This window comes from Pseudolactococcus insecticola (assembly GCF_011170065.1).
Taxonomy (GTDB): domain Bacteria; phylum Bacillota; class Bacilli; order Lactobacillales; family Streptococcaceae; genus Pseudolactococcus; species Pseudolactococcus insecticola.
The window spans coordinates 229757-437291 of sequence record NZ_BLLH01000001.1 but is presented as its reverse complement, the minus strand read 5'-3'; the positions used below and the strand labels follow the sequence as shown (position 1 = coordinate 437291).

Below are 207535 nucleotides of genomic sequence, written 5' to 3'. Positions count from 1 at the left end.
AGCACCAAGTGCTCCAACATCGAGCTCAGCCCCAGAAGAAACACCGGACACGACGACAGTACAACCGCCAGTTAAATCTGAAGAACCGTCAACAAGCTCAGAGTCAACGGAAGCACCAAGTGTTCCATCATCGAGCTCAGCCCCAGAAGAAACACCGGACACGACGACAGTACAACCGCCAGTTAAATCTGAAGAACCGTCAACAAGCTCAGAGTCAACGGAAGCAGCAGACACTCCAGAAACAGAATCCGAACCAGTGGAAACACCGGACACGACGACAGCGCAACCACCTGTTGATTCTGAAGAACCATCAACAAGTTCAGAATCAGCGGAAGCAGCAAGTGCTCCAGAATTGAGCTCAGCCCCAGAAGAAACACCAGACACGCCGACAGTGCAACCGCCAGTTGATTCTGACGCTCCATCAACAAGTTCAGAGTTATCTGAAGCACCAAGTGTTCCATCATCGACCACTGACCCAGAAGAAACACCAGACACGCCGACAGCGCAACCACCTGTTGATTCTGAAGAACCATCAACAAGTTCAGAGTTATCTGAAGCAGCAAGTACTCCAACGTTAAGTCCAGAATCAACAGATTCAAAAACAGAAGAATCGTCTGAACCGACGACAGCATCTGTTGATTCCAGCGAAGTAGAAAAAAGTACAAAATCAGCGGAAAATCCAAGTACCCCGGCATCAACTGAGACAAAAGTCTCAGCAAATGCTGCAAAAAAATCGACACCGCAAAAAGAGCAATCAGATGTCAAGCTAACACCGACTTATGAAGTGCTTCCTACGACGGCAAGGCCAGTGAGTAACGCAAATAAAGTAGTACAAACTCAACAAAATATCCTCCCAGCAACAGGAGAGAATATTGAGAACAAGACACTATTTTCTGGCGTGTTTACCCTGATGTCACTTAGTCTAGGCTACATTATCAATCGCAAACGTCAGTCATGATTGAGAGAGTCTTGTCAAATTATTAAATTCATTTTATCAAAAGTAAAACACCTACTCATAATCTCGTGAGTAGGTGTTTTGAAGTAATTTATTATATCACGATTATACGAGATTAAGCTGTTTTAATCTGAATATTCTTAATTGACTTGACGACTTTGCAAAGTTCATCACGGTCTTGGTAGGTTGAGAGTGTATTTCTATACTTTTCAACTGTTTCCAGATCACATTCGGCGAACTGCAAGCCATTTTGTCTCGCATCGTCTATCTTGTAAATCATCTCATTACCCAAGCGCTGAATCTCTTCAATCGGCGAGTTTTTCATGATAATCTTACACGTATTGTCATTTAAGTCGTCGAGTTTATTGACGATCAAGATAAAGTCAAATGGCCGCGCTGCAGCGTGAATCATGAGCTTAGATTCGCTTAGAAAGCGTTGAACATCAAGGTTTGTATCCATGCCGTAGGATGCCATAGCGCTCTGCACGCCGTCCATCAGATCAAACATGTAGCCGCGCGATACCGTGCGAAATGCAGGCAGCGCCGCATAAAAGTTATGGACGAGCTTGTTTAAATCTTCCACAGTCGTCTTAGGACAGTTGTAGGCCGATTTTAATGCATTGTAGGCAGTTTGTATCGTCATGTCATCGCGAGCAGGCTCAAATCCTGCTAGAACGTCTGCCGCGATGGTTTTGAGTTGGACTAATGTCGTTGCATTTTCAACAGAGTGATTTTCCACCCAGAGTCGCATGGCTTTAAGTTCTGATGACACGCGCTCAATGCTGTCATTGTCTGACGCGTCCATAGCCGAGATTAGATTGATCAAATGATCGTATTTTTTCAAATAGTTTAGATCTGCTGTGACAAATCTCGAATCCGCAAATTCGTCTATCTTACTTGCTGCGAGTCCGAGTGCAAAAGATTGCAATTCTTTGGTGTTGACAGCAGTACAGGTTTTAGTTGCAAACAAACCTTGTTTTGCAGCAAGTGTCTCACTTTTTAGCTTGTCTAAGTCGACGGCATCAGCATGTTTAGCCTTGTCAAGCAATGCGTCACGATAATCAGTTACCATAGTTGATTTACCTCACTTTTCATATATCTCTATTATATAAAAATGTAGGCGCTTTCCTAAATGATATGTGAGATTTAAAAAACAGACTGCTTATAAGAACGACAGCAGTCTGTTTTTATATCATTAAAATCTAGTCAAAGTTATAATCATCATCGGACATAGCCTCAACCTGACCAAGTAGATAGCCATTACCGACTTGACTAAAGAAGTCGTGGTTAGCTGTACCGGTTGACAAACCGTTCATAACAATCGGATTGACATCCCCAGCAGTATCTGGAAAAAGTGCATCAAAACCTAAATTCATCAAAGCTTTATTAGCATTGTAGCGCAAGAAGGTTTTGACATCTTCTGCCCAGCCAAGTGGTCCGTAAAGCGCGTCTGTATAAATTTCTTCATTGGCATAAAGGTCGTAAAGTAGCTCGTAAGCCCAGTTTTTGAGCGTTTCTTGCTCAGCATCTGACAGATCGTTAAAGCCCAACTGAAACTTATAACCGATATAAGTCCCATGAACCGACTCATCACGAATGATCAGCTTGATAATCTCTGCGACATTGGCCAGTTTATTATTGCCAAGGTAGTACAAAGGCGTATAAAATCCGCTATAAAATAGGAAAGTTTCAAGAAAAACGGATGCGATTTTCTTTTCAAGTGGACTGCCATTTTTATAAATTTCAGTTACTTTTTGTGCTTTATACTGCAGATTTTCATTGGCATCGATCCAGGCAAAGATGGCATCAATCTCAGTTTTGGTGTTCAATGTTGAAAAGATTGACGAATAGGACTTAGCGTGAACCGACTCCATGAACTGAATGTTATTGAGTACAGCCTCTTCGTGCTGGGTTCTTGCATCTGCACGCAGCGAGTCCATTCCTGAGTCAGACTGAACAGTATCAAGCAGGGTCAGCCCGCCAAAGACATGGCTGACCAGATCACGCTCATCAGCAGTCAGGCTACGCCAATCGTCCAAGTCATTTGACAAGGGAATCCGTGTGTCAAGCCAAAATTGTTCCGTGAGTTTTTCCCAAGTCGATTTGTCAATCAAATCTTCGATATTGTTCCAGTTGATTGCTTTCGTATAGTTTTGGTTTATCATTCTTATCATTTTTCCTTAAATCACACAAGATTCACATTGATTGGCACCGACTTCATCGCCGTTATCCGTGAAGGTACGCACGTAATAAATCGACTTCACACCCTTATGATGCGCATAATTACGCAAAATATTGAGATCGCGCGTGGTTTGTTTGGTGTCTGTTTTCCACTCATAGATGCCACGTGGAATGTCGCTACGCATGAACAAAGTCATAGACAACCCTTGATCGACGTGCTTGGTTGCGGCTGCATAAACATCGATCACACGGCGCATATCCATATCGTAAGCGCTCGTATAGTAAGGAATCGTGTCCGTCGCAAGACCACGTGCGGGATAGTAGATTTTGCCTGTTTTCTTTTCTTGACGTTCTTCGATGCGTTGGGTAATGGGGTGAATACTTGCAGAAACGTCGTTGATATAAGAAATCGAGCCATTTGGCGCCACAGCCAAACGATTTTGGTGATAAAGGCCATCAGCTTGAATATCAGCCTTGAGCCGTGCCCAGTCAGCGCTAGTCGGCACGGCAATGCCGTCAAATAAGCTAGCAACTTTTTCTGACAGCACTTTGTTAGACGCAATATAATCATCAAAATAAGAACCGTCAGCGTATTTTGAACGCTCAAAATTAGCAAATGACACACCACGTTCACGCGCGATTTTATTGGATGATTTTAGTGTATAAAAATTCAGCAATTCAAAATAAACATCGGTAAATTCGATTGATTCAGGACTGCCATACACGATATGGTTTTGGGCAAAGTAGGAGTGAAGTCCCATGGCACCAAGTCCCATTGTATGTGCTTGTTGATTGCCATTTTGAACAGTTGGCACGCTTGAGATGTCAGAGTTGTCTGTCACAAATGTCAGGGCATGCACCATAGCATCAATTGATTTTTCAAAGTCAGTTGTTTGCATGAGATTGACCACATTAGTTGAGCCGAGATTACATGAAATATCTGTGCCAAGTGTTTGATAAGTCTGATCTTCGTTGAGCAGGCTCGGCGTTTGGACTTGGAGAATCTCAGAACACAGATTACTCATGACGATTCTACCGTCGATAGGATTGGCTTTATTTGCCGTGTCGATATTGACGATATAGGGATAGCCAGATTCTTGTTGCAATTTTGCAATTTCTTGTTCCAAATCACGCGCACGAATCCGATATTTTTTGATGTTAGGATTTGCGGCCATACGATCATACTCAGCTGTTATATCAACATAACTAAACGGCTTACCATAGATTCGTTCAACGTCATAAGGGCTAAACAAGAACATATCGGCATTGTCACGCACGAGTTCATAGTATTTGTCAGGGACAGTCACACCAAGTGACAGCGTTTTGACGCGAATTTTTTCATCGGCATTTTCTTTTTTGGTCGACAAAAAAGCGATAATATCTGGATGGAAAACACTCAGATAGGTCACACCAGCCCCTTGACGTTGGCCAAGTTGGTTAGAATATGAAAAACTATCTTCATAAAGTTTCATGACAGGCACAACGCCGCTTGCGGCATTTTCAATCCCTTTAATTGGCGCCCCTGCCTCACGCAAGTTAGAGAGATTGAGCCCAACGCCACCACCAATACGTGAGAGTTGAAGTGCTGAGTTGACCGAACGACCAATCGAGTTCATATCATCAGTCGTTTGAATCAAAAAACAGCTGACAAGCTCACCACGGCGACTGCGACCAGCGTTTAAAAAGCTAGGCGTTGCAGGTTGATAACGCTGATTGATCATCTCATCAGCAATCTGACGCGCCATTTCTTCATTGCCATCAGCAAAATAAAGGGCATTCAAAAGCACACGGTCTTCGAGATGCTCCAAATAAGCAGTTCCGTCATTTGTATGGAGCGCATATTGTTGGTAAAATTTATAAGCCGCCATAAATGACTTAAACTTGAAATTTTGCGCGTAGAGCCAATCATTGAGCGATTTGACAAAAGAAAAGTCATATTTTTCAAGAAAAGCACGTTCGATATAATCATGTTTGAGCAGATAGTCAAAGCGTGCTTCAAGACTGTCAAAAGTCATGTAGTTTGGCGTGACATTTTCTGCAAAAAACGCATCTAGTGCATCATGATCGCGGTGCAAAGGGATTTGCCCATTGACAGGGATATTGATTTCATTATTGAGGCGAAAGTATGATACTTCGCCGAGATTTTTAAGAGACATTTTCGATAATCCTTTTAACTGTTTTGACATCAGCATCTGTGCCACTAAACTCAAATGCGTAGAGCAGTGGTACGTGAAAGTCACGCGAGATGTCGTTTGCTGAATAGATAAATTCGTCGGCAAAATTACGGTTGCCAGAGCCAATCACACCTAAACACTGTTTGCCATAATCAGACATAAACTCCCAGACTTCTTGGAGCATTTCTTGCTCATAAGTTGGGATAATCAAGATGAAGTTGTCGTCATTTAGCAACTCATCAGCCTGCAAGATATTGAAAAAAGGGTGATCGAGTTTTTTGACAAAACGTTCAACTTGGCGCGTGATGCTGTAGTAGGCGATTTTCATGCGAGTTTTGCGAGTTCCGCAGGACGAAATCCTGAAAAAGCAATGTCATCTTTGATGATGACAGGCGCCGCCATGAAGCCCATTGATTTGATTTGTTCAATGTAGGCAGGTTCCTCATCAATGTTAATTTCTTTGAAATCGACAGACTTGTCATCTAACCATTTTTTGACCATTTTGCACTGCATGCAGTTGTTTTTTGAAAATACTGTGACCATATTGATTACCACCTTTATTCTTTTAATATGTTCTTATTCTATCAATAAAAAAATACCTAGTCAATTATTTTAACTAGATATTGTGATTTTTATTTTGTCGAACACTATATGTTGTGTTTTTGGTGTGTGAGATTACGACCAAAGCTAACAATGTTTTCAGACTTGGCATGAATCCTTGCTAGATTTTCTCGGTGGCGAATGACGATAAATCCAACCAAAAATAAGATGATAATCGTAAACAACCAATCGTATGAACCGAAAATAACATGAAAGGCGGGCATGATGAGAACTGAAATTGCAGCTACAATCGCTGCAATCACACTTGATAAGGACACCATGCTAAATAAATAGAGTGTGATGGCAAAAATAACTAGGAGAAAGAGAACAAAAACTGGATTATAGCCCAAAATCAGCCCCGCAGTCGTTGCGACAGCTTTACCACCGTGAAAATGATCAAAGATAGAAAAAGTATGCCCTAAAACAGCAAATAGGCCAAATAGCGCTGGAGAAAAGGTGTGAAGACCTAACATCGCTGGCAAAAGCGTGGCAAGTGTTCCTTTGAGTAGATCCACGGCAAAAACGACGCTGCCTGCTTTTTTTCCTAATATTCGAAATGTATTGGTCGTGCCAGTATTGCCTGAGCCAAAGTCACGTAAATTTTTATGAAAGAATAACTTGCCTATCCAGAGACCAGAAGGGATTGAGCCAAGTAAGTAGGCAATCAATAATAGTAGTAAGGTTATCATCTTTCTATTATATCAAAATATTTAGGATTTGACAGATGGGACTTGAAATATTATAATGATGTTAGTTTTAAAAGCTAACGTTTTTTTAGCGTGATTATCAACTATATGAATCGAGGAAATAATGTCACTAGCAGAAAATATTAAGAAATTTCGTGTTGAGAAAAACTTGTCTCAGCGCCAAGTTGCAAAGGAGATTGGTGTGGCGAACACCTCGTATTTTGCCTGGGAGCAGGGGACTTCAAAGCCTAGATTGCAAAATTTACAGAAGCTCTCAGTGCTCTTTGATGTGGAGCTTTCTGACTTAACAAAAGATGCGGCACAAGAGTTGCTGCAGACATTTAACGACTTAAACAAGGAACGAAAGGACAAAGTCATGACCTACACACAAGCGCAGTTAGCTGCGCAAAATCAAGAAAAAACAGCCCAAATAGAGGATGAAACACAAGAAGTCGTCCAACTTTTTCCTTACAAAGTCTACGAAAAACTATCGGCCGGGACAGGATTTTCCTATATGGGCGACGGGAGCTACGACACAGTTTACTTTGATGCAGAGATGTCCTATGACTTTGCAAGCTGGGTCTACGGTGACTCGATGGAACCAGTTTACGAGGACGGATCAGTTGCGCTCATCAAGGACAGCAGCTTTGACTATGACGGTGCCATCTACGCAATCGATTGGGACGGACAGACCTATATCAAAAAAGTCTATAAAGAAGCAGGTGGGTTAAGGCTCGTTTCAATCAACGAAAAATACAAAGACAAGTTTGCACCATTTGACGAAGAACCCCGAATTGTTGGGAAGATTATCGGCAATTTCTTTCCAGTTGATGTCTAAATACCACTATACCAATATATTTTAAATTTTCGCTTGACAACGCAAAAACATTAGTTTATGATACATATATCAAGTTCCTTAATTGGAATATTGACCTATACCAATTATAAACAGGAGAAATTAATATGTGTGGAATCGTTGGCGTTGTTGGCAGTAAAAATACACGTGATATTTTGATGCAGGGTCTTGAAAAGCTGGAATATCGAGGCTATGATAGTGCAGGAATTTATGTGACAGACCCGACACAAGATGGAAAACTCATCAAATCAGTTGGGCGCATTGCTGATTTGCGTGAAAAGATTGGAATCGATGTCGCAGGAACAGCTGGCATTGGTCATACACGCTGGGCAACGCACGGTAAGCCATCAGAAAAAAATGCACATCCGCATACCTCTTCTGACGCACGTTTTGTCCTCGTGCATAATGGCGTGATTGAAAATTATTTAGAAATCAAAAATGACTATTTGGCAAATGACAGTTTCAATGGTGAAACTGACACAGAAATTGCGGTGCATTTGATTGCAGCCCTTGTCAAAAATGAAGGTCTCAGCGCGTTTGACGCCTTCCAAAAAGCCTTAACCATTATCAAAGGCTCATATGCCTTTGCTTTGATGGATAGAACAGAACCTGACGTGATTTACGTCGCTAAAAATAAGTCACCTTTACTGATTGGGCTTGGCGATGGCTACAATATGGTGTGTTCTGATGCCATGGCCATGATTCGTGAGACGAGCGAATTTATGGAGATCCATGATAAGGAATTAGTCGTTCTGACGAAAGATCTTGTTGAAATCCATGATGCAGCGGGTCAATCAGTGTCACGTGATAGCTATACAGCAGAGCTCGATCTTTCTGATATTGGCAAAGGCACGTATCCGTTTTATATGCTCAAAGAAATCGACGAACAGCCTACTGTGATGCGTAAACTCAGCCAAGTCTATGCTGATGCAACAGGAAATGTTACTGTTGATTCTGAGATTACAAAGTCACTTATCGCTGCAGACCGCCTATATATCATTGCCGCGGGCACGTCTTATAACGCTGGCTACGCAAGTAAGTTTTTACTTGAAGAATTGACTGAAAAACCAGTCGAGTTAGGTATCGCATCAGAGTGGGGCTATAACATGCCGCGTCTATCAGAAAAGCCATTTTTCATCTTTTTGTCACAATCAGGTGAAACTGCTGATAGCCGCCAAGTCCTCGTCAAAGCAAATGAACTTGGTATCCCAAGTCTGACCGTGACAAATGTACCAGGATCAACGCTTTCTCGTGAAGCAAATTTCACCATGTTATTGCATGCGGGTCCTGAGATCGCAGTAGCTTCAACAAAAGCCTACACGGCGCAAATTGCGGCACTCGCCTTTCTTGCAAAAGCTGTTGGCAGCGAGATAAAAAACGGCAAGGCAGCAAAATTTGACGTGGTTCATGAACTGTCTATCGTTGCTCAGTCTATCGAAGCCACATTGTCTGAAAAAGCCTTGATTGAAAGCAAAGTAGCAGGATTGCTTGAAACAACACGCAACGCCTTTTACATCGGACGTGGACAAGATTACTATGTCGCAATGGAGGCCAGCCTTAAACTCAAGGAAATCTCATACATCCAATGTGAAGGATTTGCAGCAGGAGAGCTCAAACATGGCACGATTGCGCTGATTGAAGAAAATACACCTGTTTTAGCCTTGATTTCAAACAATGCAAAAGTCTCTGCGCACACACGTGGTAACATTTCAGAAGTTGTGGCGCGTGGCGCCAATGTCATCACGATTGTCGAGCAGGATGCTGCAATCTTAGGTGACGACATTATTATTAATAATGTTCATCCGTATCTATCAAGCATTTCAATGGTCATTCCAACACAATTGATTGCCTATTATGCAAGTCTGCATCGTGGTCTTGATGTTGATAAACCACGTAATTTGGCTAAGTCTGTTACAGTTGAATAAAATAAAAAAGCTGAGAAATTCTATTTCTCGGCTTTTCGTTTGCTGTCGGTAATTTGTTGCCCTTTTTCTTCATCAGCTAAAATCGCCTCAAAAGCCGGAATGCTGACTTCGGGATATTTCTGATGAAAGGCGTTACTCACGATACGATAGGCAAGTCTAGCGTTGCGTGATAAGATTGGACCATGAAAATATGAGGCGTAGACATTTTTATAGTTCATGCCCTCAGTGCCGTCTTCGTTATTATTGCCTTGGCCTGAGATGACCTTGCCAAGCGGTTTTTGTGTATCTGACAGAAAAGTACGACCTTGATGATTTTCAAAACCATAGTAAGTCTCATCAAACTCATCATTATGAATCTCGATATCACCGATAAAACGGTTATTTTCTTGACTTAGCGTGTAATGATCCATGGCAGAAATGCCGTCGATTTTGCGACCATTTGCTTCAATATAGTATTTACCAAGGAGTTGGAAACCACCGCAAATGGCAAGCATGGCGCCATCATTTTCGATGAATTTTTTTAGTTCAACGGCTTTTGTTGGTAGGTCTTGGCTGACGATAAATTGCTCGTAGTCCTGACCGCCACCGAAGAAAACGATATCGTAGTCATCGGCCGAAAAGTCATCGCCAAGGGAAATCACATCAAAACGCATAGAAGCGCCTAGTTTTTCGCCGACATATTTGAGCATGAGAATATTGCCATTATCGCCATAAGTGTTCATGAGGTCGCCATAGAGATGCGCCACCCGCAATTGATAAGGCAGGTTTGGATTTTCTGACACGATAGAAGTATAGGTCATTTCATTTCTCCGTTCACATAATGTCTGCTCGACAGCAACTCACGCATCTCAAGCATGGCTGTATAAGTCGCAAGGATATAAACGTGGTCATTGTCTTGTTTTTCAATCAAATCAAGCACATCAGGAAGTTTTGCACTCTCCGTAATCTTGTTTTTATCATAGCCTGACACTCGGAAACGACGCGCCATTTCGCTATGCCTCACGCCACCGGTAATGATACTCGTAACAGGCATGCGGTTGACCTCTTCAAAGTTGGCATCCCAGATCCAGCTGGTGTCGATGCCATCAGCATAGTTGGCATTGAGCAGGGCAACTAGGGCGAAATCATAAGGTGCCAATTTCATCATGTCAAGCACCTGATTGGCACCAACTGGGTTTTTGATCAGAACAAGTGTACAGCTTTTTTTACCAACTTTGAATGTTTCCTGCCGACCAAATACAGCGTGAGACGTTTCAAATCCTTGTTTGATACGCTTGCTATCAAGCCCGAAAAATTCCGCGACAGAGACCGCCGCAAGTGCATTATAGATATTATAAAGCCCCCCGACATTGATCGTATAATCTGCACCATCAATCACAAACTCTGACGAGGTATTGGTGATTTTTGTCAGTTCTGACAGGCGATAATCTAGCTCAGGACGGTGAAAACCACAGTTTTGACAGATGTAATTTCCCAGATTGGCATAGGTATTCATCGTAAAGTCAAGAATGTGGTGACAATTGGGACACAAGATACCTTCGGTGTTATAGTGTGCCCGACGTGGGCTGTGTTTTTCATGGTCAAAACCGTAGTATTTAACAGGATTGATCAGCTTTTGAGAATTGAAAAGTGGGCTGTCACCATTGAGCAAAACGGTTGCATTTGGCGCCTTTGCAGCACCTTCGACGATGAAATTATAGGTTGTATAAATCTCGCCATAGCGGTCCATCTGGTCACGGAAAATATTGGTGAAAACAAACAGGCTAGGCGTCAGATAATCCGTCACAGCAGGCAAACTTGCTTCGTCAATCTCAAGCACTGCGATATTTCTGCCGTTTTTATTGCGTTTTGCCGCCAAAAATGTCGCAACAATCCCAGTAATCATGTTAGCGCCTGTTGTATTTGTCGCGATTTTGCCAAAGGCAGTTTCAAGAATGCCAACGCTAAGCGCAGTTGTCAGCGTTTTTCCGTTAGTACCTGTGACAACTACAATTTCGTAGTCTTTTGCCAGTTTGTCGAGGATTTTGGGATCAATTTTGAGCGCAATTTTACCTGGTAAAGTCGAGCCACGTTTGAAAAATTTTTGAAGTACAAATTGAGAAGATTTTCCAGCAAAAATTGCTAAACTTGATTTAATTGTCATATGTCTATTTTAGCATAAAATGTGTTAAACTTTAATAGGAGGACTTATCATGACAGAAAATAAAAAAATTGGTTTCATAGGTCTAGGAGTAATGGGGCATGCGATTGCTGCGAATTTGCAGGCAGATGGCTACGCACTAAACGTCTATAACCGCACGGCATCTAAGGCAGATGACTTGGTTGCAAATGGTGCAAGTTACCTTGCCACACCACGTGAAATTGCACAGGAAAGCGACATTATCATCACCATGGTCGGCTATCCAGCTGATGTGGAATCCGTTTATTTCGATGCTGAAGCTGGGATTTTCTCAGGCATTTCAGCTGGTAAAATCGTCATTGATATGACGACATCAACACCAACATTAGCCAAAAAAATCGCTGAAAAGGCAGAAACATTAGGTGTCTTAGCGCTTGATGCACCCGTTAGTGGCGGTGATATTGGGGCTAAAAATCGGGCACTCACGATCATGTCAGGTGGCGATAAGGCAGCATTTGAAAAAGTTGTAGATATTTTTGGACACATTTCAAAAAAAGCGCAATATTTTGGTCAAGCAGGCAGCGGGCAACATGTCAAAATGGCCAATCAAATCGGGATAGCTGGGACAATGACTGCTTTGTCAGAACTACTAGTCTATGCTAAAGCAGCTAATCTGGATTTGGATGCTGTCCTTGATACATTGTCAGCGGGTGGTGCGGATACTTGGTCACTAGAAAATTATGGGCCTCGTATTTTGAAAGCAGACTATACACCAGGATTTTTCATCAAACATTTTATCAAAGACTTGAAAATAGCCTTGGATGAATCTGAAAAAATGGACTTGACATTACCTGCAACACAGCTCGCGCTGGATTTATACGAAAAAGTAGCCGACAAAGGCTTTAACGATGCAGGTACGCAAGCATTGATTAAACTATGGTGGTCATAAAGGAAATAAAGGAGAATTTACATAATTATAATTATGTAAAATAACAAAAATGGTAGTAATTCAGTGGTTTCCAGGACATATGTCCAAGGCGCGTAGGCAAGTACAAGAAAACTTAAAACATGTGGATATTGTCATGGAATTGGTAGACGCACGATTGCCCTTATCAAGCCGAAATCCCATGCTTGATAAGATTATTGGCAATAAGCCACGTCTTGTGATTATCAATAAAAAAGATCTGGCTGATGATTTAGAGATTCAAAAATGGGTGCATTATTTTGAATCTCAGGGCATTTTAGCTGTCAAAATCAATGCAAAAGAGCAACAAACCGTCAAAAAATTGACCAAAGCTGCAAGAGAAGTACTTGCTGAAAAGCTCGAACGTGCGTCAGAACGTGGTATTCAAAATAAAGCAATCAGAACGATGATTATTGGCATTCCAAATGTTGGTAAATCAACACTAATGAATCGTCTAGCAGGCAAAAAAATTGCGATTACTGGTAACAGACCTGGAGTCACACGTGGTCAACAGTGGCTTAAAACAAATGAAGCGTTGGAGATTTTAGACACACCAGGCATTCTCTGGCCGAAATTTGAAGATCAGATGATTGGCCTAAAGCTTGCTTTGACGGGCGCTATCAAAGATGATTTGATACCAAAAGATGAAATCAGCATCTTTGCGCTAGATTTTTTCAAAGAAAATTATCCGTCAGAACTCAAAGCACGTTATAAACTGTCAGATCATGAGATGAGTTTGTCTGCTGTCGACTTGATCGTGCTTCTGACGAAAAAATATGGCTTTAGGGATGATTATGACAGATTTTATGAGTTATTGATAAAAGACATCCGTGATGGCAAGTTGGGGCTTTATACGCTTGACCGTGTTTCTGACTTGACGGCAGTAGATGAGGTATCTGATGGCAACGATTAAAGCAGTGACAGAGCAGTTAGCAGCTGTGACAGATTTGTCAGATTCTCTATTTGAAACATTATCACAGGATACTCGACAAGGGGTTCAAAAAGCAATTATCAAACGCCGAAAAGCAATTCAAGCAGAAATAGACGAATCCAACCGTTTAGATCAATTATTGCAGTACGAACGTGAACTTTACATAAATAAAATTATGTTAATTTCAGGGATTGATGAAGTTGGCCGCGGTCCGCTAGCAGGCCCTGTTGTTGCAGCAGCAGTAATTTTACCTGAGAACTGTAAAATTAAAGGGCTCAATGACAGTAAACAAATCCCCAAATCTCAGCATCTGGCGGTTTACAATCGGATTATGAAGCAAGCAGTTGCAGTTGGTATCGGGATTATGGATCATCAGATTATTGATCAAGTAAATATTTACGAGGCAACCAAGCTTGCTATGCTAGCTGCAGTTGATCAGTTAGCTGTTCGCCCGCAGCATTTGTTGATTGATGCCATGACACTTGATAGCGACATCCCGCAAACGTCTTTGATCAAAGGGGATGCCAAGTCAATGTCGATTGCTGCTGCGTCTATCGTCGCTAAGGTCACACGTGATCATCTCATGAGAGACTATGACCAAACATATCCAGGCTATGACTTTGCGCACAATGCTGGATATGGCACAAAAAAACAACTAGAAGCACTTGAAATACTAGGTATTACGCCGATTCACAGGCGGACATTTGAACCTGTTAAGTCAATGCTAAAATAATACAAAAAGCCGTCAACTCATTTTGGACAATGAGTTGACGGCTTTTTGACTTTAATCCATATTTTCGTAATAGCGTGATAGTATTTCAGATTTTTGTAAACTAATCTCAGCATAGTCACCGCTTAATTTACTTCTCAGATAAACTTTGTCATCACGTGTGACGACACCAACGAAATCAGCGTTTGCATAGCTTTCGTTAACCTGTAAAATACGCTTTTTCTGGCGTTCAATCATTGAGAAGTCAAGCACAGGAACATCAAGTAACAGCTGACTGTCTTGACGTGTGAGATTGGCAAGTGCTGTGATATGGCGATTAGGAACGAAGACAAGTGCCCCTGAATCGCTTGTCAACGTCATAGAGCGAATGCCAATCGTTTTGACAACTCCCGTTATATCCAAATTCTTGAAATTGACCGTATCACCAACATTGACCTGATGCTCAACGATGATGAAAAAGCCGTTGATGACGTCGCTCATGAGGTCACGCCCAGCAAATCCCAGTGCAACGCCGATAATTCCGGCACCCGCAAGGAGACTTGCAACAGGTAACCCGAAAATACCAAGCACGGTATAAATATAGAGGAAAATGCTCAGATACTGAAACAGCGACTGTGTCAGGCGTGACATCGTCAAAACGCGTGCACTATCAGCAAGGTCCGTCTGGGCGTATTTGCTAAAAAGTCGTTTGATAATCAGCTTAATAAGTCGATAAAAAATGTAAAATAATACTGTTGCAATCAGTAACTGCAGGACTTTATCAAGACTTGTTTCAATGAAATGTTGGAAATTAATTTTGGAAATCAACAATGGCTCACCCGTTCTAAATAAAATAATTTTCAGAAAATTGTATTAAATTATTGCAATTAGACCTAAAAAGGACTAAAATAAGTATAACAAATTTTTAGAAAGATGGGTAGAGCACCCATTCAAATGAGGAATCTAATGACTGTTACGATCGATTGGGAAAATCTTGGCTTTGATTACATGAAACTACCTTACCGCTACATTGCGCATTATACGGATGGGCAATGGCAAGCTGGCGAGTTGACAGAGGATGCGACACTGCATATTTCTGAGTCATCTCCAGCACTTCACTATGGGCAACAGGCCTTTGAAGGGTTGAAAGCTTACCGGACAAAATCAGGGGAGATTCAATTGTTTCGTCCTGACCAAAATGCTGAGCGTCTGCAAAAAACGGCTGACCGCTTGATGATGCCACAAGTGCCGACTGAGATGTTTATCGAGGCAGCAAAAAGTGTCGTCAAAGCAAATCACGAATATGTGCCACCTTATGAAAGTGGTGGTAGCCTTTATTTGCGCCCACTTTTGATTGGTGTTGGCGATATTATCGGCGTTCAGCCTGCACATGACTATATTTTCACGATTTTTGCCATGCCAGTTGGTAATTATTTCAAAGGTGGTCTTGCGCCTACTAAATTTATCGTGTCACGTGATTTTGACCGTGCAGCGCCCCACGGAACAGGTGCAGCGAAAGTTGGTGGCAACTATGCGGCCAGTCTCTTACCTGGTGCCAATGCGCATAATACAGGCTATTCTGACGTGATTTACCTCGATCCGTCAACTCACACAAAAATCGAAGAAGTCGGTTCGGCCAATTTCTTTGGCATCACAAAAGACAACGAATTTGTAACACCGTTAAGTCCATCTATTTTGCCATCTATCACTAAATATTCACTCCTTTATCTGGCTAAAAATCGCCTTGGTCTAAAAGCTAGTGAAGGCGATGTTTTCATCGATGATTTGGATCGTTTTGCTGAAGCGGGCGCTTGTGGTACTGCAGCTGTTATCTCGCCAATTGGAGGTATTCAAAATGGTGATGACTTTCACGTTTTTTACAGTGAAACTGAGGTTGGCCCAATCACGCGCAAACTTTACGACGAATTAGTCGGCATCCAAAAGGGTGATGTCACAGCACCAGAAGGCTGGATTTACAAGGTTGAAATCGACTAATAATAACTAAAATATAAAAGTCTGCTGATAAAAAGCAGGCTTTTTACATAGTATTTACAGGAAATTTTCAAAGATTTTACATGCAAGTGATGTTTTTTCAGTTAAAATAATGATGTAGGGCAATCGTGCTTTACGAGAACTTATTATTTAGAGGAGACACTCACATGTCAACACAAGCGAAATCCCCACTTCTTCGGAATTTTCTTATTGCAGCAGTGGTATTACTCATCGTTGCAAGTTTTGGTGATTATCAAATTTCTAAAACGATTATGAATCAAAATTCGATTTTTGGAACGATTTTCCAGAACTACGGTCTTTTTCCTGAAAATTTGATTGGTTTTATTGCTGGTCAGATTATCGTTGCAAATGGTCTTAAACGTGACATTCCAGTGATTTCAAAAGTATTGCTGGTTGCAGGTGGTCTCGCGTTTGCTTTCTGGGAAACCTTGCATGCTGTCGATAACTTTTTGTTCTATACTTACAGTTCTATCGGCAATGTAAAAGTTGGCGCAGCGCTCGGTGCTGCTAACAATGACGGTGGTGCTGTTGCATATCCACACAGTCTACAAATCGTGATTTCAGTGATTATCTGGGTTATTGGGTCTGCAATTGCTTACCAATGGTTGAAAAATAAAACTGAAAAATCATTGCAGTACTTGACAACAGTTGCGATTGCAGGTGTTGCGGTAGTCTACCTGAGCGAAGCGATTGTTGACACGATGAAAAATAACTGGGGTCGTTTCCGTCCTTACGAGATTTTTGGCAATGTTAAAGACGCACACTTTACAGCATTCTGGCACCAAAACGGTGTCAACGGTCATAAATCATTCCCAAGCGGCCACACGATGGCGGGTATGCTTGCAGCTTTTCTACCGTTCTTCGTGGAACGTAAAAATGTTGCTTTACAACGTAAAATGACGATTGTAACGATTGCTTATGGCGTTCTGATGGGACTCTCACGCATTCGTATCGGCGCACATTTCCTTTCTGACGTGACAGTCAGCGGCACGATTGTTTTCGCCCTCATCTTCTTGTCAATGCAACTACTTGGCTATCGCTTTGTAGAAGAATCTGACGCACTTGCTGTGGATGCGCTTGAAGATAACGCCTTCCAAGCTAATTATGATTTTGCAAAAATTTGACTTTTTCGCAAAATTTCAATAAAATAAACCTAATGTCGCTTGCTTTGGCAGGCGATATTTTGTATTTTTTCAGGATAAATAGAAATGAGATATATGACAACTTTTTTAATCGGTTTTATGGGGTCTGGAAAGTCAACGATTGCACGGCAAATGTCGGCTGATTTCATTGACATGGATGCGATGATTGTGGAGAGGATTGGCATGCCAATCGCTGCCTTTTTTGAAACGCAAGGTGAAGCTGCTTTTCGTCAGATTGAAAAATCTGTTTTGTCAGAACTAGTTGTGTCTGACAAAGTTGTCTCAACAGGTGGCGGCATTGTGATTTCACCTGTTAATCGTCAGATTCTAAAAGACGCCGTAGCGAAAGTCATTTATCTCAAATCTGATTTTGACAGTCTGTACAATCGCATCTCATCAGACACAGACAATGTCAGACCGATTTTTGTCAATAGTTCTCGTCAAGCACTTGAGGCGATTTTTAACACACGTCAGCCTCTTTATGAGGAAGTTGCAAGTCAAATTATTGATGTGACAGATAAAACGCCTAGTCAGATTGTCCAAGAGGTAAAGGAATTTCAAGCATGAAAATTGGTTTTTTAGGCCCTAAGGCCTCATTTACATACGCTGCTGCAAAGGCTGCCTTTCCTGAAAATACAGCTGAACTTATAGCATTTGACACGATTACTGAGGTCATCAGAAGCTATGAAAATGGTAGTGTTGATTTTGCCATTGTCCCAGTTGAAAATTCGATTGAAGGAAGCGTCCATCAGAGTGTCGACTACCTCTATTTGCAGGCAGACAACATTCGGACGCAAGCCGAAATCATACAGCCTATTAAGCAGCAGCTCATGGCAACATCACAAAACCGTAAAATTGAGAAAATTCTGTCTCATCCGCAAGCGATTGCGCAGTCTCTCAAATATTTGCAGCAGCATTTCCCTGAGGCAAAAATTGAGAGTACCGACAGCACAGCCTACGCTGCCCGGTATGTAGCGGCACATCCAGATAAAAATCTGGCTGCCATTGCGCCCCTTGCCAGTGCGACTGAGTATGGTCTGACAGTCATTGCGCATGATATCCAAGAAATTGATGAAAATTTCACACGCTTTTGGCTCTTAGGTCAAACTGTTCCTGCAATCAATCTCCCTATTGAGACACAAAAAATGACCTTGGCTTTGACTTTGCCGGATAATCTACCAGGTGCACTCTATAAGACTTTGCAAGTTTTTGCAGATTTCGGCATCAACTTGACCAAAATCGAATCCAGACCACTCAAGACTTTTCTTGGCGAATATTTTTTCATTTTAGACGCGCAGTATTCTGATAACTACCCGTATTTGATCCACGCACTCGAAAAAATGGGCGTTTCCGTCAAAAAATTAGGCCGGTACAAAGTTTACAAAATGTCAAGTGACAAGGAAAACAAGATGAAATGAGTTATATTTTTGAAGATAGATTAAAAATAATCGGTGTCAATCCCTATCTCAGTGTACCTAACGACATTTTACAGGCTATTTTTAGCGATAGTCAAAAATCAAGCGGTCCGATACAGGTCAAAGGTGAGCTAAACGGTTTACCTTACAAGCAGACATTGGTAAAATATGCTGGAGAATGGCGCTTTTACGTCAATACAACTATGCTCAAAAAATCACCTGAGCGTATTGGCGAGACTTGCCTGGTGAGTGTCGCTTTTGATCCTGAATCACGTCTGATTGAAATGCCTGAAGGGTTACGAGTTGCGTTAAATCAAGTACCAGAAGCAAGTCAAGTTTTTGAGACGCTCTCAACTTCTAGGCAACAAGAAATCATCCGTTATATCGCAAAACTCAAATCAAAAGCGGCAATCGAGCGAAATATTGAGCGAGCTGTCACATTTCTTCTTGGCAATGGTCGATTTGTAGGTCGTGAAAAGCCGTAAAGCTACCTAGAATCCGGCCAATTAGCTTAGAATAGTATCATCAACTGACAAAAAAATAAAAAGTCTTAGCAGGAAAGAAGAAGTGTTTATCTTTCCAAAATCATTAGTTTACATAATTATAAATATGTAAACTGCGGCATTGTGAAAGTCATTCCATTTTTAGAATAATTTATGATATAATTTGACTATTACGATTATCAAACAAAGGAAACAATCATGGCAAACCATATTAATGTTATTGGCGCTGGACTTGCAGGTTCTGAGGCTGCTTATCAAATTGCAAAACGCGGCATACCCGTCAAACTCTACGAGATGCGTGGTGTTAAATCGACACCTCAGCACAAGACTACCGATTTTGCAGAACTTGTCTGCTCTAACTCGCTTCGTGGCGATAGCTTGACCAACGCTGTTGGACTTCTTAAAGAAGAAATGCGACGTCTTGACAGTGTCATCATTCGCTCGGCAGACGAAACCCGTGTTCCTGCTGGTGGTGCGCTTGCCGTTGACCGAGATGGCTTTTCAGCACTTGTTACCTCAGAAGTGACCAATCATCCTCTGATCGAAGTCATCAGAGAAGAAATCATTGACTTACCTGACGATGAGATTACAGTCGTAGCCTCTGGCCCTCTGACGTCTGAAACATTAGCACAAAAAATTCACGACCTTAACGATGGAGACGGTTTTTACTTTTACGATGCTGCAGCACCGATTGTTGATGTCAACACGATTGACATGAGTAAAGTTTACCTTAAATCTCGCTATGATAAGGGCGAAGCAGCCTATCTCAATGCACCGATGACCAAAGAAGAGTTTGAAAAATTTCAGCAAGAACTGGTACATGCCGAGGTTGCACAGCTCAAAACATTTGAAAAAGAAAAATACTTTGAAGGTTGCATGCCAATCGAAGTTATGGCGTCACGTGGTTTCAAGACCATGTTGTTTGGCCCCATGAAGCCTGTCGGACTTGAAAATCCAAACGAAACATATACCGTCACGAAGCGTGATGGCACAACCTATGAAACAAATGTCCCATACGCAGTTATTCAACTGCGCCAGGATGATGCTGCAGCAAGTCTTTATAATATCGTGGGCTTTCAAACGCATCTCAAGTGGGGGGAGCAAAAACGCATTTTCCGGATGATTCCAGGCTTAGAAAATGCTGAGTTTGTCAGATACGGTGTCATGCATAGAAATTCCTACATGGATTCGCCAAATCTTTTGACACAAACTTTTCAGTCTAAAAAACAAGAAAATCTCTTTTTTGCAGGACAGATGACGGGTGTAGAAGGGTATGTTGAGTCAGCGGCATCCGGTATGGTTGCTGGAATCAATGCCGCCCGGTTATTTAAAGAAGAAGAAGCCGTGGTCTTTCCTGAGACAACAGCGATTGGTGCACTACCTTACTACGTGACTCATGCTAACAGTAAAAACTTTCAGCCGATGAATGTTAATTTTGGCATTATCAAAGAACTTGAGGGCGAACGGATTCGAGATAAGAAAGAACGCTACACTGCCATTTCAAATCGTGCCTTGCAAGACTTACAATCTTACTTGATGGTTTGATTTTACATAAATTAAGATATGTAAAAGCATCCAATATCCAACTTTACTAGAAGGAGACATTATGAAAACACCTTTTGTTACAAAAGCACAATTAGATAGATTGATAGCCGAATTTCCAACGCCTTTTCACCTATATGATGAAAAAGGAATCCGTGAAAAAGCACGTGCTGTCAATCAAGCATTCAGCTGGAATCCTGGTTTTAAAGAATACTTTGCTGTCAAAGCAACACCGACACCCGCCATTCTCAAAATCTTAAAAGAAGAAAATTGTGGCGTTGACTGTGCCTCTGAAATCGAGTTACTTATGTCACATAAACTCGGATTTGAAGCAGAAGACATCATGTTTTCATCCAACGATACCCCCGCACAAGAGTTCAAATACGCAAGAAAACTCAATGCGACCATTAACCTGGATGCTTATGAGCATGTCGCTTTTCTCGCAAAAGTAACAAGTATACCAGAAACGATTTCTTGTCGCTACAATCCTGGTGGGGTATTTTCTCTGGGCACTGATATCATGGATAATCCTGAAGAGTCGAAGTTCGGCATGACTAAGGCGCAGCTCATTCAAGCTTTTAAAGACTTGAAGAAACTGGGTGTTAAAAAATTCGGCATTCATTCATTTTTAGCTTCAAATACTGTGACAAATGACTACTATCCTGCTCTTGCCAAAGAGTTGTTTGAGTTGGCAGTAGAAGTGGTTGCAGAAACACAGGTTGATCTGGACTTCATCAATCTTTCAGGTGGGATTGGCGTAAATTACCAGCCAGACCAAGTGGCAAATGACATCGCAAAAATCGGTGAAGGTGTTCGCCTTGCTTACGAGGAAGTGTTGACACCCAACAACTTGGGAAATGTTAAAATTTTCACGGAGCTTGGGCGCTTTATGTTAGCACCACATGGGCATCTGATAACGCAAGTTTTGCACAAAAAACAGACTTATCGCGACTATATTGGTGTCGATGCAAGTGCCGTTAATCTGATGCGTCCTGCTATGTATGGTGCCTATCATCATATTAGCGTGGCAGGTAAAGAAACGGCTGATGAGACTGAAACTTATGATGTGGTTGGTTCTCTCTGCGAAAATAATGATAAGTTCGCAAAACAACGGACACTGCCTACAATTGAGGTCGGTGATACGTTGATTATTCACGATACGGGTGCTCACGGTTTTTCCATGGGCTATCAATACAACGCGAAGCTGCGTTCAGCTGAAATATTGTTACAAGAAGATGGGACGCCACGTCTGATTCGCCGTGCTGAAAAGCCTGAGGACTATTTTGCAACAATCACTGGGTTTGATTTCTAAATAGCGGCTTGAGATAGACAGATTATGTAAAATCTGTTATAATAAAGTAAATAAGAAAAAGAGAAAAGAGACAAAAATGTCAATCGCAATTGCAATTTTATTGATTATTATCGCAGCTATCGCTGGATTTGCTGGCGGCATGTTCCTTAGCCGTCGCCAAGTTAAGCAAATGTTGCTTGAAAACCCACCATTGAACGAAGATGCCGTTCGAACGATGATGAGCTCGATGGGTCGTAAGCCTAGCGAAACGCAGGTACAACAAGTTTTGCGCCAAATTCGCTCAGCAGCTAAACAAGCCGATAAGAAAAAATAAGGTTTATGACAAAAAGCTGAGTCTATCTCAGCTTTTGTTTTTATGAGGTAATCACTAATGGATAATCGGCCAATCGGATTTTTAGATTCCGGTGTGGGTGGACTGACTGTCGTTAAGGAGCTCATGCGACAACTACCAGATGAAGAAGTGGTCTATATTGGTGACTCTAGTCGGGCGCCGTATGGGCCAAGACCTGCAGAGCAGATCCGTCAATTTACTTGGGAAATGGTTAAATTTCTCCAATCGAAAAATGTAAAAATGATCGTTTTTGCCTGTAATACGGCAACGGCAGTCGCTTGGGAAGAAGTCAAAGCAGCGCTTGATATTCCTGTTTTAGGTGTGATATTACCAGGCGCGAGTGCGGCGATTAAAGCAACTGAAAATGGAAAAATCGGTATCATTGGCACGGCTATGACTATAAAATCGGATATTTATCGGCAAAAAGTACAACTTTTATCGCCCAATCTTGCCGTTACATCACTTGCCTGCCCGAAATTTGTACCAATTGTTGAGTCAAACGAAACGTCGTCAAGTGTTGCCAAAAAAATTGTTTATGAGACGTTAAAACCTTTGGTTGGGCGTGTTGACACCTTGATTTTGGGATGCACGCATTATCCATTACTGCGTCCCATCATCCAAAATGTTATGGGGCAAGACGTTAAACTCATTGACAGTGGTGCAGAGTGCGTTCGTGATATTTCTGTTTTGCTCAATTATTTTGAAATCAACCGTGAACGGACTCAGTTATACAAAGCGCACAGTTTCTTTACAACCGCAAGCAGTCAGGCGTTTGATGCTATTGCAGAAAATTGGCTGAAAATGCCTGTCAAATCAAGGACAATCAACTTATAACATGACAACTAAACTTTATAAACACGACATATTAGATATTTTTGCTTATACGCTTTCGACTCGTCAATTACGCATCGAAAATATTTTTGGTGAACAGCTTGAGCTACCCATATATTCGGTATTTTTTAAGTATTTCCCGTCAGAACTGGGATTGAAGATAGTTGCTGTTGACGAAGCATCGCCGTCAGAAATCATGACATTATTTTTCCAAGTTTTGCGTGATGTGACGGCGAAAAATTATGTAGAAATAATCACTGATACGCTTGTCGTCAAATTAGACGATGTTGAAGTACACTCAGAAACCCTGTCGCTTCCGGTTATTTCTGATAAAACGTTACTGATTGCCACCCGAAATGAAGGCAAAACGCGTGAGTTTAAGGCAATGTTCAGTCAGCTGGGCTATACTGTAAAAAATCTCAATGACTTTCCAGAGCTCCCTGAGGTCGCAGAAACAGGCATGACTTTTGAAGCTAATGCTCGTCTCAAGGCAAAGACGATTTCTGAGTTGACAGGGGAAATGGTGCTTGCTGATGATAGCGGTCTCATGGTCGATATATTGGGTGGTCTGCCTGGCGTCTGGTCAGCGAGATTCGCTGGCGATCACGCAACAGACGATGAAAATAACGCAAAACTTCTTCATGAGCTTGCAAGTACCGCTGTTTCGCCTGACAAACGTAAAGCAAAATTTCACACGACGCTAGTTGTGGCAGCACCTGAAAAAGAACCATTGGTCGTTGAAGGCGAGTGGTTCGGCGAGATTGGTACTATTCCAAAAGGTGACGATGGCTTTGGCTATGATCCTCTATTTATAGACGAAGAGACGGGGCGCACTGCGGCACAAATGAGCTTATCTCAAAAAAATAAGGTCTCGCACCGTGCCCGTGCCCTACAAAATTTATTAAAAAAATGGCCAGAATGGCTGAAACAATGAGGTTTTTATGATTATTGTGATGAGCGATTCGCATGGTGAAAGAGATGTCATCAAAGCGATAAAAGCAACTTATGAAACGAGCGCAAGTGTCATTATTCACTGTGGCGACTCTGAGTTACCTGCGTCTGATGACATTTGGCAAGGGATCTCGGTTGTCAAAGGAAATTGTGATTTTGACGATGATTTTTCTGAAACTGCAGTTTTGAACGCTGACAATCAGCGATTTTTTGTCACGCACGGTCATCTCTTTGGTGTTAACTGGGGACTTTCTGACTTGGTTGCTGCTGCGCACCAGAAAGCTGCAAAAATTGCCTTTTTTGGCCATTTGCATACGCCAATTGCGACGGTGGAAGATGGTGTTTTATGCCTGAATCCAGGCAGTGTTGCTCAACCACGAGGACAATACAACATCAAAATGTATGCCAAAATTGATATCACACAAACGCATTACAAGATTAGTTATCGGGATTTACAACACCAAGAAATACCAAATCTCCAATTTGAACTGTTGAGGGCATAGACCATGATTGATAAGAATATCGAATGTTTTCTAATGCAGCAAAGTAATACTTTTTTGAAACCAGCAAGTGAGGTTGCGGTTCTTATGAGTGAGCACAATGTTTCGCATGCGAAAATACTGTTGAGTCAGTACAAGTACTCCAAAGTTCCAGTTGTCAATCAAGATCACGAGTTTATTGGTATTTTGGGCTGGACTGATATTATTAACTTTGAGATACAGCATGATTTTTTCTACGAAAAATCAGATAAGACGCCAATTTCAGAAATTGTTGACCGAGATGCTCACACGGTTCAAAAAGATTACACACTTGAGGAAATTTTACATTTGTTAGTCAAAGAGCCATTTTTACCAGTCCTAAAAGGGCAACAGTTTTACGGTATCATTCCAAGGCAGGAGATTCTCAAGGCTTTCAATGCCTTTGCTCACAATTTTACGAAAGACTACGATATTGTTGAACGAAAAAAAGATTAGACAGTTTATTGATACGCGAACTAGGGCATCTGAGAACACGAAACTGGCCTATTATTATGATTTGCGATCATTTGTCAGTTTTGTGACTAGTCCCGTTCCTGAACACAATGAGGGGCTAACACAGACGCAGCTCAACCTTTATCAAGCAAGCCTTTTAAAACTGGCTAAGTCTTCCCAGCAGCGCAAAATCACAAATATCAACTTATTTCTCAAGTACCTCTATCAATCAGGTGACATGCCACATTTTTACGAGTTGCAGCATGTCGCAGCTGATGCTTTCGGACGAGAAAATCACAAATCTGCCGGTACAACTCAATCAATCGTAAATCTTGACATCTATTATCAAAAAGTGCTGCAACCAGGGGATTTGATTGCGCTTTTGATACTAGAATTCGGTCTTAAACCTTATGAGATTCAACAGCTTCATTGGCGAGATTTTGATTGGAATTTCAAGATTTTGACTTTTGAAAATTCGAGTGGCCTCAAACGTATTTTACCAATTCGTGAACGATTTGCGCGTCTTGTCCGTCCGATTAAGAATGCGGATGAACTATTTGCTAAGTCAAGGCAATTCTTACATTATGAGCTCAAAAAGACAAGTTCATTGACATCTAGTGATCTCCGTGAGTTTTACATCAGACAACGCGTTTCTGAAAAAATTGCTATCACTGAATTAACTGAACTGCTTGGGTTAAAATCTAGTCATTCCCTTGAAAAATATTACAGATAAGAGAGTTTACATAAAATGAATTATGTAAAAGAAGCAATCACGATTAAAATCCATGATTTTGAAGGACCGTTAGATTTATTATTGCATCTGGTCAATCAGTACAAAGTTGACATTTATGAAGTCCCCTTGGTTGAAGTTATCACTCAGTATCTTAGCTATCTGGACGCTATGAAAGAACTTGCGCTTGACCTTGCATCGGAATATCTTGTAACAGCTAGTCAGCTCGTTTTGATCAAGTCGCGTAGGCTATTGCCAACGGTTTCTGACGAATTTGAGGAAGAAACGATCGATCTAGAACAAGAAATTTTGAGTCAAATTGATGATTATCGTAAGTTTAAGGCACTGAGTATTGCCCTATCAGAAAAGCATGAGGCACGTGGCCTATTTTACTCTAAAGCAAAAACGAATATCGCATCTGACGACGTGACCTTACTTTTTGATAAAAATGCACTTGATTTATACTTTGCCTTTTCAAACTTGATTCAAAAAAAGCAGGCGGAGTTTCGTGATCATCATAACACAATCAGTTCTGATGAGTTTTCAGTTGAAGATAAGATTGACAGAATCAGAGTGATTTTAACGAGCAGAACATCCGTCCAGTTTACTGAACTATTTGAATCGTCAAAGTCGCTGGACGAGATTGTGACGGTATTTCTTGCCATGTTAGAGCTCATCAAAAATCATTTCCTTGATTTTAAGCAAGAAGCGACTTTTGGGAATATTATTTTACAAAAAACGAAAGGGGCTTGACCGTGCAAAAAACAGCCGAACTTGAAGCGCTATTGTTTGTGACTGGTGAAGATGGCTTAAGTCTACGTGATTTATCAAGTCTTTTGAACATTACGCCGAGTGCCGTTTCGCAACAGATTGAAAAATTATCCGAAAAGTATCAGTCTGATGAAAATTCAGCGCTGATTATCATCGAGACAGCAGGCAAATATCGCTTATCAAGTAAGCCAGAATTTAACGAGTTATTACAACATTATGCTAAAACACCGATGAATCAGTCACTGTCAAAGGCGGCACTTGAAGTGCTTGCAATCGTTGCCTATAAACAGCCACTAACCAGGCTAGAAGTAGACAAGATTCGTGGCGTCAATTCTTCTGGGACCATGGCAACACTGCAAGCGTTTGACTTAATTGAAGTTGTCGGTAAAAAAGAAGTCGTGGGTAATCCAAATATCTATGCAACTACTGACCATTTCTTAGATTATATCGGTATCAACTCCTTGGAGGAGTTGCCCGATGTAACTGAAGAATCCCTTATGAATATTGATGATGTCGATATTTTCAACGAAAAGGAAATGACCACAAATGAGAATCAATAAATACCTCGCACACGCAGGTGTCGCAAGTCGCAGAAAAGCAGAAGAACTGATTAAAGCAGGAGATGTTACGGTGAATGGTGAGGTCATGCAAGACCTTGCTTATCAAGTCAAATCAGGCGATGCAGTCGAAGTTAAACAAACGCAAATCTACAAAGAAGAACCAGTTTACTATGCGCTTAACAAGCCCCGGGGAGTGATTTCATCGGTTTCTGATGAAAAAAATAGAAAAACCGTACTTGATTTCTTCCACCATATTCCCGAGCGGATTTATCCCGTTGGGCGACTTGACTGGGATACAAGCGGCTTGATTCTCCTTACAAATGACGGTGAATTTGCGAATCTCATGACTCACCCACGTCATGAAATCGAAAAAGTTTATATTGCGAAAGTTGAAGGTCAGGCAAATAAAGAAAATCTGCGACCTCTGACGCAGGGTGTCAAGATTGACGGACGAAAAACAAAACCAGCAGTATACTCAATCATTAAACAAGATGCCGCAACAAAAAAATCAGTTGTCCAACTGACTATTCACGAAGGACGTAATCATCAAGTCAAGAAAATGTTTGAAGCTGTGGGTCTACCTGTTCAAAAGCTGTCACGTGTCCAATATGGCACACTTGATCTGACAGGATTACAACCTGGTGAGTTCAGACGATTATCAAAAAAAGAAGTCAGCCAATTAGTTAATGCTGCAAAAGGTTAATTTACATAATTTTATTTATGTGCATTCTCCAAAAAGACAAAAGGCTTGCAAATTTGCAAGTCTTTTGTTATAGTTAAATAGTCTTCAGGGCGGGGATCGTTTCCCCACTGGTGGTTAGAGTCCATGAAGCTTGATTGCAAAAATCAGGCCCGAATCGGTGTAATCCCGATACCAACTGTAAGGTCAAAAGTGACCGCAAGTCAGGATAAAGAGGAGACAAGAAAACGATAGGAATCTATCTTTTTCAAGTCTTCTAAATAACATTTAGGAGGTGCCCCAAATGACAAACACAATTCGCACACGCAAACTGGTGATTATCGCCATGCTTGCCGCTATCTCATTTATCTTGATGATATTTCCGCAATTCCCGCTAATTCCGGGTGCAGATTTCCTCAAAATTGAATTCTCTATCATTCCGATCTTGGTTGGTCTTTACTTGTATGACTTATCAGCAGCCTTTATCATCCTGATTTTACGTTCATTGCTCAAACTCTTACTTAACAATGAAGGCGTCAATACTTGGATTGGTTTACCGCTTAACATCGTGGCTGTCGGCTCATTTCTTGTTATCTTTGCATTATTTTTCAAAAAAGAAACAAAGACTAAGTCTTACATCGTAGGAAGCGTGCTTGCAACGCTTGTCATGACAGCTGCCATGGTCGCTGCCAACTACATTTTTGCCATCCCGATGTATGCAAAATTTGCTAATTTCGATATTAACAAATTCATCGGATTAGGTAAATATTTGATGACAATGGTGATTCCATTTAATCTGATAGAAGGTGCGATATTCTCAGTTTCCTTTGCAATTATCTTTGTGGCACTCAAGTCAATTCTTGAAAATTTTCGTAAAAAAACAATCTAAAATACTGAATAGTTGAAAGTCCGAAAGGGCTTTTTTGATATTCTTTGATAAAATGAGCAAAAGTACTTGCTAAATAAATAAAACTCTGGTATAATAAATTTTGTTGCGAAAGCAACATGACCGAAGACAGTTGGTGACAGTAGTCGTAAATCCAACCGAGGACAAGATTGATTAAGCATATTAATGAAATTTTGTACTCTCTATGTCTATGGTTGGCGTGGAGTTTTTTTACGCCATCAAATAATAGAGGAGGAAAATCAAACAATGAGTGAAGCTACAATCGCTAAAAAAGCTGAGTTAGTTGACGTTGTTGCCCAAAAATTTGCCGATGCATCAGGTATCGTCGTTGCAGATTCACGTGGGTTGACAGTTGGACAAGATACTGAATTGCGTAAACAATTACGCGAAGCAGGTGTTGAGTTCAAAGTCATCAAAAACTCAATCTTGCGTCGTGCTGCTGAGAAAGCTGGCTATGCTGATCTTGCGGATCAATTCGTAGGACCATCAGCAGTTGCATTCTCAAACGAAGACGCAATTGCACCAGCGAAAGTCTTATCAGATTTCGCTAAAACTGCGGACGCACTCGAAGTTAAGGCCGGTGTTATCGAAGGCAAAATTTCTTCAAAAGAAGAAATCGCTGCAATCGCATCACTTCCAAGCCGCGAAGGATTGCTTTCAATGCTCCTTTCAGTACTTCAAGCACCAGTTCGCAATGTCGCATACGCTGTCAAAGCCGTTGCCGACAAAAAAGAAGAAGATGCTGCTTAATTTTAAGCTCAGTTATTCTTAAAAAAGGCGTGCAAGTCGCTTAATACTTGTCAAAATTAAATTAAAAAATCTAAGGAGATTCCAACAATGGCATTGAACATTGAAAACATCGTTGCTGAACTTGAAACAGCAACTATTCTTGAACTTTCTGAGCTTGTAAAAGCAATCGAAGAAAAATTTGACGTATCTGCAGCAGCTCCTGTAGCTGTAGCAGCAGCTGGTGCAGCTGGTGGCGCTGAAGAAAAATCTGAATTCGACGTTGAGTTGACTTCAGCAGGCGACAAAAAAGTTGCTACAATCAAAGCAGTTCGTGAAGCTACTGGTCTTGGACTTAAAGAAGCTAAAGACCTCGTTGATGGCGCTCCAGTTATCATCAAAGAAGGCCTTCCTAAAGCTGAAGCTGAAGCTCTCGTTGAAGCTATCGCAGCAGCTGGTGGTTCAGCAGAACTTAAATAATCTTTACGATTATGATGAAAAACGTTCATTTGTTAAAATGAACGTTTTTTTACTAATTTCGGAGAATATTTGCCCTTAAAATTTATAATTTATCAATACGTCTCATTCCCTGATTAGGTTTCAAGAATGACTCGCCGATTAGATCTTGCACCTTATCAAAAATAGTTACAGTGAAAATTCATTTTTGAAATATTTAGGCATACCAGCAAATCCCGTAAATATGGGTTAAAAGCGGGTTTTACAGATTTACCACAAACATCTTTCCGAAAAACTATAATTTTCTTGACAAATGTTTCTGTATACCTTATACTATTAGTATCATGAAAAGAGAAAAAATACTTGAAAATATCGATGAACTCAAATCTGTCATGCCAGGTTTTGTTTTAGAATATTATCGTTCGAAATCTGCCGTACCATATTCAATCAATACGCTGTACGAATATCTCAAAGAATTTCAGAGATTTTTCAGCTGGATGATTGATTCTGATGTGACGTCAGCAAAAAATATTTCTGAAATTCAACTCGATACGCTTGAAAATCTGACCAAGGCTGATCTTGAGAGCTTTATCTTGTATCTCCATCAGAGACCTCGCTTAAATACATCTTCAAAGCGAAATGGCGTCTCTCAGAGTACGATTAATAGGACGCTTTCGGCATTATCCAGTCTCTATAAGTACCTGACCGAAGAGGTTGAAAACGAAAATGGTGAACCCTACTTCTATCGGAATGTCCTAAAAAAAGTCGCAACACGTGCAAACCCAGAAACGCTTGCTGCTAGGGCTGAAAATATAAAAAATAAACTCTTTTTAGGGGAAGAAACCCAGGATTTTCTTGATTTTATCGACGTTTTGTATGAAATTGAGCTTTCAAATCGTGCTAAAGCGTCATTTTTGAAAAATAAGGAACGTGATTTGGCCATTGTGGCACTGATTTTGGCATCTGGCATTAGGCTTTCTGAGACGGTTAATATCGACCTGAAGGATCTCAATCTAGCAACCATGACGGTTGAGGTTACTAGAAAAGGCGGAAAACGAGACGCTGTCAATATTGCACCATTTGCAAAACCCTATCTAGCGCAGTATCTCGCTATCCGCAATGAACGCTATCAAACTGAAAAATTAAACAAGGCACTTTTTGTGACACTTTATCGCGGTAAAGCCAACCGTATGGATAATTCTAGCATTGAAAAAATGGTTGCCAAATACTCAAAAGTCTTTAAAGTCCGCGTGACGCCACATAAACTGCGCCATACACTTGCGACAAGGCTCTATGCAGAAACCAACTCACAAGTCCTCGTCAGTCATCAGCTAGGCCATGCTTCCACACAAGTCACTGACCTTTATACGCATATCGTCGATGAAGAACAGCGTGATGCTTTGGATAAATTGTAATTTTACATAATTTATTATATGTAAATCACTAAAAAACAACTCTGATTTTGATGGATCAGAGTTGTTTTTTAGTGATTTGTTAACAAATAAGCACGAACTTGACTCATAAAATAAAGTGAGCCTGTCACCAGATAAATTTCATCCGATGCACGTTCTTGTGATAAAAATATCCGCCAATCAGGACACCAAGTGACATCAGAAATCCCTGCAACATCAGTCTGTCTAATTGTTTTTGGATAGTCAAATGTTGTCAGGGAAAGCGCCATATTTGGAATGGTTTTGAGCAGTTCAATCATCTCAGGAAAGTCCTTACGTTGCAAGGCTGAAAAGAGGATATTGACTTTTTTTGATCCATCAAATTCAGTGATTAGCCGCTTGATAGCTGGAATATTGTGGGCGCCATCAAGGATAAAACCGTTTAGCGCTTCCATTCGAGCCGGCCAAAAGGCTTGTTTGAGTCCTGCTGCTACTTTATCATGGTCAGGTACTAGGGCAAGTTTTGGTGCCAAAATATCAAATACTTTAAGGGCAAGTGCTGCATTTTCCTGCTGGTATTGACCATGCAGGCTCAAGTCAAACTTCTCATGACTATCTGGCAACGGTCGAAAAATAGGTGCATTGACAGACTTTGCTTTCGCTTCAATAACTTGAAATGCATCATCAGGCACACCTACTTGATTGCCAACGATGACAGGGACATTTGGTTTGATAATGCCTGCTTTTTCGCCTGAAATCTTTGTTAATGTATCACCTAGGATGTCCTGATGATCCATGCCGATGGTCACAATTGCAGACACTAATGGCGTGATTACGTTTGTTGAGTCGTAAAGGCCTCCTAGACCAACTTCAATCACTGCAATGTCAACTGCTTCTTGCTGAAAATAAAGAAAACCAATCGCTGTGAGAATCTCGAATTCTGTGATATTGACGAGTTCTGAGTCCATATCCATCTCCAAAACTAGCGGTTTGATAATAGCAACTACCCGATCAAGTTCGTCATCTGAAATAAAGCGCCCATTTATCGCAATGCGCTCATTAAAGACTTCGATGTAAGGCGAGGTAAATGTCCCGACCCGCAAGCCATATTGCTGCAGGATATTGGACAGAAAAGTAACGGTTGAGCCCTTGCCGTTTGTCCCTGCGACGTGGACAGTTTTGAGCTTATTTTGTGGATTACCGAGTTGTTTAAGGAGGTAGACAATACGTGTCACTCCTGGCTTGATGCCGAATTTTAGGCGTGAATGAATCCAGTCAATGCTTGTATTACTCACTTTTTTCGATGTCCTCTTTTAACTCATCCAAGTCAAGTTTGGCAAATAAATATTTGCGATCTTGCACTGGAAAACGTTGGTCAAGTTGATCGACCGCACCCACTTCGACGATGCCTTCATTGATGACATAGTCCATGACATGGCCGCCAAATGTGTGGTCGTCAGTGATAAAATGCAGATGATAGCCTGCCACACTCACACCGTGAAACATCTCAGGTGTCCAAATCCCAACAATCGTGCCGCTGACATTTTCCTCTGTATACTCGGGCTGATTATTTGCCACGTCAGCAAACTTCAGCCCTGCTTTGGCTTTGGGAATCATGCGGACGTGCATTTTTGAAAATGTCCCGTGGATTTTGATTGAACGAAAAAGATTAGCGCCATCGTAGTAAGTTTCGATGCGATTTTGTAATTCCTGATCTGTGACTTCAAAACGTTGCTTGAAAATCACCTCTGCTTGGTGAAAAACAACGGCAGCGTAAGGGACTTTGACATCAAGTCCAACTTCTGTAATGGTCTTATCACCCTTAGCCTGATAGGCTTTGCCGTCAAGAATAATCAGCTCGCCGTCAATGGCATCAAGCGTACCAATCCCTAAGTTGCCGTGTTCAAGCAAGTCACCAATTGTCAAACTGCCCTCAAAAAGACCACTCATGAGGGCTGACAATGTATTATATTGAAAAAGTTTCACTGGTTCAGACATAACATACCTATTTCTATATTCACGAAAAACTTGTGAATTGTCCACAAGTTTTTATGCTTATCTCTATTTATTTTACCACTTTTATCAGTAAAATTCATCCGGTAAAATAGTTTCACCGAGTTTGACATTGTCTTTGTAGTCGATAGGGACGTCAATGACGACCGGGCCTGTTGTGGCATCAATCTCTGAGAGAACTTTTGCAAGATCTTCTTTATTGGTCACACGGATACCTTTTGCACCAAACGCTTCGGCATATTTGACAAAATCAACTGGGCCAAAATCAACACCAGATGAACGACCGTATTTCATGACTTCTTGGAACTCGACCATGTTATAATGTCCGTCATTCCAGATGATATGGATCAATGGTAACTTCAAGCGGACAGCCGTTTCAAGCTCTTGCGCTGAAAATAGGAAACCACCGTCACCTGAGATAGAGTAAACTTTTTTGCCCGGGCGTAAAAGTGCTGCTGAAATGCCCCAAGGTAGCGCCACACCAAGTGTTTGCATCCCATTTGAAAAGAGCAAATGACGCGGTTCATAAGACTTGAAGTTACGTGCCATCCAGATATAGTGGCTACCCACGTCAACTGTGACTGTTTCATCATCTTTGACGACTTCTTGGAAAACATCGATAAAGTCAAGCGGATGCACGCGATTTTCCTCAGAATTTCGGTCAAACTCTGAATTTTCGAGAATCTTGCGCAAACCTGCCAGATAGTCTTCACTATCTGCAGGGATTTTGTAGCCACGAACTGCTGGAATCAGATTTTCAAGGGTCTGCGCGATGTCACCAATCAGCTCTCGTTCAGGCTGATAATAGGTGTCAATCTCAGCAAGTGCTGTATCAATCACGATAACTCGACTGTCAATCTCAGCATTCCAGTTACGTGCTTCGTACTCAATCGGATCATAACCTATCGCGATGACAAGATCAGATTTTTTGAGCAACATATCACCAGGTTGGTTACGAAAAAGTCCGACACGGCCAAAGAAATTATGCACAAGATCGCGCGAGATAATACCAGCGCCTTGGAATGTTTCAACGACAGGGATATTCACGTGTGTGAGTAATTCACGGACTGCTTTTGTGACACCTTCTGACGATGCACCACTACCTAGTAAAAGGACTGGCAGAACGGCATTTTTGATGGCTTGTGCCAGATAGTTGATGTCGTCAATTGACGCATTACCAAGTTTTGGTGCGTTCAATGGTTTGATGGCTTTGACAGTGACAGGACTATCCACAACGTCTTGTGGGATCGATATAAAGCTTGCGCCAGCCTTGCCTGATTTTGACAGGCGGTAGGCGTTAGCTACGATTTCAGACAGGGTATTTGCGTCTTGTACTTCTGCTGAATATTTTGTGATAGGCTCCATGAGCGACACGTTATTCATGGACTGGTGGCTGCGTTTGAGAAGATCGCCGCGTTTGACCTGACCGCCAATTGCAAGGATAGGGTCACCTTCAGCAGTTGCTGTGACAAGTCCTGTTGCAAGATTTGACACACCAGGTCCTGATGTCGCAATCACAACACCAGGCTCACCCGTGATACGGCCAATTGCTTGTGCCATAAAGGCAGCATTTTGCTCGTGGCGCGCTACAATCAGCTCCGGCCCTTTATCCTCTAAGGTATCAAAAACCTTGTCAATCTTTGCGCCAGGAATACCAAAGATGTATTTGACATCATGGTTAATCAAGGAATCAACAATCAGATCTGCTCCAAATTTTTCTTTTGTCATGTTTTTATTGCTCCATTTTCAGTTTGATTTCTAAATTCTATTTCACAAACTATATTGTAACAAAAAAGGCGTTAAAACGCCATTAAGAAAGCTCACGAAATAGAGCTTGTGAATTTTCGTCATCAGGGATCAGAGTCAGATATTTACCAAGAACAGTTTTGGCGTCGTCAGAACGGCCTGCTCTGATGAGAATTTGCGTGTAGTCCAACAGAAACTCAGGATTATCCGTCAGAACACTGTGGCTGATCTCATCATAAATCGGTAAGGACTTGGCATCATCATCAAGCTCCTGATAGGCTTTAGCGATATTCCACTGCGCAAGTGAATGCGGCTCGTCAAGCAAGGATTCGAGCTTGGTTACAGCTTCAAAATCATCTTGCTCAAGATAGAGATTACTGAGCAAAAAAACGGTCTCATCGTGCATGTCAGGGAGATCAAGCGCCTGTGTCAGATAAGTTTCACTGGCCGCCAAATCATGCAGCGCATAGGCAATCCGACTGGTCAGATGAATCAAAGGCACGTCTGTCGGATTTTTCGTCAAGCCATCTTTTGCGACTGTATAGGCCGCTTCGAAGTCATTTTCAGAGACCAAGGCTTGCGCATAGGGATAGGCATAACCGTCAAAATCAGGCGCCAAGGCATCCAACTGCTTGAAATAATCAATGGCGCGCGTGAACTCGCCGATTGCGATATTAAGCTGGGCAAGTTCAAACAAGACGTTGTCGTCGTGATCAATCTCAAGTGATTTTTCGAGGAACTTCTCAGCATTTTCAAACTCACCTAGTGATGCATAGGCCGTACCAATCCGCTGGTAAATCGAGATTTTCGTGAGTTCAAGAATCTGACGTTGACTGAGTTTTGCAAACTGCTCGATTGCCTCGTGCCATTTTCCTTGATTATAAAAAAGTTCTGCGATGGCAAAGGTAATCAAGGGCGAATCGCTCAGCTCTGCTGCTTCGTTTAACTTATCAAGCGCGGCTTCCCAAACGCCATCTGCCTGGTAAAGATCTGCGATCATAACAAGCGCTGCCACGTAGTTCGGATCATCTGCCTCGACCTGATAAAGCAGTTCTAACGCACCGTCAAGGTCATCGTCGTCAAACTTCATTTCAGCGAGGTTGAGGATAATGTCGGTGTTTTTGCTGTCAACGTTAGAGATTTTTTCATAGACCTTGCGACTTTCATCGATAAAGCCCATCATTGACAGATATTCTGCCAAATCGGTTAGCAAGTCAAGAGAATCTGTCGCAATCGCCTTGTCAAGCTCAATAGCCATCTCATCAAACTCACCAGCGTGTAGCAGCTCGACTGTTTTTTCAGAATGTGTCATTTTTTCCAATTTTTTTATCTTTCCAAGTAAAATTCAAAACGATCGCCGACGTACTGTGACAAAACGTATTCAAAAGGAGTTTTATCGCTATTTGCAAAGTAGGAAATTTGCGTCAACCCAAGAATCGCAGCATTTGGCTTAATGGCTAGAAATTTTGCGATTTCTTTATTAACAATCTTAGCAGAAATCACTTGCTCACTGCGCCCGATTTTCTTGCCAGCATTTTCCAGCGTATCATAAAAATGGTTGGCGATGTCATTTTTTTGAAAATCTTCAATCAAACGATAGGGAATGCTTGCTACTTCGTAGCAAATCGGCAGATCATCAGCATAGCGAATCCGCTCCATTCGGATGATCTGTGCGCCTTTTTTAAGCTGTAATTTGTCGCATTCGACTTCATTTGCCTTGGTTTTTTGATAGCTAAGGACTTTTGAAGTCGGCGTCTTGCCCAAACTTTTGATAATATCTGTAAAACTTGTGGTACCGCGCATTTTTTCACGGACACGATCGCTCGCAACATAGGTGCCAGAGCCGACATAGCGCGTCAAAATTCCTTCTTCAACGAGGCTTGTCACCGCTTGGCGCAGCGTCATACGTGATACGCCAAACTGCTCAGCCATCACGCGCTCGCTAGGCAGGCGTTGTCCGACTTCATAGACGCCTGTTTCGACCTGATGCTTGATATCATCATGGATTTTGATATAAATAGCTGTCATTTTCGGTCCTCCTGATTGTTTGGAGCTTTCGCGATTTTTTTAAGTGGCGCATCATGGATAAAGGCACTATTAACAAGGGTCGCAACGATAACGCCGACAAAGGTATCAAGCACCCGATTGAGCGCGTAGGCGACATAGTCCGTTTTTGTGATGGTAAGTGCGATGATTAAAAGCGTCGCATTTGCCCCGACTAGCCCAGGATGTAGCTCAAATCCGTCCATGATGACAATGTTTACAAGCACAAAAACTGGGATAAGAATCACTTGAACCGCAAAGTTTTGGTGACTCAGCAAATAGATAAAGTAATAGATAACTGCAAGTAAGCCACCCAAGGCTGAGCCGATAAAACGAGCTTTAGAGGCTTGTAGCGTCGCTGTATAGGAGTCGCGTACAGCAATCACGGCAGAAATACCGGCAATCATGGCTGCAGTTTGCCCCCGATGAAATAAATGCGTCAAAATCAAGATAATAAAAATTGCAAGCGCTGTCTTAATCGTCCGAAGGCCCAGACGAAAACGGCCAAATTGTAAAGACATGTAACCCCTTTCAGTATTGGTGAACTATACCAATTATACCATAATAAAATTCAGTTTGCATTTTATTCTATTTCGTGATATACTTGTTTAGTATTGTGTTTCAACGACTAGGTTTGACGCAAGACACATTTTACTAACATAAGGAGAACAAACATGGCTAACATTAAATCTGCCATCAAACGTGCTGAGCTTAACCTCGTTCAAAATGAACGTAACTCTGCTCAAAAAGCTGCATTGCGTACTTCAATCAAAAAATTTGAAGCTGCCGCGGCTGCCGGCTCTGATGATGCGCAAGCATTGTATGTCGCTGCATCTGCTGCAATCGACAAAGCTCATTCCAAAGGTTTAATCCATAAAAATAAAGCTAACCGTGATAAATCACGTTTGGCTAAAAAATTGGCTAAATAAGCTGATTTTGGATTAAAATTAATGATAAAAACACGATTTTATGGGTATCTTATCCAAGAAATCGTGTTTTTATTATGTTAAAATATAGGAATGGACATCCAACACTATCATGATTTAGCGTTACAAAAACAAAAAGTACACAAGCAATTTTTAGCTAATCTCAAGAAAAAACCACCCAAAAATCTAGATAAACTGACAAAAGAAATCCATGAGGCTGTTTTTGATGAGATTGACTGTACCCAGTGTGCCAATTGCTGCAAGGGCCTAGGACCACTTTTCACCGAAGCTGATATTGAACGTATTGCAAAACGGATGCGTATGAAATTGGCAAATTTTGAGGCTACTTATCTTGAAGTCGATGAGGATGGTGACAAGATTTTTCAGTGCATGCCTTGTCCATTTTTGGGTGCTGATAATCTGTGTGATATTTATGACGTCAGACCTAAAGCCTGCCGTGAATTTCCGCATACTGATCGCAAAAAAATCTATCAGATCAACCATCTGACCATCAAAAATACACTGACTTGTCCTGCTACTTATCTATTTGTTGAAAAATTACGTGAAAGGTTATCCTAGTCAAAAGAAAGGCAATATAAAAATGAAAAATACCTTATTAGTCGTCATTGACATGCAAAATACAATCGTCAAAATGGCTAAAAATGCACAACCACACTCAGGTTCAGACGTCCTAGCTAACAACGAAAAGTTGATTCAGGCAGCAAATGACGCAAATATCCCTGTTGCTATAGTGACGGTCACTAAAAAATACCTGCCCAAAGCCTTACAGGAAAAAATGCTGACGCTTGCGCTTTCACAATCACTTCTGACGACGCCCAATATCTCGTACTATACTAAGTATGAGCCTAGTGCTTGCAGCATTCCTGAGCTACGTGAAGTTATCAAGTCGCAAAAGATTGAGACAGTGATTCTGACGGGACTTGTCACAAATAATGGCGTTTACAAAACCTATCTTGACCTGACTGAACAAACTTCTGTCAAGGTTATTCCTGTTGAAGATGCCATGAGTGCGAGATCTGAAAAATTACACACAGAAGCTATCAATCAGATGGCAAATTTGACGACAACGACTGCGATGATTCAGGAAATAAAAAAGTAAATTGATAAACTAAAAAGCTATGTCTGATAATTCAATCAAACATAGCTTTTTTATACCCAGTTAATTGGTTTATCCCCATTTTTTATGAGTTGATCATTGACCTTGCTAAATGGTTTTGACCCCAAAAAACCTCTCCATGCCCCGAGAGGACTAGGGTGTGATGATGCAAAGATGACATGTTTGGGATTTGTAAGATAAGCCTCGTAGGCTTTCGCATCATTTCCCCATAAGATAAAGATTATCGGGTGGTCTTGTTCATTCAATAATTGAATAACTGGTGTCGTGAGCGCCTCTTGCCAGCCTAGTTTATGATGCGCCCTTCTTTCACCTTCTACGGTGGTTAAGATCGTGTTTAAAAGTAAGATACCTTGCTGCGCCCAGTGTGTCAAATCACCGTGGATTGGCGGCGTGACTTCTAAATCAGTTGATAGTTCTTTATAGATATTAACCAATGATTTTGGCAAGGGTTGAGTTGAAGGAATAGAAAATGACAATCCCATGGCATCATCCTTGTTTGGATAGGGATCCTGACCCAATATCACCACCCGAACGTCGGGTAAATCGGTCAGTTCAAACGCTTTAAACACGTCTTCTTGCGCTGGGACAATTGACTGTGTGGCGTAAGCCCTCTCTACTCGTGCCATCAGCGATGCATACTCTGGTGACGACAGCGTTGATAGAAGCGCATCATGCCAAGCATTCTTTGGAAACGATATGGTCACGATTTCTCCTTATTATTTTTTCTTTTTCTTGCCTTTTTTCATCTTCTTTTGTGCGCGCTTCATGGCGGCATTCATGGCCATTTTGCCAACTTTTCCTTTGACGCCACCACCAAACATGGCACTCATGTCAGGCATTTCGCCGCCTGCGCCACCCATGAGACCAGATAGATCACCCATTTCAGCCATACTTGACGGTAGTTTACTGCCACCTAACATGGCGTTCATATCCCCTTTCATGAGGCCTTGCATCATTTTTTTCGATTCGTTAAACTGTTTGATGAGCTTGTTGACTTCAATGAAGGTGTTTCCAGAACCAGCAGCAATCCGTCTGCGGCGACTAGGTGACAAAATATCAGGATTGGCACGTTCTTCTGGTGTCATAGATAAGACAACTGCACGTTTTCTGGCAATGTCTTTTTCATCGACTTTGACATTTGCCATAGCAGGTACATTTGCCATGCCAGGGATCATTTTCATGATTTCATCAAGCGGTCCCATCGACTGCACTTGGTCCAATTGTTCAATAAAGTCATTAAAGTCAAAGGTGTTTTCTCGCATTTTTTCAGCGATTTTTGCTGACTGCGCTTCGTCAAACTGACTTTGTGCTTTTTCTATCAAAGTCAGCATGTCACCCATGCCCAAAATCCGAGAGCTCATGCGATCAGGATAGAAAACTTCTAAGTCTGTTAGTTTTTCACCTGTCCCAACAAATTTAATCGGTTTGCCTGTGATTTCACGGATTGAAAGCGCCGCACCACCACGCGTATCGCCGTCAAGTTTGGTGATAATCACACCTGTCACATCAAGCGTTTCATCAAATGTCTTCGCAACATCTGCGGCGACCTGTCCTGTCATGGCATCAACAACGAGCAAAATCTCAGTAGGCTGCGCAAGCGACTTGATCTGAACTAGCTCATCCATGAGTTTTTCGTCAATCTCAAGACGCCCAGCCGTATCAATCAACACATAGTCATTGCGTTTTTCAGCAGCTAGCGCAAGCCCATGACGGACGATTTCGACGGGATTAACATCTGTTCCTTCGTCGTAAACAGGCACGTCAACTTGACTTCCCACTGTTTTGAGTTGTTCAATGGCGGCAGGTCGGTAGACGTCGGCTGCAATCAGCAAAGGGCGAGCATTCTCAGTATCTTTAAGACGTTTGGCAAGTTTCCCTGCAAATGTTGTTTTACCTGCCCCTTGAAGCCCAGCCATCATGATAATGGTCGGAATTTTTGGTGATTTGCCAAGTTCTGCCTCACCGCCACCAAGAATAGCAGTGAGTTCTTCATCAACGATTTTGATGACTTGTTGTGCAGGTTGCAGTGCTTCAGAAACTTCTACGCCAATCGCGCGTTCACGAATTTTTCGGATGAATTTTTTAACAACTGGTAAGGCTACATCGGCTTCAAGTAAGGCCAGACGAATTTCTTTTGTGATTTCTAAAACATCATTTTCAGTGATTTTTTTCTTGCCACGTAAGTTTTTGAAGACGCCTTGCAAGCGTTCCGTTAGATTTTCAAATGCCATTTCTAGGTTTCTCCTATTGTTTAGTTTCTAATTTTCTTTTGATGATATGATAATAAATGATTTGGCTCAGCCCAAAACTCAGCCACATCAGCCAGGTTTCAGGCTCGGTATTTTGCATGTTTATCATGCGATAGACAACGGATAAATCCTTTGCAATCTCGATAAAAAGTTCACGCTGCAAGACAATATCATGTGTCAGATAGAGTTGATAGATAAAAAGTAATAGCCAGCCAATCAAATAAGACCAACCGCCACGAATTTTATCAGTTCTGACGCTTGCAAATCTGCCTTGAAATATACCAATCAGAGCACTGAGTACTACTGTCTGAAAAAATAACAGACCGTTAAAATCACCGGATGCATTGCCAGTATTTAAAGCCAAGACTAAAAAAATAATCGGGACGACCAGATAGCGGAACCGCCTGACTTTTTGAAATTCAAAGACGTCACGGATGAATCTGACGATGAGCCAGATCAAAAAAATCGTCCAAAATAGTTCAGTCATTATCTTCTAGCCCTTTTAAAATCTGGATTTTTTCGATGAGAAAGCTGTCATCGACGTAGTTTTTAATCAGCTCATCAAAAATCTCCCCTCGAACGATGAAGTCTGAGTACATGTGAAGTTTCGTTTCATAGCTCTCAAGGACTTTTTCGGTTCGCTTGATATTGTCATAGACAGCTTGACGGGTCACGCCATACTCCTCGGCAATCTCGGCCAATGAATAGTCGTCAGCATAGTAAAGCTCGACATAATTCATCTGTTTTTCAGTCAGCAAGGTCGCATAAAACTCGAAGAGAGCATTCATTCGATTGGTTTTTTCGATTTCCATCTTTCTATTTTACCACAAAACATAGTAGAATGACGGATAAAGAAGATGAAGAAAACGATTAGAAATATTGGTTAATCGGCCGATTTTTGGTATAATTTAACTATGAAAAAAATTTTGGTTGCTGATGACGATCGTGCGATTTTATCACTTTTGTCCTATACTTTTGAGTCAAATGGCTTTGAACTGACTTTAGCTGATAATGGTAGCGATGCACTTGAAATTGCGAAAAAGCAGCGGTTTGACTTGATTTTACTTGATATGATGATGCCTGGTTTGTCAGGGCTTGCCGTGACTGAAAAGCTGCGCGAGGCTGGGGATTATACGCCCATTATCATTCTGACGGCGCGTGATGATGCGGATCTAAAAATCACAGGCATCAACTCTGGCGTTGATGATTATCTGGACAAGACGACGCCTCAGCGTGAGGTTGTGGCGCGGGCAAATGCGCTGATTCGTCGTAGTCAGGTTTACCAAAAATCTGACAGAACATCTGCTGCTTCAGCCGCAAATACGCTTGAGTTTGAGCATCTCAAGATTGACCTCAATCATAAGTCCGCAAGGCTTGACGGAGACGCGTTGTCACTTTCCAAACGAGAATTTAATCTGCTTGTATTTCTAGCAGAAAATCGCCATAAAATCGTCAGCCGTGAAGCGATTCTGACGGAATTTTGGGGCGAAACGCAGGATTATGAAACGCGTGTTGTTGACGTGACGATTAGTAACTTGCGCAAGAAACTGCACAATCAATTTATCAAAACAAAACGGGGATTCGGGTATCAATTCATTGAAGACGAAACTAAAACGACTACTGACTAAAAAATCAAAATTTCGCAACGTCGTGATTTTTACTGGTCTTTATTTTTTGGCAACACTCGTCGTTGTGATTTTGCTAAACAGCCATACGACCACAATCGATACCAACAATCTGACCAGCCGTGCCTATGCGATTTCGGACAGCTTTCAAAAAAATACGGCCACGCAGTTTGATGATTCCATCAAAATATTGCCAAAAAATGACACAAGTACTGCTGTCAAAAATATCAAAAAAGGTGCCAATCTGACGCGCACGATGACGTCAAAAACGCTGACCATTACCATCCCAAGCTATCATAAAGCCGTTCTAACAAACTTCATCCAGGTGACAGGCGAGCGTTCTTCTTCTCTTTTTGAAAATGTTGTCATGGTCATCTTTGCCCTCGCTGTCTATATCATCTGGGCTTTCCAACTCTACACGCGTGACCGTGACAGGCATCGTTTTGAACTTGATACCATTGCCAAAATCAAAAATATTCGCAGAAGTCCGCTGACGCAGAGCTATCTCATCTCTGAAAATGACAATCAAATCACAACTGAGCTGAATCATCTAGGTGAAACCATTCAGCATCAGGCTGAAAGTCAGACGCCTGCTAAGAAAAATCTCTATGAATTTATTGAATTTTTTGAATTTCCGATATTTATCTATGACATTAAAGGTGCGATTCGCAGGAGCAATGCCAGTTTTAAAAATGAATTTTCTGACACGAAAAATCTGGATATTTTCAGTCCTTATAGCGACGTGCTCCAGTTTTTGGTCAACAAAATGCTGAAACCGACGCGGCAAGAACAGACTTTTTATTTTGAGCTGATCAATGCCTACTATACGATTGATGTTCAGCCGTTGCATACGCTTGAGGATCGCATCATGGTCACGATGATTGATGTAACGGCTTATAAGGCGACCATGCGTGCGCACAATGACTTCATCGCAAATATCTCGCATGACCTCAAAACACCGCTTGCGGCAATTGCTGGTTTTGCTGATATTTTGGCAACTGACCAAGATCTACCTGCCGAAAAATCACAAGACTTTGCTGATCATATCGTGAGTGAGACAAAACGCCTGTCAAGCCTTGTCACAGACACCCTTGAGATGACCCGTCAGACTGGAAAAATCAAGAAAACTGAGTTAAATCTCACGCAGCTCACGCAAGATGTCCTGAGCAATTTTGACTTGACAATCGCTAAAAAATCACAAGTTCTGACGACTGATCTAGCAGAAAACCTTATCATCAAGTCAAACGATAAACATTTATATGCCGTTTTGAAAAATTTAGTTGAAAATGCGGTGAATTACACGCCTGAACAGGGCAAGATTTTCGTGTCTCTGATGATGCTAGATGATCATGCAACATTTTCAGTGACTGATAATGGCCCAGGGTTGTCAGAAGTCGAAAAAACTCGGATTTTTGAACGCTTTTATCGCTCTGACAAAACCCGTGATTCTGACGGTACTGGTCTTGGGCTTGCCATTGTCAAGAAAAATCTCAAAGAACTGGGCGGAAAGATTGATGTCGTAAGCATTCTCGGTAAGGGCACAACCTTTACCGTCACGCTTTAAAAGGCGCTAAATCAGCCATAAATTAAATTTACCCCCGTGATAACATTTTAATATCAAAAAACCTCTGATTTGCCTTTATAATAAAGTCAACGGAGGTTTTCTTATGACATCAAAAACAACAACAACTAACTCAATTCCAAAGCCACTTGTCACGACAAATCAGTCTGTGATTGTTGCTACAATCGTGATCAGCGTACTGACTAACTTTTACTGGCTACTGCTTCTGCCGATTCTCGCAGGTTTATCAGGCATTATTTTACAAAAGAATTTCGTGATTTTATTTGCCAAACGCTTTTTGAAGAAAAAGCCATCAGAATATCTGCAGGAAGATAAGGCTGACTTGCGATTTAACCAAGTTATCGCGACTAGCTTTCTAACACTTAGCTTGGTTGCTTGGCTGACAGGTCATGGCATTCTAGCGATTGTCTTTGCTGTCATCGTCTTTACTGCTGCAAGCGTTGCATTATCAGGCTTTTGCGTCGGCTGCTGGATTCGCTTTCAGTTTAACCAATGGAAATATCGTCAAACACTTAAAAAATCGTGAGATCATCACGATTTTTTTATTTCTGCAAATTTAGTTCATGATTGAAAATAGTGCGACTGCCAGTAATCCGCCAACAAGTGGTGCAACAACAGGTACCCAGCTATAAGCCCAGTCGGAATCCCCTTTATTTTTCATTGGCAAGATAAAATGCGCAATCCGTGGCCCTAAATCTCTGGCAGGATTGATAGCATAACCTGTTGAACCACCAAGTGACAGTCCAATGGCTAAAATCAATCCACCGACTGCAAACACGTTAGTTCCAGCCGCAAATTTATTCGCACCAAAGGCAAGTAGACCAAGTACGAGAACAAATGTACCAATCGTTTCACTGATAAAGTTGGCAGGATAGTTACGAATGGCTGGCGCTGTTGCAAATGTACCCAAAATCAAATCCTTGTCCTCAGTCACATCCCAATGTGGCAAGTAAGCCAACCAGACAAGAACGGCCCCTAAAATTGCGCCAAGCATCTGTGCAATGATAAATGGGACGAGTAAACTCGCTTTTAAGCTACCGTTTACCACCATGGCAAGTGTGACTGCAGGATTGAGATGTGCTGGTCCCATAAATCCTGCGATATAAACCGCAATAGTCACAGCAAGCGCCCAGCCAAATGCAATGACGATCCAGCCAGAATTTTGTGCCTTACTTTTTGTCAGATTGACAGCTGCACACACGCCGTCACCTAGTAAAACGAGAATTGTCATCCCGATAAACTCACTGAAAATTTGTGTCATGTCTGAAGTCATGCATACACCTCTGCTTTCAAAGTTTTGAGGTCAGATTCGTCGATAATTTGATTGAGCGTAACTAACTGCGCAGCCGTTTCATCTGTCGTCCAGCCATAGTAGTCCGCCATTGCCATCACAACAGGATGTTTGATGGCGTCTAAGCGATCACGTTGGAAAAGGATATGATTGGTCCGACGCATCAGATAGTCACTCGGCGTCAGTGCCATTTCAGCTGACATGGCATAGTAAAGCATGGCAGATTCTCCAGCTGTCAAATCTGGATAAGCAGGTTTATTTTTCACTAATTCAAATATAAGTCGTGAGTTCATGCCATAAAAATCAGCGATATAAGCCGCTTCTTCTTCTGACAGACCTGCTGCAATACCCAAGGCTGCATTTTCTGCGACTGTTTCAGAGACTTTTGACGGATCAAACTCACCACCTGAAACAGGATATTCTTTAGAATTTACAGCCTTAAAATCCAGTTGATAGTCCTCAGACAAGATTTGTCTGATCAAGTCAAGTGCACCTTCTGCCATTTTACGATAGTCTGTGATTTTACCGCCTGACAACGTGATCAGGTGATCGGCTTCGCGTTCGAGTGAGCTACCTCTTGAAACTTGGGACGGTGATAATTCCTTTTCACCACGCGCATTTTCCAAATGATTGAGTACTTCTTCTACTTCTAAGCGACTTGCTTTTTCATCATGATAGGCTGTGACAACATTTAGCACTTGCTCAAAACTGCTATCGGAAATGCTGCCATTGTCCCCACCGTTATAATCAGAACCTGAGTTCCCCATAAGAAGTGGCCGCAAGCCTGCCCATGAGCTTTCAATATCATCAATCGTCAGATTGGCATCAGGGTAGCGTTTATTGATGACATCTAACAGATAATCAACATCTGCTTGCGTCACATGTGGTTCAGTAAAATCACCCTGATAGTCAGTATCTGTTGTCCCAAAATAGGTTTTGTCTTCACGCGGAATAGCGAAAACCATCCGACCATCGTGTTTTTGCGTGTCAAAGTAAGTTGGCTGAGGCACTGGTAATTTTTTTGCATCAACGACCAAGTGTACACCTTTTGTCGGGCGCATTTGTGGTACCACAGCGCGTGTGAAATTCAGATTACGAATTTTGTCAACCCAGGGTCCGCTTGTATTGATGACAAGTTTTGAGTTAATTTCAAGCGTTTTTCCTGTCAATAAATCACGCGCCTTAACACCTTTGATGTGATTGTCATCGTCATAAAGAAAGCCTGTGACTTTGACCTTGCTAGCTAATAGTGCCCCATCTTCAGCAGATTTTTTGATATTTTCAATCACTAAGCGAGCATCGTTATTTCTAAAATCCAGATAGACGCCAGCGCCAAGTAAACCTGTTTTTTTGATGTAGGGCTCACGCGCAAGCACTTCTTTGGCATCAAGCAGATAGTTGGCGTACTTGGTGCCTGTTACGCCAGCTAGGCTATCATAGAGGTCCATGGCAACCTTGACCGAAAACATGTCAAATGTCGTAGGACCTTCATCGTCATAGATGGGTAGTAACATGGGATCTGGCTTTGGAATATGTGGTGCGATTTGTTGGACGATTGCACGTTCTTTGACGGTATCTGATACTACCTCAACATCAAATGTTTTGAGATAGCGAATGCCACCGTGGACTAACTTTGTTGAGCGCGATGATGTGCCTTCTGCGAAATCCTGCATCTCAAGCAAGCCCGTTTTAATTCCGGCAGCAGCTGCTTGTAGTGCGACACCAGCACCCGTGATACCTCCCCCGATGATCAATAAATCAAGCGATTCTGATGTCATTTTATCAAGCGATGCTTGACGTGTTTTTTTTGAAAAGTCATTCATAATCTTGCCTCCATTTTAATTATTTGAAAAGTCGGGTCGCATTGACCGCTTTTTGCCAGCCTTGATAAAGTTTTTCACGACGTTCTGACGCCATTTTAGCTTCAAACATCTTACCTGCTTCGTAAAATTCACGAATTTCATCTGTATCTTGCCAAAAACCAACAGCAAGTCCAGCTAAGAAAGCAGCACCAAGTGCCGTTGTTTCCGCGTTTTTAGAGCGTTGAATGGGGATATTGAGCAAATCAGACTGAAACTGCATGAGAAATTCATTTGCCGTTGCACCACCATCTACCTTAAGGACAGGAATAGCAATCCCTGTGTCAAGCTGCATGGTATCAATAATATCGCGTACTTGGTATGCAATTGACTGAAGCGTTGCTTTGATTACGTCATTTTTAGTCGTCCCACGTGTCAAGCCAAACATGGCACCACGCGCATCCTGATCCCAATATGGCGCACCCAAACCAACAAAAGCTGGCACAAGATACACTTCATCCTCGTTTTCTGACGCCCGTGCTGCAGCTTCCGACTCACTTGCCTGATCAATCAACTGCAAACCATCACGAATCCACTGAATCGCAGACCCAGCAACAAAAATGCTGCCTTCAAGCGCATAATTCACCTCGCCACTGATACTATATGCAACTGTTGTCAAAAGATTGTGTTCAGAAAATTTGGGCTCATGTCCCGTATTCATGACGATAAATGAACCAGTGCCATAGGTATTTTTGACCATACCAGGCTCAAAGGCCATCTGTCCGAAAAGCGCAGCCTGTTGATCTCCCGCCATACCAGCAATCGGCACTTCACTACCGTAAAAATGAAAGCCCTGCGTCGTACCGTAAATTTCTGAGTTAGAAACAAGTTTTGGCAGCATGCTACGTGGGATTTTGAGCAAGTCTAAAATCTCATCATCCCAATCCAGGGTTTTGAGATTAAACAGCATCGTCCTGCTAGCATTTGAGAGATCCGTGACATGCGCAAGCCCATCTGTCAGCTTCCAAACAAGCCAAGTGTCTATCGTCCCAAATAGTAGCTCACCACGTTCAGCACGTTCTTGTGCGCCATCAACATGGTCTAAAATCCAGCGAATCTTAGTCGCTGAAAAGTAAGCGTCGATGACAAGTCCTGTTTTTCGATGGAACCACTCACTTCGCCCCTCGTCGTTTAGCTTATCGGCGATGCTTGATGATTGGCGAGATTGCCAGACCACTGCGTGATAGATTGGATTTCCAGTTTCTTTTTCCCAAACAATGGTGGTTTCACGCTGATTTGTGATGCCGATGCCGGCAATTTGTGACGGTTTGATTCCTGACTCGATAAAAGATCCCGCAATCACGGATTGAACTGAGTTCCAAATTTCATTTGCATCGTGTTCCACCCAGCCTTCCTGTGGAAAATACTGGGTAAATTCCTTTTGAGAACTTCCGATTTTCAGACCTTGTTTATTGAAAATAATGGCACGTGAACTTGTCGTTCCTTGATCAATTGCCATGATAAATTTTTCTTCTGCCACAATTTCTCCTCCTTATTTTGTAAGCGTTTTCTTTCTACTCTCTAATCATATCACAGCCATGAAAAAATAGCCTATCAAAAATCGGCTATTTTTATCATATTTTTGACAGTTATTTATTTCCTTGCTTCTCACGTTTGATGGCAGAAAGTCTTATCTTGATTTTTTTGATATCATAATCACTGATAAACTCTGATAAGTAATACCTATTTTTTTCAACTGCGATTGGTTTTTCTACCGTTGTCAAAACGAGGTCGTAATATTGGTGCTGCCTATATTTTTCAATCGTCACCTGCGCAATGCCTGAAAGTTGTGCAACTAAAAAATGGTAGAGCGAATCTGAAAGGCTTGTCAGATTTGACAGCTCAATCCCTACAAATACGGTATGGTGCAGAGAAAATTCGGTAGCGATGATGAGATTAGCATAGTTTTGCCAGATAAAAGCCTTAGCACTAGTATTTGCCGCAAGTTCAGGCTCACGTGTAAAAGTCTGAGTCATCAGCCGTGCCAATAAATCAGACGGGGCCGTCGTGAGTTGTGCCTGATAATAGTACGTCAATCGTTCTTGATCAAAAATCGTCAGATTCCCCCGAAAATAAAGCGCCTGCGCATGAATTTGTGCCAAATGATAAGTCAGACCACGCTCATCTTCTATGCTTAAGCGCTGATAACCGTAATCGTTCAAAATCATCTCACGAGTGAAAGTGTCTAGCATAGCCGTGCCAATTTTCTTGCGGCGCGTCAAGTCATAGCTAGAAAAATTTTCCTCACCCAAGATATAAAAACTGACCATAAAACTATATAACATGGCGCCTTCGTATTTGCTAACAGAAGGCGTTAAACGCTGAAAATAGGGCTGTACCACTTGATTCAAAAACAGATACAGTTGGTCAGACTTAAAACGACGTTCTATGTGTTGAGTTAACCTATCATTTTGATGGTTGGCAATAGTGAGTCTGTGGCGTGTGACATAATTCCAGCAGGCTAAACGTTTTTGCGCTGCCTTTGATAATGTCCGTGCAAACTCAGGCTGCAATAACTTAATCAACCCGATAACTTCAGGATCATTAATAGAAAAACGAATATCCATAAAACTCAAAAGTTGATAGTAAAAATAGCGAATCTGTAGCTCATCGCCCACCATCTGACCATTTTTGATAGCAATATTAAAGTCTTCAAGTACTTGATTGAGCTCACGCAATTTTCTAAAAACCGAAGCTTCGCTCGTCGCAAGTTCTTACGTTAACTGAAAAATTGAAAATTTTTTGTGCTCAAAAATAAAGATCAGAATTTGATAGGCCAGACTCTTCTCCAAATAACTTTGTAAAATCTTGTCCAGATTGATGTCTGACGAAAAATCTAAGATGATCTGCCCTTGTTCGTCAGATAGCTGAAAATTTTCACCAAGTGGCTGACAGATGTAAACAATATCTGCAAGATAAACTTTAAGTGCCGTTGTTGTCAGATTGACTTGTTTTGCTAGTCCCTGTCTAGACATCTGACCATTTTGAAAAAGCAACTGCCGGATAATCTCAATCTGAACAGCTGCTTTTTTATCGAGTAAAGAGGTGATATTCATTTGATTTTTAATGGTGCTAGCTGCTGCTCTATCTCGTCTAAACTGCTGCCTGCTTGTATCAATGCAGCTGCTGTGTAGGCTGATTCGACAAAGGCAGTGTCATACAAATGCACCGTTTTGTCAGATAGAGACATGACCATTTCTAGATTCATCTTGGCAGATCCCAAGTCATAAAAAACTAGTAATTCGTCAGCACTATTTTCCTCAAATGCTACCTGAATCCGGTCAAAATTTGTCCCAATACCACCGTCAGGAAGACCTGCCCCCATTGTTATCTCAACGTCTTTTGCGACCTCACGCATTAACCTTTCAAGGCCTGTAGACACGGCTTCAACGTGCGTAACAAGTACAATGCCATAGCTCATGCAATCGCCTCCAATAAACTCTCAAAGAGATAGCCCGATGACTGACTACCTGGGTCAATATGATCTTTTGAGCGCTCACCAAGATAAGACGCCCGTCCTTTTTTGGCAACCAAGGGTGCTGTCGCCATGACAAACTCATCAATCTCGATCGCCGTCAGACTGCCTGCCGCAATTTCTGGCAAAACTGGCACCCATACGTCTAACATAGTCTTGTCGCCCAGCACGGCACCTCCACGTTTTTCAATGCCTGCTAAACCTGATGCCAGTAAGACTGATAAGTCAGATGTTGTTGCGGCTGATTTTGCCATTTCCAAAAAGGCTGTGCCATATAAAGGACCGCTTGCACCGCCAACTTTACTGATGAGTGCCATAGCCGTTTGTTTAAAGACATCCTGCAATGTATCAGGTGTTTTATCTGCCAAACTCGCCATAACAGCCGTCATGCCACGTGCCATATTATTCCCATGATCCCCGTCGCCAATCGGCGTATCAAGTTCACTCAAATAGGCTTTATTTGCCTGAATTTTATCATGAAACAAAGTCAGCCATGTGATAGCTTTTTCTACTGTTAATTCTGTCATTTTACTACCCCCAAGCAATCGTTGTCACATCAGCATTTAGCGCATCAAGCCAAGCAGGATCTGACAGGCGCACCATGGTCAAGGAAATCCCCGCCATGTCAATCGACGTCATCAAATTGCCAACTTTTTGAAAAGCAACTGTGATGCCAGCTGCTGAGAGCAAATCCAACACGTCATTGATAAAAATAAATTGTTCCATAAGTGGTGTAGCACCCATACCATTGACCAAAATCGCATAGCTGCTCGTATTATCACCATCATAAGAGGCCAATAACTTAGTCACAAGTTCTTTTGCGAGTGCTTGTGACGGTGCCATTTTTTCTCTACGATAGCCAGGCTCGCCGTGAATGCCCACGCCAAACTCTATCTCGTCATCAGCAAGGACAAAGCCAGGCTTTCCTACCTCAGGTACAGTCGCACCTGAAAGCGCCACAGCAAGCGTGTGGATTTGTGGAATAAGCTTATCAGCCTGCGCCTTGATATCTGATAGACTAGCACCATTTCTTGCTGCATCACCTAATATCTTGTGCACAAGCACAGTCCCTGCCACACCGCGTTTGCCTTGCGTATAAGTCGAGTTTTCAACGGCGATATCATCATCGACAATAACAAAGTCAACAGCAATACCATCTAGCTCAGCCATATCTTTTGCCATATCAAAATTCATTACGTCACCAGAGTAATTTTTGATGATGAAAAAGACCCCTGCTCCAGTATCAACTGCTTTTGCTGCTTCATAAATCTGATCAGGCGTCGGACTTGTAAAAACTTGCCCGCACACTGCGGCTGACAGCATGCCATCACCTACAAAACCTGCGTGACTCGGTTCATGACCACTGCCACCACCTGAAATCAGCTGAACTTGCGATGTGCTTACCGTTCTGACGAGGACGTCTGTATCTGCTAGTCTTCTGACGAAACTAGGATAGGCACGTGTCAAACCTGATAGCATTTGATCAACGACGTCTGCGGGTTGATTGATTATTTTTTTCATGTGATTACCTCTTTCAATTTTTGTTTTACAATGAAAACGCTTTCTATTTTTATTTTAATCTTTTTTTCATGATTTGTCCAAAATTTGCTTTATCATTTTTTAACGACATCAAAAAAACGCATTCTCATGCGTCAATCTTTATTTTCTAACTCCTGCTCTTCATCTTCATAAAGGCGTGAGATTTTGCGGTACCATTTGTAAAAATACGTGATGATGACCTTGGCAGAGGCGTAGACTGGAATGCCTAGGAGCACGCCCCAGATGCCGAAAATTCTACCCGAAGTCAAGAGGACAAACAAGATTGTTATCGGGTGAATGTTGAGCTTACTGCCAAGCACGAGCGGGCTGATAAAACGCCCTTCAATCGTTTGTTCGATGACAAAGACGATGGCAACCTTGACAAGCATGACAGGGCCCGCAATCAAGGCGATAATAACCGCTGGAATCATAGCAAGAAATGATCCCAAATAAGGAATCAAGTTCAAAAATCCTGCCGCAATCCCGATTACAATTGCGTATTTAAGCCCGATAATCGAAAACATGATGGAAAACATGACTGCCACACAAAAGGCAACAATCAGCTGTCCACGTACATAGCTTGACAACTGCGAATTGACCTGCGTGAGTACGGTCGATGTATCGCTACGCCAAGCATTTGGCAGTGCATTTGTCACATATTTATTAAGATTTTTCCCATCGCGAAGTAGATAAAAAAGGATAAATGGAAAAATCATGATTGAAATCAGAACATTTGTCGCAGTTGATAGAAAACTGCCTGTACCATTGACCAGATTTGATGAGAGATTTTTTGAGATGTCAATCAGGTTGTCAGAAAAGCTCTGTACCGTTTTTTCAACCTGCGGTCTGAACTGCTTGAAACGCTCGTCCTGCAAGATGTTCGTGATGTGCTTCTCACCTTGCTCAACATAGTCTGGGAAGTTCGCGACAAATTTTTCTGCCTGTGTGACAATGTTTGGAATGGCAACGGCAAGTCCCCAGATAATCAGTGCAAGGATAATCGCAAAAAGCACGGTAATAGTGATAATCCTGTTGACCTTGTGCGCCTCAAAATAATCAACAATTGGGTTTAGCAGGTAGTAAAAAATCGCAGCTAGAACAATCGGTAGCATAATGACGCCCAGAAAATCAGCAATCGGCTGAAACATGAAACTGAGCTTCGTCAAAAGCAAGAGATTGAGCAAAAAGAGCAAAATTACTGCAAAAGCAGTCGCTACTTTATTGTCCAGCAACCATTTGAAAAACCAAGTCGTTTTAAAACCATTTTTTTCATTCATTTTGAACCCTTATTTCTAATGCAACAAATTTTTATTAGCTTGCTTTATTATAACATATCGTGTGTGGTTCCACTATTTTTTAGTTATATTTTGGCATAAATAGTAGATTGATTTACTATATGACAACGTTTTCAACTGCAATTTCCTCATTTTTTTGGTAAAATGGTAGTATAACTTTGAAAGGGGTTACATACTTTGACAGATAAACTTTATTTTGGCACTTACACAAAGAAAACATCTGAGGGCATTTACAGCGCGGACTTGGACACGAAAACGGGGCTTTTGAGCAATCTAGCGCTTGTCGCTAAGGAATCTAGCCCGACCTATTTGACCATTGATGCCGATGGGCACATTTATAGCGTTGGTGCTGAAAATGGTCAAGGTGGTATTGCTGCATTTGACAATACAGGAAAACTCCTCAATCACGTGGTCGAAGACGGCGCGCCACTCTGCTATGTGGCCGTTGATGAGCCACGTAATCTGGTCTATGGCGCTAACTATCATAAGGGTGAGGTCATCGTCTATAAACGCGAACTTGATGGCAGCTTAACCTTTTCTGACAAGGACACGCACACGGGTCACGGCCCCCATGCCAATCAAACGTCGCCACACGTCCACTTTTCAGATCTGACGCCTGATAAATATCTGATCACCTGTGATCTAGGGACTGACGAGGTCACAAGCTATGATCTGACCGACGATGGTAAGCTTAAAAAAATTGCAACTTACAAATCCACTGCTGGTGCTGGGCCGCGTCACATCGTCTTTCATCCGACTGAAAAATTTGCCTATTTGATATGTGAGCTTAACAGCACGATTGAAGTGCTGATTTATGATGGTGTTGGGCGTTTCACTCTGTTTCAAACCATCTCGACTTTGCCTGAGGATTTCACCGACTTCAACGGGACAGCAGCCATTCGCCTGTCTTCTGACGGTCACTACCTCTACGGCTCAAACCGAGGCCATGACTCGATTGCCGTCTTTGAGATTGCGGCTGACGGTCGCCTTGCGCTCATCCAGATTGCCCCGACAAATGGCCTCAACCCGCGCGACTTCAACTTCTCTTCTGACGAAAGTCTGCTGATTGCAGCCCACCAAGATTCTGATAATGTGACGACCTTTACACGTGACAAAAACACTGGCCTCTTGAGCGAGATCCAGCATGACTTTATCGTCCCAGAAGCAGTCTGCGTCTTTGTCAAATAATAGATAATCAAAAAAATCCTGAAACGCTCAGGATTTTTTATGTGCTTCAAAATACTGGATTTGCAGGTGTTTCTGGCCATTGATCAAGACAAAACCAGCCTCCGACAGGAGCTTATAAAGCGTATCAAAGTCATAAACCTTCACATCACCCTCGCTCGAAAAGCGTTCAATATAGCGGTTGTAAAGCCCGCGCACGAGCGGAATCCGAATCTCAGCAATGACGAGCTTCCCGCCAGTTTTCAGCGTCCTCATGGCCTCTTTGAGAAATGTCTCAGGACTCGGAAAATGGTGAAAAGACGCCGAACAGACAATCACATCAAGGCTTTGATCATCAAATGGTAGCTGCATGGCAGACCCCGTCAGAAACTCAAACTGCGGATAACGACCACTCGCAAAACGCGTCATCTCAGGCGAAATATCAAGGCCAATCCCAAAAATCTCCTGTTTTTCTGACAACATTGCAAGCAATTGACCCGTCGCTGAACCAACATCTAACACCCGAGCACGCGGCTTGTTAATAGTCAAATGTTTCACGATATATCGCTTAAAAAAGCCAGCTAGAAAGCCGTCAAATGACCGATCGAACTTTTTAGCATGCTGATCATAATACGCTTGGGACAATTTTTCATAGTTTTTTGACATAGTTTATTATAACATTTCTACCCGTTATTCGTCGTCTTCTCCAGATTAACCAAGTTGGTTTTCATGACCGAAATATAGTCTTCTCCCGCATCTTCCTGCGCCTTGGTCAATGATTCCAGAGGATTGAGCGCAAGTGTTTTGACATGCGCTTCATCTGCTAATGTTTTTGCGACCTTGTCAGACGCATTTTCCTCAAAATAGATGTACTTGATCTTATTTTTCGCCACATAGGCCTTGAGCGTCTTGAGCCGTGTTGCTGATGGTTCGACCTCTGGATCTATGCCTGAAACTGACACTTGATGAAGGCCGTAGGACTGCGCCAAATAGGCAAATGCTGCATGCTGCGTCACAAAATTTTTTTCTTTTGCGTCGCTAAATGCCGCCCGATAATCCGCATCAAGTGATTTCAACTTGGCTAGATAAGCTGCAGCATTGGCCGTGAAAACTGCCTTTTTATCTGGAAATTTTGCAACAAGCGCGTCACGAATCGTCGCAACTTCTTTTGCCGCAAGTTCAGGCGAGAGCCAGACGTGCGGATCCTTGACCTTGTCGCCCTCGCCTTCGTCAGAAGTCCCTGTCAAGAGCTTGATGCCCTTTGCCGCCTCGATGACAGGGACATTTTTCAAATCTCCCGTCGTTTTTGCCACCCAAGTCTCAAGCGCTGGACTGTTGTAAACAAAGGCGTCCGCCCCTTGTATCGTGGCAACATCCTTAGCCGATGGCTCGAAATCGTGCGGCTCAACGCCAGGCTTGACTAACACCACCACATCTGCCGCATCCCCGACTACCGCCTTGGTAAATGCCTGCATGGGATAAAAAGTCGTCACGATTTGTAGTTTGTCAGACTTCCTGGCACTTTTACTCCCACCAGTGCAGGCCGCAAGCACTGACACGCCGACTAGCACGAGTAATGCTGCAAAAACTGCAGTTATCAATTTCTTTTTAAACATCAAAATCCTTCTCCTAGAATTATTACGGTTACAATTACTTTACCAGTTAAGTATATCACGAAAAAAAATAATGTCAACCAGTAAACTAATTGCGCATTAGATTTTTTAAAGCAGAAAAGAAATCTGAATCATGATCTAATATTCGAAATCAGCTCACCGATATTAGTGGATTGACTTTCAAAATTGATTTCAGAAATCGACCTTGCATTCTTAACTGCTAAGTCTAAATTTTTGATCATCTTGTCAAGTTGATCTGAGTCAGCTTTGATATAGTCGTTTTTCAAATGCACTTCCAATTTATTTGTTATCGCAGCCTTCGACAAAACTTTCGCTGTTACTGCTTCAAAGTGAGCTAGTAGCCATATTTCAAAAGTCGCATTTGAGAATCCTATTCCAAAATTTTCTTCCTCTGCTCTTTTAAACATCTGCTTTAATTCGTTGGATGTGAATTCATCTTTATCAAAAACAACAAACACTTCAGTTGCCTTATCTCTTCTAAAACTCGGATCGTTTTCAATTAGTAGTTTTGCCTTTTCAATCCATGTTCGACCACTGTTCTTCATCACCGTTGTCTTGATTTTAACGTTTGACAACCGAAGTTGTTGGCGCAAACAGTCGAAATACATCTGTTCAGTTTTGCCTTCAACTAAGATAAAAATTTTTCGCTTCCCTTTTTTCCCTTTTTTATTTCGTGTCATTCGTTCCCTTCTACAGCCTCTAATAAAACGCTTTTATTGATGATCTGCGAGGCACCAAATCTACCTTCAAGGTAACGTTTCTTATAGCCGAAATCACTACGTGTGAGCGCATCATCGTCAAAATCGTAGATTGAGAACAGTTCTGTCTCACCAAACTCATTTTTCTCAGCAAACCAAATCTGGTCTTGCCGTAAATGATAGTCCATCAGCGAAAGTTCATGTGTTGTCAGAATGAATTGGTTTGTTTGTTTTTCGTTCGTAAATACATCAAGCAAGGCTTCGGCCAATTCAATATGAAAAGAACGATCGAACTCATCAATCAAGAGAACCTTCCCCTTATTTTCATTTTGAAGCATGTACAACGCAAGAAACATAAATACTTTTGTCCCGGTGCTTTCATTATTAAAATGAACCTGAAACTGGCTGTCCTGTGACTGGTGAGTGCTATAAACATCATAGACTGTCGTGTAAAATGCCTCAGAATTTGCTTTTAGTTCTGTCACATCATCCTCAATGTCAACTATAAACCTAGACTTAGCCTCTTTTCGTTCTCTAATTTCTACATCAACGATATTGAAGTCGGCAGCGCGAATAAATTTTAAAAATTTATTCTTAAAATTGAGGTCGGACAATTCCTTGAACAAACGATTTGGAATTTGCTCTGTATTGACAACTATCAAGTCTTCTTCAAACCAAGAATAAGCCTCTTTTGCCTCCTCAACATTATTTGATTGCGCAAAAAAAAGTAAATTTTGATTTTTTCTGATATTTTTCTCCAAAGGTTGAAGCTGGTCTGGAAGCGCTAGAAATTGTTGCTCGATTCTTTCAAGAACAACATCACCATTCACTTTAAAAATTTCAGAAATAATCCCTTCTTCGTTATATTCAAGCCTATAATCAAACTGTTTTGAAGATTTGATAAACGAGATGCTGAACTTCGTGTTGTTTTTGTTGTAGCCAAACGTATCCGTTGGTAATTTTTGCGCCTCGCTCAGGGTAGGATTCAATACCAAAAGCCGTAACAAAGCAAGTGCGTTGATAAGATTTGTCTTCCCGTTCGCATTCCCACCAAAAAGCAAAGCTGTCTTTAACAACTCGATTTTATCTAACTTCAAAATATTATTTTTATATTTTCGCAGGTATTTTCCTTTCTCCATCGAAAAAGAATTTTCAGACTTGAACGATCTGAAGTTTGTAACTTGAAAATCAATTAACATGTCAAGCTCCTTCTTAAATAAAACGAAAATACGTTTTATTTAATTATAACAGTTTTTTGTTTTATTTCAAGTAGCATGCGCAAATTAAAGCCATAAAAAAAGCCTTACCACCTAAATCAAGTGGCAAATGCTCTTTACTTATTAAAAATTTTCGGACCCTTGCGCATATGCTTGCGGTCATTTTTAGTCGGTGTCACCTGATTAGAGCGGCCACCGCCTTGTTTATTTTTGATGATTTCAAGCATCTTTTCTTTTGTTGTTTGCGTTGTCATGTTGTTTTCCTTTGCTTTTTTCCTCGATTGTTTTATTATACCATTTTTCTAGCAATCAAGTTTGTCAAAGATTTTGGACAGCACCAGCAATAACTTTTACTCGCCAAATTTTTCATCAATCAGTTCTTGTAAAGTCCCATCTTTAGCGTAAGGCGTTGTATCAGCACAGACAAAGTGATCACGGCTGATGGCATCATCTAAACCGCCAAAGATAAAACTTGTCGCAATGTTGAAGATGATTTGACTAGGCGCAAAGCCATAGACTTGATTTTCAAGGATATGCTTGATCCGTGCACCATCATCTGGAAAGGATGCTTTTAACACGTCGCTATTAAACAAGCGTTTCACAATTTCTGTGATATATAAGCCAGACTTCATAGACAGATCAACAAATGTCTTGTTAGGATCATCATAAATCCCCTTATTTTCATCTTCAAGTTGTTGCACCATCATCTTGACCACATTTTTGGGTGTGAAGATTTGAAGCGTTATAAGTTTACTATTTTACCGACCGCAAGATAAAATAACCCTTATCTTTTTTAACCACCTCACAGTTGCCAAAAACGTCCGTCATTTTTGTCTTGGCGCTTGGGGCCCCTTGTTTTTTCTGGATGACGATGGTGAGGCTACCGTCTGTTTCAAGATGGTCATAGGCGCCTGAAATCACGCCATGCACGACTTGTTTTCCTGCACGTATCGGTGGATTTGAGATGATATTGTCAAAAGTTCCTGTGACTTTTTCGTAGAGATTTGACTGGAAGATGGTTGCCGTCACTTGATTTTTAGTCGCATTTTTTTGCGCCAACTCGACTGCGCGTGAGTTGATGTCGACAAGCGTTGGATTGATGCCTTGCGCTTTTGCGAGACTTAGCCCGAGCGGGCCGTAACCACAGCCGACGTCTAAAAGACTGGTGCCAGACTTGAAATCAAGCGCACTCAAAAGGACCTGACTGCCGAAATCTATGGCTTTTTTTGAAAAAACACCGGCGTCCGTCAGAAACGACATGTTCTTGTCGAGTAAAACAACGTCAAGCTCGTGAATATCGTGCGCTGCATCTGGATTTTCAGCGTAGTACATCTTTTGTTTTTTAGTATCAGACATCAGACTTTGGCGAGCTCCCGTGATTTGACGTCGACTGCGATGAGCGAGGTAACAAGCTCGTAGCCTTCGTGCGTGAAGTGCAACCCGTCAGGCCCCACGAACTCGTCAGAGCCCGGATAGACCGTCATGGCGTGGTTGAGGTCAACGATTTTTGCGCCAGTTGCTTTTGCGACGTCTTTTGCGACCGCCACATAGGCTGCGACATTAGCGTTGTTGCGGCTTGGCGTTTCATGCAGGCTTGCGACGGCTTTTTCATTGACGTAAGAGGTTGTCAGGATAGACGTCTTCGCAGCGCCAAGCGCAGTTACAAACGTCGTCAGATTGGCAGCAAACTGTTCTTGTGTCACGTTATGATGGTCACTTGCGTCATTTGCCCCGAAAAAGACATAGTTATAGTCAGCGTTAGCCTCAACCACCTGATCTAGGCGTTTGAGCCCGTCAGAAGAGTCCTCACCTGCCACAGCAAATGTCTCAACGACAGCCCCCGCAAATCCCATGCGCGTCAGAAAGTCTTTTGTTAGTGTGATCATCTCAGGTGACGTCGAAATAGAGTCGCCAAATATTGCAATTTTCATGATTTTACCTCGTATTTTTTCTTATTCCCATTTTAACATATGAAACCGTTTTTATGGTAAAATTATTTTTATGGAAACCGAATTGATTAACTATGACAAAATTACCCGCCGTATCTGGCAAAATCTCTATAAAAAAACACTGCCGACATTGACCGAAAAAGAACTTGATAACATCAAGTCAATCAACGATGAAATCAGCCTTCAGGACGTAAACGACGTCTATCTGCCGCTCGTGCAGCTCATCCGCATCTACATGAAAACCATGAGCGATCTCAGTTTTTCAAAGGGGCTATTTTTGCAGAAAATCGCAGACACGCAACCTTTTATCATCGGCATCTCAGGCTCAGTCGCCGTCGGAAAATCAACCACAGCACGCTTACTCCAGCTGCTTTTGTCACAATCTCTAAAGACTTCATCTGTGGCACTTGTCACAACAGATGGCTTTTTATATCCAAATCAAGTCTTGAAAGAGAAAAATCTGCTTGAGCGCAAAGGCTTTCCAGAGTCCTATGACATGGAAAGTCTGATTAACTTTTTATCTGCCATCAAATCAGGCAAAGACGTAGAAATCCCGGTTTACTCGCATGAAACCTATGATATATTGCCAGAAAAAGAACTGATCAAATCCCCAAATATCCTCATCGTCGAAGGCATCAATGTTTTCCAAAGTACGCTAAATAAACGCCTATATATCAACGATTTCTTTGATTTTTCCATCTATGTGGACGCCCGCGAGGCAAATATCGAGCGCTGGTATTTGGAACGTTTCAAGACGCTTTTGGAGCTCGCAAAACAAGACAAAAGCAACTACTATCACCAGTTTACCGTGCTCGACTATGACGACGTCTTAAAAATGGCGCGCGATACCTGGAAAAAGGTCAATCTGGTCAATCTCCGTGACTTTATCGAACCCACACGTAGTCGCGCTGAGGTCATCTTGCACAAGGATCGAACGCATAAGATAGATAAGATTTACCTGAAAAAATATTAAAAACTGCTTGAGGATTGCCGTGCTCAAACAGTTTTTTTAGTCATATTTTTTGTAATCTCATGTGGTGCCTTGTAAAACGACCAACCAACGTCAGACATAGCGGCATCAATCTCGTCAGAATTAAAATTCAGCAAGATCACAACGCCGTAGTCAACGGGCGCTTCATCGTATTCAAAAGTCGGGATTTGACTCTTGTAAACCGTACCTGCTACGCCGATTTGTGCTAGGATGTCATCTGTCTCAAAGGTTCTTGCAAATATTTTCGTCTCATCAGGCGCCGCGTCTGGCATATCAGGCAATTCTTCAAAGCTAAGCCCGATTTTCCGTGCTAATATCCGTGACAGTCCGATTTTTAGATGTGCATCAGACGGTGTACCTTCATGAAAAACAGGCCGATAAGCCGCCTCGTCAAAAGTAAAATAGATCATATTAGTTTAATTCTCCAAAATCTTTGTCAGCGTCAAAATGTCTGCCACACTCAGCTGCCCAGGTGCACTCGCGGCTTCTACTGTGGCAAAAGTCCAGCTGCTGCCAAATTCATCGCCCATCAGCCGTGTGACTTGCCCGATTTTTCCCATGGCCATGGTGACAAAAGTCTGATGTGGTGCTTTTTCTGATGCAGCAAGGGTATCTTGCATCAGGCGCAAGACGTCTGCAAAATCACGTGGCATGCCAGCAAACTTGACCACAGCAGGATTTTCAGCTATCATATCTGACAAAATATCAGGCAGACGCTCAGGAATCTGATCAAAATCATGATAGGAAAAAATCGCATTTTCAGGTAAAACAACATCTGGGAAAGTGAATTTTTCAACGTCTATGTAGTCAAAATCAGCCGCAAATCTCTCAATCAAAGCCGCATAATCTGTAGCTGAAATCTGTGTTTCAACCTTGTCTTCAGTCCGATAGGTAAAGATGATCTCATGCTTTGAAAACTTTATTTTCACGTCACGCGCAGCCTGTTCCAGCTCAGAAAACGTCATAAAATCAGCCCGCCATTCGATCATATCAACGGCTGTAAATTTTCGCTCGTCAATTGTTGCAAGTTCTGCTAAGGTTTTGGGCATGATTGGCACTACTATTTTCATGATAATACCTCCAAGACAAAGACTTTGAGATAGTCAGACTGCGGGTCAGCGGCATTTGTCGCAAAGTCTGCTGGCAGTCTGAACTCTGAGACAATCTCAAACTTCTGTGCGCCGAAGCCTTTTTTTATTTCAGCTAAAAACGCCGTCCGACTTAGGCCTGCATGGTTGGTCGAGGCAATAATCTGCCCGTTTGGGTTCAGAATCTCAAGCGCATCCGAAATCAACTTATGGTAATCACGTGCGACTGAAAACGTCATTTTTTTATTGCGCGCAAAGCTCGGCGGATCGATGATGATCAGATCAAACCTAAGATTTTTGCGTGCGGCGTACTTGAAGTACTCAAAGACATCCATGACATGAAACTTGTGTGGATTTAGCGACAACTGATTAAGCTTGAAATGTGCCTCCGAGAGCTCCCGTGAGCGTTTTGCCAGATCGACCGATACTGTACTTGTCGCACCGCCCATGGCTGCAGCAACCGAAAAAGCAGCTGTATACGAAAACATGTTGAGCATAGATTTTCCCGCCGCAAGTGTATTTATCAAGCTCCCGCGAACTTCGTGCTGGTCCAGAAAGATACCTGTCATCAACCCATCATTTAAGAAAACTTGATAGCTGACACCATTTTCCAAAATGGTAAATTTTTCAGGCGCCGCTTCACCAAACAAATGGCTGGACACTGCCATACCACTCTCAAATCGCACTTTTTCATAACCGCCCTGAATCTCAGGATAAATCATGCGAAAAGCCGCCACTATCTCGTCTTTGATGCTGTAAATAAAGGGATTGTACCAAGAAAATAAGGCGAAATCTCCATAAATATCGACCGTCACGCCACCAAAACCGTCACCGTCTTGGTTAAAAGCACGAAAAGCGTTTGTTAAAGCGTCGTCAAAATACGCCTTTCGCTGCGCGCGCGCTTGCGCAAAAAGTTGCTGAAAATCACGCGTCTCAAATGTCCAGCCCACGCCCTTGTTCTGACGGGAAAAATAGGCTGCTGTTAGAAAATTTTTCTCAAAATAAAGCGACGCAAAGCCGTCAGAAATGTCTTGTGCTGCAAAGTCTCGCCTGTCAAGCACCGCAATGCCTTTGCGAATCTTTTCTGCCGCGTGTTGATTGATTGTTATCTTATTCATTACTATCAATTATACACGAAAATTTGCGAAAAACGGCAAAAAAGCGTAAAATGGAGTAAGATATTTTATGAATTATTTTAGAGAAAATCAAACGATAACATCTGTTATCAGCTAGACAATAAGGAAATCACTCACTTGCTTAAAAAAATTTCAAATGCCCTGTCTACTCGGCTAGGATTCACCCTTTTTCTAGTCATTTTATACTGGGCAAAAACGCTTTTTGCTTACTTCGTCAAGTTTGATCTGGACTTTGACAATTCCTTCCAGATCTTTCTTGCCATCCTAAACCCGTTGTCCTGGACGTTGCTGTTACTTGGCATTGCGCTCTATGTCAAAAACACCAAAATTTACTATATTTTGTCGCTCGTAATTTATGTCGCCTTGACCGTTTGGCTTTTTTCAAACTCGACTTATTTTGGTGAGTTTACAGACTTCATCACTATTAACACCCTCCTTGCCTCAAGCAAGGTTTCGGCTGGGCTTGGCCAGTCTGCAGCAAATCTATTTAATCTGAGTGACATTTTCTTTGTGATTGACTTTGTTTTGATTGCGATTTTGATGCTCAAAAAAGTCATTCGTTTTGATAAACGACCATTTAATAAACGCGCCAGCTTTGCGATTACATCGTTATCTATCCTCGCATTTACGGTCAACCTTTTCCTAGCTGAAATCGACCGACCTGAGCTCTTGAGTCGCGGATTTTCAAATACTTATGTTGTTCGCTATCTGGGCTTGATTCCATTTACCGTGTATGATGGCATCAACACCTACAAGACCAACCAGGTGCGTAAAGAAGCCAAACCGACTGATGTCGCTGAGGTGCAAAAATATATCGCTGACAACTATGCCCAGCCAAATCCTGATACCTATGGCATTGCAAAAGGCAGAAACGTCATCTACATCCACCTTGAGAGCTTCCAGCAGTTTTTGATCAACTACAAACTCAAGGATAAAAACGGCGTTGAGCACGAGGTCACACCATTTCTAAACTCCCTTTTCAGCTCAAAGGAGACCTTTGCTTTTGACAATTTCTTCCACCAGGTCAAGGCTGGTAAGACGTCTGATGCGGAAACACTTATGGAAGACTCATTTTTCGGGCTATCACAAGGGTCATTTTTCGTTAGCAATGGCGGTAAAAACACCTTCCAAGCTGCACCAGATATTTTAGGGCAGGTTGGCGGCTATACGTCTGCTGTTTTTCATGGCAATGTCGGCTCATTTTGGAATCGAAATGAAACTTATAAACGCCTAGGCTACGACTACTTCTTCGACCAAACTTACTTTGACGTTGATAAGTCAAACTCCTTCCAGTATGGCTTGCATGACAAGTACATGTTTGGCGATTCTATCAACTATTTAGAACATCTGCAACAGCCATTTTACACCAAGTTTATCACGGTTTCTAACCACTATCCCTATGTTCAGTTTGAGGGTGGCGAAGCCGGTTTCCCGCTTGCTAATACCAAAGACGACACGATCAACGGCTATTTTGCAACGGCTAACTACCTTGACACTGCGGTCAAAGAATTCTTTGACTATCTCAAAGCCTCTGGCGTTTATAAAAACTCAGTTATTGTGCTTTATGGTGACCACTATGGTATCTCAAACTCACGTAATCCCGACCTTGCTGAGTTGCTTGGCAAAGATAAGGAAACTTGGTCTAACTATGACAATGCTATGCTGCAACGCGTGCCCTATATGATTGTCGTGCCTGGTACTGATAAGGGGCACGTTGATCATACTTACGGTGGCGAAGTGGACAATCTTCCAACACTCATGCACTTGCTTGGCATTAACAATAGTAAGTATCCCGAACTTGGTCAAGATATGCTCAGTCCACAGCATAAAAATCTTGTCGCCATGCGGACAACAGATAACTGGGTTTCTCCAGATCTGACAAGCTATGCCGGTCGCATCTACAAGACAGCAACGGGTGAGGAAATCACCAATCCTGATCCAGCAACCAAGGCTGTCATTGATGCCAATAACAAAAAAACTGAAAAGCAACTCAAGATTTCAGATGCTATCACAACTGGCGATTTACTGCGTTTCTGGCCTGATGACGGTCTAAAAGCTGAGGATCCAACCAAGTATAACTACACCAAAGGCTTGCAAAAAGCCGAGGCGATTGAGAAAAAACTTGGCGACAAATCAACTTCTATCTTCTCTGAAAATGGCAATCAAACCACAAAAGGACTCTGGAAAACAGAAACTTACCAGGAACTTCATCCTGATAGTGTCGCAAGTACAGCAAGTAGTTCTAGTAAAAAATAAGAAAAACAGATCTCAGCTTATATCATTGAGATCTATTTTTTTAGATTCTAAGCCAAACGATTCATACCACGCAGGCGATCACTTGATTTCCTGTACAAAAAACAGTACAATATAAATATAGAAAGAGGTGGCCTTATATGGAAGCTGTGGCTTATAGTAATTTCCGTGCTAATCTAAAATCATACATGAAGAAAGTTAATGATGATAGCGATGTGATTATCGTGACGAATAAAAAACCAGAGGAAAATGTTGTGGTCTTATCAAAGATTGATTATGATAATCTGATTGAAAACAACTACATTTTGAATAATCAATATCTTATGGAAAAAATCCAGCGTGCTGATAAACAATTCAACGCAGGGAAAGGTATTATACGTGATCTGATTGAGGTAGATGATGATTAAATCCTGGAGCGATGATGCTTGGGATGATTATCTATATTGGCAAACTCAAGATAAGAGAACACTCAAGAAAATCAATCATCTCATCAAAGACATTGAACGAGACCCATTTAGCGGGATAGGAAAACCAGAAATTTTAAAAGAAGATTTATCTGGCAAAATTTCTCGTCGAATAAATGAAAAAGATAGATTGGTTTATCGCGTTGAGGATGATATTTTATTTATCTACTCTGCTAAAGATCATTATTCTTGATAATCAAAAATCTCCCATAATAAAAAAACAGGTCTCATATCATCATTGAGATCTGTTTTTATGTTCTAAGCCAAACGAATCATGCCACGCAGGCGATTGATCAGCTCTGCTAGCCAAAATCCTGTCGCAAGTGCTGCAACGATGATGACTACCAGTTCAAAATTTTGCCTTGCGATTGCTTGATTTCCTACGACGAGGTTTCTGACGACCTGATAAGCTTGACCACCAGGTACAAGTGGAAATATCCCTGGGATGTTGTAAATCAGCATAGGAACCTTCTGCGCGCGACTCATGGTCAAGCTAACCACGCCTATCACCACAGCGCCCAAAAATGAGCCAAGGACTATCCGCCAATTTCTCGCCATGATATGCTGGGTGCCAAGGTCAACCAGCTCATAAACCAGCCAAGAGGCACCACCAACGATACCTGCACGGTGCAAGGTTCTGCGCGGGATATTGAGAATGATGCCAAATGCGAAACTCCCGACATAGGCTAGAAGTGTTTGAATGACTAAATGACGTAAGATGATCATCAAAATCCCTTTCTTTTATAGTATTTTAACCAAAGTCGGCTAAAATCAGTAGAAAAATGATAGCATGGCGATGCCAAGTCCGATAGAAATCACAGATAAGAGTGCTTCCACCATGCGCCCCTGACCAGAAATAAAGTTACCAGCCATGATTTCACGCACAGCATTTGTCAGCGCAACGCCAGGCACTAGCGGCATGACTGCTCCGATGATGACAGTATCCGCTGAAAATGGTGAGCGCAAAGCATGAGACGCAACTAACATGACGAGCGAAATGCTGAGACTGGCTAGAAAAAGACCGAAAAATCGCATGCCAAATCTCGTTCTGATGCTCAGATAAATCCGGTAAGAAAGCCCACTTGAAAAGGCCGTCAGAACAAGATTTATCGGTGCTGCTGTCTTTGTAATCGTAACCATGAGTGTCATCGACACAAAAATAGCACCAATAATCTGCAACCAGACAGGAAAAGTCGGACTATTGGTATCAACCGTACTCAACTTATCATGAAAGCTGTCAAGGTCGATTTTATGTGCTGTAAATTGCCGCGTCAGATCATTTACCGCAACGATTTTTTCCATGTCCATGGTCTGAATACGTGGCGGAATCGCGCGCATCTGCGTCAAAGATTGGCTTGGAAAACTCACGGTAATGCCGTTTAGCAAGGCATAGACTTGCATATTGTCAATCTCAGCGGCACGACCAATCCGCATGATGACATCCTCAACACGCGTAATTTCCGAACCATTTGCCATGAGAATCTCGCCCGCAAGCAGGCAAGTGTTAATGAGTTTTTTATCGTCCATAGTCATCCTAATCCTCTTTTTTCAAGACTTGCCACATCAATTTTATTTATTATAACAAAAAAACACGCTCATTGGTGTTTTCTTAGTCTAAAATGTCTTTCAAAACTTGTGGATAAAGCGCATATTCCTTCTCATGGATCCGCGCTTCAAAACGTTCAAGTGTGTCATCAGGCAAAATCGGCACACGTTCTTGCGCAATGATCTTGCCTGTATCCACACCTGCATCCACATAATGGATGGTCACACCACTTTGCGACACACCCGCTTTCCAGGCGTCCAAAATACCATGAGCACCGGGAAATTCAGGTAGATAGGCAGGGTGAATGTTAATGATCCGACCTTCATAACGTTGCAACAGCACGTCGCCCACAATCTTCATATAGCCTGCAAGTACAATCAAATCAATCTCATACGCCTCAAGTAAACTTAAAATCTCACGTTCGTAATCGGCTTTACTTGTGAACGTTTTCAGCTCAAATGTGTAAGATTTTATCCCCAACTTTTCGGCACGTTCTAAAGCTTTTGCATCGCTTTTATCTGTAAAGAGAAAATCAACCGGAATACCTGACTTGACTAGATTTTCAAAATTCGTGCCAGATCCACTGGCAAAAACAGCTAACTTCATTTGATGATGACCGCTTGCGTGTCGCGTTTAACGATTTTTCCGATTTCAAAATAATTACCGTTTAGCAAGTCTTTTGTTTGTGCGAGATTTTCAGGTGAAATGGCAAGCACCATGCCAAGACCCATGTTGAAAATTTCATACATTTCGCTGTGTTTGAGATTGCCTGTTTTTTCAAGCAGATCAAAAATTGGTAAAATATCCCAAGTGCCTTCTGTGATTTCAGCAGCTAAGTCATCAGAAAACATGCGCGGAATATTTTCGATAAAACCGCCACCTGTAATGTGAGAAATCCCGTTGATCACGCCTGCTTTGATAAGCGGTTGTAAGTCTTTGACGTAGATTTTGGTAGGTGTCAATAAGTTATCAATCAACTTTTGACCACCGAGTGCTGCAACTTCTGCGTTCAAGTCAGAGTCTGCAAAGACTTTACGGACCAGTGAAAAACCATTTGAGTGAATCCCTGATGAGGCAAGACCGATTAAAATATCGCCTTCTGAGATTTTTTCACCTGTGATGACTTGAGATTTTTCAGCAACGCCGACCGCAAATCCTGCAAGATCGTAATCGTCTTTACCATACATACCAGGCATTTCAGCCGTTTCTCCACCAACAAGGGCAGCATTAGATTGCACGCAACCTTCTGCAACGCCAGCTACGACTTGCTCAAGTTTTTCAGGATCATTTTTCCCCGTTGCGATGTAGTCAAGGAAATACAGTGGTTCAGCGCCTGCTGCCACGATGTCATTGACACACATAGCCACACAGTCGATCCCAATCGTATCATGCTTACCAGCCTCAATCGCAAGCAGCAACTTTGTGCCGACACCGTCAGTTCCTGAGATGAGGACGGGTTCTTTGACACCAGTCGTCGTCAAGTCAAACATCCCGCCAAATCCGCCAAGCGCGCCCATGACACCTAGGCGTTCTGTGCGTTTCACGTGTTTTTTGATGCGTTCAACTACTTCATATCCAGCTTCTACATCGACTCCAGCTTGTGCGTAGGCATTTTTTTCAGACAATCTCTCGTTCCAACTTTCTTTGATTTAATTTTATTATAAGATAATTTTCGCTAAAACTAACAAAAAAACTATCATTTCTGATAGTTTTTGCTTGTAACGTTCGGATTTTGATTATTTTTCAGTTTCAGTGACAGGTGTACCTGCCGTTGGTCCAGGTGCAAGTGTCCAGATTTTTTCAATCTTCATCACGCCTGCAGCCTTTGGTAGTGGGTGTTTTCCGTCTACCGACCATTTTGTTGCATCCTCGAAAAATGCGCCTTCACGAATAATTTGCGTAGGTCCTGAAAAACGGTAGCCAGACATTTCAGATTCATTTGCCACAGCAATAATGGCTTTACCGTTATTTTCGATATTCGCCATGGTTTGTTTGCCTGTCAGCTCGTCATAGACAATAGTTTCATCATCATAAACACGAATGGACATCTTAGGTCCAATATCTGGGTTCCCATCATTATCAACAGTCGCAATATAGGCCAAATTTTCTGTAATCAGACGTTTCATATCAGTTGTCAATTTCATTAGAATATATCCTCTCGATCTTCTTTTATTCTAAAACTCTTGCTGCAATTTTTCAAGAGAAACGCACCGACAAATGATATTGGGCAATTTTTTGATCCATCTGAAATAGCTGATACTGTGTATCAAATCCATTTTCTTGCTGTTGATACTGCTGCGTTTTTAGGTCAAAATGCTGAGCACCGACTGGTGTTGCAATGGCTGTTTTTGTCGTAATTTCAGGATGCATTTTCATGATGGAGCTTGGGTTTGAAAAACGGGTGATTGTAAGCATCTCAGTGCCGTATTTCATGACAACCTTCTCAGAAAGCTCATTTTGATAGATCAGATATTGCTGACCATTTTTCTCGCGATACTCACCTGTCACTACTTCATGAATAACCTCTTTTTGTTCATCAATCTCGATAATATTATCAATCATAATCTGCGTCATCCCTACATCACCTCCGAAATTGCGGCTAGAACTTCAGCTTCTGTTGGAATTTGGTCAAACTCGACTGTTTCTGCGGCTGAAACCGGCATGAATTTTGCGCCAAGACGCTTGATTTTCCCAGTAAAACCTGCTTCAATCAATTGCGCCAAAATCTCACCTGAAATACCTGAACGCGCCACTGCCTCAGTCAAAATCACGACTTTCCCTGTTTTTTTAGCAGAGGCAGCTAGCGTGTCAATGTCCAATGGTGAAATGGTGATGGGATCAACAATTTCAAGTGACACGTCGCATTTTTCAGCGATTGTTTTGGCAAGCTCGACCATGCGACCGAGTGCTATGACTGTTACATCATCACCACTTCTGACGACTTTTGCTTGTGCGAGTGGTACCGCGTATAGGCCATCTGGTACTTCTGACCTGACTTTATAGAGCGATTTGGGCTCAAATATCAAGACAGGATTGTCATTTTTAACCGCAGCAATCAAGACGCCTTTTGCATCATAAGCATTTGATGGCATGGCAACGATCAAGCCTGGGATATGGGCAAACCAATTTTCAAGGCTTTGCGAATGTTGTGCGCCTGCACCTGTCCCAGAACCACTTGCAGCACGGATGACCATGGGCACAGACTGCTTACCATTTGACAAAAAATGCAGTTTAGCAGCTTCATTGACTATCTGATCGACAGCGACCGTCAGAAAGTCAGAAAACTGAATCTCCAATATCGGGCGCTTACCAAGTAAGGCTGAGCCTGTCGCAACGCCGGTAATGGCAGCCTCAGAAATCGGTGTGTCAAGCACACGATCTGGAAAATCAGCAATCAGATCCTTAGTCGCACCAAAACCACCGCCGTAAGTTCCCACGTCTTCCCCCAAGATATACGCCTCGGGAATAGCCGAAAGAACTTGACGTAAACCGTCATTAACAGCTTCGAGATAAGTTTTTATCATCTGTAAACCGCCCTTCTGATGTCGTCTGGAAGGCTCGCTGCTTCGTCAGACAAGGCATTTTTTGCTTCTTTTATCAGGCGACTATAGATTTTTTCATCTAAAAGCGCAAGCTCTTCTGACGTGACATCATAGTCTGTCAGAAGGCTTTCACGCAATTTTTTGATTGGGTCTTCCCAGTTGAAAAACTCATCTGGCGTGCGGTATTGTTCACTGTCAGAACGCGAATGCCCCTTGAAGCGATAGGTCACAGCCTCGATCAGAACAGGACCATTGGCCAGATCTTGCCTTGCTTTTTCAAAAATATCATTGACTGCAAAAACGTCCTGACCATCAACTTTATAGGCCGTCATCTGATAGTTTTTGGCACGCTCAGAAATGCTGCCTGCAATCATGACAGAAGCATCGCTTGACATGGCGTACTGATTATTTTCCACCACAAAAACGATTGGCAATTGCCAGATGCTTGCGAGATTTAGACTTTCGTGAAAAGTGCCTTCATTTGTCGCACCATCTCCTGAAAAACAAACGACAATCTGCTCAGATTTATCCATTTTGAGCGCCTGTGCTAAGCCGAGTGCAATCGGGAAATTTCCCCCGACAATACCATTGCCACCAAAGTTGCCAACGGCTGGATCACTGATGTGCATAGATCCGCCGTGACCGCCGTTCGTACCTGTTTTCTTACCAAAAATCTCAGCAAACATTTGCGCAGTCTGCGTGCCTTTTGCAATAGCATGACCGTGATTTCGGTGGGTTGACAAGATCAAGTCTGACTGACTCAGTTGGGAGCAAATCGCAGTTGCAATGGCTTCTTGACCATTATATAAATGCGTCGTGCCGTGTAGATAGCCTTTTTTATTGCTATCATCGATGATATTTTCAAAATCACGAATCGTCATCATGGTTTGATACCAGTCGACTGCACGGCTTTTATCAATCTTTTGCATAATACCTTTCCTATTTTCTTTTTTTGTCATTGTAAAAAACATGTAACTCTATTATACGATAATTTGTCGCAAAATAGCGTTTCAGTCGTGTTAAATTTTATTTTCATAAAATGATGAAAAAAATAGAGACAAATCGTGCATTTTAGGGGCTTTTACGTTATAATAAAACTAAGTAAATCTAATAGAATGGCGACTATGGCAACTAATAAAAAACTAGAAAAAGTCTTTCGTGACCCTGTTCACAACTATATTCCTGTCAGTAATCAGACCATTTATGACTTGATTGCAACCAAAGAGTTCCAGCGTTTGCGCCGTATCAAGCAATTAGGCACGTCGAGTTATACTTTTCATGGCGCTGAACACAGCCGTTTTACACATTGTTTAGGTGTTTATCATATTGCCAAACAAATCACAGAAATGTTTACCAAAAATTATCCCGAGACTTGGCGGCCTGAGGAAAATCTAGTGACGCAGTGTGCGGCGCTCTTGCATGATGTTGGCCACGGTGCCTTTTCTCATACTTTTGAAGGCATTTTTGATACTGATCACGAGGCGATTACAGTCGCCATCATCACTGACGAGACTACCGAGGTCAATGCCGTTTTGCGTAAAGTTGCGCCTGATTTTCCAGAAAAGGTGGCGAGCGTCATCACACACGACTACGAAAACCAACAGGTGGTTCAGCTGATTTCTAGTCAGATTGACGCCGATCGGATGGATTATTTGCTGCGAGATTCTTACTATACTGGGGCAACATATGGCGAGTTTGATCTGACACGTATCATGCGGGTTATTACGCCTGTTGACAATGGCATTGCCTTCAAGATTCAGGGGATGCACGCAGTTGAGGACTATATCGTTAGCCGTTTCCAGATGTATATGCAGGTTTATTTTCATCCTGCCAGTCGTGCAATGGAAGTCTTGCTTCATCAGCTGCTAAAACGTGCCAAAGTCCTCTATCCGACGCAAAAAGACTATTTTGCCATGACAAGTCCGAGATTGATTCCTTTTTTTGAAAATCAATTTTCACTGAATGATTATCTTCAGCTTGACGATGGTGTCATGACCACTTATTTTCAAAATTGGCAGACGCATCCTGACGAGATTTTAGCTGATCTCAGTACGTCTTTTATCAATCGTAAACTGGCTAAATCCGTCAAATATGACCGTTCTGACGAGGCAGATTTGGCTATTTTGCGCGATATTATTGAAAAAATTGGATTTGATCCTGATTATTACACTGCTGTTCACTCAAACTTTGATCTGCCTTATGATCTCTATCGTCCTGAGCTTGAAAATTCACGGACTCAGATTGAAATCATGCAAAAAGATGGCTCATTGACCGAGTTATCCGAGTTGTCAAGCCTTGTCAAAGCACTGTCTGGCACGACGCATGGAGATAATCGTTTCTACTTCCCGCGCGAAATTTTAAAGGCTGACACCCTGTTCAAAAGTGAGCAGGAAGCCTTTACGAGCTATATCAACAATGACTATTTTCTAGGAAAAGCAGGTAAAAAATAAATGTCTATCAAACTTGTTGCCATCGATATTGACGGCACACTCGTCAATAACAACCGTGAAATCACACCTGAAGTGTTTGATGCTGTCCAAAAAGCAAAGGCCGCTGGCGTCAAGATCGTCATTGCCACTGGTCGACCGCTCCTAGGTGTGACGCCAATCTTAGCATCGCTCAACCTACTTGATGAAGGCGACTATCTTATCACTTATAACGGCGCTTTGGTGCAGGCGACTGCAAGTGGTGAAGCTTTTATCGACGAGCCGTTGACCTATGATGACTATCTGGATATTGAGATGGAGAGCCGCCGCATTGGTACGCCACTTCACTCGATCACCAGGTCTGCTGTCTACACGCATAACCGCGACATCAGTAAATACTCGGTCAACGAAGCCTATATCACGGGCCTTCCGCTCAAATATCGTAGCGCTGAGGAAATGAAAAAGCATGAAATCATCAAAATGATGTATATCGACGAGCCTGAAAAATTGGACGAGACGATTAAAAAACTGCCACAACGTTTTCTTGATAACTACACGATCGTCAAATCAACGCCGTTTTATCTCGAAATTTTAAACAAAAATGCCAGCAAAGGGCTTGCAGTTAAGCATCTGGCTGACAAGCTTGGCATCGCCTATGAAGAAACGATGGCGATTGGCGATGAAGAAAATGACCGCTCCATGCTTGAAGCAGTCGCAAATCCAGTCGTCATGGCAAATGGCAATCCTGAACTCAAAAAAATTGCCAAATATATTACCAAATCAAATGAAAAATCAGGCGTTGCGCATGCCATTAACGAATGGGTTTTGAACTAAGACTAAGAAAGGACATCTCAATGCCAAGAAAAAAAGTGATTAGTGAAGAAATGCTGCTAGACTATGGCTTTCAATATCTCAATACACACGGCTTTGATAAATTCACAGCACGTAATGTCGCAGCTGAATTTGACATCTCAACGCAGCCGATTTACGGTAGCTTTACCAACATGGAGAACTACAAACGTGCCGTCCTAAAACACGTGTTTCACTATATGTTTGATGTCAAGCTTGCTGAAAAACATGACGAGGATCCGCTGATTTCACTCGCCATTGCCTTCATCCGTTTTTCTGAGGAAAATCCAAACCTGTACCACGGTTTATTTGTTGATGGCTTTGCCCGCAACCATCTCATGTTTGATTATTCTTATAACAACTACAAAAAAGTTGTCGCAGATTCTAGCACCTATCGCAACTTAGACGAAGCGCGCATCGATGCCCTTCATATTCGGACTTGGATTATTGTAAACGGCATGGCTGCTTCAAGCATCGCAGGTATCCGTAGCTACACGGATGAGTATTTACATACCATATTCAAAGAAATTATCAGCTTTATCATTGACAATCCGAACCTGACACCGATTTCTAGATAGGAAAAAGACATCTCCCCGATGTCTTTTTTAGTCCTGTGAAAATCCCCATAATTTGCCAAGGGCGTCTGCCGAGCTGAAAAATTCTTCTGACAAAGGTGCCTGATTATCTGGTGTCTCCTTGCGAAGCTCACGTTCTTCTTTATTTCGCTCAATATCGCGCGCCGTTATAACGCCGTCATTACGCCAATTTCGCAGAATAGCACGGATATATGGCAAAGAAACTTTACGATTGAGCGCCGCCTCATGTAAAGCAAGCAAAATCAAATCAGCTTCAAATTTGTCGTCAGATAGCCATTTTTGTAGTTCTTCTATCGTCATTGGCGTCAAACCACCAGGCATTTCTGGCTCAAACGCTGCAATGAGGCGCGTGATGTCTGATTCTGACGTTTCGTCTTGGTCAACATTAGTTGTCTCAGCTTTATCTTCAGCTAAAATCCTATCTAACTTTGCAAATGCAGGACGCGTGTCAAAACGCATCTCACCTGTCACCTCATCAAACTCCGCAGATAACGTATCAGAGTTGGTCAGAAGGGCGATGGCTTGATTGACTTCTGACGTCGTACTTTTTAGAAAAGCAGCAATCTGGCTAGGTGCAAGGGACTCATTTTGATAAAAATAAAGCCAGATTGTGAAAGTCTCGCTACTTGGGAAAATAGCGAGTAAGTGCGTCAGAATGGCTTCTGGCAGCACAAGTTGTGTTTTATATTGGTCGTAAAAGTTCATAGCTTTATTATATCAAAAAAGCACCTAACGTGCTTAAAGATTGAAATATTCGTATTTTGCCAAATCACGTAAGTCATATGGTGTATCCTGATAAACCGCATAGTTCAGCCAATTCGAGAAAAAAAGGCTTGCCGCACTTGCCCAATTCATCTTGGGCTTTTGTGTAGAATCATCATTTGGATAATAATGATCAGGCACAATTTGCGCACCGAAAACTGATTTATCACGCTGATACTCAAAATCAAGCGTCATCCGATCGTATTCCAAATGGCCAAATGAATAGATTTCGCGCAAATTTTTCTTAACAGCAATAGACAAACCTGCCTTTTCACCGTAGGATAAAATTTCAAAATCATGTGGCAGTTCTGACGCATAGGTCTCAGTATTACGAGAATGCGGACTTACAAAGTCGTCATCAAAGCCACGAAATAAGACATGTTTTGGGTTTTCAACTGTCTGATGATAGACGCCCCAAAGTTTTTTGTCAAGCGCATGCTTTGGCGTGCCATAACGCGCGTAAAGACCCGCTTGTGCCCCCCAACAAATATGCAAAGTCGAGTAGACATGAGAGCGTGACCAGTCCAAAATATCGCTCAGCTCACCCCAGTAATCAACGGCTTCGAAAGCAAGATTTTCAACGGGTGCCCCTGTTACAATCATTCCGTCAAAATACTTGCCTTCTATTTCCGCAAATGACTTATAAAAGGTATCAAGGTGATTTTGTGTGATATTTTTAGACTTGTGACTCGCCATGTAGAGAAAATCCACATTCACCTGCAAAGGCGTATTCGATAAAAGCGCTAAAATCTGTGTTTCAGCCACCATTTTTCTCGGCATCAGATTCACGACAAGAATATTCATGGCACGAATATCTTGCTGATCCGCACGCGCCTCATCCATGACAAAGATATTATCTGCCTCAAGAATCTTGACTGCTGGCAGCTGATTATTAACTTTTACTGGCATTGCAATCCCCTTTTCAATCCGTTTTTACTATATCCTCTATTTTATCATGATTTATCATAGTTTTAAACTATGATAAACTTATAGTTAGATATAACAAAAAACTATATCACTCAGCATTTAACGCTAGGTATAAAGGAATCAGCGCATCAAAAGTTTCTAGGATATAACTTTCAGGATCTTTTTGCCAAATGTCAGAGGTTCTCGCAATCACGCGTCCAACTTCAAATTCCCCTTTTTTGACATCGTGCAAACGCCGAATCCCCGCGTCCAGCGCATCATTTTCCGCTAAAACGCTGAAATAATCAGACTTAGTGTGATCTAGTGAGTAGACAAAATCCGCAGGAAACTCGTGATGAGCAGCAAGTTTTTCTGCATAAAACTCACGACGTGGTGGATTATCAATGATTGACAGGTACATAAAGACGTAATCTGCCCAAATCCCTAGCTGTAGATGTGCCTGAGACTTGTAACCACGCTTACTGTCAGAGATGGCTGACCAAGTATTTTCAGGCGCATACTTGGTTCTACGGCGATGCTGGGCAATGTGGACAAAGGACTCGTGATGGCTTTCCTGCATCAAACGACGAGAGACTTCTGTCATGATATCCGCAAAAATCGGCTGAATATTGCTTCTAATAGCAGCCATTCGTGCGTCAAGTCCCGCAACCTCAAAAACGTCAAAACTCGCATCTGTAAATAGTTTCATCATTTTTTACCTTTATGCCTTGTAAACAATCTCGCCATCACAAATCGTGTATGCTATTTTGCCTAGCAAATTTTCGCCGATAAATGGTGTGTTGCTAGCTTTTGAAGCAAAGTCATCCTGAACTTCATAGCGGTTGTCTGCATCAAAAATCACCAGATCAGCTGGACCATTTTCAGCCAGATAACCAGTGTCAAAGCGGTAAAGCTGCGCAGGATTGATCGTCATCTTTTCAAGCAACGCCATGAGCGTCAGATGTCCCTGTGCAACCAAATGCGTGAGACCGAGTGATAACGATGTTTCAAGCCCCGTCATGCCTGATGGCGCTTTCGTAATTTCCTGATTTTTCTCATCGTGCGTGTGAGGCGCATGGTCCGTTGCGATGACGTCAATGGTACCGTCTTGCAAACCAGCGATGAGTTTTGTAATGTCAGACTCACGACGCAAGGGCGGATTTAGCTTGGCGTTTGTCCCGTGTGATAGGATAGCTGACTCGGTGATAGAAAAATGCTGCGGTGTCACTTCTGCTGTGATTTTTGCGCCTAATGCCTTAGCAAATCTGACAACATCTACCGACTGACCAGCCGACAAATGCTGAAAGTGGACGCGGGCTTGCGTATCAAGCGCTAGCATGGCATCACGTGCGACCATGCTATATTCTGACACCGTTGGTGCGCCAATGACACCACATTGATGCGAAATCTCGCCGTCATTGATGCCCAAAACACCTGTCAATTGTGGGTCTTCTTCATGAAGAGACAAAAGGACGTCATACTTAGCTGCCTCTTGCATGGCAAGGCGTACCTTGCCCGCATCGGTAAAGGGAATCCCATCGTCAGAAAAACCGACCGCACCAGCAGCTAAAAGGCCTGAAAAATCCGTCAGCGTCTGACCGTCAAATTTATCGGTAATGGTCGCAACCGTCTTGACATTGATGTTTTCATGTGAGGACGACGCTAGAACCTCCGACAAAGTCGAGATGTCAGAAACTGTTGGATTGGTATTTGCCATCATGACAACTGTGGTAAAGCCACCACGTGCCGCAGACAAGCTACCTGTATGAATATCCTCTTTGTGCGTCTGACCAGGTTCACGAAAATGCACATGGACATCAATCAAGCCTGGTGCTACAACCTTCCCCGTCGCATCAATCACTTCTACTTCAGGCGCAGTTGCAACATCAACCGCTAAATCCTGACCAATTTTGACAATTTTTGCGCCATCTATCAGAATATCTGCCACGTCATCAAACTTTGTTTTCGGGTCAATCACGCGACCATTTTTGATTAGTTTCATCTTTTGCTCCAATTTTCGATTTTCTATAAAAATAGTTTGACTAAAAAGCCAAACTTATTTTTATCAGTCCAACCATGTTGTCTGATTTGCTTTAAATTTTTTCAAAAGTTGCAATTCATCTGCGTCAACATAGCCGATGACTTTTGCAATCTCAATCAAATCTGAATAATTTGACAAGGTGATAAATGGTAAATTTGCTTTTTCAAAATTTTCAATGCCACGCGGTAATTCGTAAGTGAAAATCGCTGCAACACCAAGTACATCTGCTCCTTCACGGCGTGCTGCTTCAGCTGTCGCAATCACAGAACCACCCGTTGAAATCAAGTCTTCAATGATGACCATTTTTTGCCCTTTGGTAATGCGGCCTTCAATTTGATTGCCAGCACCGTGGTCCTTTGCTTTTGAACGGATGTAAACCATTGGCAGATCAAGAATATCAGCCACCCAAGCAGCATGAGGTACGCCACCGGTTGCGGCGCCAGCAATCACCTCAACGTCTGGAAATTCTGCACGGATGCGCTCAGCAAACCCTTTTGCGATACGTTTACGCACGTCAGGATACGAAATCGTGATTCGATTATCTGTATAGATTGGCGATTTGATACCACTTGCCCAGGTAAATGGCTCATTAGGCTGTAAAAAAACGGCTTTAATGTCTAATAAATCTTTCGCAATTTCACGTGATAAAGTTTCCATGTTAGTCTCACTTTCAAAGTTATAATTCCTATTTTATCATAATTTCAGCTGATTTCGCCTGATTCTTGAAAAAAATCTTTGGTTTTTTGAATCCCGTCAGATAGACTGACAAAACCTGTCAAACTTGTAATTTGCTTGAATTTACTAATATCAAGTACGGAAACGCGAACATCGGTCTGACGAGCTGACACGTAGTTAACAGCCGTTACCCCGACTTCTGACGTCACTCTTTCGAGGATTTCATTGACACTTGCGCCTTGACCAGTCCCTAGATTGTAGATCTGATTGTCAGCACCATTTGCCACAATATCAAGTATTCCTTGAATCGCATCATCAATGTAGATGAAATCACGGATATTTTCCCCGTCGCCATAGATCGTGATTGGCGCATGAGTAAGCGCCTGGTAGACGAGTTTCGTCACAAGCCCGAGCGCACCTTTTGGATTTTGACCGGGTCCATAAGGGTTTGACAGGCGGATGATGGCGTAATCTGTGTCTGTATTTTGCGTGGTAAAGGCAAGCGATCGCTCAATCATCAACTTTTGCTCACCATAAGTTGAAAGCGGCAACAATATGTCAGTTTCACTATGATGCTCAGCGGTATCTCCGCCATAAACAGCACCACCAGATGACAAGAAAATAATTTTTTTCACACCTTGACGGACTGCCGCCTCAAACATTAAGGTCGATGGCAAGACATTATTGGTGATTTCTGTCACGAGCGAGCGCGCTGTTGCTGGCGTTGAAGTCGTAACCAAGTGATAGAGCACATCAACCTGCTGCAAATGAAAATCAAACCCATAAGAAATATCAAAGTCCATCAAGCGCTGCTCAACATTGTCATACGTTGATAAAACCGCATCAAAATGCCGGTCAAAAACAATAATCTCATTTCCAACAACTTTTGCGAGTTGTGCGATGAGATTTTTTCCGATAAATCCTGATCCGCCTGTAATTGCTATTTTCATACATCCCTCACACTCAATGCATCAATCATAAGCTTAACCCCAGACTTCTGGATAGCTTTAGAAGTAATGGCAATGCCGTCACGGTTACGCATATCAATCTCGTACTCTGCGTCAAAAACAACAGGCTCCTCTGCCTTAACGTCAAAAATTTTCAAAGTCTTGAAATTATCCCCGCCAATTTTATTTTTGGCGTATGTCAAGAGTTTCAAGCCTTGTACATCCTCTGAAAGTCTAAAAACGAGATGCAGTTTGACGTGTCTGGCTTTTATTTTCAGTAATTCTGAAAATGGAAAACGTAGCCACTCATTTTCGGCTGAAATGGTCTCAAATGCCAATAATTCAGCATCACAAGGAATTGCCTGCCAAGCATAAGTGGGTAAAATCAGATCATAAGCGACTCCAGAATGACCAATCAACTTAGACATCTCATCATTATAAAAGTCTAGTAGTTCAAACTGATTCATATTTTGTACAATGAGTTCTGACTTGATCCAGAATTTTTGATAATAGAAATTCAACTCAGGAAAGCCGTCAGAAAGCATAGTCTGGAAAGTTTGCTTGTGTGCCTTCGCCCAAAAGCCATACCTATTGACCATGTGAAGAAAACGCGTCGGATGCACCATAAAATCAGAAATCTCTAGTCGATTGACACCATGCTTAACATCATCTCTTTTGACATAGAGATAGTGTCCTTCAAGTGCCACATAGAGTAGGCCCTGATCCGCAAAAAATTGAAAAGGTTCAGGGAGCAGATTTTTATTGACAATCGGCCTTGCTTCATTTAACTTTTCAACAATGCTGATAAAATATCCATAGTCAATCTGATTGTCTCGATATGCTGCCACATCAATCAAGATAACACCTGAATTGGTAAAACCACCTAACCGTTTTTGAGACCACGAAAAAGTTTCAGGCGGTGTCCAGTCGCCAAAATTTGCCGCATAATTGCCCTGTAAATCAATGCTGTAAATCGGCCAAATGTCATCAAAAAATAAAATATCCAAGTCAAAATAAATAATTCGTTCAACAGTTTCAGGCAGATAGTCAGCTACCAACATATGATAATAAGTCTGCTTAGGCCATCGTTCAATCCCGGTTTTATAGGCTTCAAGTGCACCAAATTCGTCATTTTTAATCTGAATATAAGTTATTTTTTGCTGATAAAAATCAGCGATTTTAGTTAGCGCATGAAGATGCTCATCTGACATGTTGTCAGTAAAAGCATAGATATGCACCTCAAAATTTTTATGCAGCTCATAGAAATTGGTCATAAAAACGGGCGCATACTCAAAATAATGATCATCACCTGTTATCAGAACATTAATTTTTTCTTTCATAGTCAACTTTCTTTTATCTCAATGTCAATGACATCTATTTTTGTACCAATTGTATTGATTGCTGCATTTGAAAAACCAATACCAGAATAATCTCGCCATCCAAAATTGATTTTAGCTTCAAAAGTTGTTGGTACATCTTTGACGACATCCAATTTTTGTAAGATTTGCACCTTGACACCATAGTAGCCCACGAGATTAAAGTCTTTGATTGACTCTGATGATTTAAACGTCAATTTTACAACATATTCTTTCGGTTTTTTAGCAAAAAATGGTGTGAAGTGAAAATTGATACGCCACAAGCGTTTTCCGGTCACCTCATAGCTTGCCAAATATTGTGAGGCAACACGGTTCCATGAAATTAGCGCATAAGGTATCTCAAATTCACGATGCGCAATACGTGGCGCTAGTGATTTGTTAAAATAATTGAGTGCATAACTTGCAGAAATTGCCTGCGTGATGACTAACGCCTCAAGCTTATAGTGGTGATAAGCCCAGTACAAATCAAGATAGGGACTACCAACCATATCACCTGGCTCAGACTTGTGCGGTTTCACATAAAGGTGATTAAAATGGACAATGGCAGCCTCTTGATAGCGATCCCGAAAGTTGCTATTTGACCAGTGAATAACGTCCGTATCTGCCATGATGCTAATTTGCGTCCGCAGTGCATCATTGATAAGCCCTTGATCAGCAAAAAATAGTCGACCTGAATTCCCCCCTTTTACTGTGTAATTGCCTTTTGCAACTAGCTCTGTATCGATATAGTTTTGGAAAAATGTAGCATCAAACTTATTTTTACGCATTTTTTTAACATTGATTAGCAAAACGCCAGCGTTTACTGGATTTCCCTTACGATATAAATCTCGCTCAGCCCAGTCACGCATATCAGGGATACTTGGCTCCAAATCTAGCCAACCAATCAAATATTTGTTTGTAAAATCAGCTTTATAAAAATCGGCGACTGAACGCAAAAACATCACATCCAAATCAACCTTCAATACCCGATCCACGTGGCTTGGCAGATATTTCCCAGCCAACAAGTAATAATACAGATGTTTGGGCCAACCGGCTAGACCTCCCGCATAGTCACCCATAAACTCAAACTCAAACTCAGGAATTTCGATAAAAACGAATTTCGCATGATATTTTTCAGCAATTTTCGTCAGAGCCTCCCGGTTTTTCTTAGAAATAAAGTCTGATAAGGCATATAAAGTCACATCAAAGTCTTTGTGCAACTCTAAAAAGTTGACAAAAAGCGTTGGTGCGTAAGCCAAATAGCCATCATCTGATGATAAAAGTAAATTAATTTCTTGCATTGCCAAATTCCTTCTCCACTGCAACTAACGCGGCATGAAAGACCATATCCATGTCGTAGTACTGATAATTTCCCAAACGACCACCCATGATGACATTGTCAACCTGATCTGCCTCATGCTTGTACTGACGGAAAAGCTCAGAGTTTTTATGGTCATTCACTGGATAATACGCTTCTTTCGTGCGATCCCAGTCCTGCGGGTATTCACGCGTCAAAATCGTCACATCATCATCACCTTTTTGGTCAAAATGGCGCCATTCCATGACACGTGTGAACGGCGTTTCAGCATCGGTATAGTTGATTACTGAGTTGCCTTGCGCATTATCTGTCGGCAGTGTTTCTGACTCAAACCGTACGCTACGATATTCTAGCTCACCAAATTTATAATCAAAAAATTGGTCAATCATGCCTGTGTAGACAATCCGCGGGAACTCTGATAGATACGCTTCTTTATCCGCAAAGAAGTCTGTGTCAAGCTGCACGTCAATCAAATCACTGTCAAGCATTTTATCAAAAATCGCTGTGTAACCATCGACCGGCACGCCTTGATAGCGGTGGTTGAAATAGTTATTATCATAGATAAAACGCGTTGGCAGGCGGCGAATGATAAAACTAGGTAACTCAGTCGCCTTGCGACCCCATTGTTTCTCAGTGTAACCCTTGATCAGTTTTTCGTAAATGTCTGTACCAATCAGCGAAATCGCCTGTTCTTCAAGGTTTTTTGGTGTGCCTGAAATGCCTGCAGCTTCACGCTGTTCTGCTATTTTCGCCTGTGCTTCAGCCGGCGTTTTCACACCCCACATTTGATAAAAGGTATTCATGTTAAATGGCAGATTATACAAATCACCTTTGTAGTTTGCGACAACCTGGTTGATATAGCCGTTAAACTCAGTAAATTGGTTGATATAGTCCCAGACAACTTTGTTATCCGTATGGAAAATGTGTGCACCGTAATCATGCACATTGATGCCATTTTCCTTGTGCGTATACATGTTACCCGCGATATGACTACGACGCTCAATAATCAAGCTACGTTTGCCACGGCTAGCCGCCTCATGCGCAAAAATAGCACCAAACGGCCCAGCACCAACGATCAGGTAGTCATAATTTTTTGTGTTGTGTTTCATCAGATAATCTTCCTTTTTCCTAGCTATTTTCTAGCAGTTCTATTTTTTCTAACCAAGTTTCCTCGGCTGTATCCTTTTCAGACGAAAGCTTGTCAAGGTCGGCTTGTAGCTCGCCAAGTTTGACAAAATCTTCTGACGAGGCAACCATTTCTCCGTGTAGAAGTTCGATTTCCGAGTCTAACTTTTGAACGCTTGCATCTAGCTCGTCAATCTCGCGTTGCAGTTTTCTGCGTACTTTTTGATCTGCCTTTGATGCTTGATAATCCACTTGATCACCTGACTGCGCTGCTGTATCTGAGCTATCATCACCTTCTGCTGCTAAAAGTGCTGCGATTTCAGCCTCCTCAGCCTTTTTCTCAAGATAATAATCATAATCACCCAGATAAAGTTTGCTGCCATGGGCAGATAATTCAAGGACTTTATCAGCAACTCTGTTGATAAAATAACGGTCATGACTAACGAAAAGCAAGGTACCCGCAAAATCAATCAGGGCATTTTCAAGTACCTCACGGCTATCAATGTCTAAGTGGTTAGTCGGCTCGTCTAGCACCAAAAAATTATCATGTTGCATAGATAATTTGGCTAAAAGTAATCGGGCTTTTTCACCACCCGATAGCATGCCAACTGATTTTTGAACATCATCTCCTGAAAATAGAAAGGCACCTAATCGGCTACGAATATCGACTTCAGGCGTGAGCCTATGATCATTCCAAAGCTCGTCTATGACCGTATTTGACGCTGTCAGATCGCGCTGTTCCTGATCATAGTAGCCTAATGTAACATTTGTGCCAAGCTTTACTGTGCCTGCAATCAAAGGAATCTGACCTGTAATTGACTTGATCAACGTTGACTTGCCAACACCATTTGGTCCGACAATGGCAATCGCATCATATTTTCGCGTGTCAAGATTGATTGGTTGCGATAACACTCCCTGATCATAGCCGACAGCTGCATTTTCAATCGTCAGCACTACATTTCCCGAGGTCACATCTGGTTCAAAAGTAAAATGTGCCGACTTTTCCTGAGCATCTGGCTGGTCAATTCTCTCGATTTTGTCAAGCTGTTTGCGGCGTGACTGTGCACGTTTGGTTGTTGAGGCCCGTGCAATATTTCGGTTGACAAAGTCTTCAAGGCTTGCAATTTCTTTTTGCTGCTTGTCATATTGCTTTGCCATACTGGCTAACTTTTCTGCTTTGAGCGCAATGTACTGGCTATAATTACCAGGATATTTTTCAAGTTTACCTCGTGATAACTCTAGCGTTTCAGTCGTTACCTTGTCCAAAAAATAGCGGTCATGGCTGACAATCAAAATCGCACCACGGTAATTTTTGAGATAGTTTTCAAGCCAAAGTAGCGTTTCTATATCTAAGTGATTGGTCGGCTCGTCAAGAATCAGAAACTGCGGATTTTCAAGCAAAATCTTGGCTAAAGCAAGCCTTGTTTTTTGCCCACCTGATAGACTTGCTACTTTTTGATGCCAAAACTGCGTTTCATCAAACTTAAAACCATTTAAGACATTTTTTATCTCAGACTCATAGGTAAAGCCCTTGTTCTGACGAAAGGTTTCCGTCAGTGCATCATAGCGTGTCATGAGTGAGGTCAGTGCATCACCTGTGACTTCTGCCATCTGCTCTTCCATCTGGCGTAGCATTTTTTCTTGCGCAATAACATCTGAAAATACACTCAGCATTTCATCATAAACAGTGCGCTCTGACGAAAAATTAGCGTCCTGCGCCAAGTAAGACAGGCTTAGATTTTTAGTTTTTGAAATGTCACCAGAACTTGCTGTTTCAACTTCTGCAATGATTTTGAGAAGCGTCGACTTCCCAGCACCATTTCGTCCGACAAGCGACACACGCGAGTTATCTTGGATCGTGAAATTTATTTTTTCAAATAAGACATCTGCACCAAATGTCCGTGAAATGTTATTTCCTTGTAGTAAAATCATAGCTTTATTTTAGCATAAAACAGCTATTTTTGCCACTATTTCCATCATTTTTGTTTGACAAATTCACAAACTTTTGGTAATCTATTCACAAAGAAAACTTTTGGAGGTTTTATCTTATGGTTGTCACTAAATTTAACGAAGTACTGCCAAAGGCTACTGCTAAACGTTTACCACAGTATTATCGTATCTTCAAGCAATTCGTTTCTGATAAAGTTGACAGAACCAATTCTCAAGCCATTGCAGCCAAACTTGGCGTGGATTCTGCGACGGTCAGACGTGATTTTTCACTCTTTGGTGAACTTGGGCGTCGCGGCTATGGCTATGATACAACAGCACTCCGAGATTTTTTCAGCGACTTGTTAGGTGATTCAGCTGATACGAACATTGCCCTCATCGGTGTCGGAAATCTTGGGCGTGCGCTCATCAACTATCGCTTTCATGATCGCAATAAAATGCGCATTACGCAAGCTTACGATGTCGCGGGAAACCCGCTCGTTGGGACAACTACTGATGATGGTATCCCAGTCTACAATATCTCAGATATCAAGAAAAATCTACCCGATGCAGATATTGAGACGGCCATCATATCCGTTCAATCTGATAAGGCACAAGAAGTTGCTGACATTCTGATTGATGCAGGGATCAAAGGCATTCTAAACTTTACACCACGCCGTTTGGAAGTCCCAGATGAGATTACCGTCCAATCCGTAGATTTGACAAGCGAGCTCCAAACCCTCCTGTTTTTTATGAACGATAAAAAAGAAATTGCAAAACGAAAATGACAACTTTACAACCTATTATTGGCGTCGCAGCCAATGAACGCAGAGATGCTGGTGGCGATATGGGGCATATGGCAATCTCCTATAACCCGTCAGGCTATATCAAGGCAGTCCAGCTGATTGGTGGACTGCCCGTCATGCTACCGATCGGTGACCCGATGAACGCAAAACGTTATGTCTCGATGATTGATAAGCTAGTGCTTGCAGGTGGCCAAAATGTCGCACCTGAGTTTTATGGTGAAGTTGAAACAATCAAATCAAACGACTACAATCGTGAGCGTGATGCATTTGAAATCGCACTCATCAACGAAGCAATCAAACAAAATAAGCCAATCATCGGTGTTTGTCGCGGCATGCAATTAGCAAATGTTGCTCTAGGTGGTTCAATCAATCAAAATACGCCCAACCATTGGCAAAAAGAGGCAAGTACCACTGCAACACATGATGTTCTGATCAAAAAGTCGACGCCTTTGGAGAGCATTTACGGTCACAAGGCGCATGTCAACTCATTTCACCGTCAGAGCCTTAAACAAATTGCACCTCAACTTGAAATCATCGCTAAATCTGCCTCTGACAATGTTGTTGAGGCAGTTCAGTCAATTGACCCTAACTTGCGTTTCATCGGCGTTCAGTGGCATCCTGACTTTATGTACAACGTCCGAGATGAAGACTTGGAATTCTTTCGATATGCGGTATTTAATCTTTAAACGGCAAGCATGAGCCCATTTTCCTGAAAAGAAAAGTAACGATTTTGACCAATCACGATGTGGTCAATAAATGTCAACCCCAAGTGGTCGCAGGCGCTCTCCATGCGCTCTGTGAAAATCAAATCCGCATCTGATGGTTTTGGATCACCCGATGGGTGGTTGTGCACAATGACAAGACCAGCAGCCAAAGTTTTGACCGCAAAATGTAGAATTTCACGCGGGTTGGCACTCGCAGAATTAACGGTACCAACGAAAATGGTCCGTTTTTTGATAATCTTATTTTTTCCGTCCAGATAAACGGCGACCAAGTGTTCCTGATCGAGGTCAGCCATCTCAGCCATGAGCGTCTTTGCAAATTGATGTGACCCACGAACTTGCCCATAACGTTTGCGTTCAGTCGTCTGAATGCGTTTCCCAAGCTCGATCATTGCTCGAATCTCAACTGCTTTTGTGACACCGATGCCCGGCAATTTCATCAATTCTTCAACGCTTGAGCGTCTGAAATTTTCCAATGTCTCAAAATGTTTCAAAATCATACTAGACAGTTCTAAAACTGATAGTTTAGACGTTCCAGTTCGCAGCAAAATCGCTAAAAGTTCCTGATCTGACAAATATTTTTCACCCAAAGCACGCAATCGTTCCCTTGGCATCATCGGATAGTCGGTTTCTCTAATTTCATACATGGCAAGTCTCCTCACAATTTTATACGAAAAAAATCCTGAATTTTCTCATTCAGGATTTTTTTTAGTTATCATTTGCGCTGAAAAGCCAGCTTTTTGAACCATTTTTTGCGTGGTAATGCCTTGTGTGTAAAAGTCAAATTCAGTAAGATCAGCATCTGGTAAACTTGCTTTGAACCTCTGCCAAGTTGACGGACTGGTCAAAAAGACTGTTTTTGCCTGCTTGACCGCCATTTTTAACGTTTCAGCAGCAGGTTTTGGTAGCAGGTTTTGATAGACCACCTGACTTGTTACATTTGGTAACTGCCTATCAATAAAGTCATCAGCGAGATTGCTTTTTGGATAAAAAACGCTATCACCTGCCTGAATCTGACCGAATCCCTGAACAAGGGCTTTTTTAGTTGGTTGCGCACTCACAAAATCAACGTTTAAACCTAATTTTTCAACAGCCTTTTTGGTCTCATCACCAATGACAGCAATTTTTTTATGACTCAAAAACACAAGACTCAGATAGGTAAGTGGCGTCTGACTGGTCAAAATCAGCCAAGTCAAGCCAGTAAATGCCGATTCATCAAAGGCAACTGCCTCAATCTCAATCAGCGGCACGCTCAAGAGTTCAAACCCATGAACCGCCAAAAATTCCTTTTTCCGTGCCAGATCTCGTGCTACACCTGTGTAGATTATTTTTGTCATCATCGCAGCAGTTCCAAAGCTGCTTTTTTGCCCAATTCGTGCGTTTTTTTGCTCGTCAGAATCACACGTCTCGCTTGTGACTCACGGTCCTTTGCTAAAAATGCTTGCAGTTCCCAGATGTCAGCTGTTTTTTGGGCGAGGGCTGCAAGTGGCACCTCACAATTTCCATCAAGTACACCTAAAAATTCACGTTCAATCTCTGCTGCTGCTTGCGTTTCAGGGTCATTGATTGACGCTAAAAAATTCAACATATCACTGTCATCAGAACGTATCTCAACGGCTAAGATCCCTTGACCAACCGCAGGAATGCTATCCAGACGTTGAAAATTCAGCTGATCCAGATAGCCCATGCGAGCGAGTCCCGCCTCAGCTAAAATAATCGCGTCGTAGTCGCCACGCTGCATTTTTTCAAGGCGCGTTTCTACTTTGCCACGAATGTCCTTGACCGTCAAGTCAGCACGTGTTTCTAAAATCTGCATTTCCCGCCGAACTGAACTCGTGCCAACCACAGCACCATTCTTTAATGTCGCAAGTGTAACGTTTTCCTTCGCAAAAACAATGACATCACCTGCCGCCGCACGTGGTGGATAAGCCGCAATTACGAGCCCTTCTGGCAGGATAAATGGCATGTCTTTTAAGCTGTGAATGGCAATGTCAATCTGATTCGTCAAGAGCCCCGCTTCTATGTCTTTGACAAATACGCCTTTCCCGCCGATTTCCTTGAGTGAAACCTCTTGTAGTTTGTCGCCTAGACTTTTATTGCTGATAATCTCGTAGTCAAACTTGCCATGCTTTTCTTCAAGCAGCTCAATGACAATCTGCGTTTGTTTCAAGGCTAGCGGGCTTTTTCGAGTGCCGATTTTAATCTTGCGCATGCTGTTTCAAGCACTCCTTTGTTAGTAGTTGCTGGATTTTTTTACTCAAGGTAGGATTTTTACCAAAAGTTGAAATGGCAATCAAAACCAAGTCTGATTCTGATAAAATTTCTGTTTCAACTTCTGCCATTGAATAAAAATTTGAGCGTTCATGCTGACTGGTATCATTGACAAACTGGTCAGAACGCGCATCACGTCTGACGGTCTGGTTGACCGCCTCGTCAGAAGTTGCGATATAGATAATTTGAGCATCTTCGATGTCGCCAGTCTGATAGGGTCTTAAAATTAGCTCAATTTTACCATTTAAGGCCAGATTTTGCAAGGTTTCAGTTATTTCAGGTGCGATGACTTTTGGCCTAGTTTCTGAGGCTAACCTTAACACTTTTCGGGTCGCAATTTTTCCACCACCGATGACTGTGACCGCCTTTTTATGTAAGTCGACTAAAAGTGGTATCAAACGTTTTTTCTCCCTTGATAATGCCTGCAAGCGCTTGCGAAATTCTCGGATCAAGCGCAAGTGTTTTTGTGAAAATGATTGGCTCATCCTGTCTTAACGTCTGCACTTTGTTATTTATTTTTGAAACCAGAACGCCATCATAGATGAAAAATGGGATAACCACTTGCTTGATATTGCTTACGACATTTGTGGCAATGATCTCTTGATAAGTTTTTTCCCCCAGATAATCAACTGCAATCACGGTAACACCTGTTTTTTTCTGCAACTCTGCCGCAATATTTGCAAGCATTTGTGCAGGTTCAGCAAAATGTCTGGTGCCATGTGCTAGTAAAATCGCCTGCGCCCCCGGCAAAATCGCCTGTGTTTCACGCACCCGATCCACTAAAATATCACGAATAAAAAGTTCATCGCCAAATGTTTTGAGATAGGTTACTTTAATATCAACATCAGAAATAGCTTCCTCAGCAGCAACTACCTCATCAACCTGCTTAGGGATGTCAACAAGCGCATGTAGGGCTGGAAATAGCAAAACGGGTGCAATCAAAATCTCACGTGCACCATGTGCTAACACACGGCTGACAACACGGCCTATCGTATCTGACTGACGCTCTAAATAGGCAATCTCATACAGATCTGCAAAATCTCCCAAACCCTGTGTTGTTACCGCCAAAAGTTGCTCTAATTCTTGGTTTTTTTTAGCAATCTGACTCCCGTGAACCACGTAAATAACAGCTTTCATAGACGTTTTCTCCTTAATGTTTTCGTGTAGATGATGTCAGCCACTAACGCAGCAAGCACTGGACCAATGACTAAAAATAGGCTGCTAACGATACCATCACTCAGCCAAGTACTATAAATCTCAAAACCAATCGCAAGTGTGATGCTCAAAACGACAAGAACAGCCAAAAGTTTGGCTAGCCATTTTTCTCGAATAATCGTCAGATAATCTTCGCTGAATTTTGCTTTGAAAAACGGATAACTAATTGCGACAATCAAATAAGGCAGACTGCGCGATAGATTCGTCATGAGTGTCAGTTGATTATAAAGTTGGCTGACAATGGGCGTGCCAAGTGACAAGAAAATCACAAAAAGACTGACAACACCCGCCTGCAAGTAGACAACACGACTTGCGACATCATAGCGATTCTTTTTGAAAATACGCGCGCTTGATTGGTCAGCTGAAAGTGCTTTAAGCAAGACTTTCAATGGCGCATAGCCGATTGTAGCAAGTAATGACACATAGGCTGTAAACATAGTCAGAGCCGTATAGCGCAAGTAAAGTTGATTGACCAAATCGCCTGCTGCCTTACTTAAGCCTAAACTTTTTGATAAATCTCGTGACAATAAATCAATCAAACCATACATGAGATTGGCCAGATGTTGATTTGTCAGGGCGCGGACGTGCGTATAGTCAGAACCTGCTGCCCAGCTCATGATGTCTAGAAAATAAAACAATAAAATAAATCCGCCACCAACTAAGACAGCTTTGGAGAATTTATTTTTTTGATTACCCATTTTATCGACCAAGTTTGACACCGTGTCCATACCACCAAATGCCGTGATAGCAAAGATTAAAAATGGCAACTGACTCATGAGCCCAGTCAATTTGTCAGTCGCAAAAAAGCTATCCGCATGACTGCTACTTGCTAGATTTGGGATAATCGTCTCAGGATGTGACAGCGCTAAAAATAAGTTAGTTGATACCGTCAGAATAACTAATCCTACCATCAGAACACCGCTTACAATTAGCCACTTACTAATTCTCAAAAAGCCGTGGTTAATAATCCAGGTCAAAATCAAAATTCCCAGAATTGACAAAATACTCAGTATCCATTTGGTCGGAAAACCCAAAATACTCACCTGTTTTGAAATATCCTTGCCAAATAACAAAATCCCCGCTGGTATCCAAAGTTTCAAAAACAGACTCATCATCCAGATAAAATAACTTGAGTACCAAATAAAGGTCGTCATAAAAGCAAGGCGCGGTGAAATGCTGTCAGACACCCATGTGTAGAGGCTACCTTTGCTTTTTGGATAGGCGCTCGTGAGCTCAGAGTTGATGATGGCAAAGGGGACAAAATACAAAAAAGCCGCAATCGCTAGCCAAATCAATGAGGTCAATCCCATAGTGAAAAAGGCGGTCGTCGAACTCGAAAACGAGAAAACGGTCGTCGCAATGATCAAAACGATTTTTTGAAATGATAGTGTTTGTGTCTCTTTTGTTTTTTCAGGCGTCATCCTTGATTAATTCTTTCTTTAACTTCTCTAACTCGAGTTCTGTCGCGCCATTTTGATAAATCACTTGGCTAAATGGTTGCTGTAAATTTTCAGCATCAAGTGCATCAAAACGCGTCTGACGTGCCGAACCGACTATGACCGCCCAGACATCAGCACCCTGACTTGTCAGACTTGTTAGATCATCTAAACTAGGTTGCAAAGTACTCACAAGCAAAATCCGCTGTCCAAATTTTGGCAAGGCCTCAAACCAGGATTCTGAAACATCAGAACGCAGACCAACCGTCTGACCAATCACGATCAAGGCAGGATTTTGAATGGCAGTTTTTGCTAAATCAGCTAATAGTACTGACAAATGTGTGATGAGCGTGCGTTGATAACCACGCGTCCCATTTTCAATTAAGGCAATCGGTATGTCACCTGAAACGCCTTGGATAGTGAGCAAATGCGCAAGCTCTGGCAAACTTGATACGCCCATATAGATGACTACTGTCGTATCAAGCAAAATTTTTGGAAAATCGGTTTCTGACAAGTCTTGCAAAGTCTGACGTGGCGTCATAATTAGCACACGCTCAGCGATTTTTCGGTGCGTGATAAAAATGTCAGCATAACTTGTCGCCGCACTTGCAGCCGTGACACCAGGCACAACTTCATAAGGAATACCTGATTTTTTGAGCGCCAAAACTTCCTCACCAACACGCCCAAAAATAGCTGGATCGCCACCTTTTAAGCGCACGACAATCTGACCATTTTTATAGGCGCTAATCATCAGCTGCTCAATCTCTGCCTGCGTTTTCTGATGATGCTTCGGTGCTTTTCCGACATTGATCAGCTGGGCACAAGCTTTCGTCAGATAAAGCAATATCGGATTTGCCAGGCGATCGTAGATGACAACATCCGCATCTTGCAGGACTCGCAAGCCTTTTAGCGTCAATAGCTCTGGATCACCACTGCCTGCGCCGACTAAATAAACTTTTGAAATTTCAGACATAGGCAGCTAGACTTTCAGCAAGTTGCGTCTCAAACGGTGCTAGACCGATACGAGTAAACGTCTCATAAAAGGTCTCACTCGCAGCTTTTTCATCGGCATAAACCTTGAGCAGATCCCGCACAACGTCAATCAGAACAGTCTTTGGCACTTTACCTTTGATTTCTTCGTTAAGATGACCACCTGCAAGCAAACTGCCACCAATGGCAATCTGAAAGGCTTCTATCGGTTGTTTATTTTGATCACGCGCAGCGATGCCCTGAATGCCAATATCAGCAATATTTCGATGGGCACAAGCGTTCATACAGCCTGTCAGAATCACACGCACTGGCTTCTCAAACTGAAAACTCTCGTCAAGTGCGACAAGCAAATCACGCGTGATGTCTTTCGTGCTGGTATAAGCAAGATTACAGTACTCATTTCCTGTACAAGTCATGCCGAAATCCTGAAAACGTGACGTGTTAATCGGATATTTATCAAAAATAGCAAGCGACGTTATTTCAGCGAGTTTATTATTTGGCAAAAATGGAATCAGCAGATTTTGCGAATGATCAAAACGAATCTCATTTTGACCGTAGGTTTCAGCAATCTCTGCAAATTTGAGCAAATCTTCCGTCAAAATACGCCCAGTCGGCACACTAACGCCAACATAAGACAGGCCGCGCTGCTTTTGCTTTTGAACACCTAAAATCAAACCATTTGACCAGCCGACTAATTCATTTTTCCCTGCTGTTTCAAGTGGTCCCGTTCGTTTTAGCAACTCTTCTGTAAATTGCTCGGTTCCCCAGTCTTCCAGTAAAAACTTAAGTCTGGCCTTGCTACGGCTGCGACGATATCCAAAATCACGATAAATCGCAACGACCGCTTCAGCAACCTTGACAACCTGTGCGGGTTTTAAAAAAACATCCAAAGTTCGTGCCAGATAGGGTTTTGCCCCCAGACCGCCGCCGACTTTAACGCCAAATCCTTTATAAGTGCGACCATTGATTGCCTTGGTCGCTGGGAAAAATGCCAAATCATTGATTTCAGCATTGGCAGCGTTATCAATATTGGCTGAAACAGAAATCTTGAACTTACGCGGCAGATTGGAATAATCCGTATTGCCTTGAAATTTTTGATGAACTGCCATGAGCGCAGGCGTTGCATCAAAAAGCTCCCGTGCATCAATGCCAGCAAGTGGATTTCCGATGACGTTTCGGTTAATATCGCCTTCTGTCCCACGTGTTGTCAGACCGACGGCTTCGATTTTAGCAAAAATTTCTGGTAATTTGGCAAATGGAATATTGTGATATTGCACCGACTGACGCGTCGTAATATCTAAAAATCCCTTACCATAAGTCTCCCCCAGTCCGACTAACATGCGTAATTGTGCCGCCGTGACAAATCCGCCCGGGATCTTAACCCTGAGCATAAACAGCCCGTCTGTCTGCGGTTTTTGTACCGTCAGACCAGCATATTTGAAATACATGAAGTAGTCTTTTGACACGTCAGAAAACGGGTGTTTGACAAGTTCATCAAAGTCATCAAAGACTGTTAGCCCATCTTTTGCGAGTTTGGCAATTTCATTTTTATTTAGCTTGTCATCCACCCATGTGGCTACATAAGTCATGGCTTACTCCTTTTTCTTAAATCATATCATAGTTATCGCTAAATGGCAGTTTGCGATAAGTGTCAAACTGCAACCATTTATTATAAAAAGTCGCCTTATTTTTCCCGTCAAGGTACTGATAATCCGTGATAAAGTCTGTGAGATCTGATGCCTGTGCTAGTTTGATTGCAAAGCCGTCAGAATTGACGACGGTATAGTCAGATTGCGTTTTATTTTCCTCAATGTAATCATCCAATGCTGTTAGTGCCGCAAACTGGCCATGACGAATCTGAATCACCAAACGCTCAGAAACCACTGCAATATCAAACGTTTCAGGATACTGATAAGTCTCACTAGAAATGGCAACAGCGTCTCCGATATGATAAAGCTGATTGCTTGCTTGTCTCGTGATATTCCCGCCAAGCGCAATATTGTAGGCATCAAAGGCATGTACCCCAACCACTTTCGTGTCAGTTGCAAAATGAACACCCGTCAGACTCGCCTCAGCAATTTCACGCTTTTCAGCAATGGTGCCGCCACCTGAGACATCAAAGCCATCAATTACAACGAATCGCCCCGTCACGTCAAAATCCTTGAAAGAATCAAAAACAATCGTTTTTTCAAGGTTGAAAACGACTTCAGCCACATCGTTGATATTAACCACCTGGGCATCTTCAAACTGGCTGAGCGTTGAGGCATCAAGTACTTTTTCTATCGTCGCCACTGTCGCATAGACTTCCTGCGTGGCAAGTTTGATTTTGTAGCGTTTGCCCTTGACAAGCGGCGTTTTGCCCATCCAAAATAGATTGGCTAAAAAAGCGTTTGAAACAAGTGGAGGCGTCACCGCATGCGTGATCACCTCGCCACGATTGTTGAAAAACTCATCACGAACTGTGATGCCGATTGACTCACCAGGATAGGCAACGGTCTTTTCACCCGTTTCATGCCATGTTGTAAAGGACTCAACAACTGTCTTGCGACCATCAGGAAAGATTTGGATTTCATCGCCTTTGCGCAATATCCCTGATTCAATACGACCTGCGATAATCCTTCTGTCATCAAACTTATAAACATCCTGAATCGGAAAACGCAGTGCCTGCTCAGAAAGACTGGTGTCATTGTCAATCGAGTCAAGTAAGGCAATCAACGTCAGCCCCTGATACCATGGCATGATGCCAGTTTGTTCCAAGATATTTTCACCAAAGAAGGCAGAAACTGGCACAAAATCAAGCACCGTTAGATTAAGCGGTGTCAAAAAGTCAATCAAATCTGCCTTTACAGCCTCAAATCGTGCTTGTTCATAATCAACTAGGTCCATCTTGTTAAAAATGGCATAGACTTTTTTAATCCCTAACAATTTTAACATATAAGCATGGCGTTTTGTTTGTTCTTCGACACCTTTTTTAACATCAACAATCAAAAAGGCTGCCTCGGCATTTGCCGCACCAGAAATCATGTTTTTCAAAAATTCAACATGTCCTGGCGCATCAATGATCACATACTCGCGGTTGTCCGTCTGAAACTGAATCTGCGTAGTGTCAATCGTGATGCCCTGCTGCTGCTCTTCTTCAAAGGCGTCTAGTAAATACGCGTACTCAAAAGGTTTACCCGTTTCTTTGGCAATTTTTTTGACCTTGTCAATCGTACCTTGTGGAAGAGAGTGCGTATCATGCAACAAACGCCCAATAACCGTTGATTTTCCGTGGTCAACGTGACCTACAACAACCAAACTAAGTGACTTTTTCGACATTACATATACCCTTCTTTTCTAAGTTTTTGCATGGCATATGTATCTGCCTGATCCTGTGCACGACCTGCTCGCTCACCCACAGTCGTATTTTTAAGCTCCTCGATAATCTCAGCAACATTTGACGCATGACTATCAATCGGAGACGTACATGGCGCACAACCAAGTGAGCGATAACGCTTGCCATCTTTTGCAAAATAAAGGTCAATAATCGGAATATTTTCTCGCTGGATATATTCCCAAATATCAAGCTCTGTCCACTGCAAAAGCGGATGGACGCGGATGTGATTGCCTTTTGGGAAGTCAGTTTTATATTGATTCCAGAGTTCTGGCGCCTGATTTGTATAGTCCCACTTGTCTTCTTTGTTTCGCTCTGAAAAGACGCGTTCTTTCGAGCGTGAGCCTTCTTCATCACGACGCACGCCAACAATCAATCCATCAAAACCATAGAGTTTTGTGACTTGATTGAGCCCTTCGGTCTTCAAGGCCCCACAACACAAAAGACGACCAAGATTTGGGTTCATACCTGCATCAATCGCTGCTTGATTCGTATGCACGATCAAGTCAAGGTTCAATTCTTTTGCGACTTTATCACGATACGTGATCATCTCAGGGATCTTGTAAGTCGTATCAACATGAATAAATGGAAAAGGCGTGTGCCCATAGAAAGCCTTTTTCGCCAGCCATAAAAGCACCGTCGAATCTTTCCCGATTGACCATAACATACCTAGTTTGCCTAGATTTTTATAGGCTTCACGTAAAATATAAATACTTTCAGCCTCCAAACGATCGAGGTGGTCCATTTTTTCTTGCGTTTCTTGCGTAACTGCTGTCTGTTTTACCATTTGCTTTTTCCTTTTTCCATTTTTGTGTTCTGATACTATTATAAGCAACCCGATCGTTATTTGTCATAAGCATTTTTCTAAAGCGCTGATAAACTTTTTTTATGTCAAAAAAACTTGACACGTTATGCCAATAAAAAATCGTATCGAGTAGCCTCTGACACGATTTTTACGCGTTTTTTATAAGGCAGCACCAATGATTTTCGCCTGTTTGAAATTCTGGTTTTCAAGAACGTAGCCTTCCTCATGGTTAAACACATAAAGTCGGTAGATGAAAACCTTGATTTTTTCGCCCACTTCAAAATCCTTTTTCTCAAGTGAGCGGTTGGTTATCATGTCGATTCCCTTAACATTGACAAGCACTTCGCAGTAACTGCCACGAAACTGGACTGATTTGACCACACCTTGCTCAGTCGAAACAGGATATTTGACCGTTTCATTATATTTGTAAAGGTCGATATACTCAGGTCTAATCACCGCACGTGATCCAGTTGGCGCCGTATCAAACCCTTTTAGCACTTGGATATTGTCAATGGTTGCACTCTCGCCGATAAACTGAGCCACAAATGGCGTGGCTGGTAACTGATAGATTATCTCTGGCGTGGCTTGCTGCTCAATGCGCCCAAGATTTGTCACAATAATCTCATCAGCAACTTCAATGGCTTCTTCGTGGTCATGCGTCACAAAAATGGACGTGATGCCGATTTTTTCGACAATATCACGCAGCCAAGTCCGCAGCTCTTTTCTGATTTTTGAGTCAACGGCAGCAAATGGTTCATCCAACAACAAAACATGAGGTCTCGGTGCCAGTGCCCGTGCAAATGCCACACGTTGTTTCTGACCTCCGGATAATTGTGACGGATAGCGTTTTTCAAGTCCGGTCAAACCTGTCAGCTCGATTAACTCTGCCACACGCTTTTTGATGTCTGATTTGCTGACTTTTTGAGTCGTCAGACCAAAGGCTATATTGTCAAATACAGTCATGTAACGAAAAAGCGCGTAATTCTGAAAGACAAATCCAATCTCACGCTTACTGGGTGACAAATCATTGACACGTTCACCGTTGATAAAAATATCACCAGAATCTGCGTCCTCAAGTCCAGCAATGAGACGCAAAATGGTCGTCTTTCCAGAACCTGACGGGCCAAGAAGTGCGACTAACTTGCCCTTTTCAATCTCAAAATTGATGTCATGACTAGCTGGATAATCACCATATTTTTTATTGATATTTTGGAGTGCGACATACGCCATTTTTTATCCCTTTCTTATCTGATATTAGTGTTTTAGGTGCAGGCCACATTCACGATGGGCGTCACCTTTTGTCGGATCATAGTAGTTGTCATTATCAGGCAGATCATGGTCAAGCTCATACTGCCACATCTGTTTATTGTTCCAATCAAGCAAGGGTGCTGCTTTGATCAAGCCGTCAGAGTTGATCGAAACCTTGTCCATCTCTGCACGCAGGGCACTATCTTGTTTTCTAAGGGCTGTGAACCAAATTTCTGGTTTTTCAGTCGCAAGCGCACGCTCAAATGGTTCAAGCTTGACCAAATTTGTGAAAACATCGTGTTCTGGTGTGTCAATGATTGGCAGTTCTGAGCCATTGATTGCTTCAAAATGTGCACGTGAAATCTTTGGATGATAGATTTTGAGATTAAGATTGAGCTGTTTAGTCAGCTTATCAGCAAACTCGTAAGTTTCTTTTGTCGCATAGCCTGAGTCCATCCAGACCACCGGAATATCAGGACGTACTTGGACGACTTGATGGATCAAAACTGCCTCAAAAGGTCTGAAATTTGTCGTGATGATTGCTTTTTTGTCTGTTGCTAGGAGAGTTTTGATGATGACGTCACTCTCTTGTTGATTGAGTGCATTGAGATCAAGGTTTAGTCCATGTTCAGTCATGTTGTGCGCTACTTTCTATGATATTTCTGATGATAAGGATGATTACTGCGATAATGACTAGCAGACTTGCGACAGCGTAAGAGCTCGAAAACTGGTATTCATTATAAAGCATCTCGACTTGTAGTGGGACTGTCACCGTCTTACCCCGAAGATTCCCTGATACAACGGATACCGCGCCGTACTCACCAAGCGCCCTCGCTGTTGTCAAAACAAGACCATAGGCAAGTGGCCACTTGATATGAGGTAGGGTTATTTTCCTAAAAATTCGGAAGCTTGATGCACCAAACATGGCGGCAACTTGTTCTTCTTCATTACCCCGCGTCTCAAGAACGGGCAGCACTTCGCGCGTGATAAATGGCAAGGTGACAAAAATCGTAACAAGTACAATCGCTGGAACTGCAAAGACGATTTGAATACCTAAAAAGTCAACTAGCGGAAAGAGCCAGCCAATCCGACCAAATGTCAAGACGTAAAACAAGCCTACGACCACTGGTGAAATGGCAAATGGAATGTCAATCAACGATAGTAAAATACTCTTGCCACGAAATTTATAGTTAAAAATCAGCCAGGTTGACATGATCCCAAAAAAGAGATTGACGATAATGGTAAGGATTGTAGTGAGTAGTGTGAGTTTTAGTGCTTCAAGCGTGTACTTGTCAGTGATTGCTGAAAAATATGCCTTGACACCGTTACTGAGCGAGCTTGTCACAACAAAAATCAGCGGCAAGATCAACATGATAACCAAAAAAGCAACCGCAATGCCAATCAGCAGATACTTGACCAGATTTTGTTTTTTCATAGTTTTAACCCGCCTCCTTTACGATCTGACATAGCGCTGCATGCGGTGCTGCACAATATTGATCACAAGCATGGTCACAAAGCTAAATACCAGTAATATCAGCGCAATTGACGTCGCACCAGGGTAAGAATGCTCATTGAGCTTACTTGCAATCAATAATGACGGAATTTCCGTCTTAAATGGTCTATTTCCTGCGATGAAAACGACTGATCCGTATTCGCCCATACTACGCGCAAATGCCAGGCTAAAGCCAACAATGAGCGGCAGTTTAATTTCTGGGAAGATAATCATCCTGAAAACCTGAAAAGAATTGGCACCTAAAAGGCTCGCTGCATGTTCATAAGACGGATCAAGTTTTGCTAAAACAGGCTGAACCTCGCGGACCACAAAGGGAATGGTCACAAAGGTCATGGCAACGAGAATCCCCAAACTGGTATAGGACACCTTGATGCCAAACTGTAAGAAAAATTTTCCCATGAAACCTTTATCAGAATAGAGATTAGCAAGGGCAATCCCTGCTACTGCGGTCGGTAAGGCAAATGGCAGCTCGACAATGCCGTCAAGTAATCGCTTGCCAAAAAAGTCATATCTGACAAGCACCCAGGCAATAATCAAGCCAAAAACGGTATTGATCAGCGCCGCCATAAAAGCAGTTTTGACACTCAAGATGATACTCAGTATAACCCTGCGACTCAGTACAATCGCAATAAAGTCTGACCAGCCGATTTGTGACGTTTCAAGAACGATCGAGACCATCGGAATCAGCACGATCAGGCTGAGTAATGTCATGGTAACGCCCAGACTCAGACCGAATCCTGGTACGATATGATTTTTTTTAGCGTGCTTTTTTTGCATGTCACGGTTTTCCTGTCTTATTTCGCATAGATTTGATCAAAGATTGCCCCATCTGCGAAGTGTTTTTCTTGTACTTTTGGCCAACCGCCAAAAATTTTATCGTCAATTGTAACGAGGTTGACTTTGGCAAATTTATCAGCATACTCGGCTGCGATTTTTTTGTTGATCGGGCGATAAAAATTTTCTGCTGCGAGTTTTTGACCTTCGTCAGAGTAGAGGTAATTCAGATAGGCCTTAGCGACTTTTTCTGTGCCACGTTTTTTAGCAACTGCATCAACAACGGCTACTGACGGCTCAGCTTTGATAGAAATGCTTGGTGTGATGATTTCATATTCGCCTGGATGTTCTTTGAGCGCCAGATAGGCTTCATTTTCCCAAGAAATCAGCACATCACCCTGACCATTTTCAACAAAGGTTGTCGTTGCGGCACGCGCACCAGAGTCAAGTACGAGCACATTTTTGTAAAGCGATTTTTCAAATGCAATATCTTTTTTCTCATTGCCGTTATATTTTTTATTGGCGTAGGCCCATGCTGCTAGGTAGTTCCAACGTGCGCCACCACCTGTTTTAGGATTCGGTGTGATCACGCCCACACCTGATTTCGTCAAATCATCCCAATCTTTGATATTTTTCGGATTGTCTTTTCTGACGAGAAAAACGATGGTTGACGTATAGGGTGATGAATTATCTGGAAACTCTTTTTTCCAGCCTTTGTCAATCAAACCTGCATCTTGAATACTTGTAATATCCTGCTCCAGAGCAAGCGTAACAACGTCTGCTTCATTACCTTCAATGACAGAGTTCGCTTGTTTACCGCTACCGCCATGTGACTGGGTAATGGTCACATCCTGACCTTCTTTCGCTTTCCAATATTTTTGGAAAACTTTGTTGTAAGCCGCATAAAGCTCACGCGTCGGATCATAGCTGACGTTTGTGATTGAGATGGCTTTTTTTGTTTCTGAGCTTGAACTTGCTGGCTCAGCGGCTTTTTTCTGGCCACAGGCAACAAGTAAAACTGCTGCCGTTGCGAGAGTTGCAAATGTGAGTAATTTTTTCTTTTTCATCTTGTGATTCCTCTTTGTCTTTGTTATTTATTTTATCCCTTTGTTATATCTTATCAAGCGTTTACTCATCTCGCCATATGTTTTTTTTATGACCCCTTTTACAGAATCTTATCAGACTTAAAAACGCCTTAAATACAGCTTTTTAAAACACAAAAAACTTACCTTTGTCAGATAAGTTTTTGCTAGTTTATGAGACGAGTTCACCCTTTAAAATAAGCAACTGCACTCTCAAAAAGTTTTTGATCTTTGTTACCTGGAACATTTTTGAACAGACCAGTTTCATAACGTTCTGAATGTCCCATTTTACCAAGAATTTGCCCATTTTTACTAATAATACCTTCAATAGCTGCAACCGAACCGTTTGGATTATAAAGTGAATCCATGCTAGCATTGCCCGCAAAATCAACGTATTGTGTGATGATTTGACCATTTTCAGCAAGTTCAGCAAGCTCTTTTTCTGTTACGACAAATTTACCTTCACCATGTGAGACAGGAATCGTGTGTACATCGCCCACTTCAACGCCTGACAACCATGGTGAATTGGTGTTCAAAATTTTCGTTTCAACCATTTTTGCAACATGTTGATTGGCATCATTGTAGAAAAGCGTTGGAGATGTTTCAGACAAGCTGTCAAATTGACCATATGGCAAGAGTCCAGATTTGACAAGGGCTTGGAAACCATTACAGATTCCCAAAATCAAACCACCTCGTGCGATAAAGTCATCAATTGCTGATTTGACTTGCTCGTTTAAGAGAATATTAACGATAAATTTGGCTGATCCATCAGGTTCATCTGCGGCAGAAAAACCACCTGCAAACATGAGAATATTTGCAGTGTTGATATGTGCTACCATCTCACGAATAGAATCTGCAATGTCAAGTGTTCTAAACGGTACAATGACAGTGCTAGCCCCTGCCGCTTCAAAGGCTTTGGCTGTGTCATATTCGCAGTTGGTGCCTGGGAAAACAGGGATATAGACAAGCGGTTTGTCAATTTTCACTGGTGCTTTGAACACATATTCTGACGCTTTTGTCGCAAGACTTGGTAACTCGTCAGATTGTTCAAAGACTGTCGGATAAACAGTTTCAAGCGGTTTTTCGTAGCTTGCAAGTAGGACGTCGCCTGAAATGCTGCTGCCATTGACCACAAGATTGAACGCCGAAGTCGTTTGGCCAATCTTGATAGCCTTCGTGTCAGAAATCGTGTCAGGCGTCGTCAGAATAAAACCTGCAAACTCAGCTTTGATCACGTTTGAAAGATCATCAAGTTTGATGTTTGCACCAATATGATTGCCAAAAGTCATGAGCGAAATCGCTTCACCAAAGCCACCTGACTTGGTTGAAATCGCAGCTGTAATCTTGTTATCTTTTTGAAGCTCAGAAACAGTTGCAAAGTTGTCCTTGACAGTCGCCCAATCAATATCCTCAGAAATCGCAACACCTGGCAGGTAATAGATATTTTCGCCCGCTGCCTTGAACTCGGGTGAGAGCACACGGTCAGCCTCAGACGTCGTCACACCAAAGGCAATCAATGTCGGTGGCACTGTGATGTCCTCAAAAGTCCCACTCATCGAATCTTTTCCTCCAATTGACGGCAAGCCCAGTTGTTCTTGCGCTTCAATCGAACCTAGCAAAGCCGCAAGGGGCTTACCAAAGCGCTCTGCTTCTTTGTCCATACGTTCAAAATATTCTTGGTATGAAAAACGTGCTTTAGACCAGTTTGACCCAGTCGCTACAAGCCTTGCTGTTGCTTCAATCACTGCATAAGCTGCGCCGTGATAAGGTGACCATGCCGCAATTTCAGGGTTGTAGCCGTGTGCCAGCAATGAAACGGTATTTGTCACGCCATTTAAAACAGGCAATTTTTGAACAGAGCTTTCCGTTGGTGTCAACTGATAACGCCCACCGATAGGTGAGTTGACCGTTGAGCGCCCGATTGAGCTATCAAAAATTGTTTGCAAGCCTTTTTGAGAGGCAAAGTTCAGTTGTGACAAGAGTTGATTGAGGTCTGTTGCAAGTGTCTCAGAGCTAGTTTTGACGTCAAATGGAAGCGTTTCGTCAGAGTCCACGACTGTCGCATCAACGACGACCCGAACACCATTTGTATCCAGAAAATCACGCGCAATGTCAACAATTGTCTGACCTTTCCAAACCATTGTCAGATTGGCTTTTTCAGTAACTTCTGCGACTTGAACGGCTAGAATATTTTCCTTAGCAGAGGCTGCGATAAATGCAGCAACGTCAGACTTGTCAACGACAACAGACATCCGTTCTTGCGACTCAGAAATCGCAATTTCTGTACCAGTCAAGCCTTGATATTTCAAAGGAATCTTGTCCAGATCAATGCGCAAGCCGTCGGCTAATTCGCCAATAGCCACACACACGCCACCTGCACCAAAGTCATTTGATTTTTTGATGAGCTGTGTCACAGCTGGATCACGGAAAAGACGTTGGATCTTGCGTTCTTCGATGGCATTTCCTTTTTGGACTTCGGCACCCGCAGTGGCAACAGTTTCCTTGGTTTGTACCTTAGATGACCCCGTTGCACCACCAACGCCGTCACGACCTGTTTTGCCACCGAGCAAGATAATCGCATCACCTGCTTCAGGTTTAAGACGCAAAACATTCTCTTTTGGCGCAGCACCAACGACAGCACCAGTTTCCAAGCGTTTAGCGACAAATCCAGGGTGGAAATATTCCTTGACATAAGTCGTCGCAAGCCCGATTTGATTACCGTAAGAGCTATATCCGTGGGCGGCACCTTTTGAAATGACTTGTTGCGGCAGTTTACCTGCACGTGTTTCAGAAATTGGCGCTGTAATATCGCCTGCTCCCGTGATACGCATGGCTTGATAGACATAAGCACGACCAGAAAGTGGGTCGCGAATGGCACCACCAATACATGTAGATGCGCCACCAAACGGCTCTATTTCAGTTGGGTGATTGTGCGTTTCATTCTTGAACATGAGCAACCACGGTTCTTTAACACCGTTTACATCCACTTCAATTTCAACGCTACACGCATTGATTTCGTCAGACACTTCCATGTCATCCAATCGACCATTTGCACGCTCATAACGGCCAAAAATCGTTGCCAACTCCATGAGCGTTGTTGGTTTTTCAGTGCGTTTGATGTTTTCACGCATAGCTTGGTATTTGTCAAATGTTGCCTGCAATTGCGACTCGAATTTTGAACGTGAAAAGTCAATATCTTTCAGCTCAGTTTCAAAAGTCGTGTGACGCGTGTGGTCACTCCAGTAAGTGTCGAGTACCTTCAGCTCAGTTTCAGTCGGATTACGACCGATTTTTTTGAAATAATCCTGAATCCACAGCAAATCCGCCACTTCCATGGCAAGACTGTATGACGCATGCAGCGCAGCGATTTCATCAGCAGTACGCGTGATAAAACCGTCAAGCACTGGAATCGTTTGCGTTACATCCAAAATTTCCTCGTCAGAAATAGCTGCCTGAATATCTTTAAAACGTGAATCAACAGCGTTGAGTTGGTAATTTTTGATTGCCTCAAACTCAGCGTCTGACAAGTCAGGATTGAGCAGATAAAGCTGCGCAGTTCTGACAGTTGCATCCTTGCTAGCACCAAGTAAAAACAGGGCTTCTTCTGCTGATGTTGCGCGTTGGTCAAACTGACCTGGCAAGGCTTCAATGGCAAAAAAACGGCTATTATCAAGCGCAGACGCAACTGTTGCATCAACTAGGACGTTGTCAGTCACTTTTTCAGAAAAGATAGACTGCTCAGCAGCGGCCAAGATGTCAGGTGTTACACGAAACACATCATAGACTTGGACAATGTTGACAGAAGTCAGCGTTTTGAGCTGCAAATTATGTTGTAATTCACTTAAAAGTGCTTGATTTTTCACCTTGAACTCAGGCTTTTTAGCAACAAAAATACGTTTTTTCACGAGATTATTTTCCTTCATTTTCAAATTCTGCTTGCAAACCAGTGAGAACTTTTTGGTAAACTGGGATAATATCCCCCAGGTCACGACGGTAAACGTCTTTATCAACGTGGTTGTTATCAGCATCCCAGAGACGTGACGTATCAGGCGACACCTCATCAGCAAGGATAATGCTTCCATCAGGCAGACGGCCAAATTCCAGTTTAAAGTCGATAAGTGTCAAGTCAATTTTAGCAAAAATATCAGTCAAAATGGTATCAATCTCAAGCGCTGATTTTTTAAGAAAGGCAATCTCATCATCTGTTGCAATATCAAGAAATTTCACGTGCTCATCGTTGATAAATGGATCATCCAAGTCATCGTTTTTATAGTAAAATTCGACAATTGGCTTTGGAAATGCGATGCCTTCAGCAATGCCAAAACGTTTAGAAAACGAGCCTGCCGTGACATTACGCACAACAACTTCAAGCGGAATAATAGCAACTTTCGTATTTAATTGTTCGGTTTTAGAAATCTGCTCAATAAAATGCGTTGCAACACCACGACGATTGAGCTCACGGAAAATCAAACTTGTGATTTGATTATTAAGCTCGCCTTTGCCTGCAATCTGGTCTTTTTTCTTGCCATTTAGCGCAGTTGCTTGGTCCTTGTACTCAGCAAGCACAATCGTTGCATCATCCGTGTTGTAAAGGTTTTTCGCCTTACCTTCATAGAGCAAAGTTCGTTTTTCAGTCATTGTCATCTCCTAATCGATTTGTTACTTCTATAATAGCGCAAATTGGCCGAAAAACATGAAAAAACTGCCAAATTTTGACAGTTTTTAAGTATAATGTTCGGATTTTAACCATTTTTAATAGTCTAAAGCATCAGAATGTCCAGCACCATTGCCCACAAAATAACCCGTTTGTGAGTTGATTGAGACAAGATAAGTACCGTCTGGCTTGTAAAGATTGTAGTATCCGACACCGTTTTGGATGCTAGCAGGTAAGAGAATATAGGCATCTCCCGTGATATAGCCACGATCACGACATTTTTGTAGCACCATCTCCTTGATACCACTTGCCCAGGCAAACGCAGGATTACTCGCGTTGGCATTGGGATCAACAGGCACGCGGGAATTGCTGCTATCAACTTGGACACTTGCTTGACTTGCTGACGCCGCGGGTGCAGTAGATGATGATACAGCGGCTTGTGGGGTACTTTGACTAGCACTTGCTGCTTGAGCAGCTGCCTGCGATGATGACGCCGCAACAGCTGAAGATGCTGCAGATTTTTGTTGCGCTTGTCCTTGTGCAACGGCTGCTTGAAGTAACGTGTTCAAGCTTTCATTTTCAGTTGCTGTGTAGCTGATTGTTTCGCCTTTTTTGACAGTTGCCGTCTTATCAAGCTCCCCATCTGTGATGGCAGGCTTGTCAAACTTCGCATTAAGCGCTTGCGTCGCGGCAATTTCTGCTTTTAGTGCATCAACCTTGGCTTTTTTCTGCTTGTAGTTGCTCTGATTTTTCAGCGTTGCAAGGCTCTTATCAAGCTCAGCCACCTTGCCAAAGACACTATTTTTTAGCTTTGTCTGTTTGTTATCTGTGAAAAATGACGCAAAAACTTTATTGAAAGCAGCCGTTTTTTGAGCAGCAGCAGACTTTTTATCCTCTGTTTTTGAAGCTTGAACAGACTTAGCCTGTTTATCTTGATCAGCTGAATGATACCAAGCAAAACCACCCGCCGCCAATAATAATATGGCACAAGCAGCAATAATAACAGGCTTTTTAGATTTTTTTTGCTTATCATCTGACTTCCCCGCACGTGTCAAGGCATCAGAAGACGTCTTAGACTCAGTACTAGCTTTCTCAGCAGCATCAGTTTTTGGTTCTGCTGTCTTCACTAGAGGTTTATCCTTATCTGCCACTGCAATCACTGGAGCAACAACTGGTGTTTTGACCTTTTTCTTATCAGACTTTTTAGTTCTTTTAGGTGCTGATTTTTTCGAATCAGCTTTTACTTCTGGTTCTGACGGCGCTGGTTCTGGTTCAGTCTCTTTAGCAACTACCACCTCGTCAAAACTACCTTGTAATTCAGGAAAATCAGGTTCAGATGTTTCGTCAGAAGTGGTTTCAGTGACGTTTTTATCACTAACTAGCTCAGCAGGCACATCAGAAGTCGTTTCGTCAGACTCACGATCTGATTTTTCAGGTATAGTCACTTCTGATGCAGGTTTTTCCGTATCAGTTTCGGCTTCAGTTTCAACACGTGCCGTTTTGATCAAGTCATCAAGTGCTAACGCTGCTGCTGTCGCCTTTTCTTCACGTTCTTTCTTGGCCGTTTCGATATCTGAACGATGATTGCGGATGTATTTGTCTAGTGAGCTTTCTTTTGCGATATTTTCAGTTTCTATCGCAGCTGATTTCTCAGCGAGCTCCCCCACTGTCATCTTTTCTGCCTCTTTTAGTGGCAGCGTTTTTTCCTTATAGGGCGTTCTTTTTTTCTTCTTTTTTTTAGCCATTATTTTATTCTCTTACCAAAATATTGGTACAAATCTGTGCGCAGGCGACCGTTATATAACTTGCGTTTTTTAGTTGCTTTGCGCCCAAAATGCTCCTCGAACATCAGATCGCTCGTGATGATATATTTACTCCATGTTTCAAGTGGTGCAAAAGTCTCGCCCATCTCCTTGTAAAGCTGATAAGCCATCTCCTCATCGCCCAGACGCTCACCATAGGGCGGGTTAGAAACCAACACGCCGTCTAATTTTTCTGTTTGAAAATCCTGCAAGCGCATTTGTTTGAAGTTGACAATGCCGTCAAGACCGATTTCAAGGGCATTTTCCTTAGCAATAGCAATCATCTTACCATCTATATCAAATCCAGAAATATCAAGCTCTGCATCATAATTCGCCTGAGCTTCAGCATGGTCACGAACTTCCTGAAAAATTTCATCTTCAAACCAAGGCCATGCTTCAAAGGCAAAGTCCCGGTTAAAACCAGGTGCGATATTCATGCCAATCAAAGCCGCTTCAATACAAAATGTACCAGAGCCACAAGTCGGATCCACAAACGGCCGCATCATATTCGCACGCCAGTTTGTCAGCATAATGATAGCAGCGGCCATATTTTCCTTGATTGGCGCTCCACCCTTGTCAATCCGATAACCGCGCTTAAAGAGTGACTCACCGGTTGTATCAATCATGAGCGTCACCATGTCTTTGTGCAGCGCTACTTCGATAGAAAATGTGGCCCCAGTTTCAGGTAGCGGTACATTTTCAGGTCGATGGTAATGCGCCTGCAACTTTTTAGCAATCGCTTTTTTCGTGATGGCTTGGATGCTAGGTTCATTGTGCAAGTCAGATTTGATACTTTTTGCCTTAGCAATCGGGAACTTAGCACCAAATGGGAGTAGCTCCTCCCATTCCAAAGCAAAAACACCTTCAAACAAGTCGTCAAAAGTCTTGGCTGGAAATTCACCCACGATGATTTTGACACGGTCAGCAGTTCTTAGCCAGAGATTTGCCGTTGCAATCGTTTTCTTATCCCCTGAAAACAGGATGCGCGAACGATCATCAAGCTGCGTCTCAATGCCTAAATCACGCAATTCACGTGCTGTTAGACTTTCAAGTCCAGCCGCTGCAGTTGCTACTAAATTAAAGTTATTTTTCATTTTTTCTTTTCTAGCGCTAGCTTGATATCAGTGCCAGCGATTCTGTCTAGATAAACTAGTCAAAAAAGCTGGAGCTTTACGCTCCAGCCCCTGTCATCCAGTTTTCTATAAGCCATGTTTTGTTCCAGACTGCATGTCAGACACGCAGTCCTTCGATAATCATCTGTCTGCTAGTTAAGAAAATCTCTCACCTAGCCTCGTCGTACGTTCTTTAACGTTCCGCGTGACAAGTGCCCCTACCATAAGTTTGGGTTGCTCGCTTGAGGGGTTTACCACGTTCCACTTGCTAAGTTTCCAAAGCAACTCGTCTCTATGGCACTTTTACAGAATTTTCCGCCTATCTTCCGAAGAAAACTTAGCTTGAATTCAGCCGTTAGGCTTGACGGGCCTACCTAGGCTTATGGTTTCGCCTAGCACAAACACTGCAGGCATCGCAGCCTGCGCGAGCATGGACTTTCCTCACGACTGTTAAACAATCGCGCAATTATCCAAAAACTGGTTGTTATTTCTGTATTGCTTATTCAGCCGGTGTCTCAGCACTATTTGCTTGTGCTTGCGGACCAAAAACAGCGCGTTCCAAACGGTTAAGGCGTTTGAGAATGTCAAAGTTATTGACAGACTTCATCGTCACACGTGCACCTGATGCTGTCTCAACAGGTTTATCTGTTGCGTCTGATGAAGCACTAGCAATTGGATTGAAACGTTGCGTATTTTCTGAGACAGCACCTTGCGGTCTTGCTTCAGTATCACGGATTTTTTTCTTCAGAAATTCATTTTCTTCTTGCAAAGACAATATTTCTTCTTGGAATTTTTCATAGTCTACAATGACATCATCAAGTAAATCGTTGACTTGATCCTTGTCATAACCACGCATTTTTATGTCAAAATCCGCATCATAAATATCTTTGGGCGTTAAATTATAAGTTGCCATTATTATCAAAGTCTCGCTATTTCTTTTCGTTATACCCTCAATCTTACCAAAAATTTGACTGATTTACAAGAGCAAGCTTGAGCGTTTTGTCTTATTTTTGCAACCAATCATTTTTGATCAAATGGTAAGCGCTAACAGGGTTTTCAGCTTGCGTGATTGGTCTGCCCACCACGATGAAATCACTGCCAATCTGACGCGCTCGACTCGGTGTCATCACACGTTTTTGATCACCAACTGCGGCACCTGCAGGGCGTATACCAGGCGTCAGACAGATAAAGTCTTCTGACGTGGCTTTTTTGATTAGTTCAACCTCTTGCGCTGAACAAACAACACCAGCAAGGCCTGCCTCAGCTGTTTTCTGCGCATAATGCACGACGGACTCAGTCAGAGACGTTTGAATATTTTGAAATGCCTGCATCTGTGCTTCACTTGTTGACGTGAGCTGTGTCACTGCAATTAACTTTGTCGTACCAGCTAAGCCGTCAAGTGCTTCTTGCATCATCTCAACGCCACCCGCAGCATGGACATTTGTCAAGTCAACACCAAGATTTGCGATGACTTTCATGGCAGATTTAACCGTGTTTGGAATATCATGCAATTTCAAATCCAAAAAGACGTCATGTCCCAGAGACTTGATATATTTGACGACATCAGGTCCTGCGGCATAAAATAGCTCCATGCCAACCTTGACATATAATTTTTCATCTTGACCAAATTTTTCCAAAAAATTTTTAACGTCCGAAAACGCTGGAAAATCTAGTGCAATCACCGGTCTATTTTCTACAAATTTACCCACGAATCGCCTCCTGACACTCATTTACAAAAGTCTGCAAGTCTGAAATGCCATACTGATCCATAACCTCAGGCAGACTTTCAATGATTTTCGGACAGGCAAATGGATCGGTGAAATTGGCCGTTCCAACACCAATTGCCGATGCACCAGCAATCATAAACTCAAGCACATCTTGCGCACTTGTCACGCCACCCATCCCGATGATTGGCAGATTAGAAATCTGCGCCACTTCGCGAATCAGTTTGAGCGCAACAGGCTTAACTGCAGGTCCTGACATCCCACCTGTTGTATTTGCTAAAATTGGCTGACGCGTTTTAAGATCAAACCGCATCCCGACAAGCGTGTTAATCATCGTGAAACCAGCCGCGCCAGCAGATTCAACCGCTCGGGCGATTTCTTTGATATCTGTAACCGATGGCGTTAGCTTGACATAAATCGGCACGTCAGAAACCGACACAGCTGCCTGAACTGCATCAAATGCAAGCTCGGGCACTTGTCCAATCAAGAGACCATTATTGCCATGGTCAACGTTTGGACATGAGATATTGAGCTCAATCGCTGAAATATTGGCAACCTTTGAAATTTTTTGCGTGACAATGCGGTAATCCTCAGTCGAAAAACCAGCCACATTAGCAATAATCGGCAAATCATATTTTTCTAGTTTCGGTAGTTTATCAGAGATGACCGCATCAACGCCTGGGTTTTGGAGGCCAATGGCGTTCAGCATGCCAGAAGGTGTCTCAGCCACACGTGGTGTGGGATTGCCATATCTGGCTTCAGGCGTTGTTGCCTTGATCATAATTGAGCCAAGTTTTGATAAATCGTAGTATTTGGCATACTCTTCACCAAAACCAAAACAACCAGACGCAGGCATGATTGGATTTTTCAAATCAAGCCCGGGCAATTGAATGGCAAGTCTATTTTCAGTCATCAGATGACCACCTTTCCAACTCTAAATATCGGACCATTATCACATACTTTTAGCGATTGTTGCCCTGTTTCGTCACCTACCACATGAACCACGCAAGCATAGCAAGCACCCATGCCGCAAGCCATTCGTGCCTCCATTGAGATGAAGGCATTGGGATGATTTTCAGTTTTCGCTGCAACTGCACGTAACATACCAGGCGCTCCACAGGCATAAACTGCATCAAAGTCAGCCATCTCAACCCCGTCCATGAGCACACCAACATGACCCTGACGCCCATATGAGCCATCATCTGTCACCACCTGAACATCAGCAGCAACCTCACGAAACTCAGCTTCTAAAATCACAGCTGACGCTTGTGCAAAGCCTAGGAAAACCGTGACTGCTACCCCCTTTTTTTGCAAGTCGCGGGCGAGTTGAACCATTGGTGGCGTCCCGATGCCGCCTGCAACGATCAAAGCTTTTTTGTTGGGAAATGGCGTGCTGAGATCAAATCCATTGCCCAAAGGTCCCATAACGTCAAGTTTTTGACCTGGCACCATCTCAGAAACGTCCGCAAGTCCAGGACCTTCAACTCGATAAATAATCACGCAAGTTTTAGTCGCATGGTCATACTCAGAAATCGAAATCGGACGGCGCAAAACCTTATCAGGACTTGGCACACGTAGATGCAAAAACTGGTCTGGTACTTGCATATCAAGTACCATCTCACCTTGTAAAACCATCCGAAAAACACGCGGGGCAATGTTGACGTTTGACAAAATCGTCATCTCTTCTTGTAAAATCATCGCAACCTTTCTTAAAACATCTCGTACAAAATTTGTACCTTGCTAAAGCAACCATCAAATCATAGCAAAAACCGCAGGAAAAATCCTACGGTTTGCTTTCATCTAACGCTGCAACCTTATCACACTCTCGGCGTGACTTAAAGGACTTTCGTTTATTATAACAAAATTTATGGCACTTGCCAAATGACGCCCGTAATCAAATCGCCTGCGTTACAAACGATCGGCTTTCCAAAACTTTCAACATGGCTGCAATCGTGTCAAGTGACGTAAACAGTGGCACACCATGTTCAACAGATTCACGACGAATCGCCATGCCGTCTGTATTGTGATCATTGCGATTTTTGCCCATGGTATTGACCACAGCTTGCACACGTCCTGCACGAATGCAGTCAACGATATTATCTTGATTTTCTGTTTCTTCACCAATTTTTGCGACAATATCCGCATAGACGCCATTTTGCTCAAAATATTTTGCGGTCCCAGATGTCGCATAGATACCATAACCAATCTCGTGGAAACGTTTAGCCAGTGCTAGTGCTTCTTCTTTACTATCGTCTGCCACTGTGAAAAGTACGTTACCAAAAGTTGGCAAATGCAGATATGACGCTTCAAACGCTTTGTACAATGCTTTTTCAAGCGTTGCATCTGAACCCATAACTTCACCAGTAGATTTCATCTCTGGAGAGAGATAAGCATCAACTTTTTGCAATTTTGTGAAACTAAAGACCGGTGCTTTGACATGGACTTTATCATCTTCTGGGTAAAGGCCATCTTCATAGCCAAGTTCTGTCAGTGTCTTCCCGAGAATCAGCTGTGTTGCCACTTGTGCCATTGGAATACCAGTCACTTTTGACAAAAATGGTACAGTCCGTGACGCACGAGGATTCACCTCAATCACGTAAACTGTGTTATCAAAGATGACAAATTGAACATTCATCATGCCGATACAATTTAGCCCAATCGCAAGACGTTTTGTATAATCAGCAATCGTTGCTTGAATTTCAGGCGACAGATTTTGCGGTGGATACACAGCCATCGAGTCGCCAGAGTGAACCCCAGCACGCTCGATATGTTCCATGATGCCAGGAATCAGGACATTTTCACCATCGCAGATGGCATCGACTTCACACTCACGACCAAGCAAGTAAGAATCGACCAAAACGGGATGATCCGGACTCGCTTTAACGGCTGTTTGCATGTAGTTACGCAAGTCCGCTTCATTGTCGACAATCTCCATCGCACGACCGCCAAGTACATATGACGGGCGGACAAGAACGGGGTAGCCAATGCGGTTGGCATTTGCTACTGCTTCTTCTTCGTTAGTTGCCGTTGCGCCAATTGGTTGTGGAATTTCAAGCTCTTGAAGCGCCGCTTCAAACAATTTGCGGTCTTCGGCACGATCAAGCGCCTCAACCTGCGTCCCTAAAATAGTCACACCTGCTTTTGACAAAGGCTCAGCAAGATTAATCGCGGTTTGTCCGCCAAACTGAACGATGACGCCCTTAGGCTGCTCAAGATCAATCACGTTCATCACATCTTCAAATGTCAGTGGCTCAAAATAAAGTTTATCTGATACTGAAAAGTCAGTAGAGACTGTCTCAGGATTTGAATTCATGATGATGGCTTCATAACCTGCAGCTTGAATAGCTTTGACAGAGTGAACCGTCGCATAGTCAAACTCGACCCCTTGACCAATACGAATCGGGCCAGAACCCAATACTAGAACTGATTCCTTGTCAGAGCGAACAGATTCATTTTCAAACTCATAAGTACTGTAAAAATATGGCGTTGTCGACTCAAACTCAGCAGCACATGTATCCACCATTTTGAAAACTGGATTGATTTTATTGTCAACACGACGTTTGCGAATTTCAGCTGCATCTGTATTCCAGAGATCAGCGATTTTTCGGTCAGAAAAGCCATTGCGTTTTGCAGTTTTCAATGTTTCAGGATTAAAAACATTTGTCGCAAGTTCTTGCTCGATTTCAAAAATGTGCAAAAGTTTATCAAGGAAAAAGAGGTCAATTTTCGTCAGACTGTGCAGCTCTTCAATGGTATAGCCCCGGCGAATGGCTTCTGACAGATAGAAAAGTCTGTCGTCTTGCGCTTTGACGATTTTTTCGACCAAAGCATCGTCAGTCACTTCTGCAAGTTCTGGCATTTCATTATGATAAACACCCACTTCAAGCGAGCGAACTGCTTTCAAAAATGATTCTTCGATGTTACGGCCAATCGCCATGACTTCGCCCGTTGCCTTCATTTGTGTACCAAGACGGCGTTCACCAGACTCGAACTTATCAAATGGGAAACGTGGAATTTTTGACACAACATAGTCAAGCGCAGGCTCAAACATAGCATATGTCGTCCCTGTGACTGGGTTTATCATCTCATCAAGTGTAAGGCCGACTGCGATTTTTGCAGCCAATTTTGCAATCGGATAACCTGTTGCTTTGGATGCCAAAGCAGATGAGCGTGACACACGCGGATTGACTTCAATAACATAGTAGTTAAAGCTATCTGGATCAAGGGCCAGCTGAACATTACAGCCACCTTCAATTTTAAGGGCACGGATGATTTTAAGTGACGCATCACGCAACATTTGATATTCGATATCGCTAAGCGTCTGACTCGGTGCAAAGACGATTGAATCCCCTGTATGAATCCCAACCGGGTCAAAGTTTTCCATATTACACACGACAATGGCATTGTCCGCAGCATCGCGCATAACTTCATACTCAATTTCCTTGAAACCAGCGATTGAGCGTTCAATGAGACATTGCGTCACGGGTGACAGTTTCAAACCATTTTCAGCCGTTTCACGCAGTTCTTCTTCGTTGTCACACATGCCGCCGCCTGTACCGCCAAGTGTAAAGGCAGGACGGACAATAATCGGGTAGCCGATTTTGCCTGCAAAAGCAACTGCTTCTTCGACGGTGTTAACAATCTCAGACTCAGGAATTGGCTGATCAAGCTCTTCCATAAGTTGTTTGAACAAGTCACGGTCTTCTGCTTGGTCAATGGCTGAGAGTTTCGTCCCAAGCAATTCAACGTCAAGCTCATCTAAGATGCCAGTTTTTGACAGCTCCATCGCCATATTTAGCCCAGTTTGCCCACCAAGTGTTGGTAGAAGGGCATCAGGACGTTCTTTACGGAGAATACGTGTGACAAACTCAACTGTGATGGGCTCAATGTAGACTTTATCTGCGATTTCGCGGTCGGTCATGATTGTTGCAGGATTGGAATTGACAAGAACAACGCTATACCCTTCTTCTTTGAGGGCAAGACAGGCTTGCGTCCCAGCATAGTCAAATTCAGCAGCTTGTCCAATGATAATTGGTCCAGAACCAATCACCATGATTTTTTTAATATCGTTACGTTTTGGCATTGTTAGAAGTCACCTTTCTCAAGCTTAGTTGCATCGATCATTTCCATAAATTCATCAAAAAGATAATCCGCATCGTGTGGTCCTGGCGCAGCGTCAGGGTGAAATTGCACTGAAAAGGCTGGCAGATATTTATGACGGACCCCTTCAACAGACTGGTCATTGATTTCGATATGTGTGACCATTAGGTCAGTCTTATCGATTGATGCTGCGTCTACAGCGTATCCGTGGTTTTGTGAGGTAAAATCAACACGGCCAGTTGCAATCTCACGAACGGCATGGTTAAAGCCACGGTGCCCAAATTTCATCTTGCTTGTTGTGGCACCATTTGCCATGGCAAACAGTTGGTGTCCCAGACAAATCCCAAAAATAGGGAATTTATCTTGAATGCCTTGGATCATTTCAAGTGCATCAGGCACATCCGTCGGATCCCCAGGACCATTTGTCAGCATCACGCCGTCAGGATTCATATCAATAATTTCCTTGGCTGTGATGGTATGTGGCACAATCGTCAGATTGCACTCACGTTTTGAGAGTTCCCGCAAAATAGAATGTTTGAGTCCAAAGTCAACAACGACAATATTGCGACCTGTGCCAGGACTTGGATAAGCCGTTTGCGTTGACACTTGCTCGACTTGGTTTGTCGGCAAAACAGTCGCCCGCAGCTGATCTTGCATGTGCTTGATTTCATCACCAGGATTTGCTAGCGTTGCTTTCATGGTACCATGATGGCGGATAATCCGCGTCAGAGCACGCGTGTCAATGCCTGAAATACCTGGGATATTTTTACGCTGCAAAAATTCGTCCAGTGACATTTGATTGCGCCAATTACTTGCTAAACGGGCGTTTTCACGGACAACCACACCTTTACAAGTTGGGATGATTGACTCATAGTCGTCCCGGTTAATGCCGTAATTACCAACCAAAGGATAGGTGAAGGTCAGAATCTGACCGTTGTATGACTGATCGGTGATTGACTCTTGGTAGCCTGTCATCCCCGTGTTAAAGACGACCTCACCTGTCACGTCTACATCCGCACCGAAAGCCGTACCTTCAAAAATCGTGCCATCTTCTAAAATTAAAAGTCGTTTCATTCTTTCCTCTTTCATTCTCGTTCTACATTCTTCTCATCAGTATCAGTTTATGATTTGCCGTTTAAAATCGCTTCTAATATTGCCATTCGCATGAAAACACCATTTGTCATCTGCGCTGCGATTCGGGATTTAGGTGCTTCGACTAGGTCACTTGCGATTTCAACACCACGATTGACAGGCGCCGGGTGCATGATGATTGCATCCGCTCGCATAGCAGCGTAGCGCGCATGCGTCAGACCGTATTGTGCATGATAGTCGGCCTTTGAAAATGTCTCCCCAGACGCATGACGCTCGTGTTGCACTCGCAGAAGCATGAGCACATCTACTTGACCTATCATATCATCTAAACTAACGTAATGCCCGTAAACATCAAACTCGTCAGAATACCAACTTTTAGGTCCTGTGAAATAAATATCAGCACCCAGACGTTTGAGCATTTGCATGTTGGACTTTGCGACACGGCTGTGCGTAATGTCACCTGCTATCATGATTTTCAAGCCCTGAAAGGTGCCAAATTCTTCGTAGATGGTCATCAGATCAAGTAGAGACTGACTCGGATGCTGTCCTGACCCATCACCACCATTGACAATGGTCGTCTGAATGGTCCGACTATCAACAAGCTCCTGATAGTAATGCTCATCGGTATGTCTGATAACGCAAATATCAACACCAATCGAGCTCATGGTCAAAATTGTATCATAAAGCGTCTCGCCTTTATTGACCGAGCTTGCTTTCGCATCAAACTCAATGACTTCGAGACCTAATTTTTTTTCTGCCATCTCAAAGGATTTGTGTGTCCGTGTTGAGCTTTCAAAAAAAAGATTGGCTGCGAAAAACTGACGTTTGAGCTCTGGTTTGATGCGCTGATATTTGTAGTCTTGTGCCCGTTTAATCAGGCCTAGAACTTCATCATTGCTCAGTAACTCCATACTTGTCAAGTGTTTGATTGACACCCTGCCGTCTGGTGAAATTGTCAAATCTAGATTCCTTTCACAAAAAAATGGCTACCTTAAAAGGCAGCCATGCGCTCGTCAAAAAACGTGCGTTATCGTGGACAACCTTCACAGCCTCACGGGACTGTTGTTAAAGGATTTTATTCATTTTTACTATTATAGCAAAATTCTGATTACTTATCAATAGTTTTTGGTAAAATTAAGTGCATGCCGATACCTAAAAGTGTTGAAAAGGCAACACTTGATATTAAAATCCCTTTAACATTAAGCATCAGACCACCGATACCAGATACCAAGATAACACTTGCAATCAAAAGATTGCGCTTGTCATCAAAGTCAACTTTATTTTCAACTAAAATCTTGAGTCCACTCGATGCAATGACACCAAAGAGCGCAATTGACACACCGCCAATGACTGGTGTTGGAATTGAGTGAATCAATGCTGATATCTTGCCAACAAAGCTCAGCAAGACAGCAAAAGCTGCGGCACCCGCAATAACATAAACTGAGTGAATTTTTGTGATGGCCATGACGCCGATATTTTCGCCATATGACGTCACAGGCGGTGCCCCAAAGAATCCCGCAATAATCTGTGCAACTCCATCACCTGTGAGCGTGCGCTCAAGTCCTGGATCTTTGAAATAATCATTTCCTGTTAATGAGTTTAGCACCATGACATGACCGAAATGTTCGGTCATGGTTACAAAAGCAATCGGTGCCATCGTCGCAATCGCAGATGGATAAAGTTTGAAATGGTAATCAACAAACATGATATCAAAACTAGGCAGACTCAGCCAATGACTTTTAGCAAGCTCATCAAAAGAGATAATCGTTGTACCCGTGATACTTTGGACAATCAGAGTGAACAAGTAACCAACAATAATGCCGAGTAAAATCGGAATCAGACTAGTCAAACCCTTACCAAACATGTTAAAGCCAACCACGGCAAAGAGTGTGACGAGGGCAATCAGGAGAAAAGTCAGACTATACTTTCCGTCACGGTTCATGGCGTCACTAACAGCAGTCCCAGCAAGGCTAAGGCCAATCACCATGACGATTGGCGCCACAACGATTGGCGGCAATACTTTATCAATCCAAGCTTTACCCGAAAACTTGACAATCAACGCAACAAGCAGATAGACAAGCCCGCCCACAACTGCACCTTGAGCAACCGCAGCTATGCCTCCGTGTTTCATCAGATTTTGCATAGCAAGGATATAGGCAAAACTTGAACCCATGTAAGCTGGGATTTTATACTTGGTTACAGAGAGATGTGCGAGCGTCCCAAGACCACTTGAAAATAGGGCGATAGACGGATCAATTCCAACTAATATCGGCACCAAAACAGTCGAGCCAAACATGGCAAATAGATGTTGCAGCGATAGGCCCATCCACATGCCAAAAGGTGGTTTGTCGTGCACATCATAAATGACGTCTTTTTTAGGTGTCGTCATCTTTTTAGTCCTCTTTTTTGATGAGAATGCTATCTGCACCGTCAATTTCCGCCACATGCACAATGATTTCTTCGTCACGCGCCGTTGGGATATTTTTTCCGACATAATCCGCACGAATCGGTAGTTCACGGTGACCACGGTCTACAAGAACAGCAAGACTCACTTTTGACGGTCTGCCAATCTCAACCAAGCCATCAATCGCAGCACGAATTGTCCGACCCGTATATAGCACATCATCAACTAAGATAATTTCACGATCCGTGATACTAACAGGCATCTCAGTTGTGTTATCAGCTGTTTTGACATCATCACGAAATGGTTTTGTATCAAGCTCTCCAAGTGGAATATCGATATTTTCCAACTGTTTGAGACGTTCTTGGATGCGTTTTGCGATGTAGACGCCACGCGTTTTAATTCCGACAATTACAAGCTTATCAAGCTCTTTATTGCGCTCGATAATTTCATAAGTAATCCGCGTGATTGCACGTTTCATCGTTACTTCATCAATAATTTCTTTTTTTGACATTATCTCTCCCATTTCTCTATGAAAAATTCCTTGCCCAAAAAGCAAGGAAATGATAAAAGCCGTCATTTTGCCTTGCCGCCTCTCTGGACGAATTTAAGGTATGTTTTTATTATTATATCAAATTTTCCGGCGCTTGGCTATGCTTATCGGGAAAAATGTGATGAGAACCCCTAGAAATGATATGAATTTTGATGACTTGTCTGAGGTTTTGGGGAGTTCTGAGTGTGAGATGGTGTTGTTGGTGTCTTTTTTGTCTTGATTGTCTGCTGTTTCTGAAGAAGGATTTCGTTTAGAAATTTCAATCTCCAAACCTTGCGTATCCAACTGTTTTAATGGCACATTTTTATCAGAAGTATCAGCTGTTACTGACACTTTGCTTTGTTCGTTATTCAATGAAAAAGGGAGATAAGCCGAGCTTTTAATTTCTGATATTTGGTCATCACAATACTGCGCAATAGCTGAATTTGCTAACATTGCTACGTCACTACTGCTTTTATCTGTAGTATCAATGGGTGTTATTTCGGATTCAGGTTTCTGATTAACGTCAGATGGGACTTCACCATCAGCGCTAAGATCAGCAGATGAGAGAGTAGATAATATTGCTTCATTTTCTTGACTGTCAGAAGACTTTTCAGTTTCAGAAATCGCTATTTCGCGAGTACTAGGTCCCTGCAAACTGTCTGAATTTGCTGATATATTATCTTGGTCAGCACTTTGATTGCTTCCTGTCAATTCTGTTTTTTCAGAAATATCGTCAGATTTTATCGCTTCAGTTTGAGCTGCATCTGTGGGAATTTCTGGCTCAGATCCTTGCGCAATTTCCAGTTCTGACGGTGCAACTTTTATAATAGTGTTTTCTCCAGAACTGTCAGCTACTATTATACCTGCTTCTTGCAAAATCCCTGAATATGGTGGCAAGTCATATTCAGCACTGATTTCACCAGGATTTTTAGTTACAAGTTTCATCTCATCATGCTGATCAATTACGGTTAAGTTTTCAGATTTACTACTATTTTCAGAAATCGTTGCCAATTCCATTTTATCAGAAGCATCAGCAAATTTTATGACTTCGGTTTGAGCAACTGCGCTAATTTCTGTCTCAGATCTCTGTACAATTTCCAGTTCTGACGAAAAATCACCGCTCATGTTATGTTCGTCAGAATGGTCAACTGCCTTTATCTTTTCTTCACTTTGGTCATCATCTGACTCATTTTCAGAATGAGTCATGTTTATCTGCTTTGCATTCTCTAGGTCTGACAGTAAGTCCGTATTATCACTGACTTCAAGAGATGTTTCTATCTCTACATCATCTCTCTGAGTCATACTATTCGTGTTTTCAGTTCCGCTGCCATTTTCTTCAACTTCCCCAATCGCTGTCAATTCTGTTTTATCAAATACAACTTCAGATTTTACTTCTTCGTCTCGATTAGCAGCTGTGGTAATTCCCATTTCTGACATCGAATTATCGCTAATGTTGTGTTTGGCATCTGAACTAATTTCAAGTTCAGAATTTTCAACATTCAACTCAGACACTGCTTCTGGATTCGATGATAAATCAGCATCACCCTTGATTTTCTCAAAATTTTCAACTGCAGCTACGCTTTCAATACTCTGTTTAATGGTGGTGAAATTTTCAGTTTCGTTATTAATTTTATAAACATCATCAACATCATCAATCTCTGTCATTTCTGTTTCATCAGAAGCATCTTTAGATTTTTCTATTTCACTTTGATCATCTTCTAAACCATTTTCAATTTCAGAACTAGCTGCGTCTATCTCTTGCAAAATCCCTGAATTTTTTAACAAATCAGCTTCATCACTACTTTCAACAGAAGTTTCAACTGTCGGCCCTGCACCAATTCTCTGAACAATATCGTTCGAGTTTTCAGTCTCATTACTATTTTCAACAACATCAGAAATAGCAGAGAATTCTGCTGTATCAGAAGTATCCGTGGCATTTACCGTCTCAGGTACCTGCACAATCTCAGCTTTTGCCATCAAATCATCATCGGTACTGTTTTCAACTGGATTTTCTACTACAACATCCGCATCATCCCTCTGATTAGTAACGGTCGATGCTTCAATATCAGTACTATTTTCAACAATTGCATCAACCCCTGCTAATTCTAGTACATCAGAAGCATCAGCAGATTTTATTTCTTCGGCCTGCGTTGTAGCTGAGGAAGTTTCCGGTTCTGACGACAACTCATCTTTTCTAATGATATGCTCGTCAGCACTATCAATTGCCGTTACGGTTTCTTCTCTTTGATCATCATTTGAATCAGCTTCCTCAGGATTAGCCACGACCGCCTGCTCTGCCCCAACAGCTAAATCATCCGAGTTTTTTTCATCATCTTGACTACTATCTGATTCAGTTTTCTCAGCGTCAGCAGCTGTAACTGGAATCTCAACTATCTGGCTCTTATCAATCACCGTCAAATCTGAAATCACCACGCCATTTTCCAGATAGATATGCCGTGCACCAGCAGTTAAAAGTTCCGTCAGAGCTGCAAATAATGGACTTTTTGCTGAAAATGCTGACGCATCAATCACCGTCTCAGCACCCAAAGTCAAATCAGATATTTTTGCACCGAAAAAAGCTTCTAATGCGATTGTACTTGCATCTTCCGCGCTAAAAGCAACCGTGACAAGTGGCGTATTGTAAAATGCTCGACTGGCAATTGATGTCAAATTGACCCCAAACTGCAACTCCGTCAGAAAAGTATTAGCAAATGCCCGATTACCAATCACTTCAAGTGTTTCAGGAAAGTGAATCTCAGCAATCAGAGTGCCCGCAAATGCCTCTGTTCTGATCGATTTCAGTTTATCGTTTGTAACAATTGTAGCCAAACTAGAATTTTGAAAGGCATAGGTGCCGATATTGTCAATATTTGCCCCTAAAATAATCCCTGAAATCTCGCTGCCATAAAAAGATTTTGAGCCAATCTCCGTCACCGCATACGTCACGCCAGCAATCTCAATCACATCTGGAATGATAATGTTAGCCCCAGCAACACCTGAAAAACTCACCGTTTTCGCCGTCAAATTCTTCGTATCAAGCGTATAATGCACGCCTTGGGCATCCACATAAGCATCCGAAAGCGTCGCCGCACTAACATAATGTGAAGGAAATGCAATATCACTCACGCCTGGCAAAAGTCCCGCCGAAACAAGCATACCTGTTATCATAATTTTTTTTCGCATAAATATTACCTCTACCATTTTATACGAAAAAAATCCCTGATTCTCTCAGGAATTTTGCTTATTTTTCAACTTTTTTCTTGTTTTTAAAATGACGTTTCTGGCGAAAATCGTTCTGACGAACTTCCATAACGACTGGCAAAACAACTGGACGGCGTTTTGTTTGATCGTACAAGAATTTGCCTAATGTATCTCGAATTTCAGACTTGATTTCTGCCCAGTCAAAGCTATCACCAGCCAAATATTCCTTGACTTTCTCATCGACTTTCAGCGCTGATTCTTTCATCAGATCACGTGAATTTTTCACATAGACAAAGCCGCGCGTATGCACTTTTGTTTTAGAAATAATTTTTTTATCATGTTTTGAAATTGTGATAACGGCGATAAAAATACCATCTTCACTCAAAATCTTACGATCTCGCAAGACAATATTCCCAATATCACCAACACCTGAACCATCAATCATGACGTTTTCAGCAGCAATCACACCCGCAGGCTCCAGATTACCATTGGCATCAAAAGTAATCACTTCGCCGCGTTTAGAAAGAAAGATGTTTTCAGGCAACATCCCAACTTCCATGGCAAGCTCCGCGTGGGCTTGCAACTCACGATATTCTCCTTGGATAGGTACCAGATTTTTAGGCTGTAAAATATCCATCATAAACTGTAAATCACGTGAATTCGCATGACCTGACACCTTCAAATCACTTGAAAGCATCTTCATGATACCACCTGCACGATACACAATGTTCTCAGTTTTTGCCACAATCGTTTCATATGAAACTGTTGGACTCGTTACCGTATAAACCAGATCGCCATCCTTGATTTTAACTGTACGATGGCGTCCTTTTGCCATGTCACCCAAGGATTTGAGTGGCTCACCCATCCGACCAGTTTCCAGAATCAAAAGCTCATGATCTTCGAAATTCTTGATCTCTTCAGGCCTGATGATCATCTTATCATCATCGATGCGCAGTTTGCCTAGGTCACTCGCCGTTTTGACAATACGATCCATATCATGACCCGTAAAGGCAACATGACGCCCAACCTTGATAGCTGAGTCAATCACCTGCTGAATCCGTGCTAAATTGCCTGCAGCAGACGCGATAATCACGCGCCCTTCCCAGTCAGCAATCGTATCAAAAATCTTATCAGAAACCTCTGATTCACTTGCTGACTGGATGCTTGACAGCGCATTTGCCGAATCACTCATGAGCGCAAGGACGCCTTGCGTACCAATCTCAGCCAGACGACTGATATTCGTCTTGTAACCTTTGCCAACAGCAGGATCAAACTTGAAATCACCCGTATAGACTACATTGCCGTCAGGCGTCCCTACAACAACACCCAGACTTTCAGGGATGGTATGCGTCGTTGAAAAGAAAGAAATAACAGCCGTTCCAAAATCAATCTCAGTCGTCTCATCAACCACATGGAAATCATCAAATTTCTTGCTACCGTCAAAGTTCTTCACATTGATTTTGGCAAGCTCAACTGTCAACTGACTCCCAAAAACAGGCACTTCTACTTCAGAGAGCAGATAAGGTAATGCACCGATTGAGTCTGGATGGCCATGTGTTACAAAGACGCCCGCCACACGATCCGCATTTTCAAGCAGATAGGACATATCAGGAATGACAAAATCCACACCCAGCATCTCAGTTTCAGGATATTTAAGCCCCGCATCCATCACAAAAATAACATCGTCAACCTCGACAACATACATATTCTTACCAAACTCACGCACGCCACCCAGCGCCGCAATTTTTACATTACTCATACTTGCTCTATCTCCATATACTTTCGTTCATTCTTTGCCAATTCAAAAGCCGGAACTGTGCAGCTCCGACTTATCTTGTACGTTACACTTATCTCAAGTATATCATGATTCAGCGATTTCCGCAAATATCTCTTTAGACTTGATTTTAATCACCAACAATTTTGATAATGCTTGCAGCTTCGTCAGAAGTCGCAGCCACAAGTGGCAACCTTAACGGACCCACTTCAAATCCCAAATCGTTTAAAACAGCTTTAACAGGGGCTGGACTAGGGATTGAAAAAAGCGCATCGATCTTCGGCAAAAGTTGACGTTGAATCGCAGCAGCGCCTTTGACATCACCGTGATCTAGCTTGTCAAACATATTATAAAAGTCATCACCATTTGTATGCGCTGCAACAGAAATCACGCCTTGTGCTCCTAGAGCCTTGGCATGAAAGGCTTGCCCATCCTCGCCAGTATAGACTAAAAAGTCATCAGGAGCATGCTCAATCAAATAAGTTAAGTTTTCAACACCCGTGCACTCTTTGATTGCGATGATATTTGGATGCGTCGCAAGTCGCAAACTCGTCTCAGGCGTTAGTTGCGCCACCGTACGACCAGGGACATTGTATAAAATAATCGGCAGATCACTGCTATCTGCAATCGCTGTAAAATGTTGAAATAGACCTTCCTGACTCGGTTTATTGTAGTAAGGCACAACAGCAAGACCAGCCGCAAAACCACCAAACTCTGCCACTTCTTTTGTAAACACAATCGAGTCGCGCGTGTCATTTGTCCCAACGCCTGCAATCAAAGGTACTCTGCCCGCCACTATTTTTTGCACCGCCGCAAATAAGTCCAACTCTTCATCATGCGTTAAAGTTGGCGATTCACCCGTTGTTCCAGCCAAAATCAGACCATCTGTATGATGCGCCAGTAAGTACTCAATTAATTTTGGCAGCGCCTCAAAGTTAATATCGCCATTTTCCTTAAAGGGTGTGACTAGCGCTGTGATGATTTTCGCTTGTTTTAGTTGTTCGATAGACATTTCTTCCTACTTTCTTGACCATTTTTACAAAAAAACAGCCTCTCAGTAAAAGAGGCTGCAAGTTAGTCAAATGTTTGATTTGATTAGCTCACCTTTTGATGACAACTGATAAGCAATTTCCACCAAAAGACAGTCTGACGGATTTAACCAGTCAGCCCAAAAGCTAGCGTTATGAGCACACTAGCTCCTTCGGCAAAGGACGCCGCCTCTTCGCATCAACGCCCTCACAGCTCCACTCAAGATTCTTCGCCTTTGCGACCTCTAATATTTAATTTTACTCAATTATAGCTTATTTCAACTCAAATTTCAAGTCAGCCGTTGGATGAACGAGATCACGTTCATGAAGTGATTCTGCAATTTGAACAGAGTTCCATGCGGCACCTTTGAGAAGGTTATCAGAAACAACCCACATATGAATCCCTTTTTCAGCGTCTAAATCGCGACGGATACGACCAACAAATGTTTCACGACGTCCCGCAGCATTGACAGCTTGTGGATAGATTTGTTGAGAGGGATCATCTTCCAAAATAGCCCCAGGAAAGGCAGAGATAGCAGCCTTGACACCGTCAATCGGCGCAAGTTCTTTTGTTTCGATATAGACTGACTCAGAGTGGGCAAGGATTACTGGTACACGCACACAAGTAGCTGAAACCTTGATGCTATCATCTTCCATGATTTTTTTGGTTTCATTCGTCATCTTCATTTCTTCATAGGTGTAGTCATTATCTGTAAACACATCGATTTGCGCCAAGGCGTTAAAGGCGATTGGATAGTGTTTTTTGTCGCCACCAGCAGGTAAAATATCGGCATGGACATCTTTAGGGTCTACTTTATCATTGATGACCTCAGCGATTTCGCGCTCAGCCTCAGCGATTGCTTTTGCACCAGCACCGGATACGGCTTGATAAGTCGATACGATGATACGATCCAGACCATATTGCTTACGCACAGGTTCAAGTGCCACCATCATTTGAATGGTTGAACAGTTTGGACACGCAATAATCCCGTTGTGAGCATCAAGCGCGTGAGCATTAACCTCAGGCACGACAAGTGGCACATCAGCATTCATCCGGAAATGAGACGTATTATCAACAACCACAGCGCCAGCTTTCACCGCATAAGGTGCAAACTTGGCAGATACACCGCCACCAGCTGAAAATAGGGCAATGTCAATCCCGTCAAAAGAATCTTCCGTTGTTTCTTCAACGACAACATCTTGACCTTTAAATTTCAAAATTTTACCAGCTGAGCGATAAGTTGCAAACAAGCGGATTTGCTTGATGGGTAATGTCGATTCTTCAAGCATTTGAATCATACGCGTTCCGACAGCACCAGTAGCGCCCACAACAGCAACAGTATAGTTTTTTTCTGACATATTCCACCTCTAAAGATAATTTAGTTTCAATTTTTTGAAAATTTCAATAAAACCATTATACTACTATTTTTAGAAAAAAAAAAGCCCCTTATCACAAATGATAAGGAACTTTTTGTAAGCAACTGTTTTTACAAACAGCCGTGCCTAGGAGGTTCACATTCCTAGACAAGATTCCATCAATCCTTGACGGGCTAAGCCCCGAACCTCTTAGCGTAAATAAGGTACTTGCGTACCAAATCGACTCATCGCATGCCTTAATTATAACATAGATTTTTGGAGATTGGAAGGGTAAAATATCTGACGTTTTGGCTTATTACAATTCGTTATAAAGCTTAACGGCATTTTCAACTGTAAAGCCATATTCTTTGAAAATTCGATCGCCAGGTGCGCTTGCCCCCCAAGTGTCGATGGTGAGTGTTTTGCCTGCAAGACCGATGTATTTACCCCAACCAAAGCTTGTTCCTGCTTCGATAACAAGACGTTTTGTGACGTTGACTGGCAAAATTTCTTCTTTGTAGGCTGCTGACTGCTCATCAAAGATATTTTGTGCTGGCATTGAGACGACGCGGACAAACTTACCTGATTTTTCAAGTGCTGCTTGCGCATCAAGTGCCAGTTTCACTTCACTACCTGTGGCGATGATGATACCATCAAGCTCACCTTTTTCTTTGGAAATGATGTAAGCGCCTTGATTAACACCTGCTTCAGCAAGTTCTGCTGTACCTTCAAGCACTGGCAAGTTTTGACGTGTCAATATCAAGGCTGTTGGACGTTTTGTTTCAGTCACAGCACGACGCCATGCAGCAATCACTTCATTGCCATCTGCTGGGCGGATAACGTTCAAGTTTGGCATAGAGCGCACACTTGCAAGTTGCTCAACTGGCTCATGCGTTGGACCATCTTCACCAACAGCAATCGAATCATGCGTGAGCACATAGACCGTTGGCACTTCTTGAAGCGCCGCCATCCGAACCGCTGGCAAGAGATAGTTTGAAAAGACAAAGAATGTCCCACCATAGACACGTGTTCCGCCATGCAAAGCGATACCGTTCATAGCTGCTGCCATGGCAAACTCACGCACACCAAACCAGATATTACGGCCAGCATAGTTACCAACTTCAAAGTCCGTTTCAGCTTTTACCATGGTGTTGTTTGATGCTGACAAGTCAGCTGAGCCACCCCAAAGATTTGGCATTTGAGCTGAGAGTTTTTGAATGGTTTCTTGTGATGAGACACGGCTTGCGACACTTGTGCCAAGCTCATACTTAGGCAAATCAAGCTCAGGCGTTTTATTACTAAAGGCATCCGCATATTGCTTAGCGAGATCAGGATATGCTTTAGCGTAGGCGTCAAACGTCTCGCGCCAAACTTGTTCCATTGCTTCACCGCGTGCACGTAACGTTTCAAGGAAACGTTGTGAAACTTCCTCAGGCACCGTAAAGTCAGGATAGTCCCAACCGTAAGATTTTTTTGCAAAAGCAATACCATCAGAACCAAGTGGGGCACCGTGAACTGCTGATGTGCCTTGTTTTTCAGCACCAAAACCAATGATTGTCTTGACTTCGATGATCGTTGGTTTATCTGTTTCAGCCTTAGCACGAATAATCGCCGCTTCGATTTCTTCTAGATCATTGCCGTCTTTGACAAGGATATGCTGCCAGCCGTATGACTCAAAACGCATTTTGATATTATCTGGGAATGATTTTGAGGTTGGCCCATCAAGTGAGATGTCATTGCTATCATAAAGCAGGACCAACTTGCCAAGTTTAAGCTGTGCGGCTAGTGATGCTGCCTCTTGTGAAACGCCCTCCATCAAGTCACCATCCCCATTGAGCGCATAAGTATAGTGGTCAACGATGTCAAAACCAGGACGATTATAAGTTGCAGCGAGATGCGCCTCAGCCATGGCAAGTCCGACTGCATTTGCAATCCCTTGCCCAAGTGGACCAGTCGTTGCTTCAACGCCATCAACCCAATCAACTTCTGGGTGACCAGGAGTTTTGCTGTTCCATTGACGGAAATTTTTAAGATCATCAATCGTCAAATCATAACCTGAAAGATGCAGCAAGCTATATAGCATTGATGAGCCATGACCTGCTGATAAAATAAAACGGTCTCGGTTTGACCAATCACGGTGTGTTAAAGGGTTGACGTTTAAAAACTTGCTCCAAAGCACATAAGCCATTGGTGCTGCACCCATAGGGAGACCTGGATGTCCAGAATTTGCCGCTTGAATCGCTTCGATTGAAAGCGTGCGGATAGTATTGACCGCTAGTTGGTCAGTGTTGTCAAAAGTCATGAGGAATTGCCTTTCAAATTGTCATTTTCGTTTTAGACGATAGCTAAATTATACCATATTTTTAACAGAATTTTCAGATAAAGACTGATAATTTATCGCAAAGTACGTTTGAAAACAGGTTCAACCAGAAAACGTGACCAAAAAAAGGTTAGACCGTTTCATGTCTAACCTTTGTGATTATAGTGTGTCCCGTAAGCCTTTTTCATATTGGGCTTTCTTCGCCTTTTCTGGGGTGATATCATTGCCGTCAGGATCGACCACTTTGATTGACTCCACGTGATGGCGCAGACTAGATTTGACGCCTGAAATGTAAGCGGCACGCAGTTCAGCTTGTTCGACTTTTTCAGCTTCTGTCAAACCTTGTGTTTTCTTCTTTTTTGCAAGTTCATTGATTCTTGCGATTTGTACTTCTGTTACCATTTATTTTTCCTCAAATGTTTGAAGGAAGAAATTATCAGACTCATCAAAACTATAACGCACTTCATTGTCAGTGCGTGAAATTTCTTTGATGTCACCATAAGCAATCTGATGATTGTCAAGATACATCTTAATCCGTGGCAAAATCAGTGCTTCCATAGGCACATTCATCACAACAAAGTTACGTTGCCCATTATCATAATAGTAAAGTCCAAACATTTCATACCTCTTTTTATTAGTCGTGAATTACTTTGTATTGATCAGCGTAAAGTCAGCAATTTTGCTCGCTTTTGATGCAATATCTGAAAGTAAACTCAAACGATTGTATTTGATAACACTATTATCCGTCATCACCATGGTATTGTCAAAGAAATTGCTTATCGGCGTTGAGAGATCAAATAGTTTTTCGACATTTTCAACCACATTATCCGTCAGAACAAGTGCTTGATTGGCATCAAACAGAACTTTTTCATAGGCATTTTCAAACTGTGTTTCATCAATCACGGGCGCAGCGTCAAGCTTACTTGCAAGATTGAACACACGCGATAGATTTTCAACTGACGTTTTGAAGTCAGCCTCGTCTGTCTTGTGGTCAAGTGCTTGCGCATTTTCCGTCAGACGTGCGACATCAAGTGATTCCGTCGCAAGCACAGCGTCGATAATATCGCGACGTGCAATGCCTGAGAGCATTTTTGCCACACGACCATTGATGAAGCTGATCACGTCATCACGACGATCGTATTTGAAGCCGTTCAGGCGCAACGAATAAAGTTCATTGATGATCGTTTCAAGTGAAATTGCCCATTTTTGATTGTCAATAATCCGCAAAATGCCAGCAGTTGCACGGCGCAAAGCATAGGGATCGTTTGAGCCACTTGGAATCAAGCCAACAGTGAAAAATGACAAAATCGTGTCCAGCTTATCTGCAACAGCAAGCACCGCACCAATCTCAGTCTCAGGCAAATCACCATCAGCTGATGTGGGCATGTAGTGCTCACGGATACTTGTTGCAACAGCGGCATCTTCACCAGCTAACAGCGCATATTTCTCGCCCATAATTCCTTGCAACTCGTCAAACTCGCCAACCATTCCCGTTAGCAAATCAAACTTGTAAATATCAGCTGCACGGTCCAGTTTATCGTCAAACGCGAGTGGTAACATGGCATGGTCACGTAGTTTTTTAGCGATAATCTTGACACGCCCCATATGCTCATAAACTGAGCCAATTTTTTCATGGAAGGTCACTTTTTTGAGTTTTTCAACCAGATCAGAAATTTTGAGTTTTTGGTCTTCACGCCAGAAAAATTCAGCATCTTCTAGACGCGCAACCAGCACTTTTTGATTGCCCTTGGCAACATTTTCAATGTGTTCTGCATTACCATTTCTGACGGAGATAAAATGATTTTGCAAGTTACCAGATAAATCACGCACTTCAAAATAACGCTGATGCTCACGCATACTGGTCACTAAAACTTCCTCGGGTACATCCAGATACTTGGCCTCAAAGTCCCCGACAAATGCTGTCGGATACTCAACTAAGTTATTGACTTCTTCAAGTAAGCCAGGCTCTAGGTAAATGTCCCAGCTGTTTGTTGATGCAATTTCTGCGATTTGTGTCTCAATCAACGTCTTACGTGCTGCGCTATCAGCAATGACAAACGCAGTATTTAAAGCAGCTTCATAGTCTAAAGCATCTTTGAGCACAATCGGCTCATCATAGAGAAAACGGTGACCACGTGTGATAGCATTACTCGTCACATCAAGCAACTTGAAGCTGACTGTTTCATCATCAAGTAGGCTGACCAACCATTGGATTGGGCGGACGAACAAAAATGAATTATTAGCCCATTTCATATAGGTTGAAAATTGCATTTTTGCAATCACATCATCACCAATTGCCGTCAGAATCTCAGACGTAGGAACGCCTGAGATATGTTTATTGGCATAGTAATAGTCACCTTTTAAGACCAAGTCGTCAGGTGTCACACCTTGTCCACGTGAGAAGCCTTGAATAGCCTTAGACCAATTACCGTCAGCATCTTTTGCTATCTTTTCTGACGGACCTTTGACTTCTTCGTCAACTGCTTCTGACGCGTCAGACAGTCCCTTGACTAGTACAGCTAACCTGCGCGGTGTGGCGTATTTGACAATTGTGTCAAACTTGACACGTTTTTCAGCCAGAAAATCAGCCACTCGCTTTTCTAATTGGGCCGATGCTGCGCTCACAAGATGTGCAGGCATTTCTTCCAGACCGATTTCAAGTAAATAATTTGCCATTATTTGTCACCTCCAGCAACTTCTTTGTATTTGCCATTTTCACCCAGATATTTATCACGCAAACCGTCATCTTTGAGTAACGGAAAACCAAGTTTCGCGCGTTCATTGATGAAAGTACGCGCTACTTTCCGCGCCATCGTTCGCACACGGTGAAGATAGCCAGCACGCTCAGTCACGGACACCGCACCACTTGCGTCAAGTAAGTTGAAAGTATGAGATGACTTCAAAATAAAGTCATACGCTGGATGCACGAGTCCCAAATCAAGCAACTTAGTTGCCTGCGCCTCATAGGTATCAAACAAGGTCAGAAACGTTTCCGTTTCGATTTCTTCAAAGGCAAATTTTGAGTGTTCATACTCTGGCTCTGTGAAAATATCACCGTACAGCACGCCATTTCCCCACTCAAGATCGTAGACTGACTCAACTTCTTGGATGTAAGACGCGAGACGCTCAAGACCATAAGTAATCTCAGACGTCACCGAGTCAACCTCAATACCGCCGACTTGCTGAAAATAGGTAAACTGCGTCACTTCCATCCCGTCAAGCCAAACTTCCCAGCCAATACCAGCAGCACCCATAGACGGATTTTCCCAGTTGTCCTCAACAAAACGAATATCGTGCTCCAAAGCATTAATACCAAGCGCAGATAGGCTGTCCAGATAAAGTTGTTGGATATTTTTCGGGCTAGGTTTCATGACGACTTGAAACTGGTGATGTTGAAAGAGACGGTTAGGATTTTCTCCGTAACGGCCATCCGCCGGACGGCGAGACGGCTGCACATAAGCTGCATGCCATGGTTCTGGACCATTGGCACGCAAAAACGTATACGGACTCATCGTCCCAGCCCCGACTTCATTGTCATAAGCCTGCATGAGATTGGCACCTTGCTTACTCCAAAACTCTTGAAGTGTCAAGATAATTTCTTGAAATGATAGTTTTTTAGACATGATTCTCCTTTTTGATATATAAAAAATCGCCACTGCATCCTTAAAAAATAAGGACACAGGGACGACATATAGACGCGGTTCCACCCTGATTCGCTAGCAACTGCTAGCCTTCATTTTGGTATTTTCTAGCTTATTTGATAAGAAGTGCCTCGTAATCATGCACGCTCTCACCATCCGTGCTCGCTAAAGATTACTTTTTCTTCTGATATTAGTATAGCAAAGTACGCTTAGCTTGTCAAAATTTTCTGTGTTTGACAAGATTTTCAAAAGATAATTTTACAAAATCACTCACAAACCAATTCGCGTAAAGACTTCATCCACACGTTTTGTATAATAAACTGGGTCAAATAGTTCATCAATTTCTTCACTTGTGAGGACACTTGTGACTTTTTCATCATTTAAAAGCTGCGGCTTGAAATCAACTTGGTTATCCCATGAATAGGCCGTTTTTGGCTGAACAAGGTCGTAAGCTGCTTCACGCGTCATCCCTTTTTCGATGAGTTTAAGCATGACACGTTGGCTGTAGATCAAGCCGAATGTGCTATTCATGTTACGAATCATATTTTCAGGGAAGACCGTCAAATTTTTTACGATATTGCCAAAGCGGTTTAGCATGTAATCGAGCAAAATCGTTGTATCAGGCGTAATAATCCGCTCAGCAGAGCTATGAGAAATGTCACGTTCGTGCCAAAGCGAGATATTTTCAAAGGCTGTCACAGCATGACCACGGATAACACGAGCGAGTCCTGTCATGTTTTCAGATCCGATTGGGTTTCTTTTATGTGGCATAGCTGAGCTGCCTTTTTGACCTTTGGCGAAAAATTCTTCGACTTCACGTTGCTCAGATTTTTGTAGACCACGGATTTCAGTCGCCATGCGTTCAATAGATGAGGCGATAATCGCCATCGTTGAGAAATATTCAGCGTGCAAATCACGTGGCAAGACCTGTGTCGAAATTTCTTGCGCTGTGATGCCAAGCTTTTGCGTCACATAGCTTTCAACAAATGGTGGAATATTGGCAAAATTGCCCACAGCACCAGAGATTTTACCTGCTTCAACACCACGCGCAGCATGCTCGAAGCGCTCGATATTACGCTTCATCTCTGAGTACCAAGTGGCAAGTTTGAGGCCAAAAGTTGTAGGCTCCGCATGAACGCCGTGTGTGCGCCCCATCATGATCGTAAACTTGTGCTCACGCGCTTTATCCGCGATGATGTCTTTGAAGCGCTCTAAATCAGCACGTAAGATATCATTGGCTTGCTTGTAAAGATAGCCGTAAGCCGTGTCTACAACGTCGGTCGACGTCAAACCGTAGTGTACCCACTTGCGTTCTTCGCCAAGTGTTTCAGAAACTGCACGGGTGAAAGCCACCACATCATGTCGTGTTTCCTGCTCGATTTCAAGGATACGCGCCACATCAAAATCAGCATTTTCACGGATTTTTGCTACGTCTTCTTTTGGAATTTCGCCAAGCTCAGCCCACGCTTCATCCGCAAGAATCTCAACTTCAAGCCAAGCACGGTATTTATTTTCTTCCGTCCAAATGCCATACATCTCAGGTCGTGAATAACGTTCAATCATTGTCTAAAACTCCTTATAGTCTTCGTATTTATCGCTCAAAATAGTCACATGACCCATTTTACGATTGTGTTTCGCCTCTATTTTACCATACAAATGCAGGTGGGCGCTCGGATTTTCTTGTGTAAAATGACGTGCAGCTGACAGATCCTGTCCCAAAACTTGTAGCATGACAGCAGGTGACAGCACCTTTACTTTTGGTAATTTTTCTGCGAGCACACCACGGATGTGCAAGTCAAACTGTGAAAAGTCACACGCTTCAATCGTCACATGACCAGAATTATGTGGGCGTGGTGCGATTTCATTTACTAAAATGTCATTTGCTGTCACAAACATCTCAACGCACAGCGTGCCTGAAAGTTTGAGGGATTTTGCGATTGACACTGCCATTTTTTCAGCTTCTTCTGCCAAATATTTGGAAATTCTCGCTGGCATGATGGTTTTTGACAAAATATTATTTTGATGGATATTTTCAAAAACTGGAAAGACTGAAAAATCAATACCATTGCCCGAGATGACGATTGACACTTCTTTTAGAAAGTCAACAAACTCTTCCAAAACGCAATCTTGTTCAGCTGCAAGCGCATGTGCAGCCGCAATATCATCATTTGACTTAATCACAACTTGACCATGACCATCATAGCCACCTGTCGCCGTTTTGAGCACATGTTTTTTAGTCAAATCAAGCTTTTGATCCAAGTCTGACGGGCTTTTTATGACCTGATAAGGTGCAACTTTGACGCCTGCTTCTTTCGTCAGAAAGGCTTTTTCAAATATACGATTTTGTGAAATGCTCAGAAGCTCAAGACCTTGTGGAATTTTATCAGCATAGGGACGAAGCGTGTCTGCTGAGACATTTTCAAACTCATAAGTCAGCACGTCAGAACGCGCCGCAAGCTCAGCAATTGCTGCAGCATCGTCATAGGGCGCCACAATCATCTCTGCCACATGAGACGCGGGACAAGTCGCATCCGGATCAAGCGCGATGACGTTGTGTCCCATATAAATAGCAGAAATTGCCATCATTTGCCCGAGCTGACCGCCGCCAATAATGCCTATTGTTTTTGTTGTATTCGTTGTATCAGTCAAGTTGGTCACTACTTTCTATGGCCTCTTGCCGTTGATCATCACGGAATTTTTCAAGTCGTGCTGCCAAGTTTTCGTCTGCTATGCCAAGGATTTGAAGGGCATAGAGTCCAGCATTTTGAGCGCCAGAGTCGCCAATCGACATGGTTGCAACAGGTACACCACCAGGCATTTGCACGATAGATAGGAGTGAGTCAAGACCGTTTAGCGCACGCGATTTGACAGGCACACCAATGACAGGCAAGGTCGTTTTTGCCGCTACCATCCCAGGTAGATGCGCCGCGCCACCAGCACCTGCAATAATAACAGAAACGCCACGCGCACGTGCGCTAGCCGCAAATTCAAACATGAGATCGGGCGTTCTGTGGGCTGAAACGACCTTTTTTTCATAAGAAACGCCAAACATATCGAGCACATCGGCCGCATGTTTCATAGTTGCCCAGTCCGACTTGCTCCCCATGATAATCGCGATTTTCGGTTGATTAAACATTTGCCTTATCTCCAATATCTCTTCTGTAAAAAAGTCCCGTCGTGTCCTGCGCTTGCAGTTTTTTGTAAATGATGTTCTGAGCGCTTGTGACGCTGTCGGCTGTCGCCTCAAGCAGATAAACGCGACCACCATTTGTCACTAAATGACCTGTTTTGTCTGCTTTGACACCTGCGTAGTAAGTTGTGATATCACCTGACGTTTTTTCAGGCACAGGAACATCTTTAGCATAGTCACCAGGATAGCCGTCAGAAGCCACCACAACGCCAAGTGTCACACCGCTGTCTAACCAGGTAAAATCAGGCGCCTGATCAGCCAAAAGATCACGCATGTTCAGCGCAAAGTCAGACGTCAGACGCGGTAAAATCACCTGTGTTTCAGGGTCGCCAAAGCGTGCATTGAACTCGATAACTTTGGGACCATCAGCAGTTAAAATGAGCCCCGCATACAGAATGCCTGTATAAGGACGATTTTCAGCAATCATGCCGTTTACAACTGGTTTGATAATCGTCTCAACTGCTGTTGTAACGACTGACTCAGGCAGATGTGGCACTGGCGAATAGGCACCCATGCCACCTGTATTGGGACCTTTGTCGCCATCAAATGCACGCTTGTGGTCCTGCGCCGTTGGCATCATATAAAATTTATCGCCTTTGACAAAGGCAAAAAGTGAGAACTCTTCACCAGCAAGAAAGTCTTCGACAATCACGCGAGACTTGCCAAATTTGTCATTTTCAAGGACATCACGTGTGAAATCAACTGCTTCAGCAACCGTTTCAGCAACCACGACACCTTTTCCGAGTGCTAAACCGTCTGCTTTGATAACGATTGGTGCGCCTTTTGAGCGAATGTAGCTTTCTGCCTCAGAAAATTCACTAAATGTCGCGTGTGCAGCAGTTGGCACCTGATATTTATTCATGATTTGCTTGGCAAAATCTTTTGACCACTCAAGCTCTGCGGCGAGTTTAGTTGGTCCAAATACGCGCTTACCTGCTGCCTCAAAATCATCTACGATCCCTGCAGCAAGGGCATCATCAGGCCCCACAAAAGTAAAGTCAATGTCATGCGTGCTTGCAAAATCAATCAACTCAGCGTGCTGTGTGATTGCAAGTGCAACTGTTTCAATCCCATCAAGCGTCATGCCAGCATTACCCGGTGCAGCATAGACAGTCTCAACTTCCGGACTCTCCAATAATTTTTTGGCAATGGCGTGTTCACGACCGCCAGATCCAATGACAAGTAATTTCAAAGTCAAATCACGTTCCTTTTTCATTATTTTCTTTCATTTTATCACTAATTTTCGGAAAATCTGTCAAATGGTCAAGAAAAAACCGAAAATTCACTTGGAACGTTCGGTTTTTGTTTGACGTCTGATGCGACTAACTCATTTTCGTGCAAATTTATTTGGCAACATATTTTCTGCCATCTGATGTGTGAAGTGCTCAGGGTTTTCGAGGGCGTTTTTGCGAATGACTTTGGCAAAGCCAGCATCGATGCGCGTGCTGCCATTTTCAATGCCTGTGATTCCTTCTGCCACCAGGTCTGTCAAAGTCATGTTGTTAGGGCCTTCAACATGGACATTTTCTTCAAGATTGGTTTCTGACACGAGCGGCGGCACGAGTTCTGTGACTTGCAAGTTGGTGTAGCCCTGATAAATAACTTGCTCACGCACAGCATCTGTAAACATATGGACACCCGCTTTTGTCGCTGAATAAATCGGATTTGGTGCTGATGACACATTTGCAAGACCAGATGAGACGTTGACAAGCAAGCTTTCTGGCTGAGCCGTCAAGTGCTTGAGAAAAGTCTGTGACACGAGAATTGTACCATTCAGATTGGTGTCAATCTCTGCCAGCAGATCCGTTGCTTTCAGATCATCGTCAAATAAATCGTAAGTGCGCATGATTCCTGCAGAATTCATGACGACATTTAAGTTTGGAAAATCACTTAAGACTTTTTGAGCCAATCTGGCTACGTCTGCTGCATCTGACACATCTGCTGCAATGCCGTATAAGCCAGGATTTTCAGAAATGGCTGCGTCAATCTTTGCCTGCGAGCGACCTGTGACAATGACTGTGTTACCTAGCGCCAGAAATTTCTGTGCAAACGCTAGGCCGATACCTGATGTGCCGCCTGTGATTAAAATGGTGTTGTTAGTGAGCTTCATGATTAGTTTTCCTCTGCTTTTTCTATTGTTTTTGCCATTAGATTTTCAAATGCCATGGGCAGTGTGCGTCCCATGACTTGAAGTAATTTTGATTGGCCAACATTGATGCGTTTTTTATTTTTAGCGATACCTTTTAGACCAGCTGCAACCAATTGTTCGGTTGTGATGCCTTGTGTTTGATTGCCCTGATTTGATTCGAGCGCCGTTCCACGTACCAATGGTGGTACAAGTTCGACAACGTGAAGATTTGGTGCTTGCTTTTTAGCTTGGTAGCGAAGGGCATTGGTAAACAGTCGCACACCTGATTTTGTTGCCGAGTAGGTCGGCGTCATGTGCCAAGAAATATTGGCTAAACCAGACGTCACATTGATGATCATAGCTTCTGGCTGCTTTGCTAGGACTGGCAATAATAGCTTGTCCACCCATATCGTGCCGTTGAGATTCGTCTCTATTTCTGACGTCAGATCCTCGGCTGTCACACTTTCGTCAAAAAGTTGCTTAACTCGCATGATGCCTGCTGAGTTGATCACCATGTTAAGCTGCGGAAATTTTTCGTTCAGCGTCTTGACAAGTGCTCTAACTGAAGCCAAATCCGACACATCTGCCGCAATGCCGTGTAAGCCAGGATTTTCAAAAATGGCTGCGTCAATCTTTGCCTGCGAGCGACCTGTGACAATGACAGTGTTATCTAGCGCCAGAAATTTCTGTGCAAATGCTAAACCAATGCCTGAGGTCCCGCCTGTGATGAGAATGGTGTTGTTGGTAAGTTTCATGTTTTCAAATCTCCATTTACATTTTTGATATTTTGTAACTAAAAATAGTATAACTCACTTGGTTACAAAAGTCAATACTTGTAACTTACAAAAAAACATTTTTGTAAATTTAGGATAAACGTGATAAAATAAAAGCATGCAAAAACTATCTGAAAAAAAGATTTTACAGACAGCTGAGGCCATGATTGACAATTTTGGCATGGCAAATGTCACTTTATCAAGTCTTGCAAAAGAGCTCGGGACGTCTCACGCTGCTTTATATAAGTATTTCAAAAATAAAAAAGAACTGTGGGGGGCGCTGGCCATTCGCTGGCTTGATGAGATTTTGACAGATATTTTTGAGTTTCAGCCTGATCATTATGACAATCAGCTTGAGCTGATCCACGATTGGCTTTGGGCCTTTGCAAATAGCAAGCGAAAAAGCTACATCGCAAATACTGAAATGTTTGCGCTCTATACGGCTTATGTTGACGAAGATGCAGTACTTTTGGCACGACATATCAATGATCTGATTACCAACTTAACAACCGTTTCCACCTTGTCAGCTGACACTGCACAAAATCTCATCACAACTTTTGCTTGGTTTACCACACCAACATTTGCGCCTGCCTGGATCACAGAAGATTTCACAGGCAAGTTTGACAGCATGTGGGCGTTTATCAGACCTAGCCTTGAAGCCATCATCTAAAACTGCCAATTTCAACTAGAGAAACTGGCAGTTTTTAGTTTATTCATATGTATACTCTGATAAAATATCCTGACCATGAAAAACGAGTTTTGCACCCTCTTGGATCAAGTGATGGCACCCGTCAGAAAGGCCATCTACGATATTGCCCGGCACCGCAAAAACATCACGTCCTTCTTCCATGGCACGCTCACAGGTAATCAGACTGCCCGAGCGAAGCTTGGCCTCGGTCACGACCACGCCACGCGTCAGACCTGCGATGATTCGATTTCGGTCTGGAAAATGATACTTGAGCGCCTTTTCTGACGGACCGTACTCCGTCAGAATCAGCTGGTGCTTACTGATATAGTCCTGCAACTGGAAATTTTCACGTGGATAGGTTACATCAAGTCCTGTGCCAATAACAGCAATGGTCTGACCGCCATTTTTCATGGCAGCAATATGACACGCCGTATCAATACCACGTGCAAGTCCGCTGACCACGACAAACTGATTGCCCAGTTCTTTGATGATTTTTTGTACACTTGAAATGCCCTGTCGACTACAATCGCGACTGCCGACAAAACCTAGTTTTGGTTGACTAAGCAAGGACAAATCTCCCTGATAAAAGACCAAGACAGGCGGATTGTAACTCTCACGCAAAGCTTCCGGATAGACTTCGTCAAAAATCGAAAATGACGGATATTTCAAAAAATCTGCCCGAGCTACTTTCGCGTCAATCTGACGAAATTTCTCCCAAAATAAGGCTTTTTGTTTCATGTCAGAACGCTTGATAAATTCAGGTAACTGCAGCAAATCATTGCCCGTTTGACTGTCATTTAAGTCATTTTCACTATTTCTTTCATCAATAAAACTTAGAAATTTGTTAAGCATCAGATTTGTCATACCTGCTAGTTTTAGACGATATAGTTCAAAATTTGTCATCTTAATACCTCTCACTATCTTATACGAAAAAAATCGCAATTTGCTCGCGATTTTTTGATCATTATTATTTTGATTTGATATAGTTGACGCCATTTGCCTTTGGACCTGTTGACTTTCCTAGGAAAATCGCAAGTACTGCGATGGTCAAAACATAAGGTGCGATTTGCAGGTAGACAATCGGAATGCCAGAAATGACAGGCAGCTGAGCACCCACCACGGCCAAACTTTGCGATAAGCCAAAGAATAAACTTGCAAGCATGGCGCCAATTGGGTTCCATTTTCCAAAAATCATGGCCGCCATGGCAATGAATCCTTGCCCTGCAATGGTTGAAGCACTAAAATTAACCGAGATTTGTTGCGCAAAAACAGCGCCACCAAAACCACCCAAAAGCCCTGAAATCATCACACCTGAATAACGCATGAGATAGACATTAATGCCCAGTGTGTCTGCCGCCTGAGGGTGTTCACCGACAGCGCGAAGGCGCAAACCAAAACGTGTTTTAAACAAGATAAACCAGGCTAGAAATGCTACTAAAATTGACACAAATCCGATCAAAGATGTTTGTTTGAAGAAAATTTTCCCAATCACCGGAAGATGGCTCAAGCCTGGAAAATCCCAGTAGCCAAAGCTTTCTTGGATGTTATCAGTCTGTCCCTTGCCATAAAGCACCTTAACCAAAAAGACGGCTAGTGCTGGCGCCATAAGGTTGATGACGGTGCCTGAGATGATGTGGTCTGCTCGAAAATTAATAGTCGCAACCGCATGAAGCAGGGAGAAAATAAGCCCAATCACACCGCCAAATAACAGTGCTAGCCAAGGCGTCACCTTGCCTAGGCTATCTGCAAAAGTCAGGTTGAAGACGACCGAGCTAAAAGCGCCCATGGTCATGATACCTTCGAGTCCGACATTGACAATCCCGCTGCGTTCTGAAAAAGTGCCGCCAAGACTGGTAAATATCAGCGGTGTCGCATAAATCAACATCGAAGAAACTAAAATTTGAAGCATTGTGGTAGCCGTCATAGCTTAGCGCCCTCCTTTTTCACTTTACTGTCAACCGTGCGCGCTGTGGTGTTCTCGTCTTTTTTAGGTAGGCTTGGCAAGACTGTCTCAATAACAAACTTGATGCCGACAAAAAAGATAATACTTGCAATCACGACATTGACGATTTCTGGCGGAATACCTGTCACATTCATGCCCGGTGCACCGATTTTTAGGATTGAAAATAAAAGCGCTGCAAACAAAATGCCCACTGGTGAATTTTCACCTAAAAGCGCAACGGCCATCCCATCAAACCCGATCGACATGCTAGAACTTTGGACAAAGAAATTTTGAAAAGTCCCAAGTCCTTCGACAACGCCACCAATACCAGCGAGTCCGCCTGCAATCAGCATAGATGTGATAATCGTGCGTTTTGCTGAGATACCTGCGTATTCTGAAGCGTTTGGATTGAGTCCAACTGCCCTGATTTCATAGCCGAGTGTTGTCCGTTTGATAACCACTGCAACGACGATAATCGCGATAATCGCGATAAAAATACCGATATTAAGACGTGAATGATTACTAATGTCTGATAGAAACGTTGTCCGAAATGACGCATTTTGACTGACCGGAATGGTCGAATCTTTTGATGACATGAGTTTTTTAGCAAAAACATTATGCACCAAATGCGTCGTCACAAACAAAATAATATAGTTCATCATGATGGTCACGATGACTTCACTCGTGCCTAGAAAAGCCTTTAAAATACCAGGAATTGCAGCCATAATAGCACCCCAAGCAGCACCGATAATAATGACCAAAGGAATCATGATAACACGTGGCAAGTCAGGATAGCTTAGCACAAACCAGGCCGATGAAATCCAGCCTGCCAAAGCCTGTCCTGACATCCCGATATTAAACATGCCGGCTCGCATGGCAACAGCAAATGATAGCGCCGTCAGAATCAGCGGCCCCATACTTCTGAAAATTTCTCCGATTGATTTGACACTGCCAAAAGCCTGTGTGAATAGGTCTTCATATCCCCAAAGCGGATTGTAGCCAAAGACGAGCATGATGATTGCGCCCAAAAGAAAGCCCACAATCACGGCAATAATCGGAATTAACCCTTTTCTGATATTGAGATTTTTCATGATTTTAGCGTACCTCCTACCATCAGAACACCCAGTTCTTGTTTTGTCGTTTCAGCTGGTCTGACGATACCTTGAATCTTACCATCGTGAATCACAGCGATTCTATCAGAAACGTTTAGGATTTCGTCAAGCTCAAATGAAACAACAAGCACAGCCTTCCCTTCATCACGTGCTTGTATCAAGCGTTTGTGAATATACTCGATTGCCCCAACGTCAAGGCCACGTGTAGGTTGACTGACAATCAGTAAATCAGGATTACGATCAATCTCACGGGCAATAATCGCCTTTTGCTGATTACCACCTGAAAGCGCCGACGCAGGCACTAGTTCACTGGCACCTCGGACGTCAAACTCCGCCATAAGTTCGCGCGCTTTTTGATTGATTGCCTTATAATCAAGAAAACCCAAATGGCTCATCGGTGCTTTATAGTAGGTTTGCAAGGCCATATTTTCAGCGACTGACAGTTGCAAAACAAGCCCATCACGATGCCGATCCTCAGGCACGTGCGCCACTGACATCTCAGTGATCTGCCGCGGTTTATGATTGGTGATTTCCTTATCTTTTAGCTTGATTGAGCCTGTGACAACAGGGCGTAAGCCTGTGATTGCTTGAACTAGCTCACTCTGACCATTGCCGTCAATACCAGCTAGACCCACGATTTCACCCGCGCGGACTTTCAAAGATAACGATTTGACTGCCTGTGCGCCGCGGCTTTCATTGACCACCAAATGGCTAATATCGAGGACTACTTTACCAGGATTTGCGACTTTTTTCTCAGTCACAAAAGACACGCTGTGACCAACCATCATTTCCGCAAGCGTTTTATTATCGCGCCCTGCAACATCGACGGTTTCGATCGATTTACCACGACGAATAACTGTGACACGATCAGAAACCGCACGGATTTCATCCAGTTTATGCGTGATGAGAATGATTGATTTCCCTTCTTTGACGAGATTTTTCAAAATCGTCATTAACTCCAAAATTTCAGCAGGCGTCAGAACGGCCGTTGGCTCATCAAAAATCAAAATCTCAGCACCTCGATAAAGCGTTTTTAAGATTTCAACACGCTGCTGCTGACCCACTGAAATATCGCGTACTAGCGCACTTGGCGTGACCTCTAGCCCATATTTTTGCGAGAGTTCAAGAATTTCTTGCTCAGCTTTTTTTGTGTCCAATTTGATGCCACGCGTCGTTTCATTGCCTAGGATAATATTTTCAGTCACCGTAAAAGCGTCTACCAGCATAAAATGCTGATGCACCATACCGATACCGAGTTTACTAGCTTTTGACGGCGAATCTATTTTCTCAACGCTCCCATTTACAAAAATCTCGCCTGACGTCGGCTCAAGTAGGCCTGATAACATGTTCATCAGCGTTGATTTACCAGCACCATTTTCACCTAAAAGCGCATGAATTTCGCCTTTTTGGACTTGTAGATTGATCTGGTCGTTTGCCACAAAAGTACCAAAAACTTTTGAGACATCGCGCATTTCTATCACATTTTGCACGTTTTGTCCTGTCATAAAATGTTCCATTTCTATAAATTGATATATCTCATTATATCAAAAATTTGGCTAATCTTGCTAATTTTTCACAAAAAAATAGCGCCTCCGCACTATTTTCATTTATCTATTTTTCAGGAACTGTGATTTTACCAGCTTTGATGTCATCACGTGCTTGATCAACTGCTTTTGCAGCTTCAGCTGACAAATTGTCATTGGCAAGGCCTACAGAGCCATCTTTTATTCCGTAAACGACGTGTTTGCCGCCAGGGAATTTGTCGTCAGCCGTTTCTTTGTTGATAGTTTGAACAACTTTACCTACGCCTTTTATCGTTGACGCAAGAACAAAGTTAGATTTTTTACCATCTTTTGATGTGTAATTACCTTCATCTTTTTGGTCACGGTCAACACCGATCACCCAAACTTTATCAGCGTCAGATTTTTCTTCGTTGAGTGCTTTGGCTTCTGAAAAGACACCTGCACCTGTTCCACCAGCGGCTTGATAGATAATATCAGCACCACCAGCGTATTGAGCTGAGGCGATTGTCTTACCTTTTGCAGCATCAGAAAATGAGCCCGCGTAGTCAACTTTGACTTTGATTGATTTATCGACTGACTTAACACCAGCTTCAAAGCCTTTTTCAAAGCGTGTGATGACGTCAGATTCCATACCGCCTACAAAACCAACAGTTTTAGTCTTAGTTGTTTTAGCTGCGGCAACACCTGCAAGATAAGCACCTTCTTGGTCCTTAAATGTCGCTGAGGCAACGTTTTTTTGTCCTTCAATGACGTCATCAATCAAAACAAAATTTGTGTCAGTGTTATCTTTGGCACTTTCAGCAATCGCATCATGAAGCGCAAAACCGATACCGTAAACCAGCTTGTAGCCACCAGAAACAGCGCTATCAAGGTTGGTTGCATAGTCAGACTCACTTGCTGATTGGAAATAAGTGTAGCCTTTGTCTTTAGCTAAGCCATTTGCCTTGCCCCAAGCTTGTAAGCCTTCCCAAGCTGATTGGTTAAAGGATTTGTCGTCAACACCACCAGTATCAGTTACGATTGCAACTTTCAAGTCAGTTTTAGCATCTGATGAGCTGCTTGTTTTGTCGCGATTGCCACATGCCGCAAGCGACAAGACAGCCACAGCTGCAAGACCAGCACCGATTACTTTTTTGTTCATGAAATAAATTCCTCCAAATTTTGTGTTCAATCATGATCATAATCATACAAATCGAACTTCTATGTTTAAGTTTACATTAAGTTTACAAAAACTACAACCATTTTCTGAAAAATTTTTATCCAAAAAATCAATCGTTCGGATTTTTATTATTTCTATACTAAGTCCTTAAAATGATAAGGCAATAGTTCGCCAACGGTCGTTTTTTTGACCTTGCCATCCCTTGAAAAAAGGAAAACAGGCATATCCTCTGGGCAAAATTCGGCAAGTACTTGCCTGCAAGCGCCACAAGGTGAAATCGGCTCATCCGTATCACCATAAATACCAATCGTTTCAAAAGTCCTAACGCCACTTGACACTGCCTTAAAAATCGCTGTCCGCTCGGCACAATTTGTCAGACCAAAACTCGCATTCTCGATATTGCATCCTTGAAAAACAAGCCCATTTTTGGCGATAAGCGCAGCTCCGACAGGAAAATGCGAATAAGGCACATAGGCGACACTTGCCGCATCCCGAGCCTGCTTAAAAAGCGCTGATTGTTCTGTCTCAGTAGCCGCCATTTGCCACGTTACCTTCCATGATGTCAACGCCATTCGACGTGCCTAGGCGCGTTGCACCCGCCGCAATCATTGCCTTGGCGTCCGCAATGGAGCGCACACCGCCAGAAGCTTTGACGCCCATATCAGGACCGACCGTTTTGCGCATCAGGGCAATATCTGCAACCGTTGCACCACCTGTTGAAAAGCCTGTTGACGTTTTGACAAAGTCTGCTCCCGCACGAACTGCGGCCTTACAAGCCTGAACTTTTTCATCGTCAGTCAAAAGTGACGTCTCAATAATCACTTTTGTTGTTGCATGGCTTGATGCCGCAACGACTGCCTTAATGTCAGACTCGACTAGCGCCCAGTTGCCATATTTGGCTGCGCCAATGTTGATGACCATATCGACTTCATCAGCCCCATTTTTGACTGCGTCAGCCGCTTCAAATGCCTTGAGCGCACTGGTATTTGCACCCAAAGGAAAACCGATAACGGTGCAGACTTTGACGTCTGTCGCTGCTAGTTTTTCAGCTGCGAATGCCACCCATGTTGGATTGATGCAGACGCTCATAAAGTCATATTTGATGGCTTCATCGAGGATTTGTTGCACTTTTTCCTGAGGTGTATCCGCTTTGAGCACGGTATGGTCGATGTATTTGTTTAAGTTTGTCATTTGATAATCTCCAATATTTCTTTTATTTTTATTTTTTCGTCAGAAATGCTGATTTTGTCAAGCAAGTCCTGGCTTTCTTTATCAACGTCGAAGTCTGGTTTGTTGTAAAAAATTTCAAACAAAGGCTCATCTTCTTGCACGGCATCTCCGATTTTTTTGAAAATCTTGATACCTGCGTCCATGTCCAATAAGTCCGACTTGACAGCACGTCCTGCACCCGCTCGCATGGCAAGCAGACCAGCACTCAACGCGTCAAATGACGTGACAAAACCTGATTTTTGACTTCTGACGACTTTTGAAAACTGTGTTTTGTGCACAGGTGATGCTAATAACTCAGCCATATCACCGCCTTGTGCTGTAACCATAGCTTTAAATTTGTCAAGTGCTGCACCATTTGACAGATGCGTCAATATCTCATCTAGCGATTTGTCAACGTCCGCAAGTCCAAGCATGAGCTGTGCGAGTTCAGCAATAAAATATTGCAGTTCTGACGACCCTTCTCCTTTTAGAACAGCAAGGCTTTCAGCGATTTCTAAGCGATTACCAATAGTTGCGCCTAGCGGTTGACTCATATCAGTAATCACAGCAATCGTTTTGCGCCCTACAGCATTGCCCAAATCGACCATGGTTCTCGCAAGTAGCCGCGCGTCGTCGATATTTTTCATGAAGGCACCGCTGCCCACCGTCACGTCAAGCAAAATTGCATCACTACCTGCTGCAATCTTTTTCGACATAATCGAGCTTGCAATCAGCGGAATAATATCAACGGTAGCCGTCACATCGCGCAGCGCATAAAGCAACTTATCAGCCTTAACCAAGTCATCTGACTGACCAATCACGGCAAGTCCTGCTTCTGTGACCTGCTTGATAAACTCTGCCTCCGATTGCTCAATCTCAAAACCGTGAATGCTCTCAAGCTTGTCCAAAGTCCCACCAGTGTGTCCAAGCCCGCGACCACTCATCTTAGCTACTGGCACGCCAAAACTCGCAACAAGCGGCGCCAGAATCAGCGTAACCTTATCCCCCACGCCGCCAGTTGAATGCTTATCCACCTTGACACCGGGTATAGTCGTCAGATCAATTGTCTGACCACTTGCTACCATCGCCATGGTCAGATCTGCCGTCTCTGCTGTCGTCATACCACGAAAATAAACAGCCATAGCCCAGGCTGACATCTGATAATCGGGCACAGCGCCTGATGTATAACTGTCAATCATCCAAGAAATTTCCTGAGTTGACAGTGCCTGCCCTTCTCTTTTTTTCTGGATAATGTCAACCATTCTCATTATTTATCCCTTTTTCCTGACTTTTCATTTTTATCGATATGTCAATTTTACCATATTATCACGGCAAAAAAAAACTCCGAAGAATTTTTCCAGATTTAGTTATTCTCATAGCCATTTTCAAGTTTTGCTTCATCATTTTCAACAAAGCCAAAATCGCTAATCGGTGCATACCTGAACTCGAGCTCACCTAAAATATCTTTAGCTTTAATCGGACCAAAACGTCGGCTGTCTTCCTTGACATCACGCGCATCGTTTAAGATCCAATAAGTTTTAGCAGGCAGCTGATCCACACGAAAATCTGTGGTAAAATCATCGTCATGCGTAAGCAGATATTTATTTTGGTTGGCGGTAATGTACGGTTCTTTTAGGATATCATGGTTAACATAGACGATATTGTCCATGGCAATGACGCTCTGCCCTGGCACACCAATGACTCTGCCGACATATTTTTTACCATCATGACGGTAAGCAACCAAATCAAGGTTGCCAATTTTTGAGCGCTTCATGGCTAAAATATGCGTTTTTTTAGGCAAAATCGGTGCCATATTATCATTGTGAATCCGGATAGGCTCTACCACGAAAATCCTTAGCACCGCAAGCAGCAAAACAACGATCAGTCCTATCAAAATATTGCGATATAAATCTCTTTTTACCATTTTTATGAAACTCTCTATTCATAATAAAAGCGGTTGTTTTTTCCGCTTATTACTTTACTCAAATTTAGCTAAATCAAGTCACATGACCTATACAACTGGGGTAGCTGGATTCGAACCAACGCATGAGGGAGTCAAAGTCCCTTGCCTTACCGCTTGGCTATACCCCAAAAATAATCCATTGCTGCGATTACCTAAAAAGTTCAAAGCGCAAGATTGTAAGTCTTGATTGCTTCTTCCAGCGCATCAGGATAGGCCTTGAAAGTCTTGATATGCTTGCCATTGACTAGCACTTCAAAGGCATCGTCAGAAGCATTTTTTATCTCTGCGACCGTCTTTTTACCAACCGTCAGAACCACACCATCATTACTGTCAGAAATCTGAATTTCTGTCTCTTTTTTCTTTCGCATACCTTAATTATATCTAAAAAAGTCCAGATTTTCAAGTCTGAACTTTTGTTGATTCACAATCAAGCCATCAATGCCGCCAAATCATCGAAAAATGACGGATAAGACGTTTTTATGGCTTCAGAGCGCTCAAGATCGACATCACCATCAGAATCAGAAACTAGCAAACTTGCAACTGCTGCTGTCATGCCAATACGGTGGTCTCCCTGCGTGTTGATCACAGCACCATTAAGCCGTGATTTACCTTTGATAATCATACCATCGTCCGTCGGGGTAATGTCTGCCCCCATGCTGTTTAGCATATCCGCAACAACCTGAATCCTGTCAGTTTCCTTGACTTTCAGCTCTTCAGCGTCACGAATGACTGTGGTACCACTTGCCTGCGTCGCAAGCAGCGCAATGACTGGCAACTCATCAATCAAGCGCGGAATAATATCACCAGCAATCTCAGTAGCACTGAGCTCTGATGTTCTAACAGTCAACGTCGCAGATTTTGCAAGCTCGTCTACATCAGAAATCGTCAAATCACCACCCATCGCCTGAATGACGTCAATAATTCCCGTGCGCGTCTCGTTAATGCCAACATTTTTCAGAACAATCTCACTATTTGGTACAATGAGACCTGCCACCAAGAAAAAGGCTGCACTTGAAATATCGCCTGGTACAGTAACTTCTGTAGCTGTAAACTGCTGCCCGCCTCTGACGCGAATTTCCTTACCATTGACCGAGATTTCACCGCCAAACTGGACAATCATGTCTTCTGTGTGATTCCGCGTGAGTTCTTTTTCGGTGATGACTGACTCACCATCTGCCTGCAATGCAGCAAAAATCAAGGCCGACTTTACCTGCGCAGAAGCGACAGGCAGCTGATAAGTAATCGGTTTTAAGTTGCCAGTTCCTGTGATTTTAAGCGGTGGCAAGTCACGGTCTGTTTCCCCTGAGATGTCAACACCCATCTGACGCAAGGGAATCGTCACACGATCCATTGGCCGTTTTGACAGTGAATCATCGCCAAACATCTCTGACGTGAAAGGTTGCCCTGCTAAGACACCTGAAATCAGGCGAATAGATGTACCAGAATTACCCATATCTAAGCGTTTTTGAGGTGCTTTCAAGCCATCAAATCCAACACCATGAACAACCACTTCGTAGCCATTATCCTCGATGCGCACGCCAAGTTCCCGAAAAACAGCCATGGTTGACAGCACATCCTCACCACGCAAGATGTCATGCACCTTGGTAGTACCTATCGCAAGGGCGCCAAACATGATGCTGCGATGGCTGATAGACTTATCACCTGGCACTTTTAGCGTGCCACGAAGGCCTGCTGCATTGGTCTGTAACTTCACTTTTTCGTTTCCTCGTCTTTCTTGACTATCAAGTCGTATCCCTTGTCATTCTTACGGCTACGGGTGTAAATGCCTGAGCCTTTCCCATTTTTTGACTTGACAAATTTTTTGAGCTGATTTTTATTTTGACGTTTTTTCTTGCGCAAGGCAAGTAAAATCGCCTCGCGATCACTTGTAGACGTCATAATCCGAATTTTCCTTTATCAAATGTTCAGCAGTTTTCTGATCTTGCTCCGTTTTAAAAGTAATCTGCAAAACACCGTTAATCTCAACACGCGTTTCATTGATTTTGATATTGATGATGCTCAGATTGTGCCCAGCAAAATAACCCAGCACCTCATGAATCACGTCAGACTTATCTGGCACGCTGATAAACAGGTCATAAAAGTTCTCCAGAGCCCCTTTGTGAATGGGCATCAGACTTCTAAGTTTACGTGCTTGATCAAAGAAATCCCAGATTTCAGCGCTCTGTCTTTGAACAATCAGCTGTTTGATCTGCGCCAGTTTTTGACTAAATTGATCGATTTGGTAGATGATATTATCAGGATTTGACATGAGAATCTCTGCCCACATATCGGGTGAGCTCTCAGCAATCCGTGTCATATCCCGAAAACCACCCGCTGCTAGATTTTCAGTAAAAGGCATGAGCTGTGCAAAATCATGCGCATTATTAACCAAACTTGCTGCCACAACATGCGGAAAATGACTGGTCACAGCCGTCATGGCATCGTGATCTTTTGGTGACAACTCAACAAATTTCGCACGGGTATTTGATAAAATGTCCTTGAGTTCCGCAAGGTCTTTTGGCTCAGATAGAGTTGACGGGGTCAAAATATAATACGCATTTTCAAACAAAAGCTCGTCAGATGCAATCACGCCTGTTTTGTGCGAACCAGCCATCGGATGACCACCGATAAATCTGGCGGATTTCCCCGCAAAAATAGTTTCCGCCGCAGCAACAATCTCAGTTTTTGTAGATCCCGAGTCTGAAATCAGCACATTTTCTTTCAAAGGCAATGTCGCAAGCTTTTTCAAAAAGTCAATTGATAGCTGAACGGGGAAGTTCAAGATGATCACGTCTGCCTTGACAGCAAGCGCCGCAAAATCGTCAGACACTTCATCGACAATCTTTTCTTGAATGGCAAAATCGCGCGGTGCCTGACTACGATTGTAGGCAGAAACGTGATAATCTGTGTGACCTAACTTGATTGCACGCGCAAGCGAGCCTCCGATGAGACCCAGTCCTGCGATTAAAATCGTTTTTTGAGACATCTACTTACTTTCTTTACCTTTTTATAGTCAATCGCTATCAGAAACCTTTGACATAGTCATTATGGCGGGCAATGTTTTCTTTGAGCTCAGCCATGTTATCTGACGCAAATTTTTCTAGGATTTCATTTGCTAAAACAGTTGCGACAACGTGCTCAGCCACCACTGCAGCAGCAGGGACAGCGGTCGGATCAGAGCGTTCGACTTGCGCCTTATAAGGCTCGTGATTTTCAGTATCCACACTCATCAGTGGCTTATAAAGCGTTGGAATCGGCTTCATGACACCACGCACGACAACCAACTCACCATTGGTCATACCACCTTCAAATCCGCCAAGGTTATCAGATTTTCGTGTGTAACCATCGTGTTCTGACCAAGCGATTTCGTCCATGATTTGACTGCCAGGTTTATAAGCCGCATCAAACCCGATGCCAAATTCGACACCTTTGAAAGCATTGATAGAGACAACGGCTTGTGCGATTTTCGCGTCCAATTTCTTGTCCCACTGGACATATGAGCCTAGTCCGACAGGCAGGCCGCCTGCAACAACCTCGACAACGCCACCAATCGTATCACCATCTTTTTTAGTTTTATCAACTAAATCTTTAATCTCTTGTTCACGTTCAGGATTGACGATGGATACTTCTGATTGCGCCGCACGTTCGCGTATTTCGCTAACGGTCAGACCGTCTGGCACTGCAACTTCAATCCCGCCAAAAACCGTCACATGGCTTGCCACCTCAATATCAAGCTCAGCAAGCAGACGTTTTGCCACAGCGCCGATTGCCACGCGCATGGTTGTTTCACGAGCACTTGAGCGTTCTAGAACATTTCTCAGATCACTAAAACGATACTTCATGCCACCAACCAGATCGGCATGTCCTGGACGTGGCTTAGTCAGTTTACGTTGCTTTTTGAACTTATCATCGACGTCATCTGCCGCCATAATCGTCGTCCAGTTTTTGAAATCCTTATTTTCGACATTGAGCGTGATGGGGCTACCCATGGTAACACCGTGACGCACGCCAGACGTGATCTCGACCTGGTCGCTTTCTATCAGCATACGGCCACCACGACCATAGCCGCCTTGACGGCGTTTTAACTCAACATTAATATCAGCAGAACTCAGGCGCAACCCAGCAGGGACGCCTTCAATAATAGCCGTCAGACGCGGCCCGTGACTTTCTCCAGCTGTAAAATATCTCATGATTTATCTCCAATTTTCAGAATTTTACTATAATTATAAATTATACCAAAAAAAAAGGCGATTGCCTATTTTTTTCGTCATGCCAGTTATTTTTTATGACCAGTTAGGCCAACCACTCCTCAACATCCACCATGTCGATCACATTGATCTTAGCCTGACCGATTTCTGGGACTAAAACAGTTTTTATCTGAGTGCCACGTGCCTTTTTGTCTAGCGTCATGACTTTGGCAAGTTTGTCCACTTCCCACGGCGTATAGTCTGTCGGCAAATGGAATTTTGCAACCATTCCCCTGATTTTTGCTGTTAATCCTGCCTGACTCAAGCCTTTTTCTTCAGCAATTTTTGTGATTTGTACCATGCCAATGGCGACGGCTTCGCCGTGCATGACCTTGCCATATCCCGCAGTAGCCTCGATTGCGTGACCAATCGTGTGACCAAAATTCAGATACAAGCGTGTCCCATTATCAAGCTCATCTTCGACAACAACCTTGCGCTTCACATCACACGAATGGTAAATCAAAGCTTCAGAATTCGTCAAAAGATTGTCAACTTCGCCCGTCAGCCCCTCTAAAATATCCCACAAATCCACATCAGCAATCAGACCACATTTGATGACCTCTCCCATGCCCTCATAAAGCTCACGTTCGCCAAGCGTTGCAAGACAGTCTGGGTCAATCAAAACGCCATCAGGCTGTGTAAATGTCCCAACCATATTTTTGGCATAAGCTGTGTTCACGCCTGTCTTTCCGCCAACTGAAGAGTCCACTTGCGCCGTCAGACTGGTCGGTATTTGCAGAAAATGGATGCCACGCATGTAGGTCGACGCCACAAATCCTGCTAAATCGCCAACAACACCTCCGCCCAGAGCAACAATCCCGTCAGAACGTGTCATGCCAAAATCAGCCAAAAATTTGTAAGCTGTTTCAACTGTAGCAAGTGTTTTTGATGCCTCGCCCTCCAGAAAAGCAAAGACAGAAACTTCTGTGAAGCCAGCGTCCTCAAAAGACAGCTTGACCGTCTCAGCATAAAGTTCGCCAACGTGATTATCCGTGATAATTACGATTTTCTGCGGTTGCCAAAGATCTCGCGCCCATTTGCCAGACTTTGCAAGCTCTCCCCGTGCAACCGTGATGTCGTAGGGATGTTGGGGTAAATCAACGTGCAATGTTTTCATAAATATGTTTCCTTTCAGGTTCAACCTTGATAAATCGTGATAACAGATGATGCGAATTATCCGCATTAGCACGTCTCTAAGGTAAAAAATCTTAATCTTATTTTCAGCGAACATCGACAAAATCGCATCACGATTTTATTTCAACGCATCATATAAGCTTTATCGCACTCGGGGAGACGATGAGTTTTGTGACTGTATCTTTGTGATCAGCCATAGATTTTTTCTTCTAACTTTTCTAATATCATCTCAGCAGGCATGACTTTCCCAGTCCAAAGCTCAAAACTTTCAGCAGCTTGATAGACTAGCATGCCAAGTCCATTAAGTGTTTGGCAGCCCTGCGCCTTAGCAAAACGCAGCAACGGTGTCTCAATTGGCTGATAAATCACATCTGCCACGATCATATTTTCTGGGATAACCAGATTTTCCGAAATCGGCATGCTAACACCGTCCATCCCAACACTTGTCGTATTAACCAAGAGATCACCACTCAAACTTACCAAGTCTGACAAAGGTTTGAAGTCAATCTGCCCTGGATAGGCCGCAAAAAGTTCAGGCTTATAAGTCCGGTTGTAAACGGTGATTTTTCCTGCACCTCGCAACGCCGCCTCAGCAATAATCGCCCGAGCGGCACCGCCAGCACCAATAATTGTGATGTCGCTATCTTTTACCGAAAAATCAGGCAGTGACTTGAAAAATCCCGCGCCGTCAGTTGATGTACCAAAAAGTTTACCATTACGGTTAACAATCGTATTGATCGCGCCAGTCAGTTTTGCGACTTCTGAGAGTTCATCAACGTAAGCCACCGCTGCTTCTTTATAAGGCATGGACAGATTGACGCCGTACATATCTAGTGTTTTGATTGAATCAATGACTGAGCTTAGCACTGTTGCTTCGACTTCAAAAGCTAGGTAGGCCCCGTTTTCTGCAACCTCTTCAAAGGCCAAGTTATGTATAAATGGCGACAGAGAATGCTTGATTGGCTTTGCCACAACTGCCGCAAGTTTTGTATATCCGTTGATTTCCATACTTTTATTTTAGCCTAATTTTCGCAATTTTTCAACAATTCATCCGCGTTTAGGCCATCATTTTTCAGGAAATAAGGACGTCGAGTGAGCATGGCTAGGATTACCAGAGTGGATTTTAGCCATGATCTGGTTAACCGCGTGCGGCCCTTCTTCAAATCCTTCGACGATCAAGCCGAGTTTACCGTCATATTTTGCCGTGTCACCAATGGCATAAATTAGTTCTTGATTCGTTTGATAATGGGCATCCACCACAAAATGCTGACGATCCATTGCCAGATTGACCGACCAAGCACGAATGTCTTTATTATTGCTCAAAAAACCGTGCTGAACCAGCAGATAATCAACTTCTAGCGTCTGACCATCAGACAAGGTCAAGCGCAGCTGCTGATTTTCCGTGTCCTCATCAACAACATCATCAATGCGTTCAATGGTAAGCGGCACCAAGACCGCAACTGATGACGCTTGCAAGTGATCAACTGACGACTCATGCGCCCGAAATTCCTTGCGCCGATGAATCAGGCTGACTTTTTCAGCGACTTCTGACAAAAGCAGCGACATGTCAATCGCAGAATCGCCACCACCTGCTACAGCAATCCTTTTTCCATCCATTTTTTGCTTATCTGTCATGCTGTAAAGCACTTTTGACGCATCAAATTCACCAGCAGTTTTGAGTATTTTCGGTGTGAATGATCCATTACCAGTCGCAATGATCACAGCCTTACTCAGATAAGTCGCTTTTGTCGTAGTGATCTGGTACAGCTTGTCGTCAGAACTCTCCTGATCCACTGCCACAATGTCAATCACCTGTTCTGACAGGCGAATCGGCACACCAAACTGCTCAGTTTGCTTGACCAGATCAGTTACCAGCTCCTCCGCCTTGACGGCAAAATATCCTGGCACATCGTGAATCATTTTTTCAGGATAGAGCGCATTGAGCTGACCTCCTGCAATTTCCAAGGAATCCAAAATTTGCACTTTATTTTTACGCATACCTGCATAAAACCCTGCAAACAAGCCACTCGGACCTGCACCAATAATCGTTATATCATATATTTCTGCTGTCATCTGGATGACCCCTAACTTTCTTTAATGTAAAACATATTTTACTATAATCCCAGTAATAAAGCAAAAAACTGCCATTTATGACAGCCTTTTCTTGTGCGTATTATTTGCTGGTAATGGCGAGATTCCGATTGCAGTAAGTTTCAGGTCCAGTAAGAGCTTGATTGCCGCATCTACTACGTCGCTACGAGAGATCTGTGCGTCATTGCCATAATATTGATCATTAGCGTCCCGTCAGAGAACCATTTGACAAAAATATAGTTATATGCTAAAATTTAATAAAATTGATAATTAAAGGAGAAATTTCAATGAAAAAAAATATTTTAAAACCACTGGCAATCTTGTCAGCGGTAGGAATATTGAGTGTGCCACTATCTTTAGACAAACTATCAGTCAATAATACTGAAGTTAATGCTGCAGCTGCTGTTAAAACAGTCGATATTTACCGTTTATATAACCCAAACAGCGGTGAACATTTTTACACGCGCTCAAGTGCAGAAAGAAACAACATTATTAAAGCAGGTTGGAAATACGAAGGTATTGGGTGGGTAGCCCCTGAAACAAGTAGTCAACCAATTTATAGACTATATAACCCAAATGCTGGCGATCATTTTTACACAACATCATCAGCTGAAAAAAATAGCTTAGTTAAAGTGGGTTGGCGATACGAGGGTATCAATTCCTACGCAAGCACCAATTCTAAAGATATTGCCCTATTACGTGCCTATAATCCAAATGCTAAGGCTGGCAGCCATAACTACACAACTTCGTCTGCTGAGCAAAATAGCCTGATTAAAGCTGGCTGGAAAAATGAAAATATCGCATGGCGAGTTTCAGGTCTTGGACATGCTGATGCATCAGTTCCTGCTGTTACACCAAAACATGTCGATCAAAATATTACCGGAACTGGAGGATCTGAAACGAGTAACCCAGGATCATATCGAAACCTTTATTCAAATAGACCATTTGATAGTGCTACTTTAACCGGAAATCCGACCATTGAATATTCTGCCAATATCAAGATGACTAGCTCAAGTAGTGATTATGAAACGCAATTTGTTATTGCAGGTACTAATACTGGTCAAGGTCAAATCGGCATCTCATTGCATTACCAAGCGGGTACTGATGCAAACTTCGCACAAGGTAGAATTAACACAACAACGATTAATTTTCCAAGTGGTGCTGGAAATACTGGCCAACAATACTATTCAGTGAACACTGGAGCTGCTAGAATTGCTAACGGTCAAACAGTGAATTTAAAAGTAAAATATTTCTCAAATGGCTATATGCAAGCGTTTGTTAATAATGTGTTAGTTGGACAATATAAAACTAGCTTAGCTACAAATTCTGCTGGAAATTATATCTTACACACCCTTTCAACCAATGCAACTGTCAATATGTCTAATATTAAAGTTCTAAAAAATGGTACTGATATAACGCATGGCGGTCCTGTTCCTTTCAAAAATAGCAGTTATAGTCTAGGAAGTGGCATTGCCATTTCTGCGGCCTATTAATGCGCTTTGTCAAATCGTGTGGGAAAATCAATTTCCTTATAAAGCAAGTAACTTCGGTTGCTTGTTTTTTTAGTTTACAAAAACTCTTTCTCTCTAAATAAAACAAAAAAACTGCCATCACTGACAGTTCCATATCCCAAAATCAAGCATTCACCTCAGCTGTCACTTCAGCTTCAGCCATATCTTTTTTGAGTTGTTTTTTTGCTGTTGCCATCATCAAACGAATCCGATTAAGTTGGTTGACGACTGAAACAGATGGATCGTAGTCAATTGGTGCGATATTGGCACGCGGATATTGACGACGGAGTTCCTTGATCATACCTTTACCAACGATGTGGTTAGGCAGGCAGCCAAATGGTTGTAGGCAGACGATGTTATCCACGTCATCTTGCAAGAGTTCAATCATTTCACCCGTCAAGAACCAACCTTCACCCGTATGATTTCCGATAGAGATGATTTTTTCGGTATCTGCAGCGAGGGCATCAATCGAGTGAATCCCATCAAATCGTTTAGAGGCTTTGAGCGCCTTATTCATCGGTTTTTCAACCATTTGGATAATGTTAATGAAGGCGCGTGCAAAGTATTTTGCTTTCTTGCCCATGCCGAGATTTTCAGATTTCCAGATTTGGTTGTAAAGCGAATAGTTCATAAAGCCGATAATATCCGGCACAACTGCTTCTGCACCCTCCGACTCAATGATGCTCACAATATCATTATTGGCTGTTTTTGAATATTTGACAAGAATTTCACCTACCACACCAACACGTGGTTTTTTGATGTCCAAAAGTGGTGTTTCGTCAAACTCACGAATGATTTGTTTCATATTGCGGTTAAATTCAAAAATTGAGCCTGATTTGATGTTGTGTTTCGCTTTGCCAAGCCATTTGGTATGAAGCGCATCAATCTGACCTTTGGTGATTTCATACGGCCGTGTCCGATAAACAACACGTTCAAACAAGTCACCATAGAGCGCACCGATAATCACGCGCGTCATCATTGGCACAGAGAATTTGAATCCTTCAGATTTTTCCGTACCTTTATTTCCCATTGACACGGAAACGACTGGCACTTGACCAAATCCAGCATCTTTGAGCGCTTTTCTAAGCAGTGGAATGTAGTTTGTTGCACGACAACCACCACCCGTTTGCGTCATCATGACAGAGGTATTGTTGACATCGTAGTCGCCCGATTCGAGCGCATGGATCAACTGCCCGATTGAAATAATGGCAGGATAACATGAATCGTTATTGACAAATTTCAAACCGGAGTTGATAGATGATTTGTCTTCAGGCAGGACCACAACATTGTAGCCAGACTGTCTGAAGGCCTCATCAATCAAACCTTCTTGGTGGATTGGCGACAACATTGGCATGAGAAGCGTGTGTGTCTTTTTCATCTCTTTTGTAAATGCTGGATGTGTTTCGATGATTTCCTTGTAGTCGCTTTCAGCGATTTCAGGAATGACGCCACGTTTGTCACGTTCGCTAACAGCTGCTTTGAGTGAGCGCAGACGAATCCGAACAGCGCCCATATTTGAACCTTCATCGATCTTTAAAACCGTGTAAAGTTTGTTATGACCTTGCATGATTTCTTCAACTTGGTCAGTTGTTACGGCATCAAGCCCGCAGCCAAAACTATTGAGTTGGACGAGTTCAAGATTTTTATTTTTCGCAACGACACGCGCAGCGCCGTACAGTCGTGAGTGATAGACCCATTGATTGACCACGCGCAAACCGCCAACTTCAGCAAGATGCGCGATCGAATCTTCCGTCAGAACGTGGAAACCTTCTTGCGTAATGATGTCAGAAATGCCATGGTTGATTTCTGGATCCAGATGGTAAGGACGTCCTGACAAGACGATGGCTTTTTCATTGTTAAGATTGATTTGCATAAGCAAATCCTCAGCCTTGTCTCTGATGTCAGCTTTAAAAGCGTCAAGCTCTTCAAAACCATGGTGAATCGCTGCTTTAACGGCATCAAGTGTAACGTCGAACTCTTTCAAAGCCTCAAAAAGATTAACAGCCATATTGTCAGGATCAGCAAGGTTGATAAATGGATGCACATAGCCTACTTGACCATTTCTGATTTCGTCAATGTTATTTTTGATGACTTCAGGATATGACTGAACGATCGGACAGTTATAGTGATTTTGTGCTGTCACATCTTCTTGACGTTCATACAAAACAGACGGATAAAAAATCGTTGGCACATCTTTTTGGATCAAGCTCATGATATGACCATGGCTGAGTTTTGCTGGATAACAAACCGTGTCTGACGGAATTGTTTCAATCCCTTTTTCATAAAGCTCTTTGTCAGATTTTGGTGACAAAACAACACGGAAACCAAGATCTGTCAGCATGGTGTGCCACAATGGATAGTTTTCATACATGTTAAGCACACGTGGAATACCAATCTCACCATTTGTTGCTTTTTTCTTGTTCAGGGCTTTAAACTTGAACAATTTTTTATATTTGTAATCAACTAGGTTGACTTTTTTGTCACGCTTGTCAATTTTGATTTGCATGGCTTTTTCGGCACCACGTTCGCAACGATTACCTGAGACAAATTTTGACCCGTCATTGAAGACAGTCAATGTCATCTTACACATGTTTTCGCAAAGGCCACATGTTGTAAATTCTTTTGTCGTGTTAAAGGCTTGAAGTGCTTCAAGACCCAAAATCGTAGACGGTGTCGCATCGTCTGTCGCATCTTCCATGGCAATCAAAGCACAGCCATAAGCCCCCATGAGACCTGCGATAGAGGGACGGACAACCTCACGGCCTGAGATTTTTTCAAAGGCACGTAACACGGCTTCATTGTAGAAAGTACCGCCTTGAACAACGATTTTTTCGCCAAGATCTTCAGGGCGTTTGACCTTGATAACCTTATAAAGCGCATTTTTGATGACTGAGTAAGACAGGCCAGCCGAGATATCACCGACTGTGGCACCTTCTTTTTGAACTTGCTTGACTTTGGAGTTCATGAAAACCGTACATTTTGAGCCGAGATCCACAGGATGTGCTGTGAGCAGTGCTTCTTGCGCAAAGTCTTTGACGTCAAACTTCAAAGATTTAGCAAATGTTTCGATAAATGACCCACAACCTGAACTACACGCTTCATTGAGCTGAATGCTTGAGAGCGCCCCATCGCGAATCTTCATAGCTTTCATATCTTGCCCGCCGATGTCGATGATAAAGTCAACACCAGGTTGGAAGAAATCAGCCGCCTTGTAATGCGCCATGGTCTCAACTTCACCAATATCAACTTTGAGTGCGGCTTTGATCAGCTGCTCACCGTAACCTGTCACCGCAGATTTTGCGATGTAGACGTCGCTAGGCATTTCCTTGTAAAGAAAGGTCATAACGTTCAACACGGAATCAAGCGGATCACCGTTATTGGAGCCGTAATGCTCAAACAAGATATTACCGTCTTCATCGATCAGCACGACTTTTGTCGTCGTAGAACCTGCATCAATCCCTAGGAAAGCTGCGCCATGGTGATCAGATAAGTTTTTATGTGCTGCACTTGCTTTGGCGTGACGAGCTCGGAACTCAGCCAAGTCAGCGGCGTCTTCAAACAAGACTTCGAGTGTGTCTTGGGGAATCAGGTTGTCAGAGTTGTCATTTTCAAGCTTGTTTACAATCTCTGATGCTGAAAATTCAGTCGCATTTTCCTCGTCCAGAGCTGCGCCCATGGCAACAAAAAGTTGCGGATTTTCAGGGAAAACGACATTTTCAGGTTTGATATCAAGCGTTTCGATAAAGCGTTTACGAAGTTCGCTCATGAAAAAGAGAGGGCCACCCAAAAAGGCAATATTCCCTTTGATTTTGCGACCAGCCGCAAGACCTGCGACCGTTTGATTGACAACAGCCTGAAAAATACTGGCTGCGATGTCTTCTTTGCGCACCCCTTCATTTAGCAAAGGTTGCACGTCTGTTTTGGCAAAAACGCCACAACGACTGGCAATCGGATAAAGATTTTGATAATTTTTAGCCAGCTCATTGACACCATTAGCATCTACTTTTAGTAGCTCAGCCATTTGGTCGATAAAGGCACCCGTCCCACCAGCGCATGACCCATTCATCCGTTGCTCCATCGCACCGTCAAAGAAAGTCATCTTGGCATCTTCACCACCAAGCTCGATCATAACGTCTGTTTCTGGAATGAATTTTTCGATTGTCAGTGTTGAGGCGATTACCTCTTGGATAAATGTGGCACCAATCACGTCAGAAAGCCCCATACCGCCTGAACCTGTGATTGAAAAAGTAAACTGGATATCACCTAACTCGGCAATCATCTCATTAAGCACTTTTACTGTCGCCGTTTTGACGTCAGAAAAATGACGCTCATAGCGCGAAAACTTGATATCATAATTTTCATCGAAAACGACCATCTTAACCGTCGTTGATCCGACATCAATACCTGCTTTATACATGGTTACTACTCCTTTAGTGATTCGTGTTTTTGATTACTGTCTGTCTTAAACTCGCTTTTAGTATAAGCAATCGAACAACACAGTGTTGTTTATCATATATAATTCTATTTTACAAGGATTTTGACTTGCAATCAACCATTAAAATATGCTAAACTGTTGGTAAAACAACATTATCCGACAATGTGTTGGATAAAATGCTAAATTATATTATTATTTGCAAAAGGAAAGGCATCTCATGGCTCAAAAAGTAGATTTACGCGTCAAACGCACCAATAAATTGATCACGCAGGCTTTTCTCAAGTTGCTGCGCACCAAGACATTTGAAAAAATTACGATTAACGATATTTCTGACGAGGCGATGATCAATCGCGCAACATTTTACAGCCATTTCAAGGATAAAACCGACCTTTATGAAAAGATCGTAGACAAGTTTATAGGCGATTTTGCGGCCGTTTTGGATCAAGAAAACTTGATCGAACAAAACTCAGTCAATGTCAAAAGCATTGAGGCGAGCTTGACGAAGTTTTATGAGTTTGTCACCGAAAATCCCGTTCTCGCACAGATCATCATCGATAACAGCAACGAGGAAATGCTCTCTACTCGACTGCTTGCCATCTTGTCTGAGCGTTATGCCAGCATTTTTGATCGCCTTGACGTGCGAAATGAAGACCTGAAAATCCCGACTGACTTCGTCGTTTCGTATATCACAAGCATCTTCATCGGCACTCTAAAATGGTGGATTAACCAAAAAAATAACGAGATGACAGCGCGTGAATTCGCTGCACTCGTGATCAAACTCATCTCAAATGGCCATTTGACGGTTTTGGGGGTTAATATTAACCGGGATTAGGGAGGAAGAAATTTTCCCCAACAAAAAAACACCTCAAAGATGCTGTTATGTCAGTACCAAAAACAGTCAATAGGAGCTTTGACATGTAATATAACCACACCGCTACCAGCATTTGTTATTAATTGAACGGCTACTCTAAAATGCCGTATTTGTTCAATATTTCCATATCCAAAAAAACGTGAGGCTTGGCCCTGAATTAATTCCGGCTCAATAAAAAATCACGTGGGTATTTTTCCCACGTAATTTTTTATTGAGCCTATTTTTAATCTTTAAACCAGGTTTTGGGGGCATTCAATTCAACACAGCTCTAAAACATGAATCGACATTGATGAATTAAGTTCTAGGTTTTGGGGGCATTCAATTCAACACAGCTCTAAAACTGGGAAAACGTCGAGCGATACTCAGCAGAGTGTTTTGGGGGCATTCAATTCAACACAGCTCTAAAACAGGGATATTTTGCTGAAAAATATGGCTTGGGTTTTGGGGGCATTCAATTCAACACAGCTCTAAAACCTCGGAGAAAATTTTCTGCCGTTTTTTTAGGTTTCAGATTTTTGCTGTTTGACCTAGCGATGGTCTTCAGAATTGATCAATGCCTTGTGTTGTTTTTATTTTTATTCAGTTGTCAAAGTGCAACTAAATCCTTTATTTGTCCCAATTATACCATATTTTCAGTATAAAGGAAATAGTCAGAATCTAATATATATTGCGGCATATCAGGTACTTTATAACGTTCAAGAAATAAAAGCGTCAGGCCTTGCAACTCAGAAAATTCCCTGATGGCAGCTAGTTCATCACTTGTCAGAAAACTTGCAGCATTGATGAAAACAAGCAATTTCTTTTTCGATAAATACTTAAATATCTGCAAAATTTCAAATATTTTTTCGAAAATCGTATCACTCAGCGTCTCGATCTGAATGCCAAGCGCTTTAAACAATTCTTGTACTGTGATCTCATCTTGTTCTAAATCAAGCTCGTGATCTAGTAGCTCATAGCCAATCAACTCAGAAATCGTTGCAGTCAGCTTGTCAATCATTGACTTGACTTCTGGCTTTTCATTAAGCTGCGTTTCCAAGTCTTGATAGACAAGTTTCAAAACAGGACGCGAGTTAACATCAAAACCCAAAATATCAGTGATAACTAACATGTCGGCTGCTTTCAGCGACTTAAACTGGTCATCATAAAGTCTCACGTCATTCGCATCATCAAAGCCATACAACTCACGGACTAGGTTTGCAAAAACTTGCACATCTTCCACCACTACTGTCGTCATATTTTCCAAAGTTATCGGCTCATCAAGTTGTGGAAAGTTAAGATTCATTGTTGTCATCACCATAATCCTCCCCTAAAAATACGATGCGGCTATCTGAGTTTGCAACGCTTGCGTCACGCGCACCATGCAGATAAATCATGCGTGCATACTGCTTTTCAGTCACTCTTAATAGTGTGATTGAGCCACGCTTTGGATGATGCTTGCGCAGCCTATTTTCCATCGCATTTGCTGCTGTGGCATTAAGCAAAAGCTTGCTATAAACCGAGTACTGGTGCATGATAAAGCCCTCGCTGAGTAAAAACTTGCGAAACTGTCGATAGGCTTTCTTCTCATCAGATGTATCCATTGGCAGATCAAACATTAGTAATAATCTCATATAGCGATAGCTCATATTCTAAACACCGGGACTGTCGTGTCCTCGCCGTTCAATGCCGCAATCACGCGCTTGGTGTAGTCGCTTGCGATATTGGTCAGATACATCTCTTTTTGATCATAGACAAAAGTCGTTGCAAACAGCTCAAACAATTCTCGCTTGATTTCAGCAAAATGTTTGTGACGGTGTTGGTAGACGATCTGATCCACTAAAATCCGGAAAGGCTCCATGATGTCACTTGCTAGGTTAAAATCATTGAACTGATTGACATGTTTCAGCCCTAGCTGCGTCATGCAGCCTGATTTGACAATTTCCCGTGCAAAAACGCTCATCAAAAGGGTATAACCATAGTCAAGTCCTGCGTTGATGTCATTATTATCATCGCGCGTAAAGTCATTGCCAAACAGCCTGTTAAAGTAAATCCGTGCTGCATGACCTTCCCGATTTGATGGGTCAAACGGTTCAAGCGTGTCAAGAAGATTATTGATGGCAGTTGCTGACGCATCAAAAGTCAGCTGCGTGAGGTGATTGGCTTGATTGATGATTTTTTGTGCAATGATTTCAGTCCAAACTGCTGACTTTTTTGTGTCTTGCCAGGCGATCTGACGTGATAACTGTAAGCTTGAATCATGCCGCCCGTAGTACGGCAGCATCTGACTAGATGGCAGACGTTTGTCATCACAAAATATCGTCAAGATGTTTTCATCTGCTAACTTTTTGAGTAGCATGGTCGTGATAGAAATATCCGTCGTCTCGCAAATCAGGACATCAATCTCAGAGAGATGAATCACTTCACTTTTAGTTGAAGACCTGAACATGAGGTGGTTGTTTTGATAAGAGAGCTTACTATGCGTATTAACTACGATTACTCGCCATCCCATTTTAGCTTCTTCCTTGTCTCATATAGACCTGTGATGGATTGGTAGATGAGGGTTGCATTATTTCCAATAGCATTGCTTCCTGTTAACTGTTGCGCGGTAGTTCCTAATCCAGCCTGTTGCAGCGCTTTTAAGCCTTGACTTGATTCTGAGGGTGAAATAACTTTTAACATTTCCGAAATAATGGCCGTCTTAACTTCACTGTCATTAGCAATAAAGTAATCTCTTATGTCAGAATCTAATAACCGTACCTTATCGCTTTTTTCTTTATACTTACCTTTGGCATCGAATCCATCTGCAAATAATTTGTTCTTTTTTATAAACATCGCCAGTTGGTCATACGTTTTCAACATATCTTCAGTAGATGCACTTTTGCCAGCTATGTTTATCATTGGTAACTGCGACCCACTCATTGCTTCTTGATAACTAGAAAACATTCGTGGCGCCCCGTTTTCTAGTAAATATTTATTGTATTTAACTATCTTTTTAACAAGAATCTCACTTATGCTTTCACTCTGATAAATATCTTGAATAAATTTTAGCTTATCAGGCGCCTTAGCATAGTCGTATACTAACATGGCAGGAATTGATAACGGTTTAATATTGCCCTTCACGTCTTTAATAATTACAGCAAACGCTGAAATTGGTTTTTTTGTGCCACCATACTTATTAGGATTCAAATTTTGTTTAAGTCCAGTAGCAAAGTTTTTGGCTGTTTCGTCACGTTTGTAAACCGAAGTGTCCCCAAACTTGCCTGTCTGCTCTTCAGTCTTCTTCACAATATTTACATTACGCAAACTCAAGTTTTTCTTGATTTTCGAAATCACTTCATCACGATGCCAGAATTCGCCAGACTGGTAGATGGTTTTTCCGTCTTCATCTGTCACATATCGCATCCAGCTCTCTTCTGTCATGTCTGATAGCAGTTGTTTGTAGTAGTCCTTGCGTTGCTTGCCGTATTTTCCTGTTACTTGCTGCGCTTTGCGCTGGTAGTCGCCGTAAACCCACATATCATGCAAATCAGGACGCGTTTCATAGATGTAAATAGCAACGATAGCATTCAGATAGGCATCGTGCGCGTGATGATAGTCGTTCAAATCACGATTTTTAGGAAAACCGTCATGCACATAAACTTTAACGAAATTTGAATCACTATATTTTGTATCAATGACTTCACCATTTGCCAAAACTGCTTTATTATCATACTCATAGTGAACATGTTGTGCCTTCGCAGTTTCAAAATCAAAATCTGCAACTGGAACAAAGACTTCGCCATGACGAAATTGACTCGTCAGACCTGCTTTTGGTGTCAGCACTTCTACCTTATCCGACTTGAAATAATCCGATAAGATATTTGCGACATGTTTGGTTATCTGACGCGTTTCAACCAACTGACGGTTAACAAAACCAGACTTGCGTTCATCAGATAGCTTGCCTATTTTTAGATTGGCTAACTTTCTTGGTGACACTTGACCATTTTTGGCGAGTAATTCCCAGTAATCACGCATTTTTGAAATAATAGCCTGACTTGGGACATCACCACCCTTGTTTTGATTTTCTGATTTCAAAACCAACACTTTATTGTCAAAAGAGTCATCTTTGATATAGGTTTGTGGCACGATGTGGTCAATTTCATAGGCTGAAAGGTTGTCCAAATCTAGATTGGCACCACCATACATCGACTTACCGTTTTGTAAGAAATACAAGAACACTTTTTCATCGTCAAATCGATGGGCGTCAGATATATTTTCAAATTCATTTCTAACACCGCTAGCTACATCTTGTCCAGTTTTTTCAGCAAACTTCTTATAAAAATCTTCTATCTGACGTTGCCGTGTTTTCTTTCGTCCAGGTTCGCTTCCGCGCGCCATCTCAACGACAATCTTACCGATATTCTCACGTCCAAGATAGTTTTCAAGCTCTTTGATGATCTGCAAAGACTGCCAGATGCCTTTTTTGATGGCAGGTGAGCCAGCTAGATTTTCAACCATGCCATAGTTCAACGTCGTATCATCCAGCTTTTCAACTTGTTCTGACTTGATGGCTGCAGCGATTTTCTTATCTTCCAGAAGACGCATGAAGTTGTTGTAGTTTTCTTCTTTGAGATTTTCGATGATTGTCTTGCCATTTTCGGCTTTTAAACCATCAAGTAATTTTTTAGATAAGCGCCCCCAGCCGGTATAATGGCGACTGCCTAACTTTTTGACTTGCTCCTCAGTCAGCAAATGACCCCAGTCGTTCTCATTGGCGTTTTTGATGGTCTTTTTCAAGACTTTTTTGTCTTCAAAAATCGTCTGCCATTTGATGATTTGTTCAAAAATATCTGGATTGTCTGAAATCGTTTGTTCTGAAATACCTGCCTTTACCAAGTCGATATAGGTGCTATAACTCGTGTTGTATTTAGGAGATTTGACAAATGTGTCGATGCCAAAGAGTTCTTTGGCAGATGATAAATTCAGATTAAGTTCACAATTCAAACAATCAATCATTTTCTGTGCAGTGACAGACTTATTTTTCTTGAATAATTTTTCAACAATCATTTGACGTGTTTCTGGTGAAAAATAGTTTTTCTGACTATCTTGATAGTACCCACCAATGATCAATTCATTATAAATCGAAAATTCTTGGTACAACAATGAATTTTTCGGCAGGACTTTTTCACTAGGCAAATAAGTGTCAAAATTCGTCATGCGTTCGATGAAATTGACCGCTGACGCTTCTTTATCGACCACCTGATCAAAATTCCACGGTGTGAGTTTCTCGTCAGATTGACGGACAAGCCATGAATTTTTTGATGACGAGTTAGTCTGAACTAATTCACCATTTTCACCGCGCGCCCAACCCGCTTCTTTGGCAAGGGTCCCGACATAGTACGGAATGCGGAACTTGAACAGCACTTGAATTTTATATTCTTGCTTAATCGACACATCACCAGCTTCATTTTCTTCTTCAACGTCGACTTGTTCAAGCAAAAATGGATAGTACTGACCTTGATTTTTCAGAATGCGACGTAATTCATGCTCATGTACTTGATATGGAATCGCACCATTGTCTGACTGACGCTGTTTGGGCAAGTAATTTTCTAATTCAATATGTTGTAAAACATCCATAACAAAAGTAATCTTATCGGAATCGAACTTATTATAGTTTTCTTTGTTTTCGCTTTTATTTACTTCTAGAAATTCAATATTAAAGTTCTGACCGTTGCCAGAATTAGAGAGCTCTTTCTTTTTCCCTTTGTTGTCATATAAAATAATATTTTTTTTAGTTATTTCATCGCTGATAACTTGAAATAATAAATTTTTAACATAACTGTAAAACATTTCTCGAGTTGCGTACTTTTTGGAGAATGGCTTTTTGTCAGTTCGTTGCTTTGTTTTTGCAAACGCCTTGGGCAATCCAACATAGCCTACATATGTTCCTTCAATTACTTTTTCCTGACCTTTTTTTACTTCTTTGGGTATGGCATTAAAAAAAATTTTGTACTCTTCATCCGGAAGATATTTTTTAATAAATTGTTTTAACTTTGCTAATTGTTCTTTATGGTCGTCGTATTTTTCAACCATTGATGCTGCAAGCGTTTCCTTGGTCAAAATACCTGACAAAACAATGGCTTCATAGACTTTCTTCCCAATAGCAATCACTTCAAATTCTTCAGGTGAAATGGCATTTTCAATGTCAGCTAATTTTTCATCAAAATTTTCATTGCCATATTTAAAATCACCACCTTTTGGGAGACCATTTTCTTCAGTTGGCTTATACTCATCATTTGAAAAAATCTTAGCAAGATCAATGCTGTTCCCGACAATCGCTGTAAATAACGCTTTTTGTTGGGCATTTTTAGTTTCTAAGAATTTCTTGCCTTGATCTTCATGCTTGGCATAGTTTTCATCCGTCAAAACACTATACAATTCAGTCAAATCATACGCTTTCTTTGATTTTGAAATGTTTCTATTTGTCAGAATTTGATTCGCTGCCGCTTCATTGTCCTCATCAAAATTAAAATCAAACGTCGTCACTGCTTGATATTTCTCTAATAGCTCTTGCAAGCTTTCCGCAACATTGATATTTTTCAAATCAAATTTTTGACCTTGGTTGGTAAAATGACCACGGAACTTCAAAATATGGTGCAATGCTAAATAAACCAATCGCAAATCGGCTTGACTTTTGTCATTCACCAAACGTTCACGCAAATGATAAATGGTAGGATACGCTTTATAATAATCCACTTCATTGGCATAAGTTTCACCCTGTCCAATCTTGCCATTAAATAAAGGATATGGCGTTTTTACAGACTTATTAACTTTTTCAATTTTGTGCCCATTCGCATCACGAAAAGTATGAACTTCCTGATTATCATCATTTTGGTAAAAGCTTTCATCCATCCGAATGAAAAAGCTATCGTCAAACTTCAAAATGTCATCAGAAAAAATCTCACGCAACATCTGCAAACGCTTTTTCCGTCGTGCAATGCGTCTGCGCATCCCACGTTTCAACCTGCGATCTGCAGCGACATTTCCTTCTTCAAAAAGTCTGACGCCCCAAAGATTCGTCCGATTTTTCCGCGTCTGCCCATCCTCTCTGATGATTTTTTTCCCTTGATCAGCTCAAAGTCATCATTGACTACGGCCCAGCCCACGCTAATAGCTAAAACTAAATATTGTTTTTCTTCCTCTCGTCAAGCCATTCTTCAACTAACTTCAAATCTTCTTCGTGTGCTTTTTTCAGAATAAAACTTTTTGCTGCTGATCTATTTTTGAGATAGTTGCTGTGCTCTCTATTTTTGGTTTCCCAATTTTTAGTGGCTTTTCTTTGCGCTTCTGATACTTTATTTTCATTTTTCATACTTGAAATTATATCACGATTCATCTGATTTTGAAAATTCTTCATCAGCGAATAGCGCAGCAATGCCTGATAGTTGTTTCATTCTGAGCACTTCCTCTGCGTCCATGCCTAGATTCTTCATAATCCACTGATCGCTAGCACCATTTTCACGCAATGATTGAACGATATTAACCATCAATCCAATATCATGCGTGCCTCGTGCTCTATTGTGCCTGATAGTCGATGCCATGCGCTCGCTTGGTTCTTTTTCGATAACAGAAACAGGCAGCATGCCATTCTCACGGTCATAGATGTCCTTATGGAGTTTCATGGTCGTATATCTATGATAGCCGTCAACAATCTCATAAACGTCCTCATCAGCCAAGTAGTAGCAGACAATAGGCATGGTATAGCCATCTTCTTTTATCGACTGATATAGCAGCTTCATCTCTGGCGGTGCGACGTGATTTGGATTATACAGGTTAGCTTTGATTTTATCGAATGGAACGGCTATGACATTCCAAACTGGTGATTTTTCTGTTATCATAATATCTCCTTATATTTTGTGACTAATTCGTCTCTTCTTTTGATCTGATCTTTTGTTGCGCCAAATGACAGTGTTTTTCCGAAAATATCACCTTTAAGTATCGCTAAGACCATTCGCTTGTATGACAGCGATTTGATGTTTTGGGGATTGTCGTCTGGAATTACCTTTGCGATAATCTTCTTTTTCTTCTTATCGCCTCTAGTCTGCTTGCTATCAGTGAAGATGTAATCTTCTGGCTGTTCACTTTTTAAGATTTCAATTTCATCGTCAGATAGAACGCTGCCCTCTTTCTGCCAATACTCAGCAAATCTGTCAAACTTTTTCTGATAGATATCTCGTGTTGATTTTGGCAAAGTATCCAGCAAAAACTCAAGATATGACTTCCAAGAATGTCCCTCAGGCAATGTCATTTTCTTAATATTTCCGACCGCCTGCGTTCCTAGACCGAGCTGCGACAGATTGACACCTTTCACACGCTCAACCATCTTGCCCCAAGTTTCAGGCTCTAACTCTTTCCAAAGCTTGATGCCGTTTCTTTCTTCGACGCCAAATGGTTCGTCAATCCGCATCTTGCTGAGTGGCACGCCTGCACGATAAAACAAGTCATAAGTTTTATTGTATTTCTTTTCAAACTTTCCAGAATATCGCCAAATGTCCTCCACTTTCCAGTCGTAAATCGGATAAACGTTTATGACACCGTTTTTATTGTCGACAGTAAATCTCTTATCGTTATATTTAGCGACTCTGTCCGCATGAACTGCACGCCAGCGATTCAGACTTTCTTGCGTTCTGATGCCCATCATATTTGCCGTTTTGCCGTATTTCTTAACACGCCAAGCGCCATACCATGCAACAAACTGGCCAAAACGCATGTCAAGGCTTAGCTCTTCGCCAAATACTGATTTGTAATTATCCAGATTAACGACATAGTCAGCGCTGGGCATCTCTCTGATCCACTTTTCCTGTTTCTCGCTATCCCAAAACTTCCAGATTGGCTCAATGTTTGAGTTGGCGTTATCGCCATAAAACGGCAAGCACACCCAGTGCACATCATTCAAGTAGGCACTATTCACAGTAAGCATTTCTGTCACGAAATCAATCGTGTTCTTGTACATGCCTTCCATATCGACGTACAGCACGCTGAACTTCTTGCCTTTTTTCTTAGCAATGTCCACCATTAGATTAAATGTCGTGCCGCTATCTTTACCGCCAGAAAAGCTGATGTATATATCATCAAATTCATCAAATATATACTCTATCCGCTCAACTGCTGCTTCATAAACGTTCATTCTTTATCTCCTTTTCAAAGTAGTCCTTGACCTCGTTTTCCAGCGAGTTTATCAATCCTTGTTTTTTTGCCAAGTTTTCCTGAATCATTTCAGAAATCGGCGAGCTGCACAAGATATAGGTGTGTTTCAGCTCACGCGCAGTCTGCCCAAGCCTTGATATGCGTCCCTTCGCCTGCTCCATCTTCTCCCAGTCAAAGCTGATTGATGAAAAGACAATCTCGTCAGTGTACTGCAGATTCAGTCCATGACCTCCGACGCCAAGCATGATGATGAGTGGTGCGCACTCGCTTTCTTTCCAGTACTGAATGATGCGCTCTCTATCTGCTAACTTTGTTGCGCCTGTAATCGCAAAACATCTATCCAGATTTTCAACAATCTGTCTGTGCTCCTCCAGATAATTCGTGAATACGATCAGCTTCTTGTTTCTAGCATAGTCAGCAACTGCCATGTTTTTGTTTTTATCAATCGAAAAAGTTTTATTTGCAAATTGCAAGAAATTCAGCAGCTCCCCGTTTTCAAATCCAATCTTTGTGATTGTCTCGATAAATTCATCACGATTTTTCAAATAGCCGTCTGCTGTCTCATCGTCTGGCTCGACTGTGATACTTGTTTCGGTTATCTCGAAGTCAATGTTGATTTCGCCGTAGATTGCGATGAGGTCTAGGATATTTTGCAGATAGCTTTTATTCACGTCAGAAAATTTCAAAAAACTTTTCTCACTTTCTCCCTTCTTTTTGTACGTTATTTTTTCGTAAAAATTCTTGATAAAATCACCTTTTGACATTCTCAAGATATTTTGGCTTAGAAATTCAAGCTGATTGTATAAGTCTAGCTCGTCCTTTGTGATTGGCGTCGCTGTCATGATCAGTGCATACTTGCAACGCTTTCTAATCTCAAGGCAGCGCTGCGCTGTCTTGCTCTCGTTTTTAAGCGCTGTGCTCTCGTCTGCTATGACAAAGATATTCTCGTACATTGAAAGCTCATCTAGCAGCTCTATATAGATCCTGTCAGACATTGCGATTGCTTCATAACTTACAAACTTGACGTCGTCTAGTCCATGTTTTTCAAACTCCTTTCTAGTCTGCTTTATCAAACTTGCTTTTGTGATAAATAGGCAAAAGTCTCTATTTTTCTTCGACTTGATAAGCTCTATCGCTGTCAGCGTTTTCCCCGTCCCAACGTCCATAAACAAGGCGCCGAAATTTTTGTTTTCAAACTTTTCAATCGCTTTCTTCTGCAAATCCGTCAATTTCATGCGAAAACTCCAATCTATCAGGCTTATCGACTTTCAAGTAAGTTTCAGTGTCTTCGATATTAGATCCAAACGCCTGCATTACTTCGTCAGCGCTCCACTCAGCATAATCGTTATGATACTGTTTGCCAGATTTAATCTGATAACTCCAGTCAGGGTGCAACCAAATGCTATCCCAATTTATATATCTTGTGGCAATCATAACCGCCTTGCCACTATGTCCACTAGAATGTGGCAGCTTTATAAGCGTTACTTTTCCGTATTCTTTAGCAATTTGATTGCTGTTTATTTTAATTGTGATTCCAAAACTCATATTTTCCTCTTTTCTATTTAAATCATATCTCCAGAATTAAATCCTGTGATCATTTCTTGAATGTCATTTCCAGTTAGAGTTTCTTTATTTTTATTTAAAAGTTGATATTTTTTCAGTCCTCTCATAGTATTTGTGATGTTATCAATTACTGCACCACCATCGTCGCCGTAATGCTTAAATTCACCGTCAAGTGTCGCAAGTATCCGCCAGTTTTGACCAGTTTTTAAATTGTGGAGTGTGTATTTTATTTCATTGAAATGTTCATATTCCCAGCCACTTTTTACGACACCGAGCAAATATCCATCTGAATACTGCACATATTTGTCAAATTGTTTAAGATAGCGTCCAAACGTTGTTCTTTTGTCGACTTTCGGAGTTTCGTTATCTCTTAGAGCTGTTTCGTATTTTTGGATTAGTTTGTTCATTTTGTTTTCCTCTTTCTTTACTTTATATATTTATTATACTACATGTAGTATAACGTGTCAAGCGTAAACTTTATTTTTTTAAATTATTTTTTACATCACAAAAAAACCAGCCGCTCAAACAAGCGACTGGTTCACAATGATTTTTAGCCTTTCATCTCAGCCTTTTTGTGTGGATGCTTAGCACATTCAATCACGCCTTCACTAAATCTTGCTCAAGCACAAACAAGGTCATGTTAGTCGTTTTCGACAATGAATCAGAGTTGTCAATCGTGACCCAGTAGGCCATTTTTGAGTTTGAAATATTAACAGGGATACCTTTTCCGACTGTGCGATAGAGGTGACCACGACCAGCAATCAACTGCTTAGACTGTGCGTCAGCCGTTGCTTGTGGGATTTGCCCCAAAGCTTGTACAGTATTTGCCGTTTTAGCGATTTTAACTGTCGTCCAGTGTCCTAGATTTGAGTTTTTGAGCACAGTTTCAGCGGGTGCTGCTGTTTTTGCAGGCGTCGCTGGGGCAGGACTTGCAATCGCTTTGGCGCGTTTGACAAGTTCGTCAATGTTTAGGCCGCCTGGGCAGGCTGTCGCATAGACCTCAGAGTGCTTGATGATGTGCGTTCGGTCGATTGGAATTGCATAGCGCTTGCAGATATCAGCGATGAGCTTAGCTGATGCGTTCATCGTCGCCTCAGAGACTTGCCAGCTTGGCGCCATGGTTGAGTTTTTGTGCTCAAGTCCGATTGAGCGCAGGTTCATGTCCCAGTTACCAGCATGCCATGCTGTGAAGTTTTCACCGACGCAGCCGATAATCTCGCCGTCAGCGATTTCATAGTGTGCCGACGTATTCGCAGCACCACCTTTTAGCCATGTATTCATCGCAACATCTTTGTTCGTCGTCGCATTATGATGAATCACGATGCGGTCAATCTTTGCACGCTCAGGCGAGCTGTTCATTACATTTGGATTAGCTGATGTGATCAGATCACTGTAGATGTCGCCATCGATATTTTTAGTCATTTGTTTTCTCCTTTGACATTTCATTTAGTTTTTTTGCTACTTCACCGCCTAGATTTGGCAGGATATAGCTGATGATTTTCCAGATGATATTAGTTGTTTCAGGCACAAGAATGCGAATCCATGCCACGATGCTTGAAGCCGATACGATGAAATAGACGATAAATGGCAATAATTGTGCAATGACCATCAAATCTGTCCCTGACGTCGTATTGCCATGCAGCATTTCAAGTCCGACATCAAACGCATAGACGACCGCAGGCACCATCGAAAAGACAAAGTTGACAAAGAAACCCGACGCCAGTTTGTGCGATAGAAAGTGATTGCCGTTTTTATTTCTGGCAATCAGTGCCAGCAAGGTATCCACCACCGTCAACATGAGCAGTATCATCGACATCTCCATGCCGTGCTTGTCGAAAAACAAGATAATTTGATTAAACAAAAACATCAAGCACCCTCCAAAGCTTTCAAAAGTTCATCAGTTTTCGGCGCTTTTTCAAACGTCAGACCTTTTGATTTGGCGAGTTTGCGCAGTTCCTGATATGAAAGCTTTGACAAGTCTTGTTTTTCTACAACGTCAGACTCGTCAGAATCGCTCTCAGGCGTTTCGGACGCAAACGTGGCTAATTGTGTATCGTCAACGCTAACGTCAGCCGCAGGCGCTTTCTCGTCCTCCTGAGCAACTGATTTAATCGTGACATGCTTATCCAACCAGTCAAGCGCAAAGTATGCTTTGTAGTTGTCATGCTCAAGCACTTTTTCAAAGATGATGATTTCTTTTTCAGATTCTTCAAACCACTGCGGTTTGATAGTCTCATGGTCGATTCTGACCGTTTTGCCGTTCGTTGTGCGCTTTGCACCTTCGTATTTTGTTAAATTATTCATAATAGTCTTAGTCCTTTCAGTTCTTTTGCTGTGCCACGCATGATAGCGTGGTCTGTGTCATAGTGCCTAATGCCGTAAACATGTCCGATTTCGTGGGCAATGGCGACTGCCAAATCAACTTGATAGCTTGCTGCCTTATCCAGATAAACGACTACCTGCCGTGATTTCTGATAGCCGATAAGCTCTGGGCTATATCTGCCGCTATCTCGCAAGATAATCATGATGTCGTCAGTCTCATAGCCGTATTTTTGCCAATAAGCCTTGGCTTTTTTTATTGCTTCGTCAGCATCAGTCATCACTAAACTCCCTTAACGTATTGACCAAGATAAAGTCAGCCGACGAAATCAGCCATTCCTTACAGTCAATCGTGTACGAATATGGCACATACAGATCAAGCCCGTTGACACCCATGAGAAACTGGTTGCGCATCTCTGGCTTGACCGCCATATTGTCCAGTGTAAATCCGTTGTACTGGCTGAGAATGTTTTTCAGCACCCGAGTTCTCGTGATGTTATAGCTTGCAAAGTCCACGTCTGATAGTGTATAAGCGATACCATCATTGACGCCTGATTTATTGATAATCTGCGTGCTGCCGATTGCTTTGCTAAAGACACCCCGTGAAAAGCCAATCGCCTTTATCAAAATATTACTCGCTGCATCGTCAGAAATCGGCTCTTTATCCGTATCATCTCCGCCGTCGATGTAAAATCTCAGCGCCTCATAGTCAGCAGCAGAAAGCTTTGATTTCCATGAATAGAGTGCATTTTTGGACTCAATCCCTGTAATCGGCTGTAAGATGACTCGTGACGTATCATACTGCGGATTTGTATCAATCTTTCTGCCGTATTCTTCCATGGCATAGACCTTATCAGCGAGCTGGTAGCTATCCCAGTCAACTCCTATCACCTCAACGCTTGCGACAAACAAGTTCTGACCGTTGCCAGCGTTCGTCAGATTGATACGACTATCTACTTTGACATAGCCTGCAAATCCAGCCACGCAGTCATCAATCGCCGTTCTGATGTCCACATCGTCAGTCACTTCTACCGTCGGATTAGCCTGACCGTGAAGGTTGCTTAGCACATCATCTTGTACTTTGCTAATGAGTTGTATCAGCGTATAGGTGCCTTTGCCGATGGTCAGATTTTCAGCACGTTTTTGGATAAAGTCAACGGCTGTTATCTCAGTACCAGTTTCAGTCTGCTGATAGTCTGTGATAGCAAACAGCATGTTATTTGCGACCATATAGCGATATTCTGGTATCTTCTCACGACTAGATAGATGAACCTGACTATTCCACCCGTCTATCGCATACTCAAACGTATCAAGCGCCGTCTCATCTATCGCATATTGGACAGACAAGACGTCGAAACGATTGGTAAATATCATAAGTGTCTAATCTCCCTTGCAATCACGCCAAGCGTAATATCATAGTCGCTCATGTCGATAGATAGTGGCACTTTGACAGGCTCAGCTGGCTTGTATGGCGTCACGCTATACTCTGTTGACTGCACCATTGTCGCATTAGTACCATAAATCGTCGCACGCACTTTTGTCACACCATCAGGAATCGTGATACCTGACTTCGACCACTGCGAATTTTGAGCTGTTCTCAGCCAGTTGCCTTTATAAGCCAAATCCCAGTCTTGCGATCCATCGTGTGAAAAGACGACTTGATCATAAAACGAGGTATAAGTCGACCCTTTCAACCACTCAAGACGTATCTTATAGTCATATGTGCCGCCATAATGCACATAGTTTGAATCTTTGTTGTAATTTCCTGCATCGTCCACCGAATAGCCGACCAAGTTCATTCTGATCGTCAGTGCATTATTGATGACTTCAAATCCGATACCTTGGCCAACGCCGTTAGCGTGTGCTGTACCTAGTGGGATATTGCCGTACATGGTCGCATTTGGACTGCCTCCCAAGATGACATTTCTATACGGCCCAGTGTTATCAAATCCACCATGAATGTCAAACCACTGCGTCGATATATTCAGCGGTGGTGGCTGTTTCATGATAGTCGTGCCTAGCGTGACTGTGTTGACATCGTTTTTTAGCTTAAAGCCACGGCCACGATATTTGACACGATTGAGACTGCCGACTTTCGGACTTGTGAGTTGCTTATGATAGGGACTAGGCGTCAGATATTGCCTATCTGCTTCAGCATTATACGGACGCAAATGCTGGTAATTCAGATCAGTCCCGACTAAAAACGGCACATCAGCAAGCCCGATTTTGTCCACATTACTCTGCGGACGACCATAAGCCAAGTCGTCAAGATTCAGCCATGTATCTGTACCAATGATTGACAGCTTGTGATTTGTCCAGTTGTTTCTAAACTTGCTATCGTTGACGAGATTGATAAAAGCGATATGACCATCAGGCACACCAGACTGATAGATACCATCAATCTGATAGGTTTTAAAACTGTCAACGCTTGGTGATAACGCTAGTGTTGTCCCGTCTTTTTGTCCCAACGTGTTAAGCTGAATGACCTCAGCCTTGCTCTGATAGGCTAATCCCTCAGGCACAACGACCGTCAACTCCACAAAGTCATTTTCGCCGTATGACGTAAACGAGATTTCTGACAAGTCAAACGGTGCATACCACAAATCCGTGTTGATGTCTCTGACCGTCGTTGACGCTGGCTTTTCTGGCTCAGTCGGTTTATCTGGTTTGATAGGCTCATCGACGACTTCTGATGAGATGCCAAATAGTGAGAACACTGCGACTGTAATATTTGTACCACCATATAGTTTGACTGATAGCGTGCTCGTCATAGGTGATTGGAAGACCATATTACTGTTGTTTGTATATTCGACATCGATATTTTGTGACTTGATAGCACCATCAGCAGTCACGCTCAATATCGTGCCTGTTGCGCCACTATTAAATCCGTAACTACCACTAGACACGACGCCTGCGATATTGACCTCTTGCTCATCATCAATATCTTCAATCTTACCTGTCAGCTCGATACTAATCGCCTCTTTCGTCTTGCTATCAACAAAGGCAAACTCCCACTCTGCCGATACTGGCGATGGTTTTCCGTGAATAATCGTTGTAAATGTGTCATAACCGTAAATTTTGATATAGTCTACATTATCCATCTTTTTCAGCGTCGCTTTGACGTCGAACGTACCACCCGCATACTTCCCGACACCACGCAACCAGACATACTGTCCTACTTTCGTCATGTAGTAGGATATATAATCACTCTGTATATCATCGTCAGGATATATCGCACGAATTTCCTCTAAACTAAGTGCTGTATTTTTCTCAATACTGTTACCTGGGACAGAAATTTGCCCCAAGTTCGTCATACCCGTATAAGTCACTTTTTGCCCAGCGTCAAGGTCAACATCATGCCGACCACTACCTTTTGCGACCTGTTTTAATGTCGAAAGAATAGCTTGATACGCCGCATAGTCTGCTTGATATTGGGCATAGTCTGCTGTGTATTTTGCCAAATCCGCCTGATACTGAGCGAGTGCTGCTTCATACTCTGGTGTACTGCCATCTATCGTATAGACGCTATCAATCGGACTCATGTCATTGCTATCAGTGAACACGTCCTCTGCGCTCCCTGTGATGTCAGGCAAAGCACCCGTCACACGCTTGCCATGCTCCATGAAAAACATGATGCCATAGTTGTTTGTCGTGTGGACAGTATCGTTGAACTCTGACGTCGTATAGTCTTTTGACGTGCCTGAGTACTGATTCCAGACATCTTTTTTCATCATCTCAAAGTAACGATTGAGTTGCCAGCGCAAGAATTTCGCCGCATTGAGCTGATTGATATTGTCATCAGACCAGTCAGCGTCATCTATGACTGACTCTGTTTGTAGCTGCGTGTTTTGCGTGATATAGGCCATGTACTGCGTGACTGTCTGCATGTCAAACTTGTACTTGTACGTGATTTCACGGGCATCATCACCCGCACGGCTAAGTGCCATATAGGCGCCGTCAGTGTTATCCACACTATTGTGCCGACTTAGACGCTCCTCAACGCCCGCAAATGTCAGCAGGCGCCTGAAGTCATCAAGCACGTTATAGCTACGATAGGCATTGTGTGCCGTCCAGTTTGTCGCAAGACTCGCAAACCATTTGTTAAACGAATGCTCGAAACTCTGAAAGTCCGCAAAATTGCCGTCATGACCTAGCCAGTCATTCTCATAGATACCAGTCGCACGACGTGACAAGTCGAATTTTTCAGGGTGTAAATCAGCCTTACGTTTCAGAAAAATCATGTCATTTTCAAAAAATGATACGCCCGAGTAAAGTTTATGATAGCGCTGAGAGATTTTCCCCTGCGCCTGCGTTGCTTCTATTGCCATGCTTACCTCCTTACTTTTGCTTTTTGCATGAGTTTGACAAGTGGGTTGAAGATTGTCTGTGCCACCGTTTGTCCGTCAAGTTTCAGGACAATCGGCGTATTCGTCCCCATCATCTCGCCTGTCACCGTCACATTTGACTCACTAGACGTCGTCACACGACTGCCTGCACTGTTTGCATTAAATGCCCCCAGACCACTGATAGCGCCAGACGCTAGGAAGTTATCAGGCGCAGCAACTATCAGACCGTTTTCCATTGCGACCGTGCCATAGCTCAAACCACCGCCTGAGGCGATACTTTTAGCCTTTGCCACACCAGCAGTTGCCTGACTGACGAGATTTGCCACAGCGCTTGAGATTAAACCACTAGCGCTTGAGATACCATCAGCCATAGAACTGCCTAGATTATAGCCAGCACTATAAAATAATGCTGAATAACCATTGACTGTCGCAAGTGCCGCTGACAATCCACTATTGAATTGTGATTTGACCTGATTCATGGCGTCGATAACGGCTTTCACGATTGCCTGCGTCATGCTGATAAATGCTGCCGTGATAGCTGTTGTCGCAGCCGTAACTGTCGCCTGCAAAGCTGTCATATCACTCGCCAATGTCGTCACCGTCGTATCAAGTAACGTCACTGAGTTACTTGCGCCAACTGCCGCCGTCCCAACAGTCGTGATAGCAGACTGTGCTTGCGTAGCGGACGCTACAAGACCACCAAAGCCAGACGTGCCACTCAGACCATTAAGCTGAGCTATCGCAGCATTCAATGTTGCCAAATTAACTGGTAATAGACCGCTAAGCTGAATGCTCATATTGTTTAGTTTAGGCACGAGTGCTGCGATATTATCCGCCGCAGTCCCTGCCATTATGATGTTACCAGGCTTGATACTGCCCCATGTCGTCGTTGCATTTTGAATCTGTGCGATAATGCTGTCAATTTCCATGATTTTGTCAAGCACACCAGTAGGTACAGCCGTACTGTCCAATGCTTTCAAACTCACAATCAGCGGTAACATATTATTGACTGCCGTTGTTGCCTTGGTGATGTTACCAGGCTTCATGCTGCCCCATGTAGATGACGCATTTTGGATTTGCTCCATGATGGCACCAATCTGTTTAATCTTGCCTGTCACATCAGGGATTTCTAAGCCGTTAAATTTCACAAGCGCAGGAATCAGTTTGTTAAATGAATTAACAGCCAGCACCGCATTTGCAGCATTGCCAGGTTTCACACTACCAAAAGTAGATGACGCATTCTGTATCTGTGCGATGTCTTTATCTAGTATTTTCAGCTTGGCTGTCACATCAGGCACATCTCCAACACTATCCAGCGTCTTAATCTTGCCAGAAATCTGAATCAGTGCGTCAATCGCAACATTTGCAGCAGCCGCTTGTGCCGCACCGAGCACGCTTTTCACCATGTCAAGGGCGTTGCCTAAACCACTGTTTGTGATTGCGGTTACTGCCCCCGCAAGCGCTGCTATCTTACCTTTGATGTCACCAAAGTCATTTGGCACATTTGTATTGATAAGACCGATACTTTTAGCAAGTGAGCTCATCGTTAGAGCAACGGCGAGCAGCGTGCCAATACCAGCACCAGCGACTAAAGCACCAATCGGCCCTGCCGCAACAATAGCAGCACCGATGAGAGCGGCACCAGCCGCAACACCAGCAACGGCAATCCCCATGCTGAGCATTTTCTTAGCTACTCCGCCAAAGTCCTCAGGCACATTGTCGTCAATCGCCTTCATGGCTTTTGCCAGACTCTTCATGACAAGTGAGATACCGAGCAAGGCCATGCCCCCCGTAATCAGCACTTGTTTTGCCCGTTGAATCTTATCCAGCGCAAGCCCGACTACGACCATGGCACCACCAACGGCACTCACGGCCACGCCAACGCTTAATAGCTTATTTCCGACAGTGCCAACACTTGGCACGTTTTCAAGCTGTTTGACAGCCGATACGATTTCCTCAAAGACTTTGACAGCCCCGTAGATAATCGCAAGATTGCCAGCCTGCTTGATAAAACTAGCAGCCGATTTTTTCAAATCAGCCACAAAGGCACCCTTTGCAGTAAATGGGTTACTACCACCGCTACCGCTACCGCCTCCGCCTTTTACGCCAGAGACGCCAAACTTAGACATGATAGATGTTGCGAGCTTCAGACCTTTCACAGCGATAACCACGCCTAAAATCGCCTTAGCTGCCGTTTTGGCCGTGCTTGCGATTTTATCAAAGCTGATATTTCGCAAGCCGTCAAACATTTTCGGGTCAATCTTGAAACCAAACATACTGCCGATGGTACTTGTCGCACCACCTAATATATCCGCAAGTAGTCCTGGTATTTTTGGCTTGACCTTGTCAAACGCCGACTTGATACCCGCCCACAGTTTCGGCGCAAGTTTGCCAGCCATTTTGGCCGCCATATTGCCGAAATTAAGGAATGAATCAACAACCTGATCTGACCCCTCGCCTGTCGCTAGGAAATTCTCAAATGATTTCTTTGCCATGGTAAAGCTACCAGTTAGCGTGGTTGCTGCCTCTTTGGCGGTCGTGCCCGTTACATGCAGTCTGTCCTGAATCACGCTGATAGAGTCAATCATTTCAGCAAATGAGATGTCGTCCATGCTCTTGAAGTTTTTCTTGACAACGCCAGCATCTTTGACGAGTTTCATCGCTTCTTTCTCAGTACCGCCATAGCCTAGTTTCAAGTTATCCAGCATGGTGAAGTTGCCTTTTGAAAAGCCTTGATAAGACTGTTGTAGCATGCTGAGCGACGTTCCAAATGTATTGCTGTTATCTGACATTTGCACCATGGCTTTGTTGACTTCTTTACCTGCCGCAGACGCATTGCCACCCAGGTCCTTGAGCAGTTTAGGTGCATAACTTGTCGCACCTTCCAGATACTCATTCATGGATAGCCCTGCTGTCTTAAATGCCTTTTTAGCGTCTGCCATGACGTCCTTACTTGCGATACTGCCGAAAATCTTATCGACACCACCTACTGATTGTTCTAAGTCCCCTGCCGCCTTGACACTCGCTGTGAGACCTGCTGCAACGCCTAATGCGCCGACTTTGAGACCAGTAAACGCTACACTTGCCGCTTTTTTGGCGATACTCGTGATTTTACCGTCAATCGAACTGAGTGCACTTGAGCCAGCGTCTGTCACTTTGACCACGATACCGCTTTTTGCCTTGCCCTCAAGCTCGTCAAGGTTCTTTTTGACTGATGTCAGCCCCTTATCATCAGCGTTTATTTTTATCGTTAACGATCCGTCTTGTGCCATATTATCCTCCCTCCTTTATTTTATTCGCTTGATGACGTCACTCTTCCAGCGACCACTGCGAAGACCGAACATCTCACGTCCAGCTTGTTTATAGGTGCCAAATTCTTGAAATAGTGCATGGTCTGACGTGTTTTTCACAGTCCACGACTTCGTACTATCACGCTTTAACACCCAGCTTGCTTTTAGCTCTCCCGTGTCAACAGGCGATAGCGTTTCAGCATTTGCCACTTGAACGGCAAGCGACGCATCAAGCTTTGTCATCAGCGACTCAACTTCCTTATCTAGTAAACTCGATAAACTCATATGTTAATCCCGTATTTATCCCTAAGACGCTGTCTGATACTGCTGACAGTTTCTTTTTTCTTGGCTTTTTTAGCTTTCTTTCGCTCAATGTCTTCATCGTCATGCGTCATTTCTTCAAATAGCTTGCGATTTGATACGATTTCAGCCTGATTCATGCCTTGAAACGCCAGCAGTTCGTCGATGTGAAATGGTTTTGTCGACTTGCCTGACTTTTTCTTATCCGCAATCGCAGTCAGTAGCGACTGCTGCGCTATCATCATTTGCTGTTCAAAGCGTTTGACAAGTAACCTCGTATTGATACGCTGTGACATGATTTCGTCCATGCCACAAATCTCATCAAAGCTGTATCCTGTCATATAAGACAGATACTCAGCCACCTCTATCGTGTCATCTAATATCTGATCGCCTAGAAAAACAGGCGCCACACTATCAATGTAGACGCCTGCGACTGAACTTATCAGATGAGTGTCAGCTTTTTTTCAGTCTCAAGCTCTGATTTGACTTTTTGCGTCAGCTCAATCAAGTCAGAGTTATCAAGATCTTCAAGATAGTCAATAAACTCATCTCGTGACAGTTGCACTTGCATAGCATAGGCCACTTTACTCATGAGAAAGACGATTTCATCACGGTCAACCTCTCCTGATAGATTTTTCAGCGACTCAATCGCCATCGCTGGTGCCTCAATCTCTACTGACGCACCTTCTGAGTCTTTTGCTGAAGCTTTTGATAGCTTGCCCAACTTCTCGAAAAAGCGTGCGCCTTTAGTAAACATGACCGTTTTGCCTTTGATTTCTTTTGAAAATGACATTTTATTTCTCCTCGTATTGATTTTATTTTTAGTTGATATTGATGAGCCCGTGTAAAACACCGTCAGACTCTCTGAAAATTCTCTGCGTCATATCATGCAAGAACGCCTCTTGCACACGGCCATCTATCTCGTAGATAGCACTGAGCATATCGCCCTGACGCTCCCACGGATAGAAGACATGCACGACTGCCGTATAGTTGTAGATGTCGCCCGCTCGATGACTGCGCCGTGCAATCTGACTACGCTCACCGTTTATCTGGTCAATCCATGCGTATGGTAAGCTACCATCGTGAGTTTCTGGTGCCTCAGCAAGCGTCAAGCCTGTTTCCTCGACCGCTTTTCTGATGGCATTGTACATGAACAATGGCGTGTGCTCTGTGTGTTTATAAGCCATTTTTTACCTCCATAAACCGCACTGAGTGCCATTTGCGACCTCGTCCCTGTTCGACCTTTTTATATGACCCAGCAATCGGCTTAAACAACGCCCCTTTCCACTTGCACATCTTCATAGGGATTGGACGCTGACTCTTGACACTGATAAACTCTCGATACTCAAACTTGGTATCTGACGAAAGCTCCCCTGTCGCACGCCAGCGCACATCAGCCCGAGGATAGCGTATGTCATAGCGCTTAGCGCCATAGTTGCCCGTCTCCTCGTCATAAGCAGCCTTGTCAGACTCAAACCAAAGTGTTTGATTATAGGTCATCTCAGCCTCCCTGTGTTCGTGTAGTACCATGTCCCATTAGCAAGTAACGGCACACGATAACCTAGGTCATAGCGCTCATTTTGGTCGATGGTCGATACCATGATAAGCTTCCAGTTGATGATTTTGTTTCTGATGGTCGCTTTGATGGCTTCTGCCCATTTCTCCATCGGGTCAGACTCCCACGTTATCGACTCTCCGTCCTGCGTGCGCTGACTCATGCCCTCCTCAGACAGGCGATTAAAACGATAAACGGCTGATTCACTCAGCGCTGTTGCAGCAAGTGCCTCAAACTTGACCGTGTCGACCTCCTCGCCAGCCACAAGCGCATATAGATAGCCACTCGCTAGACGGTAAGCCTGCCTAAGCTGACTATCATCTTCTCCATCGTCAATGCCCACAATCAGCATCAAATCGTCTTTGATTGCGTCATAGTTGATAGGTGTGATTGCTTCGTTGCTCATGTTACCTCCTACGGTGCTGGAACGCCATATGCACCTACTGGCGCATAAATTCTAGTCGACAAATCTGTGATTTGGTTTTCAAATGATACATTTGTGATTGCTGTTTTCGTTTGAGCGGTGCCATTTTCTTTAATCCCCAAAATTATTCCGTCACCAACTTTAAGCATGGATACAATTGCTTTGTTTCCAGTATTATCATTTAGGGCATAACATCCAGTAGCATTTATAAATCCGGCAGGAATTTTATTCCAGAAATCATCAACAGTTTTGAACTCTACTTTTTGTCTACTAAAATACGTGAATATAATAACAACATCTATATTTAAATCATTGGGACTATTAGCCATTCTGAAAAAGAACGTGACATCATTTTTAAAAAGCGGAATTTCAATTTCTGCCATAAATCCACCAATTTCTTCGTTAAAAAGCACACTATCCGCAAAATCGCTAATATCCTCAGCCTTGATAACCTCACCAGCTACCATCGTCGCTTTAATCTCATCTCTTGTTTTTTCTGCCATTTTTTATATCCTTTCTAAAATAAAAGCGAGGTTTCCCCCGCTTTGCCTAACGGTTCAAACTAAAATCGTGTCAGAATCTGACAAGTATTCAGTGATTTCTTCCGTCGTTTCGCTATCCATAAGCTCTCCTTTATACTGCTGTCGCCACTGACGTCGCTGAATGCGTGAAGATAGCCTCAGCACGTCCGCTTGTAACGTCAGCCCATATAATAGGTGCTGTCGTCTCTCCTGGTGCAGCAGTCTGCGTGATGGCAAACGTCGTCTTAATATTCACCTCATCCGTCCAGTTATCGGCTGAGTAGGTCATCGCATGACTGTAGATATAGTCGCCAATCTTGATTGTAACAGTGCCAACACTATTAGATGTCTCAGTCCCTGTTTTAGTCCAGCTAACATTTTGCAAAGTAACATAGTTCAACGTCGTCTTAACAGCACCACTAGCGTCAATGCTTGACGATTTTGAAACGATAAAGTTTACTACGATATTACCGATTGCACCGCCATTACTATCACTAGTAACGTTCATCGTATAGCTAAACATAGAAGCAGAGCTGCCATTCCAGTCTGCTGATTTATCAAGCGCCAAAGCGCCGTCGATATAGTATTTCTGACCACGTTGCGCAGCTAAGCTATACGTATATGTTGGCGTGTTCGAAACAGGAGGTTCAACCTCCTCAGGAGGGTGTCGCAGGCTGTGCACCTACCTTTTGACTTGCTTCTGATGATGGTTGAGGTTCGTCCACTTGCGTGTCACGAACAGTGCTAGTCGGATTATCCGTCGCCGTGTATTTCTTGAGTGACGCATTTGGATAAGTCTGATCATCACCAAAGATCCACTCGATTGGTTGAATCCATGACTGGTCGTGCTCGTTTTCAAGGTCAATCGTCCACTCATGCGTACGTGTTGCATCGCCTGCGTTGTTTGAGTAGTCGTCAGCGTTTACCGTTCCCACCCAGTAGCGATCAGGCATCCAGCCTTTAGGTACAGCTTTACCTGTGTTATCGAGCACTGTTGCACCGTCAGCCGTGATGGTTGGCGTTACTTCCCAGATTTCGATAAGCTCGCCGTTTTGGTATGCCCAGCGTAGCAATTCATGCGCCTCAACAGAGATACTCTCTACTGTTGTGAACGTCAATTGTTTACTGTCATCGCCATTTCGTGTCGTGACATTACGCACACCACGAGTTGTCCGTGTTGTCGTCGAGTCAGTCCCACGTTCATAGCTATAACTAAAGTCAGTTACCTGCTCCAAACGATATGCCGCCATGTCCTTGCGCATTGAGTAAATGCGGAAGAAAAAGGCTGTGTCGTTTGGCAGAACTGTTGTAATATCAAGCTTTGTTGATTTGATTACCATTTTCTACCTCTCATTCATAGTCAGCAGCGTCATATACTGCTTTGTCATAGACGCTCGATGTGTCATTGTCTGACGTTACTTCATCATCGTCGTCATCGCCATCATCTCCCCCTGGTTCACTCAGGGGTGTCGCTGGGAATGTTCGTAAACGCTGAGTTTTCGCCACCGACATAAGCATAGTCGAGATAAGCAATCGCACGTTTGCCGATTTTATCATTCGTCCAGTATGAGATACCAGTTGACTTACCAGGATTCGAGATGTCGCCTTTACCAGTGTTTCCTGTGAATGATTCAAATGGATCATACGCAGAGTTTGAAAGTTCAAGACGAACTTCACCGACTTTGGCATAAAACAGCAAGCTGCGGTCAAATACGATCCATGGTTGATTACCCTTAGAGAAGTCAAATCCTGACAATTTCGCACGTTGGCGCATACCAGGCATTGTCACAAACGTTGCGTCCGTCTGAGTATGTTGCCATACCGTACCAGGGATTACCGCTGTGAAGTTATTGAGCTCGTACATTGGCAGTGATTGCAGCATTACAACTGGTGACCCACCGTATTCAGTGATTAAGTCAACTGCTTCCATGATGTCGTACATGATTTTAGTCTGACCAGTCAGTGTATCAGTCGAGCCAGTGCCAAATCCCTTAGTTGCCTTAGCAAATACAGAGTTTGGCTCACGTACTGTCCCTTGTACGTTGTACGTTTTGTCTTCGTCAATACCGAAAATCGCTTGCTCGTCAAACTTCTTGTTGATGGCTTTACGATATTTACCAGCGTCAGAAAGGACTAATCCGCCCGTCAGAGCGTATGACAAGCCGTCAGTGTATTCACGAGTCGCATAGCCATGCAAGTCGAGCAATCCTGTGATTTCGTCAGATTTCGTCAGTCCGATGTATTGGTTTGACAAGACTGAAAATGCTGAAATGTCGCCTTTGCCTTTGAGCGGGATCAGACCTGATTGATTTTGTGGTTCAAGACTTGTCCCAAACAAAATCGCACGAGAGTCATAACCTGAGTTACCGTCGAGTTCAAACGAGTAGCTATTGTCGCCGTTTTGGACAAGCTCCGTTTCCCCTAAAATTTGATATGCCATAATGGCCTCCTTATAAAAAATATGTGAAACTGACCTCAAAACACGAAAAAAGCGTATGGAAAAGACATGCGACAATATCGCTCATCTTGTTCCATACGCTTTACAGTATTCTACCCGTAAAGGTACATTATCCGCTAACATCTTGGTAGTTTGCAAAGCATTATCTTGTCATATGAGACAAAGACACGCTCTGGTTTAGTATTCTACCCATTCCAGAACTAGCCGTACACCCATCGCCCTCTAGCCGATTAGGATTATTCAGTTTTAGTCAATAGTGACAGCACGCAGTAAGCTGAGTGACGTCAGTCTGTCGTTTTCAAAACGCTAAACCTCTGCCCCATTCATACCACTACCCCTGCACCCATCGCCGTGCGCTGATGTCTGACATCTCGCTTTCTTTGGTAGTTTGCAAGCCGATTGCTTATTTGTATTATAACACAAATTTCTTTTATGAGTCAATGCTTTTTTTATCAGTACTGAAAAATGACGCAAAAAAAGCCCTTTCGGACTTCCTCACTAGATGATACCCGCCGCAGCAAGCACATCACGTTTATTGACCCAATCTTTCGTCTTTGTTTCCGTGTTGCTTGGTAACGGATTCGGACGTGGTGCGTTTCCTTGTGCCAGTTTATCAATCTCCGCTTTCTTGGCATCAGCGATGAGTTTTGCCTGCGCTTCAATCTGTAACTTGATATTTTCTTTATCAAAGCCAGCATAGATTTCCGCAAACTGCTGATCACTTGGCAAGCCATTTGTCGCAAGCAGTGTCTGCGCAAAGTTCACACGAGTCTCACGTTCAAGCTGTGCCACATAGGCCTGTTGCTTAGCTGATTCTTCTGCTTGGCGTTGTTTTGCAAGCTCCTGCTCTGTCATGCTCGCCTCTTGCATTTGCTTGATTTTCTCAGTCAGCTCAGACGTCGCCTTAGTCACAGATTTCGACACCATAGCGTCAACTTCATCTTGCGTGAAGGTCACAGGCGTGTTTTCTTCTGGTTTTCTCTTATCTTCTGTATTTGGATTTTTTTCAGTCATTTATTTCTCCTTATAATCCTGGTAATAACGGAATAAAATCTTTAACGTTATTATATGCCTTCTCAGCCTTACTCATCAGATTATCATCTAGCAGATAATCAATCCCTGACGGCGTTATCTCTATTCTCTTAATATCTAGTCTTCCTTGCGTGCCAATAATTCTCACACCAGATACAAAGCCCTGCTCCTTCATACTCTTCATGATAAATAACCAATATTTTTGATAAATACCAAAGTTTCCAGCCTCAAGCAGTCTAAAATCAATCTCCGTACCATTTTTTAGACTTTCATAGAGGTACTTTAAAATCTGGTACACGATAACGTGATAATCATCTTTTGCCATTATTTTATCTCCTCTATTGATTGAATATCTGGTACTGGTATTGGTTTTAACTGATTGAACCATAAATCTTCATTTTCCAGTAGAATCGTATGTACGTCAACGTCTTCACTATCTTCATAGTCAATAAATCTACCTACAAATATTTTGTTTTTATTAGTTACAACCTTGATAGTTTTCCGTCTAAACGGTTTGAGTTTTTTCACGTCCATTATTATTTATTCCTCTCTAGGGTCAAGTGGAGTCAAATGACTACCTGTCTTTCTAAATGACACCCTCACAAATTTTGTTTTAATTTCTTCTCCAGTTTCAGGGTCTATAAATATCGCAATATAATCATCAGCTTTAAAGATTACAGGCATTGAACTATTGAATCCTTTAGGTAATCGCATTTGTTCTACAATTTTTTGTGATTGCTCGTTGCTTATCATCAGCTTACTTGGTAATGCTTTCCCATCATAGCCTTCTTCTATCAAGTCTTTTTGATAATTGACAACCTTATCTTTCCATTGCTGCGTACCAACAATATGACGATTATTCATATCAGGATTGATGTTCACTTTTTTCTTAAGCTCATCACTCAAATCCTCATAACCGATAGTATTATTATACCATTTCTTTTGCTTGAATTCTTGACTTAATCGCTCAAAAGCTTGGTTATTTGGCTCGTGTTTGAGATTTTGGAAGTGTTCAAAGCTCGGTAGTGTGACACCTTCATTTTGCCACCGTTCATACTGCTCTCTATCGCCTTTTTCCTGCAAGCTTTCAACCGTGTTCGGCTGCTTCTCACTCTCAGCACGATTATCCTTAAACCGATACTTTTTTATCCGCTCATCGCTCATCGTAGGTGGCACAAGCTCAGCCGTACAGTAGCAGTTGTAGTGGACAGGATAGATGGACTTGAACTCATCGACTGTCATGATTTTGCGGTTGTACTTGGCACACTCAGCGTCTGCTTGACCTCTTGCCCGCCAGATGACTAGTCCTTTTCTGTCTTCTTGCTCGACGTCCTCGTAGTAGTCACCGTTTTCAGCCTCACGCAGCACGTCTGCATTTGCCGTTGCAAAGACGTTCATACGATTAAACAGCTTGACTGATGAGCTCATTTGCTTGGCTATCTTAGTCGCCTGACTGGTATCTGTCACGATTTCACCAGTCGCAAGCGCAGACTTCATTTTCATGGCAAAGGCGTCGCGCTTTTCAAACGGGTACCACTTGTTTGGTGGCACGATATAGTTGACGATTCCGTCAGACACGTCGCTAGGACTGTCTGATTTAGCTCCTGTGAGTGTTTTGAGTGAGTTGCGGATAGTTTTGTCGGATTTACTTTCCTGCCCGTAGAAGGCAAGCAGAGCCATCAGAGTAACTAGCTTAGTATCGAGGTTATCGTTAAAGGTCAAAGCGACCGCGAGCAATGCCAGTTGTTTCTTAGTCGTCTCGTCCATTGCCATCGTTTACGCCTCCGATAAGGTTGCTGACCATGCTTGCCGCATCTCCGCTAGTCATTTTAGTCGCCTGCAAACGTCCCAGCTCGTCAGATACCTGCTTGTCAGACCACTCAGGAAACGCTAGACGCAGTTTCGTCTCGTCAGACAGGTAAGTAATCCCGTCAAGCGCCTTCATGTTGTCGTTAGGACTTGACGGCGTGTCAATCTCATAGGTCAGATTAGCGTCATTTAAAATGACCTTAAACACTTCAATCACGCTATCAGCGATATTCTTAGCACGCTGAATCGTTCGATAGAGATAGATTCTGATGGTGTCTGTTGAGACATTGCCTGCAATTTGCTCGAAGTCAGGCAGAGAGAGTGTCGTGTAGATCTCATTGCGCACACGGCTTGACCACTTTTCCCGTGCTTCCGTGTTCAGCGGTGGTGCGATGAAGTCTGCTTTTGGCGTTGCACCGAACGTGCCGTCGCCACCCATTTGTGCCTCAAACGCTAGCACATTGATGGCTTCTTCACCGATGGCCTGCAACTGCTCAGGCGTGATACCCTGCGTGCTATCGATACCCGTGATTGTGAGAATGCTCTCAGCAAATGCCCGCAGGCTGTCGCTATTGTCATTCAGACTATCTGTATAAGCGTTGATGAGATTGATTGCGTCCGCATAGATAGGCTTCATATCGTCTAGCTTGACTAACTGGTACCAGTCAATGCTAAACGTCTCAGGCGTGCCGATATAGCCTTTATTCGCTTGATAGACATATCTGATACCGTTAGCCAGTACCTCGTTTTTATCGTTGATGACGGCGATGACGTTACCTGCTGTGTCAAATATCGGTTCAAAACTTGTCTCCACAGTCACATCAGCATTAGCATAGACGAGACAGTAGCCCATGGCAAGCGTCCGTGACAGTATCTTATACGTCAGATTTGACGGATTAGACCATTTGATGTTAGAGCTAAAAAAATCAACTGCTATCTCATCAAACGGCACATAGGCACCACCTTTTTCAATGCCGAAACTTTTGTGACTGGTCAGCTCCTGCCGATGTTTCATGAAGTCTGCAAGGTCATCAGTCACGATAAAGTTGTGTGGCTTGTAGCCGTTTTGTATCTTGTTTTTCTTGCGCTGCGTGATGTCGTGTTGTATCTGACGTTGCATTTCAGCCTTGCTGTCCATGAATGGCACACGTCTGCCTTCTCCTGCCTCAGCAACTGCAATCTCACCCGTCTGCGTGTCATTTGCGATAGGTGAGCTTGCGGGTGCCCGTCCCATGGACTCCTCTGTAAACTCTATATCTGCCATTATTTTCCTCTGCTCCCTGTTATCCAGTACCCTCTCACTGCGTAGCGCATGGCGTCAAGCAAATGGTCAGGCGTCTTGTTATTCGTCGTGATATTGCCGTCATCATCATAGAGATACTGCCCTATCTCAGAAAGCAGATCACGACTATTCTCGTCTATGTAGATGTCAAATGTTTGCAAAAGCCTCACGCCGTCGATGACTTTACCCTTTGAGACCTCTTTTTTCATTGGCCTAATATTGTAACCCTTTCGCATCAGCTCAGCGTTTGCGATACCGTTGTTGGTATCTGCAAATATCTTGACATCTCGACCTCGTGGCAACATTTGGGCAATGCTATTAAGCGGCAGGCTGTTAGAATAACCTACCTGCATGACGTACAGTACCATTGCCTGTGTATCCACAAACACACGCACGATAGCCGTCGGGTCACCACTCCCACCAGCATTCCCCCAGTCAAGCCCCCACACCTCAGGAATGCCCCGTGGTAAGCCTGTGAATGTTTTCCACTTGTAGACGAGCCCTTGACTATATACCCACTCGCCAAGTGCCTCACGTCGATAGCGGGCAAAGTCAATGTCTTTGAGTTTTAGAAAATGGTCAATGTCTTTTTTTGACAGAAATTTATTATCAAAAATCGTGAAGCTATAAACGCTAGCGCCATATAGATTTTTGTCAATGAAATACTCCTTGACCCACGATGACGTGCCTGCTGGGTTGGTTGAGATGAGTGTCTGATTGTTCGCCTCATACTCAGCAGTCCCTGAGAACGACCCTGTAATCGTCTCATAGGCGTTCCTGTCAATGCTCGTGATTTCATCGAACCAGATAAGATGTAGCCCGCCATTTGAGAAATCAAGTCCTTTGACACTCTCAGGATCATCAGTCCCACGAAATACTATTTTCTGGCCAGTCGCTCTGACTTCTATCTCAAGCGGTGTTTTCTTGACCGTGAAAATGCTTTGTAGCTTCATTTGCTTGATGACTCGTGCCAGTGTCGCATAGGTGCTATCCTTGTGCTGGTTAAAGCTTGACCTGATGACGACACAGTTTATCATGCGATTCATCAGCATAGTCACGATGATCTTCTGCGCCAGTATGATAGACTTACCAGATCGCCGTGAGCCACTGGCAAAGATGACGTCAGACTTATCTTTCATCAGCTTGCTGTGCTTTTTGCTGGCGAATTTCAGTCTGACTTCATTCATCGCTATCGTCCTCGTCCTCATCTTCGAAGACTATCTTAATACCGCCGTCAAGCTTGATTTCTTGTGCTACAGGATAGCGTTTCAGTATCTCAGCAGCCGCACGAGTTTTCTGAACGTTGTTCGGTGGCACCTCTACAACTTCACCAGACTGCGTGACGACCTGCTCCAGTTCTTTGCCAGTCAGAATAGACGACAAAACCGCAAGCGCCATTTCGGCGTCTGCGATTGTGTTTTTTGATAGCTGTTCAAGGTGGGAATCTATATATTGCCTGATGACAGGTTTTAACAAGTTTTCATTGCCTATCTGGTTAGCCGTTTTCTTGCTATATCCTGCGTCAATAGCCGACTGTGTCGCATTCCCTGTCTTGATATAGTTATCCGCAAATTTCCTTTGTTTCGGTGTCATATTCCTCCCTTTTTCGCCAAAATTTGAAGATTGGTCAGTAGTCTTTGGAAAACCACTCCATAACCTTCACGTAAACCGACTTTCTAACTTTTAAACCGCCTGTAATGACTTTCTTGTATGTGATGTGAGTAATGCCAATCTCACGCGCGACCTGCTCTTTGTTTAACTCATTATCTGCCTGCTTGCGTCTAATCGCCTTGGCCTGCTCGGGTGTTATTGTAAACATCGTGTGTGTCTCCTTCCAGTCTAACTATCACGTTTTTAAGCTTTAATCCATGTCGAACAAAATTTTGTAAAACGGTGTCCATTTTCGTGAGAATGTATCCCAGACATAGCCGTTATTTTTCATCGTGTAGCGTTTTCCGCCTGATTCTACGCTTTTTATATTCCTGTATGTATTACGTGCATTTTTGCAAATGTACGCTGTGAATTTGTCATTAGTCATAGTTTTCACCTTCGATATACCTCTCCATAATCGGCATTGATTCATCGTATTCGTCATGGCGTAGCTCCGTCAGGTATTTCCAGTCTTCGAGTACTTCTGCAGCTTGTATAATGTAACCTGTCTCGATATACTGCATGGCTTGTGCTTTCATGACTTCGATTGTTTCGGCATAGTGCTTAGAGACGTATTTTCGTTTTACCTTTTCTTCTTTCTCTTCTCTGTTCATTTTAGGAATTAAACTTTTAAATTTTTCCATGTTCATTTTCTTTCTCCTTTTAAAATCTCGTTGTCCGTGAATATCATAAAATATTTTGCGTCAAATTTTGTATTGCAATCTAGGCAAGTCGTTTCAAACCAGCATATATTCCTATCGTACTGCGGGTGGCTATCTGATAGATCTATAGACCCGCACGCAGGGCAGAGACCTTCTTTGTCATATTTTTGTTCAGTCATTTTCTTTCTCCTTCCACTTCAATCTCAATCCGATACTTCTCGTCACCGCTCAATCCGCCATACGTGAATGTCATGGACTTTATCACCTCGTGATTATCGTCCGTCCAGACGCCTGCGTCGGTCATGCCATCGATTAGCGCTTTGACTGTCGGATAGAGGTTTGGCGGGTCTAGTTTTCTGCGTGTCGGACTGTAGACCGTTATTAGCACCCTACACGGCTTTTTAGGCGAGTAGGGCACATTGACACTGCCTAGCGTTTTCAAGCGTGCCTGCGCTCTTAACTGAGCTGTCAGCTTGGCTTTCACGGCATAGTGCAGGCGGTCATTGCTGCTGATCATCTCTTTCCGTTTTTTCGTGTTTGACAGGCTAAAGCTGACTTTCATCAGTCGCTCCAGTCTTCGAATAGGTCGATATATTGCAGGTTAAAATACTTGATTAGATCCCGCATGACCATCGGCAAGCTTTCTGGAAATGTCTTATTGATGTAGTTATTATAGCGTCTGTTCACAGTGGTGCGACTGCTTGAGATGTCCATCAGTGCTTTTTTCACGCTGATGTTGTACTCTGCTGAGTATCGCTCGACGTTTTCCCAGAAAATCTGCTGTGGGTCTTTGTATTTTAGTGATGTCATGTCTTCACCTCACTAATCTTCGCAAGCGCATCAAGCCTGATTTTCTCAAGCTGAGCAAGCTCTTCTGCGCTGGTCTCGTTTTTGTAATCAGGCTCTGACCACTCTGGCGTTTTACTGCCAACTGGTGCCGTTGTTTTGGCAGTTTGGTAGTCTAAATACGCCTCGTCTGTGATAAACGTTGCCTGATTTTTCAAAAATTTAAAGTCTTGCTTGTCGTATTTTAGCTCTGTCGCTAGATTCTGAGTGCCTGTCATTAGCCGTTTGATCTCATCGTCTGTCAGTTGCTTAAACGCTTCGTAAGCTTCACGTTTCTTTGTTTTCTTGGGGTATAGCTCTGAATATGCTATGAATTTCTGCTTGATTTCTGCTTTTCGCAGGGTTTCTGTTTCTGAGACAGATTCGATTTGGTCTAAACTCGGGCGCTCGATTTTTTGATTAGAATGTTCTACTCTACTCTTATCTACTCTACTCTTATCTACTCTACTCTTATCTACTCTACTCTGTGCGGACAAATTTGGCATAGAGATTAAATCCTGCGGCATAGAGATTAAATCCTGCGGCATAGAGATTAAATCTCTATATCTACTTGGTTTTATACGATCTCGTCTGATTGTATTTTGTTCGCCAAAGTCAACGATGAAATAAACTAATTCATCATTGAGAAGATTGATGAATTTTTTATCAGCTAATTCATCTAAACTATCCTCTCTTGCGCCAATCATTCTGATTACAGGGAAAGCTTCAACTACACCTTCATCATCAGCATTAAGCATTAAGTGAAAATACACTGCTTGTGTTTCAAGCGGCAGTCTCAGAAATTTCTGTGTCTGAATCACTGTTTTGCCAATCATTCTAAATTGTGCCAATTAATTTATCCTTTCTATTTTTCTTTTTAAATACCTATATCGGGCACTTCCCCCGTCGGCGTTCATATTTGTGAGTTGAACTGCGTATTAGACTAAGTAGAAACACTCGACATATTCGCCTAGTTTCCGATAGCAGTTTAACGAGATTGCCCAGCTCGTTCATTTACTTACTCTTGAAATCTTTGACTTGCCAAGTGTAGTTATTTTCTGTCATCCATTGTTTAAACTGTTCTTTACGCTCAAAGCTCTCAATATCTACTGTGATACTCAGCATAGCAGGATATGGATTATTTACCACCTTTTCAGCAACAGGCCTTACAGGCGATTCTGTGGCTTTCTCAGCAGGGTTGAAACTTTCTTCTAGTTTCTTTGTCTCAAACTCTTTTTGTTGCTGCGCTAATCGTTCTTCTCGCTCTTTTTGCGCATGAGCGTCTGCGTTCATTGCTTGCAAGATTTCGGCGATATCAGATCCGCTATTTAGCGCTCTAACGTATGGTTCTGTTGAGAGACCATTCATTTCCGCCATCGTTGCGATACTTGATAAATTTTTATCACGCGCATTGCGTGCCTCAACAGCATTTTGAACCATATAGTCAAGCTCATCTATTAGTGACTTCTTCGGCTTGTAGTCGTCTGTGAAGTTCGCTTTGACAAGCATCTCATCTTTGACGGCTAGGCTATCTTTTTGGAATCCCGCATCAATAGCCATATTTTCTAAAACAACTCGTGCACTATCTGCACGCAGGGCACGTTCGTTTGCCTCTATTTCTTTGATACCAACGTCAATCGTCAGCTTGACATTGACAAGTGATTCTACTGCTTTTTTTAGCCAGTCCTGAAACTCGTCAAGTGGCTGCTCGTAGTCTTTTTTTATATCTTTTCTGCGATCATCTATTGATTTGATCAGTTTGTTTATAGTCGCTCGTGTCGCTTTGTCTGCCTTTAGATTATCTATCGAAGGCGTATATCCCTTATAGTTGCTTACGATTTCGTTGATTGTTTTTTCAAACTTATCACGATCGCCAATGCTGATGATCGCAGGCGTTAATGTGACATTTAAATCTGTAATCAAAATTCAAGTCCTCCTGTCATCTCTGCAACTGGTTCAAGGATTTCTCCTGTTTCAGCGTCAGCTTTGGGCTGTGATAATTCAGCTCTTTTCTTTTCAAAATCAGCTTTTCTTTGCTCAACATAAGCCTGCTTGTCGAAGTTATTGATTTCATCAGGAGTTGGCTCAAATACGCCATTTACTTCTTTTCTTTGTTCTGGCAGCTCATCTTTATCATAGAGATTTCCAAGACTAGGAAAAGCCTCACGAATGGCATTTACAAGTGCCACCTTGCGAATCATAGTCGCTGGCATTGTTTTCCATGTACTTTGACCCTTGCTGTACTCTTTGAGCGATACCACGCTCTCAACTGGCACATCTCGATCATCTCTGTAAATCCTAGCCCAACCACCAATCAGCTCGTCAGTCGGCAAACTGAGCGATCCTTTTTGCTCGACTAACTGACCATCACGCATGACAACGATACCAGCCTCAAAGCCCTTGTAATGTTCGTTAGCCTCAGCTTTTTCCATGAAAGCTTTTTTACTCACAATTGTTTGCGCTGGCGCATTATTGTACTTGACGAGGTACACATCATTTGTGAATGGGTTTAACTTTTGAGCTTTAGCCAAAGCCATGAAATACATGACTTCATCATCTGTCACGTTCTGATTTTTGGCGACATATTGGCGCACAATTTGTGGGCTTAATTTGATTGTTTCGCCATTTACTTCAAAAGATACTGCGCCAGATTGTGTCTGGTTTGTGTTTGCTACTTGATTTGTCATTTTTTCCACCTCATTGATATTTTTTGATAATCTCTATTGCTTCGTCGTAGTCGTAGCTAGCAGAATTTAAGAAAGCTCCTAAATCGTCAATCTTTTCACGAGCTTCATCAAAATAGTTAATGAAAATCAGGCTTTTTATTTCTTCTTTAATCGCGTTCACTGTATCACGGTGATGTTCATCAATATAGTCACGTTTCTTTTCATCTTCTTTCTCGAAATCTTCAATCTCGCTCATCTCACGTTGATATGCTTCTTCATTCATGCGTCTAGCTCCATTTCTAAGTAAGCTGCTGCTTCATCATACGTCATGCGATCATCATCATGACTAGTATCTGCTTTCCAAGCTTTCGACTTGGTAAAGACGTTCGGATAGATCGCTAGCGGGACATTCTCGCCGTTTAGCTGTTTTTTCAGCGATTCAATCTCGGTCTTGAGCTTGTTGTTGACGTCAATCACGACATCGACGTTTTTGCGTGCCCAGACGTTCTCTGAGTTGAGTCGGCTGTTTTCAGCCTTGAGCCGTTCGTTTTCAGTTTTTAGCTGCCAGTTTTGCCACTCTAAATCTGTTTTTGTGATAATGTATTCTTTCATCATTTTTCCTTCTGTGTTATAATAGAGTATAGTTTTTTTACGACTATACCAATTTTGAAGCAACAGACGAACTCGCCAAAGTATGTGTCTGTTGCTTTTTCTGTTGCTCATTTCTAATCGAGCTCACTAGCTTGTAGAATCCTCTAGTAGCGTCAGTGTGTGGTATGACATGATTAGTCATATCATCTACGACTGTTCCGTCAGCTAGTATGTGAGTTACTTTATATGCCAATTAGTGTCCTTTCTAGCTTGTGTGTTCATTTGATATAATAGTCCTATCACAACGAAAGGAGGCAAGCATTTTGAGTAAATTTACTGATGATATTATGAAACAAGTAACTAATAAAGCCAAAAATGAGCTTAATGAACGACTATACGATGTTGAATGTCCTCATTGCAAACATAAAGTCAAAGTTCCAACTGGCAAAAGCTATTGTTCAAATTGTTCGGAAGAAATTGATTTAACTTTAGATTTCGACTTCTAATTCAATTTTTTCCAATTCATCAACTGCATTTTTAAGCTGTTCACTGAGTTCTTCTACTCTTGTGAGCAGTTTTTTTAATCCATCAAGATTTTTGATATTAACTTTAAGATTAACTTCATCCATGCCTACACCTTTCTAGCTTGCGTGTTGCAGCTTGTAAACTTTTCTCGCAATGTTTAGCGACAGGCTTGAGATTGTTTTCTCGTCAATACCTGTCGCTGCACTGATTTTCATGATGGTTTCGCTATTGAGAATCTCAGGACGTTGTCGCCAGCGATATAAGCTATTTGGCTCCACTCCAATTCTTTTAGCGATAACAGATAGTTTCATACCAGAAGTTTCTAGTAAATCATCAAATTCTTTATTTGTCTTCATATTTCCTCCTCTCTAAATTACAGCACGTTAGTTGTAATTTGTCAACTTTTAAAGTAAATAAAACAGCGAACTGAATTATTTACTACTGATTACCCATAGCGCAGATACCAGAACGAGAATTTGAATGATTGAGTCAATAATTTCCGGATAATCAATCAAAAATCCCGCAATAAGCGCAATAATCTGAGCTACCAGCACTGCAATTAAAAATGCCAATTGAATTTTGTTTTTTTTCATCTCTATGTTAAAATGGACGTACACCAAAGCCTAGGGCTTATGCCCTGCTTTGGCTAATTGTTAGTCGTTGTTCTTATCATCTTTTTTCAATACTTTAATCATTGTGGCGATTGTAAGTATTTGAATGATAAGCTCAGCGACTTTTTGAATGAAGTCCATTTCAAGCTTCCTTTCCTTACTTGATAAATCTATTATATCATGTTTGTTGTAACTTGTCAACACTAAAAGTTTACTTTTTACAACTTTTTTTATTTACTTTTTGCAACTTTAGCGTTATAATGATTTTAAGGAGACAAAATGAGTAATATAATATTTGCGACAAAACTAAAACAGCTGCGTAAAGAAAAAGGGCTAACAATGGAAGAATTAGCCAATAAAATTGGACGAACAAAATCAACTATTTCTCGTTGGGAAAAAGGTGAACGTTCGCCAAAAATGTTTGAAATGGTAAAATTAGAACAAATTTTCGGCATTCCTGCGGAAGAAATTATGTACGATGTAACTGCTACTTCTGATTCTATCATTGCACAAATTTCCGCAACTTCATCAAAACTTCACGAACCCCGCCAAGAAAAAGTGCTGACATTCGCCAAAAAAGAACTATCCGAACAATCGTCAGAACAAGACACCAGCATACACGAGGACGCACCCAGCTATGATTACACCTACTACGACCAAGCGGTGTCTGCGGGCACAGGCCAGTATCTAGGCGAGACGCACAGGGAAACTGTCAGCTTGCCTGTCAGCTATGACGCCGACTTTGTCGTGCCTGTCTATGGCGACTCAATGGAGCCTGACTATCATGACGGCGACTACATCTTTGTAGAGCAGACATACGAGCTCTCTGACGGCGATATAGGCGTGTTTGAGCTTGATGGTGGCGCCTATGTGAAAGAGCTGCGACTAGACGGTATGAGCGGCTCCCTGCACAGTCTGAACGCCAAGTATGATGATATTGCCATCACGCCAGATCGTGATTTCAGGATTATTGGTAAGGTTGTTGGGCGGTATGGCGGATTCCGTTAAAAATAGAAAGGAAAACTATGGAAAATTTAAACGAAAAGCTTGTTGATACGCATAAATATTCTTATGAAAGTGTAGTTATTTCCGTTCAAGAGCGATTGAAGAAAAGACAAATTAAATTAGGTTATGAAAAAGGGTTCAATACATACGTTTTGAGTCTTGTTATTGATTTCTATCATATTAAATTTAATGAAAAGTATGCTTATGAGCACGTTATTGGAAAACAACATCATTTTACTTACTCTCAACAATTTATTGATTTTATCGTGTCTGAAATAGAAAAAGCTCCCAACAATTTTGTTGAAAGCTTGAAAAAATCGAAATAAAAAAAATAACCCCAGGCACATAGGAATGCTCAGCACCGAAGTGCCTACCCCATTATGGGACCCAGCGATAATCCTTCACAAGTTATCTTTATGACTTTATTTTACCATAACAACGTGAAAAATCAATAGAAATGCAAAATAAAAATATAAAATATTTATTGACAAAAGTAAAATCCAAACATATAATTAGGGTAATCTATTCAAAAGGTGCGTTACAGTACCAGCAAAACCCGATTACCGATTGTTTTCGGGTTTTCAGGTATTTAGGATAAAAAATTATGACATAAAAAACATTTATTTAACAACTTTGAATGCAAAAAAAGCGTTACTCATTCCCTCGCCAAAGTGTCTGAGCAACGCTATCCACGTAATACACTATCGCTAGTGTTTTTACTATACTATTTTATCACAAAAGGAGATCTAAAACATGAAAAAAGTAGCGATTTATTGCAGAGTTTCGACAATGGAGCAGGCTGAGCACGGCTACTCCATCGGCGAACAGATTGACAAGCTGAAAAAATACTGCGAAATCCACGACTACACGATATATCACGAATATGTGGACGCTGGTTTTTCTGGCGCAAAACTTGACAGGCCAAACATGCAGCAACTCATTTCTGACGCTAAAAAGCATAGATTTGAAGCTGTGATTGTCTATAAATTAGACAGGCTTTCCCGAAATCTTCAAAATGCACTGTATCTCATCAAGGATGTTTTTAAATCAAATGATATTTCATTCGTTTCAATGAGCGAAAACATTGACTTATCGACGGCATCTGGCGAACTAAACTTCAATATGTTCGCAAGTTTTGCTGAGTTTGAGCGAGCAAATATTCGTGATCGTATGGCAATGGGTGCTTATGCCCGAGCAAAAGCTGGCAAATGTGCTGGCCCGTCTCGCACGCCGTTTGGCTATGATTATGACGATGGAATATTGCGGATAAATCCAGTCACAGGCCCGATTGTCAAAGAAATATTTGATATGTATCTGGACGGGTTATCACTGGCAAAGATACTGATTAGACTGAATGACGGCGGATTCGTCGGTAAAGTCAGGCCTTGGAGATTATCAACAATATACACAATAATCAGGACAAAGACATACGCTGGATTCATCAAATATCATGATGAATATTTCAAAGGACTTCATCAGCCTATTATTTCAAGCGACGATTTTGACGAAGTTCAAAGACAGATTAAAATCAGACAGGATGAAGCCTATAAAAAAACGAACTCAACACGGCCATTTCAGTCGAAATACATGCTATCTGGTTTACTCAGATGCGGAAAATGCGGGCAAAGGCTGACTATCATACAATATGGGAAAACGGACAAAAAAGATAAAACTTACAAAAATAAGAAATATCAGTGTGTCGGAAAACAGGGCTCCTATAAAAAAAGAACTGGTAGAATCTTAAATCCAGAACGCTGCGAGAGCCCGAATTATGACCTCTTTGATCTTGAAGACGAAATACTGACAACGCTGGAAAAGTTGAAACTTGACAAGCTCAAAATAAATGAAGAACCATCGCAAAATGACTTGATTGTCTCACGAGCAGAAACTGAAATAAAAGATACAGAGGAAAAGTTAAAAAAGATAGTTGACCTATATCTAAACGATAACATCGACATTAGTATTTACAGTCAAAAGAAAAACGAATATGATCTTAAACTTGCTAATCTTCAAGCAACACTGAAAGAAACGAAACATACCGAAAAGCCTTTGAAAAAAGATGAGGCGATAAAAATGCTCACTGATCTTTCGGATATAAGAAAAATCAGCTATGAAAAACAAGCTGATTTAGTAAAACAATTGATTAACAAAATTGTTGTAAACCCTGATGAACTCAGCGTTTTCTGGAACTTTTGAAATTAACAATATTTAGTTTGTGCGACTCTGTTAGTCCCGATATCCAGTCCGATTGTATAATTTTTCTTAGCCATTTTCCATTCCTCTTTATTTCGCTTTTATCTGATATATACCATATATTATAGCATTAAAATGCGTGATTTACTGATATTTGCCGTACTATCTGTTAGTTTTAGTTTTAACTCATCGGATAAACAAGATTCTCCCAAACCAAAAAAGCAAGCAACTAAAGTCACTTGCATTTTTTAGTTAAAAAGTTGCGATACTCAAAGATTTTCGCCAACATGTGCCAGCAACTCTGCTATGCCAGCAGGTTTTGTGCCACCTGCCATAGCTAGGTCGGGCTTACCGCCACCGCGACCGTCGATAAATGGTGCGAGGGCTTTGACTAGATCGCCTGCCTTGCGTGTTTTCGTGTTGCTTGCGACTAAAAGATTGGCTTTTTCGCCAATTTGCGCTGCAAGTACGAGAATATCTGAGCTATTTTTTTGTTTCCAGATGTCTGCCAGATTGCGAAGGGCACCCGCGTCGTTTGCGGTCACTTTCGCTGCGATAAAGCTTGTGCCATTTGCTGTTTGAACATTTTTGAAGATTTCGTCAGACTGTGCCGATGCCATTTTTGCAGATAGACTTTCGATTTCTTTTTGCGCAGTTTTGAGCTCAAGCTGCAGATTTTCAACCTTGGCAACAGTCTGCGCTGCTTGTGGTGATTTGACCAAAGCTTGCACGTGTTTCAGGATGTCTTCTTGTTCTTTAAAGGCTTCAAAGGCTTTTTGACCTGTCAATGCGAGGATGCGGCGTGTGCCTGAGCCGATACCTTCTTCTTTGACGATCTTAAACAGGCCAATCTCACTCGTGTTTGCCACGTGCGTGCCGCCACAAAGCTCAATAGAATAGTCGCCAATCGTAACCACACGGACAACCTTGCCGTATTTTTCGCCAAAGAGTGCCATTGCGCCCATTTCTTTTGCCGTTGCCACGTCTGTCTCAACAGTCAGGACGTCAATCGCATGCCAGATTTCTTCATTAACTTGGCGCTCGATTTCAGATAGCTCATCAGCTGTAACTGCTGCAAAGTGCGTGAAGTCAAAGCGCAAGAAATCCACTTCATTGAGTGAGCCCGCTTGCGTTGCGTGGTTGCCTAGGACATTGTGCAAAGCTGCATGGAGCAGGTGTGTCGCTGTATGATTTTTGATGATACCGTTTCGGCGTTTTTCATCAATGGCAAGCGTGTAAGTTTCGCCTTCAAACAGCTCCGTCAGGATTTCGACAGCGTGCAAAGGCTGACCATTCGGTGCTTTCTGCACATCTGTGACGTTTGCGACAACATCCCCTGCGGCGTCTTTGATCACACCGTGGTCGGCGACTTGACCGCCCATTTCCGCATAAAACGGCGTTTGCGCAAAGATGACTTGCGCTTGACCTTTGGCCGTTTTGACCCGTTTATCATCTTGGACAATGGCGATGAGCTCTGACGACAGGTGTTTTTCCGTGTAAGAAAATGCTGAGCTATCTTGGAGTGCCGTCAGAACCTCTGATTGCTTGTTCATCGAGCCACCTTTGACGACGGCTGCACGGGCACGCTCTTGTTGCGCTGTCATCGCCGCTTCAAAACCAGCGTGGTCGATCGAGAAGCCCGCATCTTCTGCCAATTCTTCTGTCAGCTCAACTGGGAAGCCATAGGTATCGTAAAGTTTGAAAATATCGCTGCCAGCAAGGGTTGTCTTGTTATCAGCCTTGAGTTTTGCGATAACTTCATCAAACATCTTGCTGCCTGCGTCAATGGTGCGAGCAAATGTTTCTTCTTCACGCTTGACAATTTTCTCAATGAAATCACGTTTTTCAAGCACTTCTGGATAGTAAGAAGCCATGATCTCACCGACGATTTTGACAAGTTTGTAAAGGAATGTGTCATTGATACCGAGTTTACGACCGTGCATGACAGCACGACGTAACAGGCGGCGCAAGACGTAACCACGACCTTCATTTCCCGGAAGTGCCCCATCGCCAATGGCAAATGACAGCGAGCGGATGTGGTCAGCAATGACTTTGAAACTCATGTTATCGCC

The 207535-nt window shown here is 42.6% G+C and carries 214 protein-coding genes, 1 tRNA gene, 1 other RNA gene, 3 pseudogenes, 1 riboswitch and 1 other annotated feature (1 of these 221 only partly in view); of the genes and pseudogenes, 49 read left to right on the top strand and 170 right to left on the bottom strand.

Features of this window, described 5'->3' with window-relative positions; all coding sequences use genetic code 11:
* Positions 1-958 (top strand): LPXTG cell wall anchor domain-containing protein (locus tag Hs20B_RS02250; RefSeq protein ID WP_172355134.1); only part of this gene is annotated, 958 nt, incomplete at its 5' end.
* Positions 959-1070: 112 nt separating this feature from the next.
* Here Hs20B_RS02250 and Hs20B_RS02245 read toward each other — a convergent pair.
* The 6 genes from Hs20B_RS02245 to plsY form a co-directional block, all read right to left on the bottom strand.
* Entirely contained in the window at positions 1071-2027 is a 957-nt protein-coding gene (locus Hs20B_RS02245) for a hypothetical protein (protein WP_172355132.1), read from the bottom strand.
* 130 nt (positions 2028-2157) lie between these two features.
* On the bottom strand, positions 2158-3120 hold the full coding sequence (gene nrdF, locus Hs20B_RS02240) for a class 1b ribonucleoside-diphosphate reductase subunit beta (protein ID WP_371863831.1): 963 nt from the start codon (positions 3118-3120) through the stop codon (positions 2158-2160).
* 15 nt (positions 3121-3135) lie between these two features.
* Positions 3136-5292, bottom strand: a complete 2157-nt coding sequence (gene nrdE / locus Hs20B_RS02235) for a class 1b ribonucleoside-diphosphate reductase subunit alpha (RefSeq protein ID WP_172355130.1) — start codon at positions 5290-5292, stop codon at positions 3136-3138.
* Positions 5282-5638, bottom strand: a complete 357-nt coding sequence (nrdI, locus tag Hs20B_RS02230; protein WP_172355128.1) for a class Ib ribonucleoside-diphosphate reductase assembly flavoprotein NrdI — start codon at positions 5636-5638, stop codon at positions 5282-5284. The genes nrdE and nrdI overlap by 11 nt, the downstream gene beginning before the upstream one ends.
* Positions 5635-5853, bottom strand: coding sequence for a glutaredoxin-like protein NrdH (nrdH, locus tag Hs20B_RS02225; protein ID WP_172355126.1), 219 nt, complete (start codon positions 5851-5853; stop codon positions 5635-5637). Before nrdH ends, nrdI begins: the two co-directional genes overlap by 4 nt.
* Positions 5854-5957: 104 nt before the next feature.
* A complete protein-coding gene (plsY, locus tag Hs20B_RS02220) occupies positions 5958-6599 on the bottom strand; it encodes a glycerol-3-phosphate 1-O-acyltransferase PlsY (RefSeq protein ID WP_172355124.1) in 642 nt (213 codons plus the stop codon).
* A 121-nt stretch (positions 6600-6720) separates the two neighbouring features.
* Here plsY and Hs20B_RS02215 point away from each other — a divergent pair, with 121 nt between their 5' ends.
* A complete protein-coding gene (locus Hs20B_RS02215) occupies positions 6721-7434 on the top strand; it encodes an XRE family transcriptional regulator (protein WP_172355122.1) in 714 nt (237 codons plus the stop codon).
* A gap of 125 nt (positions 7435-7559) precedes the next feature.
* Positions 7560-9377 (top strand): glutamine--fructose-6-phosphate transaminase (isomerizing), encoded by a 1818-nt coding sequence (glmS, locus tag Hs20B_RS02210; RefSeq protein WP_172355120.1) that lies wholly within the window; start codon positions 7560-7562, stop codon positions 9375-9377.
* Between the two features lie 20 nt (positions 9378-9397).
* Here the strand turns inward: glmS and gatD are convergent, their stop codons facing one another.
* Complete coding sequence (gene gatD, locus Hs20B_RS02205) at positions 9398-10177, bottom strand: lipid II isoglutaminyl synthase subunit GatD (protein WP_172355118.1); 780 nt, start codon at positions 10175-10177, stop codon at positions 9398-9400.
* Complete coding sequence (murT, locus tag Hs20B_RS02200; protein WP_172355116.1) at positions 10174-11520, bottom strand: lipid II isoglutaminyl synthase subunit MurT; 1347 nt, start codon at positions 11518-11520, stop codon at positions 10174-10176. The genes gatD and murT overlap by 4 nt, the downstream gene beginning before the upstream one ends.
* A gap of 49 nt (positions 11521-11569) precedes the next feature.
* Here murT and Hs20B_RS02195 point away from each other — a divergent pair, with 49 nt between their 5' ends.
* The 3 genes from Hs20B_RS02195 to rnhB are packed head-to-tail and all read left to right on the top strand — an operon-like array spanning position 11570 to position 14124.
* Positions 11570-12445, top strand: a complete 876-nt coding sequence (locus Hs20B_RS02195) for an NAD(P)-dependent oxidoreductase (RefSeq protein ID WP_172355114.1) — start codon at positions 11570-11572, stop codon at positions 12443-12445.
* A gap of 49 nt (positions 12446-12494) precedes the next feature.
* Positions 12495-13373, top strand: a complete 879-nt coding sequence (gene ylqF, locus Hs20B_RS02190) for a ribosome biogenesis GTPase YlqF (protein ID WP_172355112.1) — start codon at positions 12495-12497, stop codon at positions 13371-13373.
* Positions 13360-14124, top strand: a complete 765-nt coding sequence (gene rnhB, locus Hs20B_RS02185; protein WP_172355110.1) for a ribonuclease HII — start codon at positions 13360-13362, stop codon at positions 14122-14124. Before ylqF ends, rnhB begins: the two co-directional genes overlap by 14 nt.
* 51 nt (positions 14125-14175) lie before the next feature.
* Here the strand turns inward: rnhB and Hs20B_RS02180 are convergent, their stop codons facing one another.
* A complete protein-coding gene (locus Hs20B_RS02180; RefSeq protein ID WP_228407436.1) occupies positions 14176-14928 on the bottom strand; it encodes a mechanosensitive ion channel family protein in 753 nt (250 codons plus the stop codon).
* A 138-nt stretch (positions 14929-15066) separates the two neighbouring features.
* Here Hs20B_RS02180 and Hs20B_RS02175 point away from each other — a divergent pair, with 138 nt between their 5' ends.
* The 20 genes from Hs20B_RS02175 to xerS all read left to right on the top strand — a co-directional run bounded on the left by Hs20B_RS02175 (position 15067) and on the right by xerS (position 31355).
* Entirely contained in the window at positions 15067-16095 is a 1029-nt protein-coding gene (locus tag Hs20B_RS02175; protein ID WP_172355108.1) for a branched-chain amino acid aminotransferase, read from the top strand.
* Positions 16096-16259: 164 nt separating this feature from the next.
* The gene (locus Hs20B_RS02170; RefSeq protein WP_172355106.1) at positions 16260-17237 is read left to right on the top strand and encodes a phosphatase PAP2 family protein; all 978 of its coding nucleotides are present in this window, start codon (positions 16260-16262) and stop codon (positions 17235-17237) included.
* 93 nt (positions 17238-17330) lie between these two features.
* The gene (locus Hs20B_RS02165) at positions 17331-17822 is read left to right on the top strand and encodes a shikimate kinase (protein ID WP_172355104.1); all 492 of its coding nucleotides are present in this window, start codon (positions 17331-17333) and stop codon (positions 17820-17822) included.
* The gene (pheA, locus tag Hs20B_RS02160) at positions 17819-18673 is read left to right on the top strand and encodes a prephenate dehydratase (RefSeq protein ID WP_172355102.1); all 855 of its coding nucleotides are present in this window, start codon (positions 17819-17821) and stop codon (positions 18671-18673) included. Before Hs20B_RS02165 ends, pheA begins: the two co-directional genes overlap by 4 nt.
* The gene (locus tag Hs20B_RS02155; RefSeq protein WP_172355100.1) at positions 18670-19155 is read left to right on the top strand and encodes a YdeI/OmpD-associated family protein; all 486 of its coding nucleotides are present in this window, start codon (positions 18670-18672) and stop codon (positions 19153-19155) included. Before pheA ends, Hs20B_RS02155 begins: the two co-directional genes overlap by 4 nt.
* Positions 19156-19371: 216 nt before the next feature.
* The gene (gene trmFO / locus Hs20B_RS02150) at positions 19372-20718 is read left to right on the top strand and encodes a methylenetetrahydrofolate--tRNA-(uracil(54)-C(5))-methyltransferase (FADH(2)-oxidizing) TrmFO (protein WP_371863830.1); all 1347 of its coding nucleotides are present in this window, start codon (positions 19372-19374) and stop codon (positions 20716-20718) included.
* A gap of 61 nt (positions 20719-20779) precedes the next feature.
* Positions 20780-22027 (top strand): diaminopimelate decarboxylase, encoded by a 1248-nt coding sequence (locus tag Hs20B_RS02145; protein WP_172355098.1) that lies wholly within the window; start codon positions 20780-20782, stop codon positions 22025-22027.
* A gap of 76 nt (positions 22028-22103) precedes the next feature.
* Complete coding sequence (locus tag Hs20B_RS02140) at positions 22104-22340, top strand: YneF family protein (protein WP_172355096.1); 237 nt, start codon at positions 22104-22106, stop codon at positions 22338-22340.
* A gap of 57 nt (positions 22341-22397) precedes the next feature.
* The gene (gene racE / locus Hs20B_RS02135) at positions 22398-23192 is read left to right on the top strand and encodes a glutamate racemase (protein ID WP_172355094.1); all 795 of its coding nucleotides are present in this window, start codon (positions 22398-22400) and stop codon (positions 23190-23192) included.
* Between the two features lies 1 nt (position 23193).
* Positions 23194-24123: a nucleoside-triphosphate diphosphatase gene (locus Hs20B_RS02130; RefSeq protein ID WP_172355092.1), complete on the top strand. Its 930-nt coding sequence runs from the start codon at positions 23194-23196 to the stop codon at positions 24121-24123.
* A gap of 7 nt (positions 24124-24130) precedes the next feature.
* The gene (locus Hs20B_RS02125) at positions 24131-24643 is read left to right on the top strand and encodes a metallophosphoesterase (protein ID WP_172355090.1); all 513 of its coding nucleotides are present in this window, start codon (positions 24131-24133) and stop codon (positions 24641-24643) included.
* Between the two features lie 3 nt (positions 24644-24646).
* Positions 24647-25114: a cyclic-di-AMP-binding protein CbpB gene (cbpB, locus tag Hs20B_RS02120; protein ID WP_172355088.1), complete on the top strand. Its 468-nt coding sequence runs from the start codon at positions 24647-24649 to the stop codon at positions 25112-25114.
* On the top strand, positions 25092-25844 hold the full coding sequence (gene xerD, locus Hs20B_RS02115) for a site-specific tyrosine recombinase XerD (RefSeq protein ID WP_172355086.1): 753 nt from the start codon (positions 25092-25094) through the stop codon (positions 25842-25844). Before cbpB ends, xerD begins: the two co-directional genes overlap by 23 nt.
* A 15-nt stretch (positions 25845-25859) precedes the next feature.
* On the top strand, positions 25860-26594 hold the full coding sequence (locus Hs20B_RS02110; RefSeq protein ID WP_172355084.1) for a segregation/condensation protein A: 735 nt from the start codon (positions 25860-25862) through the stop codon (positions 26592-26594).
* A gap of 2 nt (positions 26595-26596) precedes the next feature.
* Positions 26597-27172 (top strand): SMC-Scp complex subunit ScpB, encoded by a 576-nt coding sequence (gene scpB, locus Hs20B_RS02105; RefSeq protein WP_172355082.1) that lies wholly within the window; start codon positions 26597-26599, stop codon positions 27170-27172.
* Positions 27159-27875 (top strand): pseudouridine synthase, encoded by a 717-nt coding sequence (locus Hs20B_RS02100; protein ID WP_172355080.1) that lies wholly within the window; start codon positions 27159-27161, stop codon positions 27873-27875. Before scpB ends, Hs20B_RS02100 begins: the two co-directional genes overlap by 14 nt.
* A 280-nt stretch (positions 27876-28155) precedes the next feature.
* Positions 28156-28740 (top strand): ECF transporter S component, encoded by a 585-nt coding sequence (locus tag Hs20B_RS02095; RefSeq protein ID WP_172355078.1) that lies wholly within the window; start codon positions 28156-28158, stop codon positions 28738-28740.
* A gap of 102 nt (positions 28741-28842) precedes the next feature.
* Positions 28843-28979 (top strand) — a sequence feature (ribosomal protein L10 leader region).
* 25 nt (positions 28980-29004) lie between these two features.
* Complete coding sequence (rplJ, locus tag Hs20B_RS02090; RefSeq protein ID WP_172355076.1) at positions 29005-29508, top strand: 50S ribosomal protein L10; 504 nt, start codon at positions 29005-29007, stop codon at positions 29506-29508.
* Positions 29509-29595: 87 nt separating this feature from the next.
* A complete protein-coding gene (gene rplL / locus Hs20B_RS02085) occupies positions 29596-29964 on the top strand; it encodes a 50S ribosomal protein L7/L12 (RefSeq protein WP_172355074.1) in 369 nt (122 codons plus the stop codon).
* Between the two features lie 320 nt (positions 29965-30284).
* Positions 30285-31355: a tyrosine recombinase XerS gene (gene xerS, locus Hs20B_RS02080; protein ID WP_172355072.1), complete on the top strand. Its 1071-nt coding sequence runs from the start codon at positions 30285-30287 to the stop codon at positions 31353-31355.
* Positions 31356-31423: 68 nt separating this feature from the next.
* On the opposite strand, the gene Hs20B_RS02075 is transcribed toward xerS, so the two are convergent.
* From Hs20B_RS02075 to Hs20B_RS02050, 6 genes are all read right to left on the bottom strand, one after another.
* Positions 31424-32626: a bifunctional folylpolyglutamate synthase/dihydrofolate synthase gene (locus tag Hs20B_RS02075; protein ID WP_172355070.1), complete on the bottom strand. Its 1203-nt coding sequence runs from the start codon at positions 32624-32626 to the stop codon at positions 31424-31426.
* On the bottom strand, positions 32619-33329 hold the full coding sequence (budA, locus tag Hs20B_RS02070) for an acetolactate decarboxylase (RefSeq protein WP_172355068.1): 711 nt from the start codon (positions 33327-33329) through the stop codon (positions 32619-32621). The genes Hs20B_RS02075 and budA overlap by 8 nt, the downstream gene beginning before the upstream one ends.
* An 84-nt stretch (positions 33330-33413) precedes the next feature.
* Complete coding sequence (gene alsS, locus Hs20B_RS02065; RefSeq protein ID WP_172355066.1) at positions 33414-35072, bottom strand: acetolactate synthase AlsS; 1659 nt, start codon at positions 35070-35072, stop codon at positions 33414-33416.
* Positions 35073-35154: 82 nt separating this feature from the next.
* Entirely contained in the window at positions 35155-36402 is a 1248-nt protein-coding gene (locus Hs20B_RS02060) for a tetratricopeptide repeat protein (RefSeq protein WP_172355196.1), read from the bottom strand.
* A gap of 14 nt (positions 36403-36416) precedes the next feature.
* Positions 36417-37118 carry a GntR family transcriptional regulator gene (locus Hs20B_RS02055; protein WP_172355064.1) on the bottom strand — a complete coding sequence of 234 codons (702 nt, stop codon included), beginning with the start codon at positions 37116-37118 and terminating at the stop codon, positions 36417-36419.
* Positions 37115-37654: an FUSC family protein gene (locus Hs20B_RS02050; RefSeq protein ID WP_172355062.1), complete on the bottom strand. Its 540-nt coding sequence runs from the start codon at positions 37652-37654 to the stop codon at positions 37115-37117. Before Hs20B_RS02050 ends, Hs20B_RS02055 begins: the two co-directional genes overlap by 4 nt.
* Positions 37655-37807: 153 nt before the next feature.
* Here Hs20B_RS02050 and rpsT point away from each other — a divergent pair, with 153 nt between their 5' ends.
* The 3 genes from rpsT to Hs20B_RS02035 all read left to right on the top strand — a co-directional run bounded on the left by rpsT (position 37808) and on the right by Hs20B_RS02035 (position 39179).
* Positions 37808-38062 (top strand): 30S ribosomal protein S20, encoded by a 255-nt coding sequence (gene rpsT, locus Hs20B_RS02045; RefSeq protein ID WP_172355060.1) that lies wholly within the window; start codon positions 37808-37810, stop codon positions 38060-38062.
* Positions 38063-38152: 90 nt separating this feature from the next.
* The gene (locus Hs20B_RS02040) at positions 38153-38638 is read left to right on the top strand and encodes a YkgJ family cysteine cluster protein (RefSeq protein WP_172355058.1); all 486 of its coding nucleotides are present in this window, start codon (positions 38153-38155) and stop codon (positions 38636-38638) included.
* Between the two features lie 22 nt (positions 38639-38660).
* The gene (locus Hs20B_RS02035) at positions 38661-39179 is read left to right on the top strand and encodes a cysteine hydrolase family protein (RefSeq protein ID WP_172355056.1); all 519 of its coding nucleotides are present in this window, start codon (positions 38661-38663) and stop codon (positions 39177-39179) included.
* 50 nt (positions 39180-39229) lie between these two features.
* Here the strand turns inward: Hs20B_RS02035 and Hs20B_RS02030 are convergent, their stop codons facing one another.
* The 4 genes from Hs20B_RS02030 to Hs20B_RS02015 are packed head-to-tail and all read right to left on the bottom strand — an operon-like array spanning position 39230 to position 42258.
* Positions 39230-39901 carry a uracil-DNA glycosylase gene (locus Hs20B_RS02030; RefSeq protein ID WP_172355054.1) on the bottom strand — a complete coding sequence of 224 codons (672 nt, stop codon included), beginning with the start codon at positions 39899-39901 and terminating at the stop codon, positions 39230-39232.
* A gap of 12 nt (positions 39902-39913) precedes the next feature.
* Positions 39914-41428 (bottom strand): signal recognition particle protein, encoded by a 1515-nt coding sequence (gene ffh, locus Hs20B_RS02025; protein WP_172355052.1) that lies wholly within the window; start codon positions 41426-41428, stop codon positions 39914-39916.
* 13 nt (positions 41429-41441) lie between these two features.
* Positions 41442-41933 carry a hypothetical protein gene (locus Hs20B_RS02020; RefSeq protein ID WP_172355050.1) on the bottom strand — a complete coding sequence of 164 codons (492 nt, stop codon included), beginning with the start codon at positions 41931-41933 and terminating at the stop codon, positions 41442-41444.
* Positions 41926-42258, bottom strand: a complete 333-nt coding sequence (locus Hs20B_RS02015) for a putative DNA-binding protein (RefSeq protein WP_172355048.1) — start codon at positions 42256-42258, stop codon at positions 41926-41928. The genes Hs20B_RS02020 and Hs20B_RS02015 overlap by 8 nt, the downstream gene beginning before the upstream one ends.
* Before the next feature lie 102 nt (positions 42259-42360).
* Here Hs20B_RS02015 and Hs20B_RS02010 point away from each other — a divergent pair, with 102 nt between their 5' ends.
* The 3 genes from Hs20B_RS02010 to Hs20B_RS02000 all read left to right on the top strand — a co-directional run bounded on the left by Hs20B_RS02010 (position 42361) and on the right by Hs20B_RS02000 (position 45179).
* Complete coding sequence (locus Hs20B_RS02010; protein WP_172355046.1) at positions 42361-43074, top strand: response regulator transcription factor; 714 nt, start codon at positions 42361-42363, stop codon at positions 43072-43074.
* Positions 43043-44635, top strand: coding sequence for a sensor histidine kinase (locus Hs20B_RS02005; protein WP_228407434.1), 1593 nt, complete (start codon positions 43043-43045; stop codon positions 44633-44635). The genes Hs20B_RS02010 and Hs20B_RS02005 overlap by 32 nt, the downstream gene beginning before the upstream one ends.
* A 103-nt stretch (positions 44636-44738) precedes the next feature.
* Positions 44739-45179 (top strand): DUF4395 domain-containing protein, encoded by a 441-nt coding sequence (locus Hs20B_RS02000; protein WP_172355044.1) that lies wholly within the window; start codon positions 44739-44741, stop codon positions 45177-45179.
* 30 nt (positions 45180-45209) lie between these two features.
* On the opposite strand, the gene Hs20B_RS01995 is transcribed toward Hs20B_RS02000, so the two are convergent.
* From Hs20B_RS01995 to Hs20B_RS01955, 9 genes and pseudogenes are all read right to left on the bottom strand, one after another.
* Positions 45210-45926: an MIP/aquaporin family protein gene (locus Hs20B_RS01995; RefSeq protein WP_172355042.1), complete on the bottom strand. Its 717-nt coding sequence runs from the start codon at positions 45924-45926 to the stop codon at positions 45210-45212.
* A complete protein-coding gene (gene glpO / locus Hs20B_RS01990) occupies positions 45923-47767 on the bottom strand; it encodes a type 1 glycerol-3-phosphate oxidase (RefSeq protein WP_172355040.1) in 1845 nt (614 codons plus the stop codon). Before glpO ends, Hs20B_RS01995 begins: the two co-directional genes overlap by 4 nt.
* A gap of 19 nt (positions 47768-47786) precedes the next feature.
* Entirely contained in the window at positions 47787-49283 is a 1497-nt protein-coding gene (gene glpK / locus Hs20B_RS01985) for a glycerol kinase GlpK (RefSeq protein WP_172355038.1), read from the bottom strand.
* Positions 49284-49392: 109 nt separating this feature from the next.
* Positions 49393-50505, bottom strand: a pseudogene (locus Hs20B_RS01980) (AcpB/EbpR/MafR family transcriptional regulator); the annotation flags it as partial.
* A 12-nt stretch (positions 50506-50517) separates the two neighbouring features.
* Positions 50518-50859: a helix-turn-helix domain-containing protein gene (locus Hs20B_RS01975; protein ID WP_172355034.1), complete on the bottom strand. Its 342-nt coding sequence runs from the start codon at positions 50857-50859 to the stop codon at positions 50518-50520.
* Complete coding sequence (gene dhaM, locus Hs20B_RS01970) at positions 50856-51224, bottom strand: dihydroxyacetone kinase phosphoryl donor subunit DhaM (RefSeq protein WP_172355032.1); 369 nt, start codon at positions 51222-51224, stop codon at positions 50856-50858. The genes Hs20B_RS01975 and dhaM overlap by 4 nt, the downstream gene beginning before the upstream one ends.
* On the bottom strand, positions 51221-51805 hold the full coding sequence (gene dhaL, locus Hs20B_RS01965; protein WP_172355030.1) for a dihydroxyacetone kinase subunit DhaL: 585 nt from the start codon (positions 51803-51805) through the stop codon (positions 51221-51223). The genes dhaM and dhaL overlap by 4 nt, the downstream gene beginning before the upstream one ends.
* Positions 51806-51809: 4 nt before the next feature.
* Complete coding sequence (gene dhaK / locus Hs20B_RS01960) at positions 51810-52799, bottom strand: dihydroxyacetone kinase subunit DhaK (protein WP_172355028.1); 990 nt, start codon at positions 52797-52799, stop codon at positions 51810-51812.
* A gap of 131 nt (positions 52800-52930) precedes the next feature.
* Entirely contained in the window at positions 52931-54094 is a 1164-nt protein-coding gene (locus Hs20B_RS01955; RefSeq protein WP_172355026.1) for an AI-2E family transporter, read from the bottom strand.
* Positions 54095-54289: 195 nt separating this feature from the next.
* Between Hs20B_RS01955 and Hs20B_RS01950 the strand changes: the two genes are divergently transcribed.
* Positions 54290-55300 carry a lactonase family protein gene (locus Hs20B_RS01950; RefSeq protein ID WP_172355024.1) on the top strand — a complete coding sequence of 337 codons (1011 nt, stop codon included), beginning with the start codon at positions 54290-54292 and terminating at the stop codon, positions 55298-55300.
* 27 nt (positions 55301-55327) lie between these two features.
* Here Hs20B_RS01950 and Hs20B_RS01945 read toward each other — a convergent pair whose 3' ends face one another.
* From Hs20B_RS01945 to Hs20B_RS01910, 8 genes and pseudogenes are all read right to left on the bottom strand, one after another.
* The gene (locus Hs20B_RS01945) at positions 55328-55942 is read right to left on the bottom strand and encodes a class I SAM-dependent methyltransferase (protein ID WP_172355022.1); all 615 of its coding nucleotides are present in this window, start codon (positions 55940-55942) and stop codon (positions 55328-55330) included.
* A 17-nt stretch (positions 55943-55959) separates the two neighbouring features.
* Positions 55960-56874 carry a metal ABC transporter solute-binding protein, Zn/Mn family gene (locus Hs20B_RS01940; RefSeq protein WP_172355192.1) on the bottom strand — a complete coding sequence of 305 codons (915 nt, stop codon included), beginning with the start codon at positions 56872-56874 and terminating at the stop codon, positions 55960-55962.
* Positions 56875-57020: 146 nt separating this feature from the next.
* Positions 57021-57590, bottom strand: a complete 570-nt coding sequence (locus tag Hs20B_RS01935) for an RloB family protein (protein ID WP_172355020.1) — start codon at positions 57588-57590, stop codon at positions 57021-57023.
* Positions 57587-58807, bottom strand: a complete 1221-nt coding sequence (locus Hs20B_RS01930; RefSeq protein ID WP_172355018.1) for an AAA family ATPase — start codon at positions 58805-58807, stop codon at positions 57587-57589. The genes Hs20B_RS01935 and Hs20B_RS01930 overlap by 4 nt, the downstream gene beginning before the upstream one ends.
* A gap of 134 nt (positions 58808-58941) precedes the next feature.
* On the bottom strand, positions 58942-59079 hold the full coding sequence (locus Hs20B_RS01925) for a hypothetical protein (RefSeq protein WP_172355016.1): 138 nt from the start codon (positions 59077-59079) through the stop codon (positions 58942-58944).
* Between the two features lie 96 nt (positions 59080-59175).
* Positions 59176-59568, bottom strand: a pseudogene (locus tag Hs20B_RS01920) (restriction endonuclease); the annotation flags it as partial.
* 10 nt (positions 59569-59578) lie between these two features.
* Positions 59579-60181 (bottom strand): class I SAM-dependent methyltransferase, encoded by a 603-nt coding sequence (locus Hs20B_RS01915; protein ID WP_228407430.1) that lies wholly within the window; start codon positions 60179-60181, stop codon positions 59579-59581.
* Complete coding sequence (locus Hs20B_RS01910) at positions 60181-60756, bottom strand: GDSL-type esterase/lipase family protein (RefSeq protein ID WP_172355013.1); 576 nt, start codon at positions 60754-60756, stop codon at positions 60181-60183. The genes Hs20B_RS01915 and Hs20B_RS01910 overlap by 1 nt, the downstream gene beginning before the upstream one ends.
* Positions 60757-60826: 70 nt before the next feature.
* Here Hs20B_RS01910 and coaA point away from each other — a divergent pair, with 70 nt between their 5' ends.
* Positions 60827-61747 carry a type I pantothenate kinase gene (coaA, locus tag Hs20B_RS01905; RefSeq protein ID WP_172355012.1) on the top strand — a complete coding sequence of 307 codons (921 nt, stop codon included), beginning with the start codon at positions 60827-60829 and terminating at the stop codon, positions 61745-61747.
* A gap of 23 nt (positions 61748-61770) precedes the next feature.
* Here the strand turns inward: coaA and Hs20B_RS01900 are convergent, their stop codons facing one another.
* Genes Hs20B_RS01900 through Hs20B_RS01890 form a run of 3 tightly spaced genes read right to left on the bottom strand, consistent with a single transcriptional unit; the run spans position 61771 to position 63971 of the window.
* A complete protein-coding gene (locus tag Hs20B_RS01900; RefSeq protein WP_172355010.1) occupies positions 61771-62175 on the bottom strand; it encodes a hypothetical protein in 405 nt (134 codons plus the stop codon).
* Between the two features lie 6 nt (positions 62176-62181).
* Positions 62182-62835, bottom strand: coding sequence for a type I 3-dehydroquinate dehydratase (locus Hs20B_RS01895; protein WP_172355008.1), 654 nt, complete (start codon positions 62833-62835; stop codon positions 62182-62184).
* Entirely contained in the window at positions 62832-63971 is a 1140-nt protein-coding gene (locus tag Hs20B_RS01890) for a class I SAM-dependent rRNA methyltransferase (protein ID WP_172355007.1), read from the bottom strand. The genes Hs20B_RS01895 and Hs20B_RS01890 overlap by 4 nt, the downstream gene beginning before the upstream one ends.
* A gap of 135 nt (positions 63972-64106) precedes the next feature.
* Here Hs20B_RS01890 and Hs20B_RS01885 point away from each other — a divergent pair, with 135 nt between their 5' ends.
* From Hs20B_RS01885 to Hs20B_RS01875, 3 genes are all read left to right on the top strand, one after another.
* The gene (locus tag Hs20B_RS01885; protein WP_172355005.1) at positions 64107-66245 is read left to right on the top strand and encodes an LTA synthase family protein; all 2139 of its coding nucleotides are present in this window, start codon (positions 64107-64109) and stop codon (positions 66243-66245) included.
* 137 nt (positions 66246-66382) lie between these two features.
* A complete protein-coding gene (locus tag Hs20B_RS01880) occupies positions 66383-66649 on the top strand; it encodes a type II toxin-antitoxin system Phd/YefM family antitoxin (RefSeq protein ID WP_172355004.1) in 267 nt (88 codons plus the stop codon).
* A complete protein-coding gene (locus Hs20B_RS01875) occupies positions 66642-66899 on the top strand; it encodes a Txe/YoeB family addiction module toxin (RefSeq protein WP_172355188.1) in 258 nt (85 codons plus the stop codon). The genes Hs20B_RS01880 and Hs20B_RS01875 overlap by 8 nt, the downstream gene beginning before the upstream one ends.
* 65 nt (positions 66900-66964) lie before the next feature.
* Here the strand turns inward: Hs20B_RS01875 and Hs20B_RS01870 are convergent, their stop codons facing one another.
* The 8 genes from Hs20B_RS01870 to Hs20B_RS01835 all read right to left on the bottom strand — a co-directional run bounded on the left by Hs20B_RS01870 (position 66965) and on the right by Hs20B_RS01835 (position 72723).
* Positions 66965-67432, bottom strand: coding sequence for a threonine/serine exporter family protein (locus Hs20B_RS01870; protein ID WP_172355002.1), 468 nt, complete (start codon positions 67430-67432; stop codon positions 66965-66967).
* Positions 67433-67477: 45 nt separating this feature from the next.
* Positions 67478-68233 carry a threonine/serine exporter family protein gene (locus Hs20B_RS01865; protein WP_172355001.1) on the bottom strand — a complete coding sequence of 252 codons (756 nt, stop codon included), beginning with the start codon at positions 68231-68233 and terminating at the stop codon, positions 67478-67480.
* Positions 68234-68315: 82 nt separating this feature from the next.
* Positions 68316-68858 carry a phosphoribosylglycinamide formyltransferase gene (purN, locus tag Hs20B_RS01860; protein ID WP_172354999.1) on the bottom strand — a complete coding sequence of 181 codons (543 nt, stop codon included), beginning with the start codon at positions 68856-68858 and terminating at the stop codon, positions 68316-68318.
* Positions 68855-69877: a phosphoribosylformylglycinamidine cyclo-ligase gene (purM, locus tag Hs20B_RS01855; RefSeq protein ID WP_172354998.1), complete on the bottom strand. Its 1023-nt coding sequence runs from the start codon at positions 69875-69877 to the stop codon at positions 68855-68857. The genes purN and purM overlap by 4 nt, the downstream gene beginning before the upstream one ends.
* A gap of 111 nt (positions 69878-69988) precedes the next feature.
* Positions 69989-70396, bottom strand: coding sequence for a pyridoxamine 5'-phosphate oxidase family protein (locus Hs20B_RS01850; protein ID WP_172354996.1), 408 nt, complete (start codon positions 70394-70396; stop codon positions 69989-69991).
* Positions 70397-70448: 52 nt separating this feature from the next.
* A complete protein-coding gene (locus tag Hs20B_RS01845; protein ID WP_172354995.1) occupies positions 70449-70826 on the bottom strand; it encodes a YwiB family protein in 378 nt (125 codons plus the stop codon).
* A 2-nt stretch (positions 70827-70828) separates the two neighbouring features.
* A complete protein-coding gene (locus tag Hs20B_RS01840) occupies positions 70829-71776 on the bottom strand; it encodes an alpha-ketoacid dehydrogenase subunit beta (RefSeq protein ID WP_172354993.1) in 948 nt (315 codons plus the stop codon).
* Positions 71773-72723, bottom strand: a complete 951-nt coding sequence (locus Hs20B_RS01835; protein WP_172354992.1) for a thiamine pyrophosphate-dependent dehydrogenase E1 component subunit alpha — start codon at positions 72721-72723, stop codon at positions 71773-71775. Before Hs20B_RS01835 ends, Hs20B_RS01840 begins: the two co-directional genes overlap by 4 nt.
* Positions 72724-72918: 195 nt before the next feature.
* Here Hs20B_RS01835 and Hs20B_RS01830 point away from each other — a divergent pair, with 195 nt between their 5' ends.
* The 3 genes from Hs20B_RS01830 to Hs20B_RS01820 are packed head-to-tail and all read left to right on the top strand — an operon-like array spanning position 72919 to position 75647.
* Entirely contained in the window at positions 72919-74244 is a 1326-nt protein-coding gene (locus tag Hs20B_RS01830; RefSeq protein ID WP_228407427.1) for an HD domain-containing protein, read from the top strand.
* Complete coding sequence (gene yidA / locus Hs20B_RS01825) at positions 74245-75054, top strand: sugar-phosphatase (protein ID WP_172354989.1); 810 nt, start codon at positions 74245-74247, stop codon at positions 75052-75054.
* 20 nt (positions 75055-75074) lie between these two features.
* The gene (locus tag Hs20B_RS01820) at positions 75075-75647 is read left to right on the top strand and encodes a TetR/AcrR family transcriptional regulator (protein ID WP_172354988.1); all 573 of its coding nucleotides are present in this window, start codon (positions 75075-75077) and stop codon (positions 75645-75647) included.
* 27 nt (positions 75648-75674) lie between these two features.
* Here the strand turns inward: Hs20B_RS01820 and Hs20B_RS01815 are convergent, their stop codons facing one another.
* The 10 genes from Hs20B_RS01815 to Hs20B_RS01770 form a co-directional block, all read right to left on the bottom strand.
* The gene (locus Hs20B_RS01815) at positions 75675-76370 is read right to left on the bottom strand and encodes a DnaD domain-containing protein (RefSeq protein ID WP_172354986.1); all 696 of its coding nucleotides are present in this window, start codon (positions 76368-76370) and stop codon (positions 75675-75677) included.
* A gap of 33 nt (positions 76371-76403) precedes the next feature.
* Positions 76404-77336 (bottom strand): homoserine O-succinyltransferase, encoded by a 933-nt coding sequence (locus Hs20B_RS01810; RefSeq protein ID WP_172354985.1) that lies wholly within the window; start codon positions 77334-77336, stop codon positions 76404-76406.
* 106 nt (positions 77337-77442) lie between these two features.
* Positions 77443-78042 carry a DUF1054 family protein gene (locus Hs20B_RS01805; RefSeq protein WP_172355186.1) on the bottom strand — a complete coding sequence of 200 codons (600 nt, stop codon included), beginning with the start codon at positions 78040-78042 and terminating at the stop codon, positions 77443-77445.
* A 12-nt stretch (positions 78043-78054) separates the two neighbouring features.
* A complete protein-coding gene (locus Hs20B_RS01800) occupies positions 78055-79335 on the bottom strand; it encodes a dihydroorotase (RefSeq protein WP_172354983.1) in 1281 nt (426 codons plus the stop codon).
* 63 nt (positions 79336-79398) lie between these two features.
* Positions 79399-80031 carry an orotate phosphoribosyltransferase gene (gene pyrE, locus Hs20B_RS01795; RefSeq protein ID WP_172354981.1) on the bottom strand — a complete coding sequence of 211 codons (633 nt, stop codon included), beginning with the start codon at positions 80029-80031 and terminating at the stop codon, positions 79399-79401.
* Between the two features lie 44 nt (positions 80032-80075).
* On the bottom strand, positions 80076-80999 hold the full coding sequence (locus Hs20B_RS01790) for an NAD-dependent epimerase/dehydratase family protein (RefSeq protein ID WP_172354980.1): 924 nt from the start codon (positions 80997-80999) through the stop codon (positions 80076-80078).
* Positions 80996-82336 carry a glycosyltransferase family 8 protein gene (locus Hs20B_RS01785; protein ID WP_172354978.1) on the bottom strand — a complete coding sequence of 447 codons (1341 nt, stop codon included), beginning with the start codon at positions 82334-82336 and terminating at the stop codon, positions 80996-80998. The genes Hs20B_RS01790 and Hs20B_RS01785 overlap by 4 nt, the downstream gene beginning before the upstream one ends.
* Before the next feature lie 2 nt (positions 82337-82338).
* The gene (locus tag Hs20B_RS01780; protein ID WP_172354976.1) at positions 82339-83652 is read right to left on the bottom strand and encodes a glycosyltransferase family 8 protein; all 1314 of its coding nucleotides are present in this window, start codon (positions 83650-83652) and stop codon (positions 82339-82341) included.
* Positions 83639-84778, bottom strand: a complete 1140-nt coding sequence (gene glf, locus Hs20B_RS01775; RefSeq protein WP_172354974.1) for a UDP-galactopyranose mutase — start codon at positions 84776-84778, stop codon at positions 83639-83641. The genes Hs20B_RS01780 and glf overlap by 14 nt, the downstream gene beginning before the upstream one ends.
* Before the next feature lie 19 nt (positions 84779-84797).
* A complete protein-coding gene (locus Hs20B_RS01770; protein ID WP_172354972.1) occupies positions 84798-86726 on the bottom strand; it encodes an ABC-F family ATP-binding cassette domain-containing protein in 1929 nt (642 codons plus the stop codon).
* Between the two features lie 116 nt (positions 86727-86842).
* Here Hs20B_RS01770 and Hs20B_RS01765 point away from each other — a divergent pair, with 116 nt between their 5' ends.
* Both Hs20B_RS01765 and Hs20B_RS01760 read left to right on the top strand, forming a co-directional pair.
* Complete coding sequence (locus Hs20B_RS01765) at positions 86843-87508, top strand: redox-sensing transcriptional repressor Rex (RefSeq protein ID WP_172354970.1); 666 nt, start codon at positions 86843-86845, stop codon at positions 87506-87508.
* Positions 87505-88212 (top strand): gamma-glutamyl-gamma-aminobutyrate hydrolase family protein, encoded by a 708-nt coding sequence (locus Hs20B_RS01760; RefSeq protein ID WP_172354968.1) that lies wholly within the window; start codon positions 87505-87507, stop codon positions 88210-88212. The genes Hs20B_RS01765 and Hs20B_RS01760 overlap by 4 nt, the downstream gene beginning before the upstream one ends.
* Here Hs20B_RS01760 and radC read toward each other — a convergent pair.
* The 44 genes from radC to Hs20B_RS01540 all read right to left on the bottom strand — a co-directional run bounded on the left by radC (position 88209) and on the right by Hs20B_RS01540 (position 140768).
* Entirely contained in the window at positions 88209-88895 is a 687-nt protein-coding gene (gene radC, locus Hs20B_RS01755) for a RadC family protein (protein WP_172354966.1), read from the bottom strand. The two genes, Hs20B_RS01760 and radC, sit on opposite strands and share 4 nt — an antisense overlap.
* Positions 88896-88940: 45 nt before the next feature.
* Positions 88941-89588, bottom strand: coding sequence for a uroporphyrinogen-III synthase (locus tag Hs20B_RS01750; protein WP_172354964.1), 648 nt, complete (start codon positions 89586-89588; stop codon positions 88941-88943).
* The gene (gene hemC, locus Hs20B_RS01745) at positions 89585-90460 is read right to left on the bottom strand and encodes a hydroxymethylbilane synthase (protein ID WP_172354962.1); all 876 of its coding nucleotides are present in this window, start codon (positions 90458-90460) and stop codon (positions 89585-89587) included. Before hemC ends, Hs20B_RS01750 begins: the two co-directional genes overlap by 4 nt.
* Entirely contained in the window at positions 90447-90917 is a 471-nt protein-coding gene (locus Hs20B_RS01740) for a precorrin-2 dehydrogenase/sirohydrochlorin ferrochelatase family protein (RefSeq protein ID WP_172354960.1), read from the bottom strand. The genes hemC and Hs20B_RS01740 overlap by 14 nt, the downstream gene beginning before the upstream one ends.
* Positions 90889-91656: a sirohydrochlorin chelatase gene (locus tag Hs20B_RS01735; protein ID WP_172354958.1), complete on the bottom strand. Its 768-nt coding sequence runs from the start codon at positions 91654-91656 to the stop codon at positions 90889-90891. The genes Hs20B_RS01740 and Hs20B_RS01735 overlap by 29 nt, the downstream gene beginning before the upstream one ends.
* Positions 91653-93155, bottom strand: a complete 1503-nt coding sequence (locus tag Hs20B_RS01730; protein ID WP_172354956.1) for an amino acid permease — start codon at positions 93153-93155, stop codon at positions 91653-91655. The genes Hs20B_RS01735 and Hs20B_RS01730 overlap by 4 nt, the downstream gene beginning before the upstream one ends.
* A complete protein-coding gene (gene cobA, locus Hs20B_RS01725; protein WP_172354954.1) occupies positions 93145-94143 on the bottom strand; it encodes a uroporphyrinogen-III C-methyltransferase in 999 nt (332 codons plus the stop codon). The genes Hs20B_RS01730 and cobA overlap by 11 nt, the downstream gene beginning before the upstream one ends.
* Positions 94136-95749, bottom strand: a complete 1614-nt coding sequence (locus tag Hs20B_RS01720) for a nitrite/sulfite reductase (protein ID WP_172354952.1) — start codon at positions 95747-95749, stop codon at positions 94136-94138. Before Hs20B_RS01720 ends, cobA begins: the two co-directional genes overlap by 8 nt.
* A gap of 16 nt (positions 95750-95765) precedes the next feature.
* Complete coding sequence (locus Hs20B_RS01715) at positions 95766-97478, bottom strand: sulfate adenylyltransferase subunit 1 (protein ID WP_172354950.1); 1713 nt, start codon at positions 97476-97478, stop codon at positions 95766-95768.
* Positions 97478-98320, bottom strand: a complete 843-nt coding sequence (gene cysD, locus Hs20B_RS01710) for a sulfate adenylyltransferase subunit CysD (protein WP_228407425.1) — start codon at positions 98318-98320, stop codon at positions 97478-97480. Before cysD ends, Hs20B_RS01715 begins: the two co-directional genes overlap by 1 nt.
* Before the next feature lie 177 nt (positions 98321-98497).
* Positions 98498-99568 (bottom strand): sulfate/molybdate ABC transporter ATP-binding protein, encoded by a 1071-nt coding sequence (locus tag Hs20B_RS01705; protein ID WP_172354948.1) that lies wholly within the window; start codon positions 99566-99568, stop codon positions 98498-98500.
* A gap of 24 nt (positions 99569-99592) precedes the next feature.
* Positions 99593-100222 carry a phosphoadenosine phosphosulfate reductase domain-containing protein gene (locus Hs20B_RS01700; RefSeq protein WP_172354946.1) on the bottom strand — a complete coding sequence of 210 codons (630 nt, stop codon included), beginning with the start codon at positions 100220-100222 and terminating at the stop codon, positions 99593-99595.
* The gene (cysW, locus tag Hs20B_RS01695; RefSeq protein ID WP_172354944.1) at positions 100215-101021 is read right to left on the bottom strand and encodes a sulfate ABC transporter permease subunit CysW; all 807 of its coding nucleotides are present in this window, start codon (positions 101019-101021) and stop codon (positions 100215-100217) included. Before cysW ends, Hs20B_RS01700 begins: the two co-directional genes overlap by 8 nt.
* A gap of 18 nt (positions 101022-101039) precedes the next feature.
* Entirely contained in the window at positions 101040-101876 is an 837-nt protein-coding gene (cysT, locus tag Hs20B_RS01690) for a sulfate ABC transporter permease subunit CysT (RefSeq protein ID WP_172354942.1), read from the bottom strand.
* Positions 101877-101893: 17 nt separating this feature from the next.
* Positions 101894-102940, bottom strand: a complete 1047-nt coding sequence (locus tag Hs20B_RS01685) for a sulfate ABC transporter substrate-binding protein (RefSeq protein ID WP_172354940.1) — start codon at positions 102938-102940, stop codon at positions 101894-101896.
* 200 nt (positions 102941-103140) lie between these two features.
* A complete protein-coding gene (locus Hs20B_RS01680) occupies positions 103141-106860 on the bottom strand; it encodes a phosphoribosylformylglycinamidine synthase (RefSeq protein ID WP_308780058.1) in 3720 nt (1239 codons plus the stop codon).
* Between the two features lie 4 nt (positions 106861-106864).
* Positions 106865-107593, bottom strand: coding sequence for a phosphoribosylaminoimidazolesuccinocarboxamide synthase (gene purC, locus Hs20B_RS01675; protein WP_172354936.1), 729 nt, complete (start codon positions 107591-107593; stop codon positions 106865-106867).
* Positions 107594-107707: 114 nt separating this feature from the next.
* Positions 107708-109354: a cell division site-positioning protein MapZ family protein gene (locus Hs20B_RS01670; RefSeq protein WP_172354934.1), complete on the bottom strand. Its 1647-nt coding sequence runs from the start codon at positions 109352-109354 to the stop codon at positions 107708-107710.
* Positions 109354-110505: a THUMP domain-containing class I SAM-dependent RNA methyltransferase gene (locus Hs20B_RS01665; protein ID WP_172354932.1), complete on the bottom strand. Its 1152-nt coding sequence runs from the start codon at positions 110503-110505 to the stop codon at positions 109354-109356. The genes Hs20B_RS01670 and Hs20B_RS01665 overlap by 1 nt, the downstream gene beginning before the upstream one ends.
* 103 nt (positions 110506-110608) lie before the next feature.
* Positions 110609-111001: RNase P RNA component class B (gene rnpB / locus Hs20B_RS01660), an RNA gene on the bottom strand.
* Positions 111002-111022: 21 nt separating this feature from the next.
* On the bottom strand, positions 111023-111436 hold the full coding sequence (locus Hs20B_RS01655) for a DivIVA domain-containing protein (RefSeq protein ID WP_172354930.1): 414 nt from the start codon (positions 111434-111436) through the stop codon (positions 111023-111025).
* A gap of 91 nt (positions 111437-111527) precedes the next feature.
* The gene (gene pyrF / locus Hs20B_RS01650) at positions 111528-112232 is read right to left on the bottom strand and encodes an orotidine-5'-phosphate decarboxylase (protein ID WP_228407423.1); all 705 of its coding nucleotides are present in this window, start codon (positions 112230-112232) and stop codon (positions 111528-111530) included.
* Positions 112225-113160, bottom strand: coding sequence for a dihydroorotate dehydrogenase (locus tag Hs20B_RS01645; RefSeq protein ID WP_172354926.1), 936 nt, complete (start codon positions 113158-113160; stop codon positions 112225-112227). The genes pyrF and Hs20B_RS01645 overlap by 8 nt, the downstream gene beginning before the upstream one ends.
* Positions 113160-113945: a dihydroorotate dehydrogenase electron transfer subunit gene (locus Hs20B_RS01640; protein WP_172354924.1), complete on the bottom strand. Its 786-nt coding sequence runs from the start codon at positions 113943-113945 to the stop codon at positions 113160-113162. Before Hs20B_RS01640 ends, Hs20B_RS01645 begins: the two co-directional genes overlap by 1 nt.
* Before the next feature lie 196 nt (positions 113946-114141).
* Positions 114142-117330 (bottom strand): carbamoyl-phosphate synthase large subunit, encoded by a 3189-nt coding sequence (gene carB, locus Hs20B_RS01635; RefSeq protein WP_172354922.1) that lies wholly within the window; start codon positions 117328-117330, stop codon positions 114142-114144.
* A 2-nt stretch (positions 117331-117332) separates the two neighbouring features.
* Positions 117333-118421, bottom strand: a complete 1089-nt coding sequence (locus Hs20B_RS01630; RefSeq protein WP_172354920.1) for a carbamoyl phosphate synthase small subunit — start codon at positions 118419-118421, stop codon at positions 117333-117335.
* A gap of 47 nt (positions 118422-118468) precedes the next feature.
* A complete protein-coding gene (locus Hs20B_RS01625) occupies positions 118469-119392 on the bottom strand; it encodes an aspartate carbamoyltransferase catalytic subunit (protein WP_371863834.1) in 924 nt (307 codons plus the stop codon).
* Between the two features lie 155 nt (positions 119393-119547).
* Positions 119548-120828, bottom strand: coding sequence for a uracil-xanthine permease family protein (locus Hs20B_RS01620; protein WP_172354918.1), 1281 nt, complete (start codon positions 120826-120828; stop codon positions 119548-119550).
* A 4-nt stretch (positions 120829-120832) separates the two neighbouring features.
* Positions 120833-121354: a bifunctional pyr operon transcriptional regulator/uracil phosphoribosyltransferase PyrR gene (gene pyrR, locus Hs20B_RS01615; RefSeq protein ID WP_172354916.1), complete on the bottom strand. Its 522-nt coding sequence runs from the start codon at positions 121352-121354 to the stop codon at positions 120833-120835.
* A 117-nt stretch (positions 121355-121471) separates the two neighbouring features.
* Entirely contained in the window at positions 121472-124558 is a 3087-nt protein-coding gene (locus Hs20B_RS01610) for a leucine-rich repeat domain-containing protein (RefSeq protein ID WP_172354914.1), read from the bottom strand.
* A 58-nt stretch (positions 124559-124616) separates the two neighbouring features.
* A complete protein-coding gene (locus Hs20B_RS01605) occupies positions 124617-126335 on the bottom strand; it encodes a ribonuclease J (protein WP_172354912.1) in 1719 nt (572 codons plus the stop codon).
* Positions 126336-126480: 145 nt separating this feature from the next.
* On the bottom strand, positions 126481-127362 hold the full coding sequence (gene dapA, locus Hs20B_RS01600; protein ID WP_172354910.1) for a 4-hydroxy-tetrahydrodipicolinate synthase: 882 nt from the start codon (positions 127360-127362) through the stop codon (positions 126481-126483).
* A 76-nt stretch (positions 127363-127438) separates the two neighbouring features.
* Positions 127439-127634, bottom strand: a riboswitch (Lysine riboswitch).
* Positions 127635-127651: 17 nt separating this feature from the next.
* The gene (locus Hs20B_RS01595; RefSeq protein ID WP_172354908.1) at positions 127652-128737 is read right to left on the bottom strand and encodes an aspartate-semialdehyde dehydrogenase; all 1086 of its coding nucleotides are present in this window, start codon (positions 128735-128737) and stop codon (positions 127652-127654) included.
* Between the two features lie 313 nt (positions 128738-129050).
* The gene (gene tkt / locus Hs20B_RS01590) at positions 129051-131036 is read right to left on the bottom strand and encodes a transketolase (protein WP_172354906.1); all 1986 of its coding nucleotides are present in this window, start codon (positions 131034-131036) and stop codon (positions 129051-129053) included.
* Positions 131037-131213: 177 nt separating this feature from the next.
* Entirely contained in the window at positions 131214-131456 is a 243-nt protein-coding gene (locus Hs20B_RS01585) for a DUF896 domain-containing protein (protein ID WP_172354904.1), read from the bottom strand.
* Positions 131457-131672 carry a hypothetical protein gene (locus Hs20B_RS01580; protein WP_172354902.1) on the bottom strand — a complete coding sequence of 72 codons (216 nt, stop codon included), beginning with the start codon at positions 131670-131672 and terminating at the stop codon, positions 131457-131459.
* Positions 131673-131699: 27 nt separating this feature from the next.
* Positions 131700-133730 (bottom strand): glycine--tRNA ligase subunit beta, encoded by a 2031-nt coding sequence (gene glyS / locus Hs20B_RS01575; RefSeq protein ID WP_172354900.1) that lies wholly within the window; start codon positions 133728-133730, stop codon positions 131700-131702.
* A complete protein-coding gene (gene glyQ, locus Hs20B_RS01570) occupies positions 133730-134680 on the bottom strand; it encodes a glycine--tRNA ligase subunit alpha (protein ID WP_172355180.1) in 951 nt (316 codons plus the stop codon). The genes glyS and glyQ overlap by 1 nt, the downstream gene beginning before the upstream one ends.
* Before the next feature lie 285 nt (positions 134681-134965).
* A complete protein-coding gene (gene purB / locus Hs20B_RS01565; RefSeq protein WP_172354898.1) occupies positions 134966-136258 on the bottom strand; it encodes an adenylosuccinate lyase in 1293 nt (430 codons plus the stop codon).
* Positions 136259-136261: 3 nt separating this feature from the next.
* Positions 136262-137344 (bottom strand): 5-(carboxyamino)imidazole ribonucleotide synthase, encoded by a 1083-nt coding sequence (gene purK, locus Hs20B_RS01560; RefSeq protein ID WP_172354896.1) that lies wholly within the window; start codon positions 137342-137344, stop codon positions 136262-136264.
* The gene (purE, locus tag Hs20B_RS01555) at positions 137337-137831 is read right to left on the bottom strand and encodes a 5-(carboxyamino)imidazole ribonucleotide mutase (protein ID WP_172354894.1); all 495 of its coding nucleotides are present in this window, start codon (positions 137829-137831) and stop codon (positions 137337-137339) included. The genes purK and purE overlap by 8 nt, the downstream gene beginning before the upstream one ends.
* On the bottom strand, positions 137824-139077 hold the full coding sequence (gene purD / locus Hs20B_RS01550; protein WP_172355178.1) for a phosphoribosylamine--glycine ligase: 1254 nt from the start codon (positions 139075-139077) through the stop codon (positions 137824-137826). Before purD ends, purE begins: the two co-directional genes overlap by 8 nt.
* 135 nt (positions 139078-139212) lie before the next feature.
* The gene (locus Hs20B_RS01545) at positions 139213-139995 is read right to left on the bottom strand and encodes an SDR family oxidoreductase (RefSeq protein ID WP_172354892.1); all 783 of its coding nucleotides are present in this window, start codon (positions 139993-139995) and stop codon (positions 139213-139215) included.
* A 2-nt stretch (positions 139996-139997) separates the two neighbouring features.
* Positions 139998-140768 carry an SDR family oxidoreductase gene (locus Hs20B_RS01540; protein ID WP_172354890.1) on the bottom strand — a complete coding sequence of 257 codons (771 nt, stop codon included), beginning with the start codon at positions 140766-140768 and terminating at the stop codon, positions 139998-140000.
* A 136-nt stretch (positions 140769-140904) separates the two neighbouring features.
* Between Hs20B_RS01540 and Hs20B_RS01535 the strand changes: the two genes are divergently transcribed.
* Positions 140905-141456 carry a TetR/AcrR family transcriptional regulator gene (locus Hs20B_RS01535; RefSeq protein WP_172354888.1) on the top strand — a complete coding sequence of 184 codons (552 nt, stop codon included), beginning with the start codon at positions 140905-140907 and terminating at the stop codon, positions 141454-141456.
* A 39-nt stretch (positions 141457-141495) separates the two neighbouring features.
* On the opposite strand, the gene dprA is transcribed toward Hs20B_RS01535, so the two are convergent.
* The 18 genes from dprA to Hs20B_RS01445 form a co-directional block, all read right to left on the bottom strand.
* On the bottom strand, positions 141496-142377 hold the full coding sequence (dprA, locus tag Hs20B_RS01530) for a DNA-processing protein DprA (protein WP_172354886.1): 882 nt from the start codon (positions 142375-142377) through the stop codon (positions 141496-141498).
* Positions 142378-142441: 64 nt separating this feature from the next.
* The gene (locus Hs20B_RS01525; RefSeq protein WP_172354884.1) at positions 142442-143398 is read right to left on the bottom strand and encodes an ABC transporter permease; all 957 of its coding nucleotides are present in this window, start codon (positions 143396-143398) and stop codon (positions 142442-142444) included.
* Complete coding sequence (locus Hs20B_RS01520) at positions 143395-144507, bottom strand: ABC transporter permease (protein WP_172354882.1); 1113 nt, start codon at positions 144505-144507, stop codon at positions 143395-143397. Before Hs20B_RS01520 ends, Hs20B_RS01525 begins: the two co-directional genes overlap by 4 nt.
* On the bottom strand, positions 144504-146033 hold the full coding sequence (locus Hs20B_RS01515) for an ABC transporter ATP-binding protein (protein ID WP_172354880.1): 1530 nt from the start codon (positions 146031-146033) through the stop codon (positions 144504-144506). Before Hs20B_RS01515 ends, Hs20B_RS01520 begins: the two co-directional genes overlap by 4 nt.
* Before the next feature lie 106 nt (positions 146034-146139).
* Entirely contained in the window at positions 146140-147192 is a 1053-nt protein-coding gene (locus tag Hs20B_RS01510) for a BMP family lipoprotein (protein ID WP_172354878.1), read from the bottom strand.
* 152 nt (positions 147193-147344) lie between these two features.
* Entirely contained in the window at positions 147345-147749 is a 405-nt protein-coding gene (locus tag Hs20B_RS01505; RefSeq protein WP_172354876.1) for a cytidine deaminase, read from the bottom strand.
* The gene (gene deoC, locus Hs20B_RS01500) at positions 147736-148401 is read right to left on the bottom strand and encodes a deoxyribose-phosphate aldolase (RefSeq protein ID WP_172354874.1); all 666 of its coding nucleotides are present in this window, start codon (positions 148399-148401) and stop codon (positions 147736-147738) included. The genes Hs20B_RS01505 and deoC overlap by 14 nt, the downstream gene beginning before the upstream one ends.
* On the bottom strand, positions 148398-149687 hold the full coding sequence (locus Hs20B_RS01495) for a pyrimidine-nucleoside phosphorylase (protein WP_172354872.1): 1290 nt from the start codon (positions 149685-149687) through the stop codon (positions 148398-148400). The genes deoC and Hs20B_RS01495 overlap by 4 nt, the downstream gene beginning before the upstream one ends.
* Positions 149688-149782: 95 nt before the next feature.
* Complete coding sequence (gene lepB, locus Hs20B_RS01490; RefSeq protein ID WP_172354870.1) at positions 149783-150343, bottom strand: signal peptidase I; 561 nt, start codon at positions 150341-150343, stop codon at positions 149783-149785.
* Between the two features lie 95 nt (positions 150344-150438).
* Positions 150439-150510: transfer RNA gene (locus Hs20B_RS01485), tRNA-Gln, on the bottom strand.
* Positions 150511-150543: 33 nt separating this feature from the next.
* On the bottom strand, positions 150544-150750 hold the full coding sequence (locus Hs20B_RS01480; protein ID WP_172354868.1) for a DUF2969 family protein: 207 nt from the start codon (positions 150748-150750) through the stop codon (positions 150544-150546).
* A 59-nt stretch (positions 150751-150809) separates the two neighbouring features.
* Positions 150810-152096: a 3-phosphoshikimate 1-carboxyvinyltransferase gene (gene aroA / locus Hs20B_RS01475; RefSeq protein WP_172354866.1), complete on the bottom strand. Its 1287-nt coding sequence runs from the start codon at positions 152094-152096 to the stop codon at positions 150810-150812.
* The gene (locus Hs20B_RS01470) at positions 152093-152281 is read right to left on the bottom strand and encodes a hypothetical protein (protein ID WP_172354864.1); all 189 of its coding nucleotides are present in this window, start codon (positions 152279-152281) and stop codon (positions 152093-152095) included. The genes aroA and Hs20B_RS01470 overlap by 4 nt, the downstream gene beginning before the upstream one ends.
* On the bottom strand, positions 152265-153368 hold the full coding sequence (locus Hs20B_RS01465; RefSeq protein ID WP_172354862.1) for a prephenate dehydrogenase: 1104 nt from the start codon (positions 153366-153368) through the stop codon (positions 152265-152267). Before Hs20B_RS01465 ends, Hs20B_RS01470 begins: the two co-directional genes overlap by 17 nt.
* A gap of 37 nt (positions 153369-153405) precedes the next feature.
* Positions 153406-154572 (bottom strand): chorismate synthase, encoded by a 1167-nt coding sequence (aroC, locus tag Hs20B_RS01460; protein ID WP_172354860.1) that lies wholly within the window; start codon positions 154570-154572, stop codon positions 153406-153408.
* Between the two features lie 103 nt (positions 154573-154675).
* Positions 154676-155746 (bottom strand): 3-dehydroquinate synthase, encoded by a 1071-nt coding sequence (gene aroB / locus Hs20B_RS01455; RefSeq protein WP_172354858.1) that lies wholly within the window; start codon positions 155744-155746, stop codon positions 154676-154678.
* 206 nt (positions 155747-155952) lie between these two features.
* Positions 155953-156771 (bottom strand): shikimate dehydrogenase, encoded by an 819-nt coding sequence (gene aroE, locus Hs20B_RS01450; protein WP_172354856.1) that lies wholly within the window; start codon positions 156769-156771, stop codon positions 155953-155955.
* Between the two features lie 57 nt (positions 156772-156828).
* Positions 156829-157836 carry an NAD(P)/FAD-dependent oxidoreductase gene (locus tag Hs20B_RS01445; protein ID WP_172354854.1) on the bottom strand — a complete coding sequence of 336 codons (1008 nt, stop codon included), beginning with the start codon at positions 157834-157836 and terminating at the stop codon, positions 156829-156831.
* Between the two features lie 305 nt (positions 157837-158141).
* Here Hs20B_RS01445 and Hs20B_RS01440 point away from each other — a divergent pair, with 305 nt between their 5' ends.
* Positions 158142-159347, top strand: a complete 1206-nt coding sequence (locus Hs20B_RS01440) for a hypothetical protein (RefSeq protein WP_172354852.1) — start codon at positions 158142-158144, stop codon at positions 159345-159347.
* Between the two features lie 142 nt (positions 159348-159489).
* Here Hs20B_RS01440 and Hs20B_RS01435 read toward each other — a convergent pair whose 3' ends face one another.
* Positions 159490-163782, bottom strand: a complete 4293-nt coding sequence (locus Hs20B_RS01435; RefSeq protein ID WP_172354850.1) for a 2-hydroxyacyl-CoA dehydratase — start codon at positions 163780-163782, stop codon at positions 159490-159492.
* A 235-nt stretch (positions 163783-164017) separates the two neighbouring features.
* Between Hs20B_RS01435 and Hs20B_RS01430 the strand changes: the two genes are divergently transcribed.
* Positions 164018-164632, top strand: coding sequence for a TetR/AcrR family transcriptional regulator (locus tag Hs20B_RS01430; protein ID WP_172354848.1), 615 nt, complete (start codon positions 164018-164020; stop codon positions 164630-164632).
* A gap of 658 nt (positions 164633-165290) precedes the next feature.
* Here Hs20B_RS01430 and csn2 read toward each other — a convergent pair.
* The 46 genes from csn2 to Hs20B_RS09870 all read right to left on the bottom strand — a co-directional run bounded on the left by csn2 (position 165291) and on the right by Hs20B_RS09870 (position 201382).
* Entirely contained in the window at positions 165291-165953 is a 663-nt protein-coding gene (csn2, locus tag Hs20B_RS01425) for a type II-A CRISPR-associated protein Csn2 (protein WP_172355176.1), read from the bottom strand.
* On the bottom strand, positions 165943-166296 hold the full coding sequence (gene cas2 / locus Hs20B_RS01420) for a CRISPR-associated endonuclease Cas2 (RefSeq protein ID WP_172354846.1): 354 nt from the start codon (positions 166294-166296) through the stop codon (positions 165943-165945). Before cas2 ends, csn2 begins: the two co-directional genes overlap by 11 nt.
* Positions 166293-167159 (bottom strand): type II CRISPR-associated endonuclease Cas1, encoded by an 867-nt coding sequence (cas1, locus tag Hs20B_RS01415; RefSeq protein ID WP_172354844.1) that lies wholly within the window; start codon positions 167157-167159, stop codon positions 166293-166295. Before cas1 ends, cas2 begins: the two co-directional genes overlap by 4 nt.
* On the bottom strand, positions 167144-171742 hold the full coding sequence (gene cas9, locus Hs20B_RS01410; protein WP_228407438.1) for a type II CRISPR RNA-guided endonuclease Cas9: 4599 nt from the start codon (positions 171740-171742) through the stop codon (positions 167144-167146). Before cas9 ends, cas1 begins: the two co-directional genes overlap by 16 nt.
* 67 nt (positions 171743-171809) lie before the next feature.
* Positions 171810-172001, bottom strand: a complete 192-nt coding sequence (locus Hs20B_RS01405) for a hypothetical protein (protein WP_172354842.1) — start codon at positions 171999-172001, stop codon at positions 171810-171812.
* Between the two features lie 13 nt (positions 172002-172014).
* A complete protein-coding gene (locus tag Hs20B_RS01400; protein WP_172354840.1) occupies positions 172015-172527 on the bottom strand; it encodes an IbrB-like domain-containing protein in 513 nt (170 codons plus the stop codon).
* On the bottom strand, positions 172524-173816 hold the full coding sequence (locus Hs20B_RS01395) for a DUF3440 domain-containing protein (RefSeq protein ID WP_172354838.1): 1293 nt from the start codon (positions 173814-173816) through the stop codon (positions 172524-172526). Before Hs20B_RS01395 ends, Hs20B_RS01400 begins: the two co-directional genes overlap by 4 nt.
* Entirely contained in the window at positions 173803-175071 is a 1269-nt protein-coding gene (locus Hs20B_RS01390) for an SNF2-related protein (RefSeq protein WP_172354836.1), read from the bottom strand. The genes Hs20B_RS01395 and Hs20B_RS01390 overlap by 14 nt, the downstream gene beginning before the upstream one ends.
* Positions 175037-175381, bottom strand: a complete 345-nt coding sequence (locus tag Hs20B_RS01385) for a hypothetical protein (RefSeq protein WP_172354834.1) — start codon at positions 175379-175381, stop codon at positions 175037-175039. The genes Hs20B_RS01390 and Hs20B_RS01385 overlap by 35 nt, the downstream gene beginning before the upstream one ends.
* 17 nt (positions 175382-175398) lie before the next feature.
* Positions 175399-175806, bottom strand: a complete 408-nt coding sequence (locus tag Hs20B_RS01380) for a hypothetical protein (protein WP_172354832.1) — start codon at positions 175804-175806, stop codon at positions 175399-175401.
* Positions 175807-175996: 190 nt separating this feature from the next.
* Positions 175997-176821, bottom strand: a complete 825-nt coding sequence (locus Hs20B_RS01375; protein ID WP_172354830.1) for a peptidoglycan recognition protein family protein — start codon at positions 176819-176821, stop codon at positions 175997-175999.
* Positions 176814-177266, bottom strand: a complete 453-nt coding sequence (locus Hs20B_RS01370) for a hypothetical protein (RefSeq protein WP_172354828.1) — start codon at positions 177264-177266, stop codon at positions 176814-176816. The genes Hs20B_RS01375 and Hs20B_RS01370 overlap by 8 nt, the downstream gene beginning before the upstream one ends.
* Positions 177266-177703: a hypothetical protein gene (locus Hs20B_RS01365; RefSeq protein ID WP_172354826.1), complete on the bottom strand. Its 438-nt coding sequence runs from the start codon at positions 177701-177703 to the stop codon at positions 177266-177268. The genes Hs20B_RS01370 and Hs20B_RS01365 overlap by 1 nt, the downstream gene beginning before the upstream one ends.
* Positions 177700-177999 (bottom strand): matrixin family metalloprotease, encoded by a 300-nt coding sequence (locus Hs20B_RS01360; protein ID WP_172354824.1) that lies wholly within the window; start codon positions 177997-177999, stop codon positions 177700-177702. The genes Hs20B_RS01365 and Hs20B_RS01360 overlap by 4 nt, the downstream gene beginning before the upstream one ends.
* Positions 177992-179092, bottom strand: coding sequence for a hypothetical protein (locus Hs20B_RS01355; protein ID WP_172354822.1), 1101 nt, complete (start codon positions 179090-179092; stop codon positions 177992-177994). Before Hs20B_RS01355 ends, Hs20B_RS01360 begins: the two co-directional genes overlap by 8 nt.
* The gene (locus Hs20B_RS01350) at positions 179089-182046 is read right to left on the bottom strand and encodes a hypothetical protein (protein WP_172354820.1); all 2958 of its coding nucleotides are present in this window, start codon (positions 182044-182046) and stop codon (positions 179089-179091) included. The genes Hs20B_RS01355 and Hs20B_RS01350 overlap by 4 nt, the downstream gene beginning before the upstream one ends.
* Before the next feature lie 2 nt (positions 182047-182048).
* Positions 182049-185336: a hypothetical protein gene (locus Hs20B_RS01345; protein WP_172354818.1), complete on the bottom strand. Its 3288-nt coding sequence runs from the start codon at positions 185334-185336 to the stop codon at positions 182049-182051.
* A gap of 15 nt (positions 185337-185351) precedes the next feature.
* Positions 185352-185639, bottom strand: coding sequence for an HK97 gp10 family phage protein (locus Hs20B_RS01340; protein WP_172354816.1), 288 nt, complete (start codon positions 185637-185639; stop codon positions 185352-185354).
* The gene (locus Hs20B_RS01335) at positions 185636-186064 is read right to left on the bottom strand and encodes a hypothetical protein (protein ID WP_172354814.1); all 429 of its coding nucleotides are present in this window, start codon (positions 186062-186064) and stop codon (positions 185636-185638) included. The genes Hs20B_RS01340 and Hs20B_RS01335 overlap by 4 nt, the downstream gene beginning before the upstream one ends.
* Positions 186065-186096: 32 nt before the next feature.
* Positions 186097-186447 carry a hypothetical protein gene (locus Hs20B_RS01330; protein ID WP_172354812.1) on the bottom strand — a complete coding sequence of 117 codons (351 nt, stop codon included), beginning with the start codon at positions 186445-186447 and terminating at the stop codon, positions 186097-186099.
* Positions 186448-186475: 28 nt separating this feature from the next.
* The gene (locus Hs20B_RS01325) at positions 186476-186841 is read right to left on the bottom strand and encodes a hypothetical protein (RefSeq protein ID WP_172354810.1); all 366 of its coding nucleotides are present in this window, start codon (positions 186839-186841) and stop codon (positions 186476-186478) included.
* Positions 186831-187154, bottom strand: coding sequence for a hypothetical protein (locus Hs20B_RS01320; protein WP_172354808.1), 324 nt, complete (start codon positions 187152-187154; stop codon positions 186831-186833). The genes Hs20B_RS01325 and Hs20B_RS01320 overlap by 11 nt, the downstream gene beginning before the upstream one ends.
* Positions 187151-187615, bottom strand: a complete 465-nt coding sequence (locus Hs20B_RS01315; protein ID WP_172354806.1) for a phage head-tail connector protein — start codon at positions 187613-187615, stop codon at positions 187151-187153. The genes Hs20B_RS01320 and Hs20B_RS01315 overlap by 4 nt, the downstream gene beginning before the upstream one ends.
* Before the next feature lie 8 nt (positions 187616-187623).
* Positions 187624-188136, bottom strand: a complete 513-nt coding sequence (locus Hs20B_RS01310; protein WP_172354804.1) for a hypothetical protein — start codon at positions 188134-188136, stop codon at positions 187624-187626.
* 130 nt (positions 188137-188266) lie between these two features.
* Entirely contained in the window at positions 188267-188836 is a 570-nt protein-coding gene (locus Hs20B_RS01305; protein ID WP_172354802.1) for a hypothetical protein, read from the bottom strand.
* Positions 188811-189494 (bottom strand): phage tail tube protein, encoded by a 684-nt coding sequence (locus tag Hs20B_RS01300; RefSeq protein ID WP_172354800.1) that lies wholly within the window; start codon positions 189492-189494, stop codon positions 188811-188813. Before Hs20B_RS01300 ends, Hs20B_RS01305 begins: the two co-directional genes overlap by 26 nt.
* A gap of 116 nt (positions 189495-189610) precedes the next feature.
* Positions 189611-190594 (bottom strand): hypothetical protein, encoded by a 984-nt coding sequence (locus tag Hs20B_RS01295; protein WP_172354798.1) that lies wholly within the window; start codon positions 190592-190594, stop codon positions 189611-189613.
* A 516-nt stretch (positions 190595-191110) separates the two neighbouring features.
* Positions 191111-191626 (bottom strand): capsid assembly scaffolding protein Gp46 family protein, encoded by a 516-nt coding sequence (locus tag Hs20B_RS01290; RefSeq protein WP_172354796.1) that lies wholly within the window; start codon positions 191624-191626, stop codon positions 191111-191113.
* A 10-nt stretch (positions 191627-191636) separates the two neighbouring features.
* A complete protein-coding gene (locus Hs20B_RS01285; protein ID WP_172354794.1) occupies positions 191637-191969 on the bottom strand; it encodes a YjcQ family protein in 333 nt (110 codons plus the stop codon).
* The gene (locus tag Hs20B_RS01280) at positions 191969-192178 is read right to left on the bottom strand and encodes a hypothetical protein (RefSeq protein WP_172354792.1); all 210 of its coding nucleotides are present in this window, start codon (positions 192176-192178) and stop codon (positions 191969-191971) included. Before Hs20B_RS01280 ends, Hs20B_RS01285 begins: the two co-directional genes overlap by 1 nt.
* Before the next feature lie 6 nt (positions 192179-192184).
* Positions 192185-193417 carry a polymorphic toxin type 50 domain-containing protein gene (locus Hs20B_RS01275; RefSeq protein WP_172354791.1) on the bottom strand — a complete coding sequence of 411 codons (1233 nt, stop codon included), beginning with the start codon at positions 193415-193417 and terminating at the stop codon, positions 192185-192187.
* The gene (locus Hs20B_RS01270; RefSeq protein WP_172354789.1) at positions 193395-194717 is read right to left on the bottom strand and encodes a phage portal protein; all 1323 of its coding nucleotides are present in this window, start codon (positions 194715-194717) and stop codon (positions 193395-193397) included. The genes Hs20B_RS01275 and Hs20B_RS01270 overlap by 23 nt, the downstream gene beginning before the upstream one ends.
* Positions 194717-195922, bottom strand: coding sequence for a PBSX family phage terminase large subunit (locus Hs20B_RS01265; protein WP_172354787.1), 1206 nt, complete (start codon positions 195920-195922; stop codon positions 194717-194719). The genes Hs20B_RS01270 and Hs20B_RS01265 overlap by 1 nt, the downstream gene beginning before the upstream one ends.
* Positions 195915-196328, bottom strand: coding sequence for a terminase small subunit (locus Hs20B_RS01260; RefSeq protein ID WP_172354785.1), 414 nt, complete (start codon positions 196326-196328; stop codon positions 195915-195917). The genes Hs20B_RS01265 and Hs20B_RS01260 overlap by 8 nt, the downstream gene beginning before the upstream one ends.
* A gap of 34 nt (positions 196329-196362) precedes the next feature.
* The gene (locus Hs20B_RS01255) at positions 196363-196554 is read right to left on the bottom strand and encodes a recombinase family protein (protein ID WP_172354783.1); all 192 of its coding nucleotides are present in this window, start codon (positions 196552-196554) and stop codon (positions 196363-196365) included.
* 42 nt (positions 196555-196596) lie between these two features.
* Positions 196597-196773 carry a hypothetical protein gene (locus Hs20B_RS01250; protein ID WP_172354781.1) on the bottom strand — a complete coding sequence of 59 codons (177 nt, stop codon included), beginning with the start codon at positions 196771-196773 and terminating at the stop codon, positions 196597-196599.
* Positions 196766-196999, bottom strand: coding sequence for a hypothetical protein (locus Hs20B_RS01245; protein WP_172354779.1), 234 nt, complete (start codon positions 196997-196999; stop codon positions 196766-196768). Before Hs20B_RS01245 ends, Hs20B_RS01250 begins: the two co-directional genes overlap by 8 nt.
* Before the next feature lie 32 nt (positions 197000-197031).
* Positions 197032-197226 carry a hypothetical protein gene (locus Hs20B_RS01240; protein ID WP_172354777.1) on the bottom strand — a complete coding sequence of 65 codons (195 nt, stop codon included), beginning with the start codon at positions 197224-197226 and terminating at the stop codon, positions 197032-197034.
* Positions 197223-197609 (bottom strand): RusA family crossover junction endodeoxyribonuclease, encoded by a 387-nt coding sequence (locus Hs20B_RS01235; RefSeq protein WP_172354775.1) that lies wholly within the window; start codon positions 197607-197609, stop codon positions 197223-197225. Before Hs20B_RS01235 ends, Hs20B_RS01240 begins: the two co-directional genes overlap by 4 nt.
* Positions 197609-197857, bottom strand: coding sequence for a hypothetical protein (locus Hs20B_RS01230; protein ID WP_172354773.1), 249 nt, complete (start codon positions 197855-197857; stop codon positions 197609-197611). The genes Hs20B_RS01235 and Hs20B_RS01230 overlap by 1 nt, the downstream gene beginning before the upstream one ends.
* Positions 197854-198723: a hypothetical protein gene (locus Hs20B_RS09630; protein ID WP_191088431.1), complete on the bottom strand. Its 870-nt coding sequence runs from the start codon at positions 198721-198723 to the stop codon at positions 197854-197856. Before Hs20B_RS09630 ends, Hs20B_RS01230 begins: the two co-directional genes overlap by 4 nt.
* Positions 198724-198886: 163 nt before the next feature.
* Positions 198887-199795 carry a DUF1351 domain-containing protein gene (locus Hs20B_RS01220; RefSeq protein WP_172354771.1) on the bottom strand — a complete coding sequence of 303 codons (909 nt, stop codon included), beginning with the start codon at positions 199793-199795 and terminating at the stop codon, positions 198887-198889.
* Entirely contained in the window at positions 199792-200559 is a 768-nt protein-coding gene (gene bet, locus Hs20B_RS01215) for a phage recombination protein Bet (protein WP_172354769.1), read from the bottom strand. Before bet ends, Hs20B_RS01220 begins: the two co-directional genes overlap by 4 nt.
* 10 nt (positions 200560-200569) lie before the next feature.
* A complete protein-coding gene (locus Hs20B_RS01210) occupies positions 200570-200821 on the bottom strand; it encodes a hypothetical protein (RefSeq protein WP_172354767.1) in 252 nt (83 codons plus the stop codon).
* Positions 200818-201153, bottom strand: a complete 336-nt coding sequence (locus Hs20B_RS01205) for a hypothetical protein (RefSeq protein ID WP_172354765.1) — start codon at positions 201151-201153, stop codon at positions 200818-200820. Before Hs20B_RS01205 ends, Hs20B_RS01210 begins: the two co-directional genes overlap by 4 nt.
* Positions 201154-201193: 40 nt before the next feature.
* Positions 201194-201382 (bottom strand): BOW99_gp33 family protein, encoded by a 189-nt coding sequence (locus Hs20B_RS09870; RefSeq protein WP_371863827.1) that lies wholly within the window; start codon positions 201380-201382, stop codon positions 201194-201196.
* Positions 201383-201452: 70 nt separating this feature from the next.
* Here Hs20B_RS09870 and Hs20B_RS01200 point away from each other — a divergent pair, with 70 nt between their 5' ends.
* A complete protein-coding gene (locus Hs20B_RS01200; protein ID WP_172354763.1) occupies positions 201453-201635 on the top strand; it encodes a hypothetical protein in 183 nt (60 codons plus the stop codon).
* On the opposite strand, the gene Hs20B_RS01195 is transcribed toward Hs20B_RS01200, so the two are convergent.
* The 3 genes from Hs20B_RS01195 to Hs20B_RS01185 form a co-directional block, all read right to left on the bottom strand.
* Positions 201618-201758, bottom strand: coding sequence for a hypothetical protein (locus Hs20B_RS01195; protein ID WP_172354761.1), 141 nt, complete (start codon positions 201756-201758; stop codon positions 201618-201620). The genes Hs20B_RS01200 and Hs20B_RS01195 overlap by 18 nt on opposite strands.
* A gap of 12 nt (positions 201759-201770) precedes the next feature.
* On the bottom strand, positions 201771-202010 hold the full coding sequence (locus Hs20B_RS01190; RefSeq protein ID WP_172354759.1) for a helix-turn-helix domain-containing protein: 240 nt from the start codon (positions 202008-202010) through the stop codon (positions 201771-201773).
* A 75-nt stretch (positions 202011-202085) separates the two neighbouring features.
* Positions 202086-202226 carry a hypothetical protein gene (locus Hs20B_RS01185; protein WP_172354757.1) on the bottom strand — a complete coding sequence of 47 codons (141 nt, stop codon included), beginning with the start codon at positions 202224-202226 and terminating at the stop codon, positions 202086-202088.
* A gap of 318 nt (positions 202227-202544) precedes the next feature.
* Here Hs20B_RS01185 and Hs20B_RS01180 point away from each other — a divergent pair, with 318 nt between their 5' ends.
* The 3 genes and pseudogenes from Hs20B_RS01180 to Hs20B_RS01170 all read left to right on the top strand — a co-directional run bounded on the left by Hs20B_RS01180 (position 202545) and on the right by Hs20B_RS01170 (position 205466).
* Positions 202545-203273 carry a S24 family peptidase gene (locus tag Hs20B_RS01180; RefSeq protein ID WP_172354755.1) on the top strand — a complete coding sequence of 243 codons (729 nt, stop codon included), beginning with the start codon at positions 202545-202547 and terminating at the stop codon, positions 203271-203273.
* 44 nt (positions 203274-203317) lie between these two features.
* Positions 203318-203596 (top strand): annotated as a pseudogene (locus Hs20B_RS01175) (DUF3644 domain-containing protein); the annotation flags it as partial.
* A 427-nt stretch (positions 203597-204023) separates the two neighbouring features.
* Positions 204024-205466: a recombinase family protein gene (locus Hs20B_RS01170; RefSeq protein ID WP_172354751.1), complete on the top strand. Its 1443-nt coding sequence runs from the start codon at positions 204024-204026 to the stop codon at positions 205464-205466.
* 266 nt (positions 205467-205732) lie between these two features.
* Here the strand turns inward: Hs20B_RS01170 and alaS are convergent, their stop codons facing one another.
* A protein-coding gene (alaS, locus tag Hs20B_RS01165) for an alanine--tRNA ligase (protein ID WP_172354749.1) crosses the window boundary here: on the bottom strand, positions 205733-207535 show its 3' portion. Its footprint extends 813 nt past the window's final position; the window shows 1803 of its 2616 coding nt (coding positions 814-2616); the start codon falls outside the window, past its right edge — the gene reads right to left on this strand; its stop codon occupies positions 205733-205735.

Bases quoted from the DNA above. Each gene is read 5' to 3' on its own strand.
- Hs20B_RS02245 (WP_172355132.1), bottom strand. From the start codon at position 2,027: ATGGTAACTGATTATCGTGACGCATTGCTTGACAAGGCTAAACATGCT.
- nrdF (WP_371863831.1), bottom strand. From the start codon at position 3,120: ATGATAAACCAAAACTATACGAAAGCAATCAACTGGAACAATATCGAA.
- nrdE (WP_172355130.1), bottom strand. From the start codon at position 5,292: ATGTCTCTTAAAAATCTCGGCGAAGTATCATACTTTCGCCTCAATAAT.
- nrdI (WP_172355128.1), bottom strand. From the start codon at position 5,638: ATGAAAATCGCCTACTACAGCATCACGCGCCAAGTTGAACGTTTTGTC.
- nrdH (WP_172355126.1), bottom strand. From the start codon at position 5,853: ATGGTCACAGTATTTTCAAAAAACAACTGCATGCAGTGCAAAATGGTC.
- plsY (WP_172355124.1), bottom strand. From the start codon at position 6,599: ATGATAACCTTACTACTATTATTGATTGCCTACTTACTTGGCTCAATC.
- Hs20B_RS02215 (WP_172355122.1), top strand. From the start codon at position 6,721: ATGTCACTAGCAGAAAATATTAAGAAATTTCGTGTTGAGAAAAACTTG.
- glmS (WP_172355120.1), top strand. From the start codon at position 7,560: ATGTGTGGAATCGTTGGCGTTGTTGGCAGTAAAAATACACGTGATATT.
- gatD (WP_172355118.1), bottom strand. From the start codon at position 10,177: ATGACCTATACTTCTATCGTGTCAGAAAATCCAAACCTGCCTTATCAA.
- murT (WP_172355116.1), bottom strand. From the start codon at position 11,520: ATGACAATTAAATCAAGTTTAGCAATTTTTGCTGGAAAATCTTCTCAA.
- Hs20B_RS02195 (WP_172355114.1), top strand. From the start codon at position 11,570: ATGACAGAAAATAAAAAAATTGGTTTCATAGGTCTAGGAGTAATGGGG.
- ylqF (WP_172355112.1), top strand. From the start codon at position 12,495: ATGGTAGTAATTCAGTGGTTTCCAGGACATATGTCCAAGGCGCGTAGG.
- rnhB (WP_172355110.1), top strand. From the start codon at position 13,360: ATGGCAACGATTAAAGCAGTGACAGAGCAGTTAGCAGCTGTGACAGAT.
- Hs20B_RS02175 (WP_172355108.1), top strand. From the start codon at position 15,067: ATGACTGTTACGATCGATTGGGAAAATCTTGGCTTTGATTACATGAAA.
- Hs20B_RS02170 (WP_172355106.1), top strand. From the start codon at position 16,260: ATGTCAACACAAGCGAAATCCCCACTTCTTCGGAATTTTCTTATTGCA.
- Hs20B_RS02165 (WP_172355104.1), top strand. From the start codon at position 17,331: ATGACAACTTTTTTAATCGGTTTTATGGGGTCTGGAAAGTCAACGATT.
- pheA (WP_172355102.1), top strand. From the start codon at position 17,819: ATGAAAATTGGTTTTTTAGGCCCTAAGGCCTCATTTACATACGCTGCT.
- Hs20B_RS02155 (WP_172355100.1), top strand. From the start codon at position 18,670: ATGAGTTATATTTTTGAAGATAGATTAAAAATAATCGGTGTCAATCCC.
- trmFO (WP_371863830.1), top strand. From the start codon at position 19,372: ATGGCAAACCATATTAATGTTATTGGCGCTGGACTTGCAGGTTCTGAG.
- Hs20B_RS02145 (WP_172355098.1), top strand. From the start codon at position 20,780: ATGAAAACACCTTTTGTTACAAAAGCACAATTAGATAGATTGATAGCC.
- Hs20B_RS02140 (WP_172355096.1), top strand. From the start codon at position 22,104: ATGTCAATCGCAATTGCAATTTTATTGATTATTATCGCAGCTATCGCT.
- racE (WP_172355094.1), top strand. From the start codon at position 22,398: ATGGATAATCGGCCAATCGGATTTTTAGATTCCGGTGTGGGTGGACTG.
- Hs20B_RS02130 (WP_172355092.1), top strand. From the start codon at position 23,194: ATGACAACTAAACTTTATAAACACGACATATTAGATATTTTTGCTTAT.
- Hs20B_RS02125 (WP_172355090.1), top strand. From the start codon at position 24,131: ATGATTATTGTGATGAGCGATTCGCATGGTGAAAGAGATGTCATCAAA.
- cbpB (WP_172355088.1), top strand. From the start codon at position 24,647: ATGATTGATAAGAATATCGAATGTTTTCTAATGCAGCAAAGTAATACT.
- Hs20B_RS02110 (WP_172355084.1), top strand. From the start codon at position 25,860: ATGAATTATGTAAAAGAAGCAATCACGATTAAAATCCATGATTTTGAA.
- Hs20B_RS02100 (WP_172355080.1), top strand. From the start codon at position 27,159: ATGAGAATCAATAAATACCTCGCACACGCAGGTGTCGCAAGTCGCAGA.
- Hs20B_RS02095 (WP_172355078.1), top strand. From the start codon at position 28,156: ATGACAAACACAATTCGCACACGCAAACTGGTGATTATCGCCATGCTT.
- rplJ (WP_172355076.1), top strand. From the start codon at position 29,005: ATGAGTGAAGCTACAATCGCTAAAAAAGCTGAGTTAGTTGACGTTGTT.
- rplL (WP_172355074.1), top strand. From the start codon at position 29,596: ATGGCATTGAACATTGAAAACATCGTTGCTGAACTTGAAACAGCAACT.
- xerS (WP_172355072.1), top strand. From the start codon at position 30,285: ATGAAAAGAGAAAAAATACTTGAAAATATCGATGAACTCAAATCTGTC.
- budA (WP_172355068.1), bottom strand. From the start codon at position 33,329: ATGTCTGAACCAGTGAAACTTTTTCAATATAATACATTGTCAGCCCTC.
- alsS (WP_172355066.1), bottom strand. From the start codon at position 35,072: ATGACAAAAGAAAAATTTGGAGCAGATCTGATTGTTGATTCCTTGATT.
- Hs20B_RS02060 (WP_172355196.1), bottom strand. From the start codon at position 36,402: ATGACACATTCTGAAAAAACAGTCGAGCTGCTACACGCTGGTGAGTTT.
- Hs20B_RS02055 (WP_172355064.1), bottom strand. From the start codon at position 37,118: ATGACAGCTATTTATATCAAAATCCATGATGATATCAAGCATCAGGTC.
- Hs20B_RS02050 (WP_172355062.1), bottom strand. From the start codon at position 37,654: ATGTCTTTACAATTTGGCCGTTTTCGTCTGGGCCTTCGGACGATTAAG.
- rpsT (WP_172355060.1), top strand. From the start codon at position 37,808: ATGGCTAACATTAAATCTGCCATCAAACGTGCTGAGCTTAACCTCGTT.
- Hs20B_RS02040 (WP_172355058.1), top strand. From the start codon at position 38,153: ATGGACATCCAACACTATCATGATTTAGCGTTACAAAAACAAAAAGTA.
- Hs20B_RS02035 (WP_172355056.1), top strand. From the start codon at position 38,661: ATGAAAAATACCTTATTAGTCGTCATTGACATGCAAAATACAATCGTC.
- ffh (WP_172355052.1), bottom strand. From the start codon at position 41,428: ATGGCATTTGAAAATCTAACGGAACGCTTGCAAGGCGTCTTCAAAAAC.
- Hs20B_RS02020 (WP_172355050.1), bottom strand. From the start codon at position 41,933: ATGACTGAACTATTTTGGACGATTTTTTTGATCTGGCTCATCGTCAGA.
- Hs20B_RS02015 (WP_172355048.1), bottom strand. From the start codon at position 42,258: ATGGAAATCGAAAAAACCAATCGAATGAATGCTCTCTTCGAGTTTTAT.
- Hs20B_RS02010 (WP_172355046.1), top strand. From the start codon at position 42,361: ATGAAAAAAATTTTGGTTGCTGATGACGATCGTGCGATTTTATCACTT.
- Hs20B_RS02000 (WP_172355044.1), top strand. From the start codon at position 44,739: ATGACATCAAAAACAACAACAACTAACTCAATTCCAAAGCCACTTGTC.
- Hs20B_RS01995 (WP_172355042.1), bottom strand. From the start codon at position 45,926: ATGACTTCAGACATGACACAAATTTTCAGTGAGTTTATCGGGATGACA.
- glpO (WP_172355040.1), bottom strand. From the start codon at position 47,767: ATGAATGACTTTTCAAAAAAAACACGTCAAGCATCGCTTGATAAAATG.
- Hs20B_RS01975 (WP_172355034.1), bottom strand. From the start codon at position 50,859: ATGAATATCACCTCTTTACTCGATAAAAAAGCAGCTGTTCAGATTGAG.
- dhaM (WP_172355032.1), bottom strand. From the start codon at position 51,224: ATGAGCTATGGCATTGTACTTGTTACGCACGTTGAAGCCGTGTCTACA.
- dhaL (WP_172355030.1), bottom strand. From the start codon at position 51,805: ATGACAGAATTAACAGTAGAAAAAGCTATCACATGGCTGACTTTGTTT.
- dhaK (WP_172355028.1), bottom strand. From the start codon at position 52,799: ATGAAAAAAATAATCAATCAACCCGCAGACGTCGTTGATCAAATGCTA.
- Hs20B_RS01955 (WP_172355026.1), bottom strand. From the start codon at position 54,094: ATGAATGAAAAAAATGGTTTTAAAACGACTTGGTTTTTCAAATGGTTG.
- Hs20B_RS01945 (WP_172355022.1), bottom strand. From the start codon at position 55,942: ATGTCAAAAAACTATGAAAAATTGTCCCAAGCGTATTATGATCAGCAT.
- Hs20B_RS01935 (WP_172355020.1), bottom strand. From the start codon at position 57,590: ATGACACGAAATAAAAAAGGGAAAAAAGGGAAGCGAAAAATTTTTATC.
- Hs20B_RS01930 (WP_172355018.1), bottom strand. From the start codon at position 58,807: ATGTTAATTGATTTTCAAGTTACAAACTTCAGATCGTTCAAGTCTGAA.
- Hs20B_RS01925 (WP_172355016.1), bottom strand. From the start codon at position 59,079: ATGACAACGCAAACAACAAAAGAAAAGATGCTTGAAATCATCAAAAAT.
- Hs20B_RS01915 (WP_228407430.1), bottom strand. From the start codon at position 60,181: ATGTCTGATACTAAAAAACAAAAGATGTACTACGCTGAAAATCCAGAT.
- Hs20B_RS01910 (WP_172355013.1), bottom strand. From the start codon at position 60,756: ATGAAAATTGCAATATTTGGCGACTCTATTTCGACGTCACCTGAGATG.
- coaA (WP_172355012.1), top strand. From the start codon at position 60,827: ATGGAAACCGAATTGATTAACTATGACAAAATTACCCGCCGTATCTGG.
- Hs20B_RS01900 (WP_172355010.1), bottom strand. From the start codon at position 62,175: ATGATCTATTTTACTTTTGACGAGGCGGCTTATCGGCCTGTTTTTCAT.
- Hs20B_RS01895 (WP_172355008.1), bottom strand. From the start codon at position 62,835: ATGAAAATAGTAGTGCCAATCATGCCCAAAACCTTAGCAGAACTTGCA.
- Hs20B_RS01890 (WP_172355007.1), bottom strand. From the start codon at position 63,971: ATGAATAAGATAACAATCAATCAACACGCGGCAGAAAAGATTCGCAAA.
- Hs20B_RS01880 (WP_172355004.1), top strand. From the start codon at position 66,383: ATGGAAGCTGTGGCTTATAGTAATTTCCGTGCTAATCTAAAATCATAC.
- Hs20B_RS01875 (WP_172355188.1), top strand. From the start codon at position 66,642: ATGATTAAATCCTGGAGCGATGATGCTTGGGATGATTATCTATATTGG.
- Hs20B_RS01870 (WP_172355002.1), bottom strand. From the start codon at position 67,432: ATGATCATCTTACGTCATTTAGTCATTCAAACACTTCTAGCCTATGTC.
- Hs20B_RS01865 (WP_172355001.1), bottom strand. From the start codon at position 68,233: ATGGACGATAAAAAACTCATTAACACTTGCCTGCTTGCGGGCGAGATT.
- purN (WP_172354999.1), bottom strand. From the start codon at position 68,858: ATGAAGTTAGCTGTTTTTGCCAGTGGATCTGGCACGAATTTTGAAAAT.
- Hs20B_RS01850 (WP_172354996.1), bottom strand. From the start codon at position 70,396: ATGAAATTGACAACTGATATGAAACGTCTGATTACAGAAAATTTGGCC.
- Hs20B_RS01845 (WP_172354995.1), bottom strand. From the start codon at position 70,826: ATGACGCAGATTATGATTGATAATATTATCGAGATTGATGAACAAAAA.
- Hs20B_RS01840 (WP_172354993.1), bottom strand. From the start codon at position 71,776: ATGATAAAAACTTATCTCGAAGCTGTTAATGACGGTTTACGTCAAGTT.
- Hs20B_RS01835 (WP_172354992.1), bottom strand. From the start codon at position 72,723: ATGCAAAAGATTGATAAAAGCCGTGCAGTCGACTGGTATCAAACCATG.
- Hs20B_RS01830 (WP_228407427.1), top strand. From the start codon at position 72,919: ATGGCAACTAATAAAAAACTAGAAAAAGTCTTTCGTGACCCTGTTCAC.
- yidA (WP_172354989.1), top strand. From the start codon at position 74,245: ATGTCTATCAAACTTGTTGCCATCGATATTGACGGCACACTCGTCAAT.
- Hs20B_RS01820 (WP_172354988.1), top strand. From the start codon at position 75,075: ATGCCAAGAAAAAAAGTGATTAGTGAAGAAATGCTGCTAGACTATGGC.
- Hs20B_RS01815 (WP_172354986.1), bottom strand. From the start codon at position 76,370: ATGAACTTTTACGACCAATATAAAACACAACTTGTGCTGCCAGAAGCC.
- Hs20B_RS01810 (WP_172354985.1), bottom strand. From the start codon at position 77,336: ATGCCAGTAAAAGTTAATAATCAGCTGCCAGCAGTCAAGATTCTTGAG.
- Hs20B_RS01805 (WP_172355186.1), bottom strand. From the start codon at position 78,042: ATGAAACTATTTACAGATGCGAGTTTTGACGTTTTTGAGGTTGCGGGA.
- Hs20B_RS01800 (WP_172354983.1), bottom strand. From the start codon at position 79,335: ATGAAACTAATCAAAAATGGTCGCGTGATTGACCCGAAAACAAAGTTT.
- pyrE (WP_172354981.1), bottom strand. From the start codon at position 80,031: ATGGAAACTTTATCACGTGAAATTGCGAAAGATTTATTAGACATTAAA.
- Hs20B_RS01790 (WP_172354980.1), bottom strand. From the start codon at position 80,999: ATGAAAATAGCAATTACAGGCGGATCAGGATTTATCGGAAAAAATCTC.
- Hs20B_RS01785 (WP_172354978.1), bottom strand. From the start codon at position 82,336: ATGAAAGAAAAAATTAATGTTCTGATAACAGGTGATGATCATTATTTT.
- Hs20B_RS01780 (WP_172354976.1), bottom strand. From the start codon at position 83,652: ATGCAAGAAATTAATTTACTTTTATCATCAGATGATGGCTATTTGGCT.
- glf (WP_172354974.1), bottom strand. From the start codon at position 84,778: ATGAAACACAACACAAAAAATTATGACTACCTGATCGTTGGTGCTGGG.
- Hs20B_RS01770 (WP_172354972.1), bottom strand. From the start codon at position 86,726: ATGATTTTACTACAAGGAAATAACATTTCACGGACATTTGGTGCAGAT.
- Hs20B_RS01765 (WP_172354970.1), top strand. From the start codon at position 86,843: ATGGTTGTCACTAAATTTAACGAAGTACTGCCAAAGGCTACTGCTAAA.
- Hs20B_RS01760 (WP_172354968.1), top strand. From the start codon at position 87,505: ATGACAACTTTACAACCTATTATTGGCGTCGCAGCCAATGAACGCAGA.
- radC (WP_172354966.1), bottom strand. From the start codon at position 88,895: ATGTATGAAATTAGAGAAACCGACTATCCGATGATGCCAAGGGAACGA.
- Hs20B_RS01750 (WP_172354964.1), bottom strand. From the start codon at position 89,588: ATGATGACAAAAATAATCTACACAGGTGTAGCACGAGATCTGGCACGG.
- hemC (WP_172354962.1), bottom strand. From the start codon at position 90,460: ATGCGCAAGATTAAAATCGGCACTCGAAAAAGCCCGCTAGCCTTGAAA.
- Hs20B_RS01735 (WP_172354958.1), bottom strand. From the start codon at position 91,656: ATGAAAGCTGTTATTTACGTGGTTCACGGGAGTCAGATTGCTAAAAAA.
- Hs20B_RS01730 (WP_172354956.1), bottom strand. From the start codon at position 93,155: ATGACGCCTGAAAAAACAAAAGAGACACAAACACTATCATTTCAAAAA.
- cobA (WP_172354954.1), bottom strand. From the start codon at position 94,143: ATGTCTGAAATTTCAAAAGTTTATTTAGTCGGCGCAGGCAGTGGTGAT.
- Hs20B_RS01720 (WP_172354952.1), bottom strand. From the start codon at position 95,749: ATGACTTATGTAGCCACATGGGTGGATGACAAGCTAAATAAAAATGAA.
- Hs20B_RS01715 (WP_172354950.1), bottom strand. From the start codon at position 97,478: ATGTCGAAAAAGTCACTTAGTTTGGTTGTTGTAGGTCACGTTGACCAC.
- cysD (WP_228407425.1), bottom strand. From the start codon at position 98,320: ATGGTAAAACAGACAGCAGTTACGCAAGAAACGCAAGAAAAAATGGAC.
- Hs20B_RS01705 (WP_172354948.1), bottom strand. From the start codon at position 99,568: ATGGCGTATGTCGCACTCCAAAATATCAATAAAAAATATGGTGATTAT.
- Hs20B_RS01700 (WP_172354946.1), bottom strand. From the start codon at position 100,222: ATGACTGAACATGGACTAAACCTTGATCTCAATGCACTCAATCAACAA.
- cysW (WP_172354944.1), bottom strand. From the start codon at position 101,021: ATGAAAAAACAAAATCTGGTCAAGTATCTGCTGATTGGCATTGCGGTT.
- cysT (WP_172354942.1), bottom strand. From the start codon at position 101,876: ATGCAAAAAAAGCACGCTAAAAAAAATCATATCGTACCAGGATTCGGT.
- Hs20B_RS01685 (WP_172354940.1), bottom strand. From the start codon at position 102,940: ATGAAAAAGAAAAAATTACTCACATTTGCAACTCTCGCAACGGCAGCA.
- purC (WP_172354936.1), bottom strand. From the start codon at position 107,593: ATGACTGAAAAACGAACTTTGCTCTATGAAGGTAAGGCGAAAAACCTT.
- Hs20B_RS01670 (WP_172354934.1), bottom strand. From the start codon at position 109,354: ATGGCTAAAAAAAAGAAGAAAAAAAGAACGCCCTATAAGGAAAAAACG.
- Hs20B_RS01665 (WP_172354932.1), bottom strand. From the start codon at position 110,505: ATGAAAAATAACTTTAATTTAGTAGCAACTGCAGCGGCTGGACTTGAA.
- Hs20B_RS01655 (WP_172354930.1), bottom strand. From the start codon at position 111,436: ATGGCAACTTATAATTTAACGCCCAAAGATATTTATGATGCGGATTTT.
- Hs20B_RS01645 (WP_172354926.1), bottom strand. From the start codon at position 113,160: ATGACTGAAAATAGACTTGCCATTCAATTGCCCGGGCTTGATTTGAAA.
- Hs20B_RS01640 (WP_172354924.1), bottom strand. From the start codon at position 113,945: ATGATTTTACAAGAAGAGATGACGATTTTGTCAAACGTCAACATTGCC.
- carB (WP_172354922.1), bottom strand. From the start codon at position 117,330: ATGCCAAAACGTAACGATATTAAAAAAATCATGGTGATTGGTTCTGGA.
- Hs20B_RS01630 (WP_172354920.1), bottom strand. From the start codon at position 118,421: ATGAAACGACTTTTAATTTTAGAAGATGGCACGATTTTTGAAGGTACG.
- Hs20B_RS01620 (WP_172354918.1), bottom strand. From the start codon at position 120,828: ATGACGACACCTAAAAAAGACGTCATTTATGATGTGCACGACAAACCA.
- pyrR (WP_172354916.1), bottom strand. From the start codon at position 121,354: ATGTCAAAAAAAGAAATTATTGATGAAGTAACGATGAAACGTGCAATC.
- Hs20B_RS01610 (WP_172354914.1), bottom strand. From the start codon at position 124,558: ATGCGAAAAAAAATTATGATAACAGGTATGCTTGTTTCGGCGGGACTT.
- Hs20B_RS01605 (WP_172354912.1), bottom strand. From the start codon at position 126,335: ATGAGTAATGTAAAAATTGCGGCGCTGGGTGGCGTGCGTGAGTTTGGT.
- dapA (WP_172354910.1), bottom strand. From the start codon at position 127,362: ATGTCTATCGAACAACTAAAACAAGCGAAAATCATCACAGCGCTAGTC.
- Hs20B_RS01595 (WP_172354908.1), bottom strand. From the start codon at position 128,737: ATGTCAGAAAAAAACTATACTGTTGCTGTTGTGGGCGCTACTGGTGCT.
- tkt (WP_172354906.1), bottom strand. From the start codon at position 131,036: ATGACTTTTGACAACACTGACCAACTAGCGGTCAATACTATCCGCACG.
- Hs20B_RS01585 (WP_172354904.1), bottom strand. From the start codon at position 131,456: ATGGTAACAGAAGTACAAATCGCAAGAATCAATGAACTTGCAAAAAAG.
- Hs20B_RS01580 (WP_172354902.1), bottom strand. From the start codon at position 131,672: ATGTTTGGACTTTACTATTATGATAATGGGCAACGTAACTTTGTTGTG.
- glyS (WP_172354900.1), bottom strand. From the start codon at position 133,730: ATGGCAAATTATTTACTTGAAATCGGTCTGGAAGAAATGCCTGCACAT.
- purB (WP_172354898.1), bottom strand. From the start codon at position 136,258: ATGATTGAACGTTATTCACGACCTGAGATGTATGGCATTTGGACGGAA.
- purE (WP_172354894.1), bottom strand. From the start codon at position 137,831: ATGTTTAATCAACCGAAAATCGCGATTATCATGGGGAGCAAGTCGGAC.
- Hs20B_RS01545 (WP_172354892.1), bottom strand. From the start codon at position 139,995: ATGAAGCTCACTAACAACACCATTTTAATCACAGGCGGCACATCAGGT.
- Hs20B_RS01540 (WP_172354890.1), bottom strand. From the start codon at position 140,768: ATGAAACTTACCAACAACACCATTCTCATCACAGGCGGGACCTCAGGC.
- Hs20B_RS01535 (WP_172354888.1), top strand. From the start codon at position 140,905: ATGCAAAAACTATCTGAAAAAAAGATTTTACAGACAGCTGAGGCCATG.
- dprA (WP_172354886.1), bottom strand. From the start codon at position 142,377: ATGACAAATTTTGAACTATATCGTCTAAAACTAGCAGGTATGACAAAT.
- Hs20B_RS01525 (WP_172354884.1), bottom strand. From the start codon at position 143,398: ATGACGGCTACCACAATGCTTCAAATTTTAGTTTCTTCGATGTTGATT.
- Hs20B_RS01520 (WP_172354882.1), bottom strand. From the start codon at position 144,507: ATGAAAAATCTCAATATCAGAAAAGGGTTAATTCCGATTATTGCCGTG.
- Hs20B_RS01515 (WP_172354880.1), bottom strand. From the start codon at position 146,033: ATGACAGGACAAAACGTGCAAAATGTGATAGAAATGCGCGATGTCTCA.
- Hs20B_RS01510 (WP_172354878.1), bottom strand. From the start codon at position 147,192: ATGAACAAAAAAGTAATCGGTGCTGGTCTTGCAGCTGTGGCTGTCTTG.
- Hs20B_RS01505 (WP_172354876.1), bottom strand. From the start codon at position 147,749: ATGGCGGCTACTGAGACAGAACAATCAGCGCTTTTTAAGCAGGCTCGG.
- deoC (WP_172354874.1), bottom strand. From the start codon at position 148,401: ATGACAAACTTAAACAAATACATCGACCATACCGTGCTCAAAGCGGAT.
- Hs20B_RS01495 (WP_172354872.1), bottom strand. From the start codon at position 149,687: ATGAGAATGGTTGACATTATCCAGAAAAAAAGAGAAGGGCAGGCACTG.
- lepB (WP_172354870.1), bottom strand. From the start codon at position 150,343: ATGGTAAAAAGAGATTTATATCGCAATATTTTGATAGGACTGATCGTT.
- Hs20B_RS01480 (WP_172354868.1), bottom strand. From the start codon at position 150,750: ATGCGAAAGAAAAAAGAGACAGAAATTCAGATTTCTGACAGTAATGAT.
- Hs20B_RS01470 (WP_172354864.1), bottom strand. From the start codon at position 152,281: ATGACGTCTACAAGTGATCGCGAGGCGATTTTACTTGCCTTGCGCAAG.
- Hs20B_RS01465 (WP_172354862.1), bottom strand. From the start codon at position 153,368: ATGTCTCAAAAAACGATTTTAATCGCAGGACTGGGTCTCATCGGAGGC.
- aroC (WP_172354860.1), bottom strand. From the start codon at position 154,572: ATGAGATATTTTACAGCTGGAGAAAGTCACGGGCCGCGTCTGACGGCT.
- aroB (WP_172354858.1), bottom strand. From the start codon at position 155,746: ATGAAAACATTGCACGTTGATTTACCCCAACATCCCTACGACATCACG.
- aroE (WP_172354856.1), bottom strand. From the start codon at position 156,771: ATGGAAATCAACGGATATACAAAACTTGCGGCAGTTGTGGCAAAGCCA.
- Hs20B_RS01445 (WP_172354854.1), bottom strand. From the start codon at position 157,836: ATGACAGCAGAAATATATGATATAACGATTATTGGTGCAGGTCCGAGT.
- Hs20B_RS01440 (WP_172354852.1), top strand. From the start codon at position 158,142: ATGAAAAAAAATATTTTAAAACCACTGGCAATCTTGTCAGCGGTAGGA.
- Hs20B_RS01435 (WP_172354850.1), bottom strand. From the start codon at position 163,782: ATGTATAAAGCAGGTATTGATGTCGGATCAACGACGGTTAAGATGGTC.
- Hs20B_RS01430 (WP_172354848.1), top strand. From the start codon at position 164,018: ATGGCTCAAAAAGTAGATTTACGCGTCAAACGCACCAATAAATTGATC.
- csn2 (WP_172355176.1), bottom strand. From the start codon at position 165,953: ATGAATCTTAACTTTCCACAACTTGATGAGCCGATAACTTTGGAAAAT.
- cas2 (WP_172354846.1), bottom strand. From the start codon at position 166,296: ATGAGCTATCGCTATATGAGATTATTACTAATGTTTGATCTGCCAATG.
- cas1 (WP_172354844.1), bottom strand. From the start codon at position 167,159: ATGGGATGGCGAGTAATCGTAGTTAATACGCATAGTAAGCTCTCTTAT.
- Hs20B_RS01405 (WP_172354842.1), bottom strand. From the start codon at position 172,001: ATGAAAAATGAAAATAAAGTATCAGAAGCGCAAAGAAAAGCCACTAAA.
- Hs20B_RS01400 (WP_172354840.1), bottom strand. From the start codon at position 172,527: ATGATAACAGAAAAATCACCAGTTTGGAATGTCATAGCCGTTCCATTC.
- Hs20B_RS01395 (WP_172354838.1), bottom strand. From the start codon at position 173,816: ATGAACGTTTATGAAGCAGCAGTTGAGCGGATAGAGTATATATTTGAT.
- Hs20B_RS01390 (WP_172354836.1), bottom strand. From the start codon at position 175,071: ATGAAATTGACGGATTTGCAGAAGAAAGCGATTGAAAAGTTTGAAAAC.
- Hs20B_RS01385 (WP_172354834.1), bottom strand. From the start codon at position 175,381: ATGAGTTTTGGAATCACAATTAAAATAAACAGCAATCAAATTGCTAAA.
- Hs20B_RS01380 (WP_172354832.1), bottom strand. From the start codon at position 175,806: ATGAACAAACTAATCCAAAAATACGAAACAGCTCTAAGAGATAACGAA.
- Hs20B_RS01375 (WP_172354830.1), bottom strand. From the start codon at position 176,821: ATGACTAAAAATATCGATGGCGACATCTACAGTGATCTGATCACATCA.
- Hs20B_RS01370 (WP_172354828.1), bottom strand. From the start codon at position 177,266: ATGTTTTTGTTTAATCAAATTATCTTGTTTTTCGACAAGCACGGCATG.
- Hs20B_RS01365 (WP_172354826.1), bottom strand. From the start codon at position 177,703: ATGAATAATTTAACAAAATACGAAGGTGCAAAGCGCACAACGAACGGC.
- Hs20B_RS01360 (WP_172354824.1), bottom strand. From the start codon at position 177,999: ATGACTGATGCTGACGAAGCAATAAAAAAAGCCAAGGCTTATTGGCAA.
- Hs20B_RS01355 (WP_172354822.1), bottom strand. From the start codon at position 179,092: ATGATATTTACCAATCGTTTCGACGTCTTGTCTGTCCAATATGCGATA.
- Hs20B_RS01350 (WP_172354820.1), bottom strand. From the start codon at position 182,046: ATGGCAATAGAAGCAACGCAGGCGCAGGGGAAAATCTCTCAGCGCTAT.
- Hs20B_RS01345 (WP_172354818.1), bottom strand. From the start codon at position 185,336: ATGGCACAAGACGGATCGTTAACGATAAAAATAAACGCTGATGATAAG.
- Hs20B_RS01340 (WP_172354816.1), bottom strand. From the start codon at position 185,639: ATGAGTTTATCGAGTTTACTAGATAAGGAAGTTGAGTCGCTGATGACA.
- Hs20B_RS01330 (WP_172354812.1), bottom strand. From the start codon at position 186,447: ATGTCATTTTCAAAAGAAATCAAAGGCAAAACGGTCATGTTTACTAAA.
- Hs20B_RS01325 (WP_172354810.1), bottom strand. From the start codon at position 186,841: ATGGCTTATAAACACACAGAGCACACGCCATTGTTCATGTACAATGCC.
- Hs20B_RS01320 (WP_172354808.1), bottom strand. From the start codon at position 187,154: ATGACCTATAATCAAACACTTTGGTTTGAGTCTGACAAGGCTGCTTAT.
- Hs20B_RS01315 (WP_172354806.1), bottom strand. From the start codon at position 187,615: ATGAGCAACGAAGCAATCACACCTATCAACTATGACGCAATCAAAGAC.
- Hs20B_RS01310 (WP_172354804.1), bottom strand. From the start codon at position 188,136: ATGGCAGAAAAAACAAGAGATGAGATTAAAGCGACGATGGTAGCTGGT.
- Hs20B_RS01300 (WP_172354800.1), bottom strand. From the start codon at position 189,494: ATGGTAATCAAATCAACAAAGCTTGATATTACAACAGTTCTGCCAAAC.
- Hs20B_RS01295 (WP_172354798.1), bottom strand. From the start codon at position 190,594: ATGGCATATCAAATTTTAGGGGAAACGGAGCTTGTCCAAAACGGCGAC.
- Hs20B_RS01290 (WP_172354796.1), bottom strand. From the start codon at position 191,626: ATGACTGAAAAAAATCCAAATACAGAAGATAAGAGAAAACCAGAAGAA.
- Hs20B_RS01285 (WP_172354794.1), bottom strand. From the start codon at position 191,969: ATGGCAAAAGATGATTATCACGTTATCGTGTACCAGATTTTAAAGTAC.
- Hs20B_RS01280 (WP_172354792.1), bottom strand. From the start codon at position 192,178: ATGGACGTGAAAAAACTCAAACCGTTTAGACGGAAAACTATCAAGGTT.
- Hs20B_RS01275 (WP_172354791.1), bottom strand. From the start codon at position 193,417: ATGGCAATGGACGAGACGACTAAGAAACAACTGGCATTGCTCGCGGTC.
- Hs20B_RS01270 (WP_172354789.1), bottom strand. From the start codon at position 194,717: ATGGCAGATATAGAGTTTACAGAGGAGTCCATGGGACGGGCACCCGCA.
- Hs20B_RS01265 (WP_172354787.1), bottom strand. From the start codon at position 195,922: ATGAATGAAGTCAGACTGAAATTCGCCAGCAAAAAGCACAGCAAGCTG.
- Hs20B_RS01260 (WP_172354785.1), bottom strand. From the start codon at position 196,328: ATGACACCGAAACAAAGGAAATTTGCGGATAACTATATCAAGACAGGG.
- Hs20B_RS01255 (WP_172354783.1), bottom strand. From the start codon at position 196,554: ATGTTTACAATAACACCCGAGCAGGCCAAGGCGATTAGACGCAAGCAG.
- Hs20B_RS01250 (WP_172354781.1), bottom strand. From the start codon at position 196,773: ATGACTAATGACAAATTCACAGCGTACATTTGCAAAAATGCACGTAAT.
- Hs20B_RS01245 (WP_172354779.1), bottom strand. From the start codon at position 196,999: ATGAACAGAGAAGAGAAAGAAGAAAAGGTAAAACGAAAATACGTCTCT.
- Hs20B_RS01240 (WP_172354777.1), bottom strand. From the start codon at position 197,226: ATGACTGAACAAAAATATGACAAAGAAGGTCTCTGCCCTGCGTGCGGG.
- Hs20B_RS01235 (WP_172354775.1), bottom strand. From the start codon at position 197,609: ATGAAAGTCAGCTTTAGCCTGTCAAACACGAAAAAACGGAAAGAGATG.
- Hs20B_RS01230 (WP_172354773.1), bottom strand. From the start codon at position 197,857: ATGACATCACTAAAATACAAAGACCCACAGCAGATTTTCTGGGAAAAC.
- bet (WP_172354769.1), bottom strand. From the start codon at position 200,559: ATGACAAATCAAGTAGCAAACACAAACCAGACACAATCTGGCGCAGTA.
- Hs20B_RS01210 (WP_172354767.1), bottom strand. From the start codon at position 200,821: ATGAATGAAGAAGCATATCAACGTGAGATGAGCGAGATTGAAGATTTC.
- Hs20B_RS01205 (WP_172354765.1), bottom strand. From the start codon at position 201,153: ATGATGAAAGAATACATTATCACAAAAACAGATTTAGAGTGGCAAAAC.
- Hs20B_RS01195 (WP_172354761.1), bottom strand. From the start codon at position 201,758: ATGGATGAAGTTAATCTTAAAGTTAATATCAAAAATCTTGATGGATTA.
- Hs20B_RS01190 (WP_172354759.1), bottom strand. From the start codon at position 202,010: ATGAAGACAAATAAAGAATTTGATGATTTACTAGAAACTTCTGGTATG.
- Hs20B_RS01180 (WP_172354755.1), top strand. From the start codon at position 202,545: ATGAGTAATATAATATTTGCGACAAAACTAAAACAGCTGCGTAAAGAA.
- Hs20B_RS01170 (WP_172354751.1), top strand. From the start codon at position 204,024: ATGAAAAAAGTAGCGATTTATTGCAGAGTTTCGACAATGGAGCAGGCT.